General features: G+C 72.5%; 164 protein-coding genes and 9 pseudogenes. 82 read left to right on the forward strand and 91 right to left on the reverse strand.

The window, feature by feature from the left end; all coding sequences use genetic code 11:
* Positions 1 to 92: 92 nt before the first annotated feature.
* The 3 genes from ACYVMZ_RS21640 to ACYVMZ_RS21650 are packed head-to-tail and all read right to left on the reverse strand — an operon-like array spanning position 93 to position 3,834.
* A complete protein-coding gene (locus ACYVMZ_RS21640; protein WP_461082098.1) occupies positions 93 to 1,136 on the reverse strand; it encodes an ABC transporter ATP-binding protein in 1,044 nt (347 codons plus the stop codon).
* A 22-nt stretch (positions 1,137 to 1,158) separates the two neighbouring features.
* Positions 1,159 to 2,787, reverse strand: a complete 1,629-nt coding sequence (locus ACYVMZ_RS21645) for an ABC transporter permease (protein WP_461082100.1) — start codon at positions 2,785 to 2,787, stop codon at positions 1,159 to 1,161.
* Positions 2,788 to 2,793: 6 nt separating this feature from the next.
* Complete coding sequence (locus ACYVMZ_RS21650) at positions 2,794 to 3,834, reverse strand: iron ABC transporter substrate-binding protein (protein WP_461082102.1); 1,041 nt, start codon at positions 3,832 to 3,834, stop codon at positions 2,794 to 2,796.
* Positions 3,835 to 4,017: 183 nt separating this feature from the next.
* Between ACYVMZ_RS21650 and ACYVMZ_RS21655 the strand changes: the two genes are divergently transcribed.
* A complete protein-coding gene (locus ACYVMZ_RS21655; protein ID WP_461082104.1) occupies positions 4,018 to 6,732 on the forward strand; it encodes an AMP-binding protein in 2,715 nt (904 codons plus the stop codon).
* Positions 6,733 to 6,852: 120 nt separating this feature from the next.
* Here the strand turns inward: ACYVMZ_RS21655 and ACYVMZ_RS21660 are convergent, their stop codons facing one another.
* The 5 genes from ACYVMZ_RS21660 to ACYVMZ_RS21680 all read right to left on the reverse strand — a co-directional run bounded on the left by ACYVMZ_RS21660 (position 6,853) and on the right by ACYVMZ_RS21680 (position 12,378).
* A complete protein-coding gene (locus ACYVMZ_RS21660; RefSeq protein ID WP_461082106.1) occupies positions 6,853 to 8,247 on the reverse strand; it encodes a Tat pathway signal sequence domain protein in 1,395 nt (464 codons plus the stop codon).
* A gap of 250 nt (positions 8,248 to 8,497) precedes the next feature.
* Positions 8,498 to 10,111 carry a cellulase family glycosylhydrolase gene (locus ACYVMZ_RS21665; protein ID WP_461082394.1) on the reverse strand — a complete coding sequence of 538 codons (1,614 nt, stop codon included), beginning with the start codon at positions 10,109 to 10,111 and terminating at the stop codon, positions 8,498 to 8,500.
* Positions 10,112 to 10,354: 243 nt separating this feature from the next.
* A complete protein-coding gene (locus ACYVMZ_RS21670) occupies positions 10,355 to 10,645 on the reverse strand; it encodes a zinc-ribbon domain-containing protein (protein WP_461082108.1) in 291 nt (96 codons plus the stop codon).
* A gap of 764 nt (positions 10,646 to 11,409) precedes the next feature.
* On the reverse strand, positions 11,410 to 11,976 hold the full coding sequence (locus ACYVMZ_RS21675) for a snapalysin family zinc-dependent metalloprotease (protein ID WP_461082110.1): 567 nt from the start codon (positions 11,974 to 11,976) through the stop codon (positions 11,410 to 11,412).
* Between the two features lie 156 nt (positions 11,977 to 12,132).
* A complete protein-coding gene (locus ACYVMZ_RS21680) occupies positions 12,133 to 12,378 on the reverse strand; it encodes a hypothetical protein (RefSeq protein WP_461082112.1) in 246 nt (81 codons plus the stop codon).
* A 406-nt stretch (positions 12,379 to 12,784) separates the two neighbouring features.
* Here ACYVMZ_RS21680 and ACYVMZ_RS21685 point away from each other — a divergent pair, with 406 nt between their 5' ends.
* The 3 genes from ACYVMZ_RS21685 (at position 12,785) to ACYVMZ_RS21695 (ending at position 15,949) form a co-directional block, all read left to right on the forward strand.
* Positions 12,785 to 13,231 (forward strand): hypothetical protein, encoded by a 447-nt coding sequence (locus ACYVMZ_RS21685; protein WP_461082114.1) that lies wholly within the window; start codon positions 12,785 to 12,787, stop codon positions 13,229 to 13,231.
* A gap of 117 nt (positions 13,232 to 13,348) precedes the next feature.
* Entirely contained in the window at positions 13,349 to 14,434 is a 1,086-nt protein-coding gene (locus ACYVMZ_RS21690) for a GNAT family N-acetyltransferase (RefSeq protein ID WP_461082116.1), read from the forward strand.
* A gap of 189 nt (positions 14,435 to 14,623) precedes the next feature.
* On the forward strand, positions 14,624 to 15,949 hold the full coding sequence (locus ACYVMZ_RS21695; RefSeq protein ID WP_461082118.1) for a lipase family protein: 1,326 nt from the start codon (positions 14,624 to 14,626) through the stop codon (positions 15,947 to 15,949).
* Between the two features lie 129 nt (positions 15,950 to 16,078).
* Here the strand turns inward: ACYVMZ_RS21695 and pgm are convergent, their stop codons facing one another.
* Together pgm and ACYVMZ_RS21705 are read right to left on the reverse strand one after the other, a co-directional pair.
* Positions 16,079 to 17,719 carry a phosphoglucomutase (alpha-D-glucose-1,6-bisphosphate-dependent) gene (gene pgm / locus ACYVMZ_RS21700; protein WP_461082120.1) on the reverse strand — a complete coding sequence of 547 codons (1,641 nt, stop codon included), beginning with the start codon at positions 17,717 to 17,719 and terminating at the stop codon, positions 16,079 to 16,081.
* A gap of 163 nt (positions 17,720 to 17,882) precedes the next feature.
* Positions 17,883 to 18,419: a DUF2269 domain-containing protein gene (locus tag ACYVMZ_RS21705; RefSeq protein WP_461082122.1), complete on the reverse strand. Its 537-nt coding sequence runs from the start codon at positions 18,417 to 18,419 to the stop codon at positions 17,883 to 17,885.
* 244 nt (positions 18,420 to 18,663) lie between these two features.
* Here ACYVMZ_RS21705 and ACYVMZ_RS21710 point away from each other — a divergent pair, with 244 nt between their 5' ends.
* Entirely contained in the window at positions 18,664 to 20,616 is a 1,953-nt protein-coding gene (locus ACYVMZ_RS21710) for a protein-arginine deiminase domain-containing protein (RefSeq protein ID WP_461082124.1), read from the forward strand.
* Positions 20,617 to 20,895: 279 nt separating this feature from the next.
* Here ACYVMZ_RS21710 and ACYVMZ_RS21715 read toward each other — a convergent pair whose 3' ends face one another.
* A complete protein-coding gene (locus ACYVMZ_RS21715; protein ID WP_461082126.1) occupies positions 20,896 to 21,711 on the reverse strand; it encodes an ATP-grasp domain-containing protein in 816 nt (271 codons plus the stop codon).
* 438 nt (positions 21,712 to 22,149) lie between these two features.
* Here ACYVMZ_RS21715 and ACYVMZ_RS21720 point away from each other — a divergent pair, with 438 nt between their 5' ends.
* On the forward strand, positions 22,150 to 22,842 hold the full coding sequence (locus ACYVMZ_RS21720; RefSeq protein ID WP_461082128.1) for a GAF and ANTAR domain-containing protein: 693 nt from the start codon (positions 22,150 to 22,152) through the stop codon (positions 22,840 to 22,842).
* A gap of 136 nt (positions 22,843 to 22,978) precedes the next feature.
* On the opposite strand, the gene ACYVMZ_RS21725 is transcribed toward ACYVMZ_RS21720, so the two are convergent.
* Positions 22,979 to 23,773, reverse strand: coding sequence for an SDR family NAD(P)-dependent oxidoreductase (locus ACYVMZ_RS21725; protein ID WP_461082130.1), 795 nt, complete (start codon positions 23,771 to 23,773; stop codon positions 22,979 to 22,981).
* A gap of 379 nt (positions 23,774 to 24,152) precedes the next feature.
* On the opposite strand from ACYVMZ_RS21725, the pseudogene ACYVMZ_RS21730 reads away from it, so the two are divergent.
* Positions 24,153 to 25,728, forward strand: a pseudogene (locus tag ACYVMZ_RS21730) (alpha/beta hydrolase).
* A 95-nt stretch (positions 25,729 to 25,823) separates the two neighbouring features.
* Here the strand turns inward: ACYVMZ_RS21730 and ACYVMZ_RS21735 are convergent.
* Complete coding sequence (locus tag ACYVMZ_RS21735) at positions 25,824 to 27,509, reverse strand: tetratricopeptide repeat protein (RefSeq protein WP_461082132.1); 1,686 nt, start codon at positions 27,507 to 27,509, stop codon at positions 25,824 to 25,826.
* A 406-nt stretch (positions 27,510 to 27,915) separates the two neighbouring features.
* Here ACYVMZ_RS21735 and ACYVMZ_RS21740 point away from each other — a divergent pair, with 406 nt between their 5' ends.
* Together ACYVMZ_RS21740 and ACYVMZ_RS21745 are read left to right on the forward strand one after the other, a co-directional pair.
* Complete coding sequence (locus ACYVMZ_RS21740; RefSeq protein ID WP_461082134.1) at positions 27,916 to 29,313, forward strand: GH1 family beta-glucosidase; 1,398 nt, start codon at positions 27,916 to 27,918, stop codon at positions 29,311 to 29,313.
* 194 nt (positions 29,314 to 29,507) lie between these two features.
* On the forward strand, positions 29,508 to 30,329 hold the full coding sequence (locus ACYVMZ_RS21745; RefSeq protein WP_461082136.1) for an SAM-dependent methyltransferase: 822 nt from the start codon (positions 29,508 to 29,510) through the stop codon (positions 30,327 to 30,329).
* Positions 30,330 to 30,397: 68 nt separating this feature from the next.
* On the opposite strand, the gene ACYVMZ_RS21750 is transcribed toward ACYVMZ_RS21745, so the two are convergent.
* Together ACYVMZ_RS21750 and ACYVMZ_RS21755 are read right to left on the reverse strand one after the other, a co-directional pair.
* Positions 30,398 to 31,315, reverse strand: a complete 918-nt coding sequence (locus ACYVMZ_RS21750) for a helix-turn-helix domain-containing protein (RefSeq protein ID WP_461082137.1) — start codon at positions 31,313 to 31,315, stop codon at positions 30,398 to 30,400.
* A gap of 125 nt (positions 31,316 to 31,440) precedes the next feature.
* Positions 31,441 to 31,671, reverse strand: coding sequence for a DUF397 domain-containing protein (locus tag ACYVMZ_RS21755; protein ID WP_461082139.1), 231 nt, complete (start codon positions 31,669 to 31,671; stop codon positions 31,441 to 31,443).
* A gap of 184 nt (positions 31,672 to 31,855) precedes the next feature.
* Between ACYVMZ_RS21755 and ACYVMZ_RS21760 the strand changes: the two genes are divergently transcribed.
* From ACYVMZ_RS21760 to ACYVMZ_RS21780, 5 genes are all read left to right on the forward strand, one after another.
* The gene (locus ACYVMZ_RS21760) at positions 31,856 to 32,449 is read left to right on the forward strand and encodes an ATP-binding protein (protein ID WP_461082396.1); all 594 of its coding nucleotides are present in this window, start codon (positions 31,856 to 31,858) and stop codon (positions 32,447 to 32,449) included.
* A 28-nt stretch (positions 32,450 to 32,477) separates the two neighbouring features.
* On the forward strand, positions 32,478 to 33,023 hold the full coding sequence (locus ACYVMZ_RS21765) for a hypothetical protein (protein ID WP_461082141.1): 546 nt from the start codon (positions 32,478 to 32,480) through the stop codon (positions 33,021 to 33,023).
* Between the two features lie 173 nt (positions 33,024 to 33,196).
* On the forward strand, positions 33,197 to 35,932 hold the full coding sequence (locus ACYVMZ_RS21770; RefSeq protein ID WP_461082143.1) for a SpoIIE family protein phosphatase: 2,736 nt from the start codon (positions 33,197 to 33,199) through the stop codon (positions 35,930 to 35,932).
* Between the two features lie 118 nt (positions 35,933 to 36,050).
* A complete protein-coding gene (locus tag ACYVMZ_RS21775) occupies positions 36,051 to 37,415 on the forward strand; it encodes an FAD-dependent oxidoreductase (RefSeq protein ID WP_461082145.1) in 1,365 nt (454 codons plus the stop codon).
* Positions 37,416 to 37,603: 188 nt separating this feature from the next.
* On the forward strand, positions 37,604 to 38,101 hold the full coding sequence (locus ACYVMZ_RS21780) for a lamin tail domain-containing protein (protein WP_461082147.1): 498 nt from the start codon (positions 37,604 to 37,606) through the stop codon (positions 38,099 to 38,101).
* A 64-nt stretch (positions 38,102 to 38,165) separates the two neighbouring features.
* On the opposite strand, the gene ACYVMZ_RS21785 is transcribed toward ACYVMZ_RS21780, so the two are convergent.
* From ACYVMZ_RS21785 to ACYVMZ_RS21820, 8 genes are all read right to left on the reverse strand, one after another.
* Positions 38,166 to 38,321 (reverse strand): hypothetical protein, encoded by a 156-nt coding sequence (locus ACYVMZ_RS21785; RefSeq protein ID WP_461082149.1) that lies wholly within the window; start codon positions 38,319 to 38,321, stop codon positions 38,166 to 38,168.
* 98 nt (positions 38,322 to 38,419) lie between these two features.
* Positions 38,420 to 38,839 (reverse strand): Hsp20/alpha crystallin family protein, encoded by a 420-nt coding sequence (locus tag ACYVMZ_RS21790; protein ID WP_461082151.1) that lies wholly within the window; start codon positions 38,837 to 38,839, stop codon positions 38,420 to 38,422.
* A 121-nt stretch (positions 38,840 to 38,960) separates the two neighbouring features.
* Positions 38,961 to 41,387 carry a glycoside hydrolase family 65 protein gene (locus ACYVMZ_RS21795; protein WP_461082153.1) on the reverse strand — a complete coding sequence of 809 codons (2,427 nt, stop codon included), beginning with the start codon at positions 41,385 to 41,387 and terminating at the stop codon, positions 38,961 to 38,963.
* Positions 41,388 to 41,559: 172 nt separating this feature from the next.
* Positions 41,560 to 42,435: a universal stress protein gene (locus ACYVMZ_RS21800; RefSeq protein WP_461082155.1), complete on the reverse strand. Its 876-nt coding sequence runs from the start codon at positions 42,433 to 42,435 to the stop codon at positions 41,560 to 41,562.
* 316 nt (positions 42,436 to 42,751) lie between these two features.
* Positions 42,752 to 43,126: a roadblock/LC7 domain-containing protein gene (locus ACYVMZ_RS21805; protein ID WP_461082157.1), complete on the reverse strand. Its 375-nt coding sequence runs from the start codon at positions 43,124 to 43,126 to the stop codon at positions 42,752 to 42,754.
* A gap of 91 nt (positions 43,127 to 43,217) precedes the next feature.
* Entirely contained in the window at positions 43,218 to 43,757 is a 540-nt protein-coding gene (locus ACYVMZ_RS21810; protein ID WP_461082159.1) for a roadblock/LC7 domain-containing protein, read from the reverse strand.
* A 38-nt stretch (positions 43,758 to 43,795) separates the two neighbouring features.
* Positions 43,796 to 44,554: a hypothetical protein gene (locus tag ACYVMZ_RS21815; RefSeq protein WP_461082161.1), complete on the reverse strand. Its 759-nt coding sequence runs from the start codon at positions 44,552 to 44,554 to the stop codon at positions 43,796 to 43,798.
* Complete coding sequence (locus ACYVMZ_RS21820) at positions 44,551 to 44,955, reverse strand: hypothetical protein (RefSeq protein ID WP_461082162.1); 405 nt, start codon at positions 44,953 to 44,955, stop codon at positions 44,551 to 44,553. Before ACYVMZ_RS21820 ends, ACYVMZ_RS21815 begins: the two co-directional genes overlap by 4 nt.
* 345 nt (positions 44,956 to 45,300) lie before the next feature.
* Here ACYVMZ_RS21820 and ACYVMZ_RS21825 point away from each other — a divergent pair, with 345 nt between their 5' ends.
* The 8 genes from ACYVMZ_RS21825 to tgmB all read left to right on the forward strand — a co-directional run bounded on the left by ACYVMZ_RS21825 (position 45,301) and on the right by tgmB (position 52,805).
* Positions 45,301 to 45,648, forward strand: coding sequence for a hypothetical protein (locus ACYVMZ_RS21825; protein WP_461082164.1), 348 nt, complete (start codon positions 45,301 to 45,303; stop codon positions 45,646 to 45,648).
* A 106-nt stretch (positions 45,649 to 45,754) separates the two neighbouring features.
* A complete protein-coding gene (locus tag ACYVMZ_RS21830) occupies positions 45,755 to 46,972 on the forward strand; it encodes a hypothetical protein (protein WP_461082166.1) in 1,218 nt (405 codons plus the stop codon).
* Positions 46,973 to 47,053: 81 nt separating this feature from the next.
* Positions 47,054 to 47,617: a (2Fe-2S)-binding protein gene (locus ACYVMZ_RS21835; protein WP_461082168.1), complete on the forward strand. Its 564-nt coding sequence runs from the start codon at positions 47,054 to 47,056 to the stop codon at positions 47,615 to 47,617.
* A complete protein-coding gene (locus ACYVMZ_RS21840) occupies positions 47,614 to 48,624 on the forward strand; it encodes an FAD binding domain-containing protein (protein ID WP_461082170.1) in 1,011 nt (336 codons plus the stop codon). Before ACYVMZ_RS21835 ends, ACYVMZ_RS21840 begins: the two co-directional genes overlap by 4 nt.
* Positions 48,621 to 50,711 carry a xanthine dehydrogenase family protein molybdopterin-binding subunit gene (locus tag ACYVMZ_RS21845; RefSeq protein ID WP_461082172.1) on the forward strand — a complete coding sequence of 697 codons (2,091 nt, stop codon included), beginning with the start codon at positions 48,621 to 48,623 and terminating at the stop codon, positions 50,709 to 50,711. The genes ACYVMZ_RS21840 and ACYVMZ_RS21845 overlap by 4 nt, the downstream gene beginning before the upstream one ends.
* Before the next feature lie 406 nt (positions 50,712 to 51,117).
* Positions 51,118 to 51,429 carry a YkvA family protein gene (locus ACYVMZ_RS21850; RefSeq protein WP_461082174.1) on the forward strand — a complete coding sequence of 104 codons (312 nt, stop codon included), beginning with the start codon at positions 51,118 to 51,120 and terminating at the stop codon, positions 51,427 to 51,429.
* 181 nt (positions 51,430 to 51,610) lie between these two features.
* The gene (gene tgmA / locus ACYVMZ_RS21855) at positions 51,611 to 51,802 is read left to right on the forward strand and encodes a putative ATP-grasp-modified RiPP (RefSeq protein WP_461082176.1); all 192 of its coding nucleotides are present in this window, start codon (positions 51,611 to 51,613) and stop codon (positions 51,800 to 51,802) included.
* Between the two features lie 16 nt (positions 51,803 to 51,818).
* Positions 51,819 to 52,805 (forward strand): ATP-grasp ribosomal peptide maturase, encoded by a 987-nt coding sequence (gene tgmB, locus ACYVMZ_RS21860; protein WP_461082178.1) that lies wholly within the window; start codon positions 51,819 to 51,821, stop codon positions 52,803 to 52,805.
* 24 nt (positions 52,806 to 52,829) lie between these two features.
* Here the strand turns inward: tgmB and ACYVMZ_RS21865 are convergent, their stop codons facing one another.
* Positions 52,830 to 53,045 carry a hypothetical protein gene (locus ACYVMZ_RS21865; protein ID WP_461082180.1) on the reverse strand — a complete coding sequence of 72 codons (216 nt, stop codon included), beginning with the start codon at positions 53,043 to 53,045 and terminating at the stop codon, positions 52,830 to 52,832.
* A gap of 146 nt (positions 53,046 to 53,191) precedes the next feature.
* Positions 53,192 to 53,665 (reverse strand): hypothetical protein, encoded by a 474-nt coding sequence (locus ACYVMZ_RS21870; RefSeq protein ID WP_461082182.1) that lies wholly within the window; start codon positions 53,663 to 53,665, stop codon positions 53,192 to 53,194.
* Between the two features lie 192 nt (positions 53,666 to 53,857).
* Here ACYVMZ_RS21870 and ACYVMZ_RS21875 point away from each other — a divergent pair, with 192 nt between their 5' ends.
* Positions 53,858 to 54,937, forward strand: coding sequence for a GlxA family transcriptional regulator (locus ACYVMZ_RS21875; protein ID WP_461082184.1), 1,080 nt, complete (start codon positions 53,858 to 53,860; stop codon positions 54,935 to 54,937).
* On the opposite strand, the gene ACYVMZ_RS21880 is transcribed toward ACYVMZ_RS21875, so the two are convergent.
* From ACYVMZ_RS21880 to ACYVMZ_RS21890, 3 genes are all read right to left on the reverse strand, one after another.
* Positions 54,873 to 55,124 (reverse strand): DUF5133 domain-containing protein, encoded by a 252-nt coding sequence (locus ACYVMZ_RS21880; RefSeq protein ID WP_461082186.1) that lies wholly within the window; start codon positions 55,122 to 55,124, stop codon positions 54,873 to 54,875. The genes ACYVMZ_RS21875 and ACYVMZ_RS21880 overlap by 65 nt on opposite strands.
* A gap of 159 nt (positions 55,125 to 55,283) precedes the next feature.
* Positions 55,284 to 57,053: an ABC transporter ATP-binding protein gene (locus ACYVMZ_RS21885; RefSeq protein WP_461082188.1), complete on the reverse strand. Its 1,770-nt coding sequence runs from the start codon at positions 57,051 to 57,053 to the stop codon at positions 55,284 to 55,286.
* Between the two features lie 283 nt (positions 57,054 to 57,336).
* Positions 57,337 to 58,194 (reverse strand): aldo/keto reductase, encoded by an 858-nt coding sequence (locus ACYVMZ_RS21890; RefSeq protein WP_461082191.1) that lies wholly within the window; start codon positions 58,192 to 58,194, stop codon positions 57,337 to 57,339.
* 333 nt (positions 58,195 to 58,527) lie between these two features.
* Between ACYVMZ_RS21890 and ACYVMZ_RS21895 the strand changes: the two genes are divergently transcribed.
* The gene (locus tag ACYVMZ_RS21895) at positions 58,528 to 58,998 is read left to right on the forward strand and encodes a cation:proton antiporter regulatory subunit (RefSeq protein ID WP_461082398.1); all 471 of its coding nucleotides are present in this window, start codon (positions 58,528 to 58,530) and stop codon (positions 58,996 to 58,998) included.
* A 255-nt stretch (positions 58,999 to 59,253) separates the two neighbouring features.
* Here the strand turns inward: ACYVMZ_RS21895 and ACYVMZ_RS21900 are convergent, their stop codons facing one another.
* The 4 genes from ACYVMZ_RS21900 to ACYVMZ_RS21915 all read right to left on the reverse strand — a co-directional run bounded on the left by ACYVMZ_RS21900 (position 59,254) and on the right by ACYVMZ_RS21915 (position 63,865).
* Positions 59,254 to 60,471, reverse strand: a complete 1,218-nt coding sequence (locus ACYVMZ_RS21900; RefSeq protein WP_461082193.1) for a cation:proton antiporter — start codon at positions 60,469 to 60,471, stop codon at positions 59,254 to 59,256.
* A gap of 529 nt (positions 60,472 to 61,000) precedes the next feature.
* A complete protein-coding gene (locus tag ACYVMZ_RS21905) occupies positions 61,001 to 61,288 on the reverse strand; it encodes a DUF3040 domain-containing protein (protein ID WP_461082195.1) in 288 nt (95 codons plus the stop codon).
* A 376-nt stretch (positions 61,289 to 61,664) separates the two neighbouring features.
* A complete protein-coding gene (locus ACYVMZ_RS21910) occupies positions 61,665 to 62,348 on the reverse strand; it encodes a class I SAM-dependent methyltransferase (protein ID WP_461082197.1) in 684 nt (227 codons plus the stop codon).
* 554 nt (positions 62,349 to 62,902) lie between these two features.
* Positions 62,903 to 63,865, reverse strand: a complete 963-nt coding sequence (locus ACYVMZ_RS21915; RefSeq protein ID WP_461082199.1) for an ankyrin repeat domain-containing protein — start codon at positions 63,863 to 63,865, stop codon at positions 62,903 to 62,905.
* Between the two features lie 214 nt (positions 63,866 to 64,079).
* Between ACYVMZ_RS21915 and ACYVMZ_RS21920 the strand changes: the two genes are divergently transcribed.
* Entirely contained in the window at positions 64,080 to 65,129 is a 1,050-nt protein-coding gene (locus ACYVMZ_RS21920; protein WP_461082201.1) for an LLM class flavin-dependent oxidoreductase, read from the forward strand.
* Positions 65,130 to 65,160: 31 nt separating this feature from the next.
* On the opposite strand, the gene ACYVMZ_RS21925 is transcribed toward ACYVMZ_RS21920, so the two are convergent.
* Positions 65,161 to 65,961 (reverse strand): alpha/beta fold hydrolase, encoded by an 801-nt coding sequence (locus ACYVMZ_RS21925; RefSeq protein WP_461082203.1) that lies wholly within the window; start codon positions 65,959 to 65,961, stop codon positions 65,161 to 65,163.
* A 154-nt stretch (positions 65,962 to 66,115) separates the two neighbouring features.
* Here ACYVMZ_RS21925 and ACYVMZ_RS21930 point away from each other — a divergent pair, with 154 nt between their 5' ends.
* The 3 genes from ACYVMZ_RS21930 (at position 66,116) to ACYVMZ_RS21940 (ending at position 68,263) form a co-directional block, all read left to right on the forward strand.
* Complete coding sequence (locus ACYVMZ_RS21930) at positions 66,116 to 66,547, forward strand: HIT family protein (protein ID WP_461082205.1); 432 nt, start codon at positions 66,116 to 66,118, stop codon at positions 66,545 to 66,547.
* A gap of 123 nt (positions 66,548 to 66,670) precedes the next feature.
* On the forward strand, positions 66,671 to 67,558 hold the full coding sequence (locus tag ACYVMZ_RS21935) for a Gfo/Idh/MocA family protein (protein WP_461082207.1): 888 nt from the start codon (positions 66,671 to 66,673) through the stop codon (positions 67,556 to 67,558).
* A gap of 96 nt (positions 67,559 to 67,654) precedes the next feature.
* The gene (locus ACYVMZ_RS21940; RefSeq protein ID WP_461082209.1) at positions 67,655 to 68,263 is read left to right on the forward strand and encodes a GNAT family N-acetyltransferase; all 609 of its coding nucleotides are present in this window, start codon (positions 67,655 to 67,657) and stop codon (positions 68,261 to 68,263) included.
* Between the two features lie 10 nt (positions 68,264 to 68,273).
* Here the strand turns inward: ACYVMZ_RS21940 and ACYVMZ_RS21945 are convergent.
* Positions 68,274 to 69,053 (reverse strand): annotated as a pseudogene (locus ACYVMZ_RS21945) (GNAT family N-acetyltransferase); the annotation flags it as partial.
* A 322-nt stretch (positions 69,054 to 69,375) separates the two neighbouring features.
* Here ACYVMZ_RS21945 and ACYVMZ_RS21950 point away from each other — a divergent pair.
* From ACYVMZ_RS21950 to ACYVMZ_RS21960, 3 genes are all read left to right on the forward strand, one after another.
* The gene (locus tag ACYVMZ_RS21950) at positions 69,376 to 70,578 is read left to right on the forward strand and encodes a glycoside hydrolase family 64 protein (protein WP_461082211.1); all 1,203 of its coding nucleotides are present in this window, start codon (positions 69,376 to 69,378) and stop codon (positions 70,576 to 70,578) included.
* Between the two features lie 47 nt (positions 70,579 to 70,625).
* On the forward strand, positions 70,626 to 71,747 hold the full coding sequence (locus tag ACYVMZ_RS21955; RefSeq protein WP_461082213.1) for a PP2C family protein-serine/threonine phosphatase: 1,122 nt from the start codon (positions 70,626 to 70,628) through the stop codon (positions 71,745 to 71,747).
* A 391-nt stretch (positions 71,748 to 72,138) separates the two neighbouring features.
* Positions 72,139 to 72,351: a hypothetical protein gene (locus ACYVMZ_RS21960; RefSeq protein WP_461082215.1), complete on the forward strand. Its 213-nt coding sequence runs from the start codon at positions 72,139 to 72,141 to the stop codon at positions 72,349 to 72,351.
* 258 nt (positions 72,352 to 72,609) lie between these two features.
* On the opposite strand, the gene ACYVMZ_RS21965 is transcribed toward ACYVMZ_RS21960, so the two are convergent.
* The 4 genes from ACYVMZ_RS21965 to ACYVMZ_RS21980 form a co-directional block, all read right to left on the reverse strand.
* Entirely contained in the window at positions 72,610 to 73,107 is a 498-nt protein-coding gene (locus ACYVMZ_RS21965; RefSeq protein ID WP_461082400.1) for a DUF5709 domain-containing protein, read from the reverse strand.
* A 175-nt stretch (positions 73,108 to 73,282) separates the two neighbouring features.
* A complete protein-coding gene (gene nicT, locus ACYVMZ_RS21970) occupies positions 73,283 to 74,431 on the reverse strand; it encodes a Nickel transporter NicT (protein WP_461082217.1) in 1,149 nt (382 codons plus the stop codon).
* Positions 74,432 to 74,577: 146 nt separating this feature from the next.
* Positions 74,578 to 75,426 (reverse strand): proteasome subunit beta, encoded by an 849-nt coding sequence (gene prcB / locus ACYVMZ_RS21975; protein WP_461082219.1) that lies wholly within the window; start codon positions 75,424 to 75,426, stop codon positions 74,578 to 74,580.
* A gap of 124 nt (positions 75,427 to 75,550) precedes the next feature.
* Positions 75,551 to 77,047, reverse strand: coding sequence for a hypothetical protein (locus tag ACYVMZ_RS21980; RefSeq protein WP_461082221.1), 1,497 nt, complete (start codon positions 77,045 to 77,047; stop codon positions 75,551 to 75,553).
* A gap of 278 nt (positions 77,048 to 77,325) precedes the next feature.
* Here ACYVMZ_RS21980 and ACYVMZ_RS21985 point away from each other — a divergent pair.
* A pseudogene (locus ACYVMZ_RS21985) lies at positions 77,326 to 77,463 on the forward strand (ArsR family transcriptional regulator); the annotation flags it as partial.
* A 3-nt stretch (positions 77,464 to 77,466) separates the two neighbouring features.
* Here ACYVMZ_RS21985 and ACYVMZ_RS21990 read toward each other — a convergent pair.
* Genes ACYVMZ_RS21990 through ACYVMZ_RS22000 form a run of 3 tightly spaced genes read right to left on the reverse strand, consistent with a single transcriptional unit; the run spans position 77,467 to position 80,803 of the window.
* A complete protein-coding gene (locus tag ACYVMZ_RS21990) occupies positions 77,467 to 79,821 on the reverse strand; it encodes a glycoside hydrolase family 65 protein (protein ID WP_461082223.1) in 2,355 nt (784 codons plus the stop codon).
* On the reverse strand, positions 79,818 to 80,555 hold the full coding sequence (locus ACYVMZ_RS21995; protein ID WP_461082225.1) for an HAD family hydrolase: 738 nt from the start codon (positions 80,553 to 80,555) through the stop codon (positions 79,818 to 79,820). Before ACYVMZ_RS21995 ends, ACYVMZ_RS21990 begins: the two co-directional genes overlap by 4 nt.
* Positions 80,552 to 80,803, reverse strand: coding sequence for a Cif family virulence factor (locus ACYVMZ_RS22000; protein ID WP_461082227.1), 252 nt, complete (start codon positions 80,801 to 80,803; stop codon positions 80,552 to 80,554). The genes ACYVMZ_RS21995 and ACYVMZ_RS22000 overlap by 4 nt, the downstream gene beginning before the upstream one ends.
* A gap of 131 nt (positions 80,804 to 80,934) precedes the next feature.
* On the opposite strand from ACYVMZ_RS22000, the gene ACYVMZ_RS22005 reads away from it, so the two are divergent.
* Positions 80,935 to 81,597, forward strand: coding sequence for a nucleoside/nucleotide kinase family protein (locus ACYVMZ_RS22005; protein ID WP_461082229.1), 663 nt, complete (start codon positions 80,935 to 80,937; stop codon positions 81,595 to 81,597).
* Between the two features lie 63 nt (positions 81,598 to 81,660).
* On the opposite strand, the pseudogene ACYVMZ_RS22010 reads toward ACYVMZ_RS22005, so the two are convergent.
* The 7 genes and pseudogenes from ACYVMZ_RS22010 to ACYVMZ_RS22040 all read right to left on the reverse strand — a co-directional run bounded on the left by ACYVMZ_RS22010 (position 81,661) and on the right by ACYVMZ_RS22040 (position 90,378).
* A pseudogene (locus tag ACYVMZ_RS22010) lies at positions 81,661 to 82,640 on the reverse strand (alpha/beta hydrolase).
* Between the two features lie 20 nt (positions 82,641 to 82,660).
* The gene (locus ACYVMZ_RS22015) at positions 82,661 to 83,719 is read right to left on the reverse strand and encodes a hypothetical protein (protein ID WP_461082231.1); all 1,059 of its coding nucleotides are present in this window, start codon (positions 83,717 to 83,719) and stop codon (positions 82,661 to 82,663) included.
* A gap of 148 nt (positions 83,720 to 83,867) precedes the next feature.
* Positions 83,868 to 85,697: a hypothetical protein gene (locus tag ACYVMZ_RS22020; protein WP_461082233.1), complete on the reverse strand. Its 1,830-nt coding sequence runs from the start codon at positions 85,695 to 85,697 to the stop codon at positions 83,868 to 83,870.
* 6 nt (positions 85,698 to 85,703) lie between these two features.
* On the reverse strand, positions 85,704 to 86,582 hold the full coding sequence (locus tag ACYVMZ_RS22025) for a carbohydrate ABC transporter permease (RefSeq protein WP_461082235.1): 879 nt from the start codon (positions 86,580 to 86,582) through the stop codon (positions 85,704 to 85,706).
* A gap of 22 nt (positions 86,583 to 86,604) precedes the next feature.
* On the reverse strand, positions 86,605 to 87,582 hold the full coding sequence (locus ACYVMZ_RS22030; RefSeq protein ID WP_461082237.1) for a carbohydrate ABC transporter permease: 978 nt from the start codon (positions 87,580 to 87,582) through the stop codon (positions 86,605 to 86,607).
* 46 nt (positions 87,583 to 87,628) lie between these two features.
* Complete coding sequence (locus ACYVMZ_RS22035; RefSeq protein ID WP_461082239.1) at positions 87,629 to 88,960, reverse strand: ABC transporter substrate-binding protein; 1,332 nt, start codon at positions 88,958 to 88,960, stop codon at positions 87,629 to 87,631.
* Between the two features lie 296 nt (positions 88,961 to 89,256).
* Complete coding sequence (locus ACYVMZ_RS22040) at positions 89,257 to 90,378, reverse strand: ROK family transcriptional regulator (protein WP_461082241.1); 1,122 nt, start codon at positions 90,376 to 90,378, stop codon at positions 89,257 to 89,259.
* A gap of 240 nt (positions 90,379 to 90,618) precedes the next feature.
* On the opposite strand from ACYVMZ_RS22040, the gene ACYVMZ_RS22045 reads away from it, so the two are divergent.
* From ACYVMZ_RS22045 to ACYVMZ_RS22055, 3 genes are all read left to right on the forward strand, one after another.
* Positions 90,619 to 91,518 (forward strand): N-acetylglucosamine kinase, encoded by a 900-nt coding sequence (locus ACYVMZ_RS22045; protein ID WP_461082243.1) that lies wholly within the window; start codon positions 90,619 to 90,621, stop codon positions 91,516 to 91,518.
* A 200-nt stretch (positions 91,519 to 91,718) separates the two neighbouring features.
* Positions 91,719 to 93,641, forward strand: coding sequence for a phosphatase PAP2 family protein (locus tag ACYVMZ_RS22050; protein WP_461082245.1), 1,923 nt, complete (start codon positions 91,719 to 91,721; stop codon positions 93,639 to 93,641).
* Positions 93,642 to 93,734: 93 nt separating this feature from the next.
* Positions 93,735 to 95,408, forward strand: a complete 1,674-nt coding sequence (locus ACYVMZ_RS22055) for a phospholipid carrier-dependent glycosyltransferase (RefSeq protein WP_461082247.1) — start codon at positions 93,735 to 93,737, stop codon at positions 95,406 to 95,408.
* On the opposite strand, the gene ACYVMZ_RS22060 is transcribed toward ACYVMZ_RS22055, so the two are convergent.
* Together ACYVMZ_RS22060 and ACYVMZ_RS22065 are read right to left on the reverse strand one after the other, a co-directional pair.
* Positions 95,389 to 95,820: a DUF3662 domain-containing protein gene (locus tag ACYVMZ_RS22060; RefSeq protein ID WP_461082249.1), complete on the reverse strand. Its 432-nt coding sequence runs from the start codon at positions 95,818 to 95,820 to the stop codon at positions 95,389 to 95,391. The two genes, ACYVMZ_RS22055 and ACYVMZ_RS22060, sit on opposite strands and share 20 nt — an antisense overlap.
* Positions 95,821 to 95,871: 51 nt before the next feature.
* Positions 95,872 to 96,045, reverse strand: coding sequence for a hypothetical protein (locus ACYVMZ_RS22065; protein WP_461082251.1), 174 nt, complete (start codon positions 96,043 to 96,045; stop codon positions 95,872 to 95,874).
* A 196-nt stretch (positions 96,046 to 96,241) separates the two neighbouring features.
* Here ACYVMZ_RS22065 and ACYVMZ_RS22070 point away from each other — a divergent pair, with 196 nt between their 5' ends.
* The 4 genes from ACYVMZ_RS22070 to ACYVMZ_RS22085 all read left to right on the forward strand — a co-directional run bounded on the left by ACYVMZ_RS22070 (position 96,242) and on the right by ACYVMZ_RS22085 (position 101,084).
* On the forward strand, positions 96,242 to 97,159 hold the full coding sequence (locus ACYVMZ_RS22070) for a MurR/RpiR family transcriptional regulator (RefSeq protein ID WP_461082253.1): 918 nt from the start codon (positions 96,242 to 96,244) through the stop codon (positions 97,157 to 97,159).
* 410 nt (positions 97,160 to 97,569) lie between these two features.
* Positions 97,570 to 97,950: a hypothetical protein gene (locus tag ACYVMZ_RS22075; RefSeq protein ID WP_461082255.1), complete on the forward strand. Its 381-nt coding sequence runs from the start codon at positions 97,570 to 97,572 to the stop codon at positions 97,948 to 97,950.
* A gap of 47 nt (positions 97,951 to 97,997) precedes the next feature.
* Positions 97,998 to 98,564, forward strand: a complete 567-nt coding sequence (locus ACYVMZ_RS22080; RefSeq protein WP_461082257.1) for an antibiotic biosynthesis monooxygenase — start codon at positions 97,998 to 98,000, stop codon at positions 98,562 to 98,564.
* 105 nt (positions 98,565 to 98,669) lie between these two features.
* On the forward strand, positions 98,670 to 101,084 hold the full coding sequence (locus ACYVMZ_RS22085) for a SpoIIE family protein phosphatase (protein ID WP_461082259.1): 2,415 nt from the start codon (positions 98,670 to 98,672) through the stop codon (positions 101,082 to 101,084).
* 90 nt (positions 101,085 to 101,174) lie between these two features.
* On the opposite strand, the gene ACYVMZ_RS22090 is transcribed toward ACYVMZ_RS22085, so the two are convergent.
* The 3 genes from ACYVMZ_RS22090 to ACYVMZ_RS22100 all read right to left on the reverse strand — a co-directional run bounded on the left by ACYVMZ_RS22090 (position 101,175) and on the right by ACYVMZ_RS22100 (position 102,619).
* Complete coding sequence (locus ACYVMZ_RS22090) at positions 101,175 to 101,321, reverse strand: hypothetical protein (RefSeq protein ID WP_461082261.1); 147 nt, start codon at positions 101,319 to 101,321, stop codon at positions 101,175 to 101,177.
* A gap of 93 nt (positions 101,322 to 101,414) precedes the next feature.
* Positions 101,415 to 101,903 (reverse strand): flavin reductase family protein, encoded by a 489-nt coding sequence (locus ACYVMZ_RS22095; protein ID WP_461082263.1) that lies wholly within the window; start codon positions 101,901 to 101,903, stop codon positions 101,415 to 101,417.
* Between the two features lie 86 nt (positions 101,904 to 101,989).
* Complete coding sequence (locus tag ACYVMZ_RS22100; RefSeq protein ID WP_461082265.1) at positions 101,990 to 102,619, reverse strand: peptidoglycan-binding domain-containing protein; 630 nt, start codon at positions 102,617 to 102,619, stop codon at positions 101,990 to 101,992.
* Between the two features lie 248 nt (positions 102,620 to 102,867).
* On the opposite strand from ACYVMZ_RS22100, the gene ACYVMZ_RS22105 reads away from it, so the two are divergent.
* Together ACYVMZ_RS22105 and ACYVMZ_RS22110 are read left to right on the forward strand one after the other, a co-directional pair.
* Positions 102,868 to 103,536 carry a TetR family transcriptional regulator gene (locus tag ACYVMZ_RS22105; protein ID WP_461082402.1) on the forward strand — a complete coding sequence of 223 codons (669 nt, stop codon included), beginning with the start codon at positions 102,868 to 102,870 and terminating at the stop codon, positions 103,534 to 103,536.
* Positions 103,537 to 103,741: 205 nt separating this feature from the next.
* Entirely contained in the window at positions 103,742 to 104,155 is a 414-nt protein-coding gene (locus ACYVMZ_RS22110) for a Zn-ribbon domain-containing OB-fold protein (protein ID WP_461082267.1), read from the forward strand.
* A 12-nt stretch (positions 104,156 to 104,167) separates the two neighbouring features.
* Here ACYVMZ_RS22110 and ACYVMZ_RS22115 read toward each other — a convergent pair whose 3' ends face one another.
* From ACYVMZ_RS22115 to ACYVMZ_RS22125, 3 genes are all read right to left on the reverse strand, one after another.
* Positions 104,168 to 105,511 carry a Gfo/Idh/MocA family protein gene (locus ACYVMZ_RS22115; RefSeq protein WP_461082269.1) on the reverse strand — a complete coding sequence of 448 codons (1,344 nt, stop codon included), beginning with the start codon at positions 105,509 to 105,511 and terminating at the stop codon, positions 104,168 to 104,170.
* 63 nt (positions 105,512 to 105,574) lie between these two features.
* Positions 105,575 to 105,961, reverse strand: a complete 387-nt coding sequence (locus tag ACYVMZ_RS22120) for a PPOX class F420-dependent oxidoreductase (RefSeq protein ID WP_461082271.1) — start codon at positions 105,959 to 105,961, stop codon at positions 105,575 to 105,577.
* Positions 105,962 to 105,987: 26 nt separating this feature from the next.
* Complete coding sequence (locus ACYVMZ_RS22125) at positions 105,988 to 107,169, reverse strand: MalY/PatB family protein (protein ID WP_461082273.1); 1,182 nt, start codon at positions 107,167 to 107,169, stop codon at positions 105,988 to 105,990.
* Between the two features lie 24 nt (positions 107,170 to 107,193).
* Here ACYVMZ_RS22125 and ACYVMZ_RS22130 point away from each other — a divergent pair, with 24 nt between their 5' ends.
* Positions 107,194 to 108,258 carry a hypothetical protein gene (locus ACYVMZ_RS22130; protein WP_461082275.1) on the forward strand — a complete coding sequence of 355 codons (1,065 nt, stop codon included), beginning with the start codon at positions 107,194 to 107,196 and terminating at the stop codon, positions 108,256 to 108,258.
* 96 nt (positions 108,259 to 108,354) lie between these two features.
* The gene (locus tag ACYVMZ_RS22135; protein WP_461082277.1) at positions 108,355 to 109,737 is read left to right on the forward strand and encodes a S1 family peptidase; all 1,383 of its coding nucleotides are present in this window, start codon (positions 108,355 to 108,357) and stop codon (positions 109,735 to 109,737) included.
* Positions 109,738 to 109,934: 197 nt separating this feature from the next.
* On the opposite strand, the gene ACYVMZ_RS22140 is transcribed toward ACYVMZ_RS22135, so the two are convergent.
* The 3 genes from ACYVMZ_RS22140 to ACYVMZ_RS22150 form a co-directional block, all read right to left on the reverse strand.
* Positions 109,935 to 110,804: an EamA family transporter gene (locus tag ACYVMZ_RS22140; protein ID WP_461082279.1), complete on the reverse strand. Its 870-nt coding sequence runs from the start codon at positions 110,802 to 110,804 to the stop codon at positions 109,935 to 109,937.
* Positions 110,805 to 110,862: 58 nt separating this feature from the next.
* Positions 110,863 to 111,036, reverse strand: a complete 174-nt coding sequence (locus ACYVMZ_RS22145; RefSeq protein WP_461082281.1) for a hypothetical protein — start codon at positions 111,034 to 111,036, stop codon at positions 110,863 to 110,865.
* A 127-nt stretch (positions 111,037 to 111,163) separates the two neighbouring features.
* Positions 111,164 to 112,324 carry an ROK family protein gene (locus ACYVMZ_RS22150; protein WP_461082283.1) on the reverse strand — a complete coding sequence of 387 codons (1,161 nt, stop codon included), beginning with the start codon at positions 112,322 to 112,324 and terminating at the stop codon, positions 111,164 to 111,166.
* Positions 112,325 to 112,487: 163 nt separating this feature from the next.
* Between ACYVMZ_RS22150 and ACYVMZ_RS22155 the strand changes: the two genes are divergently transcribed.
* From ACYVMZ_RS22155 to ACYVMZ_RS22170, 4 genes are read left to right on the forward strand one after another with little or no spacing between them, the layout of a single operon-like run.
* Positions 112,488 to 113,453 (forward strand): carbohydrate ABC transporter permease, encoded by a 966-nt coding sequence (locus ACYVMZ_RS22155; RefSeq protein WP_461082285.1) that lies wholly within the window; start codon positions 112,488 to 112,490, stop codon positions 113,451 to 113,453.
* Positions 113,454 to 113,471: 18 nt separating this feature from the next.
* Positions 113,472 to 114,392 carry a carbohydrate ABC transporter permease gene (locus tag ACYVMZ_RS22160; RefSeq protein WP_461082287.1) on the forward strand — a complete coding sequence of 307 codons (921 nt, stop codon included), beginning with the start codon at positions 113,472 to 113,474 and terminating at the stop codon, positions 114,390 to 114,392.
* 10 nt (positions 114,393 to 114,402) lie between these two features.
* A complete protein-coding gene (locus tag ACYVMZ_RS22165; RefSeq protein WP_461082289.1) occupies positions 114,403 to 115,746 on the forward strand; it encodes an ABC transporter substrate-binding protein in 1,344 nt (447 codons plus the stop codon).
* 14 nt (positions 115,747 to 115,760) lie between these two features.
* Positions 115,761 to 116,963, forward strand: coding sequence for a Gfo/Idh/MocA family protein (locus ACYVMZ_RS22170; RefSeq protein WP_461082404.1), 1,203 nt, complete (start codon positions 115,761 to 115,763; stop codon positions 116,961 to 116,963).
* A gap of 39 nt (positions 116,964 to 117,002) precedes the next feature.
* On the opposite strand, the gene ACYVMZ_RS22175 is transcribed toward ACYVMZ_RS22170, so the two are convergent.
* From ACYVMZ_RS22175 to ACYVMZ_RS22195, 5 genes are all read right to left on the reverse strand, one after another.
* Positions 117,003 to 117,698 (reverse strand): L,D-transpeptidase family protein, encoded by a 696-nt coding sequence (locus ACYVMZ_RS22175; RefSeq protein WP_461082291.1) that lies wholly within the window; start codon positions 117,696 to 117,698, stop codon positions 117,003 to 117,005.
* A gap of 192 nt (positions 117,699 to 117,890) precedes the next feature.
* Positions 117,891 to 118,688 (reverse strand): SDR family NAD(P)-dependent oxidoreductase, encoded by a 798-nt coding sequence (locus ACYVMZ_RS22180; RefSeq protein ID WP_461082293.1) that lies wholly within the window; start codon positions 118,686 to 118,688, stop codon positions 117,891 to 117,893.
* 56 nt (positions 118,689 to 118,744) lie between these two features.
* Positions 118,745 to 119,659, reverse strand: coding sequence for an SDR family oxidoreductase (locus ACYVMZ_RS22185; RefSeq protein ID WP_461082295.1), 915 nt, complete (start codon positions 119,657 to 119,659; stop codon positions 118,745 to 118,747).
* 90 nt (positions 119,660 to 119,749) lie between these two features.
* The gene (locus ACYVMZ_RS22190) at positions 119,750 to 120,379 is read right to left on the reverse strand and encodes an MBL fold metallo-hydrolase (RefSeq protein ID WP_461082297.1); all 630 of its coding nucleotides are present in this window, start codon (positions 120,377 to 120,379) and stop codon (positions 119,750 to 119,752) included.
* Positions 120,379 to 121,464 (reverse strand): S-(hydroxymethyl)mycothiol dehydrogenase, encoded by a 1,086-nt coding sequence (locus tag ACYVMZ_RS22195; protein ID WP_461082299.1) that lies wholly within the window; start codon positions 121,462 to 121,464, stop codon positions 120,379 to 120,381. The genes ACYVMZ_RS22190 and ACYVMZ_RS22195 overlap by 1 nt, the downstream gene beginning before the upstream one ends.
* A 206-nt stretch (positions 121,465 to 121,670) precedes the next feature.
* On the opposite strand from ACYVMZ_RS22195, the gene ACYVMZ_RS22200 reads away from it, so the two are divergent.
* Together ACYVMZ_RS22200 and ACYVMZ_RS22205 are read left to right on the forward strand one after the other, a co-directional pair.
* Positions 121,671 to 123,425 carry an ABC transporter ATP-binding protein gene (locus ACYVMZ_RS22200; protein ID WP_461082301.1) on the forward strand — a complete coding sequence of 585 codons (1,755 nt, stop codon included), beginning with the start codon at positions 121,671 to 121,673 and terminating at the stop codon, positions 123,423 to 123,425.
* 164 nt (positions 123,426 to 123,589) lie between these two features.
* Complete coding sequence (locus ACYVMZ_RS22205; RefSeq protein WP_461082303.1) at positions 123,590 to 123,955, forward strand: nuclear transport factor 2 family protein; 366 nt, start codon at positions 123,590 to 123,592, stop codon at positions 123,953 to 123,955.
* Positions 123,956 to 124,110: 155 nt separating this feature from the next.
* On the opposite strand, the gene ACYVMZ_RS22210 is transcribed toward ACYVMZ_RS22205, so the two are convergent.
* Complete coding sequence (locus ACYVMZ_RS22210; protein WP_461082305.1) at positions 124,111 to 124,776, reverse strand: TetR/AcrR family transcriptional regulator; 666 nt, start codon at positions 124,774 to 124,776, stop codon at positions 124,111 to 124,113.
* Positions 124,777 to 124,966: 190 nt separating this feature from the next.
* Between ACYVMZ_RS22210 and ACYVMZ_RS22215 the strand changes: the two genes are divergently transcribed.
* The gene (locus tag ACYVMZ_RS22215) at positions 124,967 to 126,217 is read left to right on the forward strand and encodes a YncE family protein (protein WP_461082307.1); all 1,251 of its coding nucleotides are present in this window, start codon (positions 124,967 to 124,969) and stop codon (positions 126,215 to 126,217) included.
* On the opposite strand, the gene ACYVMZ_RS22220 is transcribed toward ACYVMZ_RS22215, so the two are convergent.
* Complete coding sequence (locus tag ACYVMZ_RS22220) at positions 126,218 to 128,077, reverse strand: cellulase family glycosylhydrolase (RefSeq protein ID WP_461082309.1); 1,860 nt, start codon at positions 128,075 to 128,077, stop codon at positions 126,218 to 126,220.
* A 319-nt stretch (positions 128,078 to 128,396) separates the two neighbouring features.
* Between ACYVMZ_RS22220 and ACYVMZ_RS22225 the strand changes: the two genes are divergently transcribed.
* The gene (locus ACYVMZ_RS22225; RefSeq protein ID WP_461082311.1) at positions 128,397 to 129,539 is read left to right on the forward strand and encodes an XdhC family protein; all 1,143 of its coding nucleotides are present in this window, start codon (positions 128,397 to 128,399) and stop codon (positions 129,537 to 129,539) included.
* 78 nt (positions 129,540 to 129,617) lie between these two features.
* Here ACYVMZ_RS22225 and ACYVMZ_RS22230 read toward each other — a convergent pair whose 3' ends face one another.
* The gene (locus ACYVMZ_RS22230; RefSeq protein ID WP_461082313.1) at positions 129,618 to 130,118 is read right to left on the reverse strand and encodes a metallophosphoesterase family protein; all 501 of its coding nucleotides are present in this window, start codon (positions 130,116 to 130,118) and stop codon (positions 129,618 to 129,620) included.
* A gap of 94 nt (positions 130,119 to 130,212) precedes the next feature.
* On the opposite strand from ACYVMZ_RS22230, the gene ACYVMZ_RS22235 reads away from it, so the two are divergent.
* From ACYVMZ_RS22235 to rfbC, 3 genes are all read left to right on the forward strand, one after another.
* Complete coding sequence (locus ACYVMZ_RS22235; RefSeq protein ID WP_461082314.1) at positions 130,213 to 132,126, forward strand: DEDDh family exonuclease; 1,914 nt, start codon at positions 130,213 to 130,215, stop codon at positions 132,124 to 132,126.
* 180 nt (positions 132,127 to 132,306) lie between these two features.
* Positions 132,307 to 134,247: a glycosyltransferase family 2 protein gene (locus ACYVMZ_RS22240; RefSeq protein WP_461082315.1), complete on the forward strand. Its 1,941-nt coding sequence runs from the start codon at positions 132,307 to 132,309 to the stop codon at positions 134,245 to 134,247.
* Positions 134,248 to 134,250: 3 nt separating this feature from the next.
* Positions 134,251 to 134,859: a dTDP-4-dehydrorhamnose 3,5-epimerase gene (rfbC, locus tag ACYVMZ_RS22245; RefSeq protein WP_461082316.1), complete on the forward strand. Its 609-nt coding sequence runs from the start codon at positions 134,251 to 134,253 to the stop codon at positions 134,857 to 134,859.
* A 55-nt stretch (positions 134,860 to 134,914) separates the two neighbouring features.
* Here the strand turns inward: rfbC and ACYVMZ_RS22250 are convergent, their stop codons facing one another.
* The 7 genes from ACYVMZ_RS22250 to ACYVMZ_RS22280 all read right to left on the reverse strand — a co-directional run bounded on the left by ACYVMZ_RS22250 (position 134,915) and on the right by ACYVMZ_RS22280 (position 140,612).
* Positions 134,915 to 135,718, reverse strand: coding sequence for a class I SAM-dependent methyltransferase (locus ACYVMZ_RS22250; RefSeq protein WP_461082317.1), 804 nt, complete (start codon positions 135,716 to 135,718; stop codon positions 134,915 to 134,917).
* Positions 135,715 to 136,590: a dTDP-4-dehydrorhamnose reductase gene (gene rfbD / locus ACYVMZ_RS22255; RefSeq protein ID WP_461082319.1), complete on the reverse strand. Its 876-nt coding sequence runs from the start codon at positions 136,588 to 136,590 to the stop codon at positions 135,715 to 135,717. Before rfbD ends, ACYVMZ_RS22250 begins: the two co-directional genes overlap by 4 nt.
* Entirely contained in the window at positions 136,587 to 137,567 is a 981-nt protein-coding gene (gene rfbB, locus ACYVMZ_RS22260) for a dTDP-glucose 4,6-dehydratase (RefSeq protein ID WP_461082321.1), read from the reverse strand. Before rfbB ends, rfbD begins: the two co-directional genes overlap by 4 nt.
* Positions 137,564 to 138,631 carry a glucose-1-phosphate thymidylyltransferase gene (locus ACYVMZ_RS22265; RefSeq protein ID WP_461082323.1) on the reverse strand — a complete coding sequence of 356 codons (1,068 nt, stop codon included), beginning with the start codon at positions 138,629 to 138,631 and terminating at the stop codon, positions 137,564 to 137,566. Before ACYVMZ_RS22265 ends, rfbB begins: the two co-directional genes overlap by 4 nt.
* 85 nt (positions 138,632 to 138,716) lie before the next feature.
* Positions 138,717 to 138,896 (reverse strand): hypothetical protein, encoded by a 180-nt coding sequence (locus ACYVMZ_RS22270; protein WP_461082325.1) that lies wholly within the window; start codon positions 138,894 to 138,896, stop codon positions 138,717 to 138,719.
* A gap of 242 nt (positions 138,897 to 139,138) precedes the next feature.
* Positions 139,139 to 139,558 (reverse strand): CBS domain-containing protein, encoded by a 420-nt coding sequence (locus ACYVMZ_RS22275; RefSeq protein ID WP_461082327.1) that lies wholly within the window; start codon positions 139,556 to 139,558, stop codon positions 139,139 to 139,141.
* A gap of 127 nt (positions 139,559 to 139,685) precedes the next feature.
* Positions 139,686 to 140,612: a LysR family transcriptional regulator gene (locus ACYVMZ_RS22280; RefSeq protein WP_461082329.1), complete on the reverse strand. Its 927-nt coding sequence runs from the start codon at positions 140,610 to 140,612 to the stop codon at positions 139,686 to 139,688.
* 125 nt (positions 140,613 to 140,737) lie between these two features.
* On the opposite strand from ACYVMZ_RS22280, the gene ACYVMZ_RS22285 reads away from it, so the two are divergent.
* On the forward strand, positions 140,738 to 141,433 hold the full coding sequence (locus tag ACYVMZ_RS22285; RefSeq protein WP_461082331.1) for a type 1 glutamine amidotransferase domain-containing protein: 696 nt from the start codon (positions 140,738 to 140,740) through the stop codon (positions 141,431 to 141,433).
* 81 nt (positions 141,434 to 141,514) lie between these two features.
* On the opposite strand, the gene ACYVMZ_RS22290 is transcribed toward ACYVMZ_RS22285, so the two are convergent.
* The gene (locus ACYVMZ_RS22290) at positions 141,515 to 143,965 is read right to left on the reverse strand and encodes a SpoIIE family protein phosphatase (RefSeq protein ID WP_461082333.1); all 2,451 of its coding nucleotides are present in this window, start codon (positions 143,963 to 143,965) and stop codon (positions 141,515 to 141,517) included.
* A gap of 186 nt (positions 143,966 to 144,151) precedes the next feature.
* Between ACYVMZ_RS22290 and lanKC the strand changes: the two genes are divergently transcribed.
* From lanKC to ACYVMZ_RS22310, 4 genes and pseudogenes are all read left to right on the forward strand, one after another.
* Positions 144,152 to 146,740 carry a class III lanthionine synthetase LanKC gene (gene lanKC, locus ACYVMZ_RS22295; protein WP_461082335.1) on the forward strand — a complete coding sequence of 863 codons (2,589 nt, stop codon included), beginning with the start codon at positions 144,152 to 144,154 and terminating at the stop codon, positions 146,738 to 146,740.
* 89 nt (positions 146,741 to 146,829) lie between these two features.
* On the forward strand, positions 146,830 to 146,946 hold the full coding sequence (locus ACYVMZ_RS22300; protein WP_461082337.1) for a SapB/AmfS family lanthipeptide: 117 nt from the start codon (positions 146,830 to 146,832) through the stop codon (positions 146,944 to 146,946).
* Positions 146,947 to 147,046: 100 nt separating this feature from the next.
* Positions 147,047 to 148,813 (forward strand): ABC transporter transmembrane domain-containing protein, encoded by a 1,767-nt coding sequence (locus ACYVMZ_RS22305; RefSeq protein ID WP_461082338.1) that lies wholly within the window; start codon positions 147,047 to 147,049, stop codon positions 148,811 to 148,813.
* Between the two features lie 458 nt (positions 148,814 to 149,271).
* Positions 149,272 to 150,288: pseudogene (locus ACYVMZ_RS22310) on the forward strand (ATP-binding cassette domain-containing protein); the annotation flags it as partial.
* 243 nt (positions 150,289 to 150,531) lie between these two features.
* Here ACYVMZ_RS22310 and ACYVMZ_RS22315 read toward each other — a convergent pair.
* Entirely contained in the window at positions 150,532 to 151,140 is a 609-nt protein-coding gene (locus ACYVMZ_RS22315; RefSeq protein ID WP_461082406.1) for a LuxR C-terminal-related transcriptional regulator, read from the reverse strand.
* Between the two features lie 328 nt (positions 151,141 to 151,468).
* Here ACYVMZ_RS22315 and ACYVMZ_RS22320 point away from each other — a divergent pair, with 328 nt between their 5' ends.
* On the forward strand, positions 151,469 to 153,637 hold the full coding sequence (locus tag ACYVMZ_RS22320; protein ID WP_461082408.1) for a PP2C family protein-serine/threonine phosphatase: 2,169 nt from the start codon (positions 151,469 to 151,471) through the stop codon (positions 153,635 to 153,637).
* A 357-nt stretch (positions 153,638 to 153,994) separates the two neighbouring features.
* Here the strand turns inward: ACYVMZ_RS22320 and ACYVMZ_RS22325 are convergent, their stop codons facing one another.
* Positions 153,995 to 155,362, reverse strand: coding sequence for a S1 family peptidase (locus tag ACYVMZ_RS22325; protein WP_461082340.1), 1,368 nt, complete (start codon positions 155,360 to 155,362; stop codon positions 153,995 to 153,997).
* A 186-nt stretch (positions 155,363 to 155,548) separates the two neighbouring features.
* Between ACYVMZ_RS22325 and ACYVMZ_RS22330 the strand changes: the two genes are divergently transcribed.
* The 5 genes from ACYVMZ_RS22330 to ACYVMZ_RS22350 all read left to right on the forward strand — a co-directional run bounded on the left by ACYVMZ_RS22330 (position 155,549) and on the right by ACYVMZ_RS22350 (position 162,569).
* A complete protein-coding gene (locus ACYVMZ_RS22330) occupies positions 155,549 to 155,962 on the forward strand; it encodes a PaaI family thioesterase (protein WP_461082342.1) in 414 nt (137 codons plus the stop codon).
* A 455-nt stretch (positions 155,963 to 156,417) separates the two neighbouring features.
* A complete protein-coding gene (locus tag ACYVMZ_RS22335; RefSeq protein ID WP_461082344.1) occupies positions 156,418 to 156,633 on the forward strand; it encodes a type A2 lantipeptide in 216 nt (71 codons plus the stop codon).
* 95 nt (positions 156,634 to 156,728) lie between these two features.
* On the forward strand, positions 156,729 to 157,535 hold the full coding sequence (locus ACYVMZ_RS22340) for an HlyD family efflux transporter periplasmic adaptor subunit (RefSeq protein ID WP_461082346.1): 807 nt from the start codon (positions 156,729 to 156,731) through the stop codon (positions 157,533 to 157,535).
* Positions 157,532 to 159,754: an NHLP family bacteriocin export ABC transporter peptidase/permease/ATPase subunit gene (locus tag ACYVMZ_RS22345; RefSeq protein ID WP_461082347.1), complete on the forward strand. Its 2,223-nt coding sequence runs from the start codon at positions 157,532 to 157,534 to the stop codon at positions 159,752 to 159,754. Before ACYVMZ_RS22340 ends, ACYVMZ_RS22345 begins: the two co-directional genes overlap by 4 nt.
* A gap of 1 nt (position 159,755) precedes the next feature.
* On the forward strand, positions 159,756 to 162,569 hold the full coding sequence (locus ACYVMZ_RS22350) for an NHLP bacteriocin export ABC transporter permease/ATPase subunit (protein WP_461082349.1): 2,814 nt from the start codon (positions 159,756 to 159,758) through the stop codon (positions 162,567 to 162,569).
* 95 nt (positions 162,570 to 162,664) lie between these two features.
* On the opposite strand, the gene ACYVMZ_RS22355 is transcribed toward ACYVMZ_RS22350, so the two are convergent.
* Positions 162,665 to 163,084, reverse strand: a complete 420-nt coding sequence (locus ACYVMZ_RS22355) for an ArsR/SmtB family transcription factor (RefSeq protein ID WP_461082351.1) — start codon at positions 163,082 to 163,084, stop codon at positions 162,665 to 162,667.
* A gap of 198 nt (positions 163,085 to 163,282) precedes the next feature.
* Here ACYVMZ_RS22355 and ACYVMZ_RS22360 point away from each other — a divergent pair, with 198 nt between their 5' ends.
* The 5 genes from ACYVMZ_RS22360 to ACYVMZ_RS22380 all read left to right on the forward strand — a co-directional run bounded on the left by ACYVMZ_RS22360 (position 163,283) and on the right by ACYVMZ_RS22380 (position 166,636).
* On the forward strand, positions 163,283 to 164,293 hold the full coding sequence (locus tag ACYVMZ_RS22360) for a Ppx/GppA family phosphatase (protein WP_461082353.1): 1,011 nt from the start codon (positions 163,283 to 163,285) through the stop codon (positions 164,291 to 164,293).
* 118 nt (positions 164,294 to 164,411) lie between these two features.
* Positions 164,412 to 164,588: a hypothetical protein gene (locus ACYVMZ_RS22365; protein ID WP_461082355.1), complete on the forward strand. Its 177-nt coding sequence runs from the start codon at positions 164,412 to 164,414 to the stop codon at positions 164,586 to 164,588.
* Between the two features lie 181 nt (positions 164,589 to 164,769).
* The gene (locus tag ACYVMZ_RS22370; RefSeq protein ID WP_461082357.1) at positions 164,770 to 165,783 is read left to right on the forward strand and encodes an iron-containing redox enzyme family protein; all 1,014 of its coding nucleotides are present in this window, start codon (positions 164,770 to 164,772) and stop codon (positions 165,781 to 165,783) included.
* On the forward strand, positions 165,784 to 166,458 hold the full coding sequence (locus ACYVMZ_RS22375) for a HemK2/MTQ2 family protein methyltransferase (RefSeq protein WP_461082359.1): 675 nt from the start codon (positions 165,784 to 165,786) through the stop codon (positions 166,456 to 166,458). It abuts the gene before it with no gap.
* On the forward strand, positions 166,439 to 166,636 hold the full coding sequence (locus ACYVMZ_RS22380) for a CDGSH iron-sulfur domain-containing protein (RefSeq protein WP_461082361.1): 198 nt from the start codon (positions 166,439 to 166,441) through the stop codon (positions 166,634 to 166,636). Before ACYVMZ_RS22375 ends, ACYVMZ_RS22380 begins: the two co-directional genes overlap by 20 nt.
* 172 nt (positions 166,637 to 166,808) lie before the next feature.
* Here ACYVMZ_RS22380 and ACYVMZ_RS22385 read toward each other — a convergent pair whose 3' ends face one another.
* On the reverse strand, positions 166,809 to 167,243 hold the full coding sequence (locus ACYVMZ_RS22385) for a protease inhibitor (protein ID WP_461082363.1): 435 nt from the start codon (positions 167,241 to 167,243) through the stop codon (positions 166,809 to 166,811).
* A 323-nt stretch (positions 167,244 to 167,566) separates the two neighbouring features.
* Here ACYVMZ_RS22385 and ACYVMZ_RS22390 point away from each other — a divergent pair, with 323 nt between their 5' ends.
* From ACYVMZ_RS22390 to ACYVMZ_RS22405, 4 genes and pseudogenes are all read left to right on the forward strand, one after another.
* Positions 167,567 to 168,121, forward strand: coding sequence for a hypothetical protein (locus tag ACYVMZ_RS22390; protein ID WP_461082365.1), 555 nt, complete (start codon positions 167,567 to 167,569; stop codon positions 168,119 to 168,121).
* 131 nt (positions 168,122 to 168,252) lie between these two features.
* Positions 168,253 to 168,439, forward strand: a pseudogene (locus ACYVMZ_RS22395) (cytosine permease); the annotation flags it as partial.
* A gap of 16 nt (positions 168,440 to 168,455) precedes the next feature.
* Positions 168,456 to 169,151, forward strand: a complete 696-nt coding sequence (locus ACYVMZ_RS22400) for an alpha/beta fold hydrolase (protein WP_461082367.1) — start codon at positions 168,456 to 168,458, stop codon at positions 169,149 to 169,151.
* Between the two features lie 131 nt (positions 169,152 to 169,282).
* Positions 169,283 to 170,451: pseudogene (locus ACYVMZ_RS22405) on the forward strand (lactate 2-monooxygenase).
* A gap of 87 nt (positions 170,452 to 170,538) precedes the next feature.
* Here the strand turns inward: ACYVMZ_RS22405 and ACYVMZ_RS22410 are convergent.
* The 3 genes from ACYVMZ_RS22410 to ACYVMZ_RS22420 all read right to left on the reverse strand — a co-directional run bounded on the left by ACYVMZ_RS22410 (position 170,539) and on the right by ACYVMZ_RS22420 (position 173,299).
* Positions 170,539 to 172,179 (reverse strand): RICIN domain-containing protein, encoded by a 1,641-nt coding sequence (locus tag ACYVMZ_RS22410; RefSeq protein WP_461082369.1) that lies wholly within the window; start codon positions 172,177 to 172,179, stop codon positions 170,539 to 170,541.
* A 493-nt stretch (positions 172,180 to 172,672) separates the two neighbouring features.
* The gene (locus tag ACYVMZ_RS22415) at positions 172,673 to 173,050 is read right to left on the reverse strand and encodes a toxin Doc (protein WP_461082371.1); all 378 of its coding nucleotides are present in this window, start codon (positions 173,048 to 173,050) and stop codon (positions 172,673 to 172,675) included.
* A gap of 3 nt (positions 173,051 to 173,053) precedes the next feature.
* On the reverse strand, positions 173,054 to 173,299 hold the full coding sequence (locus tag ACYVMZ_RS22420; RefSeq protein WP_004979459.1) for a hypothetical protein: 246 nt from the start codon (positions 173,297 to 173,299) through the stop codon (positions 173,054 to 173,056).
* 184 nt (positions 173,300 to 173,483) lie between these two features.
* Between ACYVMZ_RS22420 and ACYVMZ_RS22425 the strand changes: the two genes are divergently transcribed.
* Together ACYVMZ_RS22425 and qcrB are read left to right on the forward strand one after the other, a co-directional pair.
* Positions 173,484 to 174,416 (forward strand): sigma-70 family RNA polymerase sigma factor, encoded by a 933-nt coding sequence (locus ACYVMZ_RS22425; protein WP_461082410.1) that lies wholly within the window; start codon positions 173,484 to 173,486, stop codon positions 174,414 to 174,416.
* Positions 174,413 to 175,941, forward strand: a pseudogene (qcrB, locus tag ACYVMZ_RS22430) (cytochrome bc1 complex cytochrome b subunit). The gene ACYVMZ_RS22425 and the pseudogene qcrB overlap by 4 nt, the downstream one beginning before the upstream one ends.
* 206 nt (positions 175,942 to 176,147) lie before the next feature.
* Here qcrB and ACYVMZ_RS22435 read toward each other — a convergent pair.
* Both ACYVMZ_RS22435 and ACYVMZ_RS22440 read right to left on the reverse strand, forming a co-directional pair.
* Entirely contained in the window at positions 176,148 to 178,391 is a 2,244-nt protein-coding gene (locus ACYVMZ_RS22435; RefSeq protein ID WP_461082374.1) for a glycoside hydrolase family 9 protein, read from the reverse strand.
* 161 nt (positions 178,392 to 178,552) lie between these two features.
* Positions 178,553 to 181,648 carry a glycoside hydrolase family 2 TIM barrel-domain containing protein gene (locus ACYVMZ_RS22440; RefSeq protein WP_461082376.1) on the reverse strand — a complete coding sequence of 1,032 codons (3,096 nt, stop codon included), beginning with the start codon at positions 181,646 to 181,648 and terminating at the stop codon, positions 178,553 to 178,555.
* A gap of 253 nt (positions 181,649 to 181,901) precedes the next feature.
* Between ACYVMZ_RS22440 and ACYVMZ_RS22445 the strand changes: the two genes are divergently transcribed.
* Positions 181,902 to 184,280: a SpoIIE family protein phosphatase gene (locus ACYVMZ_RS22445; protein WP_461082378.1), complete on the forward strand. Its 2,379-nt coding sequence runs from the start codon at positions 181,902 to 181,904 to the stop codon at positions 184,278 to 184,280.
* 125 nt (positions 184,281 to 184,405) lie between these two features.
* Positions 184,406 to 185,662: an arsenic transporter gene (locus ACYVMZ_RS22450; RefSeq protein ID WP_461082412.1), complete on the forward strand. Its 1,257-nt coding sequence runs from the start codon at positions 184,406 to 184,408 to the stop codon at positions 185,660 to 185,662.
* Positions 185,663 to 185,675: 13 nt separating this feature from the next.
* Here ACYVMZ_RS22450 and ACYVMZ_RS22455 read toward each other — a convergent pair whose 3' ends face one another.
* On the reverse strand, positions 185,676 to 188,075 hold the full coding sequence (locus ACYVMZ_RS22455; RefSeq protein ID WP_461082380.1) for a ricin-type beta-trefoil lectin domain protein: 2,400 nt from the start codon (positions 188,073 to 188,075) through the stop codon (positions 185,676 to 185,678).
* A gap of 469 nt (positions 188,076 to 188,544) precedes the next feature.
* On the reverse strand, positions 188,545 to 189,465 hold the full coding sequence (locus ACYVMZ_RS22460; protein ID WP_461082382.1) for a helix-turn-helix domain-containing protein: 921 nt from the start codon (positions 189,463 to 189,465) through the stop codon (positions 188,545 to 188,547).
* A 63-nt stretch (positions 189,466 to 189,528) separates the two neighbouring features.
* Between ACYVMZ_RS22460 and ACYVMZ_RS22465 the strand changes: the two genes are divergently transcribed.
* Positions 189,529 to 190,347, forward strand: a complete 819-nt coding sequence (locus ACYVMZ_RS22465) for a phytanoyl-CoA dioxygenase family protein (RefSeq protein ID WP_461082384.1) — start codon at positions 189,529 to 189,531, stop codon at positions 190,345 to 190,347.
* Between the two features lie 53 nt (positions 190,348 to 190,400).
* Here ACYVMZ_RS22465 and ACYVMZ_RS22470 read toward each other — a convergent pair whose 3' ends face one another.
* Positions 190,401 to 190,880, reverse strand: a complete 480-nt coding sequence (locus ACYVMZ_RS22470; protein WP_461082414.1) for a flavoprotein — start codon at positions 190,878 to 190,880, stop codon at positions 190,401 to 190,403.
* Between the two features lie 195 nt (positions 190,881 to 191,075).
* Complete coding sequence (locus tag ACYVMZ_RS22475) at positions 191,076 to 191,750, reverse strand: FMN-dependent NADH-azoreductase (RefSeq protein WP_461082386.1); 675 nt, start codon at positions 191,748 to 191,750, stop codon at positions 191,076 to 191,078.
* Between the two features lie 68 nt (positions 191,751 to 191,818).
* Between ACYVMZ_RS22475 and ACYVMZ_RS22480 the strand changes: the two genes are divergently transcribed.
* The gene (locus ACYVMZ_RS22480) at positions 191,819 to 192,736 is read left to right on the forward strand and encodes a sigma-70 family RNA polymerase sigma factor (protein ID WP_461082388.1); all 918 of its coding nucleotides are present in this window, start codon (positions 191,819 to 191,821) and stop codon (positions 192,734 to 192,736) included.
* Here the strand turns inward: ACYVMZ_RS22480 and ACYVMZ_RS22485 are convergent.
* The gene (locus tag ACYVMZ_RS22485; RefSeq protein WP_461082416.1) at positions 192,711 to 192,911 is read right to left on the reverse strand and encodes a ferredoxin; all 201 of its coding nucleotides are present in this window, start codon (positions 192,909 to 192,911) and stop codon (positions 192,711 to 192,713) included. The genes ACYVMZ_RS22480 and ACYVMZ_RS22485 overlap by 26 nt on opposite strands.
* Before the next feature lie 14 nt (positions 192,912 to 192,925).
* On the reverse strand, positions 192,926 to 194,122 hold the full coding sequence (locus tag ACYVMZ_RS22490) for a cytochrome P450 (RefSeq protein ID WP_461082390.1): 1,197 nt from the start codon (positions 194,120 to 194,122) through the stop codon (positions 192,926 to 192,928).
* 159 nt (positions 194,123 to 194,281) lie between these two features.
* On the opposite strand from ACYVMZ_RS22490, the pseudogene ACYVMZ_RS22495 reads away from it, so the two are divergent.
* A pseudogene (locus ACYVMZ_RS22495) lies at positions 194,282 to 194,415 on the forward strand (lysine transporter LysE); the annotation flags it as partial.
* 36 nt (positions 194,416 to 194,451) lie between these two features.
* Here ACYVMZ_RS22495 and ACYVMZ_RS22500 read toward each other — a convergent pair.
* Positions 194,452 to 194,886 (reverse strand): nuclear transport factor 2 family protein, encoded by a 435-nt coding sequence (locus ACYVMZ_RS22500; protein ID WP_461082392.1) that lies wholly within the window; start codon positions 194,884 to 194,886, stop codon positions 194,452 to 194,454.
* Positions 194,887 to 194,989 lie beyond the last annotated feature (103 nt).

The following is a 194,989-nucleotide window of genomic DNA, read 5'->3' on the forward strand; positions in this document are numbered from 1 at the left end:
ACCTGCGCGATCTGGCACAACCGCACCATCGGCGCACCCATCACCAGGTCACTGATCGCCTACGACCACTGAGCCACATCGGAACTACTCGTCTAGGGGTGGAGTGTGGCCTCGCCCGTGAGGCGGATGCCCGTCTCCTCGCCGGGCCGGACCGGCAGCGGGCCCGCGACGCGGATGTCGACCGGGGTGTCCAGGCCTTCGACGGACACGGTCACCTTCGCGTCGTGCCCGTAGAAGCACACGTCGGTCACCGTGCCCCGCACCGTGCCCGCTCCCTCCTTCGTCAGCCGCAGCTGCTCGGGCCGCAGCAGCACCGTGCCGGACCGGGAGCCCTCGGGCGGGGCGGCGAGGGGCACGGTGCCCAGGGCCGTGGTGACCGTGCCGCCGCCGTCGTCCACGGTGCCGGGGAGCAGGACGGCGTCGCCGACGAACCCGGCGATCCAAGGGTCGGCGGGGCGCCGGTACAGCTCCTGCGGGGTGTCGCACTGGGCGACGCGGCCCTGCCGTACGACCGCGACCAGGTCGGCGGTCGACAGGGCCTCCTGCTGGTCGTGGGTGACCAGGACGGCCGTGGCGCCGGTCGCGCGCAGGGCGGTGCGCACATCGGCCCGCACGCCCGCGCGCAGGGCGCTGTCGAGGGCGTTGAACGGCTCGTCCAGCAGCACCAGTTGAGGCTGCGGGGCCAGCGCTCTGGCCAGCGCGATGCGCTGCTGCTGGCCGCCGGAGAGCTCGTGCGGCATCCGGTCGCCGTATCCGGCGAGTCCGACGAGGTCGAGCATCTCCTCCATGCGGCGGCGGCGTTCGCCGCGGTCCAGGCCGGTCAGCCCGAAGGCCACGTTGCGGGCGACGGTGAGGTGCGGGAAGAGGGCGCCCTCCTGCGGCACGATACCGACGCGCCGCCGCTCGGGCGGCAGGTGGACGCCCGGGCCCGTCAGCGTCCGTCCGCCGACGGTGACGGTGCCCGCGTCGGCGGGCAGGAAGCCGGCGACGATGCGCAGCAGGGTGGTCTTGCCGCAGCCGGAGGGACCGAGTACGGCGGCCAGGGCGCCGCCCGGCACGTCGAGGTCCAGCCCGCGCAGCACAGGTGCGTCGGGGCCGTAGGACTTGGTGAGCCCCTCGATGCGGAGGTCGTTCATGTGCGTGCCTGCCTCGGAGAGTTCATGTGCGGTGCCTGCCCAGGAGATAGGAGGGGACGGCGGCCAGCAGGATGAGCGCGGCGGCGTAGGGGGCGGCCGCGGCGAAGGAGCCCGCGCCGGTCTCGGTCCACAGCCGGGTGGCGAGCGTGTCCATGCCGGTGGGACGCAGCAGCAGCGTGGCGGGGAGTTCCTTCATGCAGACCACGAAGGTGAGCGCGGCCCCGGCCGCGACGCCCGGCGCGGCCAGCGGCACGGTCACCTCGCGCAGGACGCGCAGCGGTGACCGTCCGAGCGAGCGGGCCACGTCCTCCAGCACCGGTGGCGCCTGCAGCACGGCGGCCCGGGTGGCGGCCACCGCGACGGGCAGGAACAGCACGGCGTAGGCGCACACCAGCAGCGGGAGTCGCTGGTAGAGCGCATAGGCGTAGCGCACCGCGAAGAAGACCAGGGCGAGCGCGACGGTGATGCCGGGCAGCGCGTGCCCGGCATAGGCGGCCTGCTCCAGCAGGCGGGCGCCGCGCCCCCGGTGGCGTGCGGCGATCACGCCGACGGGCAGGGCGAGCAGGGTCGTGAGGGCCGCTCCGGCCGCGGCGGCACCGAGCGTGGCCCGGGCCGTCTCGGCGAGCGCCGTCAGGTCCCAGGTCGCGGAGGTGCCGACGGCCAGCCAGTAGCCGAGGGTCCCCAGCGGGAAGGCGACCGCGGCGGCCACCACCGCCCCGCACCAGGCCAGTGCGGGGATCCGCCGGCGCCCCAGGGGCAGCGGTACGGCGGGGCGGGCGCTGCCGGTGCCGGTCCGGGCGTGGCCCGCGCGGCCCCGGGTGCGGCCCTCGGCGGCGACCAGCGCCACGGTCATCAGCACCAGGACGACGCTGAGCGCGGCGGCCGGGGTCCGGTCGAAGGAGGCGCGGTAGGAGGTGTGGATGGCCCAGGTGAAGGTGTCGTACCGCATCAGCGAGACCGCGCCGAAGTCGGACAGGACGTACAGCGCGACGAGCAGTGCCCCGCCGGCCGCGGCCGGGCGCAGCTGCGGCAGTGTCACCCGCCAGAAGGTGCGCAGCGGCCCGTGCCCGAGGGAGCGCGCGGCCTCTTCCTGCGCGGGGTCGATGCCGTGCAGCGCCGCGGCGACCGGCAGGTGCACGTAGGGGAAGCTGACCAGTGTCAGGGCCAGTGCCGCCCCGGCGAACCCGGCGGCCTGCGGCACGGCGGACAGCCAGGCGAAGGCGGCGACGTAACTGGGCACGGCGAGCGGCAGGGTGGCCAGCACCGACCAGGCGCGTGCCCCGGGCAGGGCGGTGCGCACGGTCAGCCAGGCCAGCGAGACGCCCAGCACCAGGCAGGCCGCCACCACGGTGACGGCGAGGCCGAGACTGCGGCCGGCCAGTTGCAGGGTGCGTGTGTCGGCGACGACGTCCCAGGCGTAGCCGGGGCCGCGTTCCAGGGCTCGGACGGCGAGGTAGCCGAGCGGGAGCAGGGCGAACAGGGCCGCCACGCAGGCGGGGACGACCAGCACCCAGGAAGGTCTGCGTGCCGGAGCGCGCAGGGCGTTCCCGGCACCCAGGCCTCGCAGAGCGGTGACAGTACGTCGGCGCCCGGCCGGGTGGCCGTCGGCATCGGTGCCGGCCGGGCGCCGCGCGGGCTGGGATGTGCCCATGGTGGGTCAGACCAGCCCGACGTCCTGGAGCATGGCCAGGGTCTCCTGGAGGGACTCCAGCTTCCCGAGGTCGATCTCCGGGGCCTCGAGGGTGTCGAGCGGCGGCAGGTCCTCCACGGTGCTGGTGACCCCGGCGGCCAGCGGGTACTCCTTGGTCCGGTCGGCGAAGTAGGTCTGCGCCTCCTTGGACAGCAGGTAGTCGACGGCCTTGCGGGCGGTATCGCTCTGGCCGCTGCCCTTGAGCACCCCGGCGCCGGCGACGTTGATCAGCGCGCCGGGGTCGCCGCCGGGCAGGAAGTGCAGCTTGGCGTTGACCTGGTTCTCGCCCTTCTCGGCGACCCGCTCGTACCAGTAGTAGTGGTTGACCAGACCGAGGGAGACCTCGCCGGACTCCACCGCGTCGAGGGTGGCCAGGTTGTTGGCGTAGGTCTTGCCGTTGGCCTTCAGGCCCTTGAGCCACTCGCGGGTGGCGTCGTCGCCCTCCAGGACCCGCATGCCGGTGACGAATGCCTGGAAGGAGGCGTTGGTGGGCGCGAAGCCGACCTTGCCCTTCCACTCGGGCCTGACCACGTCGTGGACGCTGTCGGGGGCCTTGGTGACCTTCTCCGGGTTGTACGCGATGACGCGGACGCGCCCGGACAGGCCGACCCAGTCGCCCTCGCCGCCCCGGTAGGCGGAGTCCACCTTGTCCAGCGTGCCCTGCGGCAGCTTCTCCAGCATGCCCTCCTTGGAGAGGGCGCCGAGGGCCCCGGCGTCCTGGGAGAAGAACAGCCCGGCCTTGGTGCGGTCGCCCTCCTCCAGGATCTGGGCGGCCAGTTCGGCGCTCTCGCCGTAGCGGACGTCGACCTCGGCTCCGACGGCCTTCTCCAGCTTGTCCAGGAGCGGCTTGACGAGCTTCTCGTTGCGGCCCGAGTAGATGACGAGGGCCGAGTCGCCGCCCTCGCTCCCCGAGCCGGCCTTGTCGTCGGAACCGCAGGCGGCGAGGGCGGGGAGGAGCAGGCCGATCCCCGCGAACGCGGTGATCAGGCGGGCCGTGGGGCGTCGCATGGTGGTGCCTTCCTGCATGGCTCGTCCCCTGCGCCGCTCGTCGCGTCGTCAGAAGGGCGAGCGGCGTATCGGTGCCGCATGGGGACCTTGTGAATACGCTATGAATAAGGTAAAGCTAACCTCACCGTCAAGGGATCTGTGCTACCAGCGGACGACGCCATGGAAGCGGAAAGGGCGCGCCCCGTGATCATCCCACCCGGTCCGCTTCCGGACACCCCACCGCTGCTGTGCTCCTCTCCGTCGCCGCTCGACAGCACCGTCCCCGCACCGGCGGTGGAGTCCGGCTCGGTCCCGCGGACCGTGCCGTTCGCCCGGAACCTCGCCGCGTTCGGCGACCGTACCGCGCTGATCACCGAGGAGGGCACGCTCTCCTACCGGCACCTGGCCGCACGGGTGTCCGAGACGGCCGACCGCCTCGGACGCGGGCGGCGCCTGGTGCTCCTGGCGGGGGCCAACCGGGTCGAAGCCCTGGTCGTCTACCTCGCCGCCCTGTCGGTCGGCCATCCGCTCCTGCTGGTCCCGGGCGACAACGACGCCACCCTGCGCGCGCTGACCGCCGCCTACGAACCCGATGTGGTGGCCGTCCCGCGGAACGGCGCGAACGGTGCCGCGACATGGGTCCTCGACGAGCGGCACCGCACCTCCGCGCACACGCTCCACCCCGACCTCGCCCTGCTGCTGAGCACGTCAGGTTCGACGGGCTCGCCCAAACTCGTCCGGCTCTCGCACGACAACCTCCAGTCCAACGCCGAGTCCATCGCCGCGTACCTGGGCATCGAGGACAGCGACCGTGCCGCCACCACCCTGCCCATGCACTACTGCTACGGCCTGTCGGTCATCAACAGCCACCTGTTGCGCGGTGCCGGACTGATCCTCACCGGCCGGTCGGTGGCCGACGCCGGCTTCTGGGAGCTGTTCCGGACCGCTCGGGGCACGGCGCTGGCCGGGGTGCCGTACACCTTCGACCTGCTCGACCGGGTCGGCTTCGACCGGATGCGGCTGCCGCACCTGCGCCGGGTCACCCAGGCCGGCGGCCGGCTCGCGCCGGAACGCGTGGTCCGCTACGCCGAGTTGGGGCGCCGCGCGGGCTGGGAGCTGTTCGTGATGTACGGGCAGACGGAGGCGACGGCCCGGATGGCCTATCTGCCGCCGCACCTCGCCGCCGAGCGTCCGCAGGCCGTCGGGGTGCCCATACCCGGCGGCTCCTTCCGCCTGCGCCCGCTGGACGGGCCGGACGGCACCGGCGACCCGGACACCGGCGAACTCGTCTACTCCGGCCCGAACGTCATGCTCGGCTACGCCGAGAGCCCCACGGATCTGGGCCTCGGCCGGACCGTCGAGGACCTGTACACCGGGGACATCGCCCGGCGCGCGCCCGACGGGCTGTACGAGATCGTGGGCCGGCGCAGCCGGTTCGCGAAGATCCTCGGACTGCGGATCGACCCGCAGCGGGTCGAGGCGATGCTGGAGCGGCACGGTGTCCACGCCTTCTGCGCCGGCGACGACGACGCCCTCTCCGTGGTGGTGGCGCGCACGAACGCCGGCGACGCGGACCTGGAGGCCGCACGGGTGCGCCGCCTGGTCGCGGGCGAATGCGGGCTGCCGCCGCGCGCCGTCCGGGTCCGGGTGGTCGCGGAACTCCCCCGGCTGGCAACGGGCAAGCCCGACCACGAGGCCGTACGACGCCTGACCCGTCCCGCCGAGAAACCAGCGGCGCGCAAGGACGGGACGACGACCGAGGACCTCTGCCGCCTGTACGCCGAGATCCTCGACCGGGCGGACGTCACCGAGGACAGCAGCTTCGTCGGTCTGGGGGGCGACTCCCTCTCCTACGTGGAGATGTCGCTGCGCCTGGAACAGGCTCTCGGCACACTGCCGGCCGACTGGCACACCACCCCCATCGGCAAACTGCGGCCGTCCGCCCCACAGCCCGTCGTACGCCCGGTGCGCCGACTGCGCACGCTGGAGACCGGCATCGCCCTGCGGGCCGTCGGCATCGTCCTCGTCGTCGGTTCGCACATACCCGTCTTCCCCGTCCAGGGCGGTGCGCACGTGCTGCTCGGCGTCGCGGGATTCAACTTCGCCCGCTTCCACCTCACCGCCGCCGAACGCCGCCGCCGCGTGCGCGGCCTCGGCCGCAGCATCCTGCGCGTCGCCGTGCCGAGCATGCTGTGGCTCGCCTTCGCTCTGGCCCTGACCGGCGAGTACGACCTCGCCAACGTGGTGCTGGCCAACAGCCTCTTCGCGCAGGACAACTCGGACCCCGAGTGGCGGTACTGGTTCGTCGAGGCGTTGGTGTACTTCCTGGTCGCCATGACCGCGCTGCTGGCCGTTCCGCTGCTGGACCGGGCCGAGCGGCGCAGCCCGTTCGGTTTCGCGCTGGGCCTGGTGGGGCTGGGGCTGGTGGGCCGCTACGACCCGGCGGGCCTGGCGCACGTCCGGTTCCATCTGAGCCCCACCGTGGTGTTCTTCCTGTTCGCCATGGGCTGGGCGGCGGCGCGGGCGCGTACGGTGCCGCAGCGTCTGCTGCTGACGGCCGTGCTGCCGGCCACCGTGCCGGGCCTGTTCGCCGGCGGGCAGCCGCTGCGGACGTCGATCGTGGTGGGCGGCCTGGCGCTGCTGATCTGGGTTCCCGTGCTGCCGAGCCTGGACCCGGTCAACCGGGTGGCGGGGCTGCTGGCGGGCAGCTCTCTGTACATCTACCTGACGCACTTCCACGTCTACCCGTACGTCCGGGACCATTCGCCGCTGCTGGCCCTGCTGGTCTCCCTGCTGTTCGGCGTGGCGTACGGGTCCGTGTCCACACGCGTGATGCGGCGCGTTCCCGGATGGCTCGCCCAGGGCCGCCCGCGGCGGCTCTCCTCCCCGCCCCGGCCCGTCCCGCAGCAGGGGCACTGACGGCCCGTCGCCGCCACCCGGACGCAAGGCCGGTGCGGGCCGGGAGGTTCACGACCGGCCGGGGCGGCCGACCGGCCGATCACCACCGAAGGGGTTCCGGGCCGATCGGCCGAAGCCTTCTCAGGCCCGCAGCGGGTTGAAGCGCACCGCCGCCATCAGGTACCAGGCGGTCGCCCCGGTGTGGCGGTACGGGTAGTAACCGAAGCCGAAGCCCGTGTCGAGCGGGCTGCTCGCCGACACGACGCCGGAGCGCTCGGGCAGTGCCTTGCCGCCGATGGTCTGGCCGGTGCCGAGCAGGTCCTGCGCCCGCTGCAGGGAGGCGATCAGCCGCCGGGCGCGTTCCTCGTCGCCGCGCGCGCCGCGGTCCCGCAGGGCGAGCGCGAGGTGGGCCGTCCCCTCGAACCACACGGCGTCGCGGTCGGGCTTGGGCTGGCCCTCGGCGATCGGGGCGTCCTCGTTCGCCACGAGGCTCGCGGAGCTGAAGGTGACGCCTTCGTACGACTGGCCCGCGGGCACCGTGCTGTTCCTGCGGTCGGCGTGGTCCAGGACGGCCAGGTTGTCCGCACACCAGTCCAGCGAGCGGGAGTAGGCGCGGGTGCGGGAGGCGAGGGCCAGGTGGGTCCAGGTCTGGGTGTCCTCGGGGATCGGGGACCTGTTGACCGTCACGCCGTCGTTGGTGCCGGTGCAGAAGAAGCCCCCGGACGGCTCCCACATCCGCTTCACGAAGGCTTCGGCACGCGCGCGCCGCTCCAGCCACACCCGGTTCCCGGTGAGCCGGGCGAGCCGCCCGAAGAGACAGATCAGGTCGGTGTTGTGCTCGGTCGAGGTGAAGGGCAGTTTCTCGTTCGCCCCGTTGACCCCGAACTTGTAGCCGCCGAGCGGTTCGTCGGTACGTCCCGTCCGCTCGATCCACTCGCCGATCCGCACGGCACCGGTGAGGAAACGGCGGGCCCCGGTCCGGCGGGCGAGAGCGCTCAGCGCGATACCGGCCCAGGCCATGTCGCCCACGGCGGTACCGGTGAAACCGAACTGCGTGCCCACGTTGGCGGTGCCGTCCGCCCGTACGAAGCCGTCGGGCTGCGGTGAACCGTCGTAGAAGGTGTACGGCCCGACGTTGTAGGCCTGACGGAGTCTGCCGTCGTCGTACGCCGGGTCGTGGTTCTGGGCGTACAGCAGGGCGTCACCGAGTGCCACGGCCCTGGCCAGGCCGTCCGCGGTGCGCACCGCGAGGTGGGCCAGGATCGCGAGGGCGTTGTCGTACGTGAACGCGGTGCTGAACAGACCGGCCTGGTCGGTGTAGCTCTGGGTCAGGCGGACGGTGCCGTGCTCCGGATAGGCGTCCATGGCGGCGGCGAGAAAGGCGTGCCCCCGGGACCGGGCCGACGTCACCGCGGAAGGACCCTCGGCCGCCTGCGCCGCACCGGAGCCGGCCGCGGTGAGCACTGCGGCACCGATGCCCAGGCCGGTGCCGAGGAGCGTACGCCGGCTGAGCGCCGGGCCTTGTCTGCCGGTCATGGGACTCCCTCGGAGGTGGGTCAAGGACGCCGGAAGTCGTGGACGCTGCCTTCTTGAGAGCGCTCTCACGACTGCGCGCTCATTGTGCTGGTGCCCGCGCGGCGGGTCAACGCCCCTGAGCCGCTTGCGACTGGGGAGGCGAGGAACGGAACCGGAGCCGGAGGGCAACGGACCGGCCGTGGCCCACCGGTACGGCGTACTGACCGGCGGGGCGGCGCGCGCGACTCCGCCGGTCAGCAAGTACCGCCCGTCAGGCGGCGGTGCAGGCCGTGCCGTTGAGGGTGAACACGGTCGGGGCCGGGTTGGTGGCGCCCCTGCCCGCGGTGAAGCCGACGGTGACCGAGCCCCCGGCGGGGATGGTCGAGGTGTAGGAAGCGGGGGTGACACTCACCGTGCCGCCGCTCTGGGTCGGGGTCCCTCCCCACATGTTGGTGATGGTCTGGCCGCCCGCGAAGGTGAACCCGAGCGTCCAGCCGCTGAGGGGGGCGGTGCCGGTGTTGCGGATGGCGATCTCGCCCTGGAAACCGCCCGGCCACTCGTTGACCGCGCGGTAGCCGACCGAGCAGGACACGCCCGGCGTGCTCCCGCCCTTGTCGGTGGTGACGTTCACCGCGGCCGAGCGGGCGGACCGGTTGCCGGCCGCGTCGCGGGCGTAGACGGCGAAGCTGTACGCGGTGTCGGCGGTCAGGCCGCTCACGGTGACGGTGTTGGCGGTGGAGGCGGCGACCTTGGTCTCGGCGCCACCGTCGACGCGGACGATGTCGTAGCCGGTGACGCCGACGTTGTCGGTGGCGGCCGGCCAGGTGAGGATGACGGAGGTGGCCGTGACGGCGGAGGCGGTCGGGGTGCCGGGCGCGGTCGGGGCCTGGGTGTCGTCCGGGTTCGCCCCGCCGAAGACGGTGGCTTCCCTGGAGGTCTGCGCGATGCCGTTGACGCCGTGGAAGACGCGCTCGCCCCAGGAACTGAGCCGGTCGGGGTCGAAGTCGATCGCCAGGTCGAGGATCGGGTCGGTGTTGCCGCTCCAGGACCAGGCCAGGTAGCCGAGCCGGAGCCGCTCGGCGGCGGCCATCATGGTGTCCTCGTCCGGGTCGCCCCACTGGTCCGGGGGTCCGCCGAACTCACCGATGAGGATGGGCAGTCCGGCGTCGACGAAGGCGTTCAGGTAGTCGGTGATCTCCTGGGCGGTGTCGTAGACGCTGTACATGTGGATCGAGAAGATCAGATTGCCGGTGGCGTCGGCGTCGTAGACGGACCGGGCGTTGGCCCGCATGACGCCCTGCCAGTCCTGGCCCCAGTTGGGCGCGTCCACCATGATCGTGTGCTCGAACCCGGCGGTGCGCAGCTTCTTGATCGCCGCGATGGTCGGCTCGGTCCAGCCGGCGGGGTCGGAGTTGCCCCAGGGCTCGTTGCCGATGTTGATGATGACGTAGTTCTCTTCGCCGGCGAGTACGCCCTTCAGGCCGATCCAGTAGTCGGCCGCCTGGTCGAGCGAGGCGGCCGCGGCCTCCTCGCCGTAGCCGGTGGTGTCGTGCACCTCCAGCACGCAGATGAGCCGGTTGGCCTTGCACTGGTCGACGACACCGGCCACGTCCTCGGCGCTGTTCCTCGTCCAGCGGTGGCCGTTGGAGAGGACGACGCGGACGGTGTTGGCGCCCAGCGCCTTGACGTCGGCCAGCGACCGCGTCTCCCCCGGGTACCAGGTGTGGGCGTGGTTGACGCCCCGCATGACAAAGTCGTTGCCGTTGCCTTCGAGCAGGCGCCCGTCGCTGATGTGGAGGCCGGTGGCGAGGGGGCGGGACGGCTGGGCGTGGGCGACGGCCGGGCAGAGGGCACCGAGGACGACGAGCCCGAGGAGGGCGGCCATGCCGGTCAGCAGGCGCGCCAAGGACCCTTCTCGTGTCGTGCTGCTACTCGTTCTCACTGTGACTCCAGGAGTGAGCGTCAAGGAACTCGGGCATGGGAAAAGGTTCATGGGAGCGCTCCCATGAACCCACTATGCCAAGTACACGTCAAGGCACTGGGCACACGTCACGCCGGAAAGGCTCGTCACGCCTTCGAGGACCGCGGCAGTGTGGGGGCGGCTCCCGCGGCGGCCCTCCGGCTCCCCTCAGGACTGGTACGGCTGCTGATGCGGCTGTCCGGACGCCTGCCCGCCGTGACCGCTCGCGCCCTGCGCCTGCAGCTGCTCCGCCTGCTCCTTGGTCATCTTCTGCTCCGCGCCGCAGAAGGTGCACTGGGTCGCGTACTTGGTCGACAGCGGGAACAGCGGCACGAAGAACAGCGTGAACTTCGTGACCCGCTTCCTGAGCGTGTGCGCGGAGGGATTGCCGCACCGGCCGCACACCAGGGTCAGGATCGCGAGCTGGTACAGGTACCCCTTGGTGCCAAAGATGATCATGTTGCCGGTCCTTCCCGGGTCGGATCCTGCCGATGCAGTGCCGGTGCGCGGCACGGTGCCGTCACCAGCACAGTCTCCTGCATGTCGATGTGCACATGCGGGGCAGGTATCCGGTGGCACCGGCCGCCACACCCCCGGGTGCCGTTCTTTCGCACAGGCCGGCGCCCGCCCGGGCCCGGCCACAAGGCGCTGGGACGTCCCGGCCGGCCGCAGCGCTCGGCCCACCGCCCGTCGCGAGCCGCGCCGGCCGGGACGTCCCTGGTCCCTCGCTCGGGTGCAGCCCCGAGGAGGACGTCGGCCAGTCGAGTGAGCGACGCCTCGCGAGGTTCCGGCCCGCCGATGGGTTTCCGCGATGACTTCGGCCTCAACCGAAACGCGCCCCCTGCGCACCGACGACCTGGGCACCGTCGTCCTCATGCCCGCGGGGCACGGGCGAGGGCCTCGTCGACGCCACGATGTTCGCCTTGCCACGCCTTGGCAGGCTCCCCGTTCTGATCACTGGCATGCGGTGGCCGCCCAGGCACAACGGATCAAGGCGCCGGGAGAAGGCCTACGGAACGGCTGTACAAGGGGGCCTCCGTGCGGGCCGTGAAACCACCCGCACCGACGGCAGAAAGGCCATTGATGGTGACGGTGACCGACAAGGCGGTCGAGCGACCTGCAAAGGCAGCGACCACCGCACCGTCACACGGCCGCTGACCTGATCCAGAGCCGGTCGGGCCGGCCTCCGGCCGGCCCGACGGGGTGCGGCGTCCGTGCCGCGGTCAGTCGTCGATCACCGTGTCACGGCCCACCGCGGCGGACCGCCCCACGAGCGCGCCGCCGAAGTTCGCCTCGACCTCGGCCTTCTCGGCCGCGTCCGGATAGGGGTTCTTGCAGGCGACTCCCGCGCTGGAGCCGGACATCAGGCTCGAACAGGGACCGGGCTTGCGGTCCGGCAGGCCCAGGATGTGGCCGAGTTCGTGGGACGAGATGCGAAGGGCGTCGTATCCCTGATTGACGGCCTGCCGTCCCATGTAGACGATTCCGCTGCCCAGCGAGGTGGGCAGCGCGCGAGGCCAGCCGTTGTCCGCCAGGACGCGGATGTGGGCCCGCTGCCCGGCCGCGACCGGACGCAGTTCGACGGTGTCGACGCTCTCGTTCCAGATCGCCGCGCCACGGTCGACCGCGGCCTTGAACTCCGCGGAAGCACTGGCGTCGTAGGTGAGGACGCGGGGGGCCGGGACGCGGTCGGCGGTCCCGGACGGGGCGGCCACGGCCGGGCCGCCCGTCAACGGGAGGGTGAGTGCCACAACGGCGGCGGCGCCGCCGGTCAACGTACGGACATGCATGGTCGACCTCCTTGTGGGGGGAAGGCAGTCGTGCACATGACATTCCCTCGCTCACTGCCCACCGGGAGCGGGCGCCAATCCGTCAGTCCGTCAATCCGTCAGTCCGTCAGTCCGTCAGTCCGGCTGTCCCGCTCCGGTCCGCTTGGGCAGCTGAGCTCAGCCCGGCAGCGGAGCGGAGGTCTGACGGCCCGGCTGCCTGCCCTCCGGCGGATAGTCGCAGTCGATGCTGGTCACTTCCCGGTCGCCGTCCTCGGAGTCGATCATCGCCACGCCCGTGCAGGCCCGGCCGTGTTCATCGGTCCACGTGACGATCTCGCTCCTGTCGGGCTTCGCGCAGCCCGCGAGCAGCACGGCGCAGACCAGCGCCGCTCCGGTGAGAACGGCCTTGCGCGACCTCTTCATGGCTTCCCCCGTGGGTGGTTGACTCCGGCGCCTGTGCGCCTCCATAGAGGGATACTCAGCGGAGGCGAACGATCCGCCAACAGGTGCGGGCGAAGAGGACACGCAGCGCGGGCGCGGACACGGCCGCCCGGCGGCTGGCGTCGCCGCCTCCGTGGGGCTTGGGCTGTGAGTGAGTCGCCGGTGGCTCCTGGTGACCGTCAACGCACTCGTGCTCACGACAGACCGAGTGGGCCGAACCGCGTCACCAGGCCTTGACGGAGCGGGATGTGCTGGGCCTACTGGAAAGCTCAGCCAGGGGTACGGGGGGACTCGCTTGGTGCCGGCCGTGTTGGGCGGACCCGTATGTCGAACCTCCGCCGAGACGCGGGTCAGGGGTCGGATGGTGCGGCGTCGATGGGCAGCGGCGGTGGTCGCGCTGGCCTCCGTTCTGCTGCTGCTTCTCTTCGCCCCGGGCTTCACGTCGGACAGTGGCGCGGTGCTGAAGACCACGGTGGCCGTCGACGCGGCGGCGGTGGACGCGACGGTGAAGACCGAGGTGGCCGTCGACGCGGCGGTGGCGGAGAGCGCGGTGGCCGTCGACGTGAGTGTGCGAGGCATCGCACCGAGTCTCGGCGTCGAAGCGGTCGGCAAGCCGTGCCCGTGCGAGGAGGACACGTCGGTCCGTGGCCTCCTGACCCGGTCGCTGAGGACCACGAAGGCGGCGGGAGCCGGCCAGGTGGTGGCCGCCGCCCCGGTGCGGCTGCCGGTGACGCATCGAGGTTGTGCGGGGATGAACTCCCCATCAGGGCCGCGGATTCTGGCGGCGGGTGGCAGCGCCCGCAGCGCCGCGGCATTGCAGGCGTTTCGCTGCTGAGGGACGGCAGTACCGGCAAAGGCCTGCGCCGTGCGGCCTGAGTACTGCCTGGTGCCGACACACGGTCATGAGCAGGCCTTCGTGTGTCCATCGCTTTTCACGACATGGGAGGCAGAGTTGTCCGGAAAGCGCATTCTCGTTCTCAGGCCGGAGGAACTGACCGCGAACGACCACAAGATGTGGCGGGAGATCCGGACGGAATCCGGGGCACCGGCGAATCCGTTCCTCGACCCGGTGTTCACCACGGCAGTCGGACGGGTCAGGCCCGGGGCGGCGGTGGCGGTGTTGCAGGAGGACGGCTCCCCGGCCGGGTTCTTCCCGTACGAGAGAGGGCCTTTGGGGCAGGGCCGGGCCATCGGGCTCGGAGTGTCGGACAGTCAGGGGGCCGTCTTGCGCCCCGGAATACGGATCGACGCCCGCAGGTTATTGGCGCCCTGCGCGCTGTCGTCCTGGGAGTTCGACAATCTCGAGGCCGGTCAGGGTTTGTTCGTGCCGTATGCGGCGGAGCAACTCGCCTCGCCGGTCGTCGACATCGACGAGGGGTTCGAGCGGTACACGGAAAGGCTCCGTGAGAAATCGCCGAGCTTTCTCAGACAGACTCTGGCCAAGGAGCGGAAGCTGGCCCGGCAGGTCGGCGAGGTGCGGTTCGTGTACGACGCGCGGGATCCGGACGCGCTGCGGGCGCTGATGGAGTGGAAGTCGGCGCAGTACCGGCGGACGGGCCGGCGGGACCGGTTCGCGCAGGAGTGGATCACCCGGCTGGTGGGGCTGCTCTCCGAGAGCGACGAGCCCGAGTGCCGTGGGGTGCTGTCCGTGCTGTACGCCGCCGGCCGGCCCGTGGCCGCGCACTTCGGGCTGCGCTCCCGCACGGTGCTGTCCTGGTGGTTTCCGGCGTACGACCGCGCGTACGGCAAGTACTCGCCCGGGCTCGTGCTGCAGCTGCGGATGCTGGAGGCCGCCGCGGCCGACGGGATCCGGATGGTCGACCTGGGGAGCGGGGCGGCTCGCTACAAGGAGTCGTTCAAGACCCGGGACCTGCGGGTGTACGAAGGCGCGGTGGTGCGTCGGGGGCCGGGCGGGGCCGTCCACTGGCTGCGGCGCGAGCCGGCACGGGCGGCCCGCCGCTTCGTGCGCCACCGGCCCCGGCTGGCGGGTGCCGCCTCGCGAGCGCTGGCGGAGGTGGGGCGGCTGCGCAATCGCTGAGCAGCAGGACACCCTCCCCGCGCCAGGCGAAGAATGCCTGAAGTTCCGTACGGATATTACTGAACCGTAATCTACCGAGCGCTACCGCGGGTAACAGTGGCGACAGTACCGTCCCTGACAGTCCGTCTAAGAACGGTCCACCGAGCCGCAGAGGAAGGCTTCGCCACCCCTCTCCCCAGGAGGTCCGCCATGCCCGCATCCCCCCGGCTGTTGGCCGCGGCCGTCACCGTGGCCGCCTGTCTGGGCACGCAGGCCGCCCCGGCCGCCGCAGCCCCCGACTCCGACCCCGTGGTCTCCCGCGGCGTCAGGATCCCGGCGTTCTACACCCCGCCCGCCACGCTGCCCGCGCAGAACGGCGCCCTGGTGCGCAGCGAGCCGCTGCCGCTGGCCCTCAGCCTGCCCGGTATCGACGGCCCGCTGCCGGGCCGGGCCACCCGGCTGATGTACAGGTCCACCGACTCCAACGGCCGGCCGGTGGCCGTCACCGGCGCGTACCTCGAGCCCTCGGCCGCCTGGCGGGGCAGTAGTCCCCGGCCCCTGGTCGCCGTGGCGCCCGGCACCATGGGACAGGGCGACCAGTGCGCCGCCTCCCTCGGCCTCGAGCGTCCCCTGCTGCTCAACGGCCAGACGATCTCCGTCGGTTACGAGATCCTGGCCGTCTACCGCCTCCTCGCCAGGGGCATCGCGGTCGTCATCACCGACTACCCCGGCCTGGGCGCGACGGACCGGCTGCACACGTACGTCAACCGCGTCGACGAGGCCCACGCCGTCCTGGACGCCGTCCGAGCGGCGCGCTCGCTCGGCGGAGCCTCGGTCACCGAGGCCTCGCGCGTGGGACTGTTCGGCTACAGCCAGGGCGGCGGTGCGACGGCCGCCGCGGCCGAGCTGCAGCCCGGCTACGCCCCCGACGTCGCCCTCGCCGGAACCTACTCCGGGGCACCGCCCGCGGACCTGGCCGCCGTCACCGACGCCATCGACGGCAGCGATCTGGCCGGGGCGCTGGGGTGGTCGGTGAACGGTTTCCTGCAGTCCGAGCCGTCCCTGAGACCCCTCGCGGACAAGCACCTCAACGCGGTCGGCAAGGCCGCGCTGACCGACCTGTCGACCATGTGCGTCGGTGACGCCCTCCTCGCCTACAACTCGGCACGCAGCACCACCTGGACGAACGACGGACGCGCCCTCGGCGACATCATCCGGGCCGAGCCCGCGCTCCGGGACTTCCTGGCCGAACAGCGCATCGGAACGATGAAACCGAGCGGGCCCGTCCGCGTGGCGACCGGCGTCAACGACGACCTCGTGCCGCACGGTCAGTCGCGTGAACTCGCCGTCTCGTGGTGCCGCAAGGGCGCGGACGTCACGTACAAACCCGTTCGGCTGCCCAACGTGGGCAGCTCACTGATCAACCACTTCACTCCCCTGCTGGCCGACCAGGGCGAGGCCATCTCGTGGCTGACCGACCGCCTCGACGGCAGGCCCGCCACCTCCACCCGCGCGACCCTGCCGGCACAGCCCTGACACCGGTACGGCGGCGGACATCGGCCGATACGGTGCAGCCCGGAACACGGCGGGAAGCCGTCACAGCGGCGGCGAGAAGCCGTCACAACGGCTGCACCGTATCGACGGATCGACGGCCATCGAGCCGTCTCAGCCGCCCAGTGCCGCCAGCACCACGGACTTGGCCTCATCCTGGACCCGGCGGAGGTGGTCGGGTCCCAGGAACGACTCGGCGTAGATCTTGTAGACGTCCTCGGTCCCCGAGGGGCGGGCCGCGAACCACGCGTTGGCCGTGGTCACCTTGATGCCGCCGATGGGCGCGCCGTTGCCCGGGGCCTCGGTGAGCACCGCGGTGACCGCGTCCCCGGCCAGGGTGTCCGCGGTGACCTGTGCGGGCGAGAGCTTGGCGAGCAGGGCCTTCTCCTCCCGGGTCGCCGGGGCGTCGATCCGCGCGTAGGCGGGCTCGCCGAAGCGGGCGGTGAGGGCGGCGTAGTGCTCGGACGGGGTCTTCCCGGTGACCGCGGTGATCTCGGAGGCGAGCAGCGCCAGGATGATGCCGTCCTTGTCGGTGGTCCACACCGAGCCGTCCCGGCGCAGGAAGGACGCACCGGCCGACTCCTCCCCGCCGAAGCCGATCGAGCCGCTGACCAGCCCGTCGACGAACCACTTGAACCCGACGGGCACCTCGACCAGTTCGCGGCCCAGGTCGGCGGCGACCCGGTCGATCATGGCGGAGGACACCAGCGTCTTGCCGATGCCCGTACCGGCCGGCCACTGGTCGCGGTGCGCGTACAGGTAGGAGATGGCGGCGGCGAGGTAGTGGTTGGGGTTCATCAGCCCCGCGTCGGGGGTGACGATGCCGTGCCGGTCGGCGTCGGCGTCGTTGCCCGTGGCGATCTGGAAGCGGTCGCGCCGCTCGATGAGCGAGGCCATCGCGTGCGGCGACGAGCAGTCCATACGGATCTTGCCGTCCCAGTCCAGCGTCATGAACCGCCACGTGGGGTCGGTGAGCGGGTTGACCACGGTCAGATCGAGGCCGTGCTGCTCGGCGATACGGCCCCAGTAGGCGACCGACGCGCCGCCCAGCGGGTCGGCTCCGATGCGCACACCGGCCGCGCGGATCGCGTCCAGGTCCAGCACACTCGGCAGGTCGGCGACGTAGGTCCCGAGGAAGTCGTAGCGGCCGGTGCCGGGGGCGGCCAGCGCCCGGGCGTAGGGGATGCGTCGTACGTCCTTCAGGCCGCCCCTGATGATCTCGTTCGCCCGGTCCTGGATCCACGAGGTCGCGTCGGAGGCCGCGGGACCGCCGCTCGGCGGGTTGTACTTGAACCCGCCGTCGGCGGGCGGGTTGTGGGAGGGGGTGACGACGACACCGTCCGCGAGGCCCGTGGTGCGTCCTCGGTTGTGGGTGAGGATGGCGTGCGAGACCGCGGGGGTCGGGGTGTAGCCGTCCGCGCTGTCGATGAGCACGGTGACCTCGTTGGCGGCGAACACCTCCAGGGCGGTGACCCGCGCGGGCTCCGACAGCGCGTGGGTGTCGGCGCCCAGGAAGAGAGGACCGTCGGTGCCCTGCTGGGCGCGGTACTCGCAGATGGCCTGGCTGGTCGCGGCGATGTGGTCGTCGTTGAACGCGCTGGCCAGGGACGAGCCGCGATGCCCGGACGTCCCGAACGCGACGCGCTGACCCGGATCGTCCGGGTCGGGGTGCAGCGCGTAGTACGAGGTGACCAGCCGGGCGATGTCGACGAGGTCTCCGGGACCGGCCGGCCTGCCCGCTCGCTCGTGCTGCATGTGCCCGCTCCTCCGCATGGGTCGGTTCTTCGCTTGCGGTCACATCTTTCCCCGTCACAGCCGCGACGCGCGAGTGGGCCCGGGTCTTCCGGTGCCTGCGGGAGGCCTGCCGGCTGCTTCGGCAACGGCACGGAGCGGCCGAAGCGGGACCGGCACACGCCCGTCAGGCTGCCCGGCGGACGCGTTCGGCCTCCAGCGGCCCGCGGGCCGAGGCGCGCAGTTTCCGGCCGCGGCGGGTCAGGCCCCAGGGCTTGAGGATCGAGATCACCGTCATGAAGACATAGGCGGACAGGGAGACGACCGGCCCGAACAGGACGTCGCCCGCGTCGGGCAGCGGGCCCCCCGCGGTGACGGCGGCGACCGCCGAGTTCACCCCGGGGCGCAGGGCGAAGACCGTGGCGGTGGTCGTGGCCAGGGTCAGCCAGAACTTCGTGCAGACCCATCGATGCCTCGCCAGGCCCCACGGCGTGCCCAGGGACAGCAACAGGCCGCTGAGGAGGGTGAGGAACGCGACGGGGAGCAGGAGCCAGTCGGCGAACAGCTTCATGGCCCGGACGGAGGCCTCCACGGTCACCGCGGACCCGGTGGTGGTCGCGGTGATCCCGAGGGCGAGCAGCCCGAGCGAGAGCCCGAGCCAGCCGGCGGAGGCGGCTGCATGGACGGCGAGGGAAGCCCGGCGTGCGGGGCGGTTCAGCTTCACCTGAGACACGGTGCCGGGCGGGAGCCGCGAGGGCGTCTGACAGCGGGAGTAACCCCGCCTACTGGCGTCGGCGTACGCCGCCCGGCCCCGCGTACGCCGCCGAACAGCCCGTTGCCGGGCGTGCCTTGGCCTCATGCCGGGCTTCCCCACGCGAGTGTCAGGAATCTTCGCCGTACAGCCAACGCACAGCTCCTGTCCCTCCTCTTCTCCTGCGACACACCCCCCACTCAGGAAGGGACGCACTGTGCGTACACGTACGCGTACACGTACGGCCTCCGCGGAACGCGTGATCCTCGCGATCGCCGCGGCGGGATCCGTACTGGCCACGACCACCCCCGCCGTGGCGGCGGAGCCCGTCGCCACGGCGGATCTGCGGGCGGACGTGAACCGCGACGGGCGCGTCGATGTCACGGGCGGCAGCGACAAGCGCGGGGAAGACCGCTGGGCCGTGGAGCGCGGAGCGGTCTATCTGCCCAACATCGACGACGACTCCAGGCGCTGTCCGGTCACCGGCCCCGGCGGCAGAGCGCTGTCCGACGCCAAACTGGCCGCGTGCAACGACGGTTCCGACACCAAGGTCAACGGCACCGCCGACGCCGCCGACCTCGCCCGGGTCCGGTCCGTGCCCATGCCGGGCCTGCCGAACGACGCCACGGGCAGCGTGAAGCTCACCACGGGGGCCCAACACACCCGGGTCTTCGTCAAGCGCTCCGGCGCCTGGACGCCCGTCACGGCGCGGACCCGGCTGTCCGCCGCGGAGCTGCGCGCCGGTGTGGAGTTCGGCGTCGAGGCCACCGATGTGATCCGGGACAGCGCCCGTTGGGACGGCCGGGCGGTGATCCGGCTGGCCGTGACGTCGCGCGGCACGACCACGGCCGACTCGGTCACGTTGCGCGTGGCTCCGCTGCTCACCCATCACCCCGTGCAGAACGCCCAGCAGGTGATGGTCACCAAGGTGCGCGGCAGCGGTGAATGGGAGCGCCTGCAGCAGAAGTTCGTCAAGAACCTGGGACGGGAGGTCCAGCGGGCCGGAATCACCAAGCCGCTGGTGACCTTCGAGAAGTACGGCGACATCTGGGCGCAGGACTTCGTCGAGCCGGCCTACGTCAGCATGGCCGGACCGGGCGGGCAGCGGCAGCTGATGCGGGTGATGCTGCGTTCGGCCCAGCCGGACCGCCCGGCGGGCCGGGAACTGTTCGAGAAGGTCCGCGGCAGGGACATCGGTGTCGTCCAGGCCTTCGACCGGGGCGAGCCCGACGACTGGTCGCTCAACTCGTTCGGGAACCTGGAGACCATCCCGCCCTACGCCCACGGCGGCCGCTCGTTCCCGGCCGGACGCATCATCATGGGCGAGCGCAAGGACAGCGGGGCGCGGCCGTCGAAGGCGATACGGACGCTGCTGAAGTCCCAGGGCCTGCAGGACCCGCTGCTGCTGGACACCTCCTGGCTGCACGTCGGTCACGTCGACGAGTTCGTGCAGTTCCTGCCCGCGGACACCCCGCGCGGCTGGCGCATCGGCGTCGCCGACCCGCAGGCCGGGCTGAAGCTGCTGCGGGAGGCCGAACAGGCGGGCCACGGCGGAACGAAGATGTTCTCCGTGCCGCGCCTGCCGGACCTGCCGGCCCCCGAGGAGACCATCGCGCAGGCCCTGGCCTCCCGGCACCTGGTGGCCGACAACGAGCTCGCGGCCCGGCGCATCACGGCCAATCTGGAGATCCTCAAGCGGGAGACCGGCGTCACCGACGAGGAGATCGTGCGCGTGCCCGCGCTGTACACGCGCGGCACGGAGTCCGAGGGGCCGGCGGCGGACGGCATGCGCGTGCCGCGCCTGACCCGGATGGGCGCCGACGCGTCCCTGATGAAGTCGCTCGAGAAGTACGGGCATCAGGAGCGGGTCCCCGGCGACCGGAGCGGGTCCGGTGCGATGGCCGCGCCGACGGTCCAGACCAGCGCGTACGTCCCCGGGGCGGTCAACGGGATTCTGCTCGGCCGCGACCGCTACCTGGCACCGCGTCAGTGGGGCCCGGTCATCGGCGGCAAGGACATCTTCACCGAGGCGGTCACCGCCGCCTACCGGCAGGCCGGCATGAAGGTGTCGTACATCGACGACTGGTACACGTACCACCTCGGCATGGGTGAAGTGCACTGCGGCACCAATACCCTGCGCGACGCCTCGGCCGCCTGGTGGATGCGGTGAGGTCCGCGTTCCGCGCGTGATGTCCGGCCTTGTCCGCACCGCACTGTGCGGCGCGGACAAGGCCGGACCCCGGGTCCCGTCCTGCCGGTCACCTCTCCGCGGCGAGGGCGCACGCCGCTTCGGACTCCGGTTCCGGTCGCGGGGCGCGGGCTGCTTCGGACTCCGGTTCCGGTCGCGGAGCGCGGGCCGCGAAGTCCGGTGTCCGCAGTCGCGCGCGGCATGCCTCGACGATGGCGGGAGTGACCGCGGCGGCCGTCGGCTGCCATGCGGGGTTGGCGTTCACCTCGCACACCAGGAAGCCGCCGTCCGCGGTGAAGAGCAGGTCCCGGCCACGCCCAGGCCGACCGTCTCGGCGGCACGGACCGCCAGGGCCTCCGCGTCACGGTGGCGGCCGGGGCAGGGAGTGATGGTCCCGCCCAGGGAGACGTTCGACTTCAGACCGCCGTCCGTGGCGGTGCGCACCTGCGCCCAGACGGCACGCTCGACCACGATGACCCGCAGGTCCCGGCCGTGGGAGAAGGCGCAGTACTCCTGGAAGAGGTAGGGGACGTCGGCGCGGAGGCTGCCCGCGACGTCCCGGAGCATCGCCCGGTCCGGGGCCAGGAAGACCTGCCGGCCCCGGTGACCGCGCACCGCCTTGACCACGCACGGCTCGAAGCCGTGCGCGCCGACCGCGTCGCCGAGGGGCACGTCGGAGTACGTGACGGAGTCGGGTACCGGCAGCCCGGCCGAGGCCAGCTCCTGCAGGTGCCAGAACTTGTTGACGCAGGCCAGCACCGCGTCGATGGGGTTGACCAGCGCGCTGCCCATGAACTGCAGATGCCGCAGCAGGGTGACCTCGCGGTCGGTGCTCACGGTCGGGGTGGGAAGCCGGGCGTAGACGACGCGCGGTGCCCGTACGGCCGTCCCGTCCGCGCGGTGCAGGGTCAGCCGGCCGTCGTGTACACGCATGAGCAGCTCGCCGGTGCCGACGACCGCGCATCCGTCCCCGAAGGCGTGGGTGAAGCCCTCCGTCAGCTCGGCGCAGACCCTCGTCTGGTCGAGGCCCGGTCCCAGCAACAGCCACACGTCGGCGGCTGCGTCACGAACGCCCATACGGTGGATTCCAGCCTCTCGCGATGCGGACAGCGGGTGCCCGTGTTGTTCCGGCGACACGGGGATCATCGCGGAGGTGGCCGGCCGTGGGGCCCACACGCGTGGGACGACACGTACGGGCGACGTCCGGAACGTGAACGAGACGCGCCGGCCACGGCGTGTTGACCGCTGCCGGCCGGCGGAAGGCGGTCAGTCCGCTCCGGGCCCGCCCGGACCGGGGCCGGGCCGTCGGCCCCCGCACCTGCGGCAGGAGCGACGGCGCCGGGCGGGACCGAGGAGTAGGCTGCGTAAGGTGGCAGTCGTGTCGGCGTCGATGCTCAGCGCCCGGCCGCGCGCTGTGGGGTCGATCATCGTCCCCGCCACGGCGGGCGCGTCCCGACAACGAGACCTGGGTGCCTTCCGGCACGGAATGGTGCGACGAGCGGACGGTGGGTACCCATGGAGTGGTCCGGATTCGCCGAACAGATGGCCCGGCTCGCCCGGCACCTGCTGGCGCAGGAATCCACGCAGGCGACGCTCGACGAGATCGCCTCGTCGGCCGTCAAGCTGATCGAGGGATGCGACGCCGCGGGGATCCTGGCCCTGAGCAAGGGCCGCACCGTGACGCTCTGCTCCTACGGCGACGTGGTCGCGGAGTCCGACAGGCTGCAGGGTGAACTGTGTGAGGGTCCCTGCTTCGACGCCGCTCGTCGCACGGACGGCGAGCGGTTGTTCCGCATCACCGACATGACGAAGCCGCAGCCGGACTGGCCCCGCTTCGCGCCCGCCGCCCGTGACCTGGGCATCGGAAGCATGATGGGCTTCCTGCTGTACACGCGCCAAGAGGACTTCGGTGCCCTGAACCTCTACTCCCACCGCCCCGGGGCCTTCACGGCCGAGAGCGAGACCGCCGGCTGGCTGCTCGCCTCGCACGCGGCCGTCGCCCTGGCCAGCGCCCGGACCGTGGACCAGCTCGAGCACGCTCTCGAGACACGCCATGCCATCGGTGAGGCCATGGGCATCCTGCGCGAGCGGCACGGCCTCAGCGAGGATGCCGCCTTCGACGTGCTCCGCCGTATCTCCCAGCACCACAACGTCAAGCTCCGGGACGTGGCGCAGTCCATTCGCGCCGAACCGTCCGGGAAGGGCTGACGAAAAGGGGTACGCGGGCAGGACACGGAGCCGCTGCTGCAGAAGCAGCTCCGTGAGGTGTCGTGGTTCGGACCGTAGCCACGACACCGCTCTTGTTCGTATGCCCGCGCTGCGCCGCCGCCCGCGCCGCGCCTCGTCACGGCAGGATCGAGTCGACGTAACCGCCGTCGACGCGCAGCGCGCCTCCCGTGGTGGCCGAGGCCTGTTCGGAGCTGAGGTAGACGACCATGTTGGCGATCTCGTCCGGCTCGATCAGCCGCTGCAGCAGGGACTGCGGCCGGTGCTCGCGCATGAAGACGCGCTGGGCCTCGTCCCAGGGCAGGTCGCGGTCCACCAGTTCGTAGACGAAGTCCTCCACTCCCCCGGTGTGAGTGGGGCCCGCGATGACGGAGTTCACGGTGACTCCGGTACCGGCCGCCTGCTTGGCGAATCCCCGGCCGACGGCGAGCAGCGCGGTCTTGGACATGCCGTAGTGGATCATCTCGGCGGGCGTGACCACCGCGGAGTCGCTGGCGATGTACTGGATCCGCCCCCAGCCGCGCTCGGTCATCCCCGGCAGGAACAGGCGGGTCAGCCGTACGGCGGCCAGGACGTTCACCTCGAAGTAGCGCCGCCACTCGTCGTCACTGATCTCCAGGGGCTCGGCGGCGCCGAAGATGCCGAGGTTGTTGACGAGGATGTCCACGTCCGGCACGGCCTCCGCCACCCGGCCCGCGCCCTCCTCGGTGGTCACGTCGGCGGCCACCGGCACCAGGTCGGCCCCGGGGACCTCCTGCGCCAGCCGGGCGACGCCGTCCGCCACGCGCTGCGGACTACGGCCGTTGACGGCCACCCGGGCGCCGGCACGGGCGAGCCCGGCGGCGATCGCCGCGCCGATGCCCTGAGTGGAGCCGGTGACGAGCGCCGTGCGGCCCTTCAGGTCGATCTGCATGTCCCAGTCCCCTTTTTGTCTGCGTATCTGCCTTGGGTGCTCGTTCCCGCCAAGATTAATTGCATACGCGCTCTACCGGCAATCACTTGATACCCGCTCACACAATTGATCGCCTACGGAGGCGCCGCCCGCAGGATCCGCCGGTCCTCGGGCTGCCCCCCTCCTCCCCCCTGGGGATCTCCCCACCCTCGAACCGGCTGCCTGCCGGAGTGATCGCACCGCCGCCCGTGCCTAGCGTGAGAGCGCCGCCGCCCGTGGGGGCCGCCGCTCTCGTCACCGACCGTGCCACGGACACCCCCTGCGGACTTCCTCTTGCGGACTTCCTCGGCATCGTCCAGGCGGCCCTGTGCGAGGGCCGCACCTCCGAAAGGACACCCACGTGCTCCACTTCCGTACCGGAAAACAGCGGGGCTCGGCTCCCGCAGGCCGGCCGGCTCCTCGTACGGCGGTCGCCGCGGCCCTGTGCCTCACGGCGGCGCTGGCCGCCACCGGGTTACCCGCCGCGGCCGCCCCGGCCGACGCGCCGGCCGGCGATCCACTCGCCGGCTACCACCACCAGAGCCTCGACTGGAAGAGCTGCGTGCTGGGGTCCGGCGACGCCATAGGCAGGGAGCTGGAGCAGGCCGGTGCCCAATGCGCCGACGTCACCGTCCCGTTGGACTACGACGACCCGGACGGCCGGACGATCACCGTGGCGATCTCCCGGATACGGGCCACCGACACCACGCACCGCGTGGGTGCGCTGCTGCTCAACGGCGGCGGCCCGGGCGGTCAGACGCTCGGTGACCCGCCGTGGGTGCGCAAGGCGATGAAGGACGTCGGCGCCCGTTACGACGTGGTGGGAGTGGACCCGCGTTTCGTCGGCCGCAGCACACCGCTGGACTGCCACTGGCCCACCGGCACCTCCTTCCGCGGTGCGGGCACCGGCCGCGCCGGGTTCGACCGCGCTGCGGACCTCGCCGAGGAACTCGCCCGCCGCTGCCGAACGTACGAGGGCGACGTACTGCCGTATGTCAGCACCCGGAACACCGCGCGCGACATGGACGTCGTCCGCGCCGCACTCGGTGAGCGCAGGATCTCCTATCTCGGTTATTCGTACGGCAGTTATCTGGGCCAGGTGTACGCCACGATGTTCCCCGGCCGCACCGACCGGGTCGTCCTCGACGGGGTGGTCGCCCCGGACCGCTACGGGCCCCGGCTGCTGCGCGGCACGGAGCCGGCCAACCGGCGTGCCCTGCGCAACTGGGCCGCCTGGGCCGCCGCCCGCGATGCGGCGTACGGCCTGGGCCGCACCAGGGACGCGGTGCTGGCGACGGTGGACCGCGTCCAGGCGGCCGCCGCCCGCGAGCCCCTGCGGCTGGGTGGCCACCGGGTGGACGAGCACACGGTGCCCATCGTCGTCTTCAACGGCCTCTCCCAGGACAACGACGCCGCCCACGCGGACTTGAGCCGTACGGGACTTGCGGCGTGCCGCCGACGGCCATCAGGTCACCCCGTCGCCGTGGCTGTCCGAGGCACTCGGGTTCATCCTCACGGGATCCGACTCCCACTACGGCAGCGTGCAGTCGGCGATCCTGTGCGGCGACGTGGCCGCCCCGCGCGACGCGGAGGTCTACTGGCGCGACGTCCAGCGTGCCCGCGAGCGTGATGCGTTGTTCGGCCCGGTCACCCACAACATCGGGCCGTGCGCCTTCTGGGACGCGCCGCGCGAGCGGCCGACCACGATCCGGGACGATCTGCCGGCCCTCCTGGTCAACGCGACGGGCGATCCGCGCTCGACGTACGAGGGCGCGGTGGCGGTGCGCCGCATGTGGCCCGGCTCCCGCCTGATCACCCTCCGCGACGCGGACCAGCACGCGGTGTACGGCGTCTTCGGCAGCACCTGCGTCGACACGACGGTCAACGCCTACCTGGCCACCGGCGAGCTCCCGGCCAGGGACCTCACCTGCGCGTGACGACGTGCCGGGCGGGGGACCGTTGATCTCGCGAGGTCAGCGGTTCCCCGTCCGGGGGCTAACGACAGGGTGCTCTGGAGCGGCGTCTCGTACGGTCAGGGGCAGTGGCAGCCGTCCGGGCCGGCGGGCTGTGGAGCGGTTTCGAGGCGGCAGAAGCAGGACGACCGGACCGGTACGTCGGCCAACGCGGTGGCCATTTTGAGCTGCTGGGCCACGATGGCGGCCTCGCCGGTCCTGCCGGTGCGGGTCAGGCACTCGTGGAACCCATGCAGGGCCCAGACGTTGCCGGGGTGCTGCAGGGGGCGGGGCAGGGTGTCGTCCAGGCCGAGGTCCGCGCGGTAGACCGCCTCGGCCTCGGCGACCCGGCCCTGTTCGAGCAGGAGTGCGCCATACGCGTGCCGGGTGGGCTGCATCCAGCCCCACGGCTCGTCGTAGGGGAGGTTGTCGTCCAGCTCGATCGACCTCTCCAGCGCCGCGAAGGCCGCGTCGAAGTTCCCCTTGCGGTAGTCGAGTTCGCCGTCCAGCATGGCCGCCGCGATGGCGAGGATGTCCCGGCAGGTGTTGTTGAACAGCATCCGTGTCTCCGGTACCCGGTCCACCGCGGCGCGGAAGGCCTCGCGTTCGGTTTCCGCCCGGTCGGTCCGGCCGGTCGCCGCGAAGGCGACTCCGCGGGCGTAGTGGAGCATGGCGGTGGTGACGGAGTACAGCTCCGGGTCGGCCGGGGCCGGCAGGGACAGGATGTCGGCCCAGCGGCCGAAGCGGATCAGGACGTGGACGCGCATGGCCAGGAAGCCTTCGAGCCAGTCGGCCATCGGCGGGCTCTGGACGCGCAGCAGGTCGTCGGGGACGGCCGCTTCGAGCTGCGCGGCGGTGTCCAGGGCGACCTGCGACTGGCCGAGGAACATGGCGCCGTAGATCTTGAAGTGGAGGTTGTGGGCCCGGTAGAGGGTATAGAAGTTCATCGCGCCGACCCGCCGGCGGAACTTCTCGTCGGCGGCGATCGCGGCGCTGTTGGCGGACACGACCTGGCGGTAGTCGCCGCACAGGACGTCGAGGTGCGAGGGCATGTGGTGCAGGTGCCCGGCGTCGGGTACGGCTCCGCGCAGCCGGTCGGCGACGGGGAGCGCCTTCTCCGGCGTCGGGGACATCTCCATCAGGTGGATGTACAGGTGGAGGATGCCGGGGTGCCGGGCCCCGGCGTCGCTGCCGAGGGCCCTGTCGAGTACGGCCTTCGCCTCCAGGGTCCGGGCGCCCGCGGCGGGTCGGCCCGTCCTGAGGTCCCACAGCTGCCAGGGGGTGAGGTTCATGAGGGCGTCGGCGTACAGCGTGGCCACGTCGGGGTCGTCGGGCGCCAGGTCGTACACCGCGCGCATGCTCTCCGCGTAGGACTCGTTCCACACCGAGCAGTCCTCGACGGCCTGCGGTTGGGGGTAGCGGGCGCGGAGTGCGCCGATGAGGGCCCGCTCGACGGGAGTGGCATTCTCGGCTTTCACGTGCGCCTGTTCGACAGCGTGGTGCGTGCGTCCGACCGTACGGGTCAGTTCGTCGGTGTCGAAGAATTCCCAGGGCTTGTTGTAGTTCGGGCCGAGGGCGTAGGCGATACCCCAATGGGCCATCGCGCAGTCCGGGTCGGCGTCGGCAGCCTTTTCGAAACAGGCGACGGCTTCCTCGTGGTTGAACGCGTACGCCCACATCAGACCGCGGTCGAACCAGAGTTGTGCTTCGGGAGAGGTCGTCGTGACGGGACGGGTGTACGGGCCGAGGTCGTAATAGTCATCCATTTCGAAGTCTTTCTCGCGTCGCGACGAACCCCTCTGGGGATTGCGGAAGGCGAGAATAGCGGTTGCGTGCCCGCCCTTCAGGGAGCGTCAATTCACTTTTGCCTCCCTGAACATCGGGCACCCGTTTTCCCCTGTTCCCCTACACCTGTGACGCGGCGAGCAACTGCATCGACCGCGAGTTCTCCAAGCTCTGCCCGGCTCCAGGCCGATACCGGCCGAGTGTCGCCGGCTCGATGGAGCCCTGTCCCGGTAACGAGCGGAGCCGCGCGCCCGGGTCTCGATAGAGTGCGCCGGTGCAGCCACCCGCGTACCGGACACCGCGTCCCGCGGCCCGGCCGGACCGTGAGTCGGGAGCCTCCTTCGGCCGTGAAGTGACCACCGCACACCTCGAGATGGGCCTCCTCGCATGAGTGACTTCCCCCGCTTCCCGCCGGGCTTCGTCTTCGGTGCCGCGACCGCCTCGTACCAGATCGAAGGCGCGGCCCAGGAGGACGGCCGCGGCCCGTCGATCTGGGACACCTACAGCCACACGCCCGGCCTGGTGGCGGGCGGCGACACCGGTGACGTCGCCTGCGACCACTACCACCGCTATCCGCAGGACGTGGCCCTGCTGCGGGACCTGGGCGTGGACTCGTACCGCTTCTCCATCGCCTGGCCGCGCGTCGTGCCCGACGGATCGGGCGCGGTGAACCCCAAGGGACTGGACTTCTACTCCCGGCTGGTCGACGAACTCCTCGCGGCCGGCATCGAGCCCGCCGCCACCCTCTATCACTGGGATCTGCCGCAGGCCCTGGAGGACCGGGGCGGCTGGCGGCTGCGGGAGACGGCGGAGCGTTTCGCCGCGTACACGGCCGTCGTGGCCGAGCACCTGGGTGACCGCGTACCGCGCTGGATCACCCTCAACGAGCCGTGGTGCAGCGCCTTCCTCGGCTACTCCGTCGGCCGGCACGCCCCCGGCGCCCGCGAGGGCCGCGGCGCGCTGGCCGCCGCCCACCACCTGCTGATCGGCCACGGCCTGGCCGTGCGGGCGCTGCGCGCGGCCGGCGTGCGCGAGGCCGGCATCACCCTCAACCTGGACCACAACCTGCCGACCACCGGCTCTCCTGCCGATCTGGCGTCCGTCGTCCGCGCCGACACCCAGCACAACCTGGTGTGGACCGAGCCGATCCTGGCGGGCCGCTACCCCGCCACCGAAGAGGAGACCTGGGGTGAGCTGATCACCGGGCAGGAGTTCCGGCGGGACGGCGACCTGGAGCTGATCTCCCAGCCGCTGGACTTCCTCGGCGTCAACTACTACCGGCCGATCGTCGTCGCCGACGCCCCCTACCGCGAAAGCGATCCCGCGCGGCGCGTGGCGACCGACAACCGCTACGCGGAGGTCCGGCTGCCGGGCGCCCGGTACACCGCGATGGGCTGGCCCGTGGCCCCCGGCACCTTCACCGACCTGCTGGTCCGGCTCAAGGAGCGGTACGGCGACGCCCTGCCGCCGATCCACATCACGGAGAACGGCTCCGCCGAGGACGACGAGGTGAGCGCCGACGGAGCGGTGCACGACGCCGACCGGGTCGCCTACCTGCGGGACCACCTGGCCGCGCTGAAGGCGGCGATGGACGCCGGCGTCGACGTACGCGGCTACTATGTGTGGTCGCTCCTGGACAACTTCGAGTGGGCCTACGGCTACGACCGGCGCTTCGGGATCGTCCGGGTCGACTACGCCACACAGGAGCGGATCCCGAAGGACAGCTACCACTGGTACCGGGCCATGATCGCCGCCCAGCGGGGAGGGGCCGGCGGAGCTGCCTGAAGGGGTGCGGATGCCAGTCGGTGCCGGTGCGGTCGCAGCGGCACCGGGCGCCGCACCGCTGCCGGAACGCGACATCCACCGTGTCGTTCGTTCGGGTTGCTTCAGCAGTGGGCTGGCACCGGCCGAGTCCGGCTCCCTAGGATGTATTCCCTGTCATGCCAGGCCAGTTGGCGCGGCACCAAGCAGGGGGAACGATGCCCATCGACAAGCAGCTGTCCACGCAGATCGACGCCAATGTGCCGACGGCCGCGCGGATGTACGACTACTACCTGGGCGGCAAGGACAACTACGCGGCCGACCGTGCCGCGTGCGAGGAACTCGACAAGGTCGTGCCCAGCACGCGCCGCCTGGCCCTGAACAACCGGCGCTTCCTCCAGCGGGTCGTCAGGACCCTCACCGAGGAGTACGGGATCCGGCAGTTCCTCGACCACGGCTCCGGGCTGCCCACCCAGGACAACGTGCACCAGGTCGCCCAGCGCATCGACCCGAGCACGCACGTGGTGTACGTCGACAACGACCCGATGGTCCTGGTCCACGGCCGTGCGCTGCTGGAGCAGGACGAGCGCACCGCCGTCATCCACGCGGACATGCGGGCCACCGACGAGATCTTCGACCACCCCGACACCAAGCGCCTGATCGACTTCAGCCAGCCGGTGTGCGTGCTGTTCAACTCGGTGTTCCACTGCATCCCGGACAGTGACATCGACGGGCCGCTCGCGGTGGCCCGCCGGGTCCGGGAACGGCTCGTGCCCGGCAGTTTCATGGTGATGTGCCAGCTGGTCAGCGAGGACCCCGAGGTCCGCGCCTTCGTCACCGACTTCATGGACCAGGCGACGCAGGGCCACTGGGGCCGCGTCCGTGAGGAGAAGGACGTCGCCGAGCTGTTCGAGGGGCTGGAGATCCTCGAGCCGGGGCTCGTGGAGGTGTCCACCTGGCGACCGGACACCGAGGTCGCACCTCGCCAACTCACCCACGAGTGGATCGAGTTCGGCGGAGTGGGGCGGATTCCGCAGTAGCGGGGCCGACTGCGCCGGGAACGCCCCTCACCGATCCGGGAGGGGCGTTCCCGTGTCGTGCTCCCGTATCAGCCGGGGTAGCGCTGCTCCATCGTGTCGCGGAGCATCTCCAGGGAGTCACGCGGCTGGAGGGCCTCGTCCGCGAGCCGGTCCAGCGCGATCCGGTACTCCTCGGTCTCGTCGCGGTCCTCGAGGAAGGTGGCGCTCCTGATCTGCTCGAGGTAGACCACGTCGGGCAGGTCCAGGCCGCCGAAGCGCAAATACGTGACCGGGATGGCCGGGGCCGACGCGTTCGTCACGTTCAGCGGCACGATCTGCACCGTGACATTGGGACGCTCGGCCATCGCGATCAGGTGCGCGAGCTGTTCACGCATCACCTCGCGGCTGCCCAGGACCCGCAGCAGGACCGACTCGTCGATCACCGCCCACAGCTGCGGGGCGTCCGGCCGCAGCAGCAACTCGGCCCGGCGGGTGCGCAGTTCGACGCGGCGCCGCACCTCACCGGCGGGCGCGTTCGGCAGGCCGCGTTCCACCACGGCCCGGGTGTAGGCAGGGGTCTGCAGCAGACCGGGCACGTACTGGATCTCGAACGTACGGATGGTGGCGGCCGCTTCCTGGAGCCCGACCAGCCGGTCGAACCACTCGGGCATCAGCCGCTTGTCGTACCGCTGCCACCAGCCCGGCTCGCCGGCGCGCTGCAGCAGCTTGAGCAGCACCGAGGCCTCGTAGTCGTCGGTGCCGTACAGCCGCAGCAGCGCGCGGACGTCGCTCTCCGACGGCGGGCGGCGGCCCTTGCCGGACTCGATGCGGGACAGCTTCGCCGGGCTGAACCCGACGGCGCGCGCCGCCTGGTCCTGGGCGTACCCGGCGTCCTCGCGGAAGCCTGCGAGCTGCACTCCGACCAGCATCTTCAGCAAAGTCGGAGCTGGCTCGGGCCTGTCCAGATAGGGTTCCAGACGGGAGATGCGATGCGACGCGGCGGACATCAGAGCTCCCAGCAAACCGGCACAAGGGCGATTTACACTATCGCACTTCGCCGGGCCTCATCGCACCCACCCGCGGATCCCCCACAGAAGTGGGGAGTTGGGCTCCGCTTGTCCCTGACGGGAGTTCACAGCAGGTGGTCGAACTCGCCGTCCTTGGCCCCGGCCAGGAACGCCGCCACCTCCGCCGCCGTGTAGACCAGCGCCGGCCCGTCGGGATCACGGGAGTTGCGCATCGCGATACCCCCGTCGACGAGAGCCGCGACCTCGACGCAGTTGCCCTCGGCGTTGCTGTGCCGGCTCTTGATCCAGCGGGCGCCCAACGAGCTCGCCCGCACTCCGTTCTGCACTGGTGGCACCGCAGTCTCCTTGCTGTTCCGGTTTCACGCCGCGTGCCGTGCCCGATCGCCCGGGCGGGACGGCCGGGTCTGCCGGCCGTACGCGATCCCGCTCGAACTTCGCGCAATTTCTCGTGCAATTGCACGCGAGCGCCGTCAGCGTGGATAATAGCTGCGGCGTCAACCCCCGGTTCGGCGCCGCATCCTGACGTCGCATCGAGGAGATGCCGTGTCATTACCTGCGCATCGCGTGCTCCGGCCGCCGAGTGGGGCCGCGGCACTCGCAGGTGGTCCCGGCCTCGTCAACGGACTCCCGCACGGCCCGTACACGCCCACGTCGTACGAGGAGCCGACCCCGATGCCGGAGACGTCGAGCGTCACGTCCGCCTGCGCCGCGCTGAGCATCGAGTGCAGCCGGGAGGGGCTCGCCCGGGCCCGGTCCTTCACGCGCGACACCCTGCACGTCTGGTCGCTGGACCACCGCCGTGACGACGCCACCCTGGTGATCACCGAGCTCGCCGCCAACGCCGCGACACACGCCGCGCACCCGGCGCCGCGCACCACGGGCGCGCCGGAGATCCGGCTCGCGTTCCGCCTGGACCCCGCGTACCTGCTGCTCACCGTCTCCGACCCCGACGACAATCCGCCCGTGTACGCGCCCACCGCCGACTCCGCGCTGGAGGAGCACGGCAGAGGGCTGTGCATCGTCGACGCCCTGTCCGAGGCGTGGGGCTGGTCCCCGACCCCGCCGTCGGGCAAGACCGTCTGGGCCTGGTTGTCGACCTGTCCACCCACCTGACACGACTGCCGCGGAAAGGCACCCCGCCATGCGCAGCGCTTCGACACAGCAGCCGAGCAGCGAGCGCCCCGAGCGCGACAAACCCCCCACGGGGGTGGCCCGGACCACGCCGCTCGCGGCACTGGACCGTGTGCCCTGGGGCGACATCCAGGACTCCACCGGCTCGGCGACGGCCATTCCCCTGCTCCTCAACGGCATCGCCTGGGGCGACGCCGACACCGCCGAGGCGGCCCTGCGCGACCTGCGCCAACGGATCTGCCAGTACGGCTTCGTCGTGGAGCAGGCGACCGCCGCCACGGTTCCCTTCCTGTGGGATCTCGCCCAGCTTCCCCACGTGACCTGCCGGGCACAGATCATCCAGCTGCTCAAGAGCATCGCCGACGCCCGGCAGTGGGAGAGCACCGCGGCGGTCTACCCGAAGCTGCTCAATCACCGCGAGAACCCCGTGGTGTGGGAGCGTGCGGCACGGCAGGCGGTCCGCGACCGGCACGCCGACCTGAGGCGGCTGATGGCCGACGAGGACACCGAGATCGCCCGGGCCACGACGGAGCTCGCCCGCTCCCTCGGGGAGTGACCCGGGGAGCCGGAACTGCGCGCGGCGTGACGCGACGGCGGCGTGGGACGTGACGCGACGGCGGCGTGGGACGTGACGCAGGAGCGGCCTGAGTGGTGACGAAAGCGTGAGGACCGCCTGTCACCATGGGTGACGCCCTCGCCTCCGGAGTCCCGGCAGTGTAGACATGGCACATGGTCCGACTCGTGGGTCGATCCGGGACTCGCTCGCCCGTGCGACCCGGCGGACTGCCGTCCGAGCGGCAGCGGAGGGAGGCGGGCCCGTCGCGGTGGCATCCGGTGGCGGGGCTGCGGTCGGTGCTGAGCGGGCGCAGCGTCGCCGGACAGGTGTTCCTGCTGCACGTCGTGATCGTGCTGCTACTGGTCGTGGCTGCCGTGGTGGCGCTGGTGCTCCAGGTGCGGCACGACACCGCGCGGGAGGCCCGCCACCGCTCCCTGGCCGTCGCGGAGACGTTCGCCAACTCACCCGGCATCCTCGAGGCGCTGCGCAGCCCCGACCCCACCGCCGAACTGCAGCCGCGCGCCGAGGCCACCCGCGAGCTGGCGCAGGTCGACTTCGTCGTCGTCATGAACACCGACGGGATCCGCTACACCCACCCCAAGCCGGACCGCATCGGGAAGAAGTTCGTCGGGACCATCGGGCCCGCGCTGGCCGGGGAGCCCGTGACCGAGCAGATCACGGGCACCATCGGGCCGCTCGTGCAGGCCGTGGTGCCGGTGAAGGATCCCGACGGCAGGGTCGTGGGCCTGGTGTCGGCGGGCATCACGACCGCGCACGTCGGCGGCGCCGCGAACCAGCAGCTGCCCCTTGTCCTGTCCGCCGCCGCGGCCGCCCTCGCCCTGGCCACCGGGGGTGCCGCGCTGGTGAGCCGACGGCTGCTGCGCCAGACGCACGGCCTGGGCCCGCACGAGATGACCCGGATGTACGAGCACCACGACGCGGTGCTGCACGCCGTCCGGGAGGGCGTGATCATCGTCGGCGACGGGGGCACCCTGATGCTCGCCAACGACGAGGCGCAGCGCCTGCTCGACCTGTCCGCCGACGCCGAGGGACGGCATGTGCTCGACCTCGGCCTGGACCCCGGCACGGCGGATCTGCTGGCCTCCGGACGCGTCGCCACGGACGAGGTCCACCTGGTCGGGGACCGGCTGCTGGCGATCAACCAGCGGTCCACGGACCGTGCGGGAGGCCCGCCCGGGAGCGTCGCCACGCTCCGCGACTCCACCGAGCTGCGCGCCCTGTCCGGCCGGGCCGAGGCGGCCCGCGAGCGGCTCAACATGCTGTACGACGCCGGGGTGGGCATCGGCACGAGCCTGGACGTGACCCGCACCGCGGAGGAGCTGACGGAGCTGGCCGTGCCCCGGTTCGCGGACTTCTGCACGGTCGACCTGTTCGACGCGGTGCTCAGCGGCGGGCAGCCGGACGCGGCGGCCGCGCTGCACCGCACGGCGCTGGCCGGGATCCGCAAGGACGCTCCGCTGTACCCCGTGGGCGAGCACATCCGGTTCGTCGCCTCGTCCCCGCAGGGCCGCAGCCTCGCCGAGGGCCGGGCGGTCCTGGAGCCGCGGCTCGGCGACGCCCCCGGCTGGCGGGCGCAGGACCTCGAGCGCTCGGCGCAGGTCACGGAGTACGGCATCCACTCGCTGATCACCGTGCCGCTGCGGGCCGGTGCCCTGGTGCTGGGTGTGGTCGGCTTCTGGCGCTCGGAGAAGCCCGAGCCGTTCGACGCGGAGGAAGTGGCGCTGGCGGAGGAGCTGGTCGCCCGGGCCGCCGTGTCCATAGACAACGCCCGCCGCTACACGCGCGAGCACAGCATGGCGGTGACGCTGCAACGCAGCCTGCTCCCGCGCAGCCTGCCCGAGCAGAGCGCCCTGGACATCGCCTACCGGTACCTGCCCGCGCAGGCCGGGGTGGGCGGTGACTGGTTCGACGTACTGCCCCTGTCCGGTGCCCGGGTGGCGCTGGTGGTCGGGGACGTCGTCGGGCACGGGCTGCACGCCGCCGCGACGATGGGGCGGCTGCGCACCGCGGTGCACAACTTCACCGCGCTCGACCTGCCGCCCGACGAACTCATCACGCTGCTCGACGAGCTGGTCGGCCGCATCGACCAGGACGAGGAAGAGGAGGGCGCCACCGCCCCGGTCACCGGCGCGACCTGCCTGTACGCCATCTATGACCCGGTCTCCCGGCGGTGCACCGTCGCCCGCGCCGGCCATCCCCCGCCGGCCCTGATCCGGCCCGACGGCAGCGTGGAGTTCCCGGACGTGCCCGCCGGTCCCCCGCTGGGGCTCGGCGGCCTGCCGTTCGAGACGGCCGAGCTGGAGCTGGAGGAGGGCAGCCGGCTCGTCCTCTACACCGACGGCCTCGTCGAGGACCGGGAGCGGGACATCGACGTCGGCCTGGAGATGCTGCGCGAGGCACTGTCCCGGGCCGGTGAGTCGCCCGAGGACACCTGCCGGGTCGTGCTCGACTCCCGGCGCCCGGCCCGGGCCGGCGACGACATCGCGCTGATCGTCGCGCGCACCCGGGCGCTGTCCGCCGGACAGGTCGCCGAATGGCCGGTGCCGCCCGACCCGGCGGCCGTCGGCGAGGTGCGCGCCGCGGTCACCCGGAAGCTGGCCGAGTGGGGCCTGGACGAGCTGTCGTTCACCACCGAGCTGATCCTGAGCGAGCTGGTCACCAACGCGCTCCGGTACGGCGGTGACCCGATCCACGTGCGGGTGCTGCGGGACCGCAACCTGATCTGCGAGGTCTTCGACAGCAGCAGCACCTCACCGCATCTGAGGTACGCGACCATGACGGACGAGGGCGGCCGGGGCCTGTTCCTCGTCGCACAGCTCGCGGACCGCTGGGGCACCCGTTATCTGCCCGCCGGCAAGGTCATCTGGGCCGAGCAGCCGCTGCCCTGAGGCCTGCCCATAAAGCGCGCTTATGAGCTCATAGACCGGACCCGCGTACCAACTTAGGCTTGCCTTAGTTTAGGCTTCCCGGCGAGATCGCTTGTCGCCGCTCGAAGGGAACCTGACCATGCCCCGCCCCCTGCGGGTAGCCATCGTCGGATCCGGCCCCGCCGGGATCTACGCCGCCGACGCCCTGCTCAAGTCCGAGGTGGCCGCCGAACCCGGCGTGTCCATCGACATCTTCGAGCGCATGCCGGCGCCGTTCGGACTGATCCGGTACGGCGTCGCGCCCGACCACCCGCGGATCAAGGGCATCATCACGGCCCTTCACCAGGTGCTCGACAAGCCGCAGATCCGGCTGTTCGGCAACGTGGACTACGGCACCGACATCGGCCTGGACGACCTGCGCGCGTTCTACGACGGCGTGATCTTCGCCACCGGCGCGATGGCCGACCGGGCGCTGTCCATACCGGGCATCGACCTCGACGGCTCGTACGGCGCCGCGGACTTCGTCTCCTGGTACGACGGTCACCCGGACGTGCCGCGCACCTGGCCGCTGGCGGCGGAGAAGGTCGCCGTGCTCGGCGTGGGCAACGTCGCGCTCGACATCGCGCGCATCCTCGCCAAGACGGCGGACGAGCTGCTGCCGACGGAGATCCCGCCGAACGTCTACGACGGTCTGAAGGCCAACCGGGCCAAGGAGATCCACGTGTTCGGCCGCCGCGGCCCGGCGCAGGCGAAGTTCAGCCCGATGGAGCTGCGGGAGCTGGACCACTCCCCCACTATCGAGGTCATCGTCGACCCCGAGGACATCGACTACGACGAGGGCTCGATCGCCACCCGGCGCGGCAACAAGCAGGCCGACATGGTCGCCAAGACCCTGGAGAACTGGGCGATCCGCGACGCCGGCGACCGCCCGCACAAGCTGTACCTGCACTTCTTCGAGTCGCCGGTGGAGATCCTCGGCGAGGACGGCAAGGTGGTCGGGCTGCGCACCGAGCGCACCGAGCTCGACGGCACCGGGAACGTGAAGGGCACCGGCACCTTCAAGGACTGGGACGTGACCGCGGTGTACCGCGCGGTGGGCTACCTGTCCGACAAACTCCCCAAGCTCCCCTGGGACATCGACTCCGGCACCGTGCCGGACGCGGGCGGCCGGGTCATCGGCGAGACCGGCGAGCACGTGCAGTCCACGTACGTCACCGGCTGGATCCGGCGCGGCCCGGTCGGCCTGATCGGTCACACCAAGGGCGACGCCAACGAGACGGTGGCCAACCTGCTGGACGACTTCGCCAACGGCCGGCTGCACACGCCCGTCTCCCCCGCCCCCGAGGCCGTGGACGCGTTCCTCGCCGAGCGCGAGGTCCGCTTCACCACGTGGGACGGCTGGTACCGGCTGGACGCCGCCGAGAAGGCGCTGGGCGAGCCGGAGGGCCGCGAGCGCGTGAAGATCGTCGAGCGTGAGGACATGCTGCGGGCGAGTGGCGCGTGAGCGGTTGAGCCGCCACTGACGCGCAGAGGGGCCCGGGAGCGGCAACGTTCCCGGGCCCCTCCGCGCGTGGCGGTGTGCCGTGTTCCGGTGAAGCCGGTACCGCGGTGACGCGGGTTGTGTACGATCCCCTCCTTCACCGAAACACCACACGGCCTTCATCGAAAGGCCATACAGGGGGGACGACTTCCATGCGTATACGCCTTGTCGACGCTGCCACCACCGCCGCCGCGGGCGCGCTGGCCGCTCTCGCGGCGGCCCCGGCCGGGGCCGCCGAGTACGACTCCGCGCTGAAGATCCGGGGGATCCAGTACGACGCGCCGGGCCGGGACTCCAACAACTGTTCGACGGGCAACACCGACGAGGAGTTCCTGACGGTCAAGAACTACTCGTCCTCGAAGACGGTGAACCTCAAGGGGTACGTCGTGAAGGACGCCACCGGCAACAAGTTCACCTTCTCCGCCAACCACTACCTGCAGCCCGGCGACTATGTGAAGCTGCGCGGCGGTCACGGCACCGACTCCGACGGGCACAACGTCGTCTACCGCGACAACTGCAACTTCATGTGGAACAACGACAAGGACACGATCTACCTGTACAAGCCCTCCGGCAGCCGCGCCGACGTCCACTCCTACACCAAGCGTGGATCGGACCCGGACGGCAACGGCTACATCACGTACCACGGCTGATCCGCCGAGCGGGCAGGCAGGGCGGCCGGACGGTGAACTCCGCTCCGGCGCCCGCCGCGCGCTGTCAGGAGTCCGTCCGGGCGAACGCCGCCCGGAGCCGGTCGTAGCGGTCCACGTCGGTCCAGATGTCAGGACGGTGCGGTCGCCCGGCGCACCAGCCCCAGACACTGGCGGCGATGCCGGTCAGCAACGGAATGAGCAGCCATGCCAAGGCGCTCACGGTGGCCCTCCCTCCGTTCTGTGGTTCCGGTACGCGTCGCACCGGGACCCGGCGGGGGGTTCCGGGGCCCGGTGCGACGTGCGGTGCGGATGCGCGGGTCAGCCGCTCAGCTCCTTCTGCCCGCCGCCGGTGACGGCGATCTTGCGCGGCTCGGCCTGCTCGACGACCGGGATCCGCAGCTTCAGCACACCCGCCTCGTAGGAGGCGTCGATGCGCGCGGTGTCGAGCGTGTCGCCGAGGAAGAGCTGGCGGCTGAACGTCCCGGTGGGCCGCTCGGTGATCACCGTTTCGCTGTCCTCGCCGTACGCCGGCTTGCGTTCGGCCTTCACGGTCAGGACGTTCTCCTCGACGTCGAGGTCGATCGACTCGGGGGCCACGCCCGGCAGGTCCAGCTCCACGAAGAAGGTGTCACCGTCGCGCCAGGCGTCCATCGGCAGCACGCTCGGGCGTGCGACCGTGCCCCAGACCTGGCCGGCGAGCCGGTCGAGCTCCCTGAAGGGATCTGTCCGCATCAGCATGTGAGTCCCTCCTTCCTGCGGTCCTGCGTTGCTCCGCCTCTCTTTCTTATATACCAGGACGCCGGAAAGTTAATACAGGGGGACTCAAGTTTTGGCCGGTTTCAGGGACGGGTTTCCGGTTTCATCCCGCTCCCGTCACGGGCTGGACGGCGGCGGCGGGCCGGTGCCGTTGCGGCCATGAGTCGACGAGCACCAGTCGGCCCGACTCGCCCGGCTGGAGGCAGACCGAGCGGTCCGGGAGACGTATGTCGAGGGGGGAACAGTCGGAGGAGGGGACGGCGATCTCCAGGTGTCCGGGCTCCAGGCGCAGCCGGACGCCCCAGTGGCCCTGGTAGCGCAGGGTGAAGCAGTAGGAGGACAGTTCCGGCAGCGGGACCGGGTCGAGCCAGAGGGCGCCGCTGCGGGTCTCCAGGCCGGTCAGGGCGCGCTGGACGAGGTCGAGGGTGCCGGCCATGGCGCCCAGGTGGATGCCCTCGCCGGTGGTGCCGCCCTGCACGTCGGCGATGTCGCCCCGCAAAGCCTCCTGGCAGAACTCCCACGCCTCGGCGCGCCGGGCCCGGGCCAGGACCCAGCCGTGGACCAGGCCGCTGAGGGTGGAGCCGTGGCTGGTGCGGTGCAGGTAGTGGTCGACGGTGCGACGCCAGGTGTCCTCGTCGAGACGGTGGCCCAACCGCCGGAAGAGGCCCTGCAGTTCGGCCGGGGAGAACAGGTAGCCGAGCATCAGGACGTCGGCCTGTTTGGAGGCCTGGTAGCGGTTGACCGTGTCGCCCTCCGCCTCCAGGATCCGGTCCAGGCGCCGGATGTCGCCGTAGCGCTGCCGGTAGGCGTGCCAGTCCAGCTCGGCGAGGTCGCCGTAGCCGTCGAACTGGCTGATGACGCCCCGGTGGAAGGGGATGTGCAGGCCGCGGGAGACGTCCTCCCACTGCTCGAGCTCGCCGTCGTCCAGGCCGGTCCGTTCGGCGAGTTCACGCCGGCGGGGATCGGGGAGGGCGCGCAGCACCTCGAGCGTGTGGCTGAGCACCCAGGCGGCGGTGACGTTGGTGTACGCGTTGTCGTCCAGGCCCGGTTCAGCCGCGCCGGGGTAGGCGTCGTGGTACTCGTCGGGGCCGACCACCCCCCTGATGCGGTACCGGCGCAGGCCTTCGTCCCAGATGGCGCAGTCCGCCCAGAAGCGGGCGATCTGCAGGAGCATCTCGGCGCCCTTGGTGTGCAGGAACTCGGTGTCGCCGCTGGCCTCGCAGTACTGCCAGACGTTGTAGGCGATCGCGGATCCGACGTGGTACTGGAGGTGGGAGTGGTCGGGCACCCAGCGTCCCGAGCGCGGGTTGAGGTGGAGTCGCTGGGTCTCCTCGCGGCCGTCGCTGCCACTCTGCCAGGGGTACATCGCGCCCCTGCGGCCCGCGTCCTGGGCGGCCGTGCGGGCGCGCTCCAGGCGCCGGTGGCGGTAGTACAACAGGGCGCGGGAGACCTCGGGGAAGTGCAGGTTGAGGTAGGGCAGGACGAACAGTTCGTCCCAGAAGACGTGGCCGCGGTAGGCCTCGCCGTGCAGTCCGCGGGCCGGGACGCCCACGTCGAGGTCGGCGGTGTGCGGGGAGAGGGTCTGCAGGACGTGGAAGAGGTGCAGCCGCAGGATCCGGCCGGCCTCCCCGGGGACGTCGAGCTCCGCGCGCCGCCACAGCTGGGCCCATGCCGTGCGGTGCGAGGCGAGCAGCTCGTCGAAGCCGGGGGCGCGGCCGACCCGGTCGACCGCAGCGTGCAGCGGGTCGCTGATCGCCGGGTCGCGGGAGGTGTACAGGGCGACGGTCTTGTCGACGGCGACGGTACGGCCGGGGGACAGGTCCAGCCGGGTGTGCTGGACGGCGCGCGGGCGCTCGTACCGGATCATGGCGGGCGTGCCGGCGGTGAGCCGGGCGGCCAGGCCGATCCGGATGTCGGAGGTCCGGGTGCGGCAGCGCAGCCACACCGTGTCGGGGGCCGCGGCTCCGGTGTGCACGTGGGTCAGGTGGCGGCCGTCCAGCTCCCGGTAGCGGGGCACGCCGGCGTTGGCGACGCCACCGTCCAGCGCCGCCTCGACGTCGAGCGGGCCCGAGTGGCCCTCGGCGCTGAACTCGGTGCGCAGCGCGGCCAGATGGGGATCGGCCATGTGCACGATCCGCTGCTGGCGCACCGCCAGCACCCCGCCCTCGCCCAGGCCGTACCGCGTCAGGCGCTCCAGCACGCCGGTGGACAGGTGCAGGATCTCCCGATGGTCGAGCACCGGCGCCGTGTCGGGGGTGAGCCATGGCCCGCCGGGGACGCGGAAGCGCAGCGGCAGCCAGTTGGGCAGGTTGACCATGTCCTCGTTCTCGACCCGGCGGCCGGCCACCTCGGAGGTGAGCCGGTTGTAGCAGCCCGCCACGTACGTGCCCGGATAGTGCACGTCGTCGGCGACGCATTCGGGAAGCGCGCCCCGGGTGGCGAAGTAGCCGTTGCCGAGCGTGCACAGTGACTCCCTGAGGCGCACGTCAGCCGGGACGTAGCCCTCGTACTCCCATGTCCAGCCCGTCACCTCGACGCTCCTCCCGCCGACGGCCCGCGCGCCTGGTGCGACGCGCACGCGCCGCTCGGGGTACCCGCGCCCGGCACAGGACACACACCGGCCGGGCCCGTTCCGTGACCACTCCGGCACCGCCGGTACGGCGGCACGGGCGTGCGCGCCGCCGCCGTGCGACCCTGCCTGGTCACACCCTCTGCGGCACGATCACCACGGGGCACGCCGCGTGGTGCAGCAGGGTGTGTCCCACCCGGCCCAGCTGCAGGCCCTTGTGCCCGGACCGGCGCCGCGCTCCGACGATCACGAGGTCGGCGGCGGCCGACCGGGTCAGGAGCACCTTGCGGGCCGGGCCTTCCACGGTCGCGCGGCGCACCCGGACCCGGGGGTACTCCGCGACGAGGTCCTGGAGCAGGGTGTCGAGCAGGGCGGACGCCCGGTCCTCGTGGTGGCGCGCCGGGTCCCCGGCGAGCAAAGGGCGGCCGGCGGCCTCGTACGCGGGGCACCGCCAGGCCCGCACGACCTCCAGGACGCATCCGCGCGTGTCGGCCTCGATGAAGGCGAACCGCACCGCCTCCCCGCCGGTGGCGGGCTCTCCCGCGCCGAGCAGGATCCGCGCGTGGGCGCCCGTCCGGCCGGCGCGGTCGCCGCGGACCACGATCACCGGGCCGTGCGCCCGCCCCGCCACGACCAGGCCGACGGAGCCGAGCAGCAGGCCCTGCAGCTCGCCGCGCCCGCGTGACCCGGTGACCAGGGCGGAGGCGTTGTGCCCCTCGCGCAGGAGCGCGACCGCCGCGTCCTCGGGGACGACGTCGACGGAGACCTCCACCTCGGGATGGCGCCGGCGGGCCCGCTCCGCGGCGCATCCGACGATGCCCTTCGCCACCACATCCGCGTGCTCAGATTCGGAACCGCCGGGTGGGGCGCCGCCTTCGTAGCGCTCCCAGAGGGAGGCGTACACCAGCCGCAGCGGCAGACCGCGCCGGGCGGCCTCGTCCGCCGCCCAGTCGACCGCCAGCAGACTGGGCTCGGATCCGTCCACACCCACGACCAGGGGCAGCTGCATCGTCCCCACCGCCTTTCACCGGGCCGCATGGGCGTACCGCACCGTGCACAGTGCTTCAGCGTGTTTGACTGCTTCAGCGCGCTTGAGTGCTTCAGTGCCACCTTCGCACTCGCAACCGGTCGACAGAAAGAGTGGTTCGCCCCTTTCTGTCGCGCTTCGACCCCTGGCGCCTTCGTCGTCGGCGTGCTGTGCTGGAGGGGGCGGGAAGGGCCCGGAAAGACGCGGGGAAGCGGCTGGCGGCCGTGCACCGCGCAATTTGGATCCGCGAGAAGTGGATGGGGCCCTTCCCGCCTCGTCGTGTCGACTCGGAGCCGGTTCAGACCTCCAGCTCGTTCTCGATCCTGCGCAGCTGGTGGCGGGCCATCGCCAGGTTGGCGCGGCTCGCGTCCAGGACCAGGTAGAGGAACAGCCCGTTGCCGCCGCGCCCCTTGAGCAGGCGGATCATGTGGTACTGGCTGTTGAGGGTGATCAGGATGTCCTCGATCTCCTCCTTCAGCCCGAGGAGTTCCATCGTGCGCAGCTTGGCCCGCACCACGTCGGTGTTGCCGGCGGCGGCGACTTCGAGGTTGAAGTCCTTGCTGCCGCCCAGGGTTCCGAGGGCCATGCCGCTCGTGTAGTCGACGAGGGCGACGGCCGTGGCTCCGTCGATGGAGCTCAGGCACTCCTTCAGCGCGGTCTCCAGGTTGGCCATGATGCGGTGGTTCCTTTCCGTCGGCGGTGATGGGTCTGGTCGGACGTCCGGACCGGTACCGGTGTCCGAGTGGGGGACGGGAGCCGGGGTCTCAGCCGCCGGGCTGGATACGCGGCTGGTGGGTGGGCCGCTGCGGGGTGCGTACCGGGAGGGTGCCGATGGGGCGGGCCGGGTCCCCGGGGGCCGGGGCGAGGTGCTCGGGAGGCGTGGGAGGTGTGGGAGGTGTGGGCCGGCCGGCGTGGCGCCCGGCGCCCGGGCCGGTGCGGGCGGCGACGAGGTCGGCGATGCGTGCGCCGCTGCGCCGCCCTTCCAGGTGCAGACGGCCCACGTTGACGCGGTCGCCGGCGAGGAGGGTGAGGACGGCGGAGGGGCCGGCCGCGTACGTGGCGACGTAGCCCTGTGTGCCGCGGACCAGCAGTTCGCGGAGGTCGCCGCGTGCGGTGGCGTCCGTCGTGCGGTGCGCGATGCCGAGGGCGGCGGCGGTGAGCGCCGCCAGTCCCTCCGGTTCGGTCTCGGGCGCGTCGTGGGCGAGGACGAGCCCGTCGACGGTGGCCGCGAGCGATCCCGTGAGCTGGGGGATGCGGGTGCGCAGCCGACGCAGTTCGTCCAGGACGTCGGTCTCGACGGCCATGAGCAGTCTCCTTTCGGCACGCTGTCGTCGCGCGCGGATCACAGTGCCTCCAGGGCGCCCAGGAGCCGTCGCAGCAGGGCGGTGTCGGGCTCGTCGTGCACCGCCGTCGTGAGCCGGTCGGGGGCCTGGGGCCTGGGGGTCACCAGTCCGTCGGCGGCGAGGCGGCGCAGCTCGACGAGGGTGTGGAAGGTGCGGCAGGCGAGGTTCGCGGCGATCTGTGCGGCGGTCCGGGCGCCGTCGATCTGTGCCAGCGTCCGGCGGCGACGGGCGGGCAGTGCGGCGGGGTCGGCGTCCGGCACCCGGGCGAGGGGCGCGGTGTCGACGGCGGGCTCGGGCCAGATGCGGTGCAGCAGGGCCCGGCGGCGCCGCGACTCGCGCAGCACGGTGTCGAACGGTACGGGGCGCACCGCGCCGAGCCAGTGGGCGGCCCCCGGCCGGAACCGCACCACCGGCCCGTCGGGGGCGAGGACGAAGTACGCCGCGTCGAAGAGGGCGCCCAGGTGGCACAGTTCGAGCGCGCCGGTGGTGAGGCGGCCGCTGTCGACCAGGTGCCGGCCGACCTGTCGGCGGGCGCCGGCCCGGTCGACCGCCTCCCACCAGCCGTCGGGCGCGAGGGCGCCGCTGCGGGTGAGCAAGGTGCCGAGGTCGGGGGCGTGGGCGGACTCGACGTGGACGACGTGTCCTGCCGAGAGGTAGACGATCCCCGACTCGGTCGACAGGGCCCCGGTGGCGCGCTCGGCGGCGAGGCCGGCGAGACAGGCCGAGGCGGGTCGGTCCGTACGGGATGCGGTGGTCATCCGAGCACCAGTCGGTCCGCCAGCTCGGCCAGCCGGATGCGGGCCAGCGCCAGGTTGCCGTCGTGGCGGTCGAGCCACAGGTGCAGGATCACGGTGCTGTCGAACGGGGTGGTGACGAACCTCAGCAGGTGGTACGAGTCCGTGGTCGTGAGGATCAGGTCCTGGACCGGTGGTTCCTTGCCGGACGCGGTGGCCTCACCGCCGTCGGCGGGGGCGAGGGAGCCGCTCTCGGTGGCGAGACGGGCCAGTTCGGCGGCCTCCGCGGCCGCGGCCTCGATGTCGCCGCCCGGTGCGTCGCCGACCGCGCCCAGGGGAAGACCGCTGATCCAGTCCACCACCGCGGCACCCCGCGCTCCGGGTAAGCGCACGGCTTCCAGCAGACTCTCGTCGATTCCGGGCACGCCGGATCCCCTCCCTGCACGGCTGTACCGCGAACGTGAGCTCGAGACTACGGAAAGTGCTCGGCCCAGGTGAGGGCTTTGGCATTTTCCAGCGGAATGTGCACGGCGAGGGATCGCGATCCGCTATTCTTCGCCGCCCGCGAGCAGGGCCGGTAGCCGTGAGCGAGCAGGCCCGCCCCGATGCGGATGGTGGGCGGGCCCTGCTCGCGCCCCATTGTCGTGAGCGCCCGGTGGCCCGGCCACGGGTGAAGGCCCCCCACCTCGTGTGCGTCCCGCACACCCCGCGCGCGTCCTCCGGCTTCGTCCACGCCACATGCCGCGGCCCGGTGGGGGTACGCGGAGCGCATGACTGACGGCAAGACCCCAGACCCCCACGACAGGACCACCGCGGCGGAGAGCGCCGAGGAGGAGCGGGCCGCCGCCCGACCCTTCAGCTATCCACATCCGGAGCGCCGCGCCGGGGTGCGCGCCACCCGGCACATCAGCCGCGAACAGGCCGACGCGGACAGCGTGCCCGGCGTGCCCGGCGGCTACGGCAGCACGGGCGGCGGCCAGGCCGGCGGCCGCGGCACTCCCCGTCCCGGCGGGGAGGACACCACCGACGAGTCGGGCGTGACCGACGTCGTCGCGGGACGCGAGCCCCGCCCCGACCGGGCCGGTGAACGCCCCGACCGGGGAGGTGAGCAGCAGTAGGCGCGTACGGGGCGGGGAGCCCGACCGGGGAGGACCCCGCGTGATCGGCACCGGTCTGCGGCGACGATACTGGCAGGCACACGTGCCCCCACCTCTAGATGGACTCATGCCGACCTCCCCCACCGTCCGCCCCACGACTCCCCCCACGGTGTGGCTGGCTCGCGGCCGCCACGTCGGTCCCGCCGCCGAGGACGTACTGCGGCGCTCGCTCCAACAGCTGAAGGACAGCCAGGCCATCGACGACTTCCTGGAGGTACCCGAATCCGGGGAGGAGTCACCGGATCGGGTCTTCGAGGCGCGTTGGCGGGTCCCCGATCGGGTGACGGTGCGCGCCCGGCTGAGCCTGGCGCCCGCCTCGGGCGACGAGCGCGAGTGGACCCTGGTCGCGGAGGCCGAGCAGCCGTGGAACCCGGCGTGGCCGTCCCCCGCCGCCAAGTTCTGGCCGCAGGAACCGGACGCCTCCTGGGACCACGACGCCGCCACCGGGCTGTCCCTCAGCGACATCAGTCCGCTGCCGGGGGACGACAAGGCCGTACGCCGACTGCTGCGGAACTCCGCGCGCAGCGGCTGGAACATCCACGTCGTCGTCCACGAGGCCATGACCACCGACGAGCGCGGCCGTGTGCCGCTGACGCGGTGGCTGCCGCCGAGCCTGCGGCACCGCGTGGTGGAGCACCGCGCGGCGCCGCAGCAGCTGCGGGTCGTGAACTGGGCCCTGCGGGACCACGACGTCCAGGTGCCGCGCGGCGGTGCCGTGGTGCTGCCCGGCCGCCCGGTGCCGCCCGGCTACGCCGCCCAGGACTTCTCCGTACGCGCCGTCTTCCTGGACGGCTCGGAACCGGCCGAGCTCACCGAGGCGGTGACGCGGTTCGCCGCGCTGCCCAGGCCGCTGCCGGACGGTGCCGAAGCCGCCCTGGCCGCGCTGCGGGAGGACTGGCACCTGTTCACCGTGGAGGAGGAGCTCGTCCGCCAGCGGGAGCTGGTGGCCATGTACGCCGAGGCGCTGGAGGCCATGACGCGGTCCCGGGACCTGTACCGGGAGGCGGCCGAACGCGCCCATGAGGCGCTGGCCGCCTACCGCGATGCCGCCGAGGCCGTTCCCGCGAAGCCGCGGCCGTCCGAAGCTCCGGGCACGTCTGCCTTCCAGCAGCTGACGCGGACGCTGGGACGGCTCAAGGACACGGCCAAGGCCCTGCGCCCCGCGGCCCTCACGGACCCGGCCCGCGGGACGGACAAGGCGGATACGTCTGCCAAATCCCTCGACCTGGACACGGGCCGCGACCGGGAGGACACCGGCGCCGAGCCGGCGAGATCCGAGCAGTAGGCCGACGCACGTGTCAGTCGCCGCCTCCTGGATACGCGGACCGCACAGCAGCCCGGCCCGTCCCGGAAGGTCAGCCACGCCATGGGAAACCACCCCGACGACCCCCACGACGGAACCGCCGCCTCACCCCACCACTCGGAGACGACGCTCCGCGTCAACGGCAAACCTCACACACTCACGGTCGACCACCGCCGCGTCCTGCTGGACGTCCTGCGCGAGGATCTCGACCTCACCGGCGCCAAGAAGGGCTGCGACCACGGCCAGTGCGGCGCCTGCACGGTCCTGGTGGACGGGCGGCGCGTCAACAGCTGTCTGCTGTTGGCGGTGGCGCTGGACGGCTGCGAGGTGACGACCGTGGAGGGGCTCGCCGGGGACGGCGAGGAGCTGCACCCCTTGCAGCAGGCCTTCCTGGAGCGGGACGCCTTCCAGTGCGGCTACTGCACACCCGGCCAGATCTGCTCCGCCGTCGGCGCGCTCGCCGAGGCCGCGGCCGGTCATCCCTCGCACGTCACCGGCCCCGCGACGCCCTCGGGTGAGCCCGTGCCGCTGGACCGGGAGGAGATCCGGGAGCGGCTGAGCGGCAACCTGTGCCGGTGCGGAGCCTATCCGCGCATCGCCGAGGCGGTGGAGGACGTGATCCGGTGAAGCCCTTCGCGTACGTCCGCGCCGAAAGCGTCGAGGAGGCGACCACCGCGTACGCCTCCCGCCCCGGTGCCCGCTATCTCGGCGGCGGCACCAACCTCGTCGACCTGATGAAGCTCGGCGTGGAGGAGCCCGCCGCCCTCATCGACGTCACCCGGCTCCCGCTGGACACGGTGGAGGAGCAGGCCGACGGTTCCCTGCGGATCGGCGCCATGGTCCGCAACAGCGACCTGGCGGCCCACCCCGCCGTCCGCGACCGGTACCCCGCGCTGTCCCAGGCGGTCCTCGCGGGCGCCTCCGGGCAGTTGCGCAACGCCGCCACCACCGGCGGCAACCTGCTGCAGCGCACCCGGTGCCCGTACTTCCAGGACCTGTCCAAGCCGTGCAACAAGCGGGAGCCGGGCAGCGGGTGCGGCGCGCGGGACGGGGTGCACCGCGACCACGCGGTCCTCGGGTACTCCGATCACTGCATCGCCACCCATCCCTCGGACATGGCGGTGGCGCTGGCGGCCCTCGACGCGCGGGTCGAGCTGTACGGCCCCGACGGGGCCCGGAGTGTCGCCGCCTGCGACTTCCACCGGCTGCCCGGGGACCGTCCCGAGCAGGACACCGAGATCCGGCCCGGCGAACTCGTCACGGGCGTGCTGCTGCCGGCCACGGCGGCCGGGATGCCGTCGGCGTACCGCAAGGCCCGCGACCGGGCGTCGTACGCCTTCGCGCTCGCCTCCGTCGCCGCCGTGCTGGACGTGGCGGACGGGGTCGTCAGCCACGCCGGGATCGCCTTCGGGGCGCTGGCGCACCGGCCGTGGCGGGCCCGGCGGGCGGAGGCGGCGCTGCTGGGCGCGGCTCCCACCGCGGCCGCGTTCGAACACGCCGTGGACCTGGAGCTGTCCGCCGCGCGGCCGCTGCGGGACAACGCCTACAAGGTGCCGCTCGCCCGCCGCCTCGCCCTCGACGTGCTGACCCGGCTGGCCGGAACCGAACCGGCGTTCGCAAGGAGGAGTTCATGACCGGCACCATGGGCGCTCCCGCCGTACGCCGGGAGGGGCGGCAGAAGGTCACCGGCACGGCCCGCTACGCCGCCGAGCACCACTGGCCCGGTCACGCCCACGCCTGGCCCGTACCGGCCGCGATCGCCCGCGGCCGGGTCACCGGCGTCGACGCCTCGGCCGCCCTCGCCCTGCCCGGGGTCCGTGCCGTGCTCACCCACGAGAACGCGCCGCGCCTCGCGGAGCCGGACGACCCCACGCTGGCGGTGCTGCAGAACTCCCGGGTGCCGCACCGCGGTTGGTTCGTGGCCCTGGTGGTGGCGGACACGCTGGAGGCGGCCCGGGCGGGTGCCGACGCCGTCCGTGTCGCGTACGACGTGGAGGAGCACGACGTGGCCCTCAGCGCCTCCCACCCGGGGGCGTACGAGCCGGAGGAGGCCAACGGCGGGTATCCGGCCCGTCGTGAACACGGCGATCCCGACGGCGCCTTCTCGTCCTCGGCCGTGCGGGTCGACGCCGGGTACCGGGTGCCGCCGCTGCACAACCACCCCATGGAACCGCACGCCAGCACCGCACACTGGGACGGCGACCGGCTCACGGTGCACACATCCAGCCAGGGCGCCACCACCGTACGGGCCGTGCTCGCCGAGCTGTTCGGGCTGGCGGAGGAGCGGATCAGTGTCGTCGCCGAGCATGTCGGCGGGGGTTTCGGCTCCAAGGGCACGCCCCGGCCCGACGTCGTACTCGCGGTGATGGCGGCGCGGCACACCGGCCGTCCGGTCACCGTGGCGCTGCCCCGCCGGTACCTGCCCGCCGTCGTCGGGCACCGGGCCCCCACGCTGCACCGGGTCCGGCTCGGCGCGGACACCGACGGCCGGCTCACCTCCCTCGTCCACGAGGTCACCACCCACACCTCGCGCATCGAGGAGTTCGTCGAGCAGGCGGCCGTACCGGCGCGCGTCATGTACGCCGCCCCGCACAGCCGTACCACGCACCGCGTGGTGCCGCTGGACGTGCCGACGCCGTCGTGGATGCGGGCACCGGGCGAGGCGCCCGGCATGTACGCGCTGGAGTCCGCCGTGGACGAGCTCGCCACCGAGCTCGGCATGGACCCGGTGGAGCTGCGGATCCGCAACGAGCCGGAGACCGAACCCGACAGCGGCAGGCCGTTCAGCAGCCGGCATCTGGTGGAGTGTCTGCGCGAGGGCGCCCGCCGCTTCGACTGGTCCCGGCGCGATCCCCGGCCGCGTTCCCGAACCGCCGGTCCCCTGCTGGTCGGCACGGGGGTGGCCGCGGCGACGTACCCCGTCCTGGTGTCGCCCTCCACGGCGGCGGCCCATGCCCTGCCCGACGGGACGTTCCTGGTACGGATCAACGCCACCGACATCGGCACGGGCGCCCGGACCGTGCTCGCGCAGATCGCGGCCGACGGCCTGGGCGTGCCGCTGGAGCGGGTGCGGACCGAGGTCGGCAGCAGCGACCTGCCGTCCGCTCCCCTGGCCGGCGGTTCGTCCGGCACCGCGTCCTGGGGCTGGGCGGTCCACGAGGCCTGCGTACGGCTGGCCGAGCGTCTGGCCGACCACGCGGGACCGCTGCCCGGGCAGGGCATCGAGGCCCGCGCCGACACCTCGGGCACGGCCGACGCCGGCAGCCCCTGGGCGCGGCACGCGTTCGGGGCGCACTTCGCCGAGGTGGCGGTGGACACGGTCACCGGTGAGGTACGGGTCCGCCGTCTGCTGGGGGTCTACGCCGCCGGGCGCATCCTCAACGCCCGTACCGCGAGTTCCCAGTTCATCGGCGGCATGACCATGGGCCTGGGCATGGCGCTGACCGAGGGCAGCACGATGGACGCCGCGTTCGGCGACTTCGCCGAGTCCGACCTGGCGTCGTACCACGTGCCCGTGCACGCCGACGTCCCCGCGATCGAGGCGCACTGGGTCGACGAGGACGATCCCCATCTGAACCCCATGGGCAGCAAGGGGATCGGCGAGATCGGCATCGTCGGGACGGCGGCCGCGATCGGCAACGCCGTCCACCACGCGACCGGCGTCCGCTTCCGCGAACTCCCGCTCACGCCGGACCGGGTGCTGACCGGACTGCTCAAGTGACGTGACGTGGACGGCACGCGGACCGCACCCGCGTCACGCGGATCCGGTCCGGTGAGACGTGCGGGTGGCCCGCTCCGCCAAACGGCCATACGGCTCACTCCGCCATTCGGCGTGCCTCGGGTGCCGACCGGGCCACCCAGCGCCTGCGGGGAACGGCGACGCCACGCGGACGACCAGGGCGGTGAGGGCCGCCAGCGACGTTACGGTGACCATGACCAGGCGCAGCCGTCACACCCGTGCCACTCTTGGGCCATGGGGATGACGGATTCCCCCCTCGGGACCCCTTCGGACGGGTCAGGCACCGGGCCGAGACGCACATGTCCGGTCCTGGGCGCCATACAGCCGCCGGAAACGGGAATCCAGGTAGGGATGCGTGTGTCATGGCACGCCGGGAGGAGGTCAGCCCGTGGATGCGACCACAGCGGTGATCACCGTGGCCGCGGTCCTCGCGGCCGTCGTACTCGCCGTCGCCGTCGCTGTTCTGGTCCGGCTGGTCCGGACCCGGCGCGACCTGCGGCGCGCGGGTCTGCCCACCGGGCCGCGCTGGGTGTTCTGGGGCGCCGTCCTGTATCTCGTGCTGCCGGCCGACCTGGTGCCCGACCCGGTGTACCTGGACGACATCGGCGTCCTCCTCCTCGCTCTGCGCTCCGTCCGCGGCTCCCTCGGCGAGCGGGATTCCAGAGCGACGCGGCGGCCGGACGGCGCACCCGTGCGCTGACCGCGGGCCGCGTACCCGCGACGCAGCGGAATCCTGGCCCCCGTTTTGACTACGGACCGTAAGGAAACCAACCACCCGTTCGATTCGTATAAGTCTCTGGAAGCCGAAGGAAGTCGGCGGACCAAGCGACGGCGCCCTGTGACCATCGCTTGATCGGCGCAGCACCGACGAGGGAGAGACGATGCAACCGTTCGCGCTCAACTATGCCCGCCCGGCAGCACAGTTGGAGGCGGCCACTCCATATGTGTACGACGCCGGGCTGCAGTTGAACGTGCTCCTCGACGGCCGGGTCGCCGCCTGCGACCACGCCCTGTTGAGAGAAGTGGGGACCACGACGTCCACCGCGGGCTCGAAGACGCACTTCGACGACTGACCGCGGACCGTCGACGATGACCGTACTGATCCTCACCTGTGAGGAGGACGTGACCGCGGACATGGTGGTCGTGCACCTGAACGCGTCGGGCGTTCCGGTGGTCCGCCTCGATCCCGCCGACCTGACCGGTGGTGTCGCGCTGTCCGGTGAGTACGTCCACGGCCGCTTCCGCGGCCATCTGTCCGCCGGTGGCCGGCTGGTGAGCATCGGCGGGCTGCGCTCCGTGTGGGTGCGCAGGCCGGGCACCCCTGCCGGGCGGGCGGCCCAGCCGTCCGCGTGGCTGACCGAGGAGGCCTCCCAGGCGCTCTACGGCATGCTGCGCGGTTCGGACGCGCGCTGGATGAACCATCCCGACGCGGCACGCCGGGCGCGCCACAAGCCCTGGCAGCTGCGCCTCGCCCAGCGGTGCGGTCTGCCGGTGCCCGCCACGCTGATCACGACCTTCCCGCGGGCGGCGAGGGAGTTCGCGGAGCGCTACCCGGATCTGGTGGTCAAGCCGGTGTCGGGCGCGCATCCGCAGGATCCGCCGCGGGCGGTGCCGACCAGCCGGGTCGCGCCGGACGCGGACTTCTCCGCGGTGGCGTTCGGGCCGACGCTGCTGCAGCGGCGGATCGCCAAGCGGGCCGACATCCGCCTCACCGTGGTGGGCGACCAACTGCTGGCGGCCCGCAAGGCGACCGCGTCGGACGCGGATCCCGACGAGGTCGACGTACGCTTCGCCGCGCCCGGCTCGCCGTGGCAGCCCGTCGACGTCCCGCCACGCACCGCCGCGGCCGTGCGCACGTACGTGAGTGAGGCCGAACTGGCCTACGGGGCCTTCGACTTCGTGGAGGACGCGGACGGGACCTGGTGGTTCCTGGAGTGCAATCAGTCGGGCCAGTTCGGGTTCGTCGAGGTGGAGACGGGGCAGCCCATCGCGCGCACGATCGCCGAGTGGCTGGCGCGCCCGGCCCCGCAGGAGTCGGCCGCGCGCCTCAACGGCAGGAACACGGCGGTGTCGTGACCGCCGGGATCACCGCCGCCGCGCTCAGTGCGGTCGCGGACCGGGCAGGGCGGAGCGCTGCCAGCCCGTGCCCGGGTGGTGCGGCCGGTCCAGGGGGCCCGGTGCGTAGCCGGGAGACTGCAGAGGCCGCATGACCAGCTCCAGTTCCCTGCTCACGCGTTCGGCCTCCCGGCGTACCTGTGCGGGCACATCGCCGCACTCCGCGATGAGTCGGTCGTAGATGGGGGAATCCTGGAACACCCGTCAACGTGCCTTTCTGCTCGTCGGCCTCCGTACGGAGGCACGAGGGCGAGTCTAGGCGCCCCGCCACCCGGGGGTGCGAGTTCCCCCGTGGTACTTGACGGCGGGCAGGTGCTGGGGGCGGCTGCCGCGGACCCGATGGCCCATCAAGCGCCCGTCGTCGAACCGGGACGGACGATCATCAGGACCGTGACGACCGCCCACAGGAGGTTGAAGACACCGGTGCGGATGGCGAGTTGGACCGTGTTCGACCGCTCGACCGGCTCTCTGACCTTCAGTTGCCCGAGGAGTTCGTCCTGGCGGGGCAGGACGAAGGCGACCAGGACGCCGGCGGCCGCGGCGGTGAGGGCGATGGACGTGACGAGCCATCCGCTGCCCAGGACGTCCATCGCGAGGGCCGTGGCGAAGCCGAACAGGGGCACCGTCACTCCGATGCCGGCGTAGACGCGGCAGATGCGGTGCAGCAGCTCGACCGTACTCACCGCCGCCGGGTCGGGGCCGTCGCCGTCGGCGGGTGCCGCGCGGCGCACCGCCGGCGGGAACATGCTGGCCGCGACGGTGACGGGGCCGATGGCGACGATGGCGGCCAGGACATGGAGGGACAGCAGGAACTTGGTCACCGGGATCCTTTCCGTGAGATCTCCGTGCGGTGATCAACGAGCCTCACGTTAGGCAGCCGGGGCGTGCGCGCCCATGGGCTGAAACGACAGCCACCAACGGGTTCTCGCCAACCGGGCTGACCAGCGTCTGCCTTCGGCCGACCTCCTGCCCTGTGTCCTGCGCGTGGCGGGGACCCGCCTATCGTGGCCGCCATGCACTCCGTGGCGATCCTGGTTCTCGACGACGTGGTGCCGTTCGACATGGCGGCGCCCCTGCAGGCGTTCGACTGGACGCGCCTGCCGGACGGCCGGCATCCCTACCGGGTCCGCCTGTGCGCCGAGTCGCCGGAGGTGCGCGCGGACGGTGGTTTCGGCCTGCGGGTCGACTGTGGGCTGGAGGCGCTGGCGGACGCGGACACGGTCATCGTGCCGGGCCGCTCCCCGGACGCCGGGCCGCCCTCCGAGCGCGTGCTGGCGGCCCTGCGGCAGGCGGCCGAGTCGGGCACGCGGGTCGCGTCCGTGTGCGTGGGCGCGTTCGTGCTGGCGGAGGCCGGGCTGCTGGACGGGCTGCGCGCCACCACGCACTGGGTGGCCGCCGACGATCTGGCCCGGCGCTATCCACGCGTCGAGGTGCAGCCGGACGTGCTGTACGTCGACAACGGGCAGATCCTCACCTCGGCCGGGGCCGCCGCCGCGCTGGACATGTGCCTGCACATGATCCGGCGGGACTTCGGGTCGGCCGTCGCCGCGGACGCCGCCCGGATGTCGGTCATGCCGCTGGAACGGGAGGGCGGCCAGGCCCAGTTCATCGTGCACCGGCACCCGCCCGTGCCGCGCGGGTCGGCGCTCGAACCACTGCTGGAGTGGATCGAGGACAACCTGGCGGCCGAGGTCACGCTGGGGGCGATGGCGGCGCGCGCCGGGATGAGCGAGCGCACCTTCAGCCGCCGGTTCCGCGAGCAGACGGGCACGACACCGCTGCAGTGGCTGCTGCGGGCGCGCGTGCGGCGCGCCCAGTACCTGCTGGAGAACAGCGACCACTCCATCGAACGCGTCGCGCGGCAGGCCGGTTTCGGGTCGCCCACGGCGTTCCGCGAACGGTTCCGCAAAGTGGTCGGCACCACACCGCACGCCTACCGCACGGCGTTCCACGGAAAGACGGCTGCCTCGGCGGCCCGCGCACGGGCCGCCGAGGCAACGCCCGGTCCACGCCCGGGCCCGCGAGATGTCACACGGCCAGCGACAGGCCGTTCTCCTCGTCCGGGTCCGCGGTCTCGGACCGCCCCTTGGTGAGCAGCAGGGCGTCCGCCTTGGCGATGGCGTCGTGAAGGCTGGTCGTTCCCATCATCACGCACAGCGTGTAGCTGACGTTCTCCAGCTCGCGTTCCGCCGCCGGCAGGTACTTCTCCGACTGAGCGATCCGCAGCGACGCGTACCGCGTCAGCAACTTCCTGACGACCTTCGGGTCCGGTACGAGCACGTAGCGCCCCTCTCTCGATTTTCGCTGCGTATGCCCGAACCAGGTGGAAACATTCACACCTTTCTCTCACCGGGGCGGAATTGACGAGAATTTGTCGTCTGCTGACCAACCGTCAGGCCAGACACCGCCCAGCCCGCGGACCAGCCCTCGGACCAGCGGTCAGGCGACCTGCCCGCTGTGCAGCGCCGTGTACGCCCCGCCCCGGCGCAGGAGCTCCTCGTGTGTGCCGATCTCCTGGATCCGGCCGTCGGCCATCACCACGATCCGGTCCGCGCCCCGCACGGTGGACAGCCGGTGCGCCACGACGAACGTGGTGCGTCCGTGCAGCAGCCGGGCGAGCGCCTGCTGGACCAGCGCCTCCGAGCGGGTGTCCAGCGCCGAGGTCGCCTCGTCCAGCACCAGCACCTTGGGGTCCCTGATCAGGGCACGGGCGATGGCGAGGCGCTGCCGCTGCCCGCCGGACAGCCGGGCGCCGCGCTCGCCGACCAGGGTGTCGAGGCCCTGCGGGAGCCGGTCGACGAACTCCAGCGCGTTGGCGTCGCGCAGCGCGGCCCGTACCGTCTCCTCGTCGGCGTCGTCCATGCCGTAGGCGACGTTCTCGCGGACGGTGCCGTCGAAGAGGATCGACTCCTGGGGCACCACGGACAGGAACCGCCGGTAGGTGCGCAGATCGAGGGTGCTCATGTCGGTGCCGTCGAGCAGGATCCGGCCCGAGGTGGGGCGGATGAAGCCGATGACGAGGTTGAGCACGGTGGACTTGCCCGCGCCGGAGGCGCCCACGAGCGCGATGGTCTCCCCCGGCGTCACGTCGAGAGTGAAGTCGCTGATGGCGCGGCGTCCGTCGGTGTCGTAGGCGTAGTCGACGTCGTGGAAGGTGATGGCGCCGCGCAACGCGGTGAGCTCGGCCTTGCCCTCGTTGTCCTCCAGTTCGGGCGCCTGCAGCACCTCGCCGACCGAGCGGACGGACTCCAGTCCCTTGGTGATGACCGGGGCCAGGCCTGCCAACGTTGTCGTGGAGTTGGTGAGGGTGGTCAGGAAGGCACTGAGCATGACGACGTCGCCGGGGGTGACGCCCCAGACGCCGTAGTACGAGACCAGCGCCGCGGCCGCGAGGACGAGCACGCCGATCACGTTGAGGACCACCCAGGCCAGCGAACCGAACCGGCCGTTGACCAGGTCGAGGCGCAGCCCGGAGGTCAGCAGCCGGTTCAGGGTGCCGTTCATGCGGCGCAGCGCCTTGCCCTCCAGGCCGTGGGCGCGGGTGACCGGGATGAGACGGGTCATCTCCGTCACCCGGGACGACAGGGTCTCCACCTCGTGGCGGAAGTGCTCGTTGTGGGTGCGCAGCCGGGACCGCAGCCGGGCCACGAGGAGGGCCGCGGCGGGGACGACGACGAGGAAGACGGGCAGGAACTCCGGTGTGCGGACGGCGATGATGACCAGCCCGCCGGTGAGCACGGTGACCGCGCCGAGCCCGTTCTCGGCGGTCTGCTGCACCATCTGCTCGACGGTCTCCACGTCGCGCACCACCTTGGCCTGCAGCACGCCGGCGCTGACGCGCGAGTGGTAGCCGATGGAGAGTTGCTGCATCCGCGTGCACAGCGCCGAGCGCAGGGCGGTGCCCATGCGGCGCACGCTGCCGTAGAGGAGGCGGACGTACAGCAGGTGCAGCGGGTAGTTGACCAGCAGGATGAACAGGATGATCCCGGTGCTGGTCCACAGTCTGCTGATCGGCTGGTGCTGGACGACGGTGTCGATGATGGAGGCGGTGATGAGCGGCAGCAGCCAGATGGGGCTGTGCTTCACCGTGAAGACGACGACGGCCGCGGCCAGGCGGGCGCGATCGGAGCGGAACAGGTAGGCGAGGGTGCGGATCGGGTGCTCGCCCCGGTAGCGGTGGTCGAGCGGTTTTTCCAACGGCGACGCCACGGCGGTGGTCCTCCCCGGTTGCCGGACGGATGGCAAGCGCTTTCTTCCCGTGCGGGCCAGGAGTACACCAGGCTCCCGGGCGGCTTATGGGTCGTCCGCGACATGAGACGGCAGCCGGAAGCGGCCGGAGTCCCCGGCCGGACGAGCGCGCGGCCGCCCGCGCCGCGGGAGGGAGTGCGGCGCGGGCGGGGGTGCGGCAGGGGGCGCGGCGTAGGCGGGGATGCGTCGCGGGCGAGGGTGCGGCGTGGGCGTGATGCGCGTGGGCGTGGTGCCGGCGGCGGGTTCAGGCCGCGTCCAGCTCCGCGAGTTCGGCGTCCGTCAGGACGAGGTCGGTGGCGGCGACCGAGTCCCGTATGGTCTCCGGCCGGCTGGCGCCCGGGATCGGGACGACGACCGGCGACTTGGCGAGCATCCAGGCCAGGCACACCCGCTGCGGGCTCACGCCCCGAGCCTCGGCGATCCGGGCGAACGCGGCGTGCGCCGAGCCCAGTTCACCGGCCCGGGAGATGCCGCCGAGGGGACTCCAGGGCAGGAACGCGATGCCGAGTTCGTCGCACAGCCGCAGCTCCGGCTCGCTGGAACGGAAGGCCGGGGAGAACTGGTTCTGCACGGAGACGAGCCGGCCGCCGAGGACATCGTTGGCCTGTCGGATCTGCTCGGGGTCGGCGTTGGAGATCCCGGCCATGCGGATCTTCCCCTCGTCCAGCAGATCGCGGATCGCGCCGACGGACTCCTCGTACGGGACCCGGGGGTCGGGCCGGTGGAACTGGTACAGCCCGATGGCCTCCACGCCGAGCCGGCGCAGCGACGCCTCGCAGGCCTCCTTGAGGTGCCGGGGGCTGCCGTCCAGCGTCCAGCTGCCGTCGCCCGGGCGCAGATGGCCGCCCTTGGTGGCGACCAGGACGTCGGCGCCGCGGTCGTGGGAGGCGAGGGCCTTGGCGATCAGGGTCTCGTTGTGACCGATCTCGTCGGCGTCGCGGTGGTAGGCGTCCGCGGTGTCGATCAGGGTCACTCCGGCGTCGAGCGCGGCGTGGATCGTGGCGAGGGAGCGTTCCTCGTCCGGTCGTCCCTCGATGGACATGGGCATCGCGCCCAGGCCGATCGCACTGACCTCGACGTCACCGATGCGGCGGGTGTGCATGTGCTCGTGACCTCTTCCGGCTGTTGTTTCGCTGTCGCGCAGAACGATGCGGGCCGGCACACGACCGCGATCGCGGCGCGCCGGCGCACTCCAGCCTGGCCGTCGGGCGGCCGGAGGTCCAATAGAAGAAGGAGAACGCATTCAGTGCTCGGGCAGCTGAATGGTGGGGTGGGGCGGGTCCGGCGTGCAGGCCGGTCCGCGCGGAAGGGCCGTCGCGGCGCTTCCGGCGGGCTTCGGTCGGCTGGTTTCGGGTGGTCGCTAGGGTGTCATCAACGTTGTGCTGAACACACACTCGCATCGGACAGCAGGGGGACAGCCGTGGGCGCCGCACGCATGAGCAGTACGCCGTTGCCCGGGATCGGGGTCCGCTACGACCTGACCACGCGCGAGCGGCGCCGTCTGTCGGTGGTGGCCCATCGGGACGGCGCCCGGACGTTGAACGCGTACCAGGAGGACGATCCGGACGCCTGCGCGCTGTCCGTGCGGCTGACCGAAGGGGAGGCGGCGGCCCTCATCGACGCGTTGATGCCGGCCCATCACAGCCCCAGCCTGCTGTCGACGACCGAGTTGGGGCTGGTGGCCGAGCGCATCGAACTGTCGGCGGGGTCGCATTGGAACGGGCGGCTGCTGGGCGAGACCCGGATGCGTACGGAGACCGGTGTGTCGATCGTGGCGGTGCTGCGCCGGGCGGAGGCGGTTCCCTCCCCCGGGCCGGAGTTCCGGCTGGCCGGCGGAGACGTGCTGATCGTGATCGGGACGCGTGAGGGTGTGGAGGGGGCCGCCGGGATCCTCGGACGGGAGTGAGAACGGGTAGTTCTCGCTGCTTTCTCGGACAGTGGGCTCGGTCCCGCCCGTAGGCCGGGGCCCAGGGGACGGCCGTGGCCTCCGCGGCGGCGCTGCGAAGCGGCCCGGGGCAGCCATCGCCAACCGAAGCCCGCGGCGACTGCGGCTGCGGCTGCCTCAACCACAGCAACGCCGCTGCAAAGCGACCAGCCCAGCAACACCCAGGGCCCGCAGGGCTCTTGACCACTCAACACCCTGCGTCCTGTGTCGCCCGGCTCAGCCGTTCGCGTGTGCCGCCTCGACGGGCTCGGTCGTCGCCGGCGCGTCGAGTGGTTGCCGCGACGGGCGGCGGGAGACGCGGCGGGCGAGGGGTTCGGTCCAGCGGGCGGCGAGCGGGCCGAGGATGACCAGGATCAGAACGTACGCGGTGGCCAGCGGGCCGATGCGCGGTTCGACGCCGACGGCGAGACCGGCGATGACGATGGAGAACTCGCCGCGGGCGACGAGGGTTCCGCCGGCCCGCCAGCGGCCCTTGACCGAGATTCCGGCGCGCCGGGCGGCCCAGTAGCCGGTGGCGATCTTGGTGAGGGTGGTGACGGCGGCCAGGGCGAGTGCCGGGGCGAGGACCGGCGGGATGTCCGCGGGGTCGGTGTTCAGGCCGAAGAAGACGAAGAAGACCGCGGCGAACAGGTCCCGCAAGGGGGTGAGGAGGTTGCTGGCTCCCTCGGCGACCTCGCCGGACAGCGCGATGCCGACCAGGAACGCCCCGACCGCCGCGGAGACTTGCAGCTGCTGGGCGAGACCGGCGACGAGGAGGGTGAGGCCGAGGACGACCAGGAGGAGCAGCTCGGCGTTGTCGGAGGAGACGGCGCGGCTGACCAGCCGGCCGTGCCGCAGCGCCACGTACAGGACCGCGCCGACGGTGCCGAGGGAGACCAGCAGGGTGACCGCGCCGCCCGCCAGGCTCACCCCGGCGAGCAGGGCGGTGAGGATCGGCAGGTAGACGGCCATGGCCAGGTCCTCCAGGACCAGGACGCCGAGGACGACCGGGGTCTCGCGGTTGCCGAGTCGGCGCAGGTCGCCGAGGACCTTGGCGATCACCCCGGACGAGGAGATCCAGGTGACGCCGGCCATGGCGACGGCTGCCACGGGCCCCCAGCCGAGCAGCAGCGCCAGGGCGGCGCCGGGAGCGGTATTGAGGACGAAGTCGACCCCGCCGGACGGGTATTGGGTCTTGAGGGTGGTGACGAGTTCGGACGCGCTGTACTCCAGGCCGAGCAGGAGCAGCAGCAGAATGACTCCGATCTCGGCGCCGGTGGCGATGAACTCCTCGCTGGCCTGCAGAGGCAGGATGCCGCCGTGCCCGAAGGCGAGTCCGGCCAGGAGGTAGAGGGGAATGGGTGAGAAGCCCACCCGTCCGGCGAGCCGTCCCAGCAGTCCCAGGCCGAGAATGATCGCCCCGAGTTCGATGAGCATGGCGGTGGTGTCGTGCACGGGCGTCTGACCTCCGTGGATCGGTTCGGTGGCGGCGTCTGTGCCTCTGCGGGTGCCGGGCGGCCGGGCCGGGTTCGGCGGTTGCGGGTGTCGCTACGGGTACGCGGGTTCCCGTGGGGCCGGCCGTCAGCGGGCCGGGGCCGGGTCACACGGTCCGGCGGGGCCCGAGGCCGGGTGCGTGGCGCGGCCCGGGCGGGGTCGACGTACCGGTCCTGTGGCGATGGCCGCGTGGATCGGGCGAGCGTCGGCGCGCGGTGCGCTCAGGCGGCGCTGCCGGTATCGGGAACTCCGTCGCGGGCGGGGTTGTCGACGCGCACGGGGAAGACTCCACTCATGTCACGCCCCCCATCACGTCGGCCCGGAATCCGGCGATCAGCAATTGACCAGCAAGTGAACGAACGAAGGAGCGAAATGACGCTCAACGGAGCGTAAGCGCTCGATAAGGAATCCTAGCGCAACCCGAATACCGATCTTCGCGAAATCGTTGACGACCGTGAGACCGGCCGGGCGCACCTGCGGCGTCCGGGCCTCAGCGCAGCGGTGGGGTGCGCCGTCCCGGGTGAACGCGGTGCGGGTCGAACAACTCCACGGCTATCCCGGTGAGGACCAGACCGGTGGCGATGAGCAGCCCGTCGGCCAGGGCCATCCCCGTGACCAGCACGCCCAAGCCGACCGCGAGCGCGCACCACGCGCGGGTGCGGCGGTACTCGCGGGGCCGGGCGGGGCGTCCGGCCCGCAGCGCGCGGGCGAACCGGGGATCGTCACGCTCGAGCCGTGCTTCGAGCGCACCCAGACGTTCGTCGTCGGACGGGGGCATGGTTCCTCCTTCCCGGGCCCGTGCCTCGCTCAACGGGTGCGGGGATGGGGGTAGTTGATTCCTGCCGCAGGGCATGGACGGACTGGGGGAAGCAGCGTGGCCCCGGTCGTGGCGGACGCCGGAGGGACCGGGCGTACGTCGTCATCGGCGTCGTGATGCAGAGCATTCGGACTTCAGCGTTGTCCCCTCCGGCGGCTTACGCCATCAGGCCCATCACCCATCATTCCTGGTGGCTGTCCCCTGCAAACACCGTCGCACGGGCCGCAGTTCAGGCCGCCGTACGGGATGTCGTATCGGCCGCCCCGCGCCGCTCGCACATCGGTGACAACCCGCAGGTGGCCGTCACCCACGCCGGGGCGCTGACGGCCGGCTCGGTTCACACCGTCCCGGCAGGTCGGCGCGGCAGCACCTGGGTGACGCGCCACAGCCGGCGCGGCAGTTCGCCCTCCTCGAAGGGGTGCACCTCGTTCAGGATCCAGCCGTCGGCCAGGGCGTCGACCAGGGCGCGGGGGAAGAAGTGCACCGCGAAGCCGCCGTGCTCGTAGATGTCGTCGCCGTGCGGGACGCCGGCGCCGTAGTGGGCGTCGCCGGTGTGCCGGACGGTGTAGACGAAGGTGCCGCCCGGCCGCAGGACGCGGCGCACCTCGCGGACCGCCGCGTGGATCTCCTCGGTGGACAGGGCCATGCACAGCAGCATGTGGGCGAAGACGGCGTCCACCGAGCCGTCGGGCAGCGGCAGTGGTGTGCGGACGTCGTGGTCGAGGGTGGTGACCCGGTCGGCCACGCCCTGGGCGCGGGCTGCGTCGCGCAGTTGGGCCAGGGCGGTGGGGCTGAAATCGGTGGCCTGGACGGTGAAGCCCTCGCGGGCGAAGAACAGCGCGTCGCGTCCGTGGCCCGCGCCGAGCTCCAGTACCTCCCGGGCCCGGGCCTGGCGGAAGACCTCGGCGGCGTGCACACCGGCGGCCGAGGGGTGTGCGCCGTACATGCCCGGGTGGGCGGCGTACGTGCCCTGCCAGTGCCGCCGCTGGGCGTGGCCGAGTTCGGGCCGGTCCTGCGCCATGTCCGCCTCCTGCTCCGCGTCCTACGAGATCCTGCCTTGTCACCGCGCCGGACGCCCGTCCAGACAGCCGGCCCTCTGCGAAACCCGCCTGCCTGGAGGCCAACGGCCGTGCTCACCACGGTCGTGCCGTTGATGCCGCTGGATCTCGACAACACCCTCGTCGACCGCGACGCCGCCTTCCGCGGCGCGGTCGCCGCCTTTCTGGAGACGTAGCCGACGGCCGCCGTCCGTGCCCTGCCCAGCGGACACCGTCGGCCTGCCCCTCGCCGGCGCGTGGGTCGTCGGCGACTCCCCGCACGCCGGCATCGCGGCCGCCCGTGCGCTCGGCCTTGCGCAGCGTATGGGTGTCCGGCGGGCGGCCGTGGCCCCAGGAGTCGTACCAGCCCGGTCGTGTGGTCGCTGACGGCGCCTCAGCGATCCGTCAGCCTGCATCCCTGCGGACCTTGACGGCCCGGGCCTTCACCACGGTCGCCGCCGACGGGCTGACGCGCCTGGAGCTCCCGCACCAGGTGGCCGGCACGGCGTCGTTCCGTGTCGCGCGGTGCTCCCCCTCGTCATTGCTTCCAGTGGTCACGCCGCGGCAGGCGGACCCAGCTGTCGGGCGGCCCGACCACGGCCCGCGCGTCGGTCGGGCGCAGGCCCGCGTAGGCACAGGCGTAGGCCACCGCGTTGTAGCGGTAGAGGTAGGAGGCCAGGACCTCCTCGGGTGAGTCGTCCGCGTCCGGACCGCCGCCCGGGTGGAGGTCCCAGCCCTCGATGACACCGTCGCGGGCGATGCTGCCCTGGTTGCCGCTCTTGGGGTTGGCGTACAGGCCGTAGCAGACGGTGCCGACGGACAGCCGGGTCAGCACGCCCGGCATCTGCGGCGCGTAGCCCCACGGCTGGGTCACGACGCAGCCGCCCGGCACGGACGTCACGCCGATGATCCACAACTCGTCGTCCGAGTCGTACGCGTACGGCTCGTCGAGGAGGTCGTCCAGTTCCTTCCCGCCCACCGGAGTCGCCTCCAGGCGGCGTATCGCCTCCTCGGCGTCGATGCCGGTCACGCAGGCCAGGCCCGTGCCCTCGTAGTGGAGGTCTCCCAGTGCCGCGACGAGTCGTCTGCCTTCCTCCGCCGCCGCGCGTTCCGCCTCGGTCAGGCCCCGTTCCCCTTCGGGGATCGCGAACAGGTCCGGTGTCGGTCCGGCCAGGCTCAGCCGGCCCGGCGACCAGCCGCCGATCTGAGGCCGCCAGGGGTCGGCTCCGGCGGCGGCGAGGGCACGCGCGTTGTCAGGGCGGTCGGACAGGACCGCTTCCCACAGGGCGGTCCTGCCGTCCTGCAGCGCGTCCACGTCCGCGCCGCGCCGCGCGAGTTCCGTGACCACCTCCGGTGAGCCGAACACCGCCGCCCGGTGAAGGGGCCGCTCGCCGCCCCAGGCCTCCGGATCGGCGCCCTGGTCGAGACGCCGCCGGACGTCGTCGTGGTCCCGCCAGCCCTCCCAGCCCATGCCCGACCAGCCGTCACTCCGACCCGCCATCGTGCTCCTCCCGACCCGACCCGACCCGATCCGGGCGGTGCCGCCCACCGCCCTCGTACGCACACGATCGCAGACGGGTCTGACAGTGAGGCGGCCCCCGGAAGCGCCAGGCTGCCTCAACGGGCCTGGCTCCCTGAGGGATTCGTCCACATGCTCGTCAGGACGGGAGAACGGCACACCCGTCGCGCGGTTCCCGCTTCGGAAGGTGGCGCCTGTGAGGTTCAGCTACGCGATGCTCCCCGACTACCCGCTCACGGAGGCCCTGGACTCCATCGCACTCGCCGACGAACTCGGCTTCCACGCCTGCTATGCCGCCGACGAGACCTGGCACAAGGACTTATGGCTCCTCTTCGCCGCGGCCGCCGGCCGGACCAGCCGGATCCGTCTGGGCCCGAGCGTGTCCCCCGTGACGCTGCGGGAGCCGACCCTGATCGCCCAGGCCCTCGCCACCCTCGACGAACTGTCCGGCGGGCGCGCCGAGGGTGTGCTGTCCAGCGGCAACTTCGGGCTGCTGGCGCAGTACCGCATCGACTGGGCGCGTACCCGGCCGCTGTCGCGGGTCAAGGAGGCCCTCCACGTGGTGCGGACGCTGCTGGACGAGGGGGCCATCACCTACGACGGGGAGTTCTTCTCGTACGACGGGCTGTTCACCTTCGCCCGGCCGGTGCAGAGCCGGGTCCCGCTCAAGCTCGGGGCGATGCGCGGGCCGAAGTCCTTCGAGGCCGCGGGCGAGTTGTCCGACGGCTGCCATCACGCGCTGAGTTACACCCGCGAGGCCTACGACTACGCGGTACGGCACATCCGGGCCGGAGCCGAACGCGCGGGCAAGGACTGGCGGTCGCTGGACATCGGGGCGTGGGTCGTCTTCGCGACCGGGCCCGACTCCGCCGTCGCGAAGGACGCGGCGCGCAGCATGGTCGGGATCTACGCCTCCTCGATGCCCGAGGAACAACTGCGCCGCAACGGAGTGGACCCGGGCGAGCTCAAACCGGTCGTCGACGCCATCGCCGCCGGCGATCTGGCCCGTGGCATCGAGCTGACCACTCCGGAGATCGCCGAACGCCTCTCGATCGCCGGCACCCCTGAGGAGTGCGCGGAGAAGATCCGGCGGGACATCGCCCCCAGCGGGGTGAACCACGTCATCTGCGCTCTCACCGACCGCACCATCGTCAAGGCCTTCACCGGCCGGGACCTCGCGGAGGCGGCCGATGTGAACACCCAGCTCCGCCTCATCCACGACCGGATCATGCCGGCGTTCCGCTGACGCAGGGCCGGGCGGCTCCAGCGGCGCGGGGTCAGCCGCGTCGGACGGCCGTCGTGCCGGCCGCCCAGGCGTCGATGAGCCGGACCGTGCGCTCGGGGTGCTCCTCGTGCAGGTAGTGCCCCGAGTCGGGCCAGTGGTCGACGCGTGAACCGGGCACGTGCAGGGTGCCGCGTTCCCAGGCCGCGGCCTCGGCCGAGGTCCACACCGTGAGCGCGGGCCGCGCCCGGCGCCGCAGATACGCCTCGCTGCGCGGGCGGACGCCCACCGCGCCCGGGTCGGTGTACATGCCGGCGTAGGCCTGGGCGATGACATGGTCCGGGGTGCCGAGCATGGTACGCACGTGGGCGGTGCGCAGTCCGGGCGGGGCCTGCGGGGAGAAGGCGCCGGCCACGAAGGTGGCCGCCTCGCGGGCGCCGCCTGCCCGGTAGGCGGCGAGCCGCGCCGGGATCCCGTCGGCCTCGTCGCCGTGGGCGCCGTGCGCCGGGTCGAGGGCGATGACGGATCGCACGGTCCTCGGGTGGTGGACGGCGAGCAGGTTGACGACCTGGCCGCCCATCGAGTGCCCGACGGCGATCACGGGACCCGTGCCCGACGCCTCGGTCAGGGCGGCCAGGTCGGCCGCCATCTGCGCGGGCGTGTTGCCCTGCGCCGGCACCGCGGAGCGGCCGTGCCCCCGCAGGTCGGGCACGACCACCCGGAACCGCCCGGCCAGCGCCTCGGCGTGCGCCGACCACTCCCGTCCGTCGCCGCCCCAGCCGTGCACCAGCAACAGGGCCGGTCCGCGGGCCGGTCCGAGGACCGTGTGGAACAGCCGGATGCGGCCGGGCGTCATCAGCGGTCCTCCGTACGACGGCCGCGGTCCGCCACGTCGAGGCAGACGGGCCGGTGGTGTGGCTCTTGCATGATGCCCTCTCACCTTCCCTGCTTCAGGGCGCGTCAGCCGACCCGGGCACGTCCCGGTCACCGGGAAATGTGATACTCACCGCATGCCAACGCTCTTCTCCCGGATACTCGCAGGGGAACTGCCCGGCCGGTTCGTCTGGCAGGACCACGAGGTGGCCGCTTTCCTCAGCATCGCCCCGCTGACACCCGGTCACACGCTGGTGGTACCACGGCAGGAGCTGGACCAGTGGACCGACGCGGACGACGGCCTGCTGGCCCGCTGCATGACCGTGGCGCAGGCGGTCGGCCGCGGGGTGAAGCAGGCCTGGGACGCGCCCCGCGCCGGACTGTTCATCGCGGGCTTCGAGGTTCCGCATCTGCACATCCACGTCGCTCCCGCGTGGGGCATGGGTGACTTCGACTTCTCCACGGCGGAGGTCGAGAAGGACGAGGCCAAGCTCGACGACGCGGCGGCGCGGCTGCGCGGTGCCCTGCGGGAACTCGGTTTCGGCGCGCACGTCCCCGCGGACATCTGAGCGGTGCACGGACCGCGGGAGGGGTTGCTCACCGACCGGGTCCGTGTGACACGCTCAGCGGCGACCGACCGGGGTGCCACGACCGGTCGGCACCCGGCTTCGGCATCGCGGAGAGGCGGCGGCATGCGCATCGGACTGCTCGGCACCGGCCCCTGGGCGCAGGCGGCGCACGCCCCCGCCCTGAGCCTGCACGAGGAACTGGACTTCGTCGGCGTATGGGGCCGGCGCCCCGACGCCGCCAAGGAGCTGGCCGCACGGCATGGGGCGCGTGCGTACGACGACGTCGACGCGCTGCTCGCCGACGTGGACGCCGTCGCCGTCGCCCTGCCCCCTGAGGTGCAGGCCCGCCTCGCGGTGCGGGCGGCGCGCGCGGGGTGCCATCTGCTGCTCGACAAGCCCCTCGCGCCGACGGTGGAGCAGGGGCGGGCCGTGGTCGAGGCCGTGCGGGAGACCGGGGTCGCCTCCGTCGTGTTCTTCACGACCCGCTTCCAGCCCGAGCCGGAGGCGTGGATCGCCGAACAGGCCGGGGTGCGGGGCTGGTTCACCGCACGGGCGCAGTGGCTCGGCGCGGTGTTCACCAGCGACAGCCCGTTCGCCGCCTCGCCGTGGCGGCGGGAGAAGGGCGCCCTGTGGGACGTGGGCCCGCACGCCCTGTCCGTGCTGCTGCCGGTGCTCGGCGACGCGCGGCGCGTGACAGCTGCGGCCGACGGTCCCGGGGACACCGTCCACCTCGTCCTCGACCACACCGGCGGCGCCTCCAGCACCCTCACCCTGAGCCTGACGGCACCGCCCGCGGCGGCCGGTGCCGCCGTGGAACTCCGCGGCGAGGCCGGGGTCACGCTCCTGCCCCAGAGCTCCGCAGGAGCGGTCCCCGCCCTCGTCCGGGCGGCAGACGCCCTGCTCGCCACCGCCCGCACCGGCCACCCCCACCCGTGCGACGCCGGCTTCGCGCTCCGCGTCACGGAGATACTCGCCACGGCCGAGACGATGCTGAACGGCGGCGCCCGGTAGGGCTGTTGCGACCGTGCCGGGGCTGCTCTGTGGGTCCCGAGAGCGGGCCGGACCCCACCGCGACACCGAAGATCACAGGGGTACAGACTGTCCTGTATGCCGATGACGAACACGCCGAAGACGGCGACGATCGAGGACGCTCCGTCGATCAGCCGCATCTTGGCCCGCGCCTTCGACGACGACCCGATGATGCGCTGGTTCTTCCCGGGCGACGCCTCCCGTGAGGAAGGGCTGGGCCGCTACTTCACCGCCATCTTCACCCGGCAGTACGTCCACCACGGCGTGTGTGAGCACACCGAGGCGGCGGCCGCCTTCTGGGTGCCTCCGGAGGCGCAGGCCAAGGCCGTTCCCGACGCGGAGACCATCCAGGAGCTCCAGAGCATCCTCGGCGACCGAGCTCCGTTGTTGAGGGACGCCGTCGAGACCGCCGCCCAGCACGCACCCCGGGAACCGCACTGGTATCTGGCGGTGATCGGCGCCGACCCGGTCGGCCAGGGCCAGGGACACGGGGCCGCTCTGCTGCGCTCGGGGCTGGCCCAGGCCGACGCGGCGGGTCTGCCGACCTACCTGGAGTCCTCCAAGCCGTCCAACCTGCCCTTCTACGAGCACTTCGGCTTCACTGTGCAGGAAGAGCTGCGGCTGCCGGGGAACGGGCCGGTGCTGTGGGCGATGCGGCGCGAACCACACCGCCCGGCGGGCGCCTAGCAGGTCCTGGTCATGCCCGCTCGCGAGCCCCGGCACCGCCGGGGTCCGGCGGCAGGTGGAAGTTGAGACGCTCCCGGACCACCGGGAAGCCCGCCTTGGCGAAGTTCGCGGCCATCGGGACGTTCCCCTGGTCCGTCGCCCCGGCGACGAACTGCGCGCCCCGCTCGACCAGGAAGTGCGTGCACTCGGCCAGGAGGTCGTAGGCGTAGCCCTGGCCGCGGTGTTCCGGCAGGACGCCGATGAAACCGATGCACGGCCCCGACGGATTGTGCGCCGGGATGTGGATGCCCACCGGCTCTCCCTGCGGCGTGTACGCCACGTGCCACCATGCGCGCGGCGAGGGGCACCAGCGGAAGAAGTCGAGTTCCTCCTGCGCCGCCTGGTCGAGCCCGCCCTCCTCGATGGCCTTCAGCGCGTGGGCGTCCAGAGTGACGGAGTGGATGCGGCGCAGCGCGTCGAAGAACACCGCGTCGTCCGGTTCGGGACGGAACACCAGCCGCCCGGGCCGCTCGGGCAGCCCGCACGAGGGCGTCCACCGGTACAGGAAGCGTTCCACCAGCAGGTCGTACCCGGCTGCCCGTACGGCGGTGAAGCGCACCTCGGCGGCGGAGCGCGGGCCGGGGTCCTTACGCCAGCCGGCGGGGAGGTTCAGCTCCAGCTCGACCTGCCAGGGAGCGGTGCGCAGGAGCTCGGCCCCCGCCTCTTCCTCTCCCTCGGCCACGTCGAACCAGTTGAGGGTGACGGGCTCGGTGTCGTCGGGGCCGCCCCACCAGGCGCCCCGGGCAGCTACGGGATGTTCCGCCGGCCCGTACAGCGAATTTCGGCCCGGCGTGGAGCGCTCTCGGGAGGCCGGAGGGCTTAAGTGGCCCTTAAGAGGCAGTTAAGTGGCCCTGGGGAGTCGCCGGTTTGGTCAAGTACGCGCACATCGCCCGGAGTTGGCGGCACGTCAGAACGGTTGGCAGGTGCGGTGCCCGTGCGTAGCATCAGGGCCCCGCGGCGGCGTCGACGTACCGTCTGAGAGCGCTCTCACTCCCCCATGCCTCTCAGGTCTCCCCCCGCGCGCTCGCCGCCGCGCCCCACCACCCGCACGAGCATGTCAGGAGACCCCCCACATGACTCCTCGTCACCAGCGCCGCCCCGGACGCCGCACCTTCCTCGTCGCCCTCGGCGGAGCGGTCGTCGCCGCGCCCGCCGTCGCCGCACTGGCTCCGCACGCCCTCGCGGGCACCACCGAGGACGGCAGCACGGCGGCGGCCGGCTCCCTGCCGTTGACGATCGTCAACAACAGCGGTTCCTTCGCCAACACCAGCGTCCACGTCTACATCGTCGGCAACCAGGACGGCCGGCAGGTACGGGTCAGGCCCGACGGCACCCTCGCGCCGGTGGCCCTGTCGGACAACGGCCCCGACGGCTTCACCGACTACGCGATCGGCCTGGCCGGCAGCGGCGAGACCCGGCTGTCCCTGCCGTACATGTCCGGCCGGATCTACGTGTCGCTCGGCGCGAAGCTCAAGTTCAAGGTCGTCACCGACGGCAACGGCAACCCGGCGCTGCAGTACCCGGCCGGCTGGGTCACGTCCGACCCCAACTACGGGGTGCTGCACGACTGTGCCGAGTTCACCTACAACTCCTCGGGGATGTTCTGCAACACGACCATGGTCGACATGTTCAGCGTGCCGCTGAGCATCCGGCTGACCGGTGCCAAGGACCAGACCACGGGTACCCTGCGCGACGGCGGCCGTGCGGCCGCGTTCGCCGCCGTCCGGCAGGTGGAGGAGTTCGCGCGGCTCGCCGTGGACGACACCCGGATCATCGCGCCGGGCCACGGGCTGGACGCCGGCCTGTTCCCGAAGGACTACTTCGCCCCGTACATCGACGAGGTGTGGAGCACGTACACCGGCCGGGACCTGACCGTGACCACCAACGTGGGCACCTTCACCGGCCGGGTGCGCGGTGAGCGGCTCACCTTCGACGGTCCGGCGCAGGTCTCCTTCGGCAAGCCGTCCACGCGGGACGTGCTGTTCTGCGACGGCGCGCTCGCCGCCCCCAACGACGGCACGACCGGCCCCGTCGCCGCCGTGCTCGGCGCCGGCTTCAACCGCTCGACCCTCCTCAGCTCCCCGGCCCAGCCGACCACCGACGCCGCGTCCTTCTACCGGACCGGCCTCACCAACCACTACGCCAAGGCCATGCACGCGGCCACCCGGGACGGCAAGGCGTACGGCTTCGCCTTCGACGACGTGGCCGACTTCGCCTCGTACATCCAGGACACCGCCCCCACGGGGCTGCGGCTGACGCTCACGCCCTTCGCCTGACGCCGCCCCGGCGTGCGGCGCCCGGCCGGTCGTAGCAGCGTGGTGATGTGAGTGCGGTGCGCGGCCGGGCGCCGCGCCGGGACCGGGAGCGGGACCGGCGGGGCTGGCTGCGGGGCGCGCCGCCGCCGGGCTGGTTCCGGGTCCTGCCGGCCGCCCTGCTGGCCGCCGTGTGCGCGGCGGAGCTGATCAGCCCCGAGCCGCTGGACATCGGCTTCATGCTGGGCGCCATTCCGCCCCTGGCGGTCCTGTCGTGCGGGCCGGTCGTGACCGCGGTCCTCGGCGCCCTGGCGGTGGCCGTGCTGACCACCCCCGTCTTCCGGCTGAACGACCCTGGCAACACCGATGTGCTGACCGTCGGCTTCGTCGCCGCGCTGAGCGTGCTGCTGTCCTTCGTCCGCGCCCACCGTGACGCCCAGCTGCTGACCGAGCGGGCCGTGGCGCAGGCCGCGCAGCGTGCCGTCGTACCGCCGCTGCCGGAGCGGGTCGGGCCGGTGCGGTGTGCGGGCCTGTACCGGGCGGCGCAGCACGGGACGCTGGTCGGCGGTGACTTCTTCGACGTACGCGCGGGCCCGCACGGCGTACGGGCGGTCATGGGGGACGTGCAGGGGCACGGGCTGTCGGCCGTGGCGACGGTCGCGTCGCTGCTGGGCGCCTTCCGGGAGGCGGTGCTCGACCAGCCGGACCCGGAGTCGATGGCGGCCCGGCTGGACCGGAGGCTGGTGGTGGACTCGGCGGACGAGCCGCACGGCGAGCTCTTCGCCACGGCGGTGCTGCTCGCGTTCGCCGCCGACGCCCGGACGGTGCGGATCGTGGCGTGCGGGCATCCCGGTCCGCTGCTGCTGCGTGACGGCCGGGCCGTCGAGCTGGAGGTCGAGCCGGGTACGCCACTCGGGCTGGGTCTGGCCGAGGCCGCCCCGCCCGTGGCCTCCGCGGTGCGGCTGCGTCCCGGGGACCGGCTCTTCCTGGCCTCCGACGGCGTCACCGAGGCCAGGGACGGCGCCGGGGCCTTCTATCCGCTGGCCGAGCGGCTGGCGGGCCGCGCCGAGGAGGATCCCGCCGCGCTGGCCGAGCACGTGTGGGCGGATCTCGTCCGGTACTGCCCGGACGTACGCGACGACGTCACGATGCTCGTGCTCGCGCCCGGGCCCGGACCCGGGGGCCGCCGCTGACGGCGCCCCGGTGCGCCGTGCGATCAGGGGGGAGCTCAGTGCTCGGCGATCACGCAGACGTGCTGGGAGGCGGGGTTGAGCAGGCCGATCACGCTGATCGTGTTGCCGGCAGGGCCGCGCTCGCCAGGCCCACCACGGTCATGGCACGTGTGGCCCTGGCATGCTCCTGCCAGTGTCAGGGACATGGGCTTGGGGCCGTCGGTCTCGCCGGTGGCCGGGGCCAGGTTTCTCCCGGGCCCGGGAAAGGTACCCCTGCACGCATAGGAAGCGGCCCCCTCACAGCGGTACCCGCGCTTTCCGGATGCACGGCGCGCTCCCGCGTTGAATGGTGATATCGGACCCGATGACAGCACCGGGGCCGCAACAGCGATCCGGACCCGAGGAGCAGAAGATGTCGACCTCACAGCCCGACGCGTCCGCGTCCCGGCCGCCCGAGGACCGCACCACCCCGGACAGCCTGCTCCACGCCCGCACCGGCACCGACGTGTCGCCGGAGGACCTGGTCCTTGCCTCTGGCAAGGACCTCACCCCGCGCAACCTGGAATGGGCCAAGCGCAAGCTGGCGGCCGAGGGGCCCGCCGCCCTGGACAAGCTGCTGCCCTGAGCTGCGGGGCACGGCGCGGGACGCCACCGACCCGGCGCGGGGCGGGGCGCGCCGGGGCGGGCCCGTGCACGCCGTCGCAGCACCCACACGGGTGGCGTGGGCGGCGGTTCAGCGTCTTCGACGACCGGGCCACCGACGGGTCGGGCCAGGTCAGATCAGGCCGGGTCAGACTCGCGCACAGCGCCGCGGCAGCCGCCGCAGCTCGCGGGGCGCCGGGCTGAACTCCGAACTGACCTCCGGACTGAACTCCCCAGGAATCTAAGGGAGTTGCCCCTCCCCTTCGCCTTCCGGCAGGGCGGTCTCGTCCTCGACGACGTGTACCGCGGCCTCCTCCGCGCCGGCGGCTCCGCCGTCGATGCCCACGTCGGTCGCCACGGCCTCCCAGGTGGTGTCGCTGCGGACGCCCTCGTCGGGCTCGACCAGACGGCCGGCGCGTGCCGTGCCCGCCTCTGGATCGATCGGTTCGCCCTCTCCCTCGGGGAGGTCGCCGATGTCGTCGCCGGGCGGCTCGGACACGTCGGGCACTTCCTGGGACAGCCGCTGGTCGACGGTCTCGCCCTCGCGCTGCTCGGCGGCGGTGGTGCCGTGCTTGGTGACGCCGAGCGGCTTCTCCGGCGGGGAGTAGCCCTCGTCGAGGGTGTCGTCGTAGGTCCGTTCGTCAACGGCGTCCTGCAGGTCGAGGGGCGCGGCGTCCTCCTGCTCCTCGTTGGTTCCGGTGGGCTGGTAAGCGTCGTCCGCCATCGCCTCGGGGCCCATCGGTTCCGTGCCCATGACTGCCTCCTTGTCGCGCTGCGTCGACTCGTTCGTCTCACGTGCCCGTTCCGCGTTTCCCGTTACGCGGTCTCTAACCTCGGCAGACGCCCGGACATCACCCGTTGGGACAATCTTGAGACCTCAAGAAGGTGGGCTCACCCTCACTCGTATCCGCCCCTTACTCGGCGGGCCGGGCAAGATCCGCCGTCCATCTGTCCTCGATGCGGCCGGCCTTCCACACCAGCAGGGCCACGGCCCAGGTGGCGAAGAAGAGGGCGACGACGGCGTAGCCGAGGGTGTTGAGGTCGATCCCGGAGATCCAGTCCCAGAACGCCCCGTGCAGCCCGAGCTTCTCGGCGAGCAGGCCGAGGAGTTCGACGGTGCCGATGAGCAGGGCGACGGCGACGGACAGGCCGGTGATGGTGAGGTTGTAGTAGACCTTGCGGACCGGCTGGGAGAAGGCCCAGCCGTAGGCGAAGTTCATGAACGTGCCGTCGATGGTGTCCAGGAGGCACATCCCGGCGGCGAAGAGGACGGGCAGGCACAGGATCGCGTACCAGGGCAGTCCGGAGGCGGCGCCCGAGCCGGCCAGGACGAGCAGGGCGATCTCGGTGGCGGTGTCGAAGCCGAGCCCGAAGAGCAGCCCCAGCGGGTACATCTGCCAGGGCTTGGCGACCGACCGCGTGACGCGGCCCAGGAGGCGGTTCATGAAGCCGCGGCTGGTGAGCTGTTCCTCCAGGGCGGCCTCGTCGAAGGCGCCGGAGCGCATCCGGCGGAACACCTGCCAGATTCCGGCCAGGATGACGAGGTTGACGGCGGCGATGGCGTACAGGAACGTCCCGGAGACGGCCGTGCCGATCAGGCCGGTGATGTCGTGCAGGGACGAGCCGTCGTCACGGACCGGCCCGGCCAGGGCCTTCACACCCAGGGAGAGCAGCAGCGCCAGGGCGAGGACGACGCTGGAGTGGCCGAGCGAGAACCAGAAGCCGACGGACAGCGGCCGCTGCCCCTCCCCCATCAGCTTGCGGGTGGTGTTGTCGATCGCGGCGATGTGGTCGGCGTCGAAGGCGTGCCGCATGCCGAGCGTGTACGCGGTGACGCCGATGCCGATAACGAAGGACTGGGCGCCGATGCGGTGGTGCTCCGGGACGACGACGGCCACCAGAGTGACCCAGCCGATCACATGGAGGGCGAGGATGAACCCGGCCATCCCCCCTGCCCTGATCCACTCCTGCCGCGTCATGGAGCTACGAACGCGGTGCCGGGCCGTACGCTGGGCGGGGCCCGGCGCGGGGAGGGTCGGAGTGGAGTCAGGGGCGGCCGTCATCGGGGGGAGGGACCTTCCGGCGGGACTTTCGGCTGGACGGCTGCGGTGAACAGCCTTGTGCCATCCTCCGGTACATGCAACTCATGTGCAGTAAAGGCCGCGACAGGTCTTGCCCATGGAAGCGGAAACTCCGGCGGGGACCGTCGTCACACGGCCGCGTTCGGTCCGTCCGGCCGGCTGCCGCGCTGCTGGACCATCTCGCGGCTCAGTTCCGCCGTCTCGGCCTCGGGCAGTCGCTCGAAGCCGTCGTCGGTGATGACCGAGACGATGGGGAAGATGCGTCGGTTGAGGTCCGGCCCGCCGGTCGCTGAGTCGTCGTCGGCCGCGTCGTACAGCGCGTGGAGGGCGGCCAGGGCCGCCTCACGCCGGGACATGCCCGGCCGGAACAGCTTCTTCAGCGCGCCCCGGGCATAGGGGGAGCCTGACCCCTCGGCGTGGAAGCCGGACTTCTCGTACGTGCCGCCGGCGACGTCGAAGCCGAAGACGCGGCCGCGTGCACCGTCGGGGGCCGTGACGTCGTAGCCGGCCAGCAACGGGACGACGGCGAGGCCCTGCATGGCCTGGCCGAGGTTCTGCCGGATCATGCCGGCCAGCCTGTTCGCCTTCGCGGCGAGGGTCATGGGGATGCCCTCGATCTTCTCGAAGTGCGTCAGCTCCACCTGGTACAGCTTCACCAGGTCCAGGGCGAGCCCGACGGAGCCGGCGAAGGCCACCGCGGTGTGGTCGTCGGCGGGGTGCACTTTTTCCAGGTCGCGTTGCGCGATCAGGTTGCCCATCGTGGCCCGGCGGTCGCCGGCGATCAGCACGCCGTCGCGGTAGGTCAGCGCGAGCACGGTCGTGCCGTGCGGCACCTCGTCGGCGCGGACGCCGTCCGGGAGGACGCGGCGCGTGCTGAGCAGCTCCGGGCGGTGGGCCGCCAGGAACTCGGTGAAGGACGACGTTCCCGGAGTGAAGAACTCCTCCCCCAACCGGCCGTCGTGGTCGCTCACCGCCATGACGTTCCCCCCTCATTCGTCAACCGACACCCGACTCCTACCGGAACCGGGTGGACGGGAAACACCGGTCGCCGTCACCACGCCCGGCGGTGGGCGCGCGCCGCCGGGCGCCGGCGGTCCCTTGTCACGAGGGATCGTTCCGCAGGGCCGCCGGTGCGACGCGGACGTGCAGCTCGCCGATCCGGTGGACGGTCCAGGAGCGGGCGTAGCGGGGCGGGATGCCGTCGAGCGGGGCGAGGTGGGCGACCGGGATCCGGCGTGCGGTGCCCCGGATCTCCGCCGCCGTGGTGTTCTCGTTGTGGCCGGCGGTCGCGCCGGAGGAGCAGCCGGCGTAGTAGCCGATCGGGATGGCCTCGTGTCCGGTGATCAGGCAGGGCGGGCGGACGCCGAGGCGGTGCAGCTCGGTGGCGGTGCGGGCCCAGTCGCGGCGGTTGTCGGTGTTGCGGTCCACGGTGCGTGTGAGGACGGCGAGTTGCACGGCCAGGTGCCCGGCCAGCCCGAGCGCGACGACCGTCGCGACGACCGGCCGCCACCGGCCGCCCGGCGTCCTGACCAGGTGCCACAACGCGTCGGCGACCGGGATCGCCAGCAGCGCGTAGGCGGGCATCAGGAAGCGGGGCGCCGCGTAGCCGATCATGAACAGGTACGGCAGGGCGGCCGTCGTGGCGCAGGCCAGCGGGAGCAGGGTGCGCGCGGTGCGGCGGGCCCGGACCGCGACGGCCAGGCCGAGGGCGGCGAGCACCGGCAGGGCGAACCACCACAGGGTGACCAGTGGGTGGGGCATCGACCCGGTGCACGGGCGGCACAGGGCCCGGCCGCCCAGGCTGCGCAGCTGGTCGTCCACGGCGATCTGCCAGCCGAGGCCGCCCTGGATCTCGGACGCGTCGTGCAGCCGCTGCCCGAGACCGCCGTGGCCGACGTACGCCTCGATCACCCACTGGACGACGCCCGCCGCGAGGCCGACCAGGAGTGCGAGCAGGAGCCGCCAGTGGCGTCGCAGCAGTGTGAGGGCGAGCAGCGGAACCGTCACCCAGACCGCGTCGGTGGGCCGCATCCACGCCATGAGCATCGCTCCGACGGCGACACCCCACAGCGCGGCCCGCGCGGTGGGGTCGGACCGGAAGCGCAGGAAGCAGCCGACGCTGATGAGCGCGCCGATGGCGACCCAGTAGTTGGGCATGGCCTGCGGGCCGTAGAAGAGGGTCATCCACAGGGAGGCGAACAGGGCGCCGCCGACCACGAGGACCCGGGTCGGGAACAGGCCGCGCCAGGTGCGCAGGGCCAGGTAGAGGGCGAGGCCGGACAGCAGGGCGAGGTAGACGCGCAGCAGCGGGGTGGACGACGACCAGGACGCGACGGGCGCCACGAGCAGGGAGACGCCCCGGGAGCGCGGTGCGCTGAAGAACGCCGCCGGTGCGTGCTCGCTGACCTGGCTGACGTACACCACCTCGTCCCAGCCGAGGCCGAGCACCGGGCGTACGAGGACGAGCTGCGCCAGTGTGAAGACGCCGGCCACCGCCGCGAGGGGAGCACTGCCGCGGGCCCGGCGGGGCGTTCCGGACGCGGTCGTCTGGTCGCGTCGTCGCATACCGACGAGGATGGCGTTGGCGCCGTTGGTCATCGTCCACCCCTCACCCCTACAAGTCGTAGGGTTTCTCAGGACCCCACAGCTTCACGAGCTGAAGGCGGAAGCCAGTCAAAACATGGACAAACTAACCCGCGTGTCACGGGGGTGCAGGGTGATATACGGCCAACTGCCTGACCCGCCGTACGCCCCGCACGGGCCTGTCGGCCGGGGTCAGCCAGCCGTCGCGGGACGGGTGGCCACGAACAGGGCGCCCGCCAGTCCGGCCGCCGCGAGCAGCGCGCCGAACGCGGTGGTGGCCGCCGACAGGCCCACGCGCGCTGCGGGAGGCCGGGCTGATCCGGCAGCGGCAGTACGGGCTGGAGCGGCACAGCCGCGTCCGGATCGACGACCTTCAGGCCCGTTTCCCGGGCCTGCTGGACCTGGTCGCCGACTGGACGCCGCCCGCGTGAGGCTCAGCGGACGTTCGGCCTGCGGTGCGGGGGCTGCTCGGGGACCGGGCGCGGCCTGACCGCGGGTACGGGGCGTTCGACCGGGGCGTCCTCGCGGACGGTCAGCTCCTCGCCGTGGTGGCGGATCGTCAGGGGCAGTCCCGAGCGCAGCGTGTACGTGGCCCGGTCGGCCGCCAGCTCCACGCGCAGGCACCGGCCGAGGAACCGCACCGTGAAGGCGAGGCGGCTGAACTTCGCGGGCAGGCGCGGCGCGAAGCGCAGGGCGCCGTCCTCGCAGCGCATGCCGCCGAACCCGGCGACCAGCGCCATCCACGTGCCCGCCAGAGAGGCGATGTGCAGTCCGTCGCGGGTGTTGTGCTGCAGGTTGTGCAGGTCCATCAACGCGGCCTCGGCCGTGTAGGCGTAGGCCAGGTCCAGATGGCCCGCCTGGGCGGCGACGACGGCCTGGACGCAGGCCGACAGGGAGGAGTCCCGTACGGTCAGCGGCTCGTAGTAGGCGAAGTTCCGGGCGATCTGCTCCTCGTCGTAGAACTCCTGGAAGAAGCTGCCGCAGGTGTACATCGCCAGCACCAGGTCGGCCTGTTTGACGACCTGCTTGCGGTACAGGTCGAAGTACGGGAAGTGCAGCATCAGCGGGTACTGGTCCGGGCCGGTGCGGTCGAAGTCCCAGCGCTGGTAGCGGGTGAAGCCGGCGTGCTGTTCGTGGACGCCGAGTTCGTCGTTGTAGGGGACGTGCATGGCCTCGGCGGCGTCCCGCCAGGCGGCGCTCTCCTCCTCGTCGACGCCGAGCCGCGCGGCCTCGTCGGGGTGGCGTTTGCAGGCGTCGGCGGCGGCCAGCAGGTTCGCCCGGGCCATGAGGTTGGTGTACGTGTTGTCGTCGGCGATCGCGCTGTACTCGTCCGGTCCGGTGACGCCGTCGATGTGGAAGGTGCCCCGGTCGTCGTGGTGGCCGAGGGAGCGCCACAGCCGGGCGGTCTCCACGAGCAGTTCGACGCCGACCTCGCGTTCGAAGCACTCGTCGCCGGTCGCCGCCACGTACCGCACCACGGCGTCCGCGATGTCGGCGTTGACGTGGAACGCGGCCGTGCCGGCCGGCCAGTACGCGGAGCCTTCCGAGCCCTCGATGGTGCGCCAGGGGAACGCCGCGCCGCACAGGCCGAGTTGGGCCGCGCGCTCCCGGGCCGCGTCCAGGGTGTTCTGCCGCCAGCGCAGCGCCTCGGCGGCGGCCTTCGGCTCGGTGTAGGTCAGCAGGGGCAGCACGAACGCCTCGGTGTCCCAGAAGGCGTGGCCGTCGTAGCCGGAGCCGGTCAGTCCCTTGGCGGGGATGGCGCGCTGTTCGGCGCGGGCGCCGGCCTGCAGCACGTGGAAGAGGGCGAAGCGGACGGCCTGCTGGATCTCCTCGTCGCCGTCGACCTCTACGTCGGCGCGCGCCCAAAAGTCGTCGAGGTAGGCCTGCTGGTCCTCCAGCAGGCCCTGCCAGCCGCTGTGCCCGGCCGCCGCCAGGGCCGCCTCGACCTGGTCGCTCATCGCGGGCCGGGAGCGGGCGCCGGACCAGCCGTGGGCGACCAGTTTCTCCACGCGCAGGCTCTGCCCCGGGTCGAGGACGGAGGTGATGGTCAGGCGGGCCACGTCGACGTTGCTCTCACTGCTGGTCGTGGTCCGTTCCGGGCCGGTGACGACGTGGTCGGCGGCGACGGCGACCCGCAGGCCGCTGCGGCGGGTGCGGTGCACCAGGCGCAGCCGGTTCCCGGAGGCGAGGTCCTCCTCCGGTTCCAGGGGCGACTTCAGCGCCTTGGCCGCGCGCGGGTCGCCGTCCGGGGAGGGCAGGCTCTCGTTGGCGACCAGCTCCGACTGGACCACCACGCGGGTGCGGCTGTCGACGGGCTCGACCTCGTACGCCACCGCGGCGATCGCCCGCTGGGTCAGGGAGACCAGCCGGGTGGAGCGCACCCGTACGGTCGAACCGGCCGGGGACGTCCACTCGCAGGACCGCTCCAGCACGCCCCGGCGCAGGTCCAGGGTCCGCTCGTGCTTCACGAGCCGCCCGTAGCGCAGGTCGAACGGCTCGTCGTCGACCAGCAGCCTGAGCACCTTGCCGTTGGTGACGTCGATGGCCGTCTGGCCGGACTCCGGATAGCCGTAGCCGGCCTCTGCGTACGGCAGCGGGTGCAGTTCGAAGACGCCGTTGAGGTAGGAGCCGGGCAGGCCGTGCGGTTCGCCCTCGTCGAGGTTGCCGCGCCAGCCGACATGGCCGTTGGACAGCGCGAACACCGACTCGCTCTGGGCCAGGACGTCGAGGTTGAGCTCCGTCTCCCGCACGGTCCACGGCTCGACGGCGTACGCCCGCTGCGCGATCACTCCTTGCCCCCCAGTTCGGCGAGATCCTTCACGACCCGGTCCGCGCCGTGCGCGTACAACGCGTCGGTCTGGCCGACGCGGTCGACGCCGACGACGTACCCGAAACCGCCCGCGCGGCCCGCGTCCATGCCGGCCAGCGCGTCCTCGAACACGGCCGCCCGCGACGGCTCGACGCCGAGGTCCCGGGCGGCGGCCAGGAAGGTGTCGGGGCGCGGCTTGCCCGGCAGGTGCCGCTCGACGGCGACCACGCCGTCGATCCGTACGTCGAAGAGATGCTCGGCGCCGATCGAGCGCAGCACGTCCAGGCAGTTGGCGCTGGAGGAGACGATCGCGGTGCGCAGGCCGTGGGCGCGGGCGGCGTCGATGTAGCGCAGGGTGCCGTCGTAGGCCTCGACGCCCTGGGTGCGGATCTTCTCCAGGAGCAGCTCGTTCTTGCGGTTGCCGAGCCCGTGCACGGTCGGGGCGTCGGGCGGGTCGTCGGGTTCACCTTCGGGCAGGTGGATGCCGCGGGAGGCGAGGAAGGTGCGGACGCCGTCCGCGCGCGGGCGCCCGTCGACGTACTGGTCGTAGTCGTCCGCGTCGAACGGGCGGAAGTTCTCGCCGTCGCGTTCGTGCAGGAAGGTGTCGAACGTCTCCTTCCAGGCGGCCGCGTGGACGACGGCCGTCTTGGTGACGACACCGTCGAGGTCGAAGAGGCAGGCCTGGATGTCTTCGGGAAGACCGAGCTCCGTCATACAGGACCGGTTCCCCGGGCGAGGGCGTCCACCGAGTGGCGCACGCCACACCGGCTCAGTCGTGCGGGAACGAGTGGTGCTCGTGTGCGACCAGCGGCCGGGCCGCGAATGCCCTCGTGGGGCGGCGGCGCGTCGTACATGGCGATGTCCTCGGCACGGTCGTCGAGGACGCCGTCGCGGTCGCCCCGGTGGACGGCCTCGGCCCACCTGGTGATCTGCGCGCGGATCCGTGCTTCGTCGTCGGACACGGTACGGCTCCCTCCTTCCCCACTCGCGTACGGATGGGACTCCCGCAGGGACGAGGCCCCCCTGCGGATGGGGCTCCGCCTTCCGCGGAAAGTCATCGATCGGCTGTGCGCAGGGTGACACACTCTCCTGTGTGGCGCTCACCTTCGACGACCTCCTCAGCCGCGCCCGCGCCCTCCCCCGGGACGGCCGGCGCGCGATCCTCGGCATCACCGGCGGCCCCGGGGCGGGCAAGTCGACGCTCGCCGAGCACCTGGTGCGGGAGCTGAACGCGGGCGGGCAGCCGTGGGTGGCGTACGTCCCCATGGACGGCTTCCACCTCGCCGACGCCGAACTGGACCGGCTCGGCCGCCGGGACCGCAAGGGCGCGCCCGACACCTTCGACGCGGCCGGGTACGCGGCGCTGCTGCGGCGCCTGCGCGAGGAGGCGTACGGGGACGTGGTGTACGCCCCCGGCTTCGAACGGGTGCTGGAGCAGCCGATCGCCGGGGCTGTGCCGGTGCCGCCGACGGCCCGGCTGGTCGTGACGGAGGGTAACTACCTGCTGCTGGACACCGGCGCGTGGGCCCGGGTCCGGTGCCAGCTGGACGAGGTGTGGTTCTGCGAGCTGGAGGAGGCCGAGCGCGTCCGGCGCCTGGTCGCCCGGCACGAGGCGTTCGGCAAGAGCCATGAGGAGGCCGTGGCGTGGGTGCTGCGCACCGACCAGCGCAACGCCGAGCTGGTGGCCGCGACCCGGGGCCGGGCCGACCTCGTGGTGCCGGTGTCGGCGCTGCCGCGTGTGGACGCGCAGGCGTGAGGACGACCGGCCGGCTCGCCCTCCTGTACCGGGCGAACAGCGCTGACGTTCCGCACGGCTTCGTCAGAGGGCGAGCGCGGCGAGCCAGTCGGTCAGGAGCTGGTTGGTCTCCTCGGGGCGTTCCTGCTGGATGAAGTGGCCGCAGCCGTCGAGAACGCGCGAGACGGTCAGGTTGGGCAGGGTGGTGGGGTACGCCTCGATCGCCGCCGCCAGCCAGGTGGTGGATGCGTCCAGGGCCCCGCCCACGAACAGTGACGGCTGGGTGAGGGAAGCGCCGGCGAAGCCGGCCAGGTCCTCCCAGTCGCGGTCCATGTTCCGGTACCGGTTCAGGGCCGCGGTCATTCCGGTGCGTTCGAACTCCCCGGCACAGACGTCGAGGTCCCGCTGGCTGAGCCAGGCCGGCAGCCGGCCTGGAACCGGTCGCGCAGCGTCCCGCCGCGGCTGATGAAGTGCGGGTCCGGGGCGCCGGGTGCGGGCATGGTGTCGGCGGACAGGGCGGCGTAGAAGCCCGCGAGCCAGCCGCGGACATCGGGCTCGATCTCGGCCTCGGCCCGGCCCCGCTGCTGGAAGTAGGAGACGTAGAACTCCTCCTCGCCGCCCATCCGGGCGAAGACCTCGCTGGGCCTGGGGCCGCCGGGCGGGGTGTAGGGCACGCCGAGCAGCCCGACCGCCCGGAACACATCCGGCCGCAGGAGTGCGGAGGTGGCGGCGATGGTCGCACCCCAGTCGTGTCCGACGATCACCGCCGACCGCTCCCCCAGGGCGTCCACCACGGCGACGTCGTCCGCCACCAACTCGACCATCCGGTAGGCCTCCACCGCCCCGGGCCGCGAAGAGCGGCCATATCCGCGGACGTCGATCGCGGCCACCCGGTAGCCGGCGGCTGCCAGCGCCGGCAGCTGGTGCCGCCACGCGTACCAGGACTCCGGAAAGCCGTGCACGAGCAGGACCAGCGGTCCGCTGCCCTGCTCGACCAGGTGGATGCGACCGGCCGGTGAGGACACCAGACGGTGGATGCGGTCGGCGGCGGGGACGTGCTGCATGGGGCCTCCCGGGCGTGGTCCTAGAACGGGTGAGCGTACGGCTGCTCCCTCACCCGGTCGTGGATGCCGCGCAGCCACGGCTGACGGACGGCGGGCAGTCGTGCCAGCGTCGCGAGGAACAGTCCCGAGACGGGCTGGAACGGCCACCGGGGATACGGGGGCGGCGGATCGTCGCGAAGGACACCGTCGGGCAGGCCGCCGGTCACGGGAACGGGCAGCCGGTCGTGACCGAAGGCCAGGTGCAGCCACACGTCTGCGGCCAGCGGCACGGTGGCCGCCGCGCCGGCCGGCTGCCACGTCCTTCCCGTCTGCGGATGGCGCGGGACCAGGGCGATGTCGGGATCGGGGTCGGGGGTGGGCAGGTCCGGTCCGGCCAGGGCCGCCCGCTTCGCCGGCGGTCCCGGCGGGAGCAGTGCGTCCAGTGCGCGGCCGAGGGTGTCCGCGAGGAGGCCGTCGGGGAGGGCCACGGGTGTACCCCCCGAGGCCGCCAGCAGATGGGCCAGCGCCGCCCCGGCCGTCGTCTCCCAGCGCGGGTTCCACGCCCCGGACTGGTCGACCGGCGGTGTGCCCTCCCACTCCCGCGCCAGCGCCTCCCAGGGGACCGTGCGGCGCACCGGGCCCTCGACGGGGAGGCGGCGCACCGCGTCCGGGACGAGCCATACCGCCTGCCAGTACGAACAGTCGTCGATGCGGGTCGCCACCACCCGCCCGCATCGCGCGCAGGCCAGGTTCGGGCCGTCCCTGCCGTCCAGCCCCAGGCAGTAGCCGTCGCAGCGCTCGGGGATCAGGACCGTGCCGCGGAGGTCACCGGGCGCGACGACGATCGCTCCCCGTGGCCCGAAGGACAGGCCGTGCACGGGCGCGAACACGCCTCGGGCTTCGGCTTCCTCAGCCCCGATCTCGCTCCACGGCCGCCAGGGCGGCCCGGAGGGCTCCGGGTCGACGGCGTACATCCCGGGTTCCATGAGGGCGGGAAGCAGCCCGTGTCCGTACGTGTGGTGGGCGTGTTCGGGAAGCGCGACCTGCGACACGGGGGCGGTCAGCACAGCGCCGCACCCCGCACACGCGAACACCGCCACGCTTCCTCCCCGCCCCTGGACACGCGAATTATCCGGGCTCGCCGATCGACGGCCAACCGCTTTTCGCCGCACAGGAGAACAGCGGCGAGCCCCTCCAGGCACTCGCCGCCCCGGCACCGGCCGTGCGCGATCCCTCCGGCCGGCCGTCTCAGCCGGTCAGCGCCAGCTCCGGTTCCGCGTGGGCACCGCCCGCCGCGTCGCCGATCACCGCGGTGAACGCCTCGGTACGGACCCTCAGGCCTACCCCGTCCCGGTCGAACGTGGGGGTGAACGCGCCGTCCTGGCCGTAGCGCACGGCGAAGACGTGCAGGTCCTCGGGGGCGCCGGGGGCCGGTTCGGCCTCCAGGGCCGTCGAGGCGACCAGGTGGCGCCAGCCCTCGTCCGGGTTGCCGTAGCCGCGCGGGTCGGCGGCCAGGGCGAAGGCGGCCTGCTCCTGGGTCGTTTCCGCGCGGGCGTCGAAGTGGTCGGCGGTGTCCGTGGCCGGGTGGGTCAGGCGCAGTTCCCCTGCGGCGGTGACCTCGGCGTCGGCGGTCCGGCGGACGCGGTCGCCGTCGTCCGCCGCGTACGGCAGCCCGGCCAGCAGGTACGGCGTGCCGGGCAGGCGCTCGACGGAGACCGTCATCCACAGGCGGGTGCCGTCGGTGACGTACAGGGACTGGACGTGGCGCAGGACGTGGTCGCGGCCGACGACCGGCTTGGTGACCAGCTTGGCGGCCAGGCCGTCGGCGCGGACGTCACGGACACGGACCTCGCCCATCGGGCGGCACAGCAGGAAGCCGTCCAGGACCGGGCCGAAGCCGTGCTGGCGGTTGACCGCGGCGGGGAGGTAGTACCGTCCCGCGGCTTCGACGAGGGCGGGGGTCATGCGGTCGTCGAAGGCCACCGACACCGCGCCCGCGCGCAGTTGGTGCCGGGCCGGGGCCGTCGACGGGGTGCGGTGCCAGCGGGTGGTGTCCTGGATCTGCCAGACCAGCATGAAGGCGAAGTGGCCGTCGATGCCGCCGTCCGGCTTGACCGCGTGGCGGGCCCAGCGGGTGTCGCCCCGGTAGCGGCCGAGGTCGGAGCCGATGCGCCGGCTGAAGTAGCGCAGGCCGAGGACCGCTTCGAAACCGGAGTGCTGTTCGCTGTAGCGCGGCCCGCCGTTGTCGAAGCCGCCGCTGGTCAGGCGCGCGTCGATGTAGCGGGCGAGCACGTCACCGTCCTCGGCGAAGATCTCCTCGCCGCTGACCCGGTGCGCCTGGGCGAGGAAGGACAGGGAGATCGGGCCGTAGTTGTTGTCGTACGCGCCGCCGTGCTCGGGCGGCAGCAGCGCACCCCGGTCCCGGACCCGGCGGGCACGGATCTCGTCGGCGTACAGGCTCATCGCCCGCGCACGGACCGGCTCGCCCTCCCCCGGCGGGAGATGGCGGGCCAGCATCAGGCCGCCGACCACGCAGCCGATGGCCTGGTTGCCCGCCTCCTGCGGGTTGAAGAAGGTCGCCTCGGTCAGCCAGCGCCAGTAGCCGTGCGCCAAGTCGAGGAGTTCCGCGCGTTGTCCGTCGTCGGCGAGGCCGTCCGCCACCTCCAGCACGTTGACCGCCTGAAGCAGCGCCCACACCGTGCTCGGCCAGTCGCCGATGGGGTGCGCGCCCGGTTCCAGGACGTAACGGGCGTACGGGAGACCGGAGTTGCGGACCGTCAGGTTCGGGTAGCCGGGGTTGTCGTCCCTGAACACCCGCTCGCGCAGGTGGAAGGCGAGGCTGCGGCGCACCGCCTCCGGCAGGCGCGGGTCCTTGGTGCGCTGCCAGGCGAGCGCCAGCAGGGAGGTGATGCCGAGGGAGGTGTCGCCGATGTCGTCGCCGGCGGCGGGGTGTTCGAGGTTGCCCTCGGGTGTGATGCGGGCCAGGGCCTGTTCGGTGACGTCCGCGAGGACGGCGTCGTAGGCCTCCGGCGTGTCCGCCAGGTCGTGCAACGGGGCGCGCTGGTGCGGCAGGTGCATGTCGTCTCAGCCCTTCATCCCGGAGGTCGCCATGCCTTCGACCAGCCTCTTCTGGAAGACGAGGAAGCAGATGAGCGTGGGCAGGAGAGCGAGTGTCGACATCGCGAACATCGCGCCGTACGAGGAGCCGCTGGTCTGGTCGATGTACAGGGTCAGGCCGAGGGGCACGGTGAAGCGGTTGTTCTGCTGGAGGTAGACGAGCTGGCTGAAGAAGTCGTCGTAGGTCCAGATGAAGGTGAAGATGATCGTGGTGATCAGGGCCGGGCGCATCAGCGGCAGGATGATCTTCAGGTAGATCTGCAGCGGGTTGGCGCCGTCGATCATCGCGGCCTGGTCGAGTTCGCGCGGGATGGAGCGGATGAACTGGACCATCAGGAAGATGAAGAAGGCGTCCACCGCGAGGAACTTCGGCACGATCAGCGGCAGGAACGTGTTGATCCAGGTCAGGTTGTAGAACAGCGTGTACTGCGGGATCAGGGTGGCCTGCATCGGCAGCATCAGCGTGCCGAGCATCAGGCCGAACCAGATCTTCTTGCCGCGGAAGTCGAAGCGGGCGAAGGCGTAGGCGGCCAGCGAGCAGGAGATGACGTTGCCGATCACCGCGCCGATCGTCACGATCAGCGAGTTGGTGATGTAGAGGGAGAAGGAGTTGCCGGAGCCGCTCCAGCCCTCGGAGTAGTTCTCCGGGCGCACCTCGTCCGGGATCAGCCCGGGGTGGGTGAAGATCTCGGTGTCGGGCTTCAGGGAGCTGCTGAGCATCCACAGCAGCGGGTACAGCATGAGCAGGGCCACGCCGATGAGCAGCGTGTGGAGCAGGATGCGGCGGGGGCCGGTGAGGGAGCGCAGCTTCCGCAGGGGCTTCACGGCCGGGGTGATGGCGGACATGGGGTGACGTACTCCTTGGCGCTCAGTCGTCGTAGTGGACCCAGTAACGGCTGGCGATGAAGTTGATCGCCGTGAACACCGCGATGACCAGGAACAGCACCCAGGCCAGCGCCGAGGCGTATCCCATGTGCAGTTCGGTGAAGCCCTTCTTGTACAGGTACAGCGAGTACAGCATCGTCGAGTTCAGCGGGCCGCCGCTGCCGTTGCTGACGACGTACGCCGGGGTGAAGGTCTGGAACGCGCCGATGATCTGGAGCACGACGTTGAAGAAGACGATCGGCGTGAGCAGCGGCAGCGTAATGCGGAAGAAGCGGGTCAGCACGCCGGCGCCGTCGATGGCGGCGGCCTCGTAGACGTCCTTCGGGAGCTGCTTGAGGCCGGCGAGGAAGATGACCATCGGGGTGCCGAACTGCCACACCGCCAGCAGGATCAGCGTGTAGAGGGAGGTGTCGGGGTCGGAGATCCAGTCCTGGCCCTTGATGCCGAACCAGCCGAGGAAGTCGTTGAACAGGCCGTCCCCGCCGAACAGCTGCCGCCACACGATGGCGATGGCCACCGCCCCGCCCAGCAGCGACGGCAGGTAGAACGCGGCGCGGTAGAAGCCGAGGCCGCGCAGCGGCCGGTTGAGCAGGATCGCCACGGCCAGCGCGAGGGCCAGCTTCAGCGGCACCGACACCGCCACGTACAGGACGGTCACCTTCACCGACTGCCAGAAGACCGGGTCGTCGGTGAACATCTGGCGGTAGTTGTCCAGGCCGACCCACTGCGCGGGCGTGAGCAGGTCGAAGTTGGTGAACGACAGGTACAGCGAGTCGAGCATCGGATAGATCGTCAGCCCGAACAGGCCGACGAACCAGGGGGCCAGGAAGAGGTACGGCCACCACCCGCCGCCCCGCCGTCTGGCGGCGCGGCGGCGCATACGGTCGCGCTCCCGCTGATCGGACGGGGTCGACGGAGCCGACGGCTCCTTGGCGACCTCGTCGGTGGTGGCGGTGGTCATACTCATCTCCCTGGCCTCTTCCCGTGGTTCAGCGATGCGGCGCGGACTACCCGGCCAGGATGTTCTGCGCCTGGTCGAAGAACTCGGAGAGCTGCGCCTTGATCGACTTCTTGCCGAAGGCGATCGCGAGGTTGGACTCGAACAGCAGGTTCCAGACCTGGTCGGCGCCCTGCGGCGGGGGCTGCGGGGCGGGCAGGACGTCGGTGGCCTTGGCGACCCGCTTGGAGATGTAGTCGGCCATCGCCATGTTCCGCTTGTCCGTGTCGTCCAGGCCGGCGGCGATGATGCTGCGGGCCTTCTCGGTCGGCGGGATGCCGCGAAACAGCTGCATGTCCTTGATGGCCGTCTCGTCCTGGGCGAAGAACGACATGATCTTCACCGAGTCGGCGATGCGCTTGCTGGCCTTGGTCGCGCTCAGCAGGACGCCGCCGTTGACGAAGTTGCCCTCGCGGGCACCGGACCAGTCGCCCCGCGGGGTGGGCAGGAAGTCCAGGGTGGCGTCGGTGATGGAGCCGCCCGCGCCGTAGACACCGGAGTCGAAGGTGAACAGGGTCTTGCCGATGACGACACCGTTCTTGGTGAGGTCGTTGTGTGCCGCGGAGGTGATGGCGGGCGGCGGGGAGGCGTTGTCCTTGCGCATCGACGCCCAGTACTCCCACCACTCCTGGAGGGTGTCCGGGGTGAAGCCCACGTTCTTGCCGTCGGTGGCGAAGAACTGCTGGCCCTTCTCCCGGGCGAAGATCTCGAAGCACTGGAGGGTGCCGCCACCGCCGTCGTCGACGCCGTAGATCTTGCCGCCGCTCTTCTTGTGGACGTCCGTGGCGACCTTCTTCAGGTCGGCCCAGGTCCACTCGGGGTCCGGGAACTTCAGGCCCAGCTTCTCCAGCCCGCTGCGGTTGACGGTGAGCTGGTTCACGCCGATGCCGGAGGGGACGCCGTAGAGCTTGCCGTCGACGGTGCCGGCCGCGAGGAGCGTCTTGGGGAAGCCGGTGAGATCGAGGGTCTTGCCGACGTAGGAGTCGAGCGGGGCGATGACGCCCTTGCGCGCGTACTGGGCGACGAGCGCGGTGTCCATCTGGACCAGGTCGGGGGCGCTGCCGCCGGCGATCTGGGTGTTGAACTTGTCGAAGTACCCGTCGTAACCCTGGTAGGTCTCCTGGATCTTGATCCTCGGGTTCTGCTTCTGGAAGTACGCAAGCGCCTTCTTGTAGGCCGCGTGCCGGTCGTCGCTGCCCCACCAGGTCATGGTCAGCTTGTCGGTCTTGGTGCCGGCGCCGGTGCCTCCGCCGCAGGCGCTGAGCGTGCCGCCGAGCGCTCCGGCGGCGGCCAGGCCGCTCGCGGTGCGGAAAAGGGTTCTGCGCGAGATGTGGTGACCCACGGGGTCCTCCCTGGATGTGCGTGTCGGCTCCCCGGCCGGTGAAGAACAGCACGGGTCACGTCCCTGAGGTGCGCCGTCGGCGCCTGCTCGATGCGCGCTCTCCGGTGCGCGGCCTCGCCCGGCCGCGCCGCCCTGAGGGCAGGTGGTCCCCGGCCGTCACTCCGGCCGCTGCCGTACGAGCACGCCCTCGTACGGTCGCCGTGCGGGTCGGCACGGCGGGACGCCTGGCCCGAGCCGGGGTCCCGCCCGGCTCAGAAAGCGCTTGTCCGGACATTGGCAGACCGAGCGGGAAACCGTCAATGCTTCGCCGTCATGGCTCCGGTCACGGTTTGGATTCCGTGGGCGACCGCCAGCCTGCTCGCGCCCGCCACGGTGCCGGTGTCGCCGACCATGCTGCTGACCACCTCGGTGGGCCAGCTCAGCCGGGCCAGTTCGGCCCGCACGCCCGGCAGGAGTTGCGGATCCGACCCGGTGGCGCCGCCCAGCACGATCAGGCCGGGGTCCAGCACGGCGGTCACGGCGGCGGCGAGACGCCCGATGTCGGTGGCGTGGCCGGCGACCACGGTCCGGGCCGTGGCGTGGCCCTGCCGGGCGAGGGCGAAGAGCCGTTCGGCGCTGCGCGGGCACGGGCCGTCGCCGTCCTGCCAGGCCTGAGAGGCCCGGCGCAGCAGAGAGCGCACGCCCATGTGCTGCTCCAGGCCCTCGTGCCGGGGCTCGCGGCCGTCGTCCCAGGGATAGGGCAGCCGGGCCACCTCACCGGCGGCGCCGTTCGCGCCGCGCAGCACCCGGCCGCCGACCACGATGCCGAGGCCGATACCCACGCCGATCCGCAGGTAGCCGAAGGTGTCGCGGCCGCGGGCGGCGCCCTCGTGCAGCTCGGCGAGCGCGGCGCAGTTGACGTTGTTCTCGACGTGGACGGGCACGCCGTCGGGCAGGGCGACGGCCATGGCGTCGAAAACGGGGCCGGCCTTGGCGGTCGCCGGGCGCTCCCCGGCGCCCTCCCGGTCCCGGGTGGTGACATCGCCGACGGCGACGACGACGGCCCGCAGCGGGGCCGTGTCGGGCAGCTCCTTGAGGACCTCGCGGACGGTGTCGGCGGCCTCCGGCCGTGAGCCGGTCTCCTCGGCGAGCAGCATGCCGTCCAGGGCACAGCCGCGCACCCGGGTCACGCTGGGGCCCAGGTCGACGGCGAGTACGGCGCCGGCGGCCGGGCCGAGCCGGTAGACGGCGGCGGACCGGCCGGTGGCACCGGAGGCGGTGCCCGAGTGGGCGGCTAGCCCGGCGGTCTCCAGCTCGGCCACGGCGGAGGAGACCGTCGGCTTGGACAGGCCCGCACCGGCCGCCAGCTGGGGGCGCGTGGCGGTGCCCGCCCCGGCCAGGACGTCGAACACCACGCGGGCACTCTCACTCAGCTGCATGTTCTCCCCAGGTCGTGCTGCTGCGGCGGTGACGGCCGCAAGGATGGCGCGTCATCGGGAATTCCGCGCCTCTTGACGCACTCTACTTCGTTAGTTAACTTCCTAACGAACTTCGCGGTACTCGCCTGCCGTGGCCGTAAGAAGCCCGTCCCGGGGCTTCCCGAACCTCTTCAACTGCCGTTCTCCGACGCACGGTTCGCCCGCCGTTCGCCGTGACGGCGCACCGACGAAAGAGGATCCGTGCAGGACTCCACGCTTTACGTGGTGGGTATCGACGTGGGCGGCACCAAGACGCAGCTGCGCGCCCTCGCGGGCGGCGAGCCCGTCGCCGGCCATGTCCGCCCGAGCAGCGGCTGGCGACCGCACGACCCTGTGGCCGCCGCCGACTGGCTGACCGCGCTGGTCCACGACACCCTGCCGGCGGGCGCCCGCCCGTCGGCCGTCGCGGTGGGCGCCCACGCCTGCGAGACGGCACGCCAGTGCGCGCGGATCCGCGCCGCGCTCCAGGAACGCCTCGGGGTTCCCGCACTGGTCGTGGGCGATGCCGAACTCCTCGTTCCCGCCGCCGGCTTGGACAAGGGGGTCGGTCTCGTCGCGGGCACCGGTTCGGTCGCGGTGGGCAGACGGCCCGACGGCACGCCGGTCCAGGTCGGCGGCTGGGGCGCGGTGCTCGGCGACGAGGGCGGCGCGGCCGGACTCGTCCGCGAGGCCGCGCGGGCCGTCTGGGCGGCGCACGACCGCGGGGAGCAGCCCGACGCGCTGGCCGCCGGGCTCGTCGCCGCGTTCGGCGTGCTCGAGGTTCCCGCGCTCGGGGCGGCTCTGGAGGCCGCCACGGACGTCTCCGCCGAGTGGGGCCGGCACGCGCCGGTGGTGTTCGAGGCCGCCGAGGCGGGCTCCGCGCTCGCCCGCACCGTGAACACCGAGGGCGGCCGGGCGCTGGCCGCGCTGGTCGTGCGCCTCGCCGAACGCGAGGTGCCCGTGGACGACGTCGTGGTGGCGGGCAGCACCGTCCTCGCCCAGCCCGCGCTCTACGAGGCCTTCGCCTCGGCACTCGCCGCCGCCCTGCCCGGTGCGCGGCCGCAGCCGCTGCGCGTGCCGCCGGTCGAGGGCGCGGTCGCGCTGGCACGTTCGCTTCGGTGAGCCGGCGGGCTCTCGTTCACCCGCGGGACAGGTCCCGGCCGCCGGGCCCTCGCCGAGGGGACACGCGCCGGCCGTAGATCTTCACCCGTGCGCACCGAGTGACTCACAAGTCACCAAAGACGCGCACGGTCACGCCAGTTCGCACGACCTGCCACGACCTCCCCGGCCGCACGGCCGAAGCACTCAAGAGAGGCAGACGCATGCCGTCAACCGCCGGGCACCACTCCCCCCCCCCCCCCCCCCCCAACAGAAGGCGCTTCCTGAAGGCCTCGCTCGGCGGGTCCGCCGCTGCGGTGTCCGCCCCGACCTTCGCCTCCTGGCTGGCCGCGGCGGACGCCAAGGCCGCCACCGCCCCGGCCGCGTTCGTCGACGACTACAAGACGAACGTCACGGCCAACCGGACGCCCGAGACCAACGCGGTCGTCCGGATCCTCGGCGGCTTCGCCCAGGTGTGGAAGACCGGCGACGCCTGGAACACCGGAGTGCCCCTCAGGCCCGAGGTGCTGCGCGCCAACATGCGCTACTGCGCCCGCGTCACGGCCGAGCGCACCGAGGAGCAGGCCAGCGAAGCCTTCGTCTACGACCGTCAGCACCAGAGTTACTCGGTGATCGGCGGTCTCGGTCCGCTCGCCGAGCTGTACAAGCAGGGCGCCAGGGCGGTCACGTCGATCACCGGCGCCCCGGACGGCACCCCGCCGGGCAGGATCAGCGACAGCCTGCCCGCCGACGCCCCGGCCGGTTCCGCGCTCGGCGCGGGCTCCTACGACTCCGAGCTCGGCAAGGTCGCCCGGCTGGTCGACACCGTGCGCGGTCCGTTCGCCTCCAGCAACCCCGCCAAGTTCGCCTTCCAGTACCCGCGTCCGTGGCGCATGAACGAGGCCAGCGAGGTCGTCGACACCGGCAGGACGGACGCGTTCGGCTTCCCCGTGTACGACTCGGAGGTGATCGTCGCCCCACAACTGCTGCGCCAGCGCGGTGAGAACCCGGCCGACGACGGCGGCTTCCCCAGCGGGCACACCAACGCCCTGCACCTGGCGGCCCTGGCCTACGCGTACGCGATCCCCGAACGTTTCCAGGAGCTGGTGACGCGCGCCTTCGAGCTGAGCCACACCCGGATCGTGGCCGGCATGCACTCCACCGTCGACGTCATCGGCGGCCGGATCATGGCCACCGCGCTGGCCGCCGCCACGCTGGCGGACCCGGCGAACGCCCGGCTCAAGGCGGAGGCACGCGCCCAGGCCCGCGCCTACTTCGAGGAGCGGACCGGCACCGACGCGCTGTTCTCGTACGCCCACTCGGCGGACCCCGACAGCGACCCGTACGCCGACCGGGACGCCAATGCCCGCCTGGTCGGGCCGAAGTTGACGTACGTGCTGGAGCGGGAGGGACGCAAGGCACCCCTGACCGTGCCGAAGGGCGCCGAGGTGCTGCTGGAGACCCGGCTGCCGTATCTCACCGCGGCCCAGCGGCGCGAGGTGCTGCGCACGACCGCGCTGCCCGCCGGGTACGTCCTGCTGGACGGCTTCGAGCAGTGGGGCCGTCTGAACCTGTTCGCCGCGGCGGACGGATACGGCGCCTTCGACTCCGACGTGACCGTCACCCTCGACGCCACGGCCGGAGGCTTCCACGCGGCCGACATCTGGCGCAACGACATCGAGGGCGACGGCGCGCTGACCAAGCGGGGCACCGGCACGCTCACCCTGACCGGGCACAACCGCTACAAGGGCGGGACCGTGGTCGAGGACGGCGTGCTGGTCGCCGGATCACCCAACGCCCTGGGTGAGGGCGACGTCCGGATCGTGGGCGGCACGCTCCACGTGGACAAGGTCCTGCGGGTGCGCGGCACCTACGTCCAGGAGGGCGACACGACCCTGGAGCTGCTGCTCCGAAAGAACCACGGCCCGGCGCTCTCGGTGGCGCGGCGGGGCGTGCTGGGCCGGGGCAGCGTGCTGGTGCTGCGGCTCGACGCCGAACGCCCGCCCGTCGCCGGGACCGTCGTGCCCGTCCTCCACGCCCCGCGGCTGCGCGGCCAGTTCGACCGCATTGAGCTGAACTCCGACGTGTTGCGGGCCGTACCCCTCTATACGGCGGAAGGTCTGTCGGTACGACTCGTGAAGCGGTAACGCCTCCTGGGCGGGAGTGGGTGCGAGAGTGGGGCCCATGCGGCGCCCCTCGCTCCCTCCCGCCGCCGCCCGGTCGGTGTCACCGCGGGGCGGATGATGGCGCGCGCACAGCACTCGGTCCTGGACCCGGCAGCGCTCCCCCGTGTGACCGTGGCACGGCCGTCCGCCAGAGCGTGGCTCGTGCCCCTCCTCGTGGTGGTGCTGCTCGCCCAGATGGCCTTCGCGATGGTCACCACCGCCGTCCAGCAGACCCCGACCATCGACGAGCCGGTGTACGTCGGCACGGCCGCCGACCACGTGTACGAGCACCGCCTGCGTCACAACCCCGAGCACCCGCCGCTCGGCAAGCTCGTCATCGGCGTCGGGGTGGCGCTCGCCGACCCGCACGTCGATCGATCCTTCGCGTCCTTCACCGGAGGCCAGGGCGCGCTGGGGCGGCATCTGCTCTACGAGTCCGGCAACGACCCATGGCGGCTGATGCTGTGGGCCCGGCTACCGGTCATCGCGCTGACGCTGCTGTTCGGGCTGGTGGTCTTCGTCTTCGCCCGTGAACTGGCCGGTGCGGCGGGCGCGTTGACAGCGCTCGCCCTGTACGGCTTCTCCCCCGACCTCATCGCGCACGGCTCCCTGGCCACGCTCGACGTGCCCGCCGCCGGCTTCGTCCTCACCTCGGCGTGGCTGGTGTGGCGGGCCCGTCGCAGGCCGCGGCTGTTTCTGCCGCTCGCCGGGGTGGCGCTCGGGGCGGCCCTGGCCACGAAGATGAGCACGCTGCCCGCCGTGCCGGTGCTGGTGACGCTGTCCGGGGTCTCGGTGTGGTGCGCCTGCGGTGGCGGGCCGCGCAGGAGGCTGGTCCGGGCGGTCACGGGCGCGGGCGTCGTGGTGCTGGCCGCTGTCGCCGTCGTATGGGCCACGTACCTGGTGGTCGATCCGCGGCTGCGCTGGACGCCGCAGCAGCATGTGCCCACCGTGCGGGGCCTGCGCGGGCTGCTGGTCGAACTGCTGCCGTTCCCGGAGCCGTACCGGGACGGGATGCGCATCCAGTTCCGTCTGGAGAACCAGCCGTGGCAGGGCTTCCTGTTCGGCCGGCTGTACAGCGGTTCGCTCTGGTACTACCTGCCGGCCGCGCTGCTGGTGAAGACACCGCTCGGCACGCTCGCCCTGTGGGCCGCCGGCGCCGTCGCGGTGGTGACGCTGCGGCGGCTGCGGCCCGCGGCACCGTACCTGCTCGCTGCCCCCGCCGTCCTGCTCCTGGCGGCCATGCACGGGTCACGGGACTTCGGGACGCGGTACGCCCTGTTCCTGCCGATGTTCCTCGCGGTGGCGGCGGGCTGCGTCCTCGCGGTGCGGTGGCGGTGGGCACCGCTCGCGACCGGGGTGCTCGTCGTGTTCACCGCGGTCAGTTCGCTGCGGACGTACCCCTACTATCTGCCGTACTCCAACGAGGCGTTCGGCGGACCGGCCAGGACCCATCTGCGGCTGCACGACTCCAACGTGGACTGGGGCCAGGACCTGGGCCGGCTCGCCGACCGGCTCCGCGAGCGCTACCCGGGGGAGCGGGTCTGGCTGGTGTACAAGGGCAGCGGCGTGCCGTCCTTCTACGGCATCCAGGCCTCGGACCCTCTCGGCGTGCCCGCCGACGAGGTGCGCGGGCTGCTCGTCGTGTCGGACTCGGCGGCCGCGAAGGCGACGGGGCGGCTGGCCGAGCTGATCGGCAGCAGCCGTCCGGTCGACACGGTCGGTCACTCGATCACGATCCAGCGCCGGTGACGTGCGGCCCCTGGTCTCCCGCGTGCTGGAAACCCTCGGCGCTCACGTTCGGCATCACACTGCTGGCCACGCGGTAGCGACCGTTGGGCACGTCGTCGGACCTCGTGACGTGCACCGCGAGCGGGCCCGCCCACTGGTAGCCGTTGCGCTCGCCGTGCCGGGCGAGCTGGTCGGTGAGCGCCTGGCCCACGCGGCTGCCGTGGCGCGTCAGTTCCTCGTGCACGCCTTCGGCGAGCTCCACGTCGTAGGCGTTGGGGACGAGGACCCGGCCCGCGGGACACACCACGGCTTTGCTGTCGCACTCGCGTTGCAGGGCGTCGAGCAGTTCGACCGGTTCCTTGTCGAAGACCCGCGCCCACAGGGCCTCCCACCGGTTCTCCAGAACCTCTTCCAGCGCACTCAGTGCGCCCATTCGCTCTCACCTGCCGGAAACGTCGTCGGTCGGATGCGGTGGGCGGGGTGCCTACCGCTCGTCGTAGTCGTCGGGCCGCACCTCGGCCTCCTCCAGTGCCTCGCGCATCGTGCGGCCGGTGGCGCCCGGCGGCCGGGACCCGGACCGCTGCTCGTTCCCGACGGTGTTCTCGAGGACGTCGTCGGTGGTCTCGGTCTTGGCCCGGTTCTCTTCGGGGACGGTCATGACGGGTTTTCTCCTCCGTCTCGTCGTAGTGGCGCGGTCCTGCCGCGTCCGGTAGGGATCTTCTGCGGCGGCGGGTTCCCGCCGGGGCCGTGGCTATCCATCCGCCGGGTCCCGGATGTGCTGCCGCGCGCAGCCCCTGGTCACCACGGTGCGTGAGCTATGTTGAACGTCCGTGGGAGACGAAGGAGGCGCACCGGTGCCATCGCCGCAGCAGGCACGCGCACAGGCATCCGCGATCACCTCGAACAAGGCGGGCCCGGAGGCGGAGGCCTCCCCGACGTCCCAGCTCAGGACCCTCTTCGACCGGCCCCGGCTCTCCCCGGGCCAGCGCCGCATCGCCCAGTACCTCATCGAGCACATCACCGAGGCGGCGTTCCTGTCGATCACGGATCTCGCGGACCGCGTGGGCGTCAGCCAGCCGTCGGTGACCCGGTTCGCCTCGGCGGTCGGCTTCAGCGGTTACCCCGCGCTACGGGAGAAGCTCCAGGCCATCGCGCTCGGCACGCTCGCCGGCGGCCCAGCCGAGGAGAACCGGGGCAACGAACTGCAAGCGGCGGTCGACGCCGAGATCGAGAACCTGGAGAACCTGCGGCGGGACTTCGCCGACCCGAACATGGTGATCGACATCGGCCGCGAACTGTCGGCCTCGACCCCGCTGACGGTCCTCGGGCTGCGCATCTCCGTCTCGCTCGCGGAGTACTTCGCGTACGCCGCCCGCCGTATCCATCCGGACGTACGGCTCGTGACGCGGGGCGGCAGCGTCGCCTTCGACGCGCTGCTGCAGTCCCGCGAGGCGGGCGGCACCTGGGTGCTGGCGTTCTCCATGCCGCGGCACGCCCAGGAGACCCTGAACGCCGTACGGGTCGCACGCGGCGCCGGGCTCAAGGTCGCGCTGATCACCGACCTGGCACTCGGGCCGATCGCCGACGCAGCAGACGTCACCTTCGCCACCGGCACCGGGTCACGCCTGGTCTTCGACTCCTACGCCGCGCCGGGCGTGATGTGCGCGGCCCTGCTCCAGGCCATGACGGACGCGGACCCGGAGCGGACACAGGCGCGGCTGGAGGAGTACGAGCAGGTCGCCGACCAGCACCAGTTCTTCCTCAAGGACTGAGGGCCTGAGGGCCTGAGGCCCCTTTCTCCTCAAAGGACCGCTTTCTCCTCAAAGGACCGCGCAGCGCACACCGGCTCACACCGGTCCCATCCCGAACAAAGCGCGCATGAATGTTTTCATGCGTCTTGCAAACCGGATGGCATATATAAATACTGCTCACGCACCACCCGCTTCGCCCGGAAAGCCGACGGTCCGCCATGCGCACCCTGCACCATTCCCCGCGCGGCCGACACCTGTCCCGGCCGGGCTCCTGCGCGAACACCCGACACCGCCGGCTCCTACCCGCCCCGGCGTCCCGGGTGTTCGGTCGGGCATCGCCTGCGCGACCGCCCGCGGCGGCCCCGGTCATCCCCTAGGCCGGGGCCGCGACCCCGTCGTCCACCCCTCACGACGCCGCACACCCGGAAGCGATGAACATGCCCCTGACGTCCACGCGTATCAGCCCGGACTGGCCCTGCCAGGTCAAGACCCCCGGCAGCTACGACTGGGAGCGCTCGGCGGCCAAGTGGCTGCGCGAGCTGGTGCCGGCGCGCTACGCCAGCTACCCCGCACTCATCCGCCATCCCGTGCTGCTCGCCCGGCACGCCCAGATCCAGGTCCAGCACGAGATCCGGGTCGCCCGCACCGCCCTGCAGACCGCGCGCGCCGACCTGCCGGGGCTCGGTCTGCCCGAGTCTGTCATCGAGCACACCATCAAGCTGTACGCGGCCGAGGTCCTGCAGTTGCAGCACATCGCACGCAGTGTGCGGGCCGTCACCCAGGCCCTGGTCGACCGCAACGCGGGACGCTGACGGGTCCGCCCGGGCATGACCCGCTCCTCGCGTGGCATACGCGGGGGATGAGCACCACCGAAGTCCGGCGGGGCGAGCCGGTGACCACCGTCCTCACCTGGCAAGTGCGCCCCGGCCATGAGCGGCAGTTCGAAGAGTGGACGCGCGGGATCACCGAGTGCGCCCGGCGGTTCCCGGGCAACGAAGGCGTCTCCTGGCTGCGGCCCGAGGACGGCCACCGCTACCACGCGGTGCTGCGCTGGTCCGATCCGCACCGGCTCGCCGCCTGGCTGGACTCCCCGGAGCGCGCGCAGTGGCACCGGCGGATCGAGAGCGTCGCGACCGAGGTCAGCAGCGAGCGCCAGTCCACGACCGGGATGGAGACCTGGTTCAGCCTGCCGGGCACCACCGTGCAGGCCCCGCCCCGGTGGAAGATGGTGCTCACCACCTTCCTCGGCGCCTATCCGTTCACGCTGCTCATCCAGTGGCTGGTCACACCCCGTACGACGGACTGGCCCCTGCCGCTGCGCGCCGCGGTGTTCCCCCTGGTGCTGCTGCCCGTGCTGACGTATCTGGTCATGCCGGGCCTGAGCCGGCTGCTGCGGCTGTGGCTGTACCGGCCCGACGGCCCCTGAGCGGGACGCCGGGGAGGCGTGGGACGGCGCGGACCTGGGGGCGGAAGCGCAGTTCGTGCGCCCAAGCCGGTCATCCCACCCGGTTCCGTGTGCGATGCTCAACGCGTGACGAGCGAGCCCGCTACCCCGGCGGAGACCGGTGCCGCACCGGACCTGGCCGAACTGGCCAAGGTCGTCGCCCGGCAACGTGCCGAGATGGACCGGCTGCGCGACCAGGCGGTGACGTCGGCGGTCGTGGAACGGGCCAAGGGCGCCGTCATGGCACTGACCGGGTGTTCCGCGGAGGCCGCGGGCGAGCAGCTGCTGCAGCGGGCCAAGGCGGCGCGCCGCACGCTGCTGGAGGAGTGCTGGGTCACCCTCGGAAGCCTGGCGCCGCCGCTCTCCGGGCTCACGTCCCGGCAGCCGGAGACCACCGGGGGTGAGGACGCCCGCACCGCGGCCGGCCTCCCGGGGCCGGACGTCCTGTCGGAGGCGACCGCACCGGACGACGTCTCCGCCGCCCTCGCCCGCCTCGGCCAGGCCCTCGTCCGGGTCCGCACACCGCAGGACCTCGCCCGCTGTCTGCTGGAGCACCTCGCGCCCGACATGGGTGCCGACGCGGTGATGATCTACACCGGCAGACCCGGCGGAGGGCTCGAACTGGTCGGGTACGCCGGTATCGACGACAGCCTGGCCACCGAGTGGCATCAGCTGCCGCCGCTGAGCGGGGTCGCGGCGCTGGACGCGCTGCGGACCGGTGAGCCGCGCTGGCTGGAGAACTTCGCCGAGGACAGACAGCGGTACCTGCTGATCGGCGACCCGCCCGAGCAGTGGCGGTCCCGAGCCTGGCTGCCCGTGCCCCCGGGCCGCGCGGCGGAGGTCTGCGTCGGCGTGCTGCGCGGCCGCGGCGGCTCGTTCACCCCCCGCGACCGCGCCCACCTGCGGGGTCTCATGTGGTTGTGCGCCGGCTGGCTGCGCGCGTTCGACGCCCGGCCCGAACCGTCCTCCGGCGCCCCCGCGAGGGCCGTACAGGCGGTGTTCGAGGCGCTGCCGGTCGCGGCGATGCTGCTCAGCCCACTGCGTGCCCGGTCGGGCGAGATCGAGGACTTCCGCGTCGACGCGGCGACTCCGCAGGCGGGCAGCCTGCTGGGCCGCACCGACGCCGACCTGGCGGGGCGGCGGCTGCTGGAGTGCGCGCCGGCCGTGGCGGACGAGCCGCTGTGGCGGGGCTGCCTGCACGCGCTGGCCACGGGTGAGACCTATGAGAGCGAGCCGTACGCCCACCAGGACGTGGTGGACGGCGCCGCCGAGCTGTCCACGTACGCGGTGCGGGTCGCGCGGCTGGGCAAGACGCTGGTCGTCACCTGGGTCCGGCACGGCTCCTCCGACCGGCAGGAGCAGCGGCTGGCGGACCTCCAGCGGCTGGGCAACCTCGGCTGGGCGAACTGGCACCTGACCACGCACGAGGCCTCCTGGTCCACCCAGGTCTTCAGCATCCTCGACCGGGACCCCGCGCGCGGCCCGGTCCCCCTCACCGACCTGCCGGCCCTCGCGCTGCCCGAGGACGTGCCCGTGCTGTCCCGCGCGGTCGAGGGCCTGGTGCGTCAGGGTCGCGCGTTCGACGAGCCGTTCCGCGTCCGGACGGCGCGCGGCGTCCGGCATCTGCGGCTGGTGGCCGAGGCGGTGGCGGACAGCCGCGGTACGCCCGTCGAGGTGCACGGCTTCGTCCAGGACCTGACCGCCCGACGGCGGGCGGAACTGGCCCTCGTCGAGAGCGAGCGGGCGATCCTCACCCAGCACGACGTGCTCCAGGCCGAGCGGACCCTGGCCGCCCGGCTGCAGCACGCGCTGCTCCCCCTGCCCCAGCGGGTGCTACGGCTGGCCGGGCTGCGCGTCGAGGTCGCTTACCTGCCGGAGCAGTCGGGGGTCCACGTCGGCGGCGACTGGTTCAGCGCCATAGAACTCCCCGGCGGCGACGCCCTGTTCGTGGTCGGGGACGTCGCCGGGCACGGCGTCGACGCCGTCGCCACGATGGCGCAGCTCCGCTTCACCGCGAAGGGCATGGTCATCACGGGCTCGTCGCTGACCGGCGCGCTCGCCCGGCTCAACACACTGCTGCTGCACTCCCGTGACTCCCACGGCACCGCCACCATGGTGCTGGCCCGCTACAACCCCGGCGGGCGCCGCCTGGTCTGGGCGCAGGCGGGCCATCCGCCGCCGCTGCTGCTGCGGGACGGGGAGGTGCGCTACCTCGACCGCCCGCGCGGCCTGCTGCTCGGCGCGAGTGCCACGCCCTCCTTCGAGGAGGCCGAGTGCCACCTCGAACCGGGCGACCGGCTCATCCTGTACACGGACGGGCTGGTCGAGCGGCCCCCCGACAGCATCGACCGGGGCCTGGCCCGGCTGGCCGAGGCGGTCGCCACCCACCACGCCGACGGGCCGAGGTCCTTGCGGCCGCTGCTCGAGGCGATGCTGGAGGAGGATCGGCGGGACGACGTGTGCGTGCTGGACATCCGGGTGCCGGAGGGGGCGCAGGAGTAGGACTGCGGGCCGCTGCCTCTCGCTCGTGCCGCTCTATCGCCTCACTCGCCCTCGCCGCTGTGTCGGCGCGTGCGTCACCTCACGCGTGGCTCATTCGTCACCGCGATGTCGCCAGTACCAGCACAGGCCCACGACAAGGGCCAGCAGGAAGACGACGGGCAGCACCAGGCCCGGGATGCGGGAGCCGTTCATCGGCGTGGCCTTCGGTTCGCGGCGGGTGGGGCGCGCCTCGCGCATCGCCCCGGCCCGCTCAGGGTGACACCCGGCGGCCCTCGCTTCACCGCTCCGTGTCCGACACGTTGCCCGGCGTTCGAAATGGGTGGTGCCTGATCAGTCCGCCGGGTGACCGGGTGGGATGGTGAGGGCGTCGTGCAGGCGCAGCAGCGGGCCGTCGTACGCGGGCCGCTCGCCCCACTCGACCGGGTCGAGGACGAAACCGACGTGGTCGCCGCCGCCGGCGCGGGTGACGACGCGGCCGACGAACCAGGCCGGTGCGTCCTCCAGGACGACGGCCCCGCCGTGTGCCTCGTGCCAGCGCACGTGTGCGAACTTGTCCTCCCGGTCGCCGGTCCGTCCGCCGAACAGTTCCGCGAGCGCGCGCTGTTCGCGGGTCAGCAGATGCACGGCCAGGAACTGAGCGGACCGGGCCACCCGGAACGTGCGGTTGACCTCGGACAGCCACACCACGAACCGCACGGGCCGGATGGAGCACTGCGAGGCGAATCCGACCAGGCAGCCGGCCCGTTCGCCGCCCGCGGCGGCCGTGACCACGCACATGTCGGGGTCCAGCCGCCCGATGAACGCATCGATGTCCGCCATGCTCACGCCGCTCCCGTCCCCAGGGTGTACGTCTCCCGGCTTCACCTCACCACGTCGCGCGTGCCCATGCATCCGGCGCGCTGTTTTCAGCCGCCTGTCGCGGTCCGGGACTCCAGCGCGAGGCGGGTGTCGTCGCCGTACACGCCCGTCTCGTCGCCCCGGACGCCGTACCAGAGCTGGAAGCGGGCCACCGCTGCGGTCAGGGTGGCGTCGTAGCGGCCGCTGGCGGAGCCGTCCTGGTAGACGTTCGGGACGCGCAGGAGGCGTTCCTGGAGTTCGGTCACCTGGGGGCCGCTGTCTCCCTCACGGAGGATGCCGGGGTCGGCGGGGGCCGAGGAGGGCGCGGCGGGGGACGGCGCGGAGGGCTGGGGGGCGGGCACCGCACGGTCCTCGGTGGTCCGCTGGGTCAGCAGGAACGCGCTGCCGAAACCGATCACCGCGGCCGCCGCGACGGCGACCACGACGGCCGGGCGACACAGCGCCCGCCGGTCCCCGGGACGGCGGCTTCCCTCCCCGAAGGGCGGAAGTTCCTGCGTCTCGTCCTCGGATCCGGCCGACGGCCCGGGCACGGCGACGGGCTCGTAACCGCCGGGGTCCTGCGGCGGCTCCTCCCTGAACAGCTCCGCGAGCGCGTCGGTGCGGCGGGGGCGCAGGACGAAGATCGGTTCGAGGGGCGGGCCGTCGTGTGGCTGACGGGGTTCGGACGGTGTCGACACGCTGCTCTCCTTCCGTCCCGTGCGGGGCCCGCGTCTGGGGGCATCCGGGGCTCCTGGCGACAAGAGATACGCGGCCGGTGTCCCGGGGGTTCAGCGACTCGCTCAGTGCCGTGGTCGATGGTGTTCCCGCCGATGCGGCGCCGACGAGGGCAGCACTCAGTTCCGCCCTGGAGTGCACTGAGTGCCATGAGGCCCGGTCAGGTGCTACGTTCCCGTCCATGAGCTCCAGCAGTGCCGGTAAGCCGCCCATGCGGGACGCCCTGGTCGCCGCGGCCTTCCAGCTGTTCCTGGAGCGGGGTTACGAGCAGACCACCGTCGACGACATCGTCGCGCTCGCCGGTGTCGGGCGGCGGTCGTTCTTCCGGTACTTCCCCTCCAAGGAGGACGTGGTCTTTCCCGACCACGAGCGGTGCCTGGCCGACATGACGGCGTTCCTCGCCGCGAGCGCCGAGGACGACGAACCGGTGGGGCGGGTCTGCGACGCGGCCCGGGTGGTGCTGCGGATGTACGCGGAGAACCCGACCTTCTCCGTGCAGCGCTACCGGCTCACCAAGCGGGTGCCCGAGCTGCGCGCGTACGAGCTGTCGGTGGTGTGGCGCTACGAGCGCGCCCTGGCCGAGTACCTGCGCGGGCGCTTCGCCGGCCGCCCGGACGGGACCCTGCGGGCCGACGTGATCGCGGCGGCCGTGGTCGCGGCGCACAACAACGCGCTGCGTTCCTGGCTGCGGTCGGACGGGCAGGGCGACGCGAGCGCGACCGTGGACCACGCGCTGGGCTATGTGCAGGCGGCCTTCGGCAACCCGCCCGCGCCGCCCGCCGAGGAGCGGCCCGAGGACGTGGTGGTGGTCGTGTCCCGGCGCGGGGCGCCGCTGTGGCGGGTGGTGCAGGAGATCGAGTCCACGCTCGGGCGGGGCTGAGCGGTCTTCCGTCCCGCGATAGTGAGGGTCTCCCGTCCCCTGTCGAGGATTTCCCGTCCCCGATTTTGAGGGTACGGAGTGCCTTTACGCCTGGCACTGAGTGCCATACCCTGTCGCTGTGCACGGTGGCACGGCGAACCGCGCACGCGCGTGCACGGGTCACCGCGCACGCGGGATTCCGGCCGAGTGCAGGGAGTTGACCAGCGTGTACCACCACTCAGGAAGCGTCGCTCAGCAGGCAGCCGGCTCCGCGACGGGCGTGCTCGATCCCCACGGACGGGACTCGGAGGCCATCCTCTTCCAGCGCTGCACCTGGTGCGGCACCGCCATGTACCACCGCGTGCTGTGTCCGGTCTGCCGGGGCAGCGACCTGCGGACGGAGCGCAGCGAGGGCGTGGGCACGGTCCGCCACTCCACGGTGGTGCACCGCAACACCCCGGCGGCCCGCAACGTGTCCCTGATCGAGATGGCCGAGGGCTTCGTCGTCCGCGGCCGGGTCATGGGCCCGCCCATCGGCATCCACAGCGGCGACCGGGTACGGCTGTCGACCGCCAAGGACCCGGTACGGGGCGAGCCGGTCTTCCAGCTGGTCGACGAGCCGTACCGGGCCTGGACCTGACGGGCGGTCCGATCACCGGATCCCGGGGAGCAGTTCGTCGGTGCGCACCGGCCGCCCCGTCTCGAAGCTGCGGTTGGCCGCGAGGCCGACGGCCAGGGCGAGGGCGCCGTCGCGTTCGCTGGCCGTCGGGTGGGTCGCCGCCCCGGTGTCCGCCGGGCCGGCGGGGTCGGCGGGACCGAAGAGCGCGTCGAGCATGCGCGGGTCGCCGCCGCCGTGCGCCTCGTGAGCGACCGTCAGCGGGATGTCAGCCGGGGGCTGCCACAGCGGGCGCAGGGTGAGGCGGGCGCCGCCCGCGTGCTGGGCGGCCGTGTCCCCGTGCAGCGCGCCGGCCGCCGAGGTGACCCGGGTCAGCGGCGGCTGCCACCGGCTCTCCTCGACCTCCAGCTCCAGCCGCCCGGCGCTGCCGTTGACCATGACCCGGTAGCCCTCCCACGGGGAGTACGCGGTCAGGTGGTACGTCATCGTCGCACCGCCCGCGTACCGCACGAGGACCGCCATGTCGTCCTCGATGGTGATCGGGCCGTCGAAGACGTTGCGGTCGCGCAGATAGCCGTCGTCCTGCTCGGCGTCGAGGTAGAGGGCGCGCAGGGTGTCGTTGGCCGCGAGGTCCAGGGCGTACGGGTCGTCGGCGGCCTCGTCGGCGCCGTGGGCGCGGGCGTAGTCCCGGCGCAGCCCGTGGCGTTCGCCCGCCTCCCGGCCGTAGAAGCCGAGCCGTCCGTAGCCGAAGGCCTCCTCGGGTACGTCGCCGAGCCACCAGTTGACCAGGTCGAAGTGGTGGGACGCCTTGTGCACCATGAGGCCGCCGCTGTTGTGCTTCTCCCGGTGCCAGCGGCGGAAGTAGTCGGCGCCGTGCCGTACGTCGAGGAGCCACTCGAAGTGGACGGACAGAACGTCGCCGACCGCGCCGTCGGCGAGCAGGGCGCGCACCTTCTCGTGCACGGGGTTGAAACGGTAGTTGAAGGCGACGGTCAGGGAGTTGCCGGTCTCGCGGACGGTGTCCAGGATGCGGGCGCAGCGGTCGGCGTCGACGGTCATCGGTTTCTCGGTGACGACCCGGCAGCCCGCCTTCAGGGCCGGGACGATGTAGCGATCGTGCTCCGCGTCGACGGTGGTGACGACGACCTCGTCGATGTCCTCCTCGGCGAGCAGGTCGGTGAAGCGGTCGGGCTCCCACACGGTGGCGGCCGGTACGCCGGCCTCGGCCAGCAGCCGGTTGTGGAAGGCCATCCGGGTCGGGCTGGGGTCGCACAGCGCGGCGACGAGGTGGCCGGGGCGTGTGGCGAGGGCCCGGGTGAACATCTGGGCGCGGTGGCCGGTGCCGACAACTGCCGCGCGCAGGACGGGGGTTCGGCTCATGGGGGTGGCCTTTCCCGTCGGCGGGCCGTCCACTCCCCCGGTTCCGAAAGCGCTTGCTGCGACTCAGGGCGTCAGGGTGACACGTATTCCGACGGTGCCCTCCAGGCCCCGGCGCAGTCGGCTGCCGAGGAGGGTGAGGAGGCCGGTGAGGCCGTACTTGCGGGCGATCAGCCGGCGGTAGCGGGCGGTGGTGGCCGCGTCGCAGAACTCCGCGGTGGCCGGGATCTGGTCGCCGGTCGGGTTGCCGCGCTGGTCGCAGGGGCCGACCAGGACGTCGGCGCGGCCCCGTATCCGCTTCACCTTCCAGGAGTCGGCGGCGGTCCACACGCCGAGGGCGTCCCCGTCGGGTACGACCCAGACCGGGGTGGCGACCGGCGTACCGTTCCTGCGGTAGGTGGTGAGCAGCAGGTACTTGCCCGTGCCGAGCCGGTCGAGCCGCGTGTGGTTCATGGCGGGGAGTCTAGGTCAGCCCCGCTTCAGTCCCGCTCCAGGGATGCCGCCATGCGCCGCACCCCTTCCCTGATCACCTCCGGGGAGGTCGCCAGGTTCAGCCGTGCGTGCCCCGCCCCTCCGGTGCCGAAGGGGATGCCGGAGTTGAGGGCCACCCGGCCGCGGGTGAGGAAGACCTCCGCCGGGTCGTCGCCGAGGCCGAGCGCGCGGCAGTCGAGCCAGGCCAGGTAGGTGGCCTCGCCCGGGCGGTAGCGGATGGCGGGCAGGTGCTCGGCAAGCAGGCCGGTGAGCAGGCGCCGGTTGGCGTCGAGGCCGGCCAGCAGGGCGTCCAGCCAGGCGGTGCCGTCGCGCAGGGCGGCGGTGTGGGCGATGGCGCCGAGGTGGCTCGGGCCGTGCCCGACCTCTTCGGGCAGCCGGGCGAGGTCGGCGGCGGCCCCGGGTCCGGCGAGGGCGAGCGCGGCCTTGAGCCCGGCCAGGTTCCACGCCTTCGAGGCCGACATCAGCGACAGGCCCCGTTCGGCGCCCGGCACGCTCAGGTACGGCACGAACTCCGCGCCGCCGAGGACGAGCGGCGCGTGGATCTCGTCGACGACGACGCGTACGCCGTACCGCTCGGCGAGGGCGGCGACGGCGGACAGCTCGTCGGCGGTGTGCACGGTGCCGGTCGGGTTGTGCGGGCTGCACAGCAGGTAGGCGGCCCGCCGGCCGGGGGCGACCCGACGGAACGCCTCCTGAAGGACGCCGAGGTCGAGGCGCCCGTCCGCGCCGAGCGGGGCCTCGACCACCTGCCGGTCCATGTGCGCCACGAACTGGTAGAACGGCGGGTACACCGGCGGGTTCACCACCACCGGATCCCCGGGCCCGGTGACCAGCTTGAGCATCTCCACCACGCCCAGCATGACGTCGGGCACGATCGCGGTGCGCTCCACGGCGAGCCCGTCCCAGCCCCACCGCTTCTCCGCGAAGGCGGCGAGCGCCTCGGCGTAGGCGGTGCCCGCGGGATAGCCGGTGTCCCCGAGTGCGAGGGCGTCGGTGAGGGCGCGCACCACGGGTTCGGCGAGCGGCACGTCCATCTCGGCCACCCACAGCGGCAGCACGTCCTCGGGGTAGGTGCGCCACTTCATGCTGGTACGGCGTGTGAGCTGGTCGAGGGTGAGGGCGCGCAGCGGATTCGGTTCACCGGACGTCTCGTGCGGGATCCTGGTCATGGGCACACGATAGGGGGCCGTGGTGTGAGCGGAAATCGCGAGAACGCGGGGCGGGGCCTGCCGGACGGGCCGTTCCTGGAGGTCGCCTGCGACGAGTCGGGGTCGGACGGCGAGAACCTCACCGGCGGGAACACCGATGTGTTCGCGCACGCCAGTGTGCGGCTGCCGGTGGCGTCCGCCGCCGCGTCCGTGCGGGAGGTCCGGGACCGGATCCGCTCGCCGGCCGAGGAGTACAAGGCGAACCACCTGCTGCGGGAGAAGCACCGGGCGGTTCTGGAGTGGCTGCTCGCGCCGGACGGGCCGATCCACGGGCACGCCCATGTGCACCTCGTCGAGAAGTCGTTCTTCGTGGTGGACCGGGTGGTCGCGCTGCTGCTCGGTGACGAACCGGCACAGGCGGTCGGCCTGTTCCGCGCGGGGCGGCGGACCTTCGGGGCGGAGGCGTGGGCCGGATTCCTGGCGGCGGCCAACCAGTTGCTGCGCGTGCGCAACGACGGGGAGCCGGACGCGCCCGCCGACGCGTTCTTCGGCACGGTCGACGCGCTGCGGCGCGCGCACGCCCGGACGGCCGCGGCGGCGACGCTCGGCCGGCTCGCGGCGGGCCGGTCGCGCGCGGACGCCTACCGGACCGGGATCCTGGCCGGGCCGACCCTGGTCCCGGTCCTCAATCCGCTGCTGCCGGCGATCATCCGGACGGCGGCCCACTGGAGCGCGGGCGGACGCCCCGTCCTCCTGGTGCACGACCGGCAGAACATGCTGACGCCGGAGCGCATCGCGTGGATCGAGGAGACGGCCCGCTCGGGCGGGATCGTCCTCGGCGGGATGCGGCTGGTCGCCGCGCGGCAGGATCCTCGGGTGCAGCTCGCCGACTTCCTCGCGGGGATCGCCCGCAAGATCGCCTCCGACGAGCTGAACGGCCGGGGGGACACGGTGCTCACCGCGCTGCTGCGCCCGTACGTGGATCCGTCCTCCGTGTGGGGCGACGCCCGCAGCTGGGCCATGATCGCCGCCTCCCCCGGGGACGGCGGCCCGTCGGCGCGCGGCGGGTTGATGTGCGGCACTGCAAAGAGGAGATCGCCCGCACGCTGAACACCGCCGGGCTGGGCCCCGTATGGAAGGAGGGTGCTCAACTCAGGGAGAGCCCCGCGGCGTTGCCGCCGCGCTGTTGAGGTTCGGGAGCCATGCATGAGGCACGCACGACGACGGGTCGTCCGGCGAGTGACACGGCTGGCGGCCGTCGGCGGACTCCTTCTCGGAGGAGCGATGGTCACACGCGCCGTGGCGAGCGAGCCTCCTCCGGAGGTGTCCGCCGTCCCGTACTCCTCCGCCCGCGCGGCCACCGACACCGGCGCCGACCTCGTGGCACGGCTCGGCACGTCCCGTACGGCGGGCAGCTGGGTCGGCGAGGACGGGCGGCCGGTCGTGGCGGTCACCGACAAGAAGGCGGCCGCCGAGGTCCGCGAGGCGGGCGCCGAGGCGAAGATGGTGCGCCACAGCATGCGTGACCTGAAGTCGGCCACGGCGACGTTACGTTCGGCGCCCCGGGTGCCGGGGACGGCCTGGGCGATGGACTACCGGTCCAACGAGGTGGTGGTACGGGGTGACAGCACGGTCTCCGCGGCCGACTGGTCCCGGCTGACGAAGGTCGCGGACGGCATCGGCGGTTTCGTCCGCATGGAGCGCACGGAGGGCACCTTCACGACCCGCCTCAACGGGGCGGAGCCCATCCTGTCGACCGCCGGGCGCTGTTCGGCGGGCTTCAACGTGACCGACGGGAAAAGCGACTTCATCCTCACGGCCGGGCACTGCGGACCCGACGGCTCCGTCTGGTTCGCCGACGACCGGGGCCGGGAGCAGGTGGGGACGACGGTCGACCGGAGCTTCCCCGGCGACGACTACTCCCTCGTGAAGTACGACAGTGGCCGGGCGGGTCAGGGCGCCGACATCGTCGCGGTCGGCGACGACAAGGGGGTACGGATCACGGGGGTGGCGGATCCGGCCGTGGGGCAGCGGGTGTTCCGCAGCGGCAGCACGACCGGGCTGCGGGACGGGCAGGTGACCGCGCTGAACGCGACGGTGAACTACCCCGAGGGCACCGTCAGCGGGCTCATCGAGACGAACGTGTGCGCCGAACCCGGCGACAGCGGCGGCCCGTTGTTCTCCGAGGGCATCGCGCTCGGTGTGACGTCGGGCGGCAGCGGGGACTGCGCGACGGGCGGGACGACGTACTTCCAGCCGGTGACGAAGGCGCTGTCCGAGCTCGGCATGAAGCTGATCGTGTCCGCGCGGGGCGGTGACGGCGCGGGTGCCGCCTCCTCGCCGGCGCCGTCCGCCTCGGCCGGCCAGGGCGGTGCCGCCGCTCCGGGTGCCGCCGGGCCCGGCTCGTCGGCACCGGTGGGCGGCACGGACGCCTCCACGCTGCTGTCCCGGCTGGCCGACCCGCGGAACATCGGTCCCGGGCTGCTGGTCATCGCGGGCAGTCTGGTCGCGCTGGTGGCCACGCGATGGATCAGGGCGGAGCAGGACCGCAAGGCGTACCGCCAGTACTACTCGGCGACGTGGAGCTGAGCCGGTGGGCCGCCGGGCGAACACCGGACCGCCACCCGTCGTCGAGACCGGCCGCCACCGGGCGAACGCCGCCGCCCCTCACCGCGATCGACTGCCACCAGAGTGAACGCCCGACCGCCACCTCTCACCGAAACCGACCGCCACCAGGCGAACACCCGACCGCCACCCCTCACCGCGACCGACCGCCAGCGGCTCTCTCAGCCCAGCGTCAGCAACACCGTGGCGAGGCCCGCCCCGAGCAGCCCGGCGGCCTGGCCCCGCGTGATCCGCTCGTGCAGGAGGGCAAGGCCCAGGACTACGGGGAGGGCCGGGTAGAGGGAGGCGAGGACCACGGCTACGGCGAGCAACTGGCGCTGGGCGGCGAGGAGGTAGAGCACGAGGCCGAGGGCGGCGCCCGCGCCGACCAGCAGGGCCTGGGCGCACAGCTTCGGCGGCAGCTTCAGGCGCCGCGGGTGGCGTACGGCGTCCGGCAGCAGGACGAGGACGGCGGCGACACGGCCGGCGGCGACGGGCCACAGTCCGCTCGCGGCGCCGGCCTGGCCGAGGGCGAGGTACTGCACGGCGACACCCACGCTGGCGAGCAGGCCGTCCGCCGTGCCCTGCCCCGATCCGGAGTCCAAGTGACTTCCGTCACCACGGGAGAAGTCGGGGAGACTTCCGTCACCACGCGATACCAGCCACAGCGCGGGCCCGGTCACGACGATGCCGGCCCAGGCCAGGCCGCCGGGGCGGTCGCCGAGGACGAGCACCCCGCACAGCACGGACAGTGCGACGCCGGTGACGGCGCTCACCGGCACGACCACGCTCATCGCGCCGCGGCTCAGCCCACGGTTGAGGAAGTGCATGGCGGTGCCGCTGCCGACGCCCGACAGCGCGCCCCACAGCAGGTCGGAGGGGCGGACGGCGTCCGCGGGAACGAGGAGTGCGGCCGCGCAGGCGAGCAGCAGCCCGCCGAGTTGGCCGAGGAAGGTGACGGCGGTGTGGTGGGTGCGCCGGGACAGCAGTCCGCCGGCGAAGTCGACGAAGCCATAGCAGAGGGCCGAGGCCAGTGCGAGAAGGGCACCCATTGGATCAGGGGTGCCCCAGGACGGTGCTCCGATGCGTGCCGGCCGGCCTACAAGGTGCTCAGGCGGCCTTCACCGGCTGCGGAAGGGCGGAAGCCCACTCCAGGACGAGGCGCTGGTACTCCTCGCGCTGCTCGGTGCTCAGTGTCCCGCCCGACCGGAGCCACAGGGCCCGGATCTCCTCGTTGACCTCGGCAGCCGATCGCTCGGAGGAGGGTTCAACAGTGGTGGACATGGTGTGAATCTTACGGCTCCCGAGGTGAAGGCGATGTGAGTAATCACGAGCTAAGCGGACATTTCCGACAGTGTCGCTGATCACGTCCATCTGCCAAGGAATGTGGGCCAGTTCACCACCGCCCGGGTCAGCCCTCGGCCGTCCCCAGGACCAGCACCTGGATCGCCAGCACGGCCGCGCCCCGCGCCCAGTCGTGAAAATCGGACACCTTGGTCTCCAGATCGACCGGTGCGGCGAGCGGATGACGGTTGACGCGGATGGTCTCCTCCACCGTCTTGCCGGCCACGTCCATCAGGCCGACCCCCTCCCCGGCGAGCAGGATCTTCTGCGGCATGGCGAAGTTGGCGATCTGCGCCACCAGGGCGCCGAGGGCGCGTGCGGCCTCGTCGATGACGCGGGCGGGCATGGCGTCCCCGGCGGCGGCGAGCGCGAGGATCTCCTCGTACGACAGGTCGCGGCCGGTGGCGGCCTGGATCTGGTAGCGGATGCTGGGGATGGTGAGCAGCGACACGGCGCTGCCGCGCTGGCCGTCCGGGGTGAGCGGGCCGTTGGGGTTGAGGATCCAGTGGCGGCCGAAGCCGCGGTCCTCCTCGGCGCAGGGCACCCGCTTGCCGCCGAGGACCAGGCCGTAGCCGATGCCGGCGCCGATGGTGAGGACCACGAAGCGGTCCAGGCCGCGGCCCGCGCCGAACCAGGTCTCGGCCTCCACGAGGGCGGCGACGTCGTTCTCGACGACCACCGGCAGCCCGGTGCGCTCCTCGACGAGTCCGGCCAGGGGCACGTCCCGCCAGCGCAGGAACGGGGACTCGCCGACCACGGCGCGGTCCTCGACGAGGCCGCCCACACCGATGCCGATACCGGCCAGGCCCGGGTGACGGCCGGCCAGTTCGGCGGTCATCTCCGCCAGCACGTCGGCGACTTCGGTGGGGTCGTGGGTGGTGAGCGGGCGGTCGTGGCGGGCGACGATGTCGCTCCTGAGGGTGGTGACGACGCCGTAGACCATGTCCTCGGTGATCTTGAAGCCGAGGAAGGAGCGGGAGTCGGCGACGACGTCGAGCGGCTGGGAGGGGCGGCCCTGGCGCGTCGCGGCCGGGGTGCCGTTGTCGGGGACCTCGACCAGCAGCCCCGACTCGATCAGCGGCTTGGTCAGGCGGGTCAGACTGCCCGGCGACAGGTCCAGCCGCCGGGCGAGCTCGGTGCGCGACAGCGGGCCGTGGACGAGCACCTCGATCGCCACCGCGCGTTCGCCGGGGCTCAGCGGCAGCCAGCTGGCAGGACGTGCGCTCATGGATGTCAGACCCCCAGTTTTTTCCATCCCAGAATCAACAAGACCACTCTACGGCGGACATTCGCCCAAACAAAAGAGTCCGCGCACCTCTTGACGCGGAGATTATTCCGCACCAAAAGTAAGTGGCCACCAGGTCGAGCCGCCGCAGACGAGGGAGTCTCCGATGACCATCGCCTCCAGCAGCCCCCCACCGAGTGTGCCGCTCAGCGGCACGGAGGGCGCGCTGACCGTACCGAAGACCCGTGGGGCGAAGGCCCGTGAGAGCCGGGAGGACGGGCGTCTCGCCGCGCTGTTCGTGGCGCCGGCGATGCTGGGCTTCCTCGTGTTCCTGCTGTGGCCGACGCTGCGGGGCATCTACCTCAGCTTCACCCGCTACAACCTGCTGACCCCGGCCGAGTGGGTGGGCCTGGACAACTACGTCCGCATGGTCAACGACCCCATCTTCTGGAACTCGCTGTGGGTCACCGTCGAGTACGTGGTGATCAACATCGGGGTGCAGACGGTCGCCGCGCTCGCCATCGCGGTCCTGCTGCAGCGGCTGACGCAGTCGGCGGTCCTGCGCGGCATCGTGCTCACGCCGTACCTGATGTCGAACGTCGTCGCGGGCATCGTCTTCCTCTGGATGCTCGACACCCAGCTCGGCATCGGCAACCAGATCATCGGGGCCCTGGGCTTCGACCACATCCCGTTCCTCGCCGACGAGACCTGGGCGATTCCGACGATCGCGCTGATCAACGTGTGGCGGCACGTCGGCTACACGGCGCTGCTGCTGTTCGCCGGTCTGCAGGCCATCCCGAACGACGTGTACGAGGCGGCGAAGGTGGACGGCGCGAGCGAGTGGCGGATGTTCTGGCGGATCACGCTGCCGCTGCTGCGTCCGGTGCTGGCGGTGGTCCTGATCATGACGGTGATCGGTTCGTTCCAGGTGTTCGACACCGTCGCCGTCACCACGGCGGGCGGCCCGGCGAACGCCACCAACGTGCTCCAGTACTACATCTACGGCGCCGCCTTCGGCCGCTTCCAGTTCGGCTACGCCTCCGCGATGTCGGTCGCCCTGCTGGCCGTGCTGACCGCGATCACCATCCTCCAGTACCGGCTCACCCGGGCCGGCCGGACCGACCTCGGCTGACGGAAGGGAGTGACCGACATGGCTGCCGTTGCCACCACCACGACCACGCCCGTGCGCGTACGCCGCAGGCCGTCCGCCGGCCGGATCGCCGCCTGGACGGTGATGGGCGCGATCGTCCTCATGACCCTGCTGCCGTTCTACTGGATCCTCAGGACGGCGCTGTCCACCAACGCCACGCTCGCCGCACAACCCGGCAATCCCCTGCCGGTGGACTTCACGCTCGGAGGCTTCGAGCGGGCCCTCGGTCTGCAGTCCACCGAGGAGGCCATCGCCCAGGGCGGCGCGGGCGGCGGACTGCAGTTCTGGCGCTACCTGCTCAACTCGGTGGCCGTCTCCACGCTGATCACCGTCTGCCAGATCTTCTTCTCCGCCATGGCCGCCTACGCCTTCGCGCGCCTGCGGTGGCGCGGCCGGGACAAGGTGTTCGCGCTGTTCCTGGCCGGCCTGATGGTGCCGTCCATCTTCACGCTGCTGCCGAACTTCGTGCTCATCAAGGAACTGGGTCTGGTGGACAGTCTGCTGGGGATCGCGCTGCCGACGATGTTCATGACGCCGTTCGCGGTGTTCTTCCTGCGGCAGTTCTTCATGAACATCCCCCGTGAGGTCGAGGAGGCGGCCCTGCTGGACGGCGCCGGGAAGATCCGGGTCTTCTTCCGGGTGATGCTGCCGATGGCGTCCACGCCGATCCTGACGCTGGGCGTGCTGACGTACATCACCGCCTGGAACGACTACTTCTGGCCGCTGATGGTCTCCTACAGCGACAGCTCACGCGTGCTGACCGTGGCGCTGGCGATCTTCCGGGCGCAGACCCCGCAGACCGGTTACGACTGGTCCGGTCTGATGGCGGCGACGCTGATCGCCGCACTCCCGATGCTCGTGCTCTTCGGCTGCTTCGCACGCCGCATCGTCGGCTCCATCAGCTTCACCGGAATCAAGTAAGGGGGCAGGTATGCGAATTCGTACGATGGTGGCGGTCACGGGTGCGCTTGCGCTGTCCCTGGTGACCGGATGTGCCAAGGGAAACGGCACCGGAGCGCCCGCCAACACGGTGACGTACTGGCTCTGGGACGCCAACCAGTTGCCCGCCTACCGGGCCTGCGCGAAGGGCTTCGAGCAGGAAAACCCGGGGCTGAAGGTCCAGATCACGCAAATGGGCTGGGACGACTACTGGACCAAGCTGACCGCGAGCTTCATCGCGGGCACCCAGCCGGACGTGTTCACCGACCACGTCCAGAAGTTCGGCCAGTTCGCCGACCTGAAGGTGCTCGAGCCGCTGGACGACCTGGGCATCAACCCGTCCGACTACCAGGCGGGACTGGCCGACAGCTGGATCGCCCAGGACGGCCACCGCTACGGCGCCCCGAAGGACTGGGACACCGTCGCCCTCTTCTACAACAAGAAGATGACCGAGCAGGCCGGGCTGAGTGCCGGGGAGCTCAACAGCCTCGACTGGAACCCGAAGGACGGCGGAAGCTTCGAGAAGGCCATCGCCCACCTCACCATCGACAAGAACGGCAAGCGCGGCGACGAGCCCGGCTTCGACAAGAACAACGTCATGGTGTACGGCCTCGCCAGCAACGGTGCGGGCTACGGCGACGGGCAGACGCAGTGGAGCCCGTTCACCGCCTCCGCCGGCTGGAACTACACCGACAAGGCACGCTGGGGCACCAAGTACCAGTACGACAGCGAGACCTTCCAGTCCGTGATCAAGTGGTACTTCGGCCTGGCGAAGAAGGGCTACCTCGCTCCGCTGACGGTCTACAGCGGGGGCGCCAACCAGGCCAACGCGCAGGTGGCCTCGGGCAGGGCCGCGATGGCCTTCGACGGTGCCTGGATGATCTCGACGTACCACGGCTTCAAGAACATGGAGATCGGCACCGCCTTCGCTCCCGTGGGCCCCACCGGCAAGCGGGCCACGATGATGAACGGCCTCGCCGACTCCATCACCAAGAACGCCCGTAACAAGCCGGGCGCGATCAAGTGGGTGAAGTACCTGTCGTCGGACAAGTGCCAGCGGGTCGTGGGCCGTTACGGCATCGTCTTCCCGGCCACCCCGGCCGGCACCAAGGCCGCCGTCGCCGCCTACGAGAAGAAGGGCATCGACGTCACGGCGTTCACCAGGCCCCTCGCCGACAAGAAGGACTTCACCACCTTCACGTACCCGATCACCAACTACGCGGCCGACGTGACCGCGCTCATGAACCCGGCCATGCAGGACATCTACGGCAACGGCAAGCCCGTGAGCGGCCTCGACCAGACCAACGACCAGATCAACCTGATCCTCGACCAGTGAAGGGCACGCATTTCATGACGTTCTCGCTCGGAATCGTCGGCGCCGGCCAGTTCTCCGGCCAGTTCGCCACGTTGTTCCAGGCCCACCCCGGCGTCAGCGACGTCTACGTCACCGACCTGCTGCCCGAGAGGGCCGAGCAGCTCGCCGCCGCCCAGGGGCTGGCCGGCACCTTCCCCTCCTACGAGGCGATGCTGGAGTCGAAGGCCGTCGACGCGGTCGCGATCTTCACCCAGCGCTGGACCCACGGGCCGCTGGTCCTCCAGGGCCTCAACGCGGGCAAGCACGTGTACTCCGCGGTCCCCATGGCGATCACCACCGAGGAGATCGCGGCCATCATCGACACGGTCAAGGCGACCGGGCTGACCTACATGATGGGCGAGACCAGCCAGTACAACCCGGCGACGGTGCACGCCCGCAACCAGATCGCCAAGGGCGCCTTCGGGCGGCTCTTCTACGCCGAGGGCGACTACGTCCACGACATGGACCTCGGGTTCTACGAGGCGTACCAGTACAGCGGCGGCGAGAACTGGAAGGCCACCGCCAGCTATCCCCCGCTGCTGTACCCGACGCACGCGGTGGGCGGGGTGCTGGGCGCCTGGCAGACGCACGCGGTGAGCGTGTCCGCGATCGGGGTCGTGGACGACCGGGACGACGGCGTCTTCGACAAGTCGGTCAGCCAGTTCGGCAACGACGTCTCCAACGCCACCGCGCTGTTCGAGGTGGCGGGCGGCGGGTCGTTCCGTACGAACGAGTTCCGGCGGGTGGGCTACCCCTCGCACATACGGGAGTCGCGGTTCCGGTTCTTCGGGACGGAGGCGAGCATGGAGCAGCTCGCCACCGTCGCCCTGTGGCAGGACAAGAACGGGGTGGAGGACATCAGCGAACTGCTGGAGCCCAAGCCCACCATGTCGCCCGACGACCCGTCGCTGCAGCACATCGCGCCGGAGCTGCGGGCCGCCTTCACGTCCGGTTCGGCGCCGGTGCACGACCGCTCGCGGCTGCCGCGGGAGTTCGACAACCTGCACAACGGCCATGAGGGCAGCCACCACTTCCTGGTGGACGACTTCGTGACCGCGGTCAACACCCGCACCCTGCCGTCGGTGAACGCCTGGGTCGCGGCCCGCTACACCCTGCCGGGCATCATCGCCCACGAGTCCGCGCGGCAGGGCGGGGTACGGCTGGAGATCCCGGACTTCGGAGACGCCCCGGAGGCCTGACACTGAAGGTGCCGGCGGCGGCCGGGCTCCTGCGCTGCGTCAGGTGCCCGGCTTGCGGCCGTACACGAAGACGTCGTCGCCCTTCTTCAGCAGCGACCAGTACTTCTTGGCGTCGGTCGTGGTCATGTTGACGCAGCCGTGCGAGCCCGGCGGATTCCACATGCTGACGCCGACCGAATGGAAGGCCTGGCCGCCGTCGAAGAACTGCGCGTAGGGCATCGGCACGTCGTAGATGGAAGAGACGTGGTCGATGTTGCGCCAGTAGATCTTCTTCAGCCCGGTGCGGGTCTCGTACCCGTCGCGGCCCGTGCGGACCGGGACCGGGCCGTAGACGAGCTTCTTGCCGTCCTGGATCCAGCTGAGCTGGAGCGTGAGGTTCACGCAGGCGATGCGGCCCTTGTTCACCGGGCACTTGCCGTCCTTGTTGGGATTCGTCCCCACGGCCTTCTGCTTCAGCATCAGGTCCATCACGCCCCACGTGACGGGACCGGCGTAGCCGATGTTCGGCTTGATGCCGTGCTTGTTCTGGAAGGCCTGGATCGCCTTGCAGTCGGCGGCGGACTGCTTGCCGTCGACCGGGCGGCCGAGGAACTTCTCCACCTGCTTCTGGTAGGGGCCGGTCTGCGTGGTGCAGCTCGCGGCGTGCGCCGGCGTGGTGCCGAGCGCGAGCGTGAGCGGTGCCACCAGGCCGGTGATCCCCAGGGCGACGGCTCCCCGTCTGCGTAGGTCCCCCATGGTCGGTCTTCCCTTTCGCGTCGTCGGCCGCATGGTCTGCGGTGTCTGCCAGCTAGACCGGTGTCCGGGGGAATCGGTTGTAGGGGTGTCAGGGCTGCGACGAAACGGTGACATTCGGGTGCTCCCGGCACCGGCCTCGCCGGGGCGCGACGGCGATCGGGCGGACCGGGGCGGTGACGTGGCTGTCCGTCGTCACGTGCTGCTGCCGTGCCGGAGCGCCTGGTGGAAGCCCGTGTTGACGGCGGTGAGACCGCCGTCGACGACGAGTGTGGTGCCGGTGATCCAGGACGCGTCGCGGGAGGCGAGGAACGCGACGGCGGCCGCGATGTCCTCCGGCTCACCGACCCGGCCCAGGGGATACAGCCGCCGCGCCGCTTCGAGGTCCTCGTCTCGCCCCTCCCAGGCGCGGGTGCGCACGGTGCCGGGTGCCACGAGGTTGACGCGGACGCCGCGGGCGGCGGCGTGCCCGGCGAGGGTGCGGGTCAGGGAGCCGAGGCCGGCCTTGGCGGCGCTGTAGGCGTGGTTGCCGAAGTCCTGCAGGCCGTTGACCGAGCCGATGCCGACGACGGCACCACGGCCGGAGGCCGCCAGGTGCGGCAGCGCGGCGCGGCAGCAGCGGTACGCGCCGGTCAGGGTGACGTCGAGGTCACGGGTCCACGCCTCGTCCGGTTCGTCCTCGAAGCGGGGCGCGTCGGGCGAGCAGTGGGCGGCGTTGTTGACCAGCACGTCGAGCGAGCCGAAGGCGTCCACGGCGTGGGCGACGGCCGCCTCGACCGACGTGCGGTCCGTCACGTCGCAGACGAAGGCCTCGGCCGCGAGCCCGCGCTCCCGCAGCACCGTCGCGGTCCTCTCGGCCTCGGCCTGGTCCGCGTCGGTCACCAGGACCCGCGCACCCTCCTCGGCGAACCTGCGGGCGGTGGCCGCGCCGATGCCGCGTGCCGCGCCGGTGACGAGAACCCCGTACCCCTCGAAGCGCCTGGTGTGCGTCATGGGCCGACGGTACTGCCCGGACGATCACCCCGGGCAGATGCCGTACGCGGGCGCCCTCAGCGGTAGCCGGTCGTGTCGGCCGGTTTGCCCGCGTCCTGGACCTCGACGAGGTAGCGCCAGGCGTCGGGGCGGCTGCCGTCGAGGTCGGTGAAGCCGTACACCTGGGCGAGGCCGCCGCTGGAGAGGGAGGTGCCGTTGAAGCGGGACACGTCCGGGTCGGCGGCCAGGGCGGCGACGGCGCGGCCCACGTAGCGCGGGGTCTCGGAGATGGCGAAGTGGGGGACGTGGTCCAAGGCGTCTCGCCAGTTCTCCTCCCGGACCCCGTAGTGCTCGAGCATGATCTCCGAGCGCAGCCAGCCCGGGGTCAGGGCGACGGACGTGGCGCCGCGCGGGCCGAGTTCGTGGCCGAGGGCGAAGGCCATGCGCAGCACGGACGCTTTGGCGAGGTCGTAGAAGAAGGAGACGCGGTAGTGGTCGCGGTTGTAGTCGGCGGTGCCGTCGGTGACCTCGACGACCAGGCCGCCGGGGTGCCGCAGCAGCAGGGGCAGGGCGTGGTGGCTGGTGATGGCGTGCGTCTCGACCGCGAGCCGGAGCAGACGCAGGCCCTTGTCGAGGTCGTGCTCCCAGACCGGCTTGTCCCACTCGACGAGCGTCTCGCCGCCCCAGATGTCGTTGACGAGGATGTCGAGGCGGCCCCGCTCGTCCGCGATCCGCTCGACGAGCGTGCGCACCTGCGCCGGGTCGAGATGGTCGGCGGGTACGGCGATGCCCTGCCCGCCGGCCTCGGTGACCAGGTCGGCGGTGTCCTCGATGGTCTCGGGGCGGTCGTACCCCGAGCGCCGGGCGCGGGTGCTGCGCCCGGTGACGTAGACCGTGGCGCCGGCCGCCCCGAGTTCCACGGCGATGCCGCGGCCGGCTCCCCGGGTCGCCCCGGCGACCAGTGCGACCTTGCCGTTCAGCGGCTGCGACATGTCCGACCTCCCGTTGCGGTGATTCCGTGGTGCTGCCAGGGTCACGGGTAAGCCGGACATCTTCTGTCGCCTTTTCCTGCCGGTCTTCGGTCAGTGGCCGCGGGCGATCCACTCCTCGAGGTGCGGGGCCTCGGCGCCGATGGTGGTCGCATCGCCGTGGCCGGTGAGGACCTTCGTCTCGGGCGGCAGGGTGAGCAGCCGGTCGCGGATCGAGTCGATGATCGTCGGGAAGTGGGAGTAGGAGCGGCCGGTGGCGCCGGGGCCGCCCTGAAAGAGGGTGTCGCCGGTGAAGACCGTGGCCAGGCCCGGGTCGTACAGGCAGACCGCACCCGGCGCGTGCCCCGGCGTGTGCAGGACGCGCAGGTCGGCGCCGGCGGCCTCGATCACCTGGCCGTCGACCAGCCAGGCGTCGGGCTCCCGGTCGGGGTGGGTCTGCTGCCACAGCGGCAGGTCGTCGCGGTGCAGCCAGATGGTGGCGCCGGTGCGCTCGGCCAGGGCGGGGGCGGCGTCGATGTGGTCGTTGTGGGCGTGGGTGCACACGATCGCCGTCAGCCGGCGGTCGCCGACGGCCTCGGCGATGGCGTCGGCGTCGTGGGCGGCGTCGATGACGACGGCCTGGTGGTCGTCGCCGACGATCCAGACGTTGTTGTCGACGTCCCAGGTGCCGCCGTCGAGGGTGAACTGGCCGGAGGTGACGAGGCGTTCGACGCGGGCGGTCATCACAGCACCACCACCGAGCGCAGCACGTCGCCGTGGTGCATCCGCTCGAACGCCTTCTCCACCTCGTCGAGTTGGATGGTCTCGGTGACGAACGCCTCCAGGTCCAGGCGCCCTTGCAGATGCAGGTCCACCAGCATCGGGAAGTCCCGGGAGGGCAGGCAGTCGCCGTACCAGGACGACTTCAGTGCGCCGCCGCGGCCGAAGACGTCCAGCAGCGGCAGCTCCAGCTTCATCTCCGGGGTGGGTACGCCGACCAGGACGACCGTGCCGGCCAGGTCGCGGGCGTAGAAGGCCTGCTTGTACGTCTCCGGGCGGCCGACGGCCTCGATGACGACGTCGGCGCCGAATCCGCCGGTCAGTTCGCGGATCGCCTCGACGGGGTCGGTCTCGCGCGAGTTGACAGTGTGGGTGGCGCCCATCGAGCGGGCGGTCTCCAGCTTCCGGTCGTCGATGTCCACGGCGATGATCTTCGCCGCCCCGGCCAGGTGCGACCCCGCGACGGCCGCGTCGCCGACACCGCCGCAGCCGATGACCGCGACCGAGTCGCCCCGGCCGACACCGCCGGTGTTGATCGCGGCGCCGATGCCGGCCATCACGCCGCAGCCCAGCAGCCCGGCCGCCTGGGCGGAGACGGCGGGGTCGACCTTGGTGCACTGCCCGGCCGCGACGAGCGTCTTCTCGGCGAAGGCGCCGATGCCCAGCGCCGGGGAGAGCTCGGTGCCGTCGGCGAGGGTCATCCTCTGCTCGGCGTTGTGGGTGTCGAAGCAGTACCAGGGGCGTCCGCGCAGACAGGCGCGGCACTTCCCGCACACCGCACGCCAGTTGAGGATCACGAAGTCACCCGGCGTGACGTCGGCGACCCCGTCGCCCACCTCCTCCACGACGCCCGCGGCCTCGTGGCCCAGCAGGAAGGGGAAGTCGTCGCTGATGCCGCCCTGCTTGTAGTGCAGGTCGGTGTGGCAGACCCCGCAGGCCTGGACGCGTACGACCGCCTCGCCCGGGCCCGGGTCGGGCACCACGATGGTCTCGATGCGCACCGGCTCGTTCCTGCCCGGCGCGATCACGCCGCGTACTTCCTGCGCCATGGTGCTGACTCCTTCGTCGGCCGTGTCCGTCCCTTCGACCCTACGCGCGACTGATCAGTAACGGGGGCGTCTGCCGGCCGGACTGCTCACCGGCGCGTTCGCCTCGGCGCGCCCGCCCACCGGCCGTACCGGGAGTCGAATTTCGCAGGCCCTGACCGCTGCCGCCCACGTAGCCTGAGTGCTTCGCAGGCCTCCGGAGGAGAGACGTGAGCATCGCAGCGACGGACACCGACCGGCCCGCCTGGCGGCTGCTCCTCGGATACGTACGGCCGCACCGCCGGTCCCTGCTGGCGGGGGCCGTGCTCTCGCTGGTGACGGGGGCGACCGGGCTGATGCTGCCGCTGGTGGCCCGGGACCTGATCGACGACCTGGCGCACGACCGGGCCATCACCGGCGCGCTGCTGGCGATGTCGGCCCTGGTCGTCGCCAACGCGGCGGTGGGCGCGCTGGGTTCGTACGTGCTGCGGCGCACCGCCGAGTCGGTGGTGCTCGGCGCGCGGCGCTCCCTGTCGTCGTACCTGCTGCGGCTGCGGATCACGGCCGTGGACCGCACCGAGCCCGGCGACCTGATGGCCCGGATCACCTCCGACACGACCCTGCTGCGAGAAGTCACCACCGACTCCCTCGTCGGACTGGGCACGGGCGGTCTCACCCTGGTCGCGACCGTGGTGATGATGGGCCTGGTGGACCCGGTGCTGCTCGGGGTCACGCTCGCGGTGGTCCTGGGCGCGGGAACGGTCCTCGGCGTGATCGTGCCGCGCATCAACCGGGCGAGCCGGCAGGCGCAGGACGCGGTCGGCGTGATGGGGGCCTCGCTGGAGCGGATCCTCGGCGCGCTGCGGACCGTGAAGGCGTCCGGCGCCGAGCACCGGGAGGAGCGGACGCTGCACGAGGCCGCGCAGGAGTCCTGGCGGCAGAGCGTGCGCGCCGCCAAGTGGTCGGCGGCGGCGGGCAATACGGCGGGTCTTGCGATGCAGGTCGCCTTCATCACGGTGCTCGCGGTGGGTGGCGCGCGGGTGGCGACCGGGGCCGTCGACATCGGCACGCTGGTCGCGTTCCTGCTGTTCGTCTTCTACCTCATGTCCCCGATCCAGCAGGTCGTCGGCGCGATCACGCAGTACCAGACGGGTTCGGCCGCCCTCGCCCGCATCCAGGAGGCGCTGCGTCTGCCCGCCGAGCCGGCCGCGCCGCCCGCGCCGTTGCCCGCGCCCGGTGTGGAGCCCGCCACGCTCGCCTTCGAGGACGTCCGCTTCCGGTACGCCGACGACCTGCCCTACGTCCACCACGGGGTGACGTTCACCGTGCCCGCCCGGGGCATGACGGCCTTCGTCGGCCCGTCCGGCGCGGGCAAGACCACCGTGTTCTCCCTCATCGAGCGGTTCTACGAGCCCGACTCCGGCGTGATCACGCTCGACGGCCGCGACCTCGCCGACTGGGACCTGCCCCAACTGCGGGCCGCCATCGGCTATGTGGAGCAGGACGCGCCGGTCCTGTCGGGCTCCCTGCGGGAGAACCTGCTGCTGGGCAATCCGGACGCGGACGACGACGCCCTCGCGCGCGTGCTGAAGACGACCCGCCTGGACGGCCTGGTCGCCCGGTTGCCGGACGGCCTCGACACGCTCGTCGGGCACCGCGGCACCAAGCTGTCGGGCGGCGAACGCCAGCGCGTCGCCATCGCCCGCGCTCTGCTGCGCCGTCCCCGGCTGCTGCTGCTCGACGAGGCCACCTCGCAGCTGGACGCGGTGAACGAGGCGGCGCTGCGCGACACCGTGGCCGACGTGGCCCGTACGACCACGGTCCTGGTCGTCGCGCACCGGCTGTCCACGGTGACGATGGCCGACCGGATCGTGGTGATGGACGCGGGCCGGGTCCGGGCCGTCGGCAGCCACCGCGACCTCGTGACCGCCGACCCGCTCTACGCGGAGCTGGCGGCGACCCAGTTCCTGGGCGTGGACGACTGAGCGCGGACAACTGAGCACCGGCGACGTTCAGCGTACGCAGCCGGTCACCCGTCAGGCGCAGGGCCCGGTTGCGCTTGCCGGGCCCGCCGGGCCGGAGGAGCCTCGATAGGAGAGGTCCTTCGCGGCCCGCTCCTCATCGGGCCGTGCCCCCGAAGGAGGTCACCATGGGAACCGCCGCACACCCCGCCTTCGACACCGAGACACTGCGCCGGGGCGTGGAAGGACACACCCCGGAGACCCTCCTGTCGCTCTACGCGGACGACGCGGAACTGCGCATCGTGGACCGCAACGCTCAGCCCAGCCATCCCAAGGTGCTGCACGGCCGGGAAGAGATCGCCGAGATGTTCGAGGACATCTACGGCCGCGAGATGACGCACAAACTGGAGCGGTGCGTCGTACAGGGCGACAGCGCCGCCTACAGCGAGTCCTGCGAGTACCCGGACGGCGTCCGCGTCCTCGCCGAGTCGATGATCTCGCTGCGGGACGGCAAGATCACCGAGCAGACCATGATCCAGGCCTGGGACGAGTAGGAAGGCCACGACCACCGGGGAACTGGTCGGCACGCTCCGGTTGCGGACCTGCTCACCACCCGGACCGAGCCTCAACACTCACCACCCCGGCCCGACCTCAACACTCATCCCCGGCCCGGCCCTGACACTCCCCCGGCCCGGTCCCTGAAGCCCGATCACGGCGTCCCAGCCGGACTCCACCCCGGTGGCCGCAGGATCCCCAGCAGTTGCCGGACCAGTTCCTCCACGACCTCGTCCAGCGTCGCGTCCACCCAGCCCGCGCTCCAGTCGTGGAGCAGGCCGTTGACGCTGCCGACGAAGCCCGTCGCGGCGAGGCGGTAGTCGCGCGGCGCCGCCTCCCCGCGTGCGGCGGCGGCCTGGGCCTCGGCGCAGATGAGGTCGATCCAGCGGGCGCGGCGGGCGAGCCGCTGTTCCTCCAGGCGCGGGCTGACACCGATGATCTCGACGAAGGTGATGCGGATCCGGCGCGGGTCGGCCGTGACGTTCCCGGCGTACGCGTGGAAGATCGCGGCGGCGCGGTCGACGAGCGGCAGGCCGGCCGCGCCGGCCGCCGCCTTCAGGACCGCTTCCTCCGCCCAGTCGTTGACCTGGAGGTGCAGTGCGGCCAGGACATCCTCCAGGGTGCGGAACTCCTCGTAGAACTGGCGCGTGGACAGTCCGGCGGCCTCGCTGAGCGCCGCGACCGTGGTGGAGCGGTAGCCGGGGCTGTCGCCGAACAGCTGGAGCCCGGCGTCCAGGAAGCGCCGGCGCCGCTCGGCCTGCCGTTCCTCGGCGGTCTTGCCGGCATAGCGGCCGGTCGGCGCCCTGAGTCTGCCCGGCACCGGCCCTCCCTTCCTCGGTAGAGGTCAATTTTGTCGTGCACGCGGTCTTGTGGAGAAGCCCCACCCTTCCTTACTTTGCAGTAAGTTCAATCTGAAAGTACGACTGTTCAGATACGGCCGTCCAGCTTTCTCGGCCCGTCCTTGGCATGTCCTAGTCACGACATCGCCCACCCCAGAGGAGGGAGCAGTCATGCCTGTCCTGCGAACCAGGCACCTGTGCTCCGTAGCCGCCGCTCTCGTTCTGACCATGACCGCTGCGACCGCCGCCACGGCCGCCCCGCACTCCTCCGCCGCGCTGCGCGAGGTGCTGTTCGTGGGCAACAACTGGGACGGCACCGCTGACGTCATCAGATCGACCGGCGACTTCGGAAAGATCGGCCGTATCAACGTCATCCCCGACAAGGAGCAGCGGCTGGCCGAGATCAACGCCGACCCGATCAAGTGGATCTACTTCATGGCCATCCGCAACAGCGTCGGCGAGGGCCACGACCAGTTCGTCGACGACATGTACTCCACGCCGGACGGGAAGTCGGTGGTGGTCTCCCGGCCGAGCTTCGCCGACGTCGTGTCACTCGATCTCGCCACCGGGCGGATCAACTGGCGTTTCCCGGTGGCCGGTTACCGCTCCGACCACATGGCGGTCTCCCCCGACGGCACCCGGGTCGCGGTATCCGCCTCCACCGCGAACACCGTGCACGTGCTGGACATCACCACCGGCAAGCAGCTCGGTTCGTTCGCCACGGGCGACAAGCCGCACGAGAACATCTTCTCCAGGGACGGCAAGCACATCTGGAACATGTCCATCGGCGAGGTGAACACCGCGCTCGACGCCACCTGGCTGGACTGGACGAAGGGCGACCGGCGCATCACCGTCGTCGACGCGACGACGTTCAAGCAGGTCAAGGTGATCGACATGCGCGAACGCCTCGACGCGATCGGTCTCAGCGACCACTCCGACGCCGTCCGCCCCGCCGTCTTCTCCCCCGACGAGTCCAAGCTGTACTTCCAGGTGTCGTTCTTCAACGGCTTCTTCGAGTACGACCTCGCCACCGACGAGATCACCCGTACGAAGACGCTGCCGAAGAACCCGGCGACCAGCGACGACCGCACCACCTTCGTCAACGACTCGCGCCACCACGGCATCTCGATGAGCCCCGACGGCAGCAAGCTGTGCGTCGCGGGCACCATGGACGACTACGCGACGGTCGTCGACCGCGGCACGCTCCGGCAGGGCCCGCTCGTCACCGTGTCCAAGCCGTACTGGGCCACCGTCAGCGGTGACGGCAGGAGCTGCGTGGTCTCCGAGAGCGGCGCCGACCAGGTGACGGCCATCGACTTCGCCACCGGCGGGAAGACGGTGTCCGTGCCGGTCGGCGACCATCCCCAGCGCGTACGTCTCGGTCATGTGCGGGCCGGCTGGACCGGCCCGTCCGTCAGTTGATCAGCCGACGGAGCGCGCGGCCCACGCCGCCAGCTCGGCGCGGGCCGCGCCCAGCAGGTCCGGCGAGGGAGCCGTCGCCCCGTTGGTCACCAGCGCGTAGTGCAGGACGCCCGCGTCCGGCGCGGTGAGCAGCAGGCGGCGGCTGCCCGTGCCGCCGGGTTCGGCGGCCACCCCGATGGGGGTCTCCGGAGTGTAGGACGGCGGGCTGTGGACGGTGCCCAGGTCGGAGACGACCGTGGTCGCCGAGGCCGGGAAGGACGCCGGCAGATGCAGTTCGGTGGGCGCCGAGCCGCCGTCGGAGCGCCACAGCAGCAGCCCGTACTGGCCGGAGCCGACCAGCCGCGCCACGTTCGGCAGCGAACTCGGCACCGGGTTCCAGGTCAGGGTCGCCGAGCCGTCCCGGGAGCGGTCCTCGTAGGTGAAGGCGACGGTCGTGCCGGACGTGGCGCTCGGATAGAGCCGGTCGAGCAGCCGCGCGTCCTGACGCAGCGTCACCTTTCCGGTGTCGTCGAGGCGTACGGCCGACAGGTCCTCGTCGTTCCAGGCGTCGCCCTTGGAGAGCACCTTGTCGGGGTTGCCGTTCATCAGCTCGCGGTGGCGTCCGTTGTAGATGTCCCACTGCCACTGCGTCCCGGAGAGCACCGGGCCGGAGGCCGCCGGGTCCGACCACCAACGCGCGCCCGGGAGACGGGAGTCGAGGGCCTGGTACATCGCCTTCAGGACGGTCGGGGCCTTGTCGGAGACGGTGCCCGACAGCGGATGCCCGAACTCGCTGACGACGGCGGCCGTGTCCGCCGCCGCGGCCCGGTCGCGGACCGTGCGGAAGTCGCCCGCGTACTGGCCGTCCGCCGCCTTGCCCGGCATGAAGATCCCGGAGATGGCCTTCTGGTCGTAGAAGTGGGTGTTGAAGACGTAGCGCGGTCCTAGCCTGCCGGCGTCCAGCAGGCCGCCCTCCTGCTTCTGGAAGTCGAGGTTGGCGTTCCAGAACAGGTTCGGCTCGACGAAGGCGGGCTTGTCGCGCCAGCCGGCCGCGTCCATGCGGGCCCGGAACTTCTCATAGAAGGGCCACAGCACGTCCCGTTCCCAGGCCCGGCTGGTCTGCCCGGAGTCGTACACGCCCGCGTGCGGCTCGTTGTAGGGGTCGAAGCCGACGACGCCCGCGAACTGCCCGGCCGTTAGGTGCAGTTGAACGTACGCCATGGTCTTCTCGGCGGTGGCGAGGAAGGCGTCCTGCACCCCGTGGGCGTTGTGCCAGAAGTCGTACGACGCCTGCTTCACGGCCTCGTTCTGGGTGATGTTCTGCCCCCAGAAGAAGCAGATCCCGCAGGACTCGTCGGGGTAGTTCCCGGCGTCCACGGCCCACTTGGGAGCGCCGTCGCCCGTGTACCAGCTGTCCTGGTCGAAGAGGTACCGGGAGTACAGGTCCTGGTGGAAGTCGGGGTAGACGCGGATGCCCGCGTCGAGGAAGGCGCGCATCTGGTCGGTGGCGGCGGCCAGGTAGGCCGTGTCCACCGTGCCGCGTCGGGGTTCGGCGTGCGCCCAGGACAGCAGGAAGCGGATCGTGTTGCCGCCGCCCAGGGCACGCAGCGCGGCGGCTGACTTGCGCGCGTCGGCGACCGAGGCGAAGGGCAGGCCGCCGTTCTCCTCCAGTTTGGTCTCGCCGGAGACGTTGTAGCCGCGCAGCACGACCTCGCGGCCGAAGCGGTCGGTGAAGCGGCCGTCCCGCACGGTGAGGGGTGATCCGTCGAACCAGAGGGAGCGGGGAGTCGGTGCGGCGGTGGCGGGCGAGGGGCCCGCCACCGTCAGGCACGCGGAGAGGACGACGAGAACGACAAGCAGCCGGGCACGTATATTCGGCATGTCCACTACAGTCCGGCGATATCAGGACACCGTCAACACCCCTGACTCCGGAGTAAGTTCAGTCTCGGCCATCTCGGCCGCCCACGCGCCGCGTCACGTTCGACGGGAACTCCTTCCTGTTCGTCCGCGGTACGGCCCCGAGCCCCGCCAGCACCGGCAGCAGGGCGTCCGGCGTGTCCACCGGCCCCTCGGTCCGGAAACCGTGCACCGGCTCGTACACCCGGGTGGCCGCCCGCCGCAGCGCCTCGACGACCGGCGGGCGCGGTGCCGACCGGTGGCGGGTACTCGGCAGGTGTGCCCGCGGTGGAAGGAGCGGATCGTGCGTGAGATTCTCCCGGTGCTCGGCCGCTGGTACGCGGCCCGGATTCCCTTCGGCCTGGCGACCGTGGTCGACGTCAGCCGCAGCGCACCGCGCGACCCGGGCGCGGCGATGGCCGTCGGCCCGGACGACGAGGTCGTGGGCAGCGTGTCCGGGGGGTGTGTCGAGGGCGCGGTGTTCGAGCTGGCGCGGGAGGTCGTGGCGAGCGGCGAGGCGCGGCTGGAGACCTTCGGGTACAGCGACGAGGACGCCTTCGCGGTGGGGCTGACCTGCGGCGGTGAGATCACCGTACTGGTGCGTCCCGTGACGCCGGAGCGGGATCCGTCCTTCGGTGCCGTGGCGACGTCGGTCACCGCGGGCGAGCCGGTGACCGTGGCCACGGTGACCGGCGGACCGTCGCCGCGCGGGGTCACGCTCGCCGTCTGGCCGGACCGGGTCACCGGCACGCTGGGCACGGCCGGCCTGGACGCGGCCGTCACCGCCGACGCGCGCGGCGAGCTGGCCCTCGGCGGCACGGGACTGCGGCACTACGGGCCGCGCGGCCAGCGCCGCGAGGACGCGGTCGGCGTCTTCCTGCAGTCGTTCGCTCCCCCGCCGCGCATGCTGGTCTTCGGCGCGATCGACTACGCGGCGGCCGTGGCCCGCATCGGTGCCTTCCTCGGCTACCGGGTCACCGTCTGCGACGCCCGCCCGGTCTTCGCCACGCCCCGGCGCTTCCCGGACGGCGTCGAGGTGGTCGTGCAGTGGCCGCACCGGTACCTGCGCGAGACCGGCACCGACGAGCGCACCGTGATCTGCGTCCTCACCCACGACCCGAAGTTCGACGTGCCGCTGCTGCGGGAGGCACTGCGCCGCCCGGCCGCGTACATCGGGGCGATGGGCAGCCGCCGTACGCACACCGACCGCATGAAACGCCTGGTCGAGGCCGGTCTCGGCGAGCGTGAGCTGTCCCGGCTGCGCTCGCCGGTCGGGCTGGACCTCGGGGCCCGTACGCCCGAGGAGGTGGCCGTGTCCGTCGCCGCGGAGATCATTGCGCTGCGCTGGGGCGGCAGCGGTGCCCCGCTGACCGCCACCGAGGGGGCCGTACACCCGCCCCACACCCGGGGCGGCCAGGAAGGACCGGGTGCCGTTCAGGGAGTGTGAACGTACTTGGGCCGGGGCCCGGTGCGGCGAGAGTGCGTGCATGGCGTCGCGGACCAGGCGGGAGTTTGACGACAGGGCCTAGCGCGGCGGCAACCGGTGCAGCTCGACCTCGCCGAGCCGGCCGTCGGCGACCGTTGCGGTCATGTACGTGCAGTACGGCTGGCGGCGGCGGTCGGTCGGGGAACCCGGGTTGAGCAGGCGCAGGCCGGTCGGGGCGGTGGTGTCCCAGGGGATGTGGCTGTGGCCGAAGACGAGGACGTCCAGGTCGGGGAAGCGGGCGGCGCAGCGCGCCGCACGGCCCTGCGCGGGCCCCGTCTCGTGGACGACGCCGAAGCGCAGGCCGCCGAGTTCGGCGTACGCCACCTCCGGCAGCCGGGCGCGCAGCTCCGGCCCGTCGTTGTTGCCGTACACGCCGACGAGCCGGCGGCAGCGGCTGTCCAGCAGGTCGAGGGTGGCCGTGTCGACCCAGTCCCCGGCGTGGAAGACGACGTCCGCATGCGGGAGCTCCGCCAGCAGCGGGGCGGGCAGTTCCTTCGCGCGCTTGGGGAGGTGGGTGTCGGACATGAGAAGCAGACGCACGACATCAGCCTAGAGGGTGGCCCCGAAGCGCACTTATGCGGATGAATCGGCATCCGAGTTGAAGGACGGGTGAAGATCGCACCATCCTTCCTCCATGTCTCTCGCCTCACCCGCCCTCGATATGTCCGTCCTGCGCGACTACGCCCACGAGTGGGCGGTGGTGGACGTGGAGACCTCCGGCCTGGTCGCGCGCCGGGACCGGGTGCTGTCCGTGGCGGTGGTGACGCTGACGCCGGACGGGCAGCAGACCGGCGAGTTCTCGACGCTGCTCGACCCCGGCTGCGATCCGGGCCCGGTGCACGTCCATGGCCTGACCGCCGAGCGGCTGCGCGGTGCGCCGGCCTTCGACCGGGTCGCGGAGCGGATCGGCGCGCTGCTGCGGGACCGCGTGTTCGTGGCGCACAACGCCCAGTTCGACTACGACTTCCTCGCCCACGAGTTCGCCCGTGCCGGAGCACCGCTCCCGGTGACCCGGCGGCTGTGCACCCTCGCCCTCAACCGGCGGGTGGACCCACCGACCGACGACCTCACCCTGGGCACGCTCGCCGCCCACTACGGCGTACGGCAGGTGAAGGCGCACGACGCCCTCGACGACACCCGCGTGCTGGCCGGCGTCCTGCGCGCCTCGCTGCGGGAGGCGGCCCGCCTCGGTCTGCCGCTGCCGCTGGTGCCGTGCCCGCCGCGCCAGGACCCGCGGTTCGCGCCCCGGGCGCCCAAGACGCCCTGCGCGTACCGCAATCCGGGACGGCCGGCCCCGGACGGGCCGCTGGTGCAGGGCATGAAGGTCGCGATCACCGGGGAGACCCAGGCGCCGCGGGCCGAGTTGGAGCGGCGTGCCGTCGAGGCCGGGCTGAACGTCATGACGTCCGTCAGCCGGCACACCAGCGTGCTGGTCGCCAACGACGCCTCGTCCGGCTCCGGCAAGGCGCGACGGGCCCGCACCGAGGGGGTGCCGGTGCTCGACGAGGCCACGTTCCTGCGGCTGTTGGGGGACGTACGGCCGGGGACGCCTCATGAGCGGGGGCGGTCCGGGCAGCAGGCGGAGGTGCCTTCGGCCGCCGCATCCGCGGCGCCCGCGCTCGTCCCTGTTCCTGCCCCTGCCTCGGTTCAGCCGAGCTCATCCCCCAACTCGCCCGACTCCCCCACCGTTCCGGCCCCGAGGCCCTCGGCGTCCGCCTCACCACCCCACGGGCACCAGCCCGTCCGCCCCCTGTCCGGACGCCGTGTCCTGGTGCTCGGTGGCACGCATCCCGAGGCCGTGGCCGCCCGGGGCCGGATCGTGGAGCTCGGCGGTGCCGCGGCGATCAACCTCTCCGCGAGCGTCACCGATGTCGTCCTCCTCGACGGGGGCGAGCGGGACCGCCGTATGAAGCGGATCACCGCCCTCGAGGTCCCGACGTACGACGCCCCCTGGCTGGACGCCCCGGTCGTCGCCCCGCTGTCGTACCGGGAGGGGCGGCGGACCGCCGCGTACGTCCTGCCGCGCGGCGGCGTCGTGGACCTGCCGCGGCCGAACGGGCCGGTGCCGGCGCCGCGGTGGACCGTCACCGCGTCCTGGGCCCAGCAGACGTCCTGCGAGATCGACGTGGTCGCCTTCGTGGTCGACGAGGACGAACAGGTCGCCTGCGACGAGGACTTCGTGTTCTACGGCGCTCCGGAGAACCCTGGCGGCACCGTGCGGCTGCACAGCGACGGGCCGACGGAGCAGACCGTCAGCGTCGACCTCGCGGCACTGCCGCCCGCGGCCCGCAAGGTGGTGGTCGCGGCCGCCATCGACGGCGCGGCCACGTTCGGGGACGTCGGCGCGGTCCACATCGGCTCCGGCCCGGGCACGAGCGCCGCGCCCCTGGTCCAGGCGACCCTGGACGCCGCCACGACCGAGCGCACCCTGCTGCTCGCCGAGCTCTACCGGCGCGGTCCGCTCTGGCGGCTGCGCACCGTCGGCCAGGGCTACGACCACGGCCTGGACACCCTCGCGCGGAAATACGGCGTCGACGTCGCCGGCTGACCGGCGCTCCACCCCAAGTGGCCGGGTCCGACGGCCCGGTGAGAACCGATGGCGATGATCACGTCAGGGTCTCAGCGGTGGCCGAGCGGTGAGACCATGTCCCCCAGAGGGTTAGCATCAGGCAACGCGCACCAAACCAGCACGTCAACGGCAAGCAACCCGAAGGGGCCCGGAATCCCGATGCCGGTCAAGGTCAGCGTCATCATCCCGGTCTACAACCCGGGGAACTACATCGAGGACTGCATCTCCTCGTTGCAGCGGCAGTCCCTGCCGCCCGACGAATACGAGGCGATCTTCGTCGACGACGGTTCCACCGACGAGACCCCGGCCCGGCTCGACGCGCTCGCCGCCGAGGACCCCCGCATGCGGGTCATCCACCAGGAGAACTCCGGCTGGTCGGGCAAGCCCCGCAACGTCGGCATCGAGGCCGCCCGGGGCGAGTACGTGATGTTCGTCGACAACGACGACTACCTCGGCGACGAGGCCCTGGAGCGGATGTACGACTACGGCGTGGCCAACGACGCCGACGTCGTCATCGGCAAGATGGCCGGCAAGAACCGCGGCGTGCCGGTGGAGCTGTTCCGCCGCAACCACCCGCGCGCCACCGTCGACAACGCGCCGCTGATCGACAGCCTCACCCCGCACAAGATGTTCCGCCGCGCGTTCCTCGACCGCATCGGCCTGCGCTTCCCCGAGGGCAGACGGCGCCTGGAGGACCACGTCTTCGTCACGGAGGCGTTCCTGCGCGCGGACAACATCTCCGTGCTCAGCGACTACGTCTGCTACTACCACCTGCGGCGCGACGACGCCTCCAACGCCGGTTTCCAGCGCTTCGATCCCGTTGGCTACTTCAACAACCTCCGCGAGGCCCTCGACGTCGTCGAGCGGTACACCGAGCCGGGGCCGCTGCGCGACAAGCTCTTCCGGCGCTGGCTGCGCGTGGAGATGGTCGAGCGGCTGCGGGCCCGGCGCCTCCTGGCGCTGCCGGACGACTACCGCAGGGAGCTGTTCACGGAGATCCACAAGGTCGTCGTGGAGCGGTTCGGCCCCGGCGTCGCGGCCGGGCTGCAGCCGACGCAGCAGGTCGTCGCCGCGCTGACCGCGGCCGACCGGTACGAGGACGTCGTGGCCTTCGCCGAGTGGGAGGCCGGTGTCGCGCCCAAGGCCGCCCCCGGGACCGTGGAATGGCGGGACGGCGCGCTGCGGATCGGGTTCACCGCCGAGTACGCCTGTGCCGGTGAGCCGCTGACGTTCCCCGCCGACGTCGTCCGCACCCCGCTGGAGGACGCGCCGAAGGACGTGTCCGAGGCGGTGGCGTGGGTGGGCGCGGAGACCGCCGCCCGCTTCGGCCAGGCCACCGCTGATCTGCTGCTGCGTGAACGCTCCAGCTCCGCCCAGTACTTCCAGCCCGTGGAGTTCACCCGCGAGACGGTGCCCGTCGGGGACGGCGAGCGGGTCCGGCTGGTGCTGCGGGCGACGGCCACCGTCGACCCGGCCGCCCTGCCGGGAGGCGGGGTCTGGGACGCGGTGGTCCGGGTCAAGCTGGGCGGCTGGACCAAGGAGTGCCGGCTGGGCCCGGCCCCGCGTGCCGGCCGCCCCACGCCGCCCGCCGGGCTCTTCGCAGGCCGCCCGGTCCTGCCGTACTGGACCCAGCCGCACGGCAACCTCTCCCTGGACGCCGGCGTCGGCGGCAAGCGGCTCGGCCTGGGCGGGGTGAAGCGTACGGACGTCACCGTGTCCGGCGACCGCCTCACGGCCCTGCTGCCGCTGCACGTTCCCGCCGACACCGAGGTGCGGCTCAGGCTCACCTCGTCCGGCAGGTCCGTGCACGTGCCCGGCACGCTGTCGCCCGCCCCGGAGGGACCGGGGGCGCTGCTGGTGGCCACGCTGCCCTCCGCCCGGACCCGCGGGATCTGGCGGCCCGCGCTGTGCCTCGACCCGGCCGCCGCCGAGCCGGGCTTCACGGTGCTGCCGTTCGCGCTGCGCGGCGGGGCCGGCGGAGTGCGGGTGGTGCCGGTGCCGGTGCCGGGTGTCGTCAGGCGGCTGGTGCGCAGGGCGCGGCGGGTGCTCGGCACCGCCCGTGGAAAAGTGATGTCCCGCGTCAACTCTGGAGGACGGTAAGTCATGCGACCCCTGGGAATCGACGGCGCCTGGGTGCTGGAGCCCAAGGTCTTCCCGGACGACCGGGGCAGCTTCCACGAGTGGTATCGCGGCGCCGAGTTCCGTGAGGCCCTCGGCTACGACCTTCAGCTGGCGCAGGCCAACTGCTCCGTCTCGCGCCGGGGCGTGCTGCGCGGGGTGCACTTCGCCGATGTGCCGCCCGGGCAGGCCAAGTACGTCACGTGCGTGCGCGGCGCGGTGCTCGACGTGGTGATCGACATCCGGGTGGGTTCGCCCACCTACGGGCGGTGGGAGGCCGTACGGCTCGACGAGGGCACCCGGCACGCGGTGTTCCTCGCCGAGGGCCTCGGGCACGCCTTCATGGCACTGACCGACGACGCCACGGTGGTGTACCTGTGCTCGACCGGCTACGCGCCGGAACGCGAGCACGGCATCCACCCGCTGGACCCGGCGCTCGGCATCGAGTGGCCCGAGGGGATCACGCCGGTGCTGTCGCCCAAGGACGAGCAGGCGCCGTCGCTCGCCGAAGCGGAGCGCACGGGCCTGCTGCCGTCGTACGAGGCCTGCCGCGCGTACTACGAGGAGCTGCGCGGCCGGGGGCTCGGCGGCTGACCGGCCGGGAGCCGGTGTCGGCCGCTGCCCGCGGGCGGCGGGCCGACACCGTCGCTCAGCGGCTGACGCCGACCTGCTGCAGGGCCCGGCGCAGCGGCTCCCAGCCCACGGAGCGGGGCAGGCCACGGTTGCGGGCCTGGGTGAGCGCGCGCCAGAAGCCCGCCTCCAGCAGCGCCTCGGGCGGCACCGCCCCGGCCCGCTCCAGGATCGCCTCGGGCACCTTCTGCGGGTCGGGCACCTCGTACTCGGCGATGATCTCGTCGTACTTCTCGTGCAGCACGGTGTTCTTCGGGTCGGCGCCGAAGACCAGCAGCTGGCCGGTGGGCTGGGTGTCGACCTGGACGGTCACCAGGTCGGGGCGGTATCGCGTCAGAATCTCGATGATCTTGTAGACGTCGCCGGTCCAGGCGTTGGTGTGCCGGTCGCGGGCGGCCTCGTCGATGCTGCGCGGCAGCATGTCGTCGAAGACGATCACGCTGGCCCAGTCCGAGTGCTTCTCGACGTTCATGAAGTCGCGCAGCGCGTACTCGAACAGGTGCATGCCGTCGATGAACGACAGGTCGAGCGTGGTGCGGCGCCAGTAGCCGAAGGGGCTGCGGCCCCGGCGCAGGTTGCGCAGGGGGTGACGGCCGCCCTTGAGGTGCTGCAGGGGGTTGTCGCGGGCGAAGAAGTCGTCACTGGTGGCCTTCACCAGGTGGACGTCGCACTTCAGCTCCGAGACCACCTTGAAGGCGGGGTCGATCGCGATGCTGGGCACGCGGGACAGCCGCAGGCTGCGGCCGTCGTTGACACCGATCTCCAGGTAGTTGCGGTTGGCGCTGACCTTGTGCAGTTCCCGGAGGAACTCGTGGCGTTTCACGAAGGGGACTCCTTGCGGATACGGGGCAGTGCTTCGTCCAGGGCGGCACGCCAGTCGCGCAGCGGCGGCAGGCCGATGTCCTGCCACCTGTCGTGCGCGAGGGCGCTGTAGGCGGGGCGCGGCGCGGGCCGGGGGAAGGCCGCGCTGGTGGTGGGCCGCACCCGCTCCGGGTCGGCGCCGATCAGGCGGAACACCTCCCGGGCCAGGTCGTACCAGGTGGCCTCGCCGGAGCTGGTGGCGTGGAGGACGCCGTTGACGCCGGGTCCGACGCGGGGGCCGAGGTCGGCGATCCGCTCGGCGACGTCCGCGCTCCAGGTCGGCTGCCCGCGCTGGTCGTCGACGACGTCGACGGTGTCGCGACGGGCCTCGAGGCCGATCATCGTGCGGACGAAGTTACTGCCGTGCACCCCGTAGAGCCAAGCGGTTCTCACGATCACGCTCGCCTCGGGCAGTTCCTCGCGCACGGCGCGCTCTCCGGCGAGCTTGGTGCGGCCGTAGGCGGTGCGCGGGGCGGGGGGATGGTCCTCCGGGTAGGGGGTGGCACGGGCGTCGCCGTCGAAGACGTAGTCGGTGGAGACGTGGACCAGGCGGGCGGCGTGTGCGGCGCAGGCGCGGGCGAGCAGCCGCGGCCCGTCGCCGTTGACGCGCAGCGCGCGGGCCTCGTCGGTCTCGGCGTCGTCGACGGCGGTGTACGCGGCGCAGTTGACCACGATGTCGGGACGGTGGTCGCCCAGGGCCGCGTCGAGGGCCTCGGGCCGGGTGATGTCGAGGGCGGCGCGGTCGAGGCCCGTCACGTGTGCGCCGCGCCGGGTCAGTTCGTCGACGACGTCCCGGCCGAGCATGCCGCCCGCGCCGGTGACCAGCCACCTCATGCGCGCTCCTTCGCGACACGTCGCTTCAGGGGCTCCCACCAGGCGCGGTTGTCCCGGTACCAGGCGACGGTGTCGGCGAGACCGGTTTCGAAGTCGTGGCGGGGGCGGTAGCCGAGCTCGTCGCGGGCCTTGCTCCAGTCGACGGAGTACCGCAGGTCGTGGCCCTTGCGGTCCTCGACGTGCTCCACCATGTCCCAGGTCGCCCCGCAGGCTTCGAGGAGCAGGGCGGTCAGTTCCTTGTTGCTGAGCTCGGTGCCGCCGCCGATGTTGTAGACCTCGCCGGGGCGGCCCTTGGTGCGGACGAGTTCGATGCCGAGGCAGTGGTCCTCGACGTGCAGCCAGTCGCGCACGTTCAGGCCCTCCCCGTACAGCGGGACCTTCTTCCCGTCGAGGAGGTTGGTGACGAACAGCGGGATGACCTTCTCGGGGAACTGGTGCGGGCCGTAGTTGTTGGAGCATCTGGTGACCCGCACGTCCAGGCCGTGGGTGCGGTGGTAGGCGAGGGCCAGCAGGTCGGAGGATGCCTTGGACGCCGAGTACGGGGAGTTGGGGCTCAGCGGGTGTCTCTCGGGCCAGGAGCCGGACTCGATGGAGCCGTAGACCTCGTCGGTGGAGATGTGCACGAACGTCTGCACGCCGTGCCGCAGGGCCGCGTCCAGCAGGGTCTGTGTGCCGAGCACGTTGGTGCGCACGAAGTCGGCGGCGCCCTCGATGGAGCGGTCCACGTGGGACTCGGCGGCGAAGTGCACCACTTGGCCGGCGTCGGCCATGAGTTTGTCGACGAGGGCGGCGTCGCAGATGTCGCCCTGCACGAACTCCAGTCGTGGGTGGTCGAGTTCGAGGTTGTCGAGGGTGCCCGCGTAGGTGAGCTTGTCCAGCACGGTGATCCGCGGCGCGTCGGGCGCGTCGGAGTCGAGCAGCATGCGGACGTAGCGGGAGCCGATGAACCCGGCGGCGCCGGTGACGAGGAGGTTCATGAATGGATCTGCACCTTGCTGTGGTCTCCGAGGACGAAGCGGTGGGCGCTGGGGACGCTGGGCGCCGGCGTCACCTCGACGTGCCGGCCGATCAGCGAGGCCTCGATCCGGGCGACGCCGAGGATCGAGGAGTCCCGCAGCACGATGGAGAACTCCAGTTCACTGTCGGTGATCCGGCAGTTCTCCGCGATCGAGGTGAAGGGCCCGACATAGGAGTCGCTGACGACGGTCCCCGAGCCGATGATGGCGGGCCCGACGATGCGTGAGTTGACGACCCGGGCGCCCTCTTCGACGACGACCCGCCCGATGGTCTCGGACCCGGCGTCCACGTCGCCGTCGATCCGGCGCTCGATGCCTTCGAGGACCGTACGGTTGACCTCCAGCATGTCGCCGACGTTCCCGGTGTCCTTCCAGTAGCCCTGGATGACCGTGGAACGCACGTCGGCGCGGGAGTCGATGAGGTGCTGGATGGCGTGGGTGATCTCCAGTTCGCCGCGCCAGGACGGCTTGATGGCGCGGACCGCCTCGTGGATCCGGGGCGTGAACAGGTACACCCCGACCAGGGCGAGGTCGCTCTTGGGCCGGTCGGGTTTCTCCTCCAGGCCGATCACCTGGCCGGAGTCGTCGAGTTCGGCGACGCCGAAGGCGCGCGGGTCGGCGACGCGCGTGAGCAGGATCTGGGCGTCGGGCCGGTTGCGGCGGAACTCGTCGACGAGGTCGGTGATGCCGCCGACGATGAAGTTGTCGCCCAGGTACATCACGAAGTCGTCGTCGCCGAGGTAGTCCCGGGCGATCAGCACCGCGTGGGCCAGGCCCAGGGGCTTCTCCTGGGGTATGTAGGTGACCTGCAGGCCGAACTTGGAGCCGTCGCCGACGGCTTCCTCGATCTCGGGCGCGGTGTCCCCGACGATCATGCCTACTTCGGTGATGCCGGCGTCCGCTAGGGACTCCAGCCCGTAGAAGAGCACGGCCTTGTTGGCCACGGGCACGAGTTGTTTGGCCGATGTGTGCGTGATCGGCCTGAGCCGTGTTCCGGCGCCGCCGGCGAGCACGAGAGCCTTCATCTGCCTCACCTTAGCCGCACTCCGGCGGAACGGAACATCGTCTGTTTACTTGTTGATTACGACGGGTTGTCGCGGCCGTCGGCCGTCAGTCCTCGCCCCTGACGATGTTGCCCTCTTGGGCCGGCAGAGGTGTACCGGGGGCACCGCGGTCCTCGACGGCCGGCAGGCAGGTGCGCAGCGCGGCCTTGCCGCGCAGTCGGCGGGCTCTCGCCCAGCCCGTCTCGGGCCGGCGTACGGCGGGCTTCTCACTCGTCTGTGAGGTCACGACACATCATCTTCCTTCTGCATCCGCTGCTTGTTCGAGTCCCCGGCGTCGATCCGAACAAACCCGGGCAGTCGTGACGTGCGGAGCAGGTCGGGGCGTGAGGGTGGGCGCCGGCCGGACATGCGGGGGCCGAACCCACCCGCGCGGGGCCCCAGTTGCCGGCCGGGCATACGCACGGTCCCGCGCACGGCCCCCGTTCGGGGTGTGCGCGGGACCTTGAGGTACCGGCGTCCGTGCCGGGCTTACGTGTTGGGCTTGGCCGCGCTGATGTCGCCCAGTGCCGACTCCGGGTCGCGTTCCATGGCCAGGTCGCCGATGGAGACGATGCCCACGGGGTGTCCGTGGTCGACGACCGGGATGCGGCGTACGGAGTGCTCGCGCATCAGCTGCACCGCGTGGTCCAGGTCCTCGTCGGGCGTGACGGTGACCAGGTCCTCGCTGCACGCGCCGGCCACGGTGATCTGCTCGGGGTCGCCGCCCTGACAGATCGACCGGACCACCAGGTCGCGGTCGGTCACCAGGCCCCGCAGCTCGTCGCCGTCCGTCACCAGGACGGCTCCGAGGTCCTCGTCGCGCATGATGCGGGCCACCTGGGCGACGGAGGTCTGCGGCTCGACGGTCACCGGATCACTGGTCATGATGTCGCGGACATGCTGAGCCATGACGTGCCCCTTTCCTCGGCTTTTCCTCGGCTTTTCCTCGGTTTTCGTGGGTTTTTCGTCGGCTTTTCGTCTGCTTTTCGTCGGTTCTCTCGGGTTCGCGCTCCGGGTACCCGTGGGCGCGCCCTGATCACCAGGCGCGGGCCGCCTGCAGCAGGCGGTCGCGTACGAGGGCGACGTGCGGGTTGTCCGAGGTGCCCGGCCGCTGGACGAGGAAGCCGGTGTTGATCGGCGCGTCCTCGGGTTCGTCGAGCGGGACGAGGGCGCCGGCCGCCAGTTCCTCGGCGCACAGGTAGCGCGGCAGCACGCTGAAGCCGGCGCCGGCCGTGACCAGGGCCAGGACCGCTCTCAGGTCGGGCACGGAGACGGCGGCGCGACCGTTCAGGCGCCTGCCGAAGACGTGCCGCCAGTAGCGACGGACGATCGGCAGGTCCTCGGCGTAGGTGATCAGCGGCACGTCGTGCAGGGCGACCGGTCCCTCGGCGGCCAGGCGGTCCCTGACGCGGTCGGCCCAGACGGGTGCGGCCACCAGGACGAACTCCTCGTCCGTGAGCGGCACCGCGGACAGGGTGCGGCCGCGCGGCCGGGTCGTGGCGATCACCAGGTCGTGGCGGCCGGTGCGCAGTTCGTCGAGCAGGGGGTCGGTCAGGCCCGTGGTGACGCGCAGCCGTACCCCTTGGGTGACGAGCGGGGCGAGTGCGGGCAGTGCCCGCGTGGACAGCAGCTCGGCGGGGCCGGCCAGGTGGACCGGCTCGGGCCGCGCCCGTGCGGGTGTGCCGTGCCCGGTGGCGGCGGCGAGCGCGTCGAGCGGTGCGGCGATCCGGGCGGCGAGCTCGTCGGCCACGGCGGTCGGCGCGACGCCGCGCGGCAGCCGTTCGAACAGTTCGCGGCGCATCTGCCGCTCCAGCGAGCGGATCTGCGTGGTGACGGTCGGCTGGGACAGGCCCAGGAGGTGCGCGGCGGCCGTGAAGGACCCCGACCGGTACACGGCGAGGAAGGTGCGCAGCAGGTTCAGGTCGGGCTGCGCGGTCGAACCGAGCGGGTCGCTGTGCCTCACGGACCCGAGCCTAGAGCAGCCGACCCATGAACATTCCTATGGCAGCCATTGGATCCGGCATTGGAATTCCTGGGGACGGACGCCCTACCGTCGTGGTATCGCTCGAGTCAAGGAGAAGCATCACCATGTCGAAGATCCTCTTCGTCGTCACCGGCGCCGACCACTGGACCCTGGCCGACGGCACCCGGCACCCCACCGGGTTCTGGGCCGAGGAGGCCGTCGCCCCGTACGAGGCGTTCAAGGCGGCCGGTCACGAGATCGTCGTCGCCACGCCCGGCGGTGTCGTGCCCACCGTCGACCAGGCCTCCCTCGCGCCCGAGGTGAACGGCGGCCAGGAGGGCGCCGACCGGATCGCCAAGGCGCTGGACTCCTTCACCGAGCTGCAGCGGCCGGTCCGGCTGGAGGACGTGGCGCTGGACGACTACGCGGCGGTCTTCTACCCGGGCGGCCACGGCCCGATGGAGGACCTCGCCGTGAACGCCGCCTCCGGCCGGCTGCTGGCCCTGGCCCTGGAGTCGGGCAAGCCGCTCGGTGTCGTCTGCCACGGTCCGGCGGCGCTGCTGGCCGCGGTGCGGGCCGACGGGAGCAACGCCTTCGCGGGCTACGACGTGGCCGCGTTCACCAACGCCGAGGAGATCCAGGGCGGCCTCGCCGACCGGGCGAAGTGGCTGCTGCAGGACCGCCTCACCGAAGCGGGCGTCAGCGTACGGGCCGGTGAGCCGTGGGCGCCGAACGTGGTCGTCGACCGGAACCTGGTCACCGGCCAGAACCCGGCGTCCTCCGCGCCGCTCGCCGACGAGCTGCTGAAGAAGCTCGCCTGAGGGCCGAGGGCCCGGGGCCCGAAGGTCCCGGGCCGCTCAGCGCGCGGGCCGAAGGCCCGGGACCTTCGGGCCCCGGGCCGTTCAGCGCGCCAGCACCAGCTCGGCCCACACCTGTTTGCCGCCGCTGGCCGGGACCGTTCCCCACGCCGCCGACACCGCCTCGACGAGCAGGATGCCGCGGCCGCCCGTGGCCTCCCAGCCGATGCTGGTCGGCTTGACCGGCGAGCGGGGCGAGGTGTCGGCGACCGCGATGCGCAGCCGGTCGTTGATGAGGGTGATGTCGAGGCGGACCTGGCCGTCGGTGTGCACCAGGGCGTTGGTGACGAGTTCGGAGACGACCAGGAGGACGGGGTCCAGTCCCTTGGTGACACCCCACGAGCGCAGCGTGCGCCGGGTGAAGCGGCGGGCGTGGCCGACCGCCTGGGGCACGCGCCACACCGTCCAGCTCTCCCGCAGCGGGCGCAGCGCCATCCCGTCGTAGCGCAGGAGGAGCAGGGCGACGTCGTCGCTGCGCGGGGCGTTGCCGAGGAGGGCGTCGGCGACGAGCCCGAGGTGGGCGGGGTCGGCGGCGGACAGCTGCCGCACGAGGCGGTCGACGCCCTCGTCGATGTCGGCCCTGGCGGACTCGACGAGGCCGTCCGTGGTCAGGGCGACCACCGTGCCGGGCTGCAGTCTGAGCGGGCTCATCGGGAAGTCGGCCTGCGTGACCACACCGAGCGGCGGGCCGCCCTCGGTCTCGGTGACCTCGGTGGTGCCGTCGGGGTGGCGCAGCAGCGGCGGCAGGTGTCCGGCGCGCACGCACCAGGCGGAGCCCTCCTCCAGGTCGACGTCGACGTAGGCGCAGGTGGCGAACAGGTCGGTCTCCATGTCCACCAGCAGCCGGTTGGCGTGGGAGACCACCACGTCCGGGGGGTGTCCCTCGACGGCGTAGGCGCGCAGTGCGGTGCGCATCTGGCCCATGAGGGTGGCGGCGCCCGCGCTGTGGCCCTGGACGTCGCCGATGACGAGGGCGACGTGGTTGTCGGGCAGCGGGATCACGTCGTACCAGTCGCCGCCGAGCTCCAGACCGGCCGTGCTGGGCAGGTAGCGGGCGACGGCGACCGCGCCCGGCAGCCGGGGCAGGCGGCGCGGCAGCAGCTGGCGCTGGAGCATGCCGACGAGTTCGTGCTCGGCGTCGAAGGCGCGGGCGCGCATCAGGGCCTGCCCGGCGAGGCCGGCGGAGGCGGTGAGCAGGGCACGTTCGTCGGCGCCGAAGTCGTGCGGGCTGTCCCAGCCGATCAGGCAGCAGCCGGCCATGCGGTTGCCGGCGGGCAGCGGCAGGACGGCGAGGCCGCCGCGGCCCACGTCGGCGAGGGCGGGCTCCAGCGGGGTGCCGGCGGGCCAGATCCGGGCGCGGCCCTCGCGCAGCGCGGCGGCGAGGGTGGGCATGGCGCGCACCGGCGCGTCGGGCCACTCGGTGCGCCACTCCGTGCGCCACAGCTCGGGCCAGGCCTCCGGTTCGGGCGGGTCGAGGACGGTGACGACGAGGCGTTCGTTCTCCAGCTCGGCGAGTGCGATCCGGTCGGCCCTGAGCGGCCGGCGCAGGGCGGCCACGACGGCCTTGCCGACGTCGCGGACGGTGACCGCCGTGGCGAGCGCCGCGGCCAGGCGCTGCACGCGGGCCACGTCGGTGATGTCGGGGCGCAGCTTGGAGGCGTCGACGACGGTGCCCACCAGGCGGGCCGGCCGGCCCTCGCCGCCGGGCACCAGACGGCCGCTGAGCCGCAGCCACTTCGGCGGGCCGGCGGGCTGCAGCACCCGGAACTCCAGCTCCCGGTCGCCGATCGACATGTGGTCGGCCTCCACCACGGACATCAGCGACGGCAGGTCCTCCGGCACGGTCAGGCCCAGCAGGGTCTCGACCCGGCCGTCGAACTCGGCCGGGTCCAGGCCGAACAGGTCCAGGATGTCGTCGCCGACCCGGACCCGGCCGGTGTCCATGGCGAGGCTGAAGGCGTTCGGCGGCAGCTCCCCGCCCTCGGCGGCCGCGGCCGGGGCCGGGAAGGCGACGGCCTCGGCGATGAGCTCCAGGCACTTGCGGTCCTCGGTGTCGAAGCCCTCGGGCCGCTCGCTCACGGCGAGCAGACAGCCGCCGCCGTCCCCGTGCACGGGCAGCGCCGCCAGGGAGAAGTCCCGCGCCGAGGCCCGCCGCGACTGGGCGTGCCCGGCGAGTTCCGCCGGGCCGAGCCACACCGGCCGCCCCGCGCGGTACGCCTCGGCCGCCGGGGACCGTCCCGCGATGGGATAGCTGTCGCGCACCCCGTACAGCGTCCTCGGCACCCCGGCCGACTCCACCAGGCACAGCAGTTCGCCGTCGTCACCGGGCGTGTACGCGGCGGTGAACGCGGCACCGGCGAACACGAGCGCCTGTTCGAGGACGCGGCGCGCCCGCTCGGGCGGATCCTGATCGGCCGCGATCGCTCTGAGGGCGCTTTCGGCACGCAGTATTCGCGTTCTGCGTCCCTCGGTGCCCTCGTTGACCACGTTGGCCATTACAGCGCTTATGAGACACCTGCGCAGCCCCTGTGAGCGTTCCGTGGAAGCGCGGAGGCGCAGCCGCTCGAAACACACCGAACATGTCTTTACGTATGCGTTCCGCACGGGGTTCTCGTGACAGGCGTGACTGTCCGGGCCCCTCGGCCGGCTGGAAGGCTCGGTGCCGGTCACGGAGGGGGACGCATGGACAAGCGGTACGAGGTGTACGCGCTCGCCGACCGGCACTTCTACGACACGCCGGACCGGCTGTCCCGGGACGGGCAGGACGCGGCACCACTGTTCGACACGGCGCGCCGGCCGGTGCCCGAGGGCTGGGAGGCGGCGCGGATCGGCGACTGGCTGACCATGACGCCGCTCGGCCCGGACGGCGCGCCGGTGCCGGGCCCGGGCCAGGGCTGGAAGATCCACGCCTCGGCCACCCGGGCGAACGCCGAGGACGTCGCGGCGGCCGTGTGGGACTACTGCGTGCCGCGGCGCATCCCGTTCAAGTTCGTGCCCGGCCCGCATCTGCTGCACCTGCGGAACACCAAGTACGCGCCGCGTGACGGCAGCGGCAAGTTCGTCACCGTCTACCCGGACGGCGAGGAGCAGCTGCACCGCGTGCTGCGCGAGCTGGGCGCCCTCCTGGAAGGCTTCGAGGGGCCGTACATCCTCACCGACCTGCGCTGGAACGAGGGCCCGCTCTATGTCCGCTACGGCGCCTTCGCGCGCTCGTTCGTCGTCGACGAGCGGGGCTCGCTGGTGCCGGCGGTGCGGGACGGCGAGGGCCGGCTGGTGCCGGACCGGCGGACCCCGTCCTTCCAGGTGCCGGAGTGGGTGACGCTGCCGGAGTTCCTCCGGCCGCATCTGGACGCGCGCAACACCACGACCGTGGGCGAGCTGCCGTACCGCATCGAGAAGGCGCTGCACTTCTCCAATGGCGGCGGCGTATACGCGGGCACCGACACCCGTGACGGCCGGAAAGTGGTGCTGAAGGAGGGCCGGCCGCACGCGGGGCTGGCCGCCGACGGCGCGGACGCGATCGCCCGGCTGGAGCGGGAGAAGCGGGCGCTGGAGCGGGTGGCGGGCACGGGTGTGGTGCCGGAGGTGCGCGACTGGTTCGAGCTCGGCGGGCACCGCTTCCTGGTCATGGACTTCGTCGAGGGCCGCCCGCTGAACTCCTTCTTCGCCGAGCGGCACCCGCTGCTCGCCCCGGACCCCGATCCGGACGCGGTGGCCTCGTACACGGCGTGGGCGCTGCGCGTCCACCGCAGGGTCGAGGAGGCGGTGGCGGCGGTGCACGCGCGCGGCGTCGTCTTCAACGACCTGCACGTGTTCAACATCATGGTCGCGCCCGACGAGGAGTCGGTGTTCCTGATCGACTTCGAGGCGGCGGCCCCGGCCGAGGAGCGGGGCCGCCAGGTCGTCGCCCACCCCGGCTTCTTCGCCCCGCCCGACCGCAGGGGCGCCGACATCGACCGGTACGCCCTGGCATGCCTGCGGCTCGCGCTGTTCCTGCCCGTCACCACGCTGTTCGTGGTCGACCGCGGCAAGGCCGCGCACCTGGCCGAGGTGATCGCGGGCCAGTTCCCGGACGTGCCGAGGGACTTCCTGGACGAGGCGGTCGCGGAGATCACACGGGAGGTGTCCGGCCGTACCGCGGCCGCCCCCTCCTCCCTCGTCGAGCCCGGCGACTGGCCGTACAGCCGCGACTCGATGGTCAAGGCGATCCTCGCCTCGGCCACCCCGGAGCGCGAGGACCGGCTCTTCCCCGGCGACATCGCCCAGTTCTCCGATGGCGGCGGACTCGGCCTCGCGCACGGCGCGGCCGGTGTCCTGTACGCGCTGGACTCGGTCGGCGCCGAGCGGTACGAGGAGGGCGAGCGCTGGCTGCTGGCCCGCACCGGCCCGGCTCCGGCCGGCACGCCGCTCGGCCTGTACGACGGGCTGGCGGGTGTGGCGTACGTCCTCGACCGGCTCGGACACCGGCAGCGGGCGCTGGACCTGGTCGAGGGCATCCTCGCGGAGCGGTGGCAGAACCTCTCCTCCGACCTGCACGGCGGACTGGCCGGACTCGGACTGGTCCTGGGCCACCTGGCCGAGACGACCGGCGAGAGGGAACTGCGTGAGCGGGCCGCCGAGGCCGCGCGGATCCTCGTACGGCGGCTCGGTGAGCCGCTCCCGGCCACGCCCCGGCGACGTGCCGGACTGCTGCGGGGCGCGAGCGGGCCCGCGCTGTTCCTGCTGCGGCAGTACGAACGGACCGGCGAGCCGGAGCTGCTGCGGGCCGCGGGCGCGGCGCTGCGCCGGGACCTGGAGTACTGCGTGGCGCGCGAGGGCGGCGCGCTGGAGGTCGACGAGGGCTGGCGGACCCTGCCCTACCTCGGCGACGGCAGCGTCGGCCTCGGCATGGTCCTCGACGACCACCTCGCCCACGCCCCGGACGACAGCGGGGAGTTCGAGGCGGCCCGCGCCGGCATCCGCACGGCCGCGACCTCCCGCTTCTACGCGCAGCCCGGGCTCTTCCAGGGCCGCGCCGGAATGATCCTGCACCTCGGCCGCACGACCACGCCGGGCGCCACCGGAGACCGGCTGGCCGGGCAGATCGCCGGACTGGGCTGGTCCGCGATGGCGTACCAGGGCCAACTGGCCTTCCCCGGGCACCAGATGATGCGGCTGTCCATGGACCTCGCGACCGGCACGGCAGGGTGCCTGCTCGCGCTCGGCGCGGCGCTCGACCCCGCGACCGGCGCCCACCTGCCGTTCCTCCCGCCGCTGCGGCGGCCCTCATGACGCGGCTCCGCGATTCGACGGAGTCGTGACACCACCCCGTCCCCACGGATGGACACGGACGGACTGACACCGGAAAGGAAGGACACACGATGGCACTTCTCGACCTGCAGACCCTGGAGTCCGAGGAGCGGACGGACGGCGCGGGCAACAGCACCGTGAGCCTGATCTCCTGCATCAGCGCGGCGAGCGTCATGCTCTGTCTCTGACGCACCCCGCAACCCCAGGCCCCGGGCGGCCCGCTCCCTCGTGGAGGGGCCGCCCGGGGTCCGTGCACCGCTCTCTGAATCCCGGACGCGAAGGGGCTGCATGACGACGCGTGCCGACGACGACCCGGCGGCCGGACACGCCCGCACGCTGCTGCGCGACTGCACCCGGCACAGCGCGCCCCGCTGTGTGGCACTGTGCCTGGTCAGCGTCGCCGCGACCGGTGCCGGCCTGCTGCTGCCGGCCGCGCTGGGCCGGACCCTGGACCTCCTGCTGGCGCACGCCCCGGCGACCCGCTGGGTGCTGTACTGCGCCGGCCTCCTCCTGCTGCTCGCCCTGCTCGACGCGGCCCAGACGGTGCTCACCGGCACCGTGGACGCCCGCTCCACCGCGTGGCTGCGCCGCCGGCTGACCGGGCACGTCCTGGACGTCGGCCCCCGGGCGGCCGACCGTTTCGGCTCGGGCGACCTCGTGGCGCGGCTGGTCGGCAACGCCGCCGAGGCCGGGACGACCCCCGCCGCCCGCGCCGCGCTGCTGGCCGCGCTCGCCGGGCCGGTCGGGGGCGTGGTGGCGCTCGGCCTGCTCGACTGGCGGCTCGCGGCCGTGTTCCTCGCCGGAGCGCCGGTGCTGACCCTGCTGCTGCGGGCCGTCGCCCGCGACACGTCGGAGTGCGCGGCGCGCTACCAACAGATCCAGGGGCGGATCGCGGGCGCCCTGGCAGAGGCTGTCGACGGGTTCCGTACCGTCCGGGCGGCCGGTACGGCGGACCGGGAGACGGCGCGGATCCTGCGGCCGCTGCCCGAGCTGTCCCGCGCGGGCCACCGCATGTGGCGGGTGCAGGGGCGGGCCGCCGGACAGGCGGTCGCCGTGGCACCGCTGCTCCAGCTCGGCGTCGTCGCCATGGCCGGTGTCCTGCTCACCCGGGACCGGCTGTCGGTGGGCGAGGTGCTCGCGGCCTCGCGGTACGCCGTCCTCGCCACCGGCGTCGGTGTCCTGGTCGGCCGGCTCGCGGGCCTGGCCCGGGCGCGTGCGGCGGCCCGGCGCCTGGGTGAGGTCCTGGCGGAGCCCGCGCCGGTGCACGGCGAGCGGCGACTGCCCGACGGCCCCGGCCGCCTGGAGCTGCGCGGCGTGACCGCCCGGCGCGGCGAACGCACCGTGCTCGACGGGCTCGACCTCGTCGTGCCCGGCGGAACGACCCTGGCGGTGGTCGGCCGGTCGGGATCGGGCAAGTCGCTGCTCGCCGCACTCGCCGGGCGGCTGGCCGACCCGGACACCGGTGAGGTCCTGCTCGACGGGGTGCCGCTGCGCGGCCTCACCCACGAGGATCTGCGCGAGGCCGTCGCCTACGCCTTCGCCCGCCCCGCGTTGCTGGGGGCCACGGTGGAGGACGCGATCGGCCTCGGCCCGCGCTCCCCCTCCCCCGACCGCGTCCGCGCGGCGGCCCGCACGGCCCGCGCGGACGACTTCGTGCGCCGCCTGCCCGACGGCTACGCCACGCCCCTCGCCGACGCCCCGCGCTCCGGCGGCGAGTCCCAACGGCTCGGCCTGGCTCGCGCGTTCGCCCACGGCGGGCGCCTGCTGATCCTCGACGACGCGCTCTCCAGCCTCGACACGGTGACCGAACACCACATCACCCGGGCGCTCCTCGACGGCGGCCCGGGCGATACCCGGCTCCTGGTCGCCCACCGCGCCGCCACGGCCGCCCGCGCGGACGCGGTCGCCTGGCTGGACGGAGGGCGGGTGCGGGCGGTGGGACGGCACGAGGAGCTGTGGCGGATCCCGGAGTACCGGGCGGTGTTCGGGACGGAGGCGGAGACCGGCAGGGCGGAGTCCACGGGTGTGGTCCCGACGGACGGAGCCCGGACATGACCGGCGGCGAGGTCTACGGACGCGGCATCCGGTTCCTGCGGGCCCGGTGGCGCGTTCTGCTCCGTTTGGGGGCCTGGTCCGTGCTCGAGACGGGGCAGACCTTCCTCCTCGGGTACGCGCCGGCCCGCGCCCTGGACGAGGGGTTCCTGCGCGGACGGCCGGACGTCGGGCTCGCCTGGCTGGGCGTGGCCGGTCTCGGCGTCCTGGTCGGCGCGTACGGGACCGCGCGAGTGTACGCGGCCGTCGCCGCACTGGTCGAACCGCTCCGGGACCGGCTCGTCGGGCGGGTGGTCTCCCGCGGGGTGCGGACGGGTGACGCCGGGGCGCTGTCCGGGCTGACCCAGCAGGTGGAGATCGCCCGGGACACCTTCGCCGGGCTGGTGATGGTGTCCCGCTCGTTCGTGTTCACCGCCGCCGGCGCCCTGGCCGGGCTGTTCTCGCTGGCACCGGCGCTGCTGATGGTCGTGGGGCCGCCGCTCGTGATCGGAGTGGGGCTGTTCGCGGCGACGCTGCGGCCGCTGGCCCGCCGCCAGGAGGCGTTCCTGGTCACCGACGAGGCCCTCGCCGGGCAACTCGGCGCCGTCTGCCCGGGGTTGCGCGACATCACGGCGGCCGGTGCCCAGGCGCGCATCGCGGCCGACACCGGGGAACGCGTCGAGGCCGAACTGCGGGCGGCCCGCTCCCTCGCCCACTGGGGAGTGCTGCGCGTGGCGTCCCTGGCGATCGGCGGCCGGCTGCCGATCGTGCTGCTGCTCGTCACCGCCCCCTGGCTCCTCGCCCGCGGCGTCACCCCCGGCGCCCTGGTCGGCGCCCTCGCCTACGTCACCCAGTCCCTGCTCCCCGCCCTGCACAACCTGGTCCACGGCCTGGGCACCAGCGGCTCCCGCCTGGCGGTGGTCCTGCGCCGCCTGACGCCGAACGGAGCGGAAGAGCACAAACCCTGCGCGGGCCCGGACACCGCGCGCCTTCCCGCACCGCCCACGCCAGGCACTCCTCCCCCGGCCCTCTCCCTGTCCTCCGTCACCTTCGCCTACGGCCGCACCGGTGTCCCCGTCGTCCACGACCTCGACCTCACCCTCCCGCCCGGCGCCCACCTCGCCGTCGTCGGCCCGAGCGGCATCGGCAAGTCCACGCTCACGGCGCTGGTCGCCGGGCTGCTCACGCCCGTACACGGCACGATCCGGGTGGGCGGGCATCCGGTGCCCGGCCCCGAGGCCGCCGCCCTGCGCGTGCTCATCCCGCAGGAGGCGTACGTCTTCACCGGCACCCTCGCCGAGAACCTCGGGCACCTGCGGCCCGGCCCCGTACCCGAGGAGGAACTGCTCGCCGCGGCCGAGGCGGTCGGGCTCACCCCGCTGCTGGAACGGCTCGGCGGGCCCGGCGCCCCGGTGGACCCCACGGCACTGTCGGCCGGCGAACGGCAGCTGATCGCGCTGACCCGGGCCTACCTGTCGTACGCCCCGCTCGCCCTGCTCGACGAGGCCACCTGCCACCTGGACGCGGAGACGGAGGCGCGTGCCGAGCGGGCCTTCGCGGGGCGGCCCGGCGGCACCCTCGTGGTCGTCGCCCACCGCATCAGCTCGGCCCGGCGCGCGGAGCGCGTCCTGGTGATGGACGGGCGGGAGACGGCGTACGGAAGCCACGAGGACCTCCTGAGGACCTCGGCCCGGTACCGGGATCTCGTCGGCGGCTGGACACCCGCGTCCCCGGCGGGGCGGTCACAGCCAGCCCTGCCCCTGCGAGATACGGATGGCGTCGATGCGGTTGCGGGCGCCGGTCTTGCGGGTGATGGCCGCCATGTAGTTGCGCACGGTCCCGTGGGACAGGTGCAGGCTTCCGGCGATCTCCGCGATGGAGGCTCCCTCGGCGGCGAGGGATAACACACTCAGCTCGCGACGGGTCAGCGGCATCTGCGCGGCCTGGAGGAAGCCGAAGCCCAGCGAGTCATTGACGAAACGTTCCCCCTCGGCGACCCGGCGGATGCCGCGCACCAGGTTCTCCGGTGAGCCCTCCTTGTCCACATAGCCCAGGGCCCCCGCCTCGACCGCCCGCTTCAGCAGCCCCGGCCGGTTCGCGCCGGCGAGCACCAGCAGACGCGGGCGGGCGACGCCCGGGCCGCGCGCCGTCAGCTCGCCCAGGGGCGGGATGCCGTACGTGTCCGAGCACTCCAGGTCCGCCGCGCAGACGTCGGGCCGCTCGGACCGCACCCGGGCGGCCGCGCCGCTCCAAGGGGTGTCGTACACCTGCAGGTCGGGTTCTTTCCGCAGCCACTCCGCCAGTACCGATCGGACCAGACACGCGTCGTGCACCAGAAGCACCCGGATCACTGCCACCCCTTCAGCTCGCCGTACGCCGGCCATGGTGTTGAGCGCGTGCCCCATTGTTCGCGATCGTGACCACCTGTGGGCGCGAAGAACCGGCCATCGAGGTGCGCGGGGGCGCACGCGCGGCGCCCGCACACCGCCACGCGCATCGGCTGCGGTGGCATGGGACGGGGCCGAGGGGGTACACGGGTGCCCTTTTCACCGTGGCGTGGGTGCCCCGTGCGCCCATGACCGGGCGGTCACGGGCCGTCTCCCCTGCCGCTCGCCGTGCGCGATGAGCCGACAGGGAGCAGATTTGACCTCGGGATCCGTCGCCCGGCCGTGCGAGGAGGTGGTCGGCGTGTCCGAGGGGCAGTCGTCCGCGCAGGCGCCGTCAGCCGCCAGGACGCCGGTCGGCCGTCCGCTGCTGTCCCTGGCGCTGGCGGCGATGATGGACGAGGTGCACGCCCACTCCGGCGCGGTCTATCTGCTGGCGCCGGACCAGCCGGTCCTGGAGATGGCGGTGATGGCGGGCCTGCCGCGGGCCTTCGCGGCGCCGTGGGAGCGGGTCGGCCTGAACGCGCCGATCCCGGTGGCCGACGCGGTGCGGGAGCGGCGGCTGGTCTGGGTCGGCGGCGAGGAGGAGATGGCGCGCCGCTATCCGCGCATCGCCGTGGTGCTGCCGTACCCGTTCGCGCTGGCCGCGCTGCCGGTGGCCACCAGCAAGACCGCGTACGGCGCGGTCTTCGTGACCTGGCCCGGCTCGCATCCGCCGGAGCTGTCCGACTGGGAGCGCGACCATCTGACCGCGGCCTGCGACCGGCTGGCGCTGCGGCTGGAGCGGGCCGCCGAGCGGGGCCACCCGCTGGTCCCCGAACCCGATCTGCTGGGCGGACCGACGGTGGGCGGCGTGGCCGGCACACTCGGCACGGTCGAGGCGGCGCGGATGGTGGGACGACTGCCCTACGGGCTGTGCTCGCTCGATCTGCACGGACGGGTCGGTTTCGCCAACGCCGCGGCGGCGGAGCTGCTGGGCGTCCCGGTGAACAGGCTGCTCGGCACCCAGCTGTGGGCGTCGGTGCCGTGGCTGAACGACCCCGTGTACGAGGACCGCTACCGGGCCGCGCTGTTCAGCCAGCAGACCACCTCGTTCGTGGCGCTGCGCCCGCCCGGCGACTGGCTGTCGTTCCGGCTGTATCCGAGTACGACCGGGCTGAGCGTCCGCATCAGCAGGGCGCGGGCGGTGTCGGAGATGAACCGCAGCGTACCGGCGCCCGCCGGCGCGCCGTCCCGGCTGGTCACCATCTCGCAGGTGCTGAGCCTGGCCGGCGCGCTGACCGAGGCGGTGAGCGTGCAGGACGTCGTGCAGCTGGTCGCGGACGAGATCGCCCCGGCGGTGGGCAGTCAGGGTCTGGTCGTGCTCGGGTCGCGGGCGGGCCGGCTGCGGCTGCTGGGGCATCGCGGGTACCCGGACCCGCACGTGGTGGAGCAGTTCGACGGGCTGCCGCTCACCGAGCTGACCCCGGGCACACAGGTGCTGCGCAGTGGGGTGCCCGCGTTCTTCGAGTCGCTGGAACGGCTGGAGCACCTGTATCCGGCGCGGCAGGCCACCCGCGACGGCTACGCGGCCTGGGCCTACCTTCCGCTGATCGCCTCGGGACGCCCGGTGGGGACCTGCGTGCTCGCCTACGCCGAGCCGCACTCCTTCCCCACGGAGGAGCGGGCGGTGCTGACCAGTCTGGCCGGGCTGATCGCCCAGGCGCTGGAGCGGGCCCTGCTCTACGACACCAAGCACCGGCTCGCGCACGGCCTGCAGGAGGCGCTGCTGCCGCACTCGCTGCCCTCGCTGCCCCGTATCGAGGCGGCGGCCCGGTACCTGCCGGCCACGCAGGGCATGGACATCGGCGGCGACTTCTACGACCTGGTGCCGATCGAGGGACTGGCGGCGGCGGTGATCGGGGACGTGCAGGGCCACAACGTGACGGCGGCCGGGCTGATGGGGCAGGTGCGCACCGCCGTCCGCGCGTACACGGCCGTCGGGCAGACGCCCGAGGAGGTCATGCGCAGCACCAACCGGCTGCTGCTCGACCTGGGGGCGGACCTCTTCGCCAGCTGCCTGTACCTGCGGCTCGACCCGGCGCGCGGGCGGGCCGTGATGTCCCGGGCGGGGCATCCGCCGCCGCTGCTGAGAAAGCCGGACGGGCGGGTGCGGGTGCTCGACCTCGCGGGCGGTCCGCTGCTGGGCATCGACGCCTCGGCCACGTATCCGACGACCGAGGTGGACCTCGCCCCCGGCTGTCTCCTCGTCCTGTACACCGACGGGCTGGTCGAGGCGCCCGGCGTCGACTTCGAGGAGGCCCTGGCCGGTCTGAGCCGGCGGCTGGCCACGGCCGGGGACCTGCCGCTGGACGAGCTCGCCGACCGTCTCATACACCAGGACGGGCCCGGCACGGACGGGGAGGAGCGCCTCGACGACATCGCGTTGCTGCTGCTGAGGGCCCAGGCGGACGGCGACGGGTAGGCCGACCGCGTTGGACGGCCAGTGTGCCGTGTCGGCCGCTCACCCGTGCAGGACGGGCCGCCTCATCCGTACAGGAGGGGTCGCCTCATCCGTAGAGGACGGGTCGCCCGCCATACAGGACGGCCGCACCCGCACCGAACGGGTCCCCACCCGCACAAGACGGCCTCACCCGCACCGAACCGGGCGCCACAACCACGCAAGACGAGCCGACCCTCCCGCCGGAGGGCCGGCCCGGTTCACCGCCGACCGGAACCGCGGGTGAAGGCCGGCGGTGGCTGTGCGCGCCGGTGGACCGGCCCGGCCCCGCCACCACAGCCGGGGCCGGGCCGGCAGCCTTGGCTCACCGGCCGGCCGGGGTCAGCGGGTCTGCGTCAGGCCGGAGCCGTCCCCGACGCCCTGCCCCGTTTCCTCACCTGCGCCGGCCTCGTCACCGCCGCCGACACCCTGGCCGTTGTCCTGGCCGTCGCCGACACCCTGGCCGTTGCCCGCGCCCTGGCCGTTGCCCTGGCCGTTCCCGGCGCCCTGGTCACCGGCGCCGGCCTCCTCGCCGCCGGCGCCCGCTTCCTCGCCACCGGCCTGGTCACCGGCGCCGCCGCCCGCCGCGCCGCCGGCGCCGAGCGTGGCGCCGACCGCCTCCAGGGCGGTGGTGACCGGCTGGAAGAACGTCTCGCCGCCGACCGTGCAGTCACCGCTGCCGCCCGAGGTGAGGCCGATCGCGAGGCCGTCCTGCGTGAACAGGGAGCCGCCGCTGTCGCCGGGCTCGGCGCAGACGTCGGTCTGGATGAGGCCGGTGACCGTGCCCTCCGGGTAGTTCACGGTGGCGTCGAGGCCGAGGACCTGTCCGTCGGCGAGACCGGTGGTGCTGCCCATCCGGAAGACCTCCTGGCCGACCGTGGCCTCGGCGGCCTCGGTGATCTGGACGGTCTGGTCGCCTAGGTTGACCTCGCTCGGGGCCTCGGTCGCCGGGTCGTCGTACTTCGCGAGTGCGAAGTCACCGTCGCCGGGGAAGGTGGCCTGGTCGATGGTGGCGATCGGCTGGCCGCCCTCCGTGTCCGACCACTGGTCGCCCGCCAGGGCGCAGTGACCAGCGGTCAGGAAGGCGGGAGAGCCGTCGCCCGCGGTGACGTTGAAGCCGAGCGAGCAGCGCGAGCCGCCGGCGAAGATGGCGTCACCGCCCGAGGCGAACGTCTTGAACGTCCCCTGGGACTTCTTGATGGTCGCCATGCCGGAGCCGAGGCTCTGCACGGTGGACTCCAGTCTGTCCCACTTGGCACCGGTGACGGTGCTGTCGGCGGTCACCAGGATCTTGTTGGTGCGCGGGTCGACCGCCCACGAGGTGCCGGGGATGGTCGCCTTGGCCTTCAGGGTCTGAGCCCCGGCCTCCAGCTCGGCCATGCTGTTGTCGACCTCGCGGACTTCCGCGCCCGCCTTCTTCGCCTGGACGATCACGTTGTTGTTGTCGCCCGGTACGACGTTGACGACGAGCTGCTTGCTGCCGGCGTCGTAGTAGGAACCGGCGAACGCGTCGCCGAGGAGTCCGGCGAGCTGTGAGGCGAGATCCGAGGCGTCCGCCGCCTTCAGGGTCTTCGGCGCGGCCGCGGCGTCGTCCGACCCGCCGTCCTGCGACGCGTTGGCGTTGGGGAGCAAAATCGCGGCCGCGCCGAGCGCCACCACGCTGCCCGCCGCTATCGCGGCCTTGCGCTTCGGAATTCGCTTGTGACTCAAACTTCTCATCCTCCTGAGGGACCGGAGTCTGTATGCCGCCGTTCGGCAGCTGACGGGGGCGCCTGGATGGCTGTTGGTACGCACGGGCCGCGTGGGGCGTTCAATTCCGTTTGCGGACGCGTCGTGTTGGGCGCCGAATCGGCCATCTCCGCGTCGGGCGGCCCTGCGGCGGGAACAATCCCCCATATGACGATGACCACCGCCGAAGCCGACAAGATCCTCTCCGCCAACTTCGCCCCCTGGGTCCTCGAACTGGGCCTGTCCGTCGAGGCGTTGGGCGACGACCGCGCGGTGCTGCGTCTGCCCTGGTCGGACCGGCTCGCGCGAGAGGGCGGGGCGTTGTCGGGGCAGGCGCTGATGGCCGCCGCCGACACCGCGACCGTGATCGCCGTGTCGGCGGCGCGAGGCGCCTATGTGCCCATGACGACCGTGCAGCAGTCGACGTCGTTCCAGCGCGCGGTGACCGGTTCGGATGTCCTGATCGAAGCGGTGCTGACCAAGCTGGGCCGCCGGATGGCGTTCGCCGACATCACCCTGACCGCCGAGGAGACGGGTGGGCTCGCGGCCCGGGCGAGCACGGTGTACACACTCCTGGGCTGACACGTTCCGTGTTCGGTCATCAACGATCTGTTGTGACCACGGAGTTGATTCCTGGCTTCAGCGAATCTGCACATCGAATGCTCAACCCGGTCACGGGAGTCGGCGGTCGCCCTCCCGCCGAGGGCGTCGGTCACGCCTTTGGGGAGGGAGTGCCGGATTCGCCGTGGCGGATCCAAGGACCCGGATGAGCCGATGCCGTGACGCATGTGAAGGGCTCGCCACCAAGACGTGCAGGCACCTGCACGCTTGGTGGCTCATGGGACGTAAGTTCCCTGGTGAGACAGGTGGTTGATTGGAAGCGCGGACCGGCGGCGTGCTTTGATCCATCGCACCGCGGGGGCCGCTCAGGGCGTCCGGAGACGGGCGCCCGGTGCTCGCGGCCGCGGCCGTCCCATCTGTCCCCAGAGGGGGCCGCTCCCCCCTTGTGAAATATCCATACGAAGGGAAGTTCCATCATGAACTCCACCCCCCAGGTTGAGACCGTCGAGATCGCCGACGCCGAGCTCGACGCCGTTTCCGGTGGCCTGTCCGTGAACGCCGTGAACACCGTTACTGGCGCGGTGGACAGCATCGCCCCGGTTTCCGGCCTGGTCGGCACCGTCGTCGACACCGTCGAGGGCACCACGGGCCTGAACACCGCCCCGGTCACGAACCTGGTCGCCGGTCTCTGATCGCGCCTTTGTGCCACTGAGTCCCGGAGCCGCAGCCGGCGGTTCCGGGATTCTCCCGTGCTGTAACGCTCTCTTCTACGGGTGAGGGAAGTTTCTTGCAGTTCCGCCAACAGGCCCTCGCCAAGCTTCAGTCACCGGAGGAGCTCGACCTCCCGGTGCGTTTCGCCCGCCCGCAGGGCTGGCTCGTGCTGTCCGTGACCGTGGTCGCGATGGCCGCCGCCTCGGTGTGGGCGGTGACCGGCTCGGTGGCCTCCACGGTCAGCGCGCCCGCCATCCTCACGCACGGGCAGGGCAGTTACGTCCTGCAGAGCCCCGTCGCGGGCCAGGTCACCGCGGTCCTCGCCGAGCAGGGGCAGCGGCTGCCCGCGAATTCCCCCGTCCTGAAGGTCCGTACGAGCAAGGGCGAGACCGTCGTCCGCTCGCTCGACGCGGGCCGGGTCTCCGCGCTCGCCGCCACCGTCGGCCAGATCATCCAGACCGGCGCGAACGTCGCCGCCGTCGAGAAGGTCGCCCACGCCAAGGACCCGCTGTACGCGACCGTGTACGTCCCCGCCGAGAACGCCGCCGCCATCCCCGACCGCGCCTCCGTCGACCTGACGGTGCAGTCGGTGCCGAGCCAGGAGTACGGCGTGCTGCGCGGCCATGTGAAGTCGGTGGACCGCTCGGCCCAGTCGGCGCAGCAGATCGGCGCGTTCCTCGGGGACAGCCAGCTGGGCGAGCAGTTCACGAAGAAGGGCAGGCCGGTGGCCGTCACGGTCAGGCTCGACAAGTCCTCGGCCACGAAGAGCGGCTACGAGTGGTCGTCGGCGGACGGGCCGCCGTTCAAGCTGACCTCCATGACCCTGGCCACGGGTTCGATCCGGCTGTCCGACCAGCGTCCCGTCGATTGGCTGCTGCCGTGACCACCGCACAGGAGACCCGGGGCAGGCGCCGTGCCGCCCCGCCGAAACGCAAGGTGCCCAAGGTCCGGGCGAAGACGATCCGCACGCCCACCGTGCTCCAGATGGAAGCCGTGGAGTGCGGTGCCGCGTCCCTGGCGATGGTGCTCGGCCACTACGGCCGGCACGTCCCGCTGGAGGAGCTGCGCATCGCCTGCGGCGTCTCCCGGGACGGCTCGCGCGCCAGCAACCTCCTCAAAGCGGCCCGCAGTTACGGCCTGACCGCCAAGGGCATGCAGATGGACCTGGCCGCCCTCGCCGAGGTGAAGGCGCCGGCCATCCTGTTCTGGGAGTTCAACCACTACGTCGTCTACGACGGCATGGGCCGCCGCCTCGGCCGCCGGGGCGTCTACATCAACGACCCCGGCAAGGGCCGCCGTTTCGTGCCGATGGAGGACTTCGACGGCAGCTTCACCGGCGTGGTGCTGGTGATGGAGCCGGGCGAGGACTTCACGCGGGGCGGCCGCAAGCCCGGCGTGCTGGGCGCCATGCCCGCCCGGCTGCGCGGCACCGCGGGCACGATGCCCGCCGCCGTCCTGGCGAGCCTGCTGCTGGTGGCGGTCGGCGCGGCGGTGCCCGCGCTCAGCCGCACCTACATCGACGAATTCCTGATCGGGAACCAGACCTCGCTGCTCCCGACGCTGTTCACGGCGATGGCGGCCTGCGTGCTGCTCACGGTCGTCCTGACCTGGCTCCAGCAGGCCAACCTGCTGCGCGGCCGCATCATCTCCTCCACCCTCTCCAGCGCCCGCTTCCTGCGCCATCTGCTGCGGCTGCCGGTGACGTTCTTCTCCCAGCGCAGCCCGGCCGACCTGGTGCAGCGCCTGCAGTCCAACGACGCCGTGGCCGAGACGCTGGCCCGCGACCTCGCCGCGGCGGGCGTGGACGCCGTGGTGGTCGTGCTGTACGCCGTACTGCTCTACACGTACGACCCGCAGCTCACCTTCGTCGGCATCGGTGTGGCGCTGCTGAACATCGTGGCGATGCGGGTCGTCATACGCCTGCGTGCCACCCGTACGGCGAAGCTGCGCGCCGACACCGCCCGGCTCACCAACACCTCCTACACCGGTCTCCAGCTGATCGAGACGATGAAGGCGACCGGCGGCGAGGACGGCTACTTCCGCAAGTGGGCCGGGCAGCACGCCACCACGTTGGAGGAGCAGCAGCGGCTCGGCGTGCCGAGCGCCTGGCTGGGCGTGGTCGCGCCGACGCTTGCGACGCTGAACAGCGCGCTGATCCTGTGGATCGGCGGAATGCGCGCGATCGAGGGCCACATCTCGGTCGGCCTGCTGGTCGCCTTCCAGGCCCTGGTCACCCGCTTCACCGCCCCGCTGACCCGTCTGAACGGCGTCGCGGGCCGCATCCAGGACTTCGCGGCGGACGTGGCCCGGCTGAAGGACGTGGAGAACTTTCAGGCCGACCCGCTCTACGGCCGCCCCGGCGGCGGCGAGTCGACGCGCCGCCTCAGCGGGCACGTCGAGCTGCAGAACATCACCTTCGGCTACAACCCGCTCGACAAGCCCCTGCTCACCGGCTTCGACCTGACCGTCGGCCCCGGGCAGCAGGTCGCGCTGGTCGGCGGCTCGGGCAGCGGCAAGTCCACGGTGTCCCGGCTGATCTCGGGCCTGTACACGCCGTGGGAGGGCGTCATCCGTATCGACGGGCAGCGCATCGAGGACATCCCGCGCGGGGCGCTCGCCGCCTCCGTCTCCTTCGTGGACCAAGAGGTGTTCCTGTTCGAGGGAACGGTCCGCGACAACGTGGCGCTGTGGGACCCGTCGATCCCGGACGACGCCGTGGTGGAGGCCCTCAAGGACGCCGCGCTGTACGACGTGATCATGCGCCGCCCGGGCGGCATCCACAGCAAGGTCGAGCAGGACGGCCGCAACTTCTCCGGTGGACAGCGCCAGCGTCTGGAGATCGCGCGAGCGCTGGTCCGCAGGCCGAGCATCCTCGTCCTCGACGAGGTGACGAGCGCGCTCGACGCGGAGACCGAGCTGGTCGTCATGGACAACCTGCGCAAGCGGGGCTGCGCCTGCGTGGTGATCGCGCACCGGCTCAGCACGGTGCGCGACAGCGACGAGATCGTCGTCCTCCAGCACGGCACGATCGTGGAGCGCGGGCGGCACGAGGAGCTGGTGGCGCGCGGCGGCGCGTACGCGGCGCTGGTCAGGGAGCGGTGAGATGACGACCGTGCAAGGCGACGACTACGTGCTCGGCGCGTTCGGGTCGCTCGGCACCCGGATCGACTGCGCCGGGTTCAGCCGCCTGGACCTGGCGGGCCCGCAGGTGCTGTGGCTGGTCGCGGCCGGTGCCGTGGACCTGTTCGCGGTGGACGCCGAGCAGCAGGGCCAGTGGCACCACCTCGGCCGCCTGGAGGCGGGCTCGCTGCTGCTCGGCCCGGTGGCCGGACCCCAGCACACATTGGTGGCCCGGCCGCTGCGGGACTGCGTGGTGCACCGCATCGGCCTGCGCGAGCTGTACCAGCCCGCGAGTACGCAGACCTGGTCGTACGACGAGTACGGCAACCCCCAGTACGTGCCGCCGACGACGAGCCCGCTGGAGTACGCCCTCGCGCTCGGCGTCGGCCGGAGCCTGTCGATCCTCTTCCAGGCGCCGATGGCCGAGCGTACGGAGGAGGTCACCGACGACGACGTGTTCTGGATGCAGGTGCCGCCGGGCAGCGTCCAGTACGGCTCGCTGTACGGCGCGGAGGCCGCGGCCGACCTGCTGATGGACCCGGCGCTGTGGCAGTCCATGGTCGACCAGCAGTACCGGCTGCTGACCACGCTGGACCGCTGGATCGAGCAGCTGGAGCGCACCCACGAGACCCGCACGGCCGAGGGCATCAAGGCCGGTGAGGCCGTGCGCGCCCAGGCCGACCGGACGCTGCTGGCGTCCATCGGCAAACGGTCGGCGCAGCGCACGACCGCGGCCGACGCCGACGCCACGTACGCGGCGTGCAAGCTGGTCGCCCAGGCGGCCGGGATCACGCTCGCCGAGCCCGCCCAGTCCGGCACGGGCGGCGACCGCCTCGACCCGGTCGAGCGGATCGCCCTGGCCTCCCGGGTGCGCACCCGGGCCGTACGCCTGGACGGCCGCTGGTGGCGGGACAACGTCGGACCACTGGTCGGCCACCGGGCGCTGTCGGGTGCGCCCGTGGCGCTGCTGTGGCGGCGCGGCGGGTACGTGGCCGTGCATCCGTCCACCGGCCGCGAGACGCCGATCGAGAAGTCCAACGCCGACGAGTTCGAGCCGCGCGCGGTGATGTTCTACCGTCCGCTGCCCGACCGGCGGCTCAGTCCGCTGCGGCTGCTCAGGTTCTGTCTGCGCGGTACGCGCGGCGATCTCACCAACCTGGTGGTCAGCGGCCTGGTGACGGTGGCGATCGGGGCGCTGGTGCCGATCGCGACCGGCAAGGTGCTCGGCGAGTTCGTGCCGAAGGCGCAGAGCGGGCTGATCGTGCAGGTCTGCCTGGCCGTGATCCTCAGCAGTGTGGTGGCGGCCGCGTTCATGCTGCTGCAGAACCTGACCCTGCTGCGCCTGGAGGGCCGTATCGAGGCCACGCTCCAGCCGGCCGTGTGGGACCGGCTGTTGCGGTTGCCGACGACGTTCTTCACCGAGCGGTCCACCGGTGAGCTGGCGAGCGCGGCGATGGGCATCAGCGCGATCCGCAGACTGCTGGCGGGGGTCGCGCCGACGGTCGCCCAGTCGGTGACGGTCGGGGCGATGAACCTGGGGCTGCTGCTGTGGTTCAGCGTGCCGATGGCCCTGGCCGCGATCGGCATGCTCGTCGTCATCGCCGCCGTGTTCCTCGGGCTCGGGCTGTGGCAGGTGCGCTGGCAGCGGCGGCTGGTCGTGCTCACCAACAAGCTGAACAACCAGGCGTTCCAGACGCTGCGGGGCCTGCCGAAGCTGCGGGTGGCGGCGGCCGAGAACTACGCCTACGCCGCCTGGGCGTCGCAGTTCGCGCGCAGTCGCGAGCTCCAGCAGAAGGCGGGCCGCATCAAGAACCTCACCGCGGTGCTGGGCGCGGTGTACCTGCCGGTGTGCTCGCTGCTGATGTTCATGCTGCTGGCGGGCCCGGCGCGCGGGTCGATGTCGGCGGCCGCGTTCCTCACCTTCAACACGTCGGTGACGATGGTGCTGACCTCCGTCACCCAGCTGACCGGCGCGTTCGTCTCGGCGGTGGCCGCGTTGCCGCTGTTCGAGGAGATCAGGCCGGTGCTGGACGCGACCCCCGAGGTGCGCACCGGCAGCACGCGGCCGGGCCCGCTGTCCGGGGCGATCGAGGCGCGACGGCTGTCCTTCCGGTACTCGGACGACGGACCCCTGGTCCTCGACGACGTGTCGTTCGAGGTGCGGCCGGGCGAGTTCGTCGCGATCGTCGGCCCCAGCGGCTGCGGCAAGTCGACGCTGCTGAGGCTCCTCATCGGCTTCGACCGGCCGCTGTCGGGGAGCGTCCTGTACGACGGCCAGGACCTGGCGGCCCTCGACCAGTCGGCCGTGCGCCGCCAGTGCGGGGTCGTCCTCCAGCACGCGCAACCGTTCACGGGCTCGATCCTGGACGTCATCTGCGGCACCGAGCCGTACACGCCCGAGGAGGCGATGGCGGCGGCCGAGATGGCGGGGCTCGCCGAGGACATCAAGCGGATGCCGATGGGCCTGCACACCATCGTCTCGGGCAGCGGCGCCGTCTCCGGCGGCCAGCGGCAGCGCCTGATGATCGCCCAGGCGCTGATCCGCCGCCCGCGCATCCTCTTCTTCGACGAGGCGACCAGCGCCCTCGACAACGAGACGCAGCGCACGGTCATCGAGAGCACCAAGGCTCTCAACGCCACGCGGATCGTCATCGCCCACCGCCTGTCGACCGTGATGGACGCCGACCGCGTCATCGTGATGGAGGACGGCAAGGTCATCCAGCAGGGGCCGCCCGCCCAGCTCCTCGCCGACACGGGCGGCCGGCTGCACGAGCTGGTGCGGCGGCAGATGGCGTGACCCTGCAGCCGAATCGCCCTCGGCACAGGAAGGCGTCGAGGCCGGGAACGGGCGCGCCGGAGGGCACGCCGGTCGCGGCATAGGCCGCATGTCGGTCAGGGTGAAGCGGGTGCGCTTCTCGTCGGCCTCCTCGAGGTCGCAGTGGAGTTCGTCGCCGAAGTGGAGTTCGTCGCCGTCCCAGTCGGTGCGGGGTCCTCGGGGGTGTCCGACGTCGCGTCGAGACGGCGGCCCAGCGCGTCGAGGCTCTCGTTCCAGAGCTTGCGGTAAGGGGCCAGCCAGGCATCCAGTGCGGCGATCGGCGCGGGGTCCAGGGCGTAGACCCGGCGCTGCGCGTCCTGCCGTACGCGCACCAGCCCGGCGTCCCGGAGCACCTTCAGATGCTTCGAGGTGCTCGGCTGGCTCAGACCGCACGCCGTCACGATCTCGCCGACGGGCCGCGGCCGCTCCAGGAGCAGCGCGACGATGGTCCGCCGGTGCGGATCGGCGAGGGCGGTCCAGAGCGAGGCGTCGGACATACAGCCAGTATGCCCGGCTAGTTATATGCCTGACGAAGAATACAAGGGAGGTCCGCGAGGTTCGATGTGACGGCTGCCGTGCACCGAGGGGCCGCCGTGCGCAGGGAAGCGGCGGGCCCGCTGCGCGTGGTGGCGCGTCTTCGCCGGACCTCGCAGGTCGTTCCGTTGGTGCGGCGCGGAAGTGGGTACCCATCGCGCATGCGAATCAGCGTCGTGGATGTGGGATCGAAGACGGTCAGACTGGTGGTGGCGGACGCGGAGGGTGGGGTACCGCTGCCGGTGCACACCGCCAAGTGGCGGCTCAGGCTGTCGGAACAGATCACACCGGGCGGGCCGGTCCCGGAGCGGGCCGTCGAGCAGCTCGTCGACGCGGTCACCGAGGCGAGCGCGACCGCGACCCGGTGGGGCGCGGCGGGGCCGCTGGCCTTCGCGACCGCCGTGGTGCGCAGTGCCCCGAACCGGCACGAGGTGCTGCGCACGGTGCGGAGCCGTACGGGCGTGGAACTGTGCACGCTGCCGGGCGAGGTCGAGGCCGAGCTGACGTTCCTCGCGGCCCGGCGCTGGATGGGCTGGCGGTCGGGGCCGCTGGCCCTGCTGGACATCGGCGGCAGCTCGCTCGAAGTCGCCTTCGGGCGCGGCCGGTTGCCCGACTTCGTGGCCTCACTGCCGCTGGGCGCCGGACGGCTCACCCACGAGTTCTTCGACGGGGGGCAGGATCCGCCGTCGCCCGAGCAGGTGCGGGCCCTGCGCCGCAAGGTCCGCCACCAGCTCCGGGACGTCGCTGCCCGCATCCGCTGGGAGGGACCGCGCACCGCGGTCGCCACCTCGCGCACCTTCCAGCAGCTGGGACGGCTGTGCGGGGCGGCGCCCGGGCGCCACGGGCCGTTCGTGGAACGGCAGTTGTACCGCGAGGACCTGCGGGAGGCGATCGGCCGGCTGGCCGCCCTGCCCGCCGCCGAACGCGCCCGTCTGCCCGGCATCTCCGCGCCGCGGGCCGCGCAGAGCCTGGCCGGGGCGATGGTCGGGCACACGGCGATGAAGCTGACCGGGCTGACGACGGTCACCATCTGCCCCTGGGCGATTCGCGAGGGGATCATGCTGCGTCACATCGAGGACGGCCCGTCCTGGTGGGCACAGATCAGCCGTAGCAACGAGGAGGTGGCGCCGCCGGATCCGGTGCCGCTGCGCATCGCGACCGCCACCAGCTGAGGGGAAACCGTACGGCGACCGTGGGGACCGTACGGCGACCGTACGAAACCGTACGGCGACCGGAGAACCATACGAACCGTACGGCGACCGTGCGAGACCCGAGGAGGAAGGAGACACCATGTCCGAGGACGCCCACCGCAAGGAGCCGGAGACGGCCCTGGAGGAAGTGCTGCGCGAGGTCGAGGAGGCCGAGCAGCGCACTCGGGACTCCGAGGAGCAGCGGCGCCACCGCGGTGAGGCCGGCGAGGCCATCACCCCCAACATCCAGGCGCAGGACGAGTCCCGCGGGGACTGACGGCGGGCGCGGCTACTGCGGCGGCGGCCCGAGCGGCCGCCCCGCCGGCGCCCGTGCCACGCCGAGCAGGCCGGCGGCCATGGCCCGGCCCGACGACCGCGACCACCGGCGGCCGCGCTCTGCGTCGAGGCAGCTCGCACAGAGGATGGCTGGCCGGCCGCCACCCGGGTACCCGGAGCGCATGGAGCACGACCCCGAAGGACCACATCTGCCGACACCGCGCGGCCCTCTGTCCGCAGCCGTCGAGGAGTACCTGCTGGGCACGGGCCCGCTGCCCCGCCCCGCCGAGGTGGCCGCCGCGTCCGTGTACGGCGACGACGTCCAGCTCGCCCTGTACCTGTGCTACGAGCTGCACTACCGCGGTTTCGCGGGCGTGGCCCCGCAGCGCGAGTGGGACCCGGACCTGCTGCGCGTCCGCGCGGCGCTGGAGCACCACTTCCTGTCCGCCCTGCGCGCGGACGTCCCTGCCCACGACAGCGTGCCCGACGCGCTCGCGGAGCTGCTGGTCGAGCCCGTGGACGGCACGGGCGTCACCCACTTCCTGTGCGACGAGGGAGAACTGTGGCAGCTGCGCGAGTACGCGGCCCAGCGCTCCCTGTACCACCTGAAGGAGGCCGATCCCCACGCCTGGGTGCTGCCGCGACTGTGGGGACGAGCGAAGGCGGCGATGGCCGCGGTGGAGTTCGACGAGTACGGCGGCGGCCGGCCCGACCGTGTGCACGCGCAGCTGTTCGCCGACCTGATGAGGGACCTGGGCCTGGACACGACATACGGGCATTACCTGGACGCGGCGTCGGCCGAGGCGCTCGTCACCGTGAACCTGATGTCCCTCTTCGGCCTGCACCGGGCCCTACGGGGCGCCCTCGTGGGCCACTTCGCGACAGTGGAGATCACCTCGTCGCCCGGGTCCCGGCGGCTCGCCGAGGCGATGCGCCGCACCGGGGCGGGGCCCGCGGCCGAGCACTTCTACGACGAGCACGTGGAGGCCGACGCGGTCCACGAGCAGGTGGTGCGCCACGACGTCATCGGCGGCCTGCTGGAGCGGGAGCCGCACCTCGCGCCGGACGTCGTGTTCGGCATCGACGCCACCGTGTTCGTGGAGGACCGCTTCGCCGCCCGGCTGCTCGCCGACTGGCGCGCCGGCCGCTCGTCGCTGCGCACCCCACTGGTTGCCGATATGACCCATACCTCCTGAATGACCGGGTACCTGAGTGCTGTGAATCCACTGGTACCGCCGGGCGTCTATGCCCCGCAGGAGGACACCGAACTGTTGACCGACGCCCTGTCCGAGGAGCCGCTCCCACCGGGGGCGGAAGTCCTCGACGTGGGGACCGGGACCGGCGCGCTGGCGCTGGAGGCCGCCCGGCAGGGAGCCCGCGTGACCGCGGTGGACGTGTCGTGGCGTGCGGTGTGGGCCGCCCGCCTCAACGCCCTGCGGGCCGGGCTGCCGCTGCGCATCCGGCACGGGGACCTGTTCGATCCGGTGCGGGGACAGCTCTTCGACCTGATCCTCGCCAATCCGCCGTACGTACCTTCGCCGGCCGCCGGGCGGCGGCCGCACGGGGCGGCCCGGTCCTGGGACGCGGGCGGTGACGGACGGCTGGTCCTCGACCGGATCTGCCGGGAGGCGCCCGCCCTGCTGCGGCCGGGTGGCATCCTGCTGCTCGTCCAGTCCTCGCTCAGCGACCCGGACCTCACGCTCGGGCGGCTGCGCGCCGCCGGCCTGAAGGCCGCGGTGACCCGCCGCCGAAGGATCGCGTTCGGCCCCGTCCTGCGCGGCAGGGAACACTGGCTGCGGGAGCGGGGTCTGCTGTCCGCCGCCGAGAACGAGGAAGAGCTGGTGGTCGTTCGTGCCGAACTCCCCGTCTGACGCCCCGCGGCGGATCACCGTCCAGCGCAAGGGCCCCCTGCTGGTGGAGGGCCCGGTGGAGGTGGAGCTGGAGGACGGTACGACCGTCAGCTCCGACCGCTTCCGCGTGGCGCTGTGCACCTGCCGCCGCAGCCGCCGCTACCCGTGGTGCGACACCAGCCACCGCGACAGGTCCTGAGCCGCCGCGCCCGGTGCCGCGCCCCGGTGCCGGGGCGGGGCCAGAGGCCGGCGGGCGGCCCCACTCCGCCCGCCGGCCCCCTCGCACGAGACCGCCGGTTCCCGCGACAGGGGCTCGCACTCCCCATCTGCGGCCCGCTTCGAGTGCACGGGAACCATGACGATCCCGGTCCTCAGAACGTGAAGACGCTGGAACTCTGGGCGTTCTTCACGCACTCGTTGGAGAAGGTGCGCTCATAGGAGACGCGCTGCCCCTGCCACACCCCGTCGACGGTGACGACCACCGGGTCGTACTCCTTGGTGCACAGCACGTCGTTCCGGGCCGTCAGGGCGTCGAAGTCACCGCCCACGCCCTGCAGTTCGGCGCACGCCCGGCCGGCGGCCGGGTGGGTGCCGGAGGGCCGGGGGGCACAGGTCAGGGTGACCGCGCGTTCCGGGGTGGCGGTGGCCGCGCTCTCACCGTGGCCCGTGGTGAGCACCAGGGCCGACGGGGCGTAGAGCGCGGTGGGGGCACTTCCCGGGGCGGCGAGTGCGGCCCCGGAGAGGGGAGCGCAGACGGCGGTGGCCGTGAGGCCGAGGGTCGTTGCCCAGCGCGCGGTGTTCCGCATTGTGTGCATCCTTCCGCTCGTTTCGACGAGTGCCGGTCCGTGCTCGGTCGGTGCCGGGCCGGCGAGCGCGAGTCTGCCGAGTCCGCCGCGGAAACTCACATCGACCCCACCGCTTTCAGTAACATTGCGTGTTGAATCAGTGGCGTGAAGTCACGGAAACGGAAAGCAGAAACCCCGTGACTGAGCCGCCGGCGGCCGCACGATGCGGCCACATGGCCGAATACCACACGTTCGTCAATAGGCCTGAAACATTCCGATTCCGCTCTCGGCCGACCGCTTCCCGACCCCTTGTGTTCATGCTCGGGCCGAGTAATCGTCATTACATGATTACGACAGAGCAGCGAGAGAAACTGCGCGGCTGGTTCACCGGCCGCCTGCCCGACGACCTCTTCGAGGAGCTGGTCGAGCTCACCGTCGACCGCGAGGAGATCACCGTGATCGGCCGCATCGCCGAACCCCGACTGGCCGAGGACGCCTCGGCCGCCGAACGGGAGGCGGCGGTCCAGGGCCGGATCCAGGAGTTCCGGGAACGCACCCGCGAGGCGCGGATCGCGGTGGCCCGGGAGGCCGAGCACCGGTTCGCCCGGAAGGTGTCCTGGGGGGTGGAGTGCGGCGGGCGGCGCGCCCTGTTCACGCACGTGGCCGCCCCCGTCATGACCCGGCTGCGCCAGCCCGAGCGCCAGGTCCTCGACACGCTCATCGCCGGCGGCGTCGCGCGCAGCCGCAGCGACGCGCTGGCCTGGTGCGTGCGCCTGGTCCAGCGGCACACCGACGACTGGCTCAGCGAACTGCGGGAGTCCCTGGAGCACGTCCAGCGGGTCCGGGCCCAGGGACCGGACACCGAACCGCAGGACGCGCCCCCGGCGGACGAGGAGTGACCTGCGGATGGAGGATTGATCACACACCACCCGAGAAATGGATGATCGGCCCTCTGGAGGGGTCCTCGCACGCCGCCCTGCCGTCGGCAGACCCCCGAGGACGACATCCTCGCGCCGCCGCACACCTCCCGGCGAACGGTGTCGCCATCGGCCTGCCGCTGTCGCCGGCCGTGGCGGCGGTGCTGTTCCTGACGCTGCTGCGACTGTTCCCCGAACCGCGTGCGGTGTACGGACCAGAGGGCGCGCGGCTCGTCCGTACCGTCGACGTGCGTGGCGCCGATCACCGGCCCAGGCGTCGAGGGGGGATTGTCAGACCCCCGGCTAGGTTGCCCGCATGACCAACTTCCTACTGGTGGCGGGGACATGGCTCGGCGCGTGGGCGTGGGACGAGGTGGCGGCCGAGTTGCGCGCGGCCGGGCACGGCGTCCATCCGCTGACGCTGTCGGGCCTGGCCGAGAAGCAGGGAATGCCGGCCGGGCAGCAGACGCACGTCCAGGACATCGTCGACGAGGTCGAGCGCCTCGACCTCCGGGACGTCGTCCTGGTGGGGCACAGCTACTCGGGCATACCGGTCGGGCAGGCCGCCGGGCGGATCGGTGACCGGCTCGGCCGTGTGGTGCTGGTCGACGCCGACGCCGCCGTCGACGGGGAGTCGTTCCTGTCGGGCTGGCCGAGCGACCACGTGCGGCAGTCGATCGCCGACCACGACGGCTTCTGGCCGCCCCTGGCCGCCGACGACTACGCGGGCCAAGGACTGACGCGCCATCAGGTCTTCCGTATCACCGGCGGGTCGACCCCGCATCCAGGCGCCGCGCTGACCGAACCGGCCGTCATGGCACGCCCGCTCGGTGAGCTGCCCGGCACCTACGTCAAGTGCCTCCTGGACGGCGAGGAGCCGTGGGGCGCCGCGGCCGAACTGCTCGGGAGCGACCGCTGGGAGCTGGTGAAGCTGGACACCGGGCACTGGCCGATGTTCTCCCAGCCCCGTGAACTCGCCCAGGTCCTGCACGAGTCGGCCGCCAAGGCCTGAAAAGGCCAGAAAACGCCTGAAACGACCCGAAGTCAGGGGTCCGCCCCGTGGACGGACCCGCTCCTACTCGCCAGTATCGTCGGGGCGGCGCGTTCTCAGCGACGAGAAGCGACGAAGGGCGGTACGGAGCGATGGGCAAGCACTGGTCGGACTTCCAGTACGAGATCTATCTCCACGGGATGACGGGTGCCGTACCGCGGCTGCCCACCGATCTGACCCGGCTGGAGCGGCTGACCGAGCAGCGCCTGGGCCCCGGCCCCGTCGGCTATGTGGCGGGCAGCGCGGGCGACGGCAGCACGGCCCGCGCCAACCGGGCGGCCCTGGAGCGCCGCCGGATCGTGCCGCGCATGCTGCGGGACGTGCACGAGCGCGACCTGTCCGTCGAGGTGCTGGGCCGCGCCCTGCCCGCCCCGCTGGCCCTCGCCCCGGTCGGGGTGCTGTCGATCATGCACCCGGAGGCCGAGTCCGCCGCCGCCCGGGCCGCCGCCGCGCAGGGCGTGCCGTACGTCCTGTCGTCGGCGTCCAGCACGCCGCTGGAGGAGGTGGCGGAGGCGATGGGGGATGCGGAGCGCTGGTTCCAGCTGTACTGGCCGACGGACCCGGAGGTGGCCCGGAGCTTCCTGAACCGGGCGAAGGCGGCCGGGTACAGCGTCCTCGTCGTCACACTGGACACGCCGCTGCTGTCGTGGCGGCCCGCGATCTGGACCAGGCGTATCTGCCGTTCCTGCGCGGGGTGGGCACCGCCAACTACTTCTCGGACCCGGCCTTCCAGGCGGGTCTGGCCAAGCCGGTGCACGAGGACCCGAACGCGGCGGTGCTGCACTTCGTGGGGATGTTCGCGGATCCCGCCAAGACCTGGCCGGACCTGGCGTTCCTGCGGGAGAACTGGGACGGCCCGATCGTCCTCAAGGGCGTCCTGCACCCGGACGACGCCCGCCTGGCCGTTGACGCCGGGATGGACGGAGTCGTCGTGTCCAACCACGGCGGCCGCCAGGTGGCCGGTGCCGTCGCGGCGGCCGACGCGCTGCCGGGCGTCGTGGCAGCGGCCGGCGACCGGCTCACCGTCCTGTTCGACAGCGGCATCCGCACCGGCGACGACGTCTTCAAGGCACTCGCCCTCGGCGCCCGGGCCGTGCTCGTGGGACGGCCGTACGTCTACGGCCTCGGCCTCGACGGCCAGGCGGGCGTCGAGCATGTGATCCGGTGCCTGCTCGCCGAGCTCGACCTCACCCTCGCACTGTCGGGACACGCCACCACGGCCACGCTCGGCCCCGCCGACCTGGTCGAGCAGACCTCGTGAGCGCGCTGCGCGGAGCGGCCCGGCCGGGGTGGGCGATGCCATCGCCCACCCCGGCCCGCGTCCGCACACGGCGCCTTGTGAAGCGTCCTAGAGGTCGGGCAGCTCCACGGCTCGCGCGTCCGGTGCCCCGGTCCCCTCGATGGACAGCGACCCCTCGGCCGTCGGCACCGGCTCGGTCCGCCAGCGCTGTGCCGCGGAGCGGTCACGGACCTTGACGACGATGTCGGCGTCCGCGTCCCCGGTGGTGGGGCTGAGGGCGAGCCGCTCGTCCCAGCGGGGCAGCAACTCCCCCTGCACGGTCAGGTCGTAGCGCACGTCGTCACCGCGGTCGTCGTCCTCGTCGGCGCACGTGCCGAGGATGACGACGCCCGCGTCCTTGTGCGAGTCGAGGCACAGCCCCGGGTCGGCGACGCTGCGCAGCATCCCGTCCTCCTCGTACGTCCACTGCTGTGTCCACGCCGACGAGCACACCGCCAGCCGGGCGCCCGCGCCCTCCTTCGCCTCGCCCCGGACGTCCAGGCACAGATCGGCGGCCACGCTGCGCAGCCGCGTCTGCCCCGGTGCCGTGGGGAGTCGGGCGGTGCCGGTCGCGGACGCGCCGGGCGGTACGGCGCCGCTGCCGCCGACGGCGCTGGTGGAACCGGTCGGGTCGGCGCCCCCGCCGCCCTGCGAGGACGTACTGATGATGAGCACGGTGGCCAGCACCCCGGCCGAGACCGCACCGAGGCCCGACAGCAGCGCCCGGGAGGACCGCAGCGCGTCCGGGATGCGTGCGCCGCCCGATGTCCGTCGGCCGGGCGCGGGAATCCGGGACAGCAGCCGTGGGCGGCCGGCGCCGGGCCGACCGGACCTTCGCCGCCCGGCACGGCGGCCGGCGCGCGCGCCGCCCGACGTACGGCCCGGGCGGGAGTCGAGATAGCGGCGGGCGCCCCAGCCGAGCACCGCTTCGGCGATCAGCGTCCCCAACCCGCCCTCGAAATGGCTCAGTTGATCGGCCGCGTGCCGGCAGTACGAGCACTCCGCCAGATGCTGCTGGACGTCCGGCAGCAGGGCGCCGCCCCGGCGGATCGGGACATCGAGGAGACGGTTGTAGAAGCGGCAATCCATGGTCGGCGAGAGTTCCCGATGGGCCTGGACACAGCCCTCGCGGAATTTTTCACGCGCCTGTTCGAGGAGGGCCGACGCCGTGTCGGTATCCATGCCCAGCAGACCGGCCGGGACGGTTAAGGGCTCGGCTTCCACCTCGACATGCCAGAGCAAACAGCGCGCGACCGCGGGAAGGGCCTGGAATGACCGCTGTGCCAGGGCGCGGTTTTCGGGCGTCATGGACTTCGCCGCACGAAGGCCGCGGCCGCCGGCGGGTTTCTGCAACTGCGGCAGAACCTCGCATATTCGATCGTCTCCGGACCATTCCCGGACCGTGTCGCGCACGGTCACCAGGAGCGCCGGGCGCAGCGCGACGGCCGATTCACCGAAGGCGAGGCGGTTGAGGGTCCGATGGAAGGCGGTCGTGGTGATCATGGCGGCGACCTGCGCCGACGAGGCCAGGCAGAGGACCGCGTAGTCGTACACCGGCTGCCAGTGCCGCGCCATCAGCAGCGCGACGGAATGGGCGGCGGCCTCGCTCTCCGGACGGCCTCTCAGCCGGGCGGCGAGGGATTCGTCGGATTCCCCCGGATCCCCGCCGGGCGGGGGATACGGCGGACGAGGGGGGTGGGGGGTGGGCACTGAGATGTTTCCTTCCCACGCGCACGTGACACACGGAAGTTCCGTCGCCGAAAAGAGGCCCGGTCGATGCGGACCTCTATGGGCGGGCGCGGGGGGCGCGAATTCACCGACGGTGAAATCGGACCCGGTTCATCAACGCGCGTGCGACACCCGGCCATTACCCCCCGCACGGGTGATTCACTCTCGCACAACCCCCACATGGCCAACAAGGCACTCGGGCAACATCCGCGCCTTTGACAGAGAGTCAGACACGGGTCCGACCCGCGTCCCTCGCATGGGCTTTCGACATTTCATGCGCCCCGTGTGAATCACGCACCCATACCCGGTGCGCCGCGCACGCTCCCGGCGCACGCCCCGGCGTAGTGCACTGGGTGCGGCCCTTCTCGGAGGCCACGCGCAGGACGGCGGCTCTCCTGTGCGAAGGGCCGCCGGCCCCGTTCCTCCCGCCCTCGGCCGGCGGCCCCGGGGGGCGGGCGCGGCGGAGGCGGTTTCCTCAGATCTGCCAGGAGCGCAGCCGGTCCGCCGCGCCGTAGACATCCGTCGTACCGGACATCAGATCGCGGGCGAGGTCGACGAGGGCGCCGTAGGGCGGGTCGATGCCGACGCCGCTGACGAACATGTACGCCACGGCGGTCGCACAGGCGAAGCGGGCGTTGGCCGACGGCAGCGGCCTGAGCACGGCGAGGGTGTGCAGCAGTGCGGCGGCCCGCCAGGCCGGGTCGGAGTCGACTCCGAGGCGGGGCGGGTCGACGCGGTGGCGGGCGACGGCGGCCACCAGCGCAGAGAAGTCGTTGATGGTGGGCTGGTCCGGCAGGACCTCCTCGTGGCGCTGGAGCAGCCAGGGCACGTCGATGTGGATGACGGGTGTCATCGGTCAGGCGGCCCGCCCCTCGCCCTTGGCGGGCGGTTCGTCGTCCGGGAAGGCGGCCGCGAACTCGTCGGCGTGGGACGCGAAGAACCGGCGGAAGGCCTCCGCGCCTTCCTGCAGCGCCCGGTGGCGGGCTATGTCGGCGGCGGCCGCCTCCCGCACCAGGGCCTTCATGGACGTACCGCGTTCTTTGGCGATCTGCCGCAGGTCCTCCAGCTCGCGGTCGCTGAACTCCACGTTGAGAGCAGGCATGCCCACACGGTACCGCTCGGGTACTGACTCGTAAATACCCCCAGGTCAGCAGCACGCTTGAACGGTACCGAAGGGGTCGCGCCCCGTATGGCGAGACTGAGACGTGGGTCACATTCCGCCGTGGACTGTCACATTCCGGCCGGTGCCCGGCCTCGCAGTGGTGAGCGCGCTCTGGGAGGCCACCATGTCCAAGACCCCTGTTCCCGCCACCGACGTCCCGGTCGACGAGGCGACCGGGGTGTTCCTCGACCATCGCGACCTGCTGTTCGGGGTCGTCTACAACATCCTCGGCAGCGTCGCGGACACCGACGACGTCCTGCAGGAGACCTGGCTGTCGTGGACGGCCCGCGGCGGGGGCGACCCCCTGGCCGGGGTCGCGAACCCGCGGGCCTACCTCGTCCGGGTCGCGGTCAACCACGCGCTGCGGCGCCGGGCCGCGATCAGCCGCAGCCGGGAGACGTACGTCGGCCCATGGCTGCCCGAGCCGCTGGTCGCCGGGGAGGACGCCGGCGATCCGGCGCTGCGCGCCGAGTCGGTGTCGATGGCGATGCTGGTGGTGCTGGAGTCACTGACTCCTCTGGAACGCGCGGTGTTCGTGCTGGGCGAGGTGTTCGGCTACCCGCACGCCGAGATCGCGGACCTCCTCGACCGGACCCCGGCGGCCGTACGGCAGCTGGCGCACCGGGCGCGGGCCCATGTGCACGCGCGGCGACCCCGGTACCGGGCGCATCCGCGGGTGCGGCGGGAGGCGACCGAGCGGTTCCTGCGGGCGGCGTTCGGCGGGGACATCACCGCGCTGATGGAGGTCCTGGCGCCGGACGTGACGGTGTGGACGGACGGCGGCGGCAAGCGCAGGCCGTCGCCGCTGCGCCCGGTGCGGGGCCGGGACAAGGTGGCCCGCCTCTTCGCCTCGTACGGGTCCGGACGCGGCGGCCCACGCGGTCTGGAGCTGCGCCACCGGTGCGTGAACGGGGACGACGCGGTGGTGCTGTTCCAGGGCGACGCACCGTTCGCCGTCCTGGTCCTGGACCTCACCCCGGAGGGCGACCGGGTCTCGGGCGTCTACGTCGTCTCCAACCCCGACAAGCTCACCCACGTCCGCAAGGAGGAGGCGTGACCGCCACGGAAACGCCCGGCCGGGGCGAACGCCTCGCCGACTGGTTCGACGGGCGGCTCGGCATCCACAGCCTGGGCAGGCGCTACCTGCGGAAGGTGTTCCCGGACCACTGGTCCTTCCTGCTCGGCGAGATCTGCCTGTACAGCTTCGTCGTGCTGATCCTCACGGGCGTGTACCTGACGCTGTTCTTCCATCCGTCGATGAACGAGGTGACGTACCACGGCAGTTACGTCCCGCTGAACGGCGTCCGGATGTCCGAGGCGTACGCCTCCACGCTGGAGATCAGCTTCGACGTGCGCGGCGGGCTGCTGATCCGGCAGATCCACCACTGGGCGGCGCTGGTGTTCGTCGCCGGGATGCTCACGCACATGATGCGGCACTTCTTCACGGGCTCCTTCCGTAAACCCCGCGAGGTCAACTGGGTGTTCGGCTGGCTGCTGCTGTTCCTCGGCCTGTTCGAGGGCCTGTTCGGCTACTCGCTGCCGGACGATCTGCTGTCGGGCACGGGCATGAGGTTCGTCGACGGCGCGCTGCTGTCGGTGCCGATCGTCGGGACGTACCTGTCGATGTTCCTCTTCGGCGGCGAGTACCCCGGGGACGACATCGTGGCCCGCTTCTACTCGCTGCACGTCCTGGTGATCCCCGGCATCATGGCGGCGCTGGTGGTGGCCCACGTGCTGCTGGTCATCTACCACAAGCACACCCAGTTCGCGGGCCCGGGGCGTACCGAACGCAATGTCGTCGGCGCCCGTTCATGCCGGTCTACCTGGCGAAGGCGGGCGGTTTCTTCTTCCTCGTCTTCGGGGTGCTGGCGCTGCTCGCGGCGGTGGCGACGATCAACCCGGTGTGGGCGTACGGCCCCTACCGCGCCGACCAGGTCTCCACCGGCGCGCAGCCCGACTGGTATCTGGGCTTCGCCGAGGGGCTGGTGCGGATCATGCCGGGCTGGGAGATCACGCTGTGGGGTCACACGCTGGTGCCGGGCGTGCTGATGCCGATCCTGGTCTTCCCGCTGCTGCTGGTCTTCATCGGCGTGTATCCGTTCCTGGAGGCCCGGTTCACCGGGGACCGGCGCGAGCACCATCTGCTCGACCGGCCGCGCAACCGCCCGGTCCGTACGGGCATCGGGGCCGCGTGGATCAGCCTCTACCTGGTCCTGCTCGCGGGCGGCGGCAACGACATCGTGGCCACCCATCTCCATCTGTCGATCAACACGGTGACGTGGGCGGTGCGGATCGCGGTGTTCGTCGTCCCCGCCGTCGTCTTCGTCGTCACCCGGCGCATCTGCCTGGGCCTCCAGCTCCGGGACCGGGAGCTGGTGGCGCACGGCCGGCCGACCGGCGTGATCAAACGGCTGCCGCACGGCGAGTACGTCGAGGTGCACGAGCCGCTCGACCGGGCCCGGCTGCACACGCTGACCGCGCACGAACGGCCCGGGGAACTCGTCGAGCACCCGGCGACGAGCCGTTCAGCGCTGGAACCCCTCACGGGTGAGCGCGGCGGAACTCCCGGATCGCCCGGTTGAACCGCTCCGGGTCCTCAAGGCTGCGGACGTGCCCGGCCCCGGGGATCACCACGAGCGTGGCGCCGGGGTCGCCTCCTGGCAGCGGTGGGCGACCTCCACGCCGCTGACCTGCACCGTCGCCATGAAACCGAGGCTACGCGCGCGTGCCGGGGGTGTCCTGCCGGATGGCCGGACGGCTCCCCGGCACGCGCGCGGTCACACGACCCCTACGCCTGGTCCGCCACGAAGGCGGCCATGCGGGTCAGCGCGGCGTTCCAGTTGATGGTGTGCTCGTTCGTCGACCAGGACTGGATGTCGTCGATGTAGCAGAACTGGCCGACGCAGCCCCGCAGTTTCATCTGCGCGACCGGGTCCTGGATGCTCGAGTTCGGCCCACCGGCGAGCGTGCCGTCCGGCGGGTTCGGCAGCTTCGGGTCGAGCTGCCGGGCGTACCAACGGCTGTGCTGCTTGTGGGCGTTGACCTCGCCGTAGCCGGTGACGTACGAGATGTTCAGCGCGTTGCGGCCCAGGATGTAGTCCATGCTCTGCAGCGCGCCGTCCCGGTACTTCGCGGCGCCGGTGAGGTCGTAGGCGGTGGCGAGGACGACCGCGTTGTTGAGGACCTGGTGGCTGGAGCCCCAGTCGTACGTGTTGTCCTCGGGGGCGTACGGCATGCCGTACGGGTGGGCCTTCAGCGTGGCCAGGTAGCGGTCGGCGCCCTTGACGACGGACTCGCGGACCTTGTCCCTGCCCGGCAGCCCGCTCGGCACGAGCGCCAGGTCGAGGCGTCCCGCCGCCGCCGTCCGTGCCCAGTCGAAGCCGAGGGGGCCGAAGATGTCGGCCGTGTGCACCGGGGAGTTGAGGACGTGGCGCTCGAACTGCTTCTCCCCCGTGGTGAGATACAGCTCGGCCGCCGCCCAGTAGAACTCGTCGGTGACGGTGGTGTCGGGGTACGCGCCGCCGCCGATGCCGTCGTCCGGGTCCGCGTACACCTCGGGGTGGGCGAGGGCCGCAGCCCAGGCCTTGCGCGCGGCGGACAGGGTCTTGGCCGCGAACTCCTTGTCGTAGGACTTGTACAGGCGGGCCGCCTGCGCGGCCGTCGCCGCCAGGTTGAGCGTGGCGGCGGTGGTCGGCGGGTGCAGCTCACGCTTCTGCGGGTCGTCGCTGGGCAGCAGCGGCAGCCCGGTCCACTGCTCGTCGTGGATCTTGTGGTGGGCCATGCCGGCCAGCGGCTGGCCGTCGGGCACCTGCATCTTCAGCAGGAACTCCAGCTCCCAACGGGCCTCGTCGAGGAGGTCCGGCACCTTGTTGCCGCTCTCGGGGATGTTCAGGGTGCCGTCGCCGAGCTTGTCCGACTCGCCGGTGCGGGCGTGCAGGGCGCGCTCGTAGGTGCTGAGCACCTCCCAGGTGGAGATGCCGCCGTTGACGACGTACTTGCCGTGGTCTCCGGCGTCGTACCAGCCGCCGGAGACGTCCAGGGTGTAGTCGCACACGCCGGGCTGGCAGGGCACGGCCGTGTCGCCCTGGTTGGGGGCCACGCCCACGTGTCCGGCGGGGCGGCCGTAGCCGGGGCGCAGGTCGTCGCGGATCGCGGTGCCGCTGCGCTGGGTGTAGTAGTACTTCGCGGCGTCCAGCCGCAGCCGCTCGTAGGCGCTCGCGTCGATGTCGAAGGGCCGGCTGGTCTGTCCGTCGGCGACCAGGGTGAAGCCCGCGCCCCGCTTCCAGTACGCGCCGAAGTCGATCGAGTGGACGTTCTGCCCGGAGGAGGCGTCGACGCCGCGCGGCACCGTCCAGCCGCGCGCGACCACCGCCCCGCCGGCGTTCTTCAGCTGCCAGGGCAGTTTGGCGGTGGCGTCGGTGACCAGGGTGGCGTTCTTTGGTCCGGCGGGCAGGTAGGCGACCTGGTTGACGCGCACCCGGGGTCCGGTGTCGGGCTCGTACGGCTCCGGCTTCACCCCGCCGAGCAGGGACACGTCGTCCATGCAGAACCGCCAGGGGTCCGCGCTGCCGCCGAGCTGGAAGCCGACCTGGCCCCGGGTGGTGTCGACCGGCGAGGTGAAGGTGTAGGAATACGTGTCGCCGGAGACGCTGAGCTGCGGCGACACCTCGTAGTAGGTGTCGTACGGCGCCACCGACAGGCCGACGATCGCCCGCACCACGTGCCCGGCGGGCGAACCGGTCGCGCTGAAGGAGAACCGGTACGACTCCCCCTTCACGAGGGTGAGGTCGTTCTGCCCGACGGCGGCGTCCCAGCGGTTGACGGTGCCGCCGGGGACGTCGGCGCACAGGCGGCCCTCGGACAGTCCCGCGGTGACGTTGGCGGTCGTCCACCAGGGCTCGGTGGTGGTGTCGAAGGTGCCGTTCCTGACCTGCTCGGCCTCGTCGGCCCCGGCCGGGGCGGCGGGCAGCGCGGTGAGGGCCGTGGCCAAGAGGCCCGTCAGGGACAACAGGGCGGTTCTGCGTCTTTTCACGTCTGGGCTCCTCGTCGGAGGTGGGGGTGGCGCTCGACAACACCGTGGGAGCGCTCCCAGATGCGGACGCCTGCCATGTTTGTGGCAGATGTGACAGCCCGTCAACCGTCCGGACGGGACGGGTTGCCCGCATCCCGTCCGGACGGCCTCGCTGTGACGGCTCAGGCGGCGGGCGCCTCCAGCCTGCTGATGCGGATCGCACCCCGGGCCTCGTCCGGGTAACGGCTCGTCAGGGTGAGCCGGATCCGCGAACCGCGGACGGCGTCGAAGGTGATGACGGACGGCGCGCCGGAGGCGGTGGCCCAGTCGATCCGGGCATCCCGCACCGATCGCCACGCGTGGCCGTCCCACACCGCGACCTCCACCGCGGCGGGCAGGTTGTGGGTCGCGTCCACGGTGAAGGAGACGTCCACCCGGTCGAAGCCGCGCCTCCGCCCGTAGTCGACGCAGACCCAGTCCTCGGTGCGGGCCCCGTCGAAGGCGGGCAGCAGGGCCGTGGCCTGCTTGTGGAAGCCGTTGGACCAGCCGGTGGCCGGGTCGCCGTCGAGCATGGCGGCGGGGAGGGTGTCCGGCCGTCCGGAGAAGCTGGCGTCCGCGTGGGGGTAGGTCAGCGGCGCCGGGTGGTCGGGCTTGAAGGCGGGCGGCGCGGTGGTCGCGCGGTCGGCGGCCGGGGTGGCGCGCATGGTCGCCGTGCCCGTGCGCAGCCCGTCGGCGTGTGCCGTCACCTTGACCGTGCCCGTTCTCGTGCCGGAGCGGACGATGGCGAGCGCCTTGCCGTGGAAGGCGGTGCGGGTGCTCGCCTGGTAGCGCTCGGCACTCTCCTGGCGGCCGTTGTCGAGTCCGGCCAGCGAGCCGCCCGCCACGTCGAAGGAGATCAGGTGCTCGGCGTCCGGCACCACCACCCCGCGCCGGTCGACGACCTCCGCGGTCACGAACACCAGCGAACGCCCGTCCGCCGCAAGGGACTTGCGGTCCGAGGTGAGCCGTATCGCGTACGGGGCGCCGGCGGTGCGCAGTACGTCGGTGGCGACCACCTTGCCGTCCTGCCGGGCCACCGCCTTCAGCTCGCCCGGCTCGAACGGCACCTTCCACGTCAGGTGGCGCTTGCCCGCGCTGCCGTTCGGGCTGGTGTAGCTGCCGGGGTAGGGGCCGTCGGTGAAGGTCTTGTCGTCGCCGGTCGCCTCCGTGGTCTCCAGGTACTCCCGGCCGTCGACGGTCTTCTTGGTGTCGAACCGCCGCACGCCCAGCGACCTGCCGTTGAGGAACAGCTCGACGGTGTCGACGTTGGCGTACGCCCACACCTCGACCGTGTCGCCCTTGGCGTGGTTCCAGGTCATCGGCAGCAGATGGACCATCGGCTCGCTGGTCCACTGGCTCTGGAACAGGTAGTACATGTCCTTCGGGAAGCCCGCGGTGTCGACCGCGCCGAAGAAGGAGGCCTTCACCGGGAAGACGTCGTACGGCGTGGGCTCGCCGATGTAGTCGATGCCCGACCACAGGAACTGCCCGGCGAACCACTTGCGGTCCCGGTCCTTCTTGTGGCCGTACTCGCCGCTCATGGTCCAGGAGGCGAGGTTGTTGTCGTAGGAGGAGGTCGCCCGCCTGCCCGGGGTGTAGTTCTCGCCGGTGTTGAGGTGCTCGGGCTCCTGGTACGTCCCTCGCGTCGAGGTCTCTGACGAGGACTCCGACTCGAAGAGGAACAGGTGCGGGTAGGCGGCGTGCAGGGCGTCCACCGACTTCGCGGTGTTGTAGTTCAGACCGAGACCGTCCAGCTTGGCCAGCATCAGGTCGGCGGCGGAGCCCTTGGCGGGCAGGCGGCGGTACTTGTCGGAGCCGATGACGATCGGGCGGGTGGGGTCGGCGGCCCTGATCGCGTCGATGATCCGGTCGGCCATGGCGAGGCCGGCGGTGGAGGTGGAGTCGGGGACCTCGTTGCCGATGGACCACATCAGCACGGCGGGCGAGTTGCGGGCCGCGAGGACCATCTCGGTGGCGTCCTTCTCGCCCCACTCGTCGAAGAACCGGCCGTAGTCGTACCGGTTCTTCCCGGTGCGCCAGCAGTCGAAGGCCTCGACCAGCATGATGATGCCCAGTTCCTCGCAGACCTGGATCACCTCGGGCGCGGGCGGGTTGTGGGAGGTGCGCAGGGCGTTGACGCCCATCGACTGCATGATCGTCATCTGACGGCGGATGGCGTCGATGCTGACGGCGGCGCCGAGTGCGCCGAGGTCGTGGTGCAGGTCGACACCCTTGATCTTGTGGTACGTGCCGTTGAGGAAGAAGCCCTCGTCGGGGTCGAAGCGGAAGGTGCGGAAGCCGAAGACCGTGCGATAGGTGTCGGTGGTCCGGCCGGCGACCCTCAGCTCGGTGTGCAGGGTGTAGCGGTGCGGGGCGCCGAAGTCCCACAGCTTCGGGCCGGCGACGGTGAGTTCCTGCGTCTCGGTCTGCCGGTCGGTGACGGCGACCGTGGAGGACGTGCGGGCGACCGTACGGCCCTTCGGGTCCCTGATCCGGGAGATCACCTCCACGTCCGCGCCGGTGCCCGAGGCGTTCACGACGGAGGTCTCGACCCGGACGGTGGCCCGCTCGGCGGTGATCCGGGGGGTGGTGACGTCAGTGCCCCAGCGCGCCACGTGCACCGGTTCGGTGACCACCAGGCGGGCCTCGCGGTAGATGCCGCTGCCGGAGTACCAGCGGCTGCTGGGGAGCCGGTTCTGGACCTTGACCGCGAGCACGTTCGCGGTGCTGCCGTCGGTGTGCAGCAGGTCGGTGAGGTCGAAGGCGAAGCCCGTGTAGCCGTAGGGATGGCGGCCGACCTCCCTGCCATTGCAGTAGACGTACGCGTCCATGTAGACGCCGTCGAACTCCACCGAGATCCGCTTCCCGGCGTAGGCCGGCGGCAGGGTGAAGGCGAGGCGGTACCAGCCGAGGCCCCCGGGGAGGAAGCCGGTGCCGCTGGTGGTGCCGTGCTCGGTGGTGGGGGCCTGCTCGATGCTCCAGTCGTGCGGGACGGCGACCTCCCGCCACGCCGAGTCGTCGTAGCCAGGGGTGGCGGCGTCGGCATACGCGCCGGTCGGGTCGGTGATCCCGCCCGGATCGACCAGCGCGAAGCGCCAGCCGTCGCGCAGGGCGACGGTGCGGCGGCCGGACGCGCCGCGCCCCTCCTCGGCGGCCCACGCCGCCGGGGCGCCCAGGAGCGCTCCGGCCGCGGGCGCGGCTGCGGAGGCGAGTAAGACGGATCTGCGCGTGACCGACATGCGGCTCTCCCTCATCAGGGCCCAGAAGTACTCACAACTCATCGTGAACAAACAGATTCTGTCGGCGGGTCACACGGGGCCGTCAAGAGTGCGGCAGCGTCCTTCTGCACCACTGCCCCATCGGCCGGGTGACGCCGGGGGCGGGGGCGCCCCTGCGGCCCTGGGCCAGTGACCCACGTGGGACGCCGACGCACTAGGCTGGACTAAAGTGGCGCAGCTGTTCACTGAGAGTGTGCGCAATGGAGTGGCGACGATGAGCCCGGACCATCCGTTCGACGATGTCGCGACGGCCCGGGCCGTCATCGACCCCGATGGCACACTCACCGAGTGGAGCGAAGGCGCCCGCCGTCTGCTGGGGCACACGGCCGCCGAGGTCGTGGGGCGCCCCGCCGCCGACCTGCTGGCCGACGGCCGCGAGTACACGCCGCCCGGGCCCCGCGACGCACGCTGGAGCGGCACGCTCACCCTGCGGCACCGCGCCGGTCACAGCGTGCCCGTGTGGGTGCTCGCCCACCGCAGACGGCCGGACGGCGGCGGCCGGGGCGACTGGCTGGCCGTCACGCCCTTGGGCAGCGACGTTCCCGATCAGCGGACCGACCCCCTGATCGGGGTGGCGCTGACGCAGTCCCCCTGTGCCACGATGATCTTCGACGAGCGGCTGCGGCTACGCGGTATGAACGACGCCATGGCCGAACTGATCGGCCTGCCGGCCACCCGCGTCCGCGGCCTCAGGCCCACCGACCTCGGCGTCAGGCCGCAGAACCGGGAGTTCGAGCAGCACGTGCTGCAGGTGCTCGCCACCGGCCGGCGACGGGAGATGGAAGCGTTCCTCAAGGCCGGCGGAGAGAGCCGGGCGCACGCCTGGCTGGCCCGGCTGGCTCCGCTCGCGGACGCGCAGGGACGAGTACAGGGCGTGTGCGTGACCGCCCACGACTTCACCGAGCAGTACCTCGCCCGGGAGCGGCTGCAGCTGGTCAACGAGGCCAGCGTGCGCATCGGCACCACCCTCGACGTCACCCGTACGGCCCAGGAGCTGGCGGACGTGTGCGTGCCCGCGCTCGCCGACTTCGTCAGCGTCGACCTGCTCGATCCGCAGGAGCACGGCCATGAGCCCAGCGGCCCGCTGACCGGCCCGGTCAGCCTGCGCCGCGCCGCGCACCAGTCGGTCACGGCGGGCACCCCCGAGGCCGTGGTCAAGCAGGGACAGGTCGACGTCTACCCGGCGGCCTCCCCCCAGGCCGACTCGCTGATCGCGGGCCGCACGATCGTGGCCACGGCGCCCTCCGCCGACCTCGAACGATGGCTCGCCTGGGACCCGGTCCGCTCCCAGCGGGTGCGGGAATACGGCATCCACTCCACGATGTGCGTGCCGCTGCAGGCGCGGGGCACGACCCTGGGCGTCGCGGTCTTCACCCGCTTCCGGCGCCCGGACCCGTTCACCGACGACGACGTGCTGCTGGCCGAGGAGGTCACCGCACGCGCCGCCGTCTGCATCGACAACGCGCGCCGCTACTCCCGCGAGCGTGAGACGACCGTGGCCCTGCAGCGCAGCCTGCTCCCCCGCAGACTGCCGCGCACCGCCGCGGTGGAGGCGGCCTCCCGCTATCTGCCGGCGACGCGCTCCAGCGTGGGCGGAGACTGGTTCGACGTGATCCCGCTGTCCGGGATGCGGGTCGCCATGGTCGTCGGGGACGTCGTCGGCCACGGCATCCAGGCCTCGGCCACCATGGGCCGGCTGCGCACCGCCGTCCGCACCCTCGCCGACATCGACCTGCCCCCCGACGAGTTGCTCACCCACCTCGACGACCTGGTGGTCGCCCTGTCCGCGGAGTCCGGCGAGGGCACCGGCGAGGTCGGCGCCAGTTGCCTGTACGCGGTGTACGACCCGGTGTCCCGGCGCTGCACCATGGCCGGGGCCGACCATCCCCCGCCCGTCATGATCCCGCCGGGCGGCGCGCCCCGGCTGGTCGACCTGCCCGAGGGCCCGCCACTGGGCGTGGGCGGGTTGCCGTTCGAGTCCGTCGAGCTCGACCTGCGCGAGGGCACGGTGCTGTCGTTCTACACCGACGGGCTGATCGACAGCCGCGAACGGGACGTCGACGCGAGCCACGGCCTGCTGTGTGACGCCCTGTCGGCCGCTTCCGGCTCGCTCGACGAGACCTGCGACCGTGTGCTGCGCGCCCTGCTGCCGCCGGGTGGCGCCGTCGACGACGTGGCCCTGCTGCTGGCCCGCACCCGGGGGCTGGCCGCCTCCCAGGTCGCGACCTGGGACATCCCCGCCGACCCCGCGCTCGTCGCCCCGATCCGCAAACAGGTCCTCGACCAGCTCGGCACCTGGGCGCTGACGGAGGCCTCGTTCACCACCGAGCTCGTGGTGAGCGAGCTGGTCACCAACGCCATCCGATACGGCGCCCCGCCCATCCGGCTGCGGCTGATCCATGACGCGTCGACGCTGATCTGCGAGGTGTCGGACACCAGCCCCACGGCTCCGCACCTGCGCCGCGCCAAGACCTGGGACGAGGGCGGCCGCGGTCTGCTCCTGGTCGCCCAGCTCACCCAGCGCTGGGGCAGCCGGCCCACGGCCGAGGGCAAGACGATCTGGGCGGAGCTCGGCCTGCTCGACGAGGGCTGAACGCCTTCTTCCGGTTGTTGCTCCTTGTGTTGCTCCGGGCCCACTGTGCGGGGCTTCTCGCAGTTCTCTTACCCGGGCTTGGTTTCATGGGCGGGCATCACATGATCACGTCCTGAGGACCCGCCCTGCACACCCCGCTCGCCGAAGCCCTGTCCGTGGCGCTGCTGGTCGCCGTACTCGCCTGGGCCGTACTCCGGCCGCGCGGTCTCCCCGAGGCCGTGCTCGCCGTCCCGGCCGCGGGGGTGGCCCTCGCGGCCGGGACGGTCTCGCTGGAGCACGCGCGGGAGGAGGCCGAGCGGCTCGGGCCGGTGGTCGGTTTCCTGGCGGCGGTGCTGGTGCTGGCCCACTTCTGTGACGTCGAGGGGCTGTTCTCGGCGTGCGGGGCGTGGATGGCCCGGTGGGCCGAGGGGCGCCCAGGACGGCTGCTGACCGCGGTGTTCGCGTTGGCCTCGGTGATCACGGCCGTCCTGAGCCTGGACGCCACCGTCGTCCTGCTGACTCCGGTGGTGCTCGCCACCGCCTCCCGGACGGGCGTGCGGGCCAGGCCGCATCTCTACGCGTGCGCCCACCTGTCGAACACGGCCTCGCTGCTGCTGCCGGTCTCCAACCTCACCAATCTGCTGGCGTTCACGGTGAGCGGGCTGAGCTTCACACGGTTCGCCGCGCTGATGGCGTTGCCGTGGCTGGTCGCGATCGGTGCCGAGTACCTCGTGTTCCGGCGCTTCTTCGACGCCGACCTGACGGCGCCCGTCCACTCCCCCGAGGCCGCCGGGGCCGCCCGGCTGCCGCTGTTCGCGCTGGTCACCGTGGGCTGCACGCTGGCCGGGTTCGTGGTGGCCTCCGCCGTCGGCATCGCACCGGCGTGGGCGGGCCTGGCGGGCGCGCTGGTGCTGGCCGGTCGTGCGCTGCTGCGGCGGCGGGCCGCCCCGCTGACGGTGGTGCGGGCCGCGGCCCCCGGCTTCCTGGCGTTCGTACTCGCGCTCGGCATCGTCGTCCGCGCGGTCGTCGACAACGGGCTCGCCGGTGCGCTGCACCGCGTGCTGCCCGACGGGTCGGGGCTGCCCGCGCTGCTGGGCCTCGCGGCGCTGGCCGCCGTCCTGGCGAATCTGATCAACAACCTGCCGGCGGTGCTGGTCCTGCTGCCGCTGACCGCGGGGGCCGGGCCCGGTGCCGTCCTCGCGGTGCTGCTCGGAGTGAACATCGGCCCCAACCTGACGTACGCCGGATCGCTGGCGACGCTGTTGTGGCGGCGGATCGTGCGGCGGGACGGACACCGGGTCGGCCTCGGGGAGTTCACCCGGCTGGGGCTGCTCGCCGTACCGGCCGCGCTGGTGCCGGCCGTGGTGGCGTTGTGGGTGTCGCTGCGGGTCGTCGGGGGCTGACGGGCCCGACCGCTCAGCGGCGGCCGTCTCCGCCATGGCCGCCGTACCCGTAGCCACCGCCGTAGCCGTAGCCGGGCCGGCCGCCGTACTGGCCGTCCCCGGAGCAGTAGTAGCCGTAGCAGGGGGTGCCGGTGGGGGACGGGCCCGTCGGGGTGGGCTGCGGGGACGACGGGGGCGTGGACGGGGTCGGTGTGGGGGTGGGCGTCCTCGACGGCTCGGCGGTGCGCTTCGGCGTCGGGGACGGTGCCCGGGCAGGGGCGTCCGCGTCCCAGTTGACCGCCTCCATCTGCAGATCGGGCTTGGAGGTGTCGATCGCCCAGCGCTGGGTGTCGTCGTCCGTGCGGGTCTTGACGACCAGGGCGCCCGAGCCGTCGGTCGCGGCGGGGGCCAGGGCCAGCTCCTGGTCCCAGCGGGGCACCAGCGCGCCCTGGAGGGTGAAGTCGTAGCGGACGTTCCTGGCGTCCGAGGTGCCCGTGCACGGGGCCAGCCGCACCGAGTAGCCGAGGCGGGAGTCCAGGCACAGGCCGGGCTCGGCGACGCTGCGCAACAGCCCGTCGGTCTCGTACGTCCACTGCTGGGTGGTGGTCGAGGAGCAGGTGGTGAGCTCGGTCTCGGCGCCCTTGACGGCCTTGCCGCCGACGATGCCGACGCACAGGCCGGAGTCGGCGTTGTGCAGCCGGCCCCGCAGTGCGCCTTCCGGCGCGTCGCCCGCCCCGATCCAGGACGGGTCGTCGCTCGACGTGCCCGTGCCCGGGCCGGGTGTCTCGGCGGGCAGGCCGTCGCCCGCCGGAGGGGTCCCGTCGCCGGAGCCGCCGGTGGCCCACAGGGCCAGCGGGAGGACGATCAGCCCGCTCACGGTGAGGATGCCCACGGTGAGGTTGCGGCGGCGGGCGGCGCGGCGGGCCGCCTTCTGGGCGGAACGGCGGGTGGCGCCGCGCGGGGCGGTACCGGAATCGGCGCGGGAGGCGGCATCGGGACCGGTGCGGGAGGCGGCACTGGAGGCGGTTCGGGACGTGGCGCGTGGTGCGGTGCGGGGGGCGGGGGGTGCGGTGGGGGATGCCGGGATGCCGGGCGGTGGCGAGAGGGGTTCGGCGGCGGCATGGGCGGGGGGTGCCGAGAAGGGCCCAGCGGCGGCGTGGGCGGGCGTCGCCTTGGTGCCGGCGGGGTCGGCGAACGTCTCCCCCGCGGGCCCCTCGGGATGGCCGACAGGGTCGGTGAACGCCTCGCCCGCCGGTCTCTCCGGGCGGGCGACGGGATCGATGAACGCCTCACCCGCCACGCCCTCCGGACGGCCGACGGGACCGGTGAACGCCTCACCCGCCGCGCCCTCCGGACGGCCGACGGGATTCGGGAAGAACTCGGCGGCGATGTCCTCGGGACGCATCTGCGCGCCGCCGACACGATCCGGAGACGCCTGACCGATCAGGCCCCGGGCGGGCGCCTCCGCCGCACCGGCAGGGTCGGCGAACGCCTCACCGGTCATGCCCTCGGGATGCGCAGCCTCCGCAGCACCGGCGCCCGCGAACGCCTCACCGGCGATGTCCTCGGCGCGTGCCGCCCGCGCGGTACCGGCGTCGGCGGCGCCGGCCATTCTGCTGACCACGTAGTCCCGCGCGCCCCAGCCGAGCACCCCCTCGGCCAGGGCGATGCCGAGGCCCTTGTTGAACTGGGCGAGCTGGTCGGCGCCGTACCGGCAGTGGCTGCATCCCTCCAGGTGCGCACGCAGATCGGGGTCGAGGTCGACACCGCCGCGCCGGTAGGTCACGTCCAGCAGGCGCAGATAGCGGCGGCACTCCTGGTCCGGGGCGAGTTCACGGTGGAGCTGGAGGGCTTCCTCACGCAGCCGTTCGTGGGCCCGGCCCAGTTCGACGCGGGCGCCCTCCTCGTCCAGGCCGAGCAGTCCGGCAGGGACGGCGAGCGGTTCGGCCTCGACCTCGGCGTGCCACAGCAGACAACGGGCGGACTGGGGCAGCCGCTGGAAGGCGCCGGACAGCAGGCGCCGGTCCGCCTGCGGCAGCAGACGGGCCGCCAGGCGCTGCCCGTCGCCGGCCGCGGCCCGCAGATCAGGGTGGAGCATGTCGCGTCTGTGGTCGGTGTCCCACTCGGCCGCGATACGCCGCACGGTGACGAGCAGATGGGGCCGCCACGCGGCGGTCGGGCCGTTCTGCCGCAGGGTCTCGCCGAAAAGCCGCGTGAATGCGGCAGTGGTGAGCATTCCGGCGGAATGCGGGCCGTCGGTGCACAGCCGCGCGTAGGCGAAGGCCGCCTCCCAGTGCCGGTCCAGCAGTTCCCCGACGGGGTGAACCGCGGGCGTCGCCCCCGTCCACTTCCTGAGCTCGGCGCTCAGCTGCTCGTCCGTCGCGTGGAACTGGCGGGCCGAAGCCGGGGAATTCGACAGCCCTGCGTCTTTCACGGCGGCATTCCTCTCAAGGACGTGCGGGACAAAAGTCCATACCAAGGGGTATGCGACCCGTCGGCGGCGCGACGGGGCCCGTCCGTACAGGATTCGGCGTCCCGAACGTGCGCCACGGACGGCTCTTTTGAAGCAGGGGCACGTACGGGAGCGGCCTCGCGCATGCAGAGGGCGACATATTGTCTGCACACCGACGACGCACACCTTTGCACAGGTCAGCGAGACGGAACAAGGGATCTCGCGGTTTCGTGCATTGCGTGCGCCGCAAGGGCCTTTTGACAAGGTGTCAATCGGCCGCGCCCGGGCAATCCCGTGCTATCGGCACGGCATTTGCCGTGAGTATTCACCCGCCTCGCCGGCCGGTGTACGGAAACCATTGAACGGGCGCTGCGGAGCAGCTCACGCCGGTCCGTCTTCCCGCACGTCGCCGATTCGGCCCCTCCCCGAAAACCAATGGCGCGGCCGGCGCTCAGGCGGAAGCACCGCCGTGCCCCGCGCGGTACGCCCCGGGCGGTGTCCCGTAGCGCGCGCGGAAGGCCCGGTTGAAGTGGAACGGGCTGGCGAAGCCGGAGGCCGCGGCGACGCGTTCCACGGACAGGTCGGTGCTCTCCAGGAGCCGGGCGGCGTGGCGCAGCCGTGCCTCGCGCAGCGCCCGCATCGGCGACTGGCCGAGTTGCTGGGTGAAGAGGTGGGCGAAGCGGGACGGCGACAGCGCGACGCCCTCGGCGAGCGAGCGCACGGTGTGCGGGGCGCCCGGGTCGGCGGCGATCAGCGCCTGGGCGTGGCGGATCCGGGCGTCGAGGCCGGGGCGGGGTGCCGGGGTCCGCGCGGTGGTGGTCGTGAGCAGGACGGCCTCTTCCAGGGAGCACAGGGCCAGTTCCCGGGCCGCGCTGCCGTGTGCGACGGCGACCTGCCCGTCCGGGGGCGCGGCGGTGGGCGGTGCCTCGGTGCCGGTCCAACGGGCGTCGGCGAGTATCCGGCCGAAGGCCGCCTCCACGCGCGCGTGCAGGCCGGCCGGGGTGGGGGTGACGACGTACATGCCGTCGCCGGCGTCGTACGGCCGCAGCCAGGACGCCCAGGCGGGCCGGGCCTGGCAGTGCGCCCACCAGAACCGCCAGTGCCGGGCGCCGGGTTCGGTTCCGTAGCCGTGCGGGACGCCCGGGGCGAGCACCACCAGGTCCCCGGGGCCCGTCCGCGCCTCGGTCCCGCCCTGGCGCAGCCGGCCGTGGCCGCCGGTCGTCCAGGTGAAGAGCCAGCTGTCGGCGCCGTGCGGCCGGCTGACGCCGTAGCCCTGGGGCTGGTCGAAACGGCCGACGACGACCAGACCGGACGGCGGGGCGGGATCGCCGGCCGCGGCAGTGTCGGGCAATCCGTCAGCACACACGGGCATCCCCCTCGTCGGCTCGGCGGCCTAGCGTGGCGGCCGAGGACACCTGATGCGAGGAGTGCGCGCATGACAGTCACGGGCATCGGCGCCGCCGGCGCTCCCATCCTGACCCGGGCGGGCCTGAGGCGCTACCAGGAGGACGGGTTCACGGTCGTACGAGGGCTGTTCGGGTCCGGCGAGATCGACCGGCTGTGCGCCGAGTTCGCGGCGCTGCACGCGGCCGGTCCGGTGCCGGGGCACTTCGAGCCCGTCCCGTCCGCGGATCCGCTGCGTGCCTGTCCGAGGGTGATGCATCCGCACGAGATCAACGACCTGGCGCGCAGCGTGCTGCTGGACGCGCGGCTGCGCGGGGTGCTGGAGGTGCTGCTCGGGGAGGAGGTGCTGGCGGCGCAGAGCATGTTCTACTTCAAGCCGCCGGGGGCCCGGGGGCAGGCGCTGCACCAGGACAACTTCTATCTGCGGGTGGAGCCGGGCACGTGCGTGGCGGCGTGGATCGCCTGCGACGTGATCGACCGGGAGAACGGCGGCCTGGAGGTGGTGCCCGGCACGCACCGGATGGACCTGTTCTGCCCGGAGGAGGCGGACGCCGAGCTGTCCTTCGCCCGGGAGTACGTACCGCCGCCGCCCGGGCTGAGCCCGGTGCCGGTCGACATGGCGCCCGGTGACGTGCTGTTCTTCAACGGCAGCCTGGTGCACGGCTCGCAGCCCAACCGGAGCGCCGACCGGTTCCGCCGCTCGTTCATCGGCCACTACGTGGGGCGTTCGGCGGAGCGCATCGGGGCGTACTACCGCACGCTGACGATGAGCGGCGAGCGGGTCCGGCTGCCGGAGAGCGAGGGCGCGGGGCCGTGCGGCACGGAGTTCGCGCGGCATGGGCCCCACTGACGGCGCGCACCGCTCGCATCAGTGCCCGGCGATCGCGTGCGTGCACTGAAAGCTCAGTCCCGTTCGATCAGGTCCAGTGCCCGTTCCCAGCCGAACTCCGGCCGCCCGCCGTCTTCCCCCGGCTCTCCGGCGTACGGCTCCCCGAAGCGCACGCCCATCCCGCGCAGTCGCGTCAGGCTGTCCCGATACGCGGGGTGGGCGGCCAGCGCGTCGGCCACGCACGGCAGGACGGCGATGGGCACGCCGAGGCCCGCGGCCTCGCACAGGGTGCCCAGGGCGAGGGTGTCGGCGATGCCGGCCGCCCACTTGTTGATGGTGTTGAAGGTGGCGGGCGCGACCACCACGGCGTCGGGCGGCGGGAAGGGGCGCGGTTCGGCCGGCGTGCGCCAGGCCGAGCGGATGGGGCGGCCGGTCTGCGTCTCGACGGCGGCGGTGTCGAAGAAGCCGTTCATGGCGACCGGCGTCGCGATGACGCCGACCTCCCAGTCCCGCTCCTGGGCCGCGGTGATCAGCTTGCTGACGTCCGTGGCGATGCCGGCGGCGCAGACGACGACGTAGAGGAAGGGTTTCCCGGGGCTCCCGGGGCTGCCGGAGCTCTCGGAGCTCCCGGGGCTCCCGGAGCTCTCGGAGCTCTCGGGGTTGCTGAGGTTCTCGGGGTTGTCGGCCTGTTCGGTCACCAGGAAACCCTAATGAATTTCCCGGAGTTCACCGCAGCGACGGGCCCGCGCTCAGACGGCGGCAAGCCGTCTCATCTCCGTGCGTGCCACGGCCAGGGAGGCCGCCGCCAGGTCCTCCAGGCCGGCCGGTCGGGGCAGGACGTCGACGCGCGTCAGCTCGGCGGACACCAGGTGGAGGTGTTGCGGTGGCACGCCCAGATTCCTGAAGTAGGCCCGCAGGTACGGGGTTTGGAAGTCGTCGTGCTCGCGCGGGGTGCCGGAGCCGTAGCCGCCGCCCCGGGCCATGACCGCCACCACGCGGGTGTCGCGCAGCAGGCTCTCTGCGGTGTCCGGGTCGGTGAACGCTCCCGGGAAGGTCACGCGGTCGATCCAGGCCTTCAGGGCCGCGGGCACCGAGAAGTTGTACATCGGGACGCCGAGCAGCACCGTGTCGGCGGCCAGCAGTTCGGTGATCAGGGGCAGGGTGAGCTCCCATTCCCGTTCCTCGGCGGCGCTCTCGATCAGCGCCGGGACTTTGTGCGGCGGCACGAAGCCCGCGCGCTCCACGCGGCGGCCGAGGGTGGTGTACGCGGGGGTCAGCGGCGGAACCGGGGCGGCCGACAGGTCGCGGTGGCGGTGGTCGGCCGCCGGGTGCCGGGTACGCCAGGCCGTCGCGAACAGGTCGGTCAGGCCCCGGGTCACGGAGTCGGCGGTCGTGTCGGCGCTGGAGTCGATGTGCAGCAGCATCGGGTGGTCACCTCTGGGGGGTCGGATACGTCGACCAGGTGACGGAGTGGGACGGAGAAAGGTGACCGATGAACGGGCACGACGAGCTGGCGCGGCGGTTCGAGGAGCGGCGCGGCCGGCTGCGGGCGGTCGCGTACCGGATGCTGGGCTCGGTCAGCGAGGCCGAGGACGCCGTGCAGGAGGCCTGGCTGCGCCTGGACCGCGCGGGCGGCGACGGCATCGGCGACCTGGGTGCCTGGCTCACGACGGTCGTCTCCCGGGTCTGCCTGGACATGCTGCGCTCCCGCACGGCCCGCCGGGAGGAGCCGTACGGGCAGTCGATGCCGGAGGTGGGCACCGGCGACATGCCCGAGGACGAGGTGCTGCTGGCCGACTCGGTGGGCCTCGCCCTGCTGGTCGTGCTCGACACCCTGAGCCCGGCCGAGCGGGTCGCCTTCGTGCTGCACGACCTGTTCGGGGTGCCCTTCGACCGGATCGCGCCGGTCGTGGAACGCTCGCTGCCGGCCGCCAAGAAGCTCGCCAGCCGGGCCCGGCGCAAGGTGCGGGGCGTCCCGGCGGTCTCCGGGGCCGAGCTGGAGCGGCACCGGCATGTCGTCGAGGTGTTCCTGGCCGCCGCGCGGGGCGGTGACCTCGGTGCGCTGCTCGACGTCCTGGCCCCGGACGTGGTGCGGCGGGCCGACCCGGCGGTTCTGCCACCGGGAATGCCGTCCGAGCTGCGGGGCGCCCGGGCAGTGGCGGAAGGGACGGTGCTGCTGCGCGGACGGGCCCGGTTCGCCGCGACCGCCCTGGTCGATGGCGCCGTGGGGGTGGTGGTCGCGCCGCGGGGGCGGCTGCTGTGCGTCCTCACGGTCGCCGTCGAGGACGGACGCGTCACCGCGTACGAGGTGATCGCCGAGCCGGCGCGGCTGCGCCGGCTCGATCTCGCCGTCCTCGACCCCGCCGTCCTGGGGATGCCGGGCGTCAGCTCACCGTCTCCGACACGGTGATGGCGCTCACGGGGCAGGCCCGGGCCGCCTCCCGTACCAGAGGGCTGCCACTGCCGTCCTCGCGGCCGGGCAGGAGCGTGCTGTAGCCGTCGTCGTCCTGGGTGAACACGTCCGGGGCGGTCAGCGCACACTGGCCCGCGCCGATGCAGACGTCCTTGTCGATGTGGATGTGCATGGCCGTCACGTCTCTTACCAGGTCACGGGGAGTTCGAGCATCCCCTGGATCGTGTCGCCCGGTTTGAAGGGGATCTGGTCGGCCGGTGCGGCCGGCCGCAGCCCGGGCAGCCGGTCGAAGAGGGTGCGCAGCGCGATCTCCAGCTCGGCGCGGGCCAGGTTCTGGCCGAGGCACTGGTGGATGCCGAAGCCGAACGCGATGTGGTGGCGGGCCGGGCGGTGCCAGTCGAGGGTGTCCGGTGCGGGGTAGACGGTCTCGTCACGGTTGATGACGGAGGTCGCGAAGATCACGCCGTCGCCCGCGCGGATCGTCGTCCCGGCCACCTCGATGTCCTCGACGGCCAGGCGCAGCAGCCCGTCCGCGATCGACAGCATCCGCATCAGCTCCTCCACCGCGGCGGGCAGCAGCGTCGGGTCTGCCCGCAACTCGGCGAGCCGATCGGGGTGTTGGAGCAGGGTGTAGGTGCCCAGCGAGATCATGTTGGCGGTCGTCTCGTGGCCCGCGACCAGCAGGATGGTCGCCAGGGCGACCAGATGCGCGCGGTCGACCGAGCCCTCGCGCACCTGCCGCTGGACGAGGTCGTCGAGCAGACCGGTGCCGGGGTCCTTCTGCTTGCGGTCGATCAACTCGCCGAAGTACGCCTCCAGTCGGTTGCGGGCGTCCTCCACGTCGGCGGCCGCCGGGCCGCGCAGCAGCCGCCGTGACTGCGTCTCGAAGAAGTCGTGGTCGGCGTACGGCACGCCGAGCAGGGCGCAGATCACCATCGACGGCACGGGCAGCGCGAAGGCGCTCACCAACTCGGCGGGCGGGCCCTGCGCGATCATCGCGTCGAGCCGCTCGTCCACGATCTCCTGAATGCGCGGGCGGAGTTCGACGGCCCGTTTGTAGGTGAAGTCGCCGGCCACCGTGCGCCGTTGGTCGCGGTGTTCGGGGTCGTCGACGCCGAGCAGGGCGGTCCGGCGGTCGCGGACCGCGGCGAAGCGTGCCGTGGGCATCGGGAAGGCGGGGTGGTTGCGGTTGGACGACAGGCGCGGGTCGGCCAGCAGGTCGCGGGCCACGGCGTGCCCGGTGACCAGCCAGACCTCACGGCCGTCGAAGAGGGTGACCCGGGCCAGGGGCCGGGTGGCGCGCAGCGGGTCGTAGGCGGCGGGCGGGTGGTAGGGGCAGGTCCGGTCCTGGGGGAAGGCGACGGGTGTCGTCGTGTCCGGCATGGGAAGACCTCGCAGACGAAGTGTGCGTCGTGCCGATCTTCATTAGATGCCCAAGGCACTTATGGGACGTACGCGAAGTTCGGCCAGATCGGATGGGGACGCGATCTGGCCGAGTAGCGCCGTCCGTCGTTCGAAAACCTGCCTCGTCTCCCTCACCGCGTACGCCAGTACCGCGGCCACCGGCTCGCCACCCGGTCCGCCCCGCCTCCCCCGAGCCGGCGCGGGCGTACCTGGGGCTGCTCGGGATCGCCCTGCTCAACCCCACCACGCTGATCTACTGCGAGGCGCTGGTGCGGATGGCGGTGGCGCCCTCGTGACCGGCCCGCGGTCTACGGCGCGAAGGCCCGGGCGACCGCGAGGCTGTCCTCGTACACGTGGTGGCGGACGATCCGGCCGTCCCGCACGGTGAGGTGCAGGGCGAACCTGGCACGATACGGGCGTCCGGTGGGCCGGGCGGTCTGCCGGATCTCGCCGAGCACCACGGCGTCGTCGCCGTCCACCAGGATGCGCTCGATCTCGGTGGCCGCCTCGCCGGGCACGTGATGGGCGGCCAGCTCCCGGTAGTGGGCGGCGGCGTCGCCGCGGGTGGAGCGGTGCCGGATCCAGGGGGTGGCACTGCGGCCGTGCTCGTCCTGCGGCCAGCTCAGCTTCCAGTCGCCGTGCTCGGCGTACAACTCGGCGATGCGCTCCGGGTCGCCCTCGCCGATTCGGCGCAGCAGCTCCTGCACCACGGAGCGGGTGCTGGTGTCGGTGGTGACGGTCATGGGGTACTCCGTAAGTTGTTGGGTGGCCCGGGAGGGCCGGATGTGGCTGATGGGGTCTTGCCTTCAGTGGCTCCGCAGGAGTGGCCGTCCGGCTCTCCGGGGC

Source organism: Streptomyces deserti, assembly GCF_054782695.1.

Bases quoted from the DNA above. Each gene is read 5' to 3' on its own strand.
- ACYVMZ_RS21935 (WP_461082207.1), top strand. From the start codon at position 66,671: ATGCGCATCGGACTGCTCGGCACCGGCCCCTGGGCGCAGGCGGCGCAC.
- ACYVMZ_RS22190 (WP_461082297.1), bottom strand. From the start codon at position 120,379: ATGACCGCCCGCGTCGAACGCCTCGTCACCTCCGGCCAGTTCACCCTC.
- ACYVMZ_RS21720 (WP_461082128.1), top strand. From the start codon at position 22,150: ATGGAGTGGTCCGGATTCGCCGAACAGATGGCCCGGCTCGCCCGGCAC.
- ACYVMZ_RS21650 (WP_461082102.1), bottom strand. From the start codon at position 3,834: ATGCGACGCCCCACGGCCCGCCTGATCACCGCGTTCGCGGGGATCGGC.
- ACYVMZ_RS21670 (WP_461082108.1), bottom strand. From the start codon at position 10,645: ATGATCATCTTTGGCACCAAGGGGTACCTGTACCAGCTCGCGATCCTG.
- ACYVMZ_RS21645 (WP_461082100.1), bottom strand. From the start codon at position 2,787: ATGGGCACATCCCAGCCCGCGCGGCGCCCGGCCGGCACCGATGCCGAC.
- ACYVMZ_RS21910 (WP_461082197.1), bottom strand. From the start codon at position 62,348: ATGGCGCAGGACCGGCCCGAACTCGGCCACGCCCAGCGGCGGCACTGG.
- tgmA (WP_461082176.1), top strand. From the start codon at position 51,611: ATGCAACCGTTCGCGCTCAACTATGCCCGCCCGGCAGCACAGTTGGAG.
- ACYVMZ_RS22490 (WP_461082390.1), bottom strand. From the start codon at position 194,122: ATGCCGGACACGACGACACCCGTCGCCTTCCCCCAGGACCGGACCTGC.
- ACYVMZ_RS21995 (WP_461082225.1), bottom strand. From the start codon at position 80,555: ATGACGGAGCTCGGTCTTCCCGAAGACATCCAGGCCTGCCTCTTCGAC.
- ACYVMZ_RS22400 (WP_461082367.1), top strand. From the start codon at position 168,456: ATGACCAACTTCCTACTGGTGGCGGGGACATGGCTCGGCGCGTGGGCG.
- ACYVMZ_RS22220 (WP_461082309.1), bottom strand. From the start codon at position 128,077: ATGCCGAATATACGTGCCCGGCTGCTTGTCGTTCTCGTCGTCCTCTCC.
- ACYVMZ_RS22330 (WP_461082342.1), top strand. From the start codon at position 155,549: ATGACGATGACCACCGCCGAAGCCGACAAGATCCTCTCCGCCAACTTC.
- ACYVMZ_RS22065 (WP_461082251.1), bottom strand. From the start codon at position 96,045: ATGACCGTCCCCGAAGAGAACCGGGCCAAGACCGAGACCACCGACGAC.
- ACYVMZ_RS22205 (WP_461082303.1), top strand. From the start codon at position 123,590: ATGGGAACCGCCGCACACCCCGCCTTCGACACCGAGACACTGCGCCGG.
- ACYVMZ_RS22365 (WP_461082355.1), top strand. From the start codon at position 164,412: ATGTCCGAGGACGCCCACCGCAAGGAGCCGGAGACGGCCCTGGAGGAA.
- ACYVMZ_RS21925 (WP_461082203.1), bottom strand. From the start codon at position 65,961: ATGACGCCCGGCCGCATCCGGCTGTTCCACACGGTCCTCGGACCGGCC.
- ACYVMZ_RS21780 (WP_461082147.1), top strand. From the start codon at position 37,604: ATGCGTATACGCCTTGTCGACGCTGCCACCACCGCCGCCGCGGGCGCG.
- ACYVMZ_RS21830 (WP_461082166.1), top strand. From the start codon at position 45,755: ATGCCGACCTCCCCCACCGTCCGCCCCACGACTCCCCCCACGGTGTGG.
- rfbC (WP_461082316.1), top strand. From the start codon at position 134,251: ATGCGACCCCTGGGAATCGACGGCGCCTGGGTGCTGGAGCCCAAGGTC.
- ACYVMZ_RS21680 (WP_461082112.1), bottom strand. From the start codon at position 12,378: ATGAAGAGGTCGCGCAAGGCCGTTCTCACCGGAGCGGCGCTGGTCTGC.
- ACYVMZ_RS21770 (WP_461082143.1), top strand. From the start codon at position 33,197: ATGGTCCGACTCGTGGGTCGATCCGGGACTCGCTCGCCCGTGCGACCC.
- ACYVMZ_RS22500 (WP_461082392.1), bottom strand. From the start codon at position 194,886: ATGACCGTCACCACCGACACCAGCACCCGCTCCGTGGTGCAGGAGCTG.
- ACYVMZ_RS21800 (WP_461082155.1), bottom strand. From the start codon at position 42,435: ATGCAGCTGCCCCTGGTCGTGGGTGTGGACGGATCCGAGCCCAGTCTG.
- ACYVMZ_RS22030 (WP_461082237.1), bottom strand. From the start codon at position 87,582: ATGACCACCGCCACCACCGACGAGGTCGCCAAGGAGCCGTCGGCTCCG.
- ACYVMZ_RS22390 (WP_461082365.1), top strand. From the start codon at position 167,567: ATGATTACGACAGAGCAGCGAGAGAAACTGCGCGGCTGGTTCACCGGC.
- ACYVMZ_RS21980 (WP_461082221.1), bottom strand. From the start codon at position 77,047: ATGACCAACGGCGCCAACGCCATCCTCGTCGGTATGCGACGACGCGAC.
- ACYVMZ_RS22050 (WP_461082245.1), top strand. From the start codon at position 91,719: ATGCCGTCAACCGCCGGGCACCACTCCCCCCCCCCCCCCCCCCCCAAC.
- ACYVMZ_RS22135 (WP_461082277.1), top strand. From the start codon at position 108,355: ATGAGGCACGCACGACGACGGGTCGTCCGGCGAGTGACACGGCTGGCG.
- ACYVMZ_RS21675 (WP_461082110.1), bottom strand. From the start codon at position 11,976: ATGCATGTCCGTACGTTGACCGGCGGCGCCGCCGCCGTTGTGGCACTC.
- ACYVMZ_RS22425 (WP_461082410.1), top strand. From the start codon at position 173,484: ATGTCCAAGACCCCTGTTCCCGCCACCGACGTCCCGGTCGACGAGGCG.
- pgm (WP_461082120.1), bottom strand. From the start codon at position 17,719: ATGCAGCACGAGCGAGCGGGCAGGCCGGCCGGTCCCGGAGACCTCGTC.
- nicT (WP_461082217.1), bottom strand. From the start codon at position 74,431: ATGACGGCCGCCCCTGACTCCACTCCGACCCTCCCCGCGCCGGGCCCC.
- ACYVMZ_RS21745 (WP_461082136.1), top strand. From the start codon at position 29,508: ATGCCCATCGACAAGCAGCTGTCCACGCAGATCGACGCCAATGTGCCG.
- ACYVMZ_RS22175 (WP_461082291.1), bottom strand. From the start codon at position 117,698: ATGGGGGACCTACGCAGACGGGGAGCCGTCGCCCTGGGGATCACCGGC.
- ACYVMZ_RS22350 (WP_461082349.1), top strand. From the start codon at position 159,756: ATGACGACCGTGCAAGGCGACGACTACGTGCTCGGCGCGTTCGGGTCG.
- prcB (WP_461082219.1), bottom strand. From the start codon at position 75,426: ATGGCGGTGAGCGACCACGACGGCCGGTTGGGGGAGGAGTTCTTCACT.
- ACYVMZ_RS22475 (WP_461082386.1), bottom strand. From the start codon at position 191,750: ATGCTGCTGCACATCGACTCCAGCGCCGACACGACCGCCGACTCCGTG.
- ACYVMZ_RS21640 (WP_461082098.1), bottom strand. From the start codon at position 1,136: ATGAACGACCTCCGCATCGAGGGGCTCACCAAGTCCTACGGCCCCGAC.
- ACYVMZ_RS22485 (WP_461082416.1), bottom strand. From the start codon at position 192,911: ATGCACATCCACATCGACAAGGACGTCTGCATCGGCGCGGGCCAGTGT.
- ACYVMZ_RS22025 (WP_461082235.1), bottom strand. From the start codon at position 86,582: ATGTCCGCCATCACCCCGGCCGTGAAGCCCCTGCGGAAGCTGCGCTCC.
- ACYVMZ_RS22090 (WP_461082261.1), bottom strand. From the start codon at position 101,321: ATGCGCGAGGCGCGCCCCACCCGCCGCGAACCGAAGGCCACGCCGATG.
- ACYVMZ_RS22385 (WP_461082363.1), bottom strand. From the start codon at position 167,243: ATGCGGAACACCGCGCGCTGGGCAACGACCCTCGGCCTCACGGCCACC.
- ACYVMZ_RS22370 (WP_461082357.1), top strand. From the start codon at position 164,770: ATGGAGCACGACCCCGAAGGACCACATCTGCCGACACCGCGCGGCCCT.
- ACYVMZ_RS21725 (WP_461082130.1), bottom strand. From the start codon at position 23,773: ATGCAGATCGACCTGAAGGGCCGCACGGCGCTCGTCACCGGCTCCACT.
- ACYVMZ_RS21895 (WP_461082398.1), top strand. From the start codon at position 58,528: ATGAGCAGTACGCCGTTGCCCGGGATCGGGGTCCGCTACGACCTGACC.
- ACYVMZ_RS22460 (WP_461082382.1), bottom strand. From the start codon at position 189,465: ATGCCCGTGTGTGCTGACGGATTGCCCGACACTGCCGCGGCCGGCGAT.
- ACYVMZ_RS22120 (WP_461082271.1), bottom strand. From the start codon at position 105,961: ATGAACCACACGCGGCTCGACCGGCTCGGCACGGGCAAGTACCTGCTG.
- ACYVMZ_RS22040 (WP_461082241.1), bottom strand. From the start codon at position 90,378: ATGCAGCTGAGTGAGAGTGCCCGCGTGGTGTTCGACGTCCTGGCCGGG.
- ACYVMZ_RS21890 (WP_461082191.1), bottom strand. From the start codon at position 58,194: ATGCACACCCGCCGCATCGGTGACGTCGAGGTCAGTGCGATCGGCCTG.
- ACYVMZ_RS22165 (WP_461082289.1), top strand. From the start codon at position 114,403: ATGCGAATTCGTACGATGGTGGCGGTCACGGGTGCGCTTGCGCTGTCC.
- ACYVMZ_RS22055 (WP_461082247.1), top strand. From the start codon at position 93,735: ATGATGGCGCGCGCACAGCACTCGGTCCTGGACCCGGCAGCGCTCCCC.
- ACYVMZ_RS21960 (WP_461082215.1), top strand. From the start codon at position 72,139: ATGTCGACCTCACAGCCCGACGCGTCCGCGTCCCGGCCGCCCGAGGAC.
- ACYVMZ_RS22445 (WP_461082378.1), top strand. From the start codon at position 181,902: ATGAGCCCGGACCATCCGTTCGACGATGTCGCGACGGCCCGGGCCGTC.
- ACYVMZ_RS22155 (WP_461082285.1), top strand. From the start codon at position 112,488: ATGACCATCGCCTCCAGCAGCCCCCCACCGAGTGTGCCGCTCAGCGGC.
- ACYVMZ_RS21765 (WP_461082141.1), top strand. From the start codon at position 32,478: ATGCGCAGCGCTTCGACACAGCAGCCGAGCAGCGAGCGCCCCGAGCGC.
- ACYVMZ_RS22075 (WP_461082255.1), top strand. From the start codon at position 97,570: ATGAACATGCCCCTGACGTCCACGCGTATCAGCCCGGACTGGCCCTGC.
- tgmB (WP_461082178.1), top strand. From the start codon at position 51,819: ATGACCGTACTGATCCTCACCTGTGAGGAGGACGTGACCGCGGACATG.
- ACYVMZ_RS22480 (WP_461082388.1), top strand. From the start codon at position 191,819: ATGAACGGGCACGACGAGCTGGCGCGGCGGTTCGAGGAGCGGCGCGGC.
- ACYVMZ_RS21735 (WP_461082132.1), bottom strand. From the start codon at position 27,509: ATGGATGACTATTACGACCTCGGCCCGTACACCCGTCCCGTCACGACG.
- ACYVMZ_RS21940 (WP_461082209.1), top strand. From the start codon at position 67,655: ATGCCGATGACGAACACGCCGAAGACGGCGACGATCGAGGACGCTCCG.
- ACYVMZ_RS21750 (WP_461082137.1), bottom strand. From the start codon at position 31,315: ATGTCCGCCGCGTCGCATCGCATCTCCCGTCTGGAACCCTATCTGGAC.
- ACYVMZ_RS22020 (WP_461082233.1), bottom strand. From the start codon at position 85,697: ATGCACCTGCCGCACCAGCGCGCCCCGTTGCACGACCTGGCGGACACG.
- ACYVMZ_RS21915 (WP_461082199.1), bottom strand. From the start codon at position 63,865: ATGGCGGGTCGGAGTGACGGCTGGTCGGGCATGGGCTGGGAGGGCTGG.
- ACYVMZ_RS21790 (WP_461082151.1), bottom strand. From the start codon at position 38,839: ATGCTGATGCGGACAGATCCCTTCAGGGAGCTCGACCGGCTCGCCGGC.
- ACYVMZ_RS21715 (WP_461082126.1), bottom strand. From the start codon at position 21,711: ATGGGCGTTCGTGACGCAGCCGCCGACGTGTGGCTGTTGCTGGGACCG.
- ACYVMZ_RS22170 (WP_461082404.1), top strand. From the start codon at position 115,761: ATGACGTTCTCGCTCGGAATCGTCGGCGCCGGCCAGTTCTCCGGCCAG.
- ACYVMZ_RS21835 (WP_461082168.1), top strand. From the start codon at position 47,054: ATGGGAAACCACCCCGACGACCCCCACGACGGAACCGCCGCCTCACCC.
- ACYVMZ_RS22115 (WP_461082269.1), bottom strand. From the start codon at position 105,511: ATGAGCCGAACCCCCGTCCTGCGCGCGGCAGTTGTCGGCACCGGCCAC.
- ACYVMZ_RS22240 (WP_461082315.1), top strand. From the start codon at position 132,307: ATGCCGGTCAAGGTCAGCGTCATCATCCCGGTCTACAACCCGGGGAAC.
- ACYVMZ_RS22420 (WP_004979459.1), bottom strand. From the start codon at position 173,299: ATGCCTGCTCTCAACGTGGAGTTCAGCGACCGCGAGCTGGAGGACCTG.
- ACYVMZ_RS22375 (WP_461082359.1), top strand. From the start codon at position 165,784: ATGACCGGGTACCTGAGTGCTGTGAATCCACTGGTACCGCCGGGCGTC.
- ACYVMZ_RS21695 (WP_461082118.1), top strand. From the start codon at position 14,624: ATGCCCGCATCCCCCCGGCTGTTGGCCGCGGCCGTCACCGTGGCCGCC.
- ACYVMZ_RS22145 (WP_461082281.1), bottom strand. From the start codon at position 111,036: ATGTCCACCACTGTTGAACCCTCCTCCGAGCGATCGGCTGCCGAGGTC.
- ACYVMZ_RS22195 (WP_461082299.1), bottom strand. From the start codon at position 121,464: ATGGCGCAGGAAGTACGCGGCGTGATCGCGCCGGGCAGGAACGAGCCG.
- ACYVMZ_RS22060 (WP_461082249.1), bottom strand. From the start codon at position 95,820: ATGGGCGCACTGAGTGCGCTGGAAGAGGTTCTGGAGAACCGGTGGGAG.
- ACYVMZ_RS21845 (WP_461082172.1), top strand. From the start codon at position 48,621: ATGACCGGCACCATGGGCGCTCCCGCCGTACGCCGGGAGGGGCGGCAG.
- ACYVMZ_RS22265 (WP_461082323.1), bottom strand. From the start codon at position 138,631: ATGAAGGCTCTCGTGCTCGCCGGCGGCGCCGGAACACGGCTCAGGCCG.
- ACYVMZ_RS21815 (WP_461082161.1), bottom strand. From the start codon at position 44,554: ATGACCACCGCATCCCGTACGGACCGACCCGCCTCGGCCTGTCTCGCC.
- ACYVMZ_RS22140 (WP_461082279.1), bottom strand. From the start codon at position 110,804: ATGGGTGCCCTTCTCGCACTGGCCTCGGCCCTCTGCTATGGCTTCGTC.
- ACYVMZ_RS22355 (WP_461082351.1), bottom strand. From the start codon at position 163,084: ATGTCCGACGCCTCGCTCTGGACCGCCCTCGCCGATCCGCACCGGCGG.
- ACYVMZ_RS22285 (WP_461082331.1), top strand. From the start codon at position 140,738: ATGTCGAAGATCCTCTTCGTCGTCACCGGCGCCGACCACTGGACCCTG.
- ACYVMZ_RS22160 (WP_461082287.1), top strand. From the start codon at position 113,472: ATGGCTGCCGTTGCCACCACCACGACCACGCCCGTGCGCGTACGCCGC.
- ACYVMZ_RS22185 (WP_461082295.1), bottom strand. From the start codon at position 119,659: ATGTCGCAGCCGCTGAACGGCAAGGTCGCACTGGTCGCCGGGGCGACC.
- ACYVMZ_RS22150 (WP_461082283.1), bottom strand. From the start codon at position 112,324: ATGAGCGCACGTCCTGCCAGCTGGCTGCCGCTGAGCCCCGGCGAACGC.
- ACYVMZ_RS21950 (WP_461082211.1), top strand. From the start codon at position 69,376: ATGACTCCTCGTCACCAGCGCCGCCCCGGACGCCGCACCTTCCTCGTC.
- ACYVMZ_RS21660 (WP_461082106.1), bottom strand. From the start codon at position 8,247: ATGACCGGCAGACAAGGCCCGGCGCTCAGCCGGCGTACGCTCCTCGGC.
- ACYVMZ_RS21805 (WP_461082157.1), bottom strand. From the start codon at position 43,126: ATGGCCAACCTGGAGACCGCGCTGAAGGAGTGCCTGAGCTCCATCGAC.
- ACYVMZ_RS22465 (WP_461082384.1), top strand. From the start codon at position 189,529: ATGACAGTCACGGGCATCGGCGCCGCCGGCGCTCCCATCCTGACCCGG.
- ACYVMZ_RS22305 (WP_461082338.1), top strand. From the start codon at position 147,047: ATGACGACGCGTGCCGACGACGACCCGGCGGCCGGACACGCCCGCACG.
- lanKC (WP_461082335.1), top strand. From the start codon at position 144,152: ATGGACAAGCGGTACGAGGTGTACGCGCTCGCCGACCGGCACTTCTAC.
- ACYVMZ_RS22235 (WP_461082314.1), top strand. From the start codon at position 130,213: ATGTCTCTCGCCTCACCCGCCCTCGATATGTCCGTCCTGCGCGACTAC.
- ACYVMZ_RS22095 (WP_461082263.1), bottom strand. From the start codon at position 101,903: ATGGCGGACATCGATGCGTTCATCGGGCGGCTGGACCCCGACATGTGC.
- ACYVMZ_RS22105 (WP_461082402.1), top strand. From the start codon at position 102,868: ATGCGGGACGCCCTGGTCGCCGCGGCCTTCCAGCTGTTCCTGGAGCGG.
- ACYVMZ_RS22335 (WP_461082344.1), top strand. From the start codon at position 156,418: ATGAACTCCACCCCCCAGGTTGAGACCGTCGAGATCGCCGACGCCGAG.
- ACYVMZ_RS21905 (WP_461082195.1), bottom strand. From the start codon at position 61,288: ATGCCCCCGTCCGACGACGAACGTCTGGGTGCGCTCGAAGCACGGCTC.
- ACYVMZ_RS21875 (WP_461082184.1), top strand. From the start codon at position 53,858: ATGCACTCCGTGGCGATCCTGGTTCTCGACGACGTGGTGCCGTTCGAC.
- ACYVMZ_RS21810 (WP_461082159.1), bottom strand. From the start codon at position 43,757: ATGGCCGTCGAGACCGACGTCCTGGACGAACTGCGTCGGCTGCGCACC.
- ACYVMZ_RS22300 (WP_461082337.1), top strand. From the start codon at position 146,830: ATGGCACTTCTCGACCTGCAGACCCTGGAGTCCGAGGAGCGGACGGAC.
- ACYVMZ_RS22275 (WP_461082327.1), bottom strand. From the start codon at position 139,558: ATGGCTCAGCATGTCCGCGACATCATGACCAGTGATCCGGTGACCGTC.
- ACYVMZ_RS22180 (WP_461082293.1), bottom strand. From the start codon at position 118,688: ATGACGCACACCAGGCGCTTCGAGGGGTACGGGGTTCTCGTCACCGGC.
- ACYVMZ_RS21775 (WP_461082145.1), top strand. From the start codon at position 36,051: ATGCCCCGCCCCCTGCGGGTAGCCATCGTCGGATCCGGCCCCGCCGGG.
- ACYVMZ_RS22215 (WP_461082307.1), top strand. From the start codon at position 124,967: ATGCCTGTCCTGCGAACCAGGCACCTGTGCTCCGTAGCCGCCGCTCTC.
- rfbD (WP_461082319.1), bottom strand. From the start codon at position 136,590: ATGAGGTGGCTGGTCACCGGCGCGGGCGGCATGCTCGGCCGGGACGTC.
- rfbB (WP_461082321.1), bottom strand. From the start codon at position 137,567: ATGAACCTCCTCGTCACCGGCGCCGCCGGGTTCATCGGCTCCCGCTAC.
- ACYVMZ_RS21665 (WP_461082394.1), bottom strand. From the start codon at position 10,111: ATGGCCGCCCTCCTCGGGCTCGTCGTCCTCGGTGCCCTCTGCCCGGCC.
- ACYVMZ_RS22440 (WP_461082376.1), bottom strand. From the start codon at position 181,648: ATGTCGGTCACGCGCAGATCCGTCTTACTCGCCTCCGCAGCCGCGCCC.
- ACYVMZ_RS21930 (WP_461082205.1), top strand. From the start codon at position 66,116: ATGCCAACGCTCTTCTCCCGGATACTCGCAGGGGAACTGCCCGGCCGG.
- ACYVMZ_RS21965 (WP_461082400.1), bottom strand. From the start codon at position 73,107: ATGGGCCCCGAGGCGATGGCGGACGACGCTTACCAGCCCACCGGAACC.
- ACYVMZ_RS22125 (WP_461082273.1), bottom strand. From the start codon at position 107,169: ATGACCAGGATCCCGCACGAGACGTCCGGTGAACCGAATCCGCTGCGC.
- ACYVMZ_RS22080 (WP_461082257.1), top strand. From the start codon at position 97,998: ATGAGCACCACCGAAGTCCGGCGGGGCGAGCCGGTGACCACCGTCCTC.
- ACYVMZ_RS22360 (WP_461082353.1), top strand. From the start codon at position 163,283: ATGCGAATCAGCGTCGTGGATGTGGGATCGAAGACGGTCAGACTGGTG.
- ACYVMZ_RS21740 (WP_461082134.1), top strand. From the start codon at position 27,916: ATGAGTGACTTCCCCCGCTTCCCGCCGGGCTTCGTCTTCGGTGCCGCG.
- ACYVMZ_RS21825 (WP_461082164.1), top strand. From the start codon at position 45,301: ATGACTGACGGCAAGACCCCAGACCCCCACGACAGGACCACCGCGGCG.
- ACYVMZ_RS22415 (WP_461082371.1), bottom strand. From the start codon at position 173,050: ATGACACCCGTCATCCACATCGACGTGCCCTGGCTGCTCCAGCGCCAC.
- ACYVMZ_RS22290 (WP_461082333.1), bottom strand. From the start codon at position 143,965: ATGGCCAACGTGGTCAACGAGGGCACCGAGGGACGCAGAACGCGAATA.